The 230686-nt window shown below is 70.0% G+C and carries 173 protein-coding genes (1 of these 173 cut by a window edge); 79 read left to right on the top strand and 94 right to left on the bottom strand.

Annotated features, from left to right (window positions below; genetic code table 11):
• The 4 genes from IG04_RS0103050 to IG04_RS0103035 form a co-directional block, all read right to left on the bottom strand.
• Positions 1–714, bottom strand: partial view of a glycoside hydrolase family 36 protein gene (locus IG04_RS0103050; RefSeq protein ID WP_030474963.1) — the 5' portion only. 1422 nt of this gene lie to the left of the window's left edge; only the first 714 of its 2136 coding nucleotides appear in the window; its start codon is at positions 712–714; its stop codon lies off the left edge, out of view.
• Positions 715–819: 105 nt separating this feature from the next.
• Positions 820–1842 carry a LacI family DNA-binding transcriptional regulator gene (locus tag IG04_RS0103045; RefSeq protein WP_030474962.1) on the bottom strand — a complete coding sequence of 341 codons (1023 nt, stop codon included), beginning with the start codon at positions 1840–1842 and terminating at the stop codon, positions 820–822.
• A gap of 62 nt (positions 1843–1904) precedes the next feature.
• The gene (locus tag IG04_RS0103040; RefSeq protein WP_030474961.1) at positions 1905–2420 is read right to left on the bottom strand and encodes a hypothetical protein; all 516 of its coding nucleotides are present in this window, start codon (positions 2418–2420) and stop codon (positions 1905–1907) included.
• Entirely contained in the window at positions 2410–3246 is an 837-nt protein-coding gene (locus IG04_RS0103035; RefSeq protein ID WP_030474960.1) for a hypothetical protein, read from the bottom strand. Before IG04_RS0103035 ends, IG04_RS0103040 begins: the two co-directional genes overlap by 11 nt.
• Before the next feature lie 411 nt (positions 3247–3657).
• Between IG04_RS0103035 and IG04_RS0103030 the strand changes: the two genes are divergently transcribed.
• Positions 3658–5679 (top strand): AfsR/SARP family transcriptional regulator, encoded by a 2022-nt coding sequence (locus tag IG04_RS0103030; protein WP_051768759.1) that lies wholly within the window; start codon positions 3658–3660, stop codon positions 5677–5679.
• On the opposite strand, the gene IG04_RS0103025 is transcribed toward IG04_RS0103030, so the two are convergent.
• Entirely contained in the window at positions 5676–6041 is a 366-nt protein-coding gene (locus tag IG04_RS0103025; protein WP_144065120.1) for a peptidase inhibitor family I36 protein, read from the bottom strand. The genes IG04_RS0103030 and IG04_RS0103025 overlap by 4 nt on opposite strands.
• A gap of 13 nt (positions 6042–6054) precedes the next feature.
• On the bottom strand, positions 6055–6462 hold the full coding sequence (locus tag IG04_RS0103020; protein ID WP_030474957.1) for a peptidase inhibitor family I36 protein: 408 nt from the start codon (positions 6460–6462) through the stop codon (positions 6055–6057).
• A 196-nt stretch (positions 6463–6658) separates the two neighbouring features.
• On the opposite strand from IG04_RS0103020, the gene IG04_RS0103015 reads away from it, so the two are divergent.
• On the top strand, positions 6659–7495 hold the full coding sequence (locus IG04_RS0103015) for a MerR family transcriptional regulator (RefSeq protein WP_030474956.1): 837 nt from the start codon (positions 6659–6661) through the stop codon (positions 7493–7495).
• Positions 7496–7532: 37 nt separating this feature from the next.
• Here the strand turns inward: IG04_RS0103015 and IG04_RS0103010 are convergent, their stop codons facing one another.
• From IG04_RS0103010 to IG04_RS0102950, 13 genes are all read right to left on the bottom strand, one after another.
• Positions 7533–8024: an SRPBCC family protein gene (locus tag IG04_RS0103010; protein WP_030474955.1), complete on the bottom strand. Its 492-nt coding sequence runs from the start codon at positions 8022–8024 to the stop codon at positions 7533–7535.
• Between the two features lie 96 nt (positions 8025–8120).
• A complete protein-coding gene (locus IG04_RS0103005) occupies positions 8121–8684 on the bottom strand; it encodes a UbiX family flavin prenyltransferase (RefSeq protein WP_030474954.1) in 564 nt (187 codons plus the stop codon).
• The gene (locus IG04_RS0103000; RefSeq protein WP_030474953.1) at positions 8681–10000 is read right to left on the bottom strand and encodes a UbiD family decarboxylase; all 1320 of its coding nucleotides are present in this window, start codon (positions 9998–10000) and stop codon (positions 8681–8683) included. Before IG04_RS0103000 ends, IG04_RS0103005 begins: the two co-directional genes overlap by 4 nt.
• The gene (locus tag IG04_RS0102995) at positions 9997–10683 is read right to left on the bottom strand and encodes a beta/alpha barrel domain-containing protein (RefSeq protein ID WP_051768757.1); all 687 of its coding nucleotides are present in this window, start codon (positions 10681–10683) and stop codon (positions 9997–9999) included. The genes IG04_RS0103000 and IG04_RS0102995 overlap by 4 nt, the downstream gene beginning before the upstream one ends.
• Before the next feature lie 16 nt (positions 10684–10699).
• Positions 10700–11353 carry a phosphoribosylanthranilate isomerase gene (locus IG04_RS0102990; RefSeq protein WP_030474951.1) on the bottom strand — a complete coding sequence of 218 codons (654 nt, stop codon included), beginning with the start codon at positions 11351–11353 and terminating at the stop codon, positions 10700–10702.
• Positions 11346–12719, bottom strand: coding sequence for a TrpB-like pyridoxal phosphate-dependent enzyme (locus IG04_RS0102985; RefSeq protein WP_030474950.1), 1374 nt, complete (start codon positions 12717–12719; stop codon positions 11346–11348). The genes IG04_RS0102990 and IG04_RS0102985 overlap by 8 nt, the downstream gene beginning before the upstream one ends.
• Entirely contained in the window at positions 12716–13363 is a 648-nt protein-coding gene (locus IG04_RS0102980) for a transglutaminase-like domain-containing protein (RefSeq protein WP_030474949.1), read from the bottom strand. Before IG04_RS0102980 ends, IG04_RS0102985 begins: the two co-directional genes overlap by 4 nt.
• Positions 13364–13370: 7 nt before the next feature.
• Positions 13371–14513: an acyl-CoA dehydrogenase family protein gene (locus tag IG04_RS0102975; RefSeq protein ID WP_030474948.1), complete on the bottom strand. Its 1143-nt coding sequence runs from the start codon at positions 14511–14513 to the stop codon at positions 13371–13373.
• A 13-nt stretch (positions 14514–14526) separates the two neighbouring features.
• Positions 14527–14901 (bottom strand): ectoine synthase, encoded by a 375-nt coding sequence (locus IG04_RS0102970; protein ID WP_030474947.1) that lies wholly within the window; start codon positions 14899–14901, stop codon positions 14527–14529.
• Positions 14898–15707 carry a tryptophan synthase subunit alpha gene (trpA, locus tag IG04_RS0102965; protein WP_030474946.1) on the bottom strand — a complete coding sequence of 270 codons (810 nt, stop codon included), beginning with the start codon at positions 15705–15707 and terminating at the stop codon, positions 14898–14900. Before trpA ends, IG04_RS0102970 begins: the two co-directional genes overlap by 4 nt.
• Positions 15700–16698, bottom strand: a complete 999-nt coding sequence (locus IG04_RS0102960; protein ID WP_030474945.1) for a hypothetical protein — start codon at positions 16696–16698, stop codon at positions 15700–15702. The genes trpA and IG04_RS0102960 overlap by 8 nt, the downstream gene beginning before the upstream one ends.
• Positions 16695–18377 carry a non-ribosomal peptide synthetase gene (locus tag IG04_RS0102955; protein ID WP_245815843.1) on the bottom strand — a complete coding sequence of 561 codons (1683 nt, stop codon included), beginning with the start codon at positions 18375–18377 and terminating at the stop codon, positions 16695–16697. Before IG04_RS0102955 ends, IG04_RS0102960 begins: the two co-directional genes overlap by 4 nt.
• 460 nt (positions 18378–18837) lie before the next feature.
• Complete coding sequence (locus tag IG04_RS0102950; RefSeq protein ID WP_338043482.1) at positions 18838–20328, bottom strand: aminotransferase-like domain-containing protein; 1491 nt, start codon at positions 20326–20328, stop codon at positions 18838–18840.
• 117 nt (positions 20329–20445) lie between these two features.
• Between IG04_RS0102950 and IG04_RS0102945 the strand changes: the two genes are divergently transcribed.
• From IG04_RS0102945 to IG04_RS0102925, 5 genes are read left to right on the top strand one after another with little or no spacing between them, the layout of a single operon-like run.
• Positions 20446–34908, top strand: coding sequence for a non-ribosomal peptide synthetase (locus tag IG04_RS0102945; RefSeq protein WP_476737569.1), 14463 nt, complete (start codon positions 20446–20448; stop codon positions 34906–34908).
• Positions 34908–35120 carry an MbtH family protein gene (locus IG04_RS0102940; RefSeq protein ID WP_030474941.1) on the top strand — a complete coding sequence of 71 codons (213 nt, stop codon included), beginning with the start codon at positions 34908–34910 and terminating at the stop codon, positions 35118–35120. The genes IG04_RS0102945 and IG04_RS0102940 overlap by 1 nt, the downstream gene beginning before the upstream one ends.
• A complete protein-coding gene (locus IG04_RS0102935; protein WP_036013468.1) occupies positions 35117–36541 on the top strand; it encodes an MFS transporter in 1425 nt (474 codons plus the stop codon). Before IG04_RS0102940 ends, IG04_RS0102935 begins: the two co-directional genes overlap by 4 nt.
• Positions 36542–38149 carry a peptide ABC transporter substrate-binding protein gene (locus IG04_RS0102930; protein ID WP_030474939.1) on the top strand — a complete coding sequence of 536 codons (1608 nt, stop codon included), beginning with the start codon at positions 36542–36544 and terminating at the stop codon, positions 38147–38149.
• Between the two features lie 54 nt (positions 38150–38203).
• On the top strand, positions 38204–39262 hold the full coding sequence (locus IG04_RS0102925; RefSeq protein WP_030474938.1) for a MupA/Atu3671 family FMN-dependent luciferase-like monooxygenase: 1059 nt from the start codon (positions 38204–38206) through the stop codon (positions 39260–39262).
• A gap of 23 nt (positions 39263–39285) precedes the next feature.
• Here IG04_RS0102925 and IG04_RS0102920 read toward each other — a convergent pair whose 3' ends face one another.
• Positions 39286–40806, bottom strand: a complete 1521-nt coding sequence (locus IG04_RS0102920; RefSeq protein ID WP_030474937.1) for a hypothetical protein — start codon at positions 40804–40806, stop codon at positions 39286–39288.
• Between the two features lie 248 nt (positions 40807–41054).
• Here IG04_RS0102920 and xynC point away from each other — a divergent pair, with 248 nt between their 5' ends.
• From xynC to IG04_RS0102890, 6 genes are all read left to right on the top strand, one after another.
• Positions 41055–42323, top strand: a complete 1269-nt coding sequence (xynC, locus tag IG04_RS0102915) for a glucuronoarabinoxylan endo-1,4-beta-xylanase XynC (protein WP_030474936.1) — start codon at positions 41055–41057, stop codon at positions 42321–42323.
• Positions 42324–42343: 20 nt separating this feature from the next.
• Entirely contained in the window at positions 42344–43486 is a 1143-nt protein-coding gene (locus tag IG04_RS0102910; RefSeq protein WP_245815842.1) for a galactose-binding domain-containing protein, read from the top strand.
• Positions 43487–43722: 236 nt separating this feature from the next.
• Entirely contained in the window at positions 43723–44379 is a 657-nt protein-coding gene (locus IG04_RS0102905) for a VldE C-terminal domain-containing protein (protein WP_030474934.1), read from the top strand.
• 10 nt (positions 44380–44389) lie between these two features.
• Positions 44390–45070: a cation efflux transmembrane domain-containing protein gene (locus IG04_RS0102900; RefSeq protein WP_051768740.1), complete on the top strand. Its 681-nt coding sequence runs from the start codon at positions 44390–44392 to the stop codon at positions 45068–45070.
• A gap of 150 nt (positions 45071–45220) precedes the next feature.
• The gene (locus IG04_RS0102895) at positions 45221–46588 is read left to right on the top strand and encodes an alpha/beta hydrolase (RefSeq protein ID WP_036013465.1); all 1368 of its coding nucleotides are present in this window, start codon (positions 45221–45223) and stop codon (positions 46586–46588) included.
• A gap of 172 nt (positions 46589–46760) precedes the next feature.
• Positions 46761–48053 carry an MFS transporter gene (locus IG04_RS0102890; RefSeq protein ID WP_245815876.1) on the top strand — a complete coding sequence of 431 codons (1293 nt, stop codon included), beginning with the start codon at positions 46761–46763 and terminating at the stop codon, positions 48051–48053.
• Positions 48054–48104: 51 nt separating this feature from the next.
• Here IG04_RS0102890 and IG04_RS0102885 read toward each other — a convergent pair whose 3' ends face one another.
• Both IG04_RS0102885 and IG04_RS0102880 read right to left on the bottom strand, forming a co-directional pair.
• On the bottom strand, positions 48105–51284 hold the full coding sequence (locus IG04_RS0102885; protein WP_144065118.1) for a S8 family serine peptidase: 3180 nt from the start codon (positions 51282–51284) through the stop codon (positions 48105–48107).
• Positions 51285–51451: 167 nt separating this feature from the next.
• Entirely contained in the window at positions 51452–51751 is a 300-nt protein-coding gene (locus IG04_RS0102880; protein ID WP_030474929.1) for a hypothetical protein, read from the bottom strand.
• Positions 51752–52006: 255 nt separating this feature from the next.
• Here IG04_RS0102880 and IG04_RS0102875 point away from each other — a divergent pair, with 255 nt between their 5' ends.
• On the top strand, positions 52007–53746 hold the full coding sequence (locus IG04_RS0102875; RefSeq protein ID WP_245815841.1) for an ABC transporter ATP-binding protein: 1740 nt from the start codon (positions 52007–52009) through the stop codon (positions 53744–53746).
• A gap of 7 nt (positions 53747–53753) precedes the next feature.
• Here the strand turns inward: IG04_RS0102875 and IG04_RS0102870 are convergent, their stop codons facing one another.
• Positions 53754–55052 (bottom strand): beta-ketoacyl [acyl carrier protein] synthase domain-containing protein, encoded by a 1299-nt coding sequence (locus IG04_RS0102870; protein ID WP_084400774.1) that lies wholly within the window; start codon positions 55050–55052, stop codon positions 53754–53756.
• A gap of 161 nt (positions 55053–55213) precedes the next feature.
• On the opposite strand from IG04_RS0102870, the gene asnB reads away from it, so the two are divergent.
• Entirely contained in the window at positions 55214–57040 is a 1827-nt protein-coding gene (asnB, locus tag IG04_RS0102860) for an asparagine synthase (glutamine-hydrolyzing) (protein WP_030474926.1), read from the top strand.
• Positions 57041–57120: 80 nt separating this feature from the next.
• Here asnB and IG04_RS0102855 read toward each other — a convergent pair whose 3' ends face one another.
• The 11 genes from IG04_RS0102855 to IG04_RS0102805 are packed head-to-tail and all read right to left on the bottom strand — an operon-like array spanning position 57121 to position 68417.
• Complete coding sequence (locus IG04_RS0102855) at positions 57121–57684, bottom strand: GNAT family N-acetyltransferase (RefSeq protein ID WP_036013461.1); 564 nt, start codon at positions 57682–57684, stop codon at positions 57121–57123.
• Complete coding sequence (locus IG04_RS0102850; RefSeq protein ID WP_036013457.1) at positions 57681–59099, bottom strand: ABC transporter ATP-binding protein; 1419 nt, start codon at positions 59097–59099, stop codon at positions 57681–57683. The genes IG04_RS0102855 and IG04_RS0102850 overlap by 4 nt, the downstream gene beginning before the upstream one ends.
• Complete coding sequence (locus IG04_RS46215) at positions 59096–59869, bottom strand: ABC transporter permease (RefSeq protein ID WP_030474923.1); 774 nt, start codon at positions 59867–59869, stop codon at positions 59096–59098. Before IG04_RS46215 ends, IG04_RS0102850 begins: the two co-directional genes overlap by 4 nt.
• Positions 59866–60810, bottom strand: coding sequence for an ABC transporter permease (locus tag IG04_RS0102840; RefSeq protein WP_211257652.1), 945 nt, complete (start codon positions 60808–60810; stop codon positions 59866–59868). The genes IG04_RS46215 and IG04_RS0102840 overlap by 4 nt, the downstream gene beginning before the upstream one ends.
• Positions 60807–62333 (bottom strand): ABC transporter substrate-binding protein, encoded by a 1527-nt coding sequence (locus IG04_RS0102835; protein ID WP_030474921.1) that lies wholly within the window; start codon positions 62331–62333, stop codon positions 60807–60809. Before IG04_RS0102835 ends, IG04_RS0102840 begins: the two co-directional genes overlap by 4 nt.
• 11 nt (positions 62334–62344) lie before the next feature.
• Positions 62345–63130: a class I SAM-dependent methyltransferase gene (locus tag IG04_RS0102830; protein WP_036013453.1), complete on the bottom strand. Its 786-nt coding sequence runs from the start codon at positions 63128–63130 to the stop codon at positions 62345–62347.
• Positions 63127–64299 carry an MFS transporter gene (locus IG04_RS0102825; protein ID WP_030474919.1) on the bottom strand — a complete coding sequence of 391 codons (1173 nt, stop codon included), beginning with the start codon at positions 64297–64299 and terminating at the stop codon, positions 63127–63129. Before IG04_RS0102825 ends, IG04_RS0102830 begins: the two co-directional genes overlap by 4 nt.
• Positions 64296–65324, bottom strand: a complete 1029-nt coding sequence (locus tag IG04_RS0102820) for a dipeptide epimerase (protein WP_030474918.1) — start codon at positions 65322–65324, stop codon at positions 64296–64298. Before IG04_RS0102820 ends, IG04_RS0102825 begins: the two co-directional genes overlap by 4 nt.
• Positions 65321–66379, bottom strand: a complete 1059-nt coding sequence (locus tag IG04_RS0102815) for a PLP-dependent cysteine synthase family protein (protein ID WP_030474917.1) — start codon at positions 66377–66379, stop codon at positions 65321–65323. Before IG04_RS0102815 ends, IG04_RS0102820 begins: the two co-directional genes overlap by 4 nt.
• Complete coding sequence (locus IG04_RS0102810) at positions 66376–67170, bottom strand: Rossmann-like domain-containing protein (RefSeq protein ID WP_030474916.1); 795 nt, start codon at positions 67168–67170, stop codon at positions 66376–66378. The genes IG04_RS0102815 and IG04_RS0102810 overlap by 4 nt, the downstream gene beginning before the upstream one ends.
• Positions 67167–68417 carry an ATP-grasp domain-containing protein gene (locus tag IG04_RS0102805; protein ID WP_030474915.1) on the bottom strand — a complete coding sequence of 417 codons (1251 nt, stop codon included), beginning with the start codon at positions 68415–68417 and terminating at the stop codon, positions 67167–67169. The genes IG04_RS0102810 and IG04_RS0102805 overlap by 4 nt, the downstream gene beginning before the upstream one ends.
• 179 nt (positions 68418–68596) lie before the next feature.
• Here IG04_RS0102805 and IG04_RS0102800 point away from each other — a divergent pair, with 179 nt between their 5' ends.
• The 3 genes from IG04_RS0102800 to IG04_RS0102790 all read left to right on the top strand — a co-directional run bounded on the left by IG04_RS0102800 (position 68597) and on the right by IG04_RS0102790 (position 72737).
• Positions 68597–69406, top strand: coding sequence for a class I SAM-dependent methyltransferase (locus IG04_RS0102800; protein ID WP_030474914.1), 810 nt, complete (start codon positions 68597–68599; stop codon positions 69404–69406).
• 83 nt (positions 69407–69489) lie between these two features.
• Positions 69490–70986 (top strand): ABC transporter substrate-binding protein, encoded by a 1497-nt coding sequence (locus IG04_RS0102795; RefSeq protein ID WP_030474913.1) that lies wholly within the window; start codon positions 69490–69492, stop codon positions 70984–70986.
• Positions 70986–72737: an ABC transporter permease subunit gene (locus IG04_RS0102790; RefSeq protein WP_030474912.1), complete on the top strand. Its 1752-nt coding sequence runs from the start codon at positions 70986–70988 to the stop codon at positions 72735–72737. The genes IG04_RS0102795 and IG04_RS0102790 overlap by 1 nt, the downstream gene beginning before the upstream one ends.
• On the opposite strand, the gene IG04_RS0102785 is transcribed toward IG04_RS0102790, so the two are convergent.
• Positions 72716–74587: a heavy metal translocating P-type ATPase gene (locus IG04_RS0102785; RefSeq protein WP_420843944.1), complete on the bottom strand. Its 1872-nt coding sequence runs from the start codon at positions 74585–74587 to the stop codon at positions 72716–72718. The genes IG04_RS0102790 and IG04_RS0102785 overlap by 22 nt on opposite strands.
• A 62-nt stretch (positions 74588–74649) precedes the next feature.
• Here IG04_RS0102785 and IG04_RS0102780 point away from each other — a divergent pair, with 62 nt between their 5' ends.
• The gene (locus IG04_RS0102780) at positions 74650–75009 is read left to right on the top strand and encodes an ArsR/SmtB family transcription factor (protein WP_030474910.1); all 360 of its coding nucleotides are present in this window, start codon (positions 74650–74652) and stop codon (positions 75007–75009) included.
• Between the two features lie 23 nt (positions 75010–75032).
• Here IG04_RS0102780 and IG04_RS0102775 read toward each other — a convergent pair whose 3' ends face one another.
• The 4 genes from IG04_RS0102775 to IG04_RS0102760 all read right to left on the bottom strand — a co-directional run bounded on the left by IG04_RS0102775 (position 75033) and on the right by IG04_RS0102760 (position 80242).
• A complete protein-coding gene (locus IG04_RS0102775; RefSeq protein WP_030474909.1) occupies positions 75033–75992 on the bottom strand; it encodes a hypothetical protein in 960 nt (319 codons plus the stop codon).
• Complete coding sequence (locus tag IG04_RS0102770; RefSeq protein WP_030474908.1) at positions 75989–76891, bottom strand: TolB family protein; 903 nt, start codon at positions 76889–76891, stop codon at positions 75989–75991. Before IG04_RS0102770 ends, IG04_RS0102775 begins: the two co-directional genes overlap by 4 nt.
• Entirely contained in the window at positions 76888–78087 is a 1200-nt protein-coding gene (locus IG04_RS0102765; protein WP_030474907.1) for an MFS transporter, read from the bottom strand. The genes IG04_RS0102770 and IG04_RS0102765 overlap by 4 nt, the downstream gene beginning before the upstream one ends.
• A gap of 61 nt (positions 78088–78148) precedes the next feature.
• Positions 78149–80242, bottom strand: a complete 2094-nt coding sequence (locus IG04_RS0102760) for a metallophosphoesterase (RefSeq protein WP_030474906.1) — start codon at positions 80240–80242, stop codon at positions 78149–78151.
• A gap of 267 nt (positions 80243–80509) precedes the next feature.
• Between IG04_RS0102760 and IG04_RS0102755 the strand changes: the two genes are divergently transcribed.
• Positions 80510–81430, top strand: coding sequence for an XRE family transcriptional regulator (locus IG04_RS0102755; protein ID WP_245815840.1), 921 nt, complete (start codon positions 80510–80512; stop codon positions 81428–81430).
• On the opposite strand, the gene IG04_RS0102750 is transcribed toward IG04_RS0102755, so the two are convergent.
• Both IG04_RS0102750 and IG04_RS0102745 read right to left on the bottom strand, forming a co-directional pair.
• Positions 81421–82065, bottom strand: a complete 645-nt coding sequence (locus IG04_RS0102750; RefSeq protein ID WP_030474904.1) for a TIGR03943 family putative permease subunit — start codon at positions 82063–82065, stop codon at positions 81421–81423. The genes IG04_RS0102755 and IG04_RS0102750 overlap by 10 nt on opposite strands.
• On the bottom strand, positions 82062–82991 hold the full coding sequence (locus IG04_RS0102745) for a permease (protein WP_030474903.1): 930 nt from the start codon (positions 82989–82991) through the stop codon (positions 82062–82064). Before IG04_RS0102745 ends, IG04_RS0102750 begins: the two co-directional genes overlap by 4 nt.
• 315 nt (positions 82992–83306) lie before the next feature.
• Here IG04_RS0102745 and IG04_RS0102740 point away from each other — a divergent pair, with 315 nt between their 5' ends.
• The 5 genes from IG04_RS0102740 (at position 83307) to IG04_RS0102720 (ending at position 87278) form a co-directional block, all read left to right on the top strand.
• On the top strand, positions 83307–83738 hold the full coding sequence (locus tag IG04_RS0102740) for an NfeD family protein (protein WP_030474902.1): 432 nt from the start codon (positions 83307–83309) through the stop codon (positions 83736–83738).
• 3 nt (positions 83739–83741) lie between these two features.
• Positions 83742–84773, top strand: a complete 1032-nt coding sequence (locus tag IG04_RS0102735) for an SPFH domain-containing protein (RefSeq protein ID WP_030474901.1) — start codon at positions 83742–83744, stop codon at positions 84771–84773.
• Positions 84774–85069: 296 nt separating this feature from the next.
• The gene (locus tag IG04_RS0102730) at positions 85070–85381 is read left to right on the top strand and encodes a hypothetical protein (RefSeq protein ID WP_030474900.1); all 312 of its coding nucleotides are present in this window, start codon (positions 85070–85072) and stop codon (positions 85379–85381) included.
• Between the two features lie 33 nt (positions 85382–85414).
• Positions 85415–86662 (top strand): nucleotide sugar dehydrogenase, encoded by a 1248-nt coding sequence (locus tag IG04_RS0102725; protein ID WP_030474899.1) that lies wholly within the window; start codon positions 85415–85417, stop codon positions 86660–86662.
• Positions 86663–86741: 79 nt separating this feature from the next.
• A complete protein-coding gene (locus IG04_RS0102720) occupies positions 86742–87278 on the top strand; it encodes an EF-hand domain-containing protein (RefSeq protein WP_030474898.1) in 537 nt (178 codons plus the stop codon).
• 45 nt (positions 87279–87323) lie between these two features.
• Here IG04_RS0102720 and IG04_RS0102715 read toward each other — a convergent pair whose 3' ends face one another.
• The 6 genes from IG04_RS0102715 to IG04_RS0102690 are packed head-to-tail and all read right to left on the bottom strand — an operon-like array spanning position 87324 to position 92770.
• Complete coding sequence (locus tag IG04_RS0102715; protein ID WP_030474897.1) at positions 87324–87725, bottom strand: DUF6917 domain-containing protein; 402 nt, start codon at positions 87723–87725, stop codon at positions 87324–87326.
• Complete coding sequence (locus IG04_RS0102710; RefSeq protein WP_030474896.1) at positions 87718–88599, bottom strand: Gfo/Idh/MocA family protein; 882 nt, start codon at positions 88597–88599, stop codon at positions 87718–87720. The genes IG04_RS0102715 and IG04_RS0102710 overlap by 8 nt, the downstream gene beginning before the upstream one ends.
• A complete protein-coding gene (locus IG04_RS0102705) occupies positions 88596–89645 on the bottom strand; it encodes an Ldh family oxidoreductase (protein WP_030474895.1) in 1050 nt (349 codons plus the stop codon). The genes IG04_RS0102710 and IG04_RS0102705 overlap by 4 nt, the downstream gene beginning before the upstream one ends.
• Positions 89642–90862 (bottom strand): M20/M25/M40 family metallo-hydrolase, encoded by a 1221-nt coding sequence (locus IG04_RS0102700; RefSeq protein ID WP_030474894.1) that lies wholly within the window; start codon positions 90860–90862, stop codon positions 89642–89644. Before IG04_RS0102700 ends, IG04_RS0102705 begins: the two co-directional genes overlap by 4 nt.
• Positions 90859–91746 (bottom strand): sugar phosphate isomerase/epimerase family protein, encoded by an 888-nt coding sequence (locus IG04_RS0102695; protein WP_084400771.1) that lies wholly within the window; start codon positions 91744–91746, stop codon positions 90859–90861. The genes IG04_RS0102700 and IG04_RS0102695 overlap by 4 nt, the downstream gene beginning before the upstream one ends.
• Positions 91736–92770 (bottom strand): Gfo/Idh/MocA family oxidoreductase, encoded by a 1035-nt coding sequence (locus IG04_RS0102690; RefSeq protein ID WP_030474892.1) that lies wholly within the window; start codon positions 92768–92770, stop codon positions 91736–91738. The genes IG04_RS0102695 and IG04_RS0102690 overlap by 11 nt, the downstream gene beginning before the upstream one ends.
• A gap of 163 nt (positions 92771–92933) precedes the next feature.
• Here IG04_RS0102690 and IG04_RS0102685 point away from each other — a divergent pair, with 163 nt between their 5' ends.
• Genes IG04_RS0102685 through IG04_RS0102645 form a run of 9 tightly spaced genes read left to right on the top strand, consistent with a single transcriptional unit; the run spans position 92934 to position 103101 of the window.
• Entirely contained in the window at positions 92934–94079 is a 1146-nt protein-coding gene (locus IG04_RS0102685) for a DegT/DnrJ/EryC1/StrS family aminotransferase (protein WP_211257651.1), read from the top strand.
• Positions 94076–95194 (top strand): DegT/DnrJ/EryC1/StrS family aminotransferase, encoded by a 1119-nt coding sequence (locus tag IG04_RS0102680; protein WP_030474890.1) that lies wholly within the window; start codon positions 94076–94078, stop codon positions 95192–95194. Before IG04_RS0102685 ends, IG04_RS0102680 begins: the two co-directional genes overlap by 4 nt.
• Entirely contained in the window at positions 95194–95838 is a 645-nt protein-coding gene (locus IG04_RS0102675; RefSeq protein WP_030474889.1) for a class I SAM-dependent methyltransferase, read from the top strand. Before IG04_RS0102680 ends, IG04_RS0102675 begins: the two co-directional genes overlap by 1 nt.
• Positions 95835–96767, top strand: a complete 933-nt coding sequence (locus IG04_RS0102670) for a UbiA family prenyltransferase (protein ID WP_030474888.1) — start codon at positions 95835–95837, stop codon at positions 96765–96767. Before IG04_RS0102675 ends, IG04_RS0102670 begins: the two co-directional genes overlap by 4 nt.
• The gene (locus tag IG04_RS0102665) at positions 96764–98029 is read left to right on the top strand and encodes a protoporphyrinogen/coproporphyrinogen oxidase (RefSeq protein ID WP_030474887.1); all 1266 of its coding nucleotides are present in this window, start codon (positions 96764–96766) and stop codon (positions 98027–98029) included. The genes IG04_RS0102670 and IG04_RS0102665 overlap by 4 nt, the downstream gene beginning before the upstream one ends.
• A gap of 11 nt (positions 98030–98040) precedes the next feature.
• Positions 98041–99516 (top strand): class I adenylate-forming enzyme family protein, encoded by a 1476-nt coding sequence (locus IG04_RS0102660; protein ID WP_030474886.1) that lies wholly within the window; start codon positions 98041–98043, stop codon positions 99514–99516.
• Positions 99507–100289, top strand: a complete 783-nt coding sequence (locus tag IG04_RS0102655; protein WP_030474885.1) for a class I SAM-dependent methyltransferase — start codon at positions 99507–99509, stop codon at positions 100287–100289. Before IG04_RS0102660 ends, IG04_RS0102655 begins: the two co-directional genes overlap by 10 nt.
• Positions 100286–101653 (top strand): CoA transferase, encoded by a 1368-nt coding sequence (locus tag IG04_RS0102650; protein ID WP_030474884.1) that lies wholly within the window; start codon positions 100286–100288, stop codon positions 101651–101653. Before IG04_RS0102655 ends, IG04_RS0102650 begins: the two co-directional genes overlap by 4 nt.
• Complete coding sequence (locus IG04_RS0102645; protein ID WP_030474883.1) at positions 101650–103101, top strand: class I adenylate-forming enzyme family protein; 1452 nt, start codon at positions 101650–101652, stop codon at positions 103099–103101. Before IG04_RS0102650 ends, IG04_RS0102645 begins: the two co-directional genes overlap by 4 nt.
• Positions 103102–103174: 73 nt before the next feature.
• Here IG04_RS0102645 and IG04_RS0102640 read toward each other — a convergent pair whose 3' ends face one another.
• From IG04_RS0102640 to IG04_RS0102610, 7 genes are all read right to left on the bottom strand, one after another.
• The gene (locus tag IG04_RS0102640) at positions 103175–104764 is read right to left on the bottom strand and encodes an MFS transporter (protein ID WP_030474882.1); all 1590 of its coding nucleotides are present in this window, start codon (positions 104762–104764) and stop codon (positions 103175–103177) included.
• A gap of 203 nt (positions 104765–104967) precedes the next feature.
• The gene (locus IG04_RS0102635) at positions 104968–105735 is read right to left on the bottom strand and encodes a molybdopterin dinucleotide binding domain-containing protein (RefSeq protein WP_030474881.1); all 768 of its coding nucleotides are present in this window, start codon (positions 105733–105735) and stop codon (positions 104968–104970) included.
• A 163-nt stretch (positions 105736–105898) separates the two neighbouring features.
• Positions 105899–108139, bottom strand: a complete 2241-nt coding sequence (locus tag IG04_RS0102630; RefSeq protein WP_030474880.1) for a rhamnogalacturonan lyase family protein — start codon at positions 108137–108139, stop codon at positions 105899–105901.
• Positions 108140–108288: 149 nt separating this feature from the next.
• A complete protein-coding gene (locus tag IG04_RS0102625) occupies positions 108289–109755 on the bottom strand; it encodes a glycoside hydrolase (RefSeq protein ID WP_030474879.1) in 1467 nt (488 codons plus the stop codon).
• 32 nt (positions 109756–109787) lie between these two features.
• A complete protein-coding gene (locus IG04_RS0102620) occupies positions 109788–110945 on the bottom strand; it encodes a glycoside hydrolase family 5 protein (RefSeq protein ID WP_245815838.1) in 1158 nt (385 codons plus the stop codon).
• A gap of 150 nt (positions 110946–111095) precedes the next feature.
• Positions 111096–111395 (bottom strand): hypothetical protein, encoded by a 300-nt coding sequence (locus IG04_RS0102615; protein ID WP_030474877.1) that lies wholly within the window; start codon positions 111393–111395, stop codon positions 111096–111098.
• Between the two features lie 701 nt (positions 111396–112096).
• On the bottom strand, positions 112097–114448 hold the full coding sequence (locus IG04_RS0102610) for an ATP-binding protein (RefSeq protein ID WP_051768736.1): 2352 nt from the start codon (positions 114446–114448) through the stop codon (positions 112097–112099).
• 118 nt (positions 114449–114566) lie between these two features.
• Here IG04_RS0102610 and IG04_RS0102605 point away from each other — a divergent pair, with 118 nt between their 5' ends.
• From IG04_RS0102605 to IG04_RS43685, 8 genes are read left to right on the top strand one after another with little or no spacing between them, the layout of a single operon-like run.
• Positions 114567–115991 carry an aspartate aminotransferase family protein gene (locus tag IG04_RS0102605; RefSeq protein ID WP_036013448.1) on the top strand — a complete coding sequence of 475 codons (1425 nt, stop codon included), beginning with the start codon at positions 114567–114569 and terminating at the stop codon, positions 115989–115991.
• Positions 115985–117022, top strand: coding sequence for an NAD-dependent epimerase/dehydratase family protein (locus tag IG04_RS0102600; protein WP_030474874.1), 1038 nt, complete (start codon positions 115985–115987; stop codon positions 117020–117022). The genes IG04_RS0102605 and IG04_RS0102600 overlap by 7 nt, the downstream gene beginning before the upstream one ends.
• 1 nt (position 117023) lies before the next feature.
• A complete protein-coding gene (locus tag IG04_RS0102595) occupies positions 117024–118109 on the top strand; it encodes an endonuclease/exonuclease/phosphatase family protein (RefSeq protein WP_144065117.1) in 1086 nt (361 codons plus the stop codon).
• A gap of 21 nt (positions 118110–118130) precedes the next feature.
• A complete protein-coding gene (locus IG04_RS0102590) occupies positions 118131–119267 on the top strand; it encodes a glycosyltransferase family 4 protein (RefSeq protein ID WP_030474872.1) in 1137 nt (378 codons plus the stop codon).
• A 23-nt stretch (positions 119268–119290) separates the two neighbouring features.
• Complete coding sequence (locus IG04_RS0102585) at positions 119291–120199, top strand: UbiA prenyltransferase family protein (protein WP_036013442.1); 909 nt, start codon at positions 119291–119293, stop codon at positions 120197–120199.
• Positions 120199–121368: a glycosyltransferase family 4 protein gene (locus IG04_RS0102580; RefSeq protein ID WP_159460407.1), complete on the top strand. Its 1170-nt coding sequence runs from the start codon at positions 120199–120201 to the stop codon at positions 121366–121368. The genes IG04_RS0102585 and IG04_RS0102580 overlap by 1 nt, the downstream gene beginning before the upstream one ends.
• Positions 121365–122582, top strand: coding sequence for a hypothetical protein (locus IG04_RS0102575; RefSeq protein WP_030474869.1), 1218 nt, complete (start codon positions 121365–121367; stop codon positions 122580–122582). Before IG04_RS0102580 ends, IG04_RS0102575 begins: the two co-directional genes overlap by 4 nt.
• Positions 122579–123229, top strand: coding sequence for a class I SAM-dependent methyltransferase (locus IG04_RS43685; protein ID WP_051768733.1), 651 nt, complete (start codon positions 122579–122581; stop codon positions 123227–123229). Before IG04_RS0102575 ends, IG04_RS43685 begins: the two co-directional genes overlap by 4 nt.
• 61 nt (positions 123230–123290) lie before the next feature.
• Here the strand turns inward: IG04_RS43685 and IG04_RS0102565 are convergent, their stop codons facing one another.
• Entirely contained in the window at positions 123291–124139 is an 849-nt protein-coding gene (locus tag IG04_RS0102565) for a helix-turn-helix domain-containing protein (protein ID WP_036013438.1), read from the bottom strand.
• A complete protein-coding gene (locus IG04_RS0102560) occupies positions 124136–124633 on the bottom strand; it encodes an SRPBCC family protein (RefSeq protein WP_036013435.1) in 498 nt (165 codons plus the stop codon). The genes IG04_RS0102565 and IG04_RS0102560 overlap by 4 nt, the downstream gene beginning before the upstream one ends.
• A gap of 201 nt (positions 124634–124834) precedes the next feature.
• Between IG04_RS0102560 and IG04_RS0102555 the strand changes: the two genes are divergently transcribed.
• On the top strand, positions 124835–125809 hold the full coding sequence (locus tag IG04_RS0102555) for a hypothetical protein (protein ID WP_030474865.1): 975 nt from the start codon (positions 124835–124837) through the stop codon (positions 125807–125809).
• On the opposite strand, the gene IG04_RS0102550 is transcribed toward IG04_RS0102555, so the two are convergent.
• Complete coding sequence (locus IG04_RS0102550) at positions 125802–128711, bottom strand: AfsR/SARP family transcriptional regulator (RefSeq protein WP_030474864.1); 2910 nt, start codon at positions 128709–128711, stop codon at positions 125802–125804. The genes IG04_RS0102555 and IG04_RS0102550 overlap by 8 nt on opposite strands.
• A 197-nt stretch (positions 128712–128908) precedes the next feature.
• Here IG04_RS0102550 and IG04_RS43680 point away from each other — a divergent pair, with 197 nt between their 5' ends.
• The 3 genes from IG04_RS43680 (at position 128909) to IG04_RS0102535 (ending at position 132011) form a co-directional block, all read left to right on the top strand.
• Positions 128909–129778, top strand: coding sequence for a peptidase inhibitor family I36 protein (locus tag IG04_RS43680; RefSeq protein ID WP_245815837.1), 870 nt, complete (start codon positions 128909–128911; stop codon positions 129776–129778).
• 309 nt (positions 129779–130087) lie between these two features.
• The gene (locus tag IG04_RS0102540; RefSeq protein ID WP_084400768.1) at positions 130088–130681 is read left to right on the top strand and encodes a hypothetical protein; all 594 of its coding nucleotides are present in this window, start codon (positions 130088–130090) and stop codon (positions 130679–130681) included.
• Positions 130682–130730: 49 nt separating this feature from the next.
• Positions 130731–132011 (top strand): DUF6357 family protein, encoded by a 1281-nt coding sequence (locus tag IG04_RS0102535; protein WP_030474861.1) that lies wholly within the window; start codon positions 130731–130733, stop codon positions 132009–132011.
• Positions 132012–132025: 14 nt separating this feature from the next.
• Here the strand turns inward: IG04_RS0102535 and IG04_RS0102530 are convergent, their stop codons facing one another.
• The 4 genes from IG04_RS0102530 to IG04_RS0102515 form a co-directional block, all read right to left on the bottom strand.
• Positions 132026–134263, bottom strand: coding sequence for a DEAD/DEAH box helicase family protein (locus IG04_RS0102530; protein WP_245815836.1), 2238 nt, complete (start codon positions 134261–134263; stop codon positions 132026–132028).
• A gap of 363 nt (positions 134264–134626) precedes the next feature.
• Positions 134627–135829 (bottom strand): HNH endonuclease, encoded by a 1203-nt coding sequence (locus IG04_RS43675; protein WP_144065116.1) that lies wholly within the window; start codon positions 135827–135829, stop codon positions 134627–134629.
• A gap of 837 nt (positions 135830–136666) precedes the next feature.
• Positions 136667–137569 (bottom strand): S1 family peptidase, encoded by a 903-nt coding sequence (locus IG04_RS0102520; RefSeq protein WP_030474858.1) that lies wholly within the window; start codon positions 137567–137569, stop codon positions 136667–136669.
• Between the two features lie 239 nt (positions 137570–137808).
• Entirely contained in the window at positions 137809–138684 is an 876-nt protein-coding gene (locus IG04_RS0102515; protein WP_144065115.1) for a hypothetical protein, read from the bottom strand.
• 202 nt (positions 138685–138886) lie between these two features.
• Here IG04_RS0102515 and IG04_RS47590 point away from each other — a divergent pair, with 202 nt between their 5' ends.
• The 3 genes from IG04_RS47590 to IG04_RS0102500 all read left to right on the top strand — a co-directional run bounded on the left by IG04_RS47590 (position 138887) and on the right by IG04_RS0102500 (position 141871).
• Positions 138887–140065 carry a trypsin-like serine protease gene (locus IG04_RS47590; protein ID WP_084400766.1) on the top strand — a complete coding sequence of 393 codons (1179 nt, stop codon included), beginning with the start codon at positions 138887–138889 and terminating at the stop codon, positions 140063–140065.
• 11 nt (positions 140066–140076) lie between these two features.
• Positions 140077–140700, top strand: a complete 624-nt coding sequence (locus tag IG04_RS0102505) for an MFS transporter (RefSeq protein ID WP_211257650.1) — start codon at positions 140077–140079, stop codon at positions 140698–140700.
• A 67-nt stretch (positions 140701–140767) separates the two neighbouring features.
• A complete protein-coding gene (locus IG04_RS0102500; protein ID WP_211257649.1) occupies positions 140768–141871 on the top strand; it encodes an alpha/beta hydrolase in 1104 nt (367 codons plus the stop codon).
• A gap of 122 nt (positions 141872–141993) precedes the next feature.
• On the opposite strand, the gene IG04_RS0102495 is transcribed toward IG04_RS0102500, so the two are convergent.
• From IG04_RS0102495 to IG04_RS0102460, 8 genes are read right to left on the bottom strand one after another with little or no spacing between them, the layout of a single operon-like run.
• Positions 141994–150483, bottom strand: coding sequence for a non-ribosomal peptide synthetase (locus IG04_RS0102495; protein ID WP_051768725.1), 8490 nt, complete (start codon positions 150481–150483; stop codon positions 141994–141996).
• Positions 150484–150498: 15 nt separating this feature from the next.
• Entirely contained in the window at positions 150499–151725 is a 1227-nt protein-coding gene (locus tag IG04_RS0102490; RefSeq protein WP_051768723.1) for an MFS transporter, read from the bottom strand.
• Positions 151726–151740: 15 nt separating this feature from the next.
• Positions 151741–152916, bottom strand: a complete 1176-nt coding sequence (locus tag IG04_RS0102485; RefSeq protein WP_030474851.1) for a cytochrome P450 — start codon at positions 152914–152916, stop codon at positions 151741–151743.
• On the bottom strand, positions 152897–153664 hold the full coding sequence (locus IG04_RS42190; protein ID WP_051768721.1) for a thioesterase II family protein: 768 nt from the start codon (positions 153662–153664) through the stop codon (positions 152897–152899). Before IG04_RS42190 ends, IG04_RS0102485 begins: the two co-directional genes overlap by 20 nt.
• Positions 153661–153951, bottom strand: coding sequence for a phosphopantetheine-binding protein (locus tag IG04_RS0102475; RefSeq protein ID WP_030474849.1), 291 nt, complete (start codon positions 153949–153951; stop codon positions 153661–153663). Before IG04_RS0102475 ends, IG04_RS42190 begins: the two co-directional genes overlap by 4 nt.
• A 1-nt stretch (position 153952) precedes the next feature.
• Complete coding sequence (locus IG04_RS0102470; RefSeq protein WP_030474848.1) at positions 153953–154147, bottom strand: MbtH family protein; 195 nt, start codon at positions 154145–154147, stop codon at positions 153953–153955.
• Between the two features lie 32 nt (positions 154148–154179).
• Positions 154180–158595, bottom strand: a complete 4416-nt coding sequence (locus IG04_RS0102465) for an amino acid adenylation domain-containing protein (RefSeq protein WP_245815835.1) — start codon at positions 158593–158595, stop codon at positions 154180–154182.
• Positions 158592–163235: a non-ribosomal peptide synthetase gene (locus tag IG04_RS0102460; protein WP_036013431.1), complete on the bottom strand. Its 4644-nt coding sequence runs from the start codon at positions 163233–163235 to the stop codon at positions 158592–158594. The genes IG04_RS0102465 and IG04_RS0102460 overlap by 4 nt, the downstream gene beginning before the upstream one ends.
• A 190-nt stretch (positions 163236–163425) precedes the next feature.
• On the opposite strand from IG04_RS0102460, the gene IG04_RS0102450 reads away from it, so the two are divergent.
• The 3 genes from IG04_RS0102450 to IG04_RS0102440 are packed head-to-tail and all read left to right on the top strand — an operon-like array spanning position 163426 to position 166962.
• Positions 163426–164466 (top strand): TauD/TfdA family dioxygenase, encoded by a 1041-nt coding sequence (locus IG04_RS0102450; protein ID WP_036013428.1) that lies wholly within the window; start codon positions 163426–163428, stop codon positions 164464–164466.
• On the top strand, positions 164463–166136 hold the full coding sequence (locus IG04_RS0102445) for a non-ribosomal peptide synthetase (protein ID WP_036013425.1): 1674 nt from the start codon (positions 164463–164465) through the stop codon (positions 166134–166136). Before IG04_RS0102450 ends, IG04_RS0102445 begins: the two co-directional genes overlap by 4 nt.
• Positions 166137–166194: 58 nt before the next feature.
• Positions 166195–166962 (top strand): thioesterase II family protein, encoded by a 768-nt coding sequence (locus IG04_RS0102440; RefSeq protein ID WP_030474844.1) that lies wholly within the window; start codon positions 166195–166197, stop codon positions 166960–166962.
• 22 nt (positions 166963–166984) lie between these two features.
• Here IG04_RS0102440 and IG04_RS0102435 read toward each other — a convergent pair whose 3' ends face one another.
• Entirely contained in the window at positions 166985–169819 is a 2835-nt protein-coding gene (locus tag IG04_RS0102435) for an AfsR/SARP family transcriptional regulator (protein ID WP_036013424.1), read from the bottom strand.
• A 143-nt stretch (positions 169820–169962) separates the two neighbouring features.
• Between IG04_RS0102435 and IG04_RS0102430 the strand changes: the two genes are divergently transcribed.
• From IG04_RS0102430 to IG04_RS0102410, 5 genes are all read left to right on the top strand, one after another.
• On the top strand, positions 169963–170328 hold the full coding sequence (locus IG04_RS0102430) for a nuclear transport factor 2 family protein (protein WP_051768719.1): 366 nt from the start codon (positions 169963–169965) through the stop codon (positions 170326–170328).
• Between the two features lie 100 nt (positions 170329–170428).
• Positions 170429–170869 (top strand): cobalamin-dependent protein, encoded by a 441-nt coding sequence (locus IG04_RS0102425; protein WP_030474841.1) that lies wholly within the window; start codon positions 170429–170431, stop codon positions 170867–170869.
• Complete coding sequence (locus IG04_RS0102420) at positions 170866–172101, top strand: methylaspartate mutase (protein ID WP_030474840.1); 1236 nt, start codon at positions 170866–170868, stop codon at positions 172099–172101. The genes IG04_RS0102425 and IG04_RS0102420 overlap by 4 nt, the downstream gene beginning before the upstream one ends.
• Positions 172102–172132: 31 nt before the next feature.
• Positions 172133–173125: an asparagine synthetase A gene (locus tag IG04_RS0102415; protein ID WP_030474839.1), complete on the top strand. Its 993-nt coding sequence runs from the start codon at positions 172133–172135 to the stop codon at positions 173123–173125.
• A complete protein-coding gene (locus IG04_RS0102410; protein WP_030474838.1) occupies positions 173122–174384 on the top strand; it encodes a glutamate synthase-related protein in 1263 nt (420 codons plus the stop codon). Before IG04_RS0102415 ends, IG04_RS0102410 begins: the two co-directional genes overlap by 4 nt.
• Before the next feature lie 77 nt (positions 174385–174461).
• Here IG04_RS0102410 and IG04_RS0102405 read toward each other — a convergent pair whose 3' ends face one another.
• Together IG04_RS0102405 and IG04_RS0102400 are read right to left on the bottom strand one after the other, a co-directional pair.
• The gene (locus IG04_RS0102405) at positions 174462–174815 is read right to left on the bottom strand and encodes a hypothetical protein (protein ID WP_030474837.1); all 354 of its coding nucleotides are present in this window, start codon (positions 174813–174815) and stop codon (positions 174462–174464) included.
• Positions 174816–174927: 112 nt separating this feature from the next.
• Entirely contained in the window at positions 174928–176079 is a 1152-nt protein-coding gene (locus IG04_RS0102400; RefSeq protein ID WP_144065114.1) for a helix-turn-helix domain-containing protein, read from the bottom strand.
• A gap of 233 nt (positions 176080–176312) precedes the next feature.
• On the opposite strand from IG04_RS0102400, the gene IG04_RS46205 reads away from it, so the two are divergent.
• Positions 176313–176450: a hypothetical protein gene (locus IG04_RS46205; RefSeq protein WP_157512852.1), complete on the top strand. Its 138-nt coding sequence runs from the start codon at positions 176313–176315 to the stop codon at positions 176448–176450.
• A 36-nt stretch (positions 176451–176486) separates the two neighbouring features.
• Here the strand turns inward: IG04_RS46205 and IG04_RS0102390 are convergent, their stop codons facing one another.
• Positions 176487–178967: a tetratricopeptide repeat protein gene (locus tag IG04_RS0102390; protein WP_030474835.1), complete on the bottom strand. Its 2481-nt coding sequence runs from the start codon at positions 178965–178967 to the stop codon at positions 176487–176489.
• A 142-nt stretch (positions 178968–179109) separates the two neighbouring features.
• On the opposite strand from IG04_RS0102390, the gene IG04_RS0102385 reads away from it, so the two are divergent.
• Together IG04_RS0102385 and IG04_RS0102380 are read left to right on the top strand one after the other, a co-directional pair.
• Positions 179110–179547, top strand: a complete 438-nt coding sequence (locus IG04_RS0102385; RefSeq protein WP_030474834.1) for a peptidase inhibitor family I36 protein — start codon at positions 179110–179112, stop codon at positions 179545–179547.
• A gap of 54 nt (positions 179548–179601) precedes the next feature.
• Entirely contained in the window at positions 179602–180483 is an 882-nt protein-coding gene (locus IG04_RS0102380) for a hypothetical protein (RefSeq protein ID WP_030474833.1), read from the top strand.
• Between the two features lie 125 nt (positions 180484–180608).
• Here the strand turns inward: IG04_RS0102380 and IG04_RS43665 are convergent, their stop codons facing one another.
• The gene (locus IG04_RS43665) at positions 180609–181928 is read right to left on the bottom strand and encodes a helix-turn-helix domain-containing protein (RefSeq protein WP_051768715.1); all 1320 of its coding nucleotides are present in this window, start codon (positions 181926–181928) and stop codon (positions 180609–180611) included.
• A 312-nt stretch (positions 181929–182240) separates the two neighbouring features.
• Between IG04_RS43665 and IG04_RS0102370 the strand changes: the two genes are divergently transcribed.
• Together IG04_RS0102370 and IG04_RS0102360 are read left to right on the top strand one after the other, a co-directional pair.
• Complete coding sequence (locus IG04_RS0102370; protein WP_030474831.1) at positions 182241–183092, top strand: glycoside hydrolase family 16 protein; 852 nt, start codon at positions 182241–182243, stop codon at positions 183090–183092.
• A 222-nt stretch (positions 183093–183314) separates the two neighbouring features.
• The gene (locus IG04_RS0102360; RefSeq protein ID WP_051768815.1) at positions 183315–184181 is read left to right on the top strand and encodes a GNAT family N-acetyltransferase; all 867 of its coding nucleotides are present in this window, start codon (positions 183315–183317) and stop codon (positions 184179–184181) included.
• Between the two features lie 125 nt (positions 184182–184306).
• Here the strand turns inward: IG04_RS0102360 and IG04_RS44885 are convergent, their stop codons facing one another.
• The 7 genes from IG04_RS44885 to IG04_RS0102325 form a co-directional block, all read right to left on the bottom strand.
• On the bottom strand, positions 184307–185818 hold the full coding sequence (locus tag IG04_RS44885; protein ID WP_084400764.1) for an RICIN domain-containing protein: 1512 nt from the start codon (positions 185816–185818) through the stop codon (positions 184307–184309).
• Positions 185819–185908: 90 nt separating this feature from the next.
• Positions 185909–186793 carry an alpha/beta hydrolase family protein gene (locus IG04_RS0102350; RefSeq protein ID WP_245815834.1) on the bottom strand — a complete coding sequence of 295 codons (885 nt, stop codon included), beginning with the start codon at positions 186791–186793 and terminating at the stop codon, positions 185909–185911.
• Between the two features lie 95 nt (positions 186794–186888).
• Complete coding sequence (locus IG04_RS0102345; RefSeq protein WP_030474827.1) at positions 186889–187929, bottom strand: rhamnogalacturonan acetylesterase; 1041 nt, start codon at positions 187927–187929, stop codon at positions 186889–186891.
• Between the two features lie 70 nt (positions 187930–187999).
• Positions 188000–188149 (bottom strand): hypothetical protein, encoded by a 150-nt coding sequence (locus IG04_RS46200; protein WP_157512850.1) that lies wholly within the window; start codon positions 188147–188149, stop codon positions 188000–188002.
• A gap of 6 nt (positions 188150–188155) precedes the next feature.
• Positions 188156–189466 carry a poly(ethylene terephthalate) hydrolase family protein gene (locus tag IG04_RS0102335; RefSeq protein ID WP_084400763.1) on the bottom strand — a complete coding sequence of 437 codons (1311 nt, stop codon included), beginning with the start codon at positions 189464–189466 and terminating at the stop codon, positions 188156–188158.
• A gap of 222 nt (positions 189467–189688) precedes the next feature.
• Positions 189689–190723 (bottom strand): LacI family DNA-binding transcriptional regulator, encoded by a 1035-nt coding sequence (locus IG04_RS0102330; protein WP_030474825.1) that lies wholly within the window; start codon positions 190721–190723, stop codon positions 189689–189691.
• Between the two features lie 125 nt (positions 190724–190848).
• A complete protein-coding gene (locus tag IG04_RS0102325; protein ID WP_211257648.1) occupies positions 190849–191856 on the bottom strand; it encodes a hydroxyacid dehydrogenase in 1008 nt (335 codons plus the stop codon).
• A gap of 170 nt (positions 191857–192026) precedes the next feature.
• Here IG04_RS0102325 and IG04_RS0102320 point away from each other — a divergent pair, with 170 nt between their 5' ends.
• The 5 genes from IG04_RS0102320 to IG04_RS0102300 all read left to right on the top strand — a co-directional run bounded on the left by IG04_RS0102320 (position 192027) and on the right by IG04_RS0102300 (position 198184).
• Positions 192027–192998, top strand: coding sequence for an ABC transporter permease (locus IG04_RS0102320; RefSeq protein ID WP_211257647.1), 972 nt, complete (start codon positions 192027–192029; stop codon positions 192996–192998).
• Entirely contained in the window at positions 192995–193873 is an 879-nt protein-coding gene (locus IG04_RS0102315) for a carbohydrate ABC transporter permease (RefSeq protein WP_030474822.1), read from the top strand. Before IG04_RS0102320 ends, IG04_RS0102315 begins: the two co-directional genes overlap by 4 nt.
• Positions 193874–193902: 29 nt before the next feature.
• Entirely contained in the window at positions 193903–195543 is a 1641-nt protein-coding gene (locus tag IG04_RS0102310; RefSeq protein ID WP_030474821.1) for an extracellular solute-binding protein, read from the top strand.
• Between the two features lie 70 nt (positions 195544–195613).
• On the top strand, positions 195614–196666 hold the full coding sequence (locus IG04_RS0102305; RefSeq protein ID WP_051768711.1) for a glycoside hydrolase family 43 protein: 1053 nt from the start codon (positions 195614–195616) through the stop codon (positions 196664–196666).
• 207 nt (positions 196667–196873) lie between these two features.
• The gene (locus tag IG04_RS0102300; RefSeq protein WP_245815833.1) at positions 196874–198184 is read left to right on the top strand and encodes a cellulase family glycosylhydrolase; all 1311 of its coding nucleotides are present in this window, start codon (positions 196874–196876) and stop codon (positions 198182–198184) included.
• A 265-nt stretch (positions 198185–198449) separates the two neighbouring features.
• Here the strand turns inward: IG04_RS0102300 and IG04_RS0102295 are convergent, their stop codons facing one another.
• The 5 genes from IG04_RS0102295 to amcB all read right to left on the bottom strand — a co-directional run bounded on the left by IG04_RS0102295 (position 198450) and on the right by amcB (position 203077).
• Positions 198450–199244 carry a DUF5753 domain-containing protein gene (locus IG04_RS0102295; protein ID WP_030474818.1) on the bottom strand — a complete coding sequence of 265 codons (795 nt, stop codon included), beginning with the start codon at positions 199242–199244 and terminating at the stop codon, positions 198450–198452.
• A 192-nt stretch (positions 199245–199436) separates the two neighbouring features.
• The gene (locus IG04_RS0102290) at positions 199437–200315 is read right to left on the bottom strand and encodes a helix-turn-helix domain-containing protein (protein ID WP_030474817.1); all 879 of its coding nucleotides are present in this window, start codon (positions 200313–200315) and stop codon (positions 199437–199439) included.
• A gap of 499 nt (positions 200316–200814) precedes the next feature.
• On the bottom strand, positions 200815–201696 hold the full coding sequence (locus tag IG04_RS0102285) for a hypothetical protein (protein ID WP_030474816.1): 882 nt from the start codon (positions 201694–201696) through the stop codon (positions 200815–200817).
• A gap of 2 nt (positions 201697–201698) precedes the next feature.
• A complete protein-coding gene (gene amcA, locus IG04_RS46195) occupies positions 201699–201860 on the bottom strand; it encodes a multiple cyclophane-containing RiPP AmcA (protein ID WP_157512848.1) in 162 nt (53 codons plus the stop codon).
• Positions 201857–203077, bottom strand: coding sequence for a cyclophane-forming radical SAM peptide maturase AmcB (gene amcB / locus IG04_RS0102275; RefSeq protein WP_211257646.1), 1221 nt, complete (start codon positions 203075–203077; stop codon positions 201857–201859). Before amcB ends, amcA begins: the two co-directional genes overlap by 4 nt.
• Positions 203078–203092: 15 nt before the next feature.
• Between amcB and IG04_RS0102270 the strand changes: the two genes are divergently transcribed.
• Entirely contained in the window at positions 203093–204268 is a 1176-nt protein-coding gene (locus IG04_RS0102270) for a hypothetical protein (protein ID WP_030474814.1), read from the top strand.
• A 4-nt stretch (positions 204269–204272) separates the two neighbouring features.
• Entirely contained in the window at positions 204273–204827 is a 555-nt protein-coding gene (locus IG04_RS0102265; RefSeq protein WP_051768707.1) for a cysteine hydrolase family protein, read from the top strand.
• A gap of 58 nt (positions 204828–204885) precedes the next feature.
• On the opposite strand, the gene IG04_RS46190 is transcribed toward IG04_RS0102265, so the two are convergent.
• From IG04_RS46190 to IG04_RS0102250, 3 genes are all read right to left on the bottom strand, one after another.
• Positions 204886–205272 carry an Imm1 family immunity protein gene (locus IG04_RS46190; protein WP_159460406.1) on the bottom strand — a complete coding sequence of 129 codons (387 nt, stop codon included), beginning with the start codon at positions 205270–205272 and terminating at the stop codon, positions 204886–204888.
• A 98-nt stretch (positions 205273–205370) separates the two neighbouring features.
• A complete protein-coding gene (locus IG04_RS0102255; protein WP_245815832.1) occupies positions 205371–206384 on the bottom strand; it encodes a LacI family DNA-binding transcriptional regulator in 1014 nt (337 codons plus the stop codon).
• A 124-nt stretch (positions 206385–206508) separates the two neighbouring features.
• The gene (locus tag IG04_RS0102250) at positions 206509–208413 is read right to left on the bottom strand and encodes a DUF2264 domain-containing protein (RefSeq protein WP_276326639.1); all 1905 of its coding nucleotides are present in this window, start codon (positions 208411–208413) and stop codon (positions 206509–206511) included.
• A gap of 200 nt (positions 208414–208613) precedes the next feature.
• Here IG04_RS0102250 and IG04_RS0102245 point away from each other — a divergent pair, with 200 nt between their 5' ends.
• From IG04_RS0102245 to IG04_RS0102225, 5 genes are all read left to right on the top strand, one after another.
• Complete coding sequence (locus IG04_RS0102245; RefSeq protein ID WP_030474809.1) at positions 208614–211337, top strand: exo-rhamnogalacturonan lyase family protein; 2724 nt, start codon at positions 208614–208616, stop codon at positions 211335–211337.
• A gap of 38 nt (positions 211338–211375) precedes the next feature.
• The gene (locus IG04_RS0102240) at positions 211376–213226 is read left to right on the top strand and encodes a rhamnogalacturonan lyase family protein (protein ID WP_159460405.1); all 1851 of its coding nucleotides are present in this window, start codon (positions 211376–211378) and stop codon (positions 213224–213226) included.
• A gap of 4 nt (positions 213227–213230) precedes the next feature.
• On the top strand, positions 213231–214565 hold the full coding sequence (locus IG04_RS0102235; RefSeq protein ID WP_084400760.1) for a right-handed parallel beta-helix repeat-containing protein: 1335 nt from the start codon (positions 213231–213233) through the stop codon (positions 214563–214565).
• A gap of 4 nt (positions 214566–214569) precedes the next feature.
• The gene (locus IG04_RS0102230; RefSeq protein WP_211257645.1) at positions 214570–216297 is read left to right on the top strand and encodes a family 43 glycosylhydrolase; all 1728 of its coding nucleotides are present in this window, start codon (positions 214570–214572) and stop codon (positions 216295–216297) included.
• 246 nt (positions 216298–216543) lie between these two features.
• A complete protein-coding gene (locus IG04_RS0102225; RefSeq protein ID WP_245815830.1) occupies positions 216544–219615 on the top strand; it encodes a glycoside hydrolase family 2 TIM barrel-domain containing protein in 3072 nt (1023 codons plus the stop codon).
• 40 nt (positions 219616–219655) lie between these two features.
• Here the strand turns inward: IG04_RS0102225 and IG04_RS0102220 are convergent, their stop codons facing one another.
• Positions 219656–220687: a LacI family DNA-binding transcriptional regulator gene (locus IG04_RS0102220; protein ID WP_030474804.1), complete on the bottom strand. Its 1032-nt coding sequence runs from the start codon at positions 220685–220687 to the stop codon at positions 219656–219658.
• A 373-nt stretch (positions 220688–221060) separates the two neighbouring features.
• Here IG04_RS0102220 and IG04_RS0102215 point away from each other — a divergent pair, with 373 nt between their 5' ends.
• Genes IG04_RS0102215 through arfA form a run of 4 tightly spaced genes read left to right on the top strand, consistent with a single transcriptional unit; the run spans position 221061 to position 225773 of the window.
• Positions 221061–222374, top strand: a complete 1314-nt coding sequence (locus tag IG04_RS0102215) for an ABC transporter substrate-binding protein (protein ID WP_051768701.1) — start codon at positions 221061–221063, stop codon at positions 222372–222374.
• Positions 222375–222434: 60 nt separating this feature from the next.
• Positions 222435–223400, top strand: coding sequence for a carbohydrate ABC transporter permease (locus IG04_RS0102210; protein ID WP_030474802.1), 966 nt, complete (start codon positions 222435–222437; stop codon positions 223398–223400).
• Positions 223397–224260 carry a carbohydrate ABC transporter permease gene (locus IG04_RS0102205; RefSeq protein ID WP_051768699.1) on the top strand — a complete coding sequence of 288 codons (864 nt, stop codon included), beginning with the start codon at positions 223397–223399 and terminating at the stop codon, positions 224258–224260. Before IG04_RS0102210 ends, IG04_RS0102205 begins: the two co-directional genes overlap by 4 nt.
• 7 nt (positions 224261–224267) lie before the next feature.
• Complete coding sequence (gene arfA / locus IG04_RS0102200; protein WP_030474800.1) at positions 224268–225773, top strand: arabinosylfuranosidase ArfA; 1506 nt, start codon at positions 224268–224270, stop codon at positions 225771–225773.
• Here the strand turns inward: arfA and IG04_RS0102195 are convergent.
• From IG04_RS0102195 to IG04_RS0102185, 3 genes are all read right to left on the bottom strand, one after another.
• Positions 225767–227149 (bottom strand): glycoside hydrolase family 43 protein, encoded by a 1383-nt coding sequence (locus tag IG04_RS0102195; RefSeq protein WP_245815829.1) that lies wholly within the window; start codon positions 227147–227149, stop codon positions 225767–225769. The genes arfA and IG04_RS0102195 overlap by 7 nt on opposite strands.
• 72 nt (positions 227150–227221) lie before the next feature.
• Positions 227222–228718 (bottom strand): family 43 glycosylhydrolase, encoded by a 1497-nt coding sequence (locus tag IG04_RS0102190; protein WP_030474798.1) that lies wholly within the window; start codon positions 228716–228718, stop codon positions 227222–227224.
• 44 nt (positions 228719–228762) lie between these two features.
• Positions 228763–229713, bottom strand: coding sequence for an arabinan endo-1,5-alpha-L-arabinosidase (locus IG04_RS0102185; RefSeq protein WP_030474797.1), 951 nt, complete (start codon positions 229711–229713; stop codon positions 228763–228765).
• A 13-nt stretch (positions 229714–229726) separates the two neighbouring features.
• Between IG04_RS0102185 and IG04_RS0102180 the strand changes: the two genes are divergently transcribed.
• Positions 229727–229963 (top strand): hypothetical protein, encoded by a 237-nt coding sequence (locus IG04_RS0102180; protein ID WP_030474796.1) that lies wholly within the window; start codon positions 229727–229729, stop codon positions 229961–229963.
• 140 nt (positions 229964–230103) lie between these two features.
• On the opposite strand, the gene IG04_RS0102175 is transcribed toward IG04_RS0102180, so the two are convergent.
• The coding region (locus IG04_RS0102175; RefSeq protein ID WP_030474795.1) for an STAS domain-containing protein at positions 230104–230686 on the bottom strand (583 nt) is incomplete at its 5' end.

Raw genomic sequence — 230686 nt, 5'->3', positions numbered from 1 at the left:
GCCGTTCATCCGCTCGGCCACCTCCCAGCGCCACGCTCCGTTGTGCTCGACCTGCCACAGCCACGCCTGATCGGTTCGCCGGTCGACGAGCCCGCCGGTCGGCAGGACCGTTCCCGTCGACCACGTGCCGGTGCTGACGACGGCGACCCGGCCACGACCGTCCTGCCCGTGCAGCCCGAGGCCGAGGTCGGGCAGGGCGCCGTCGCGCAACGGGTGGCGGGCCCACCGTCCCTCTCCGAGCCACTCGCTGTCCGCTCTGAGCAGGTCGACGTCCTCGGCCCGCGCGTGGCCGAAACCGGCGGCGAAGGAGCTCAACCCCTGCAGCAGCACCGGCTCCTGACCCTGGTTGGTCACGGTGGTGGTGATCTGGCAGGCGGCGATCCCGTCCACCGAGCGGAACGTCGTGCGCGCCACCAGGCCAGTCCGCTCGTCCCTCAGGTCGATGTGCAGCTCGCGCCACTTGCCGTCGGTGCCGCTGGAGGAACCGGCGAAGACCATGCGCGTGCCCACCGCGGTCTCGGAGAACCTGTGCGAGACCCGGGCCCGTCCCTGGCCCGCCACCAGCAGCTCGACCAGCGGCTGCACAGCTCGGGGACGATCAGCGCGGTCGCCTCCGGCGGTGAGCGAGCGGACGCCGACCGGGCCGCCGGACGCCACGTCCACCACCAGTTCCAGCGCCGAATGGCCCCAGACCACGCTGGTCGCGGACTCCATCGAAATCACAGTGGGCCCTCATTTCCGCAGGTCAACTTTGTGTGACCGGTCACATCATCGGCACAGTGTGAGCGTTAACATGCCGACGTGGAAAGAGCGCGTTACCTAGTTGTTACGCCTGGGTGCCGTGGACTCGCGAATCACGAGCGAAGGCGGCGCGAGCGCGAGCGGCGGCTGTGGTTCGCCCGCCAGTTCGGCGGCGATCGCCGTCAGGCAGGCCCGTCCGAGTGCGACGAAGTCCATCCGCACGGTCGTCAGTGCCGGTGTCCAGTACGCGGCACCGGGCACGTCGTCGAAACCGATGATGCTGACGTCTCCCGGCACGTCCCTGCCCGCTTCGTAGAGCGCACGACGCACCGCCAGCGCCGTGTCGTCGTTGCCGCACAACACCGCCGTGACCGCCGTGTCGGCCGCGAGCCGCACACCGGCCTCGTAGGCCGACCGGACGTCCCAGCCCGCCGTGAGCACCTCGGGAACGAGCGCCCCCGCGTCCTCCAGCGCGGTACGCCACCCCGCCCGGCGGGCACTCGTGCCGCTCTCCGACGGGATCGCGACGTGGTGCACCGTGTGGTGCCCCAGATCCAGCAGATGTCCCGTCGCGTCCGCGGCCGCCTGCCGTTCGTCGAGGAAGATCATCGAACGCGAGACACCGGTGAGCCCACCGGCCTCGGTGGCGGCCACGGCGGGAACCTTCGCCGGCAACGCGCGCAGCACCTCCGCGCCCGCGGTGTCGAACGCGATCACCACGACACCACCCGCGTCGGGATCGCTCACGTGCTCGACCGCGTGCCGGACGTCCACCGGACCGTCCGACTCCACGACCCGGACACCGACGGCGAACCCCTCCGACCGCGCGGCCTCCTCGATCCCCTGCAACGTCGCGGCGTACCCGTAGAGGGTGGTGTTGGCGATCACCACCGTCACCGAGTTCGACAGCCCCGAACCCAGCGCGCGAGCGGCCCGGTTGGGGCGGTAACCCAGCCGTGCGATGACCTCGAGCACGTGGCTGCGCGTGCCGGCGTTCACCCGCGGCGAGTCGTTGAGCACCCGTGACACGGTCTGGTACGAAACCCCGGCGGTCGCCGCGACATCGCGGATGCTCGGCGTGGTGGAAGATCGGCGTGTCACGCCGACATCGTGATCGTTGCCGGTCGTGCCGTCAAAACCGGCCACTGGCGATGCCCTGTGCCTCAACTGAGCAACTCCGCGACGTGCACAACGCGCGAGGGAGCCCAGGACTGACGCCCTCCGCCGTGGAAGTCCACCCGGACGTCGTCGTCGCGCACCACCGCGGTCACCCTGCCGACCGGCCCGATCGAGCCGTACAGCCGGACGACGTCCCCTGCGAACAGGTCGCTCGCGAGCTTCAGTCCGATGTTCCGTGCGGAGGACGCAGGCCTCACGCAGGTGGTGAAGAACCACCAGGCCGAACCGGACACCGCCGGAGCGGTGATCACCAGAATCCCGGCCGCGACCGGGAACGCGGCCATCAGCGTGACCGCGACGATCGGCGCCCACAGGAACCCGACCGCCGCGGCGACGTAGGCGGAACTCACCGGCCGGTCGCCGATCTGGAGCCAGCCGGTCGTGCGGACCCAGCCCTGCGCCGTCAGCCCGCGCGGCGGCCTGCCGTCCTCCAGGCGAGGTGCCGGTTCGACGACGTCGATCGGCTCGCTGAACAGATCGACACGATCCTCACTTCTCACGCCGCCACCTCAGTTCGTCCTTCTGGTTGCGGACGCACACCATCTCCCTGCCCGTGAGGGACGTCCGCCGCTCACCTTCGGCGGTACACCGCCCGCCTTTCAGGATGTCGTCCCACAGATCGTCAGGCGGCACGGAAGGCTCCGGTGCCGACGATGACCGCGGCGGGGGAGACTCCGCCGGCGCTGGAACGGTTGTCGCGGTGGTGGTCGTGGCTGTGGTCGGCGCGGACGACGAAGGCGCGCTGGTCGCCGTCACGTTCGTTGCGCCGGGATCACAGCTGGTCGCCCACACGCCACGGCGGTCGTGGCGAGCGTCGGACTCGACCGTCGCGAGGTCTTTCCGGGCCGACCGATCCGCAGGCGCCGCGCCGTCGTGCACGATGGTCCATGCGTAGTCGTCGCCGTTCGGCAGCAGGACGTCGACCATGATCTGATCACCGCCGGAACCGTCATCCATCCTCATGACGAGCCGCACGTCCTTGCCGAGCAACAGGTTCTGGGCGGCAGCGCGGGACTCCGCCCGCCAGCAGTCGCCGGCCGGGCGCACCCCGGCGACGCGGGCCCGGACGAAGAGGCCGGTGCCTGGCTCTACCCCCTCGAAAGAGTCCACTTCGGATACCTTGTGGACAGTCACCTCGACGGAGTCACCTCTGCGCAGGTTCGCTTCCAGGCCGGAGCTTCCGTGCCGTCCCGGCACCACAACACCGTTGAAGGCGATCGCTCCCGTGGTGGCGACCGTCGTCACGACGCCCAAGCCGGCCAGCGCGAGCCGTGCGCCCTGGCTGGAGCGCCACCAGGAGCGGCGGACGAACCCTGGACAGATCATCGATGTTGCTGAGCTGGGCAATGGCGATCCCGCCTCGGTGAGGGTCGGACGTGGTTGTGGCGCAGGCGCCCACGCCGACCTTCACCAAGGTCACGTCTTCGGCGTTTCGCCTGGCAGTGCGGGGTGCGTGTCACCGCCAGGGCAGTGTTATCGCTAACAAACGGGTCGTCAAGATGGTAAAAGGTTCAATTGGATTTGGTGGTAATACTTCACGCGGGTGATTGATGTGATTGCACCTGCACTCACCCGACCAGCTGGCACGCAATGCCGCTCGTTCCACCGCCGACCACACGGCTGAATTGCCACCGACCATTCTGTGCGAGCGCTCGCGTGTGAGACTTTGGATCCGATCGAATCTCTCGCGGCGGTATCGGCCCCTGTGCCACCCTGACGGCGGGGGAGGTATTGGGGATGTGGTCTTTCAGGCTGCTCGGAGCGTTTCGGGTGGAACGCGACGGTGCCGAGGTCGCTGTGGGCACACCGCAGATGCGCACGGTGCTCGCGTTGCTCGTATGGCACGCGAACGAGGTCGTGCCGGTCGGCCGGATGTTCGACGAGCTGTGGGGTGAGGTGCCGCCGGCGTCGGCGAAGGTGCAGTTGCAGGGCATCATCTCGCGGCTGCGGCGGGTGCTCGGCAAGGAGCGGATCGCGACCGCGGCCACGGGGTACGTGTTGCGCGCCGCCGCGGCGGAGCTCGATGTCGAGCTGGTGCGGCAGGACCTGGCCGCCGCGCGCGGGCTGATCGCGGGCGGTGACGTGGCGTTGGGCGCTACGAGGTTGCGCGAGGCGCTCGGGCGCTGGCGCGGTCCCGTCGACCTGCAGCTCACCGAGCCGGTCGCCACACAGCTCGACGAGCTGCGGATGACGGTGCTGGAGGAGCGCGTCGACGCAGATCTCCTGCTCGGCGGCACCGCCGACCTGATCGGCGAGCTCACCGCCGCCGCGGCCGAGCACCCGTTGCGCGAACGGGTGCGCGCCCAGCTGATGACCGCGCTGGCACGGCGCGGCCGGGTGCCGGAGGCGCTCGATGTGTTCCTCGCGTTCCGCCGCACCATGGTGGACGAGCTGGGCGTCGAACCGTCGGAGCAACTGCGCGCGCTGCACGCCCGCATCCTGCGCGGCGAACCGGTCGCGCGGCCCGCGTTGCCGTTGCCGCGCAAGGCACATCAGCCCCGCCAGCTGCCACCGGCGCTGCCCGACTTCGTCAGTCGCGAGGAGTTGCTCACCGAGCTGGCGGACGTGCTCACCGCGCCGCGCCGGGAACACGGGCCGCTCGTTGTCGTCTCGGGTGCCGCGGGGCTCGGCAAGACATCGCTCGTCGTGCAGCTGGCCCACCGGGTGCGCGAGCGTTTTCCGGACGGCCAGCTCTTCGCGACGTTGCGCGGCGACGACACGATGGCGGTGCTGCAGCAGTTCCTGCGCGCGCTCGGGGTACCCGCCGACCTCGTGCCGGCCGCAGAGGACGAATGCTCGGCACTGCTACGGGACCTGCTGGCCGGACGGGAGGTGTTGCTGGTCGTCGACAACGCGGCCGACGCGCGCCAGGTGCGGCCGTTCGTGCCGGCTGAACCCGGCTGTGCGGTGCTGGTGACGAGCAGGCGCACGCTCGGTGAGCTGGAGGGCGCGCGGCTGGTGCGGCTGGGCCTGCTCGATGCCGGCGAGTCAGCCGAGCTACTGACCAAGATCGCCGGAGTACCACCGGGCGACGCGCTGGTGGCGCACTGCGGCGGGTTGCCGCTGGCGTTGCGAATCGCGGGCGCACTGCTGCTCGACCATCCACACTGGACGGCCGACGACCTGGCCGCCCGGCTCGCCGACGAACGCACCAGGCTCGACTGGCTGGAGGCGGGCGACCTCGGCGTCCGGGCGAGCTTCGACGCGAGCTACCGGCAGCTGTCGCAGTCGCACCAGATGTTGTTCCGCCGCCTGGGTCTGCTGCCCGCCACCACGGTGCCCGGCTGGCTCGCGGCCGCACTGCTGGACATCGAGCAGACCGGCGCGGAACGGGTGCTGGAAGACCTCGTCAGCTGGCACCTGGTGAGCACCGCCGGCTGCGGCACCGCGATTCGCTACGGCATGCACGACCTGTTGCGCTGCTTCGCCGCCGAACAGGCCGAACCCGAGCAGGGCGCCGTGCTCACCCGCGCGGTCGGCGCCTGCCTCGCGATGGCGGAGTCGATGGCCGCCCGGCTGCCCACGGACGGGCTGAAGCCCGCACCCGGCACGGCACTGCGCCACCACGTGGAGCCGGACGCCTGCGACCCGGTCGCGTGGTTCGACACCGAACTGCCGACACTGCAGGCCGTAGTCGAGACAGCGGCGGTATGCGGAATGGCCGAACACGCCTGGGAACTGGCCTCGGTGTGCCAGCAGTATTTCGACCACTGTGGACACAACGCAGGCCCGCTCGCCGCCGGACTGACCGGCGCCTAAGGGCAGGGCCGCACCGATGCCACGCGGGCGTCCGGCGGGAGGTTTTCCCGACCGCCAGGGTCCACGACGGCGATGAGGTCCATGTAGTTGGTCCGCCCGTACAAGCACCATGGCGCGGCGGTGCGGTTGTACGCACTCCTGACCTCAGGCCGGGGACCTGGGACACCCAGGTCGGCGTCACCGACGCGAAGGATGATGATCCGCGCCGTGCCGCTGACACCGGTCCACATGCAGAACCGGTTCGCGGGACAGTCACTCCACGCGGCCGGCGACACCGGCCCGGCGACGGCAGGGGCCGCTGCGTACAGCGACCCCGCCATCACCGCGCCGGCCACGAGCGCTGCTGCTCTGCTGGCCAGCACGACTCACCTCCGGTCAGGGGCACACCCGCAACGAGGTGATCCGGTTGCGGAACTCGGGCAGGATGTTCGCCCCGCCGCCAGGCCCACCGGCCGCCATCAGGGCGGTGTAGTTGGCCCCGTCGTAGTGGCACCACCGCTGGCTGGTGCGGTTCCTCATGCTCTCGGCGTTGTTGTTGAGCCCGCTGGGGCCGGGAGCGGCACCGAGGTTGGCGTCACCGACGCGGAAGATGCCGATCCCACCCGTGCCGTTGAGACCCGTCCAGATGCACATGCGGTCCGCAGGGCAGTCACTGTAGGCAGCGGCCGACACGTCACCGCTCGGCTCGGTGATCTCCGGAACGGAGGACGCGTTCGCGGGCATCGACACCAGCGACGCCGCGAACGCGGCCCCGGCCAGGACCGTCAGGGTTTTGCGAATCAAGAGAACTCCCCCTTCTCAGGAAGAGGCGATCTCGCCTCCGTCAACCAGACTGGGGAACCGCGCTAACCATCCACTAACAGCGACTAACCGTCACAAACAAACCGATCACTCACCACCCAGCAGGGCCGAGGTTGCACCTGCCGTAGCGGCATGTGCTGTCCTTGGAGGCACCACAGCTCGAAAGGCTCCGTCTGCGATGCACCTCTCCTTCACGCCGCCGCGTCAGGTCAAGATCGGTGATGCCGCCGCCTTCGCCGGAACAACCCCACGCGCCATCCGCCACTACCACCAGATCGGTCTGCTTCGGGAGCCCGAGCGCGGCGCGGACGGCCGCCGCCGCTACGGCTACGACGACATGATCCGTCTGCTGTGGATCCGCAGGATGGCAGAGGCCGGCATCAGGCTCGATGACATGCGGGCCGCGTTCGACGAGAACCGGGACATCCAGGAAAGCCTGGGCTGCCTGGAGGACACCTTGGCCGCCCAGGAGGCCGACATCCGACGTCAGCGCGTGGCCGTCCAGCGCCTGCGAGCCGTGGGCAGCCCACTGGGGCTGCTTTCGGACCTGGTGACGGACCGGCTCAGCCACCTGCCTCCTGGCGCGCTACGCCCCTCCGAAGTGGATGCCCTGCTGGTCACGGAACGGATCTTCGGCCCGCTGGGCGCCGCTGTCCAGGCAAGCAGTTTCATCGTGCTGGCCACCCACCCTGACCTGCGGGCTGAGGAAGACCGGCTCGACGCGGCCGAGGCCGCCCTCGATGACGGTGTCGAGCCCGATGACCCGCGCGTCGAAGAACTCGCAAGACAGCGATACGCCCACCACAAGGCCCTGGAGCAGGCCATCGAGGCTGCCGGACTGGACACGGCCGAGGAAGAGCTCTTCGAGATCTACGGCGACCTGGACGGGGAACACGACACGGTGATGAGTGCCTTCGAAGCGTCGACCAAGATGCCGTACGACTTTTCTCCCGCCCGGATGCGCTGCATCGAACGCGCGGGGCAACTCCTCGGTCAGGACCTCGCCGACAGTTGACGACCTGTCCATGGAACCGCTCAACCGCAGACGCAGTTCAGCCCTTCGCTTCGCGGACGTCCGTTCCGTGCTCGGCGAACGCCTTGAAGTCCTGCATGTGCTGTAGCGACTGCTTGCGGAAGGCACCAGGCATCAAGAGCCCGACCAGCCGCATCAGCAAGCCGCTGAACCGGTACTCGTTCTCGCTCACCCAGAGCGTCGTCTCCGGGCCGGTTTCGGTAAAACGTTCGCGCGCGGCGCTCCACATGCCCTTGCCGACGATCTCGCGTTCGTAGTGGACGACCACCTCGCTCGCGATTCCGTGCAGGTCCACCGGTTCGCGGCGGGTGATGGTCTCGGTGCCCTCGAACTCCTGCTGCCCTGTCTGCATCACCACTCGCGACCTGGTGCCGACCTGCCCGTGCACCCCGCTCACCGGCTCATGCAGCACCAGGCCCCGCAGCCACTTCGGCATGTGTTCCGGGTCGGCGAGCAGCTGGACCACCCTCTCCCGCGGCAGGGCGATCTCCATCGTGACGGTGTACTTCATGGCGGAGCGCTCCAGTTCTCGAGTGTGCGGGAGATCAGTGTTGCCGGTCGCGCGCCAGGAGCTTGCGCTGGGTCCGGTGCCAGATCGGCCTGAGAGTCAGTCCGGCGGACCGGTCCACCGGGGCACGCCCGGCAGGTCGAGGCCGAACTGGTCGAGCACTCGCGCGACGATGTGCGTGATGATCTCGTCGATCGACGTCGGGCGGGTGTAGAACGCGGGCATGGGCGGCGCGATCACGGCGCCCATCCTGGTCAGTGCCAGCATGTTCTCCAGGTGGATCTCGGAGAGCGGCAGTTCGCGCGGCACCAGCACGAGCTTGCGGCGTTCCTTGAGGGTCACGTCGGCGGCGCGCGGGATCAGCCCGTCGCCGTAGCCGGTGCGTACCGCCGCGAGCGTCTTCATGCTGCACGGTACGACGATCATGCCGTCGGTGCGGAACGAGCCGCTCGCGATTGCCGCGGACGCGTCGCCGGGGCCGTACGAGACCGAGGCGAGCGCACGGACGTCGGCGGCCGTGAAGTCGGTTTCCATCTCCAGCGTCGCGCGGCCCCAGCGGCTGAGCACCAGGTGGCTCTCGACCTCCAGTTCCCGCAACGCCTCGAGCAACCGCACCCCGATGATCGTGCCGGTCGCGCCGGTGATCCCGACGACGAGTCTCAACGGAAGCTCCGGCAGGTCGTGGCGGACAGTTCGAACGGCGTGGTGGCGTCGACGAACGTGCGGGTCGTGCCGCCGTGTCCGCCACGCCAGTCCGCGGCCTGCGACGGATCCATCGGCAACGGGCGGAAGCCGTCGAACGTCGTGCAGTCCGTGCCGAGGTTCGAGCGGGTCGTCACGGCCCACCACACGTCCTCGGGGTTGCGCAGGTTCACGTCGGGATCGGTGAACACGATCAGCTTCACGAACCGGTGCTGCGTGAAGATCCGCCGGGCGATGTGCGCGAGCCGTTCGTCCGAAGTGGACGACGTCTTGCGGATCGCGGCCGCGAGCGTGAGCATGCCGCCGCCCGCCGGGGTGAAGTGCAGGTCGTCGATCAGCCGCCAGTCGTCGTCGGTGCCCGACAGCGCGACCGACAGCGCGCCGGCGAGACCGAGGATCACCGACTGCTCGCGGCCGGGCCCGACCACCGCCTGGTAGGCCGGGGCGCGCCGGGTGGTCACGGCGGTCACGGTGATCACCGGCAGACCGGCCCGCGAGTCACCGTCGTAGCCGAGGAACTCGGGCAGCGACACCGGTGGCGGCTCGTCGGCGAGCGTGCCGTCGAGGTAGCCCTCCAGCACGATCTCCGCGTCGGCGAGCACCCGCACCGGCTGGGTGACGCCGTCGGCGACCCTGATCGGGGCACCGGCCAGCGCGCCCGCCATCTCCAGTTTGGTCGCGCCGGCCGGAAGTACGGCACTCGACAACGCCGAGGCCACCAGCGCGGCCGGAGGAACACCGATGTTGATCGACACCGGCAGCCGTTCGGATTCCTGGTACAACGCCAGGAGCTGACGGCCGGGCACCATCCAGATGGCGAGCCGGGAGTCGTCGAGCACGAGCATCCGGTGCACGGACAGCGCCTCGCCCGCGTGCACCAGGCCCATCGTCAGGAACGGTCCGGCGTCGCGCGGTGTGGCGCGCAGCACCGGCAGCTTCGCCAGCGCCGAGACCTTCTGCTGACACGGAACCGAGGTCACGTGTTCCGGTGCGATGCGGCCGGACGTCAACTTGGCCACGGCGTCCACTGTGGACCGTTCGGGCAGGCCAGGCAGCCACGAACGCACCCGGTCCTCGTCGCCGTACATGCCCAGCAGCACCGGAATCCGGTGGCCGGTCGCCGTGTAGCGGACGGTCGGTTCCGAGCGTGACACCGACGTCGCGGGTACTCCCGCGTACCGGGCCGCGAAGTCGGCGGCGATCCGGTCCGCCGGGAGCGCGACGTCGTGGGTGAGCACGGACTCACCCACCGCGTCACGCAACGAGAGCGCCTTCATGCCGCCGTCCTGGCGTGCGCGAACCGGTCGAACCAGGCGCGCGGACTGCTCGCCCGCAGCAGCCCGGTCCCGACCAGCAGAGCGGCGAACCCGGCGTCGACCAGCCGGGCGCCGGTCTCGGGCGTGTCGATGCCGCTCGCGCTGACCGCACAGGGCGTGCCGGTAGCGAGCACCGCGGGCAGCAGGCCCAGCCCGCGGCCGAGGTCGGCCGAGCCGCGTTCGCGGTCCTTGATGTCCTTGTTGTTCACCGCGATCACGCACGCCGAGGCATCGGCCGGGAGCTCGCCGGCGCCGGTCACCTCGACGAACGGGGTCAGGCCGAGCGCCAGCGCCCGGTCGACCACCCTGGGGAGGGTGGCCGCCGGGAGCAACGCCGCGGTGAGCAGGACAGCGGACGCGCCGAGCTGCCTGGCCTGCCGCAGCTGCGCCTGCGAGGTGATGAAGTCCTTCTGCAGCAACGGCACGTCGATGAGCGACGCCACCTCGCGCAGCAACTCGGCGTTGCCGCCGAACCACCGGCCGGTCACCACGGACACGCAGGCCGCGCCGGCCTCGCGGTAGGCGCGGACGACCTCGGCCACCGAACGCCCGCCGAGCAGGTCCGTGCCGGCCGCGTCCCGCAGCTTCACCTCCGCGATCACCGGCACCCGTGCTCCGGTGATCGCGTCCACAAATGCACTCATGATCCCTGTCCTGTGCTCACGCGGCCACTCGTTCCGTCCAGTTGCGCCGCAGCGCGGACACCTTCGCCGCGTCGAACGCCCCGGAGGCATCGCGGGCACCGGTGTCCACGTCCACCCCGCGGAACAGCGGATGGGCGGCGACCTCGGCGAACGCGTCCGCGTTGGCCGCGGTGATCCCGCCGGCCAGCAGGAACGGCACGCTCACCGCGTCCACCAGGTCCAGCACCGTCGCGGGCGGGAGCGACTGGGCGGTGCTGCCGATCCGCCCGTCCGCACCGACCGCGTCGACGAGGAACGAGTCGACCCCGGCCCGTTCGTACGCCCGGATCAACGGCCGCTCCGGGCAGGACGACCCGCTCACGTGCAGCACCTTGATCACATGCACGTCCAGCTGCTTCAACGCCCGCACGGTGCCCGGCGGCTGGTAGCCGTGCAGCTGCACGACCCGGATGCCGGACACCGCCAGCACGTCCCGCACGTCCGCGGCCAGTGTCACCAGCACCGGCGTGATCAGGTGTGCCGCCGCGGCGAGCGACGTGAGCCTGCCGACGGTGAGGTCGGCGTGGCCACCGGGAACCCCGTGCCACAGCCCCACCAGGTCGGCACCCGCCGCGGCGAGCAACCCGAGGTCCGCCGTGCTGGTCGCGCCGCAGACCTTCAGCTCAGGCATCGGCCGGCGCGGGCACAGTGGGCAGCGCGGCGAGCGCCGCGTCGAGCCCTGCCTGCGAGTACGCCTCGTCCCGCAGCGCGCCGGTCAGGTGCGCCTCGTAGGCGGACAGGTCGAAGTGGCCGTGTCCCGACAACCCGAACAGGATCGCCTCGGAACGACCCTCCTCCTTGCAGCGCAACGCCTCCGCGATCGCGACCGAGATCGCGTGCGTCGACTCCGGCGCGGGCACGATGCCCTCGGTCCGCGCGAACTGGATGCCCGCGGCGAAGCACTTCGTCTGCTCGACCGCGACGGCCTCCAGCAGGTCTGCCTCCAGCGCCGCGCTCACCAGCGGCGCCATGCCGTGGTAGCGCAGGCCTCCCGCGTGGAACGACGGCGGCACGAACGTGTGGCCCAGCGTGTGCATCTGCAGCAACGGGGTCAGGCCCGCGGTGTCACCGAAGTCGTAGGCGAGCTTGCCGCGGGTCAGTGTGGGGCACGCCGCGGGCTCGGCCGCCACCACCCGCACCGACGGGCCTCCCCGCAGTCGCTCGCCGATGAACGGGAAGGTGAGGCCGCCGAGGTTGCTGCCGCCGCCCGCGCAGCCGATCACCACGTCGGGGTAGTCGTCGGCCAGCTTGAACTGCGCCAGCGCCTCCTGGCCGATCACGCTCTGGTGCAGCAGCACGTGGTTGAGCACGCTGCCGCCCGCGTAGTTCGTCTCGGGGTCGTTCATCGCGACCTCGAGCGCCTCGGACGTGGCGATGCCGAGGCTGCCCGGGCAGTCCGGGTCGTCGGCGAGGATCTTCCGGCCGGCCTCGGTCTCGGTGCTCGGCGACGCCACGCACCGTGCGCCGTAGGTCTCCATCAGCAGCCTGCGGTAGGGCTTCTGGTGGAAGCTGACCTTGACCATGTAGACCTGCACCTGCAGGTTGAAGAGTGCGCCCGCCAGTGACAACGACGAGCCCCACTGACCGGCGCCGGTCTCGGTGGCGAGCTTGCGGATGCCCGCCTCGCGGTTGTAGAACGCCTGCGCGATCGCGGTGTTCGGCTTGTGGCTGCCCGCGGGGCTGCCGCCCTCGTACTTGTAGTAGATCCGCGCGGGCGTGTCCAGAGCGCGCTCCAACCGGCGAGCGCGGAACAACGGCGCCGGCCGCCACTGCGCGTAGATCTGCCGCACCGGCTCCGGGATCTCGATCTCCCGCTCGCGGCTCAGCTCCTGCTCGGCCACCGTCGCCGGCATGATCGGCGTGAGGTCGTCGACGGTGATCGGCGCACCGGTTCCCGGATGCAGCAACGGCTGCAGGCCGGGCAGATCGGCGGCCAGGTTGTACCAGGTGGTGGGGATGTCCTTCTCGTCGAGCAGGTACTTGATCCGGTCGGTCATCTCTTGTCTCCAGGTTGTGCGTCGGCGAGCAGGGAACCCGCGGCGAACCGGTCGCCGGCGGCGAACAGCCGCGGGTGTGCGGCGCGCAGGCCGTCCAGCACGAGGTCGTGGGGCAGGTCGTCGAACTCGCCGTGCTCGTGCAGGAACTCCATGTGCTCACGGCCACGCGAGTCGAACGGGTGGTACAGGCTGTCGGCCGTGCCGTCGAAGTCCAGCGGCGTGATGCCGTAGAGCCGGCACAGCATCTTGTTGAACACCGGGGTGGCGCGCACCCACCTCTGTCCGTTGTAGACAGACGTGAGGCAGTGGAACCGGAACACGTCGCCGCCGACGAGCTCCCGCAGCCGTGGCGAGGCCAGGTGGTTGCGGACGTCGGTGAGCACGAGCCGGGCCGGTACGCCGATCGACCGCAGCGCGGCGGCGTACACGATCGACTTGTGGATGCACATTCCCGATCCGCCACGCAGCACCGCGCTCGCGCGCAGGCCCTCGCGGGACAGGTCGGCGCCGTACACCTCGTACCGGATCTTGTCCCGGACCGCGTAGTAGAGAGCGACGGCCTGCGCCATCGGCGAATCCGCAGTGGACACGGTGCGCGCCACGAAGGCCCGCACCTCTTCCGAGTCGTGATCGATGAACTCCACGGTGCTCCTACTTCAGGCCGAGCATCGCGGCGATGCGGTTGCGTTGGATCTCGGAGGTGCCCGAGTAGATCGTTCCGGCGACGGCGTTGCGGAGGTCTTTCTCCAGGCCGTACTCCGCCATGTAGCCGTTGCCGCCGAAGATCTGCACCGCGGCCATGGCGGACGCGACGTTCTGCTCGCTCGCGATGAGCTTCGTGATCGCCATGTCGGTGGTCACGCTCTCGCCGCGGGTGACTTTGGCCGCCGTGTCGTACAACCACTTCCTGGTCGTTTCGACGCCGATCTTCATGTCCGCGATGCGATGCGAGACGGCCTGGTACGAGCCGATCGGTGAGCCGAACGCGGTGCGTTCGGCCGCGTAGCCGACGCACCTTTCGAGCCGGTGTTCCATCTCACCGAGGTTGATCACGAACGAGCACAGGATCTCCCACTTCATCACGAAGTCGAGCACCAGGAAGCCACCACCGGCGCGACCGACCACATTGGTCGCGGGAATCCGGCACTCGTCGAAGTACAGCTCGGCCAATGGCGCCGTCCGCAACCCCATCTTGGGAATCGGATTGCCGACGGCGAATCCCGGCGTGCCGCGTTCGACGAGGAACGCGGTCGTGCCGAGCGGTCCGCCGTCGGGGTGCGTGCGGGCGTACACCACGAAGAGGTCGGCCACCGGCCCGTTGCTGACGAACGTCTTGCTGCCCGTCAGCACGAAGTCGTCGCCGTCGCGGACGGCTCGGGTGCTCATGGCGAGAGCGTCCGAGCCGCTGCCGGGTTCCGTGATCGCGTGGGCGCCGATCCTGGTCCCGTCGCAGACCGCGGGCAGGTAGCGGTCCTTGAGCGACGCCGAACCGAAGCGCTGCAGGGGAATGCCGGTGCTGACCATGTGCGTGGAGACGGCGAAGTTGAGTCCGCCGTCCCGGCAGCCGTGCCCGAGGGCCTCCAGCAGGTACATGGTGGTGAGCAGGTCCTGCCCTAGCCCGCCCCACTGCTCGCCGAAGGGCAACCGCAGAATGCCGCATTCCCGCACGAGGTCCCACTTCTCTTGTGAGAAGCCGCCTTCGGCGTCCCGCTCGACGTGGTTCTCGCTGAGCCTCGCGGACCACGCCGCGAGGCCGGTCCGCAGCGCGAGCTGGTCGGAGTTCCAGTTGATCACGAACCCGCTCCGGTCAGTAGTGGGAGAACTCGGCGGAGTCCAGGCTGTGCCGCTCGTTCCCGCGCAACGCGGGGGAGAAGACGCACACCAGCCTGAGATCCGTGTCCGGCGCCGCCACGAGGAAGTGCGGGTCGTTGTTGTCGAGCGCGTAGAGCGTGCCCGGCTCGATCGGATGCGCGACCCCGTCGAGGTCGATGACCTCGCCCCGTCCCGAGATGCAGTAGCAGGCTTCCAGGTGGTTGCGGTACTCCAGGCGGGACTTCGTGCCGGCGCGGACGATCGTGTCCGTCACGGTGTAGCCCATGTTGTCGGAGTTCAGCAGGAACCGCCTGCTCAGCCCGTTGCCCCAATCCACCGACGGGACGTCGTCGATCTTCCGGATGATCATTTCCGCTCCTTGTCTTCAGTGCTTCCGCTGGTGGTGGGCCCTGGAGGGTGGGTGAGTGCTCTGACGAAGTCCGCGAGGTTCTCGACGGGATCGCCGTGCTCGACCTGTTCGACGGTCGCGCTGCCGATCACGACGGCGTCGGCACCGGCGATGTGCAGGGCGACGACGTCGGCACGCGTGCGGGCACCGAACCCGACCGCGATCGGCGCGGACGTCTCGGTCCGCAACCGGCTGATCGGGTCGGCGAGCGCGGCGAAACCGCCGGGCGGGCGGGCGCCGCTGCGGCCGTAGTGCGCGACCAGGTAGAGGTAGGCCGACGCGTGCGTGGCGGAGTGCCGCCGCGTGTCGTCGGGGGAGTTCGGGTAGCACGTGGTGACCAGCGGCAGTTCCCACCGGGCCGCGGCCGCGTGGTAGTCGTCGCGCAGCCGTGGCGGGAGGCCGTGCAACAACAGGGCGTCCGCCGCCGAGTCGGCGATCCTGGCGACGAAGTCCGCGATGGGCGCGGGCTTGACGGTGTGGCTCCAGTCGGCCAGCAACGCGATCTTGGTGTGTCGCAGGCCGGGCACCACGCCGGCGAGGAAGTCGAGCACCGCAGGCAGGTCCACGCCCCTGGCGAGGGCGCGATCCGCGGATCGGCGCACCGTCGGGCCGTCGGTGAACGAGTTCGGGAACGGCACCGCGAGCTCCAGGCAGTCCACCCGCTGCTCGTCGAGCATCGTGACGACGTCGCGCAGCGCGGGCAGCGGCGGATCGCCCGCGTTGAGGAACAGCGCCAGTCCGGGAGCGCCGCTGAAGAACTCAGCCATGGGCCACCACTCGTCGCATGCGTTCGGCCAAGGCCCGCGGGGCACCGTCGGCGACGGCGGCGCGGGCGGTCCGGAACCCGGCCGGGAGATCGGGTTCGTGTCCCGCGGCCACGGCGAGCGCGGCCGCATTCAGGCACACCGTGTCCACCGCGGCCACCGGTGCCAGGCCGGCCAGCAGGTCCAGGAAATGGGGGACCACGTCGTCCTCCGCCGGTGCGGCGAGCTGGGTCAGGGCGCCGTCGCCGACCGGCTGGACCTGGAGGTCCAGGGCACCGTGCACCGAGTTCGCCGTGAAGCTGATCAGCTCGTCGGCACCGAGATCGTTGGCGCACAACCAGATTCGCTTCCCGGGCTGCGCCGCGGCCAGTGCCCGCAGCGCCGGCAGGTGCGTCGCGTCGGACACGCCGGTGAGCTGGGCGGAGACCGGGAGGTCGGCCAGGAACGGGCCGACCGTGTTGATCCAGCGCCCGATCGTGCGCAGGTCGAGCGGCAGCACGGTGCGCGCGAGCCTGGTCAGTTCGGTGGGGTACACGAAGTAGCCGGCGAACGCGATGCCGAACCGGTCCAGCAGGTGGCCGGTCTCCTCGTAGGACCGGGTGAGACCGATGCCGAGCCGGTCCAGGAGGTCGATCGAACCGACCCCGCCGGAACTGGCGCGGGAGCCGGTCTTCACCACCCGCACGTCCATCGCGGCGGCGACGAACGCGGCGGCGGTCGAGATGTTCGCGGTGCGGGGTCCGCCACCGGTGCCGACGATGTTGACCGCCGCGGGAAAGACGTGGCCGTGTGCCGGTCTGCGTTCGTGCAGCGACTGGACGACCGTGGTGACGGCGGCGGGGTCCGGCATGGTGGTGGACAACGCGGCGAGCACCGCGGCCGCCTCCGCGCGGTCGACGCGCCGGTCGTGCAGCCGGTCCCAGAACGACCGGCACATCGGGAGCTCGACGGGGTGGCGGCGGTTGACCAGCGCGTCGAGCAGGTCGTGGGTCATCTGCCGGCTGCCGGCTGTGCTCCGGCCGGCTGCTGGACCTGGTTGACGAACGCGTTGATCGCGGCGATCGTGCGGAAGCTGTCGGGCTCGAGGTCGATGTCGTCCACCGCGAGCTCGAAGCGGTCCTCCAGCCAGGCGATGACCTTCAGCAGGCCGAGGCTGTCGATGACACCACCGGCGAGCAGGTCGTAGTCGGCCGCGAGGTCCTCTGTCGAGATGTCGGGCACGAACTCCTCGACGATGAACTTCGTGATCTCTCGGGTGTGGTCCATGTCCTTGTTCCCCTTGGTGTTCCTGCGGACGAGCAGCTGCCGGTCCGGCTTGCCCGTCGACGTCCTCGGCAACGGTTCGGCGGTGATGCGGATGGTGGACGGAATGGAGGTGGCCGCCAGTCGTTCGGCGCAGAACTGGCGCAGCACCAAGGTGTTCAGCCGGGAGGACGGTGCCCGGCGCAGCTCGGCGTGCAGGAGGTGCCCGGCGAGCGGGTCCGGCACGGCGACCACAGCGGCCTCGGCGATCTCCGGATGCTCCTGGAGCACCCGTTCGACCTCCTGGACGTTGGTGCGCACTCCCCGCACCTTCACCTGGAAGTCGTTGCGGCCCAGCAGGGTCAGCTCGCCGCCGGCGCCGACCCGGACGAGGTCGCCGGTCCGGTAGAAGCCGTCGGCGGTGAAGCGGTCCGCGTCGAGCGCGGGGTCGAGGTACCCGGTGGTCTGGAAGGGTGTCCGCACCTCCAGTTCGCCGGTGCCCGGTCCGTGCAGCGGCCCGCCCTCGGCGATGACCCTGAACTCCACGTCCGGCAGCGGTGTGCCGAGCGGGATCTGACCGGCGGGCAGCCGGGCCGGGTCGAGCTCGTGCACGAGGCTGTCGTTGGTCTCGGTGCAGCCGTAGAGGTTGTGGATGCGGGCGTTCGGGAACAGGGCGGGCAACCGGGCCAGGGTGCGCGCCGCGATCGTGTCGCCGGTGATGATCACCTGGCGGACGTGCGGCAGCGGCGGTCCGCCGGCCAGCAGCTCGAACAGCATCGGCACGGCCTGCACGACCTCGACCTCGTTGTCCCGCAGCAGGTCGGCGAGATGTGCCGCGTCGGTGCCGCGGGCGGGGTCGGCCAGCACGACCGTGCCGCCGTGCTTGAGCGTCGCCCAGATGTCGAGCAGGCAGAGGTCGAAGTTCAGCGGGCTGTAGTTCAGCACCACCCCGGTGAGCCCGAAGTGCGCCGCCGCCCAGTCGGTGAACCGGTCCACCGCGCCCTCGGTGAGCGGCACGACCTTGGGCCTGCCGGTCGAGCCGGACGTGGTCAGCATGAACGTGACGCGGGCCGGGTCGGGCGTGAACGTGTTGACGCCTCCCTGACCTGGCCACTGAGCGTCAAGTTCGGACAGGACGGTCGTGCAGCCGCTCGCGGTGAACAGCTCGGCGAGAGTCTGTTCGGCGAGGGTCGCCGAGGGCAGGAGGAACCGGCGTTGCGCCAGCAGGCAGCCGAGCACGAGCGCGACCGACTCCGGGCTCTTCGGTGCCCGCAGGCCGAGTGGTGTGCCGTCGTCCGGCAGGCACGCGATCCTGGCCTGAGCCTGCCGCGCGCTGAGGTACAGCTCGCGGTAACTGACGGTGCGGTCACGCCAGACGAGTGCCGGTGTGTCCGGCTGCTCGTGCGCGATGTTCACGAATTTGTCTGCCAACGACTGCAAGAGAAAACACCCCTGTTTTTTGCGCAGCCTGACCAGGCCCATACCCGGTTATTGGGAATGCAGCTGCCGTGCCGACGAAATACAATTTTCAACTACTGGTCGTGCGCGACCGAGTCCCCCCTCGGGCTGCGGCGACACTGTTCAAGTGTTAGCACGCGGAAGCTGGATACAAAAGAATTGGCCCGAAGTCTCTTTGTGTCCGGTGGTTCGGGTCGAGTGGCGCCTCCCCGCGCTCACTGGTCCGAGCAACCATATGTTGCTCCATGTCGCGGGGGCAATATGGACATTGGTGGTGATCCACTAGTCTTTTCGGCGGAGCTTGGACTGGGTTCGTGCCGAAAAATGGATCGCTTTTAATCGAGTGAACAAATGAACAAACTGCCGGTTCTTCGTGGTGATCGGACGACTACACAGCGCTTTTGTCACGCGTTGACGAACGGTAGTCGGGCGATTACACGGAAGGACCGAGTGAGCTCGTTTCCGGCCCGTGTCGACGTAGTTCGAGCCACGCCCGCTGCAGCCGCCGAACGAGTACGGTCAACGTCTCCTCCGGGAAGGTGAAGGGCAGTCTGAGGAAGTTGTCGTGGCCGCCGGTCGGATCGGCCGCCGCGCCGGGCACGACCTCGACGCCGTGACGGAGAGCGATCTGGGCGAAGACCCGCGCATCGGTGCCCGGCAGCTCGACCCACAGCGCGGACCCGCCGTCGGGCACCCGCCAGCTCCACTCGGGCAGCGCCTCGGTGAGCAACTCGCACAGCTGGTCCAGCCGGGCCTGCAGCACCCGCGCGCGGCCGGCCGCGATGGTGTCGAGCCGCGGCAGGATCCTGGCGGCGAGGGCCTGGTCCAGCACGGGACTCGCGAGATCGGCGAGCACCTTGTAGCGCGCGAGCCGTTCGATGATCCCGCCGGGAGCGCGCACCCAGCCCATTCGCAGCCCGCCCCACACCGCCTTGGCGAGCGACCCGACCGTGATGACCTCGGCGCCGTCCGGCGCGTAGCCCGCGATCGGCGGCAGCGGACCGGAGCCCTCGACGGCGGAGGTGGCGTCGAAGGACGTGTACGCGTTGTCCTCCAGCACCGGCACCTCGAACCGGGCGGCGATCTCGGCGACGCGCCGGCGGCGGGACGCGGACATCAGGGTGCCGGTCGGGTTGTGGTAGGTCGGCATCACGTAGAGCAGCGCGGGCTGGTGCTCGGCGAACGCCCGCGTGAGGCCGTCGGCGGAGATGCCCTCGGCGTCCAGCGGCACCGAGATCATCTTGGCCCCGGCCGCGCGGAAGACGTCCAAGCAACCGGGCCAGCTCGGCGCCTCCACGACCACCGTCGAGCCCAGCCGCAGGTACATCTGCGCCACCAGTCCGAGTGCCTGCTGTGCGCCGGTGGTCACCAGCACCTGGTCCGGCACCGTTGGCACGCATAGGTTCTGGTAATAGGCAGCGATCGCGTCGCGGAACGGCGGGAACCCGCGCGGGTGGTAGCCGACGTCGCCGAGCAGGCTGGTCATGTCCTCGTCGACCAGTTCCCGCAGCGCGTCCGCGAGCTCGGGTGCGGCGGGCTCGACGGCGAACGCCAGCGAGATCACCTCGCCCGGCCCGTCCACGAGCCGCTGGAAGATCGACGTCGCCCGGCCGCCTGGTACCCGGCCGTCCGCACCGGCCCGGCGTTTCACCGGCTCGGACGTCACCCTGGTGCCGCTGCCCCGCCTGCTGCCGACCATGCCGCTGTCGCGCAGCTCGTCGTACGCCGCGACCACGGTCGCCCGGCTCACCTGGAGCATCCTGGCCAGATCCCGTTCCGACGGCAGTCGTTCGCCGTGCGGCAGGTCGCCGGCGCGCATGGCCCGGGCCATTGCGCCGGAGAGCTTGCGGTAGAGCGGGCCGCGGGCCGACGCCCAGTCGCCGAGCACCTCGACGAGCTCGGCCGGGTCCTGGAAACGGTCCATTTGGCGCTCCATTGGCACTGGTGGACTGGAAACGGTCCGGGCCAAGCTAGCTCATCACACCGGCACTGCGGGGGCTCTTCGCCGGACTTGGGTTCAACGGGGTGGGGATTCATGATCGTGGGCGCGAAGCGTGACCTTGTTGCGCTGCTTGAGCTGAGCGAACTGTCCACTCCGGACTCAACAGCCGTCGTGTTCGAGGGTGTTGAGGTCACCTACGGCGCGCTGCACGCGGACGCGAACCGATTGGCCCGGTTCCTGCTCGAGCAGGGCGCGGGTCCGGACCAGGTCGTCGCGGTGGCGCTGCCCCGTTCGGTCGAACTCGTGGTCGCGCTGCTGGCCGTGGTGAAGACCGGCGCGGCGTACCTGCCGGTGGACCCCGAGTACCCGGCCGACCGGATCGCCTTCATGGTCGAGGACGCGCGGCCCGTGCAGGTGCTGGCGCACAGCACTGTGCCGGTGAGCGGACTGGTGCTGGACGACTCCGCCACGACCGCTCTGCTGTCCGGCTACTCGCCGGCGCCGATCATCGACGCCGACCGGATCCGGCCGATCGACCCGCAGGACCCCGCCTACGTCATCTACACCTCCGGATCGACCGGACGGCCCAAGGGCGTGGTGGTGCCACACCACGCGATCGTGAACCGGTTGCTGTGGTCGCAGGCCCACTACGGGCTGGACCCGAGTGAGCGGGTGTTGCAGAAGACGCCATCGAGCTTCGACGTGTCGGTGCCGGAGTTCTTCGGGCCGTTGATCGTCGGCGCGACGCTCGTGCTCGCTCGTCCCGGTGGCCACCGGGATCCGGCCTACCTGGCCGAGCTGATCCAGGAGCAGGGCGTCACCGAGGTCAACTTCGTGCCGTCGATGCTGCGGGCGTTCCTGGAGGAGCCCTCCGCGGCCGGGTGCACCGGGTTGCGGCGGGTGCTGGCGGCCGGTGAAGCACTGACCGGCGACCTGGTCGAGCAGTTCCAGTCCATTCTGGACGTTCCGCTGCACAACCTGTACGGGCCGACCGAGGCAGCGGTCGAGGTCAGCTACTTCGAGGTGCCCGCGGGTTTCCAGGGCAGCGCTGTGCCGATCGGTCACGCGGTGTGGAACACGCGGCTGCGGGTGCTGGACGCCGACCTGAACCCGGCGGAGACCGGCGAGCTCTACCTCGCGGGCGACCAGCTGGCCCGCGGCTATCTCAACCGGCCGGGGCTGACCGCCGAGCGGTTCGTCGCCGACCCGCACGGCTCGCCGGGCGCCCGCCTGTACCGCACCGGCGACCTGGCCAGGGTGCGCGAGGACGGCGCCGTGGTCTACCTCGGCCGCACCGACACGCAGGTCAAGGTGCGCGGCTTCCGGATCGAGCTCGGCGAGGTCGAGACGAGCCTCGAACGCCATCCCGCGGTGCGGCAGGCCGCTGTGCTGGTCCGTGACGAACGCCTGGTCGGCTATCTCGTCGGCGAAGTGGATCTGGACGACCTGCGGGCGCACCTCGCGGTGACGCTGCCCGAGTACATGGTGCCCGCGTTGTTCGTGACGCTGGACGAGTTTCCGTTGTCCCCGGCCGGAAAGCTCGACCGGGCCGCGTTGCCGGAGCCGGACCTCAGCGCGTTGGTCACCGGCTCCGCGGCGAGCACGCCGGCGGAGGAAGCGCTTCTCGCTCCCTTCGCGGCGATCCTCGGACTGCCGTCGGTCGGCACCGAGGACGACTTCTTCGCGCTGGGCGGCGACAGCATCGGCGCGATCCGGCTGGTCAGCCGGGCGCGGCAGGCCGGGTTCCGGCTCACTCCGGAGCTGGTCTTCACACACCGCACGGTCCGGGCGCTCGCGGCGGTCGCCACCCCGGTGGTCGAGCTGGCACTGCCGGACGCCGGGGTGTCGCTGGCGCCGCTGGCAGAAGGCCTGCTGTTCCACGCGCTCTACGACGACGTCGACGTGTACGTCTCGCAGCTCACCGTGGAACTCGACGGCCCGATCGATGCCGACCGCCTGCGCGAGTCCGCTCAGTGGCTGGTGCGCAGGCATCCCAACCTGCGGTGGGGCTTCCGCGCCGACGGCCGGTTCGAAACGTCCGAAGTGGACGTTCCGTGGCGCGTGGCCGATGGTGACCTCGACGAACTGCGGGCCGAGGAACGGCGCCCGTTCGACATGGCCGCCCCACCGTTGCTGCGGTTCCTGTTGCACGGCAACAAGCTTGTTCTCACCTGCCACCACATCCTGCTCGACGGCTGGTCCACACCGGTGCTGCTGGACGAGCTGCTCGCGCACTACGCGGACGAGCAGCTCGCCGATCCGCCGCCCTACCAGGACTACCTGAACTGGCTCGGCGCACAGGACCGTGCCGCGGCGGAACGGGTCTGGCTCGACGTGCTCGACGGTGTCGACGAGCCGACGCTGGTCGGCGGCACCGAGGCGCGCGACGTTCGCGTCGTCGAGTTGTCCGAGGAGCTCACCACTGCGCTGACCCGGCGCGCCCTCGACGGCGGCTACACGCTGAACACCGTGGTGCAGGCGGCCTGGGCGCTCGTGCTCAGCGGAATCACCGGTCGCCGCGACGTCGTGTTCGGCACCACCGTGTCCGGACGACCGGCCGACCTGCCCGGCGTCGAGACGATGGTCGGGTTGTTCATCAACACCATCCCGGTGCGCGCCACCCTCCGGCCCGGCATGACCGTCGCCGAGCTGTGCGCGGACCTGCATCGGCAGCAGCTGAGAACGAGCGGGAACGCCACCCTCGGACTGGCCGACCTGCACCGGCTCACCGGCACCACCGAACTCTTCGACACGCTCACCGTCTTCGAGAACTACCCGGACGAGGTGCGGCCGCACGGCGACCTCACGATCGCCGGTACCGAGATGCGCTATCCCGTGCACTACCCGCTCGGCCTGATCGCGGTGCCGGGGGAGCGGCTCACGTTGCGGATCAGCCACCGCACATCTTTGGCGGGACAGGTGGAAGACCGGCTGCTGCGGGTGCTGGCCGCGTTCGCCGGCCCGGACCAGCCGATCCACCACGTCGACCAGCTCGACCCGGCCGACCGCGACCGCGTGCTCGTGCGGTGGAACGACACCGCGGCCGAGGTTCCCGCCGCCACACTGACACAGTTGCTTGCGGAGCAGGTGGAAAGTACACCCGGCGAGACCGCCGTCGTGTTCGAAGGCACCTCGCTGACCTACGCGGAACTGGACACGTGGGCCAACCGGGTCGCGCATCACCTGCTGGCGCACGGCGCCGGCCCCGAGCGGTTCGTCGCCGTGCTGCTGCCCCGCTCACTGGAGCTGGTGGTCGCACTGGTCGCGGTGCTCAAGGCCGGGGCGGCCTACCTGCCGATCGACCACGACCACCCGAGCGACCGGATCGACTTCATGCTCGCCGATGCCGGTGCGGTGCTGGCGTTGCACGAACTTCCGGATGTGTCCTGGCAACCCGCGCAGGCGCCCGCGCTCACCGCGACGCCGGACAACGCCGCGTACGTGATCTACACGTCCGGTTCGACCGGACAGCCCAAGGGCGTGGTGGTGTCCCATCGCGCGATCGTGAATCGGTTGCTGTGGTCGCAGACCCACTACGGGCTGGATGCCAGTGAGCGGGTGTTGCAGAAGACGCCGTCGAGTTTCGACGTGTCGGTGCCGGAGTTCTTCGGGCCGTTGATCGCCGGCGCGACCGTCGTGCTCGCTCGTCCCGGTGGCCATCGGGACCCTGCCTACCTCGCCGAGCTGATCCGATCGGAACGGATCACCGAGGTCAACTTCGTGCCGTCGATGCTGCGGGCGTTCCTGGAGGAGCCCACCGCCGCCGAGTGCAGGGGCCTGCGCCGGGTGCTGGCGGCCGGTGAGGCGTTGCCCGGTGACCTGGCCGAGCGGTTCCAGTCCGTTTTGGACGTTCCGCTGCACAACCTGTACGGGCCGACCGAGGCAGCGGTCGAGGTCAGCTACTTCGAGGTGCCAACAGGATTCCCGGCAAGCTCGGTACCGATCGGGCGACCCGTGTGGAACACCCGGCTCTACGTCCTCGACCGGGACCTCAACCCGGTGCCGCCCGGTGTCGCCGGCGAGCTGTACCTCGCGGGTGACCAGTTGGCGCGTGGCTACCTTAACCAGGCGGCGCTGACCGCGGAACGGTTCGTCGCCAACCCGTTCGGCCCAGGCAGGATCTACCGCTCCGGTGACCTTGCCCGGTGGGACGAGGACGGCACGGTCACCTACCTCGGCCGCACCGACACGCAGGTCAAGGTGCGCGGCTTCCGGATCGAGCTGGGCGAGGTCGAGGCCCGCCTGGCCCAGCATCCGGCCGTGCGGCAGGCACTCGTAGTCGTCGCAGACGATCGCCTGATCGGCTACGTCGCTGGGGATGCCTCCGTGGCTGACCTGCGGGCACACCTCGCCGAGTCGTTGCCCGAGTACATGGTGCCGGGCGCGTTCGTCGTGCTGCCCGCGTTCCCGTTGACCCCCAGCGGAAAGGTCGACCGCAAGGCGCTGCCCGCACCCGAGGCCGTGGTCGTGGAAAGCCGCGCGGCCCGCACGCCGACGGAGGAACTGCTCGTCGGTCTGTTCGCGGACCTGCTGGACGTCCAGGAAGTCGGTGTGCACGACCGGTTCTTCGACCTCGGCGGGCACTCGCTGCTCGCCATGCGGCTGATCGGCCGGCTGCGCACGGTCTTCGGTGTGGAGGTCGACATCCGCAGCCTCTTCGACGCGCCGACGCCCGCCGCGCTCGCGGAACGAATCGCCACCGCGCGCGGTGCACGGCAACGGGTGACGGTCGCCGAACGCCCCGAACACCTGCCGGTCTCCTATACCCAACAACGACTGTGGTTCATGGACCGGCTGGAGGGCGCGAGCGGCACCTACAACCTGCCGTTGGTGCTGCGGCTGTCCGGTGAGCTGGACGTGCCCGCGCTGCGGGCCGCGCTGATCGACCTGGCGGACCGGCACGAGTCGTTGCGCACGATCCTGTCCGAACGCGATGGCCTGCCCTACCAGGTGGTGCTGCCGGCGGTCGACGTGCCGCTGCACCTCGGCCCGCCGGACGCGCGGGCCGGCTTCGACCTGACCGCCGAACCGCCGATCCGGGCTCATCTGCATCGCCTCGCCGAGGACGAGCACGTGCTGATGATCGTCCTGCACCACATCGCGGGTGACGGATGGTCACTCGCCCCGCTCGGCCGCGACCTCTCCACCGCCTACGCCGCCCGGCTCGCCGGCACCGCACCGGACTGGGCGCCGCTGCCCGTGCAGTACGCGGACTACACACTGTGGCAGCGGGAGGTGCTCGGCACCGAGTCCGACCCGGCGAGCCCGATCGCCGCGCAGGTGGAGCACTGGCGGCAGGCGCTGGCCGGGCTGCCGGAGGAACTCGCGCTGCCTGCCGACCGGCCTCGCCCGGCCACGGCCAGCTACGTCGGCGGAGTGGTCGAGTTCTCGCTCGACGCGGCGCTGCACGAGCGGGTGCGCGACCTCGCGCGCCGCCACCAGGTCAGTGTCTTCATGGTGTTGCAGGCGGCGTTCGCCGCGACCTTCACGAGGCTCGGCGCGGGCACGGACATCCCGATCGGCACGCCGGTCGCGGGCCGCACCGACGACGCGCTCGACGACCTGGTCGGCTGTTTCCTCAACACGCTGGTGCTGCGCACGGACACCTCGGGCGACCCGACGTTTGCCGAGCTGCTCGCACGGGTGCGGCAGACCAACCTCACCGCCTACGCCAACGCGGACGTACCGTTCGAGCGGCTGGTCGAGCTGCTCAACCCGAGCCGCTCGCTGGCACGGCACCCGTTGTTCCAGACGATGCTGGTGCTGCAGAACACGCCGCCGGTCGAGTTCGACCTGCCGGGGCTGGAGGTGCGCCGCGAGGCCGACGAGCTGGGCGTCGCGAAGTTCGACCTGCTCTGCTACCTCACGGAGAACGCCGCCGGAATCGACGGGCGGCTGGAGTACGCCACCGATCTGTTCGATCACGGCACCGCCTCGCAGCTGGCCGGCCGCGTGATCCGACTGCTGACCGCGGCGGCCGAGGCTCCTGATCGTCCTGTCGGGACGCTCGACGTGCTCGACCCGGCCGAACGCGACCTGGTGTTGCGGCAGTGGAACGACACCGCACGTGAGGTGCCCGCCCGGTCCGTGGTCGAGTTGTTCGAGGACCAGGTCGCGCGGACCCCGGACGTGGTAGCGGTGTCCTGCGGTGACGTCGTGCTGACTTATGACGAGCTGAACGTTCGCGCCAACCGCCTCGCGCACCACCTGATCGGTCTCGGTGCCGGGCCGGAACGCTATGTCGCGCTGGCGATGCCGCGTTCGGCGGACCTCGTCGTCGCGTTGCTCGGCGTGCTGAAGTCCGGCGCGGCCTACCTGCCGCTCGACCCGGACTACCCGGCCGAGCGGGTCGGCTACATGCTCGCCGACGCCGAGCCGCTGCTGACGTTGCACGAACTGCCTTTGTCCGATGTGGACACCAATCCCGGGGTCGTGGTCGCGCAGGACAGTCCCGCGTACGTGATCTACACGTCCGGCTCGACCGGCAAGCCCAAGGGTGTGGTCGTCCCGAGGGCGACGCTGCTGAACTTCCTCGCGTCGATGGCCGAGACCGTGCCGCTCGCCGCGCACGACCGGTGGATCGCGGTCACCACGATCGCGTTCGACATCGCCGCGCTGGAGATGTTCCTGCCGTTGCTCAGCGGTGCCGCGGTCGTGGTGGCGGAGAAGGAGACGGTCACCGACCCGGCCGCGCTCGTGCAGTTGATCGCGCGCACCGGCGGCACGGTCCTGCAGGCCACGCCGTCGCTGTGGCAGGCGCTCGTCGCCGCGGAACCCGAGGGGGTGCGCGGCCTGCGGATGCTGGTCGGTGGCGAGGCGCTGCCGCCCGCACTCGCGGACTCGATGCGGGCGCTGGCATCGGGTGTGACGAACATGTACGGGCCGACCGAGACCACCATCTGGTCCACCACGCACGCACTCGCCAGCCGGCCGGGCGCGCCGGCCATCGGCAAACCGATCTGGAACACCGGCGTCTATGTGCTCGACGCCGGGCTGCGGCCCGTGCCGCCCGGAGTGCCCGGCGAGCTGTACATCGCCGGACTCGGGCTGGCCAGGGGCTACCACCGCAGGCCGTCGCTCACCGCCGACCGGTTCGTCGCCAACCCGTTCGGCGCAGGCCGGATGTACCGCACCGGTGACCTCGCGCGCTGGGGCGCCGACGGCGAACTCGAGTACCTGGGCAGGGTGGACTTCCAGGTCAAGGTGCGCGGTCACCGCATCGAGCTGGGCGAGATCGAGACCGTCCTCACCGCGCATCCGGCCGTGCGCCAGGCCGTGGTCGTCGTCAGGGACAACGGCCTGGTCGGCTACGTGACCGGTGGCGCGGCCGGGCTGCGGGAGCATGCCGCCGCGTCACTGCCCGAGTACATGGTGCCGTCGGCGATCGTGGTGCTGGACGCGTTGCCGTTGACCCCCAACGGAAAGCTCGACCGCAAGGCGCTGCCGGAGCCGGACTGGACCGCGGCGGCACGGGTCGTGCGGACCGCGCGCAACCCCGCCGAGGAACTGCTCTGCTCGCTGTTCGCCGAGGTGCTCGGTGTGCCCGCGGTCGGTGTCGACGAGGACTTCTTCCGGCTCGGCGGCCACTCGCTGGCCGCGATCCGGCTGATCAGCCGCACCCGCGCGGTGTTCGGCGCGGAGCTCAAGATCCGGCACCTGTTCGAGTCGCCGACCGTCGCCGGACTCGCCGCGGTGCTCGGCAGCGCGGACGCGGCGCGACCTCCGCTGGTCGCCGGGCCCCGGCCGGACGAGATCCCGCTCTCGTACGCGCAGCAACGGATGTGGCTGCTCAACCGGATCGAGGAAGCCGAGGGGATCTACAACATCCCGCTCACGCTGGTGCTGACCGGCCCGCTCGACCGGGTCGCGCTGACCGCCGCGCTCGGTGACCTGGTCAGCCGGCACGAGGTGCTGCGGACCGTCTACCCCGAGGGCGACACCGGCCCGCGCCAGCAGATCCTGCCGTCGTGGACGCCGGAGCTGCTGGGCCCGGGCAGTCACGAGGAGGACTTCGACCTCACGACCGAGCCGCCGTTGCGGTGCCGGCTGGTCGAACTCGGTCCGGACGAGCACGAGCTGTTGTTGCTGCACCACCACATCGCGGGTGATGGCCGGTCGACCGCGCCGATGGTGCGCGACCTCGTGCAGGCCTACGAGGCGCGGCTCGCCGGGCAGGCACCGGACTGGACGCCGCTGCCCGTGCAGTACGCGGACTACGCGGTGTGGCAACGGGAGATGCTCGGGTCCGAGTCGGACCCGAAGTCGCTGTTCAGCCAGCAGCTGGACTTCTGGTCCGGTGCGCTGGCCGGGTTGCCGGAGGAACTGCCGCTGCCGGTCGACCGGCCTCGCCCGGTCGTGTCGGAGTTCCGCGGCGGCCGCGTCGACCTGACCATCGAACCCGAGCTGTACCGACGGATCCGGGCTCTGGCCGACGAGCACGGCGTGACCGTGTTCATGGTGCTGCAGGCCGCGATCGCGACTCTGCTGACCAGACTCGGCGCCGGCACCGACATCCCGATCGGCAGCCCGGTCGCGGCCCGCTCGGACGACGTGCTGGACGACGTCGTCGGGTTCTTCGTCAACACCGTGGTGCTGCGGACCGACACCTCCGGCGACCCGACGTTCGCCGAGCTGCTGGCGAAGGTCCGGGAGGCGGGTCTCGCCGCGTACGCGCATCCCGACCTGCCGTTCGAACGGCTGGTGGAACAGCTGCAGCCGGCCAGGTCGCTGTCGCGGCACCCGCTGTTCCAGGTGCTGCTCGCGTTCCAGGACACGCTGGCACAGGAGATCACGTTCGGTGCGGCCACCGGCCGGGTCGAGGTGCGCGACACCGACGTCGCGAAGTTCGACCTCGCGTTCGACCTGGTGGAGGAACCCAGCGGCATCACCGGCGGGCTCGAGTACAGCGCGGAGCTGTTCGACCGGTCCACTGTGGAGCGGATCGCCTCCTGGCTGCACGGTGTGCTCGTGTCCGCGGTGCAGGACGCCGGTGCCCGGATCGGTGCGCTCGACTTCCTGTCGGCCGCCGAGACCGAGCAGCTCGTCAGCGGGTTCAACGCCACGGCACGTGAGCTGCGCCGGGCGCCGCTGCCGGTGCTGGTGCGCGAGCAGGTGACCAGGACGCCGGACGCCGTCGCGGTGGTGTTCGGTGACACGGAGTTGACCTACGCCGAGCTGGACGCCCGCGCGAACCGGTTGGCGCATCGGCTGATCGGGGCCGGAGCGGGGCCGGAGCGGCGGGTGGCGCTGTCCATGCCGCGCTCGGCGGACCTGATCGTCGCGTGGCTCGCGATCCTCAAGACTGGTGCCGCCTACGTGCCGATCGACGCGGACTACCCGGCGGAGCGCATCGCGTTCATGATCGAGGACGCTCAGCCGGTTATCACAGTTACTTCAGTGGAGGCTGAAGACAGTCCTGCTGTCGACCCCGGCGTCGAAGTACCGCTGACGAGCGCCGCATACGTGATCTACACGTCCGGCTCGACCGGCACGCCGAAGGGCGTCGTGGTGACGCACTCCGGCATCGCCGGCGTCGCCGGGGTGCACGTCGACCGGCTCGGCCTCGGGCCCGGCGCTCGGTTCCTGCTCGCGGTGTCGGTCAGCTTCGACGTCTCGCTCGCGGACATCGCCATGGTGCTGACCTCCGGTGCCACCCTCGTGGTGCCGCCGCCGGAGGTGAAACTCGCGGGCGACGAGCTCGCGGACCTGATCGACACGTACGCGATCACGCACACCGACCTGGTCGCCGCGATGCTCGCTTCGATGCCGGAGCGGGACCTCCCGACGCTGCGCGGGTTCGTGGTCGGCGGCGAGGCCTGCACGGCCGACCTGGTGGAGCGCTTCTCGCCGGGCCGCACGATGATGCAGGTCTACGGGCCGACCGAGTCGACCGTGGTCGCGGTGATGAGCGACCCGTTGTCCGGCACCGAGACCCCGCCGATGGGCCGCCCGGTGTGGAACACCAGGACGCTCGTGCTGGATTCTTGCCTGCGGCCGGTTCCCGTCGGCGTGCCGGGGGAGCTGTACCTGTCCGGTGACGGGCTCGCGCGGGGGTACCTGGACCGGCCGGCGCTGACGGCGGAACGGTTCGTCGCCAGCCCGTTCGGTGACAACACTTCCGGGGCGCGCATGTACCGCACCGGCGACCTGGTGCGGTGGCGCGCGGACGGCAACCTGGAGTTCCTCGGCCGCGCGGACCAGCAGGTCAAGATCCGCGGGTTCCGGGTGGAACTGGGCGAGATCGAGGCCGTCCTGCTGGCGCAGCCTGGCGTGACCGGTTCCGCGGTGATCGTCCGCGAGGACACACCCGGTGTCCGGGTGCTGGTGGGCTACGTGACCGGTGCGGCCGATCCGGCGGCGCTGCGTGGCGAGCTGGCGCGGACGGTGCCGGACTACCTGGTGCCGGCCGCGATCGTGCCGCTTCCCGTGTTGCCGTTGACGCCCAACGGGAAGCTCGACCGGGCCGCGCTGCCCGCGCCGTCGTTCAGCGGTACCTCCGGACGTGGGCCGCGCACGCCGCAGGAAGAGATCCTGGCCGGCCTCTTCGCCGCCACGCTCGGGCTCGACAGCATCGGCGTGGACGACAACTTCTTCGACCTCGGCGGGCATTCGCTGCTCGCGACGCGGCTGGTGAACCGGATCCGCACGGCGCTGCGAGCCGAGCTGCCGGTGCGCGCGGTGTTCGAGCACCCCACGGTGGCCGGGCTCGCCGAGCGGGTCCGGACCGCGGGCCGCTCCGTGCACCCGCTCGTGCCGATGCCGCGTCCGGAGCGGATTCCGCTGTCGTTCGCCCAGCACCGACTGTGGATCCTCAACCAGATGCTAGGGCCTGTATCGAAGTCCATGCTCGCGATAGCCGAGCCTGAGGCGGCCCCTGGTGGCACGGCCGACAGGCCCACATACAACAGCGGTATGCGGGCCTGTCGGCCGCACCGCCAGGAACCACCTCAGGCGCGACTTTCATCGAACGAGACTTCGACACAGGCCCTAGACGCCGACGCGGCCTACAACGTGGCGATCGCGTGGCGACTGACCGGCGCCGTGGACCACGCCGCGCTCGTCGCGGCGTTCGACGACGTGGCTGCCCGGCACGAGTCGTTGCGGACGGTGTTCCCGCAGACCGGCGAGGGGCCGATCCAGGTCGTGCTGCCCGCCGGCGCGCGGTTGTCCGTTGTGGACGGTCCACCCGACCTCACTGCCGCGGCGCGGGGCTTCGACCTGACGACGGACCTGCCGGTGCGGGCCACCCTGTTCACCGGTGCCGAGCAGGTGCTGTTGATCACGCTGCACCACATCGCGTTCGACGGCGCGTCGATGGCCCCGCTGATCCGCGACCTCGAACTGGCCTACCGGGCGAGGGCGGAGGGCAGGGCGCCGGAGTTCGCGCCGTTGCCGGTGCAGTACGTGGACTACACGTTGTGGCAGCGCGAGACATCCGATGTGGACGGACGGCTCGGCTACTGGCGGGACGCGCTGGCCGGGTTGCCCGACGAGCTGGAGCTGCCGTTCGACCGGCCGCGGCCCGCCGTGCCGAGCGGGCAGGGCGACCTCGTGTCGACGCTGCTCGACGCCTCGTTGCGTGACCGGTTGAAGACGTTGGCACGACAGCACGACACGACGTTGTTCATGGTGCTGCACGCGGCATTGGCGACGGTGCTCACGAAGTTCGGCGCGGGCACGGACGTGCCGATCGGCAGCCCGGTCGCCGCGCGCACCGACGCCGCACTGGACGACGTGGTGGGGTTCTTCGTGAACACGCTCGTGCTGCGGGCGGACACCTCCGGCGACCCGACGTTCACCGACCTGCTCGCCAGGATCAGGGAGATCGACCTGGCCGCCTACGCCCACGCCGACGTGCCGTTCGAGCGGCTGGTGGAGGAGCTGAAGCCGGTGCGGACCGCCTCCCGGCCACCGCTGTTCCAGGTCGTCCTGGCACTGCAGGACGGTGCCGCGCCGTCGCTGGACCTGCCGGACGTGCGGGCGGAGGCGCTGGAGCCCGGCGTGCACCCGTCGCGGTTCGACCTCGAGCTCAGCTTCGCCGAGCAGTCCGACGGCCTGCTCGCGGAGGTCACGTTCAGCACCGACCTCTTCGACCGGCCGACCGTGCTTCGGCTGACCGGCGCCCTGCACCGCCTGCTGGAGACCGTCGCCGACGCGCCGGAGCAGCCGATCTCGTCGATCGACCTGCTCTCGGAGGAAGACCGCACGCGGCTTCTGGTGGAGTGGAACGGCTCCACAGTGGACGGACCGGCGCGGGTGCTGCCGAAGATGATCGAGGAGCAGGTGCGGCGGGCACCGGACGCGGTCGCGGTGATCTTCGAGGGCACCTCGTTGACCTACGCGGAGCTCAACGAGCGGGCGAACCGGCTGGCGCACCAGCTGATCGGCCAGGGCGCGGGGCCGGAACGCCTGGTGGCGCTGCGGTTGCCGCGGTCGGTGGACCTGGTCGTCGCGTGGCTCGCGGTCCTCAAGACCGGTGCCGCCTACCTGCCGATCGACCCCGGCTATCCGGCGGAGCGGATCGAGTCGATGCTCGCCGACGCCACCCCGGCGATCGTGCTGACCAGCGCGTCCGTCGACGGCGACCGGCCGGGCACGGACCCGGAGGTGCGGATCGACCCGGCGAACACCGCGTACGTCATCTACACCTCGGGATCCACCGGCACTCCCAAGGGCGTGCAGGTCACGCACGCCGGGATCGTCACGATGGCGCTGACGCACGTCGAACGGCTCGCGATGGGACCGGACAGCCGGTTCCTGCTCGCGGTGTCGATCAGCTTCGACGTGTCGCTCGCCGACATCGCACTGACCCTGCTCGCCGGTGCCGCGTTGGTCGTGCCGGGTCCCGACCGCCAGCCGGCGGGTGACGACCTCGCGAACCTGGTCGAGGAGAACGCCGTCACGCACACCGACCTCGTGGCCTCGATGCTCGCGTCGGTGCCGCCGGGCCGGGAACTGCCGAGCCTGCAAGGGTTCGTGGTCGGTGGCGAGCCGTGCAGCGCGGACCTCGTCGCCCGCTGGTCGCCCGGCCGCACGATGATGCAGGTCTACGGGCTCACCGAGACCACGGTCGTGTCGGCGATGAGCGACCCGCTCACCGGTACCGACCACCCGCCGCTGGGCAGGCCGATGCCCGGCACCCGCGGGTACGTGCTGGACGACGCGCTGCGGCCGGTGCCGGTCGGCGTTGCGGGTGAGCTGTACATCGCGGGCGACGGCGTGGCGCGCGGCTACCTCGGCCGTTCAGGGCTGACCGCGCAACGGTTCGTGGCGTGCCCCTTCGGCGGACGCATGTACCGGACCGGTGACGTGGTGCGCTGGCGTGCGGACGGCAACCTCGAGTTCGTCGGCCGATCGGACCAGCAGGTGAAGGTCCGCGGTTTCCGGATCGAGCCGGGCGAGGTCGAGGCCGTGCTGCTGGCCCAGCCCGGCGTCGCCCAGGCCGCCGTGCTCGCCGTCTCCGATCGCCTAGTGGCCTACGTGGTGTCCATAGTGGACGTGTCGCGGGAGGCGCTGGCGCGGACGTTGCCGTCGCACATGGTGCCGTTCGTCGTGCCCGTCCCCGCCCTGCCGCTGACCCCGAACGGCAAGCTCGACCGGAAGGCGCTGCCCGCGCCGGACTTCACGGCCGGCGTGCGGCGAGAGCCGCGCAACCCGGCCGAGCAGATCCTGGCCGAGCTCTTCGCCGAGGAGCTGGACGTGCCCGCGGTCGGCATCGACGACGGGTTCTTCGACCTCGGCGGGCACTCCATCCTGGCGGCCAGGCTGCTCGGCCGGATCCAGAGCGCCTTCGGTGTGCGACTGGGCATCCGGACGTTGTTCGAGGAGCCCACCGTCGCGGGGCTGGCTCACCGGCTCGGTCACGACGACGAGCGCGACTCGTTCGACGTGCTGCTGCCGCTGCGGGTGGACGGTGCCGGGACACCGTTGTTCTGCGTGCACCCGGCGGCCGGTATCGGCTGGGTCTACTCCGGACTGCTGCGCGGCGTGGACCGGCCGGTGTACGCGTTGCAGTCCAGGAGTCTCACGGCCGCGGCCCAGGCACCGGGGTCGGTCGCCGAGATGGCGGCGGACTACGTCGCCCGCATCCGGGAGGTCCAGCCGGAAGGCCCGTACCACCTGCTCGGCTGGTCGTTCGGCGGCGTGGTGGCCCACGAGATGGCGGTGCTGCTGCAGGAGCAGGGCGCTGAGGTGGCACTGCTGACGTTGCTCGACGCCTACCCGGTGCGCGCGGACGATCCGGGTCCGGACGGGATGCTCGCGTCGCTGGGCCACGGAGACCGCGGCGAGCTCACCGGGTTCACCGCCGAGCAGGTCGACGCGATGGCCGCGACGTTCGCCACCAACGCCCGGCTGATGAACGCCGCCACTCCGCGGGTGTTCCGCGGCGACGTCCTCTTCTTCGCCGCCACCGGAAGCCCGTCGCCCGGCCTGTGGGCGCCGCACGTGACCGGCCTGATCGACGTGCATTCGCTCGACTGCGCCCACGGCGCCATGACCCAGCCCGAACCCATCGCCGAGATCGCCCAGGTCCTCGGCGCCAGAACCGCACGGAGAGTCTGATGAGCAACCCGTTCGAGAACGCCGACGGCACCTACCTCGTGCTGATCAACGACGAGGGCCAGTACTCGCTGTGGCCCGAGCACATCGCCGTGCCCGAGGGGTGGACGGTGACGTTCGGGCCGGACAGCCGGTCCGCGTGCGTCGACCACATCGACGAGAACTGGGTGGACATGCGGCCGCGGAGCCTGGTCGAGCAGATGGGGCAGCAGTGAGCCGCAACCCGTGGCTGGTGCTGGTGGCCCTGGTCCTCGGCCAGGTGATGACGCTGCTGGACACCACCGTCGTCAACGTCGCCATCCCCACCCTCGCGCGTGACCTCGACGCCTCGCTCGACTCGGTGCTGTGGGTGATCAACTCCTACGTGCTCGCGTTCGCGGTGCTGCTGGTGACCGGCGGCCGTCTCGGGGACCTGTTCGGGCAGCGCCGGATGTTCGTGTCCGGCGTCAGTCTCTTCACCGTCGCGTCGCTGCTGTGCGGCCTCGCACAGACGGCGGACCAGCTGATCTGGGCACGGGTGGCACAGGGCATCGGGGCCGCGCTGCTCGTGCCGCAGACGCTGTCGTTGCTCACCAGGGTGTTCCCGGAGGACAAGCGCGGCGCGGCGTTCGGCGTCTGGGGCGCGGTCGGCGGTCTCGGTGCCGCGATCGGGCCGACCGTGGGCGGGCTGCTGGTCGACTCGCTGGGCTGGCGGTGGATCTTCTTCCTCAACATCCCGCTCGGGATCGCCGCCGCCGTACTCGGGGCGGCCTGGCTGCCCGGCCACGACGGCGGCCGGCGGCGCAGGCTCGACCTGCTCGGCACCGTGCTGCTCACCACCGGCCTGTTCCTGCTGACCTACGGGTTGATCGAGGGGGAGCGGCACGCGTGGGGCGGGCTGATCCCGGTCGTGCTGCTCGGCGGCGTGTTGGTGCTCGGCCTGTTCGTGCTCGTCGAACGCGGCCGGCAGGACCGGGAACCGTTGCTGCCCTTCGTGATCCTGCGTGACCGGAACTTCACGCTGATGGCGGTGGTCGTCGCCGCGCTGCCGCTGGGGCTGGGCGCGATGCTGTTCCTCACGTTGCTGCACCTGCAGTCGGTGGCGGGGATGAGCGCGCGGGACGCCGGGCTCACCGTGGCGCTGGCCCCGCTGATCTCCGCCGTCGTCGCGCCGAAGTCGGGCAGCGCGATCGACCGGTACGGCGGCAAACCCGTGCTGCTGGCCGGACTCGCGTTGTTCGCCGCCGGGATCGCCGGGATCGCGTTCGCGGTGCGGGCCGACGGCGTGTGGTGGCACCTGGTGCCCGGACTGGTCCTGCTCGGGCTCGGTATGGGGGTCGGTGGCTCGCCCGCGGCGATCATCGCGATGCGGGACATCGGCCAGGAGGTGTCCGGCGCGGCGTCAGGGTTGTTCAACACCACGAGGTTGTGCGGCAGCCTGCTCGGCAGCGCGGCCGTGGGGGCTGTGCTGCAGGCCCGGCTGTCGGTGGAAGGGCTCGACGCCGGGCTGTTGCAGAACGTGGTGCCGCAGGAGTTCCGCGAAGGTTTCGCCGACGCGTTGCGGTTCTCCTACTTGCTTCCCGTCGCGGCTCTCGCGGCGGGGGTGCTGCTCACCCTTGGTGTGCGGCGCGTCGCGGTTGGAGCCAAGGGGGAGTGAATGAGGTTCAGGAGGAAACTGCTGGCGCTGGCCGGTGCACTGCTGGTCGCGTCCGCGGTCGTCACGCCGTCCGCGGCGGTGGCGGAACAACAACACGGCGGAATTCAGAACACCCGCATCCGGATGTTCAACACGGAGCCGTTCCGGCCGCTGCTACCGGGTGACACCAACGAATGGGGTGGCGGCCGGCTGATCAGCATGATGTTCACCGGCCTGGTCGGGTACCGGCTGGAGGACGCCGCGCCGTACAACGCGATGGCGAAGTCGATCTCCACGACCGACTCGAAGGTGTTCCAGATCAAGATCCATCGAGGGTGGCGGTTCCACGACGGCACCCAGGTCAAGGCGCGCAACTTCGTCGACGCCTGGAACCACGTGGCGTACGGGCCGAACAAGCTGCGCAACAACACGTTCATGGACAAGATCGAGGGCTACCGGGACCTCAACCCGGTGACCGGGGAGCCGTTGACGAAGAAGATGTCCGGGCTCAAGGTCATCAACGACCACGAGTTCCAGGTGACGCTGTCCGCGCCGCTCTCGATCTTCCCGACGATGGTGGGCTACTGGGCGTTCTACCCGCTGCCGGACTCGTTCTTCCGCGACCCGGCCGCGTGGCTGAAGCACCCGGTCGGCAACGGGCCCTACAAGTTCAAGGAGGCGGTGCCCAACGGCCACCAGCTGCTGACCGCGAACCGCCACTACAAGGGAGTGGAGCAGCCGCGGATCAAGGAACTGCTCTACACCGTGTACCCGGACACCTCCAAGGCCTACGACGCGCTCGTGCGCGGCGAGATGGACTTCATGGAGGCCATGCCGTACGACAAGATCACCAGCGGTCAGTACAAAAAGGACCTTCCCGGCCGGTACACCGACCGTAACTTCCTGCTGATGCAGAACCTGGCGTTCCCGAGCTACCTGCCCGGCTACGACAGCCCGGACCTGCGCAAGGCCGTGTCGATGGCGATCGACCGCACCGAGCTGATCAAGCTCGTCGGCGGCGGGCAGAAGCCGGCCGACGGGTTCACCATTCCGGGCCTCGAGGGCTACCAGCCGGGGCAGTGCGGTGAGCTGTGCACGTACAACCCGGTGAAGGCGCGGGAACACCTGGCGAAGTCCGGTTTCCAGGGACCGCTGCAGCTGCACACCAACATCGAGTCCGGCGCGCGCACGTGGATGGGCCCGGTGTGCCAGAGCATCACGGCCACGCTCGGCATCGCCTGCGAGACCAAGGAGACGATGTCGTTCCGCGAGTTCCGGCAGGCGGTCGTCGGCCGGACGATCACCGGCGCGTACCGCTCGGACTGGCGGGCCGACTACCCGTCGATCGAGAACTTCCTGTCCCCGCTGTACCGGACAGGTGCGTCCTCGAACGACTACGGCTACTCCAACCCGGCGTTCGACGCCGCGATGGACCGCGCGGACCGCGCACCGGGCAAGGAGGCGGCGCTGGAGCTGTACCGGGAGGCGGAACGCCTGCTGGTGCAGGACATGCCGGTAGTGCCGCTGTGGCAGGAGTGGTCGGCGGTCGGCTGGTCGGACCGCCTGCGCAACGTGAAGGTCAGCATCCTGACCGACTTGGACGTGTTCCAGGTGAAGGTCGTCTGTTAACGAGGCCGCGGGTGGCCCCTCGTGGCCACCCGCCCTCTTCTCGAGGGGATTGGCATGGACTTCGGACTGTTCTACTTCGCCGACGACGGCGCCGGCTCCGGTGACCGGTACCGGCTGCTGATCGAAGGCGCCCGGTTCGCCGACACGCACGGGTTCACGGCGGTGTGGACGCCGGAGCGGCACTTCCACCAGTTCGGCGGGCAGTACCCGAACCCGGCGGTCACGGGCGCCGCGGTGGCCGCCGTGACGGAGCGGGTGGCGGTCAGGGCGGGCAGTGTCGTCGGCCCGCTGCACCACCCACTGCGGATCGCCGAGGAGTGGTCCGTTGTGGACAACCTCTCGCGCGGCCGCGTCGGCCTGTCGTTCGCCTCCGGCTGGCACGCCGTGGACTTCGCGTTGCGGCCGGAGAACTATCCGCGCCGCAAGGAGGTCCTCGTCGAGACCATGCAGACGGTGCGCGAGCTGTGGCGCGGCTCGAAGATCGACGTCGTGGACGGCGCCGGCGACCAGAAGCAGGTGGGCATCTTCCCGGCCCCCGTGCAGGCGGAGCTGCCGGTGTGGCTGACCAGTGCGGGCACGCCGGAGACGTTCCGGCAGGCCGGCGAACTCGGTGCCGGCGTGCTGACCCACCTGCTCGGCCAGGACCTCGACGACCTGGCGAAGAAGATCACCCTGTACCGGGAGGCGTTCCAGGCGGGTTCGCACGGCGTCGCCGGCAACGGCCAGGTGTCGTTGATGCTGCACACGTTCCTCGGCACCGACCGCGACGAGGTGCGCGAGATCGTGCGCAAGCCGTTCAGCGACTACCTGCGCAGCTCGATCAGCCTGATCGCGCGCGCCTCCGGCGACCTGATGCCGGGGGTGAACCCCGAGGACATGGACCCCGAGGACGTCGACTTCCTGGTCGCGCGCTCGTTCGACCGCTACTTCGACACCGGTGGCCTCTTCGGCACCGTGGAGGACGGGCTGCGGACGTTGGACGCGCTCGCCGAGATCGGCGTCGACGAGGTCGCGTGCCTGATCGACTTCGTCGGTGACACGGACACGGTGCTGAACAGCCTGGTGCACCTGGACGAACTGCGGCGGTCAGCGGAAGAACGCCTCGGCGGCTGAAGGACGACGCGAATCGGACAGCGTCACTGGTAGGAGACCATCGACGGTTTCGGTTCATGGGCCATGGTCTGCTCCGGCGTGAGCATCGGCTTGTCTTCGTCGTAGAAGTTCTTCCAGCCCATCGGCAGGTCAGCCGGTCGAGCTTCTACAACGGAGTCCCAAGTGGACTCCTTCTGGCCCGTCGTGCCCTGCCCATCCATGTGGATCAGCAGTTGCACCTCGTCGCGGGTGGTGTCGAGCGCCTGCTCGTTGCGGATCATCGACAGCTGGAACTGGTGCGCCACGAGCAACTTCTGCGGCAGGAACTTCGCGGCGGTCAGCTCGGCGAGCCACGCCGACACCTCGTTGATCTCGGAGGCGTCGACACCACCGATCTGCTGCAGCGGCACCTGGTCCGGTCCGAGCTTCCACTCCGGGTCGACGGCCAAGCCGACGTGGGGCATCTCCAGCAGCGGCGTGTACCGCTTGGCCTGATCCACCAGCCGAGCCCTGCCCGGTTGCAGGTCCAGGATCACGTGAACGCCTTCCTGACCGGCCCTCTCCACCCACGGGCGCAACGCCTCGACATCGGTCTCGCCCGAGTAGTCGCCGTCCGGTCCGGGAGAGCCGTGAGCGACGGTGGCGATGATCTCCAGGGCCGGCACGACGGGAACGTCGCTGAGCGGCTCGTATTCGGCGGCAAGCTTCTTGACACGCGCGATCGAACCTTCGAGGTCCTGTTCCCCCAGTGCGCCGAGCGCGGGCCCGTCCGGATGGCCGTAGAGGCAGACCAGCAGCCTGCCGGGGAAGAGCACCTGCCCACCGCCAGGCAGCAGACCACCGCGGACCACCGTGTCGACCCGCGCGCGCAGCCGCTCCGGCGAACCGAAACCCTTGCCCAGCGCCAGCAGCGCGGCGGGCGGCTCTGCGCGCAACGCGTCGATCGCGGCCGGGTCGCCCCTCGGATCGACGCCGTGCACCGCGACGATCCGCGCCCCCGCCGCCCGTGCGGTGGAGACCGCGGCGACGTCGTCACGGCCGGCGTCTGCCAGCACTGTCACGTTCACCGGTTGGGCGGGCTGGACGGCGGGCAGCCCGGCGGGCAGATCCGTCGCCGTGACACCGTCCCGTGGTGCGTCGATCCCGACCACTTTGGCTGGGCCATGCCATGCCTCGACCTCACGGCGCGCGTCCGCGCCAACGGTGAGCACTACCTGTGGTGACAGCCTTCCCACCTCGTCACGCACGGCCGCGATGCCCGGTTCCGTCGCGTTCGAAGCGGGAACCTGGAGCGCTGGCACCCCCAGTCGCTCGGCGAGGGTGCCCGCTCCGGCCGAGGCCGCTCGATCCGCCTCTGCGGCCACCACCACGACAGGGGCACTGCGGAAGAGGGCCGAACTCACGGCGATCGCCGATCCCGCACCGGGTTCCGCGTTGAGCACGGCGGTCTTCTCTGATGGTGCGGTCACTTCGGCCGTCATCGCACCGGCCGCCCCTTGGGACGTGCAGCTTGTCACCAGCACGGACATCACCACGGCGAGGTGCCGGCGCTTCCGCGCCGCCATTCGATCACGCAAACGGTCGTTCTCCATCCACGACGGATAGCCGGTAGGGAGCCGGATCTTCGCCGACCGCACCACAACCACCCGAAAGAGGGCGACAGCTGCTGTGGATGTTCATCCCGATCGACAATCATTCGACATATTCGATTATCGGTTGCCTTGACTGCAAGGCCTGGACACTGTTACGACTTGTTATTGGGAGCGCTCCCAATATGTCCGCCTCCATGCCCGAATCAACTTGTGGAGATGCCATGGCAGCAGGTCAGGACCACTCGGAGATCGCGGGCTCGCAGCCGTTGAGTCGGCGGGCATTACTGGCGGCAGGCGTTGCGCTACCGGTGCTGGCGGTGGCGACACCCGCCGCGGCGGCCACCTCGGTGGTCGTCGAGCCGTCGAACGTGCAGCAGACGATCCTGGGCTTCGGCGGCATGAACCACGCTGTCTGGATCAGCGATCTCACCGCCTCCCAGCGCGACACGGCGTTCGGCAACGGTGCGGGTCAGCTCGGTTTCACCGTGCTGCGCATTCCCGTCCACGAGGACCGGGCGAACTGGAGCCGCGAGGTCGCCACGGCGCGGCGTGCGATCGAACTCGGGGCCAAGGTCATCGCCTCACCGTGGAACCCGCCTGCCTCGATGACCGAGAGCTTCTCCGGAGGTAAGCGGCTGCGTTACGCCTCCTACGGCGCGTATGCGCAACACTTGAACGACTTCGTGGCGTTCATGGCGAACAATGGAGTGAATCTGTACGGCATCTCGATCCAGAACGAACCGGACTATGCGCAGGAATGGACCGCATGGACCGCCGGTGAGATAGTCAGGTTCCTGCGAGAGAACGCAGGCAGGATCAACTGCAGGGTCATCGCTCCCGAGTCCTTCCAGTACCGCAAGAATCTCTCGGACCCCATTCTCAACGACGCCGCCGCGCTGGCGAACGTGGACATCATCGGCGCGCACCTCTACGGCACCCGGCCCGCGGACCTCCCCTACCCGCTCTTCCGGGAAAAGGGCAACGGCAAAGAGCTGTGGATGACCGAGGTCTACCACCCCAACAGCAGCGACTCGGCCGATCTGTGGCCGCAGGCGCTCGACGTGGGCGAGCACATCCACCGCTCGTTGGTGGACGGCCGGTTCCAGACCTACGTGTGGTGGTACATCCGCCGCAGCTACGGTCCGATGCGCGAGGACGGGCAGATCAGCAAGCGCGGCGCCAACATGGCGCACTTCTCGAAGTGGGTCCGGCCCGGCTACTCGCGGATCACCGCGACCGCGAACCCGCAGGCGAACGTCTACATCTCGGCGTTCAAGAGCGGGTCCAGGATCGTGATCGTCGCCATCAACAAGAACACATCGCCGGTGGACCACGTGTTCACCATCCGGAACACCGGTTCCGCGACAGTCTCGACCTGGCTGACGAACGCAAGTGCGACCCTCGCGCACTACAACAACTTCGCCGTGTCGAACGGATCCTTCAACGCTCAGTTGCCCGCCCGTAGCATCAGGACGTTCGTCCTGAACTGAGTGCCCTCACCGGGAGGGCGGTGCGGTGGACTCGCGGACGACGAGCCTGCACGGCTGGCGGATCACGCCGGAATTCGGTCTACCTCAACGGAACGCGGGCCCTCACCGTCGACCGCCTCACCAAGGTGCTCTTCAACCCCGCCACCGGCTCGGTCACGTTCCCGTCCGGGGCCGGGGTGGTCAACTACAGCACGGCGATCTCCGGGGCGCAGGCGCCGCAGAACGTCGTGCAGAACAGCAGCCGCATCGTCGACGTGTTCGCCAAGGCGGGCGCCGACCTGACGTCGACCACTCCCGACCTGGCCCAGGGCGCGGGCGTGACCGCGTCGTACACGGCCTCGGGCACCTCGGCCGGGGCGGCGGTGGACGGGTTCCCGATCAACGACCCGGTCTGGGGAAGTTCCGGCTCACCCAACGGCACGGACTCCTACGAGCTCGACCTCCGGCAGTCCCGCACGGTGGACGAGGTGCGGTTGTACTTCCGCGACGACCGCGCGGGCAACCGCTACCGGGCGCCCGCCTCGTACAACGTCCAGTACTGGAACGGAAGCAAGTGGACCGACGCCGCCGCCCAGTCGAGAAAACCCGGCGTCCCGAATGCCAACTACAACGTCGTCCGCTTCACCCCGGTGGGCACGCAGCGGATACGCGTGCAGATGACCCACGCCTCGGGCTTCAAGACCGCGCTGACCGAGGTGAAGGTCTACCACCGCGGCGGCGGATCCGATCCGGGGCCGACGACGAACCTGGCGTTGACCGCGACGCCCTCGGCGTCCTGCACGTCGGCGTGGGAGGGCGTGACCGCGTTGAACGACGGGATCGACCCGCCCTCGTCCAACGACACGGTCAACCCGCGGTGGGGCACCTGGCCCAACACCGGTGAGCAGTGGGCCGAACTGACCTGGCCCGCCGCGCAGACCATGAAGTCCGCACAGGTCTACTTCTTCGACGACAACGGGGGAGTGCGCCTGCCGGCGTCGTGGAAGCTCCAGTACTGGACCGGCACCGCCTACGCGGACGTGCCGGGAGCGAGCGGCCACCCGACCACTGTCAACCAGTACAACCAGGTCACTTTCACCGCGGTGAGCACCACCCGGCTGCGGGCCGTACTCCAGAGCGGAGCGGACTCGGTCGGCATGCTGGAGGTGAAGGCTTTCGGCTGACCGGCATCAGGACCCGCTGGGCGGGCGTCGTGCGACCGCGTCCACCCAGCGGGACCGTGACCTCGACGGACAGGGCCATATGACCGTCCACGACCAAAAGGGTTGTCACTTTCGGTAGCGAGGCGCTCACCAGGGGAAATGTGAGCATGAACACTCGCCCGTGATGTTCTCGTGTTCATTTCGTAACATGGCCCGCCGTGTGAGCATGCCCTGTCCCCAACGCAAGGTGTTCCCGAATGCCGGGCCGACATAGAACGAAGCAGACAGCCAGCCGGAAGCTGCCCATCGCGGTCGCCGCCACCCTCAGCGCAGGCCTGGTCGTGACCTTCTGGGTCGTCCGCGTTTCCGACCAGCAGGTCGATCCAACCGGCGCGGCCGCCCAGCTGGCCGCCCCGTCGAGCCCTGTCAGCCAAGACTCGCGGCCTGTCGCGACCACCACGCCATCCTCGGAACCTCCGGCGACCACCACGCCACCTCCGGTGACCACGACAGCTCCCCTGACCACCACGCCGCCTCCCGCGCCACCTCCCCCGCCGCCCTGTCCGACCACCCTGGACGGCGTCAAACCGCATGTGGCGCAGGTAGGTCACCACGTCGCGGGCAAGTTCGGCGTCGACGACATCGGCGGCGCCGCCGGCCGGGGCGGCTCCGGTGACCATCCCAGCGGCCTGGCGCTGGACTTCATGGTCGATACCGCCACCGGCAACGCCCTGGCCGACTACGTGCTGGCCAACCGCCGGGCGTTCGGCGTCACCTACGTGATCTGGCGCCAGCGCTACAACGACGGCAGCGGCTGGTCGGCGATGGAGAACCGGGGGAGTCCCACGGCCAACCACATGGACCACGTGCACGTGTCGTTCCAGGCGACCGCGACCGTCAACGTCACCTGCTGATCTGCTGGAGGTGAAGCAGCCCAAGGCGCTGCCGGACGTGCGCGGCGATGCCGCGCGAAAGGCCTTGGTGCTGCAGTACATCACGATCGGCTACAACGTGGTCGAAGGCGCCATCGCGGTCGGCGCCGGTCTCGCCGCGGCGTCGGTGGCACTGGTCGGCTTCGGGGTCGACTCGGGGATCGAGTTCGTCGCCGCGCTGCTGATCGCGGTCCGGCTTCGGACCGCGATCCGCACAGGTGCCGTCGACGAACGCAAGGAGTTCCGGGCTCTGCGCTTCGTGGCACTCACCTTCTTCGCCCTGGGAGCTTTCGTCCTCTTCGAGAGCATCCGCGAAGTCGTCGTCCAGGCCAAGCCGGAGAAATCGTTGGTCGGCATCATTCTGACCGGGATCTCTGTCGTGACCTTGTCCTTTGTCGCCGCCGCGAAGCGCCGGAACGGACTGGCGATGAACTCGCGGCTCATCGTTGCCGACGCGGCGGAAACGCGCCTCTGCGTCTGGCTGAGCGTGACCACGTTCCTCGGCTTGGTGGCTTACGCCGTGCTCGGCTGGACCTGGCTGGACGCGGTGGCAGGACTGGTCATCGCGCTCTTCGCCATCAACCAGGGGCGTCGCGCCTGGGGTGGCGAGCTGACGTGTGACCTCAGCCGGCACCGCCGCCACATCGCCGGGACCCGATTCAACGGTGACTGACGGGCACACCGCGACCTGGTAGCGGACGGAACGGCCACGGCGATCGCGGGTGGGTCATTCTCTTGACGGCCGTCAAGAAAATGCCTAACTTCTCACTCGACACCTCGGTCGAGGTCGCTCGCCATCCCCACCACGAAGGGGCGGAGCACTATGAAGACCGTTCGACGACTGTTCACCGCCGTGGTGGTCACCTCGCTGGCCGTGCTGGGCCTGGCGCCCGCCACGGCGCAGGCGGCCCCTGCGACCAGGTACGACGGGGTCCTGCCGAACGGCGCGACCTGGATCGCCGACGTGCCGGCGACCTGGAACGGCACGCTGCTGCTCTACAGCCACGGCTACAACCCGACTCCCGCCAATCCGCCGGTCAACAGCCCCGGTCCCGCCGTCGCGGAAGCCCTGCTGGCTCGCGGCTACGCGCTCGCCGGCTCGTCGTTCTCCCGTCCGGGGTGGGTCACGGACACCGCGGCTCAGGACGGGCTCGACACGCTTGAGGCGGTCAGCGGGATCATCGGCAAGCCTCGTCGCGCCATCGCGCTCGGGACGTCGTTCGGCGGCATGATCACCGGCCGGCTCGCCGAACGCGGCGGACGACAGCTCGACGGCGCCATCGCCACCTGCGGGCTGATGGGTGGCGGGATCGACCTGCACAACTACCAGCTGGACGGGTCGCACGCGATCGCGCAACTGCTCCTCGCGGGGCAGCAGGTCAAACTCGTCGGCTTCACCGGCCCCGCCGAGGCCGCCGCCATCTCGAGCCGGATGCTGACCGCTCTGGATCAGGCGCAGGCGAGCGCCGCGGGCCGCGCTCGGAATGCCTTGATCACGGCCTTGTTCCAGGAGCCGGCGTGGGTTGCCGGGCAGCCGAAGCCCACTCCGGGCGACGTCGAGGCGCAGCAGGCCGGCCGGTATCAGAACCTGCGCGCGATCCTGCCGTTCATCCTGTTCGGCCGTTACGACATGGAGCAGAGTGCCGGCGGCAACCCCACCTGGAACAAGGGCGTGAACTACTGGCGGCAACTCGCCGAGTCGGGACTCCTTGCTCAGGTTGCGCAGTCGTACAGGCAGGCCGGTGCCGATCTGCACACCGATCTGAACCTGTTGACGCGCACGGCGGGCGTGACCGCCGACCCGGTGGCGTACCGCTGGATGCGCGAAACCTCCACCCTGACCGGACGGCTGGACATGCCGGTTCTCGCGATGCACACCACCGATGACGCCCTTGTCCCGGTGCAGCACGTGGAGGAGTACGCCGAAGACGTTCGCGACAGCGGTTCCGCCGCGCTGCTTCGGCAGGCGTACACCGACCACGCGGGGCACTGCGCCTTCACGACCGCTGAACTGGTCGCGGCGGTGATGACCATGGAGAAGCGCGTCGAGACCGGGCGTTGGGGCGGACTGGCCGAGCCGCGCCGGTTGCAGGATCTCGCCGGTTCGCTCGGGCTCGGCCCAGCCGCCTTCGTCGGGTTCCGGCCCCCGGAGTTCCTCGGCGACCGCTTCACGTCGTCGCGACACCGTTGAGCCTTGCGTTCGTTCGGGTGTCTGGTGCGCACCGGCAAGGACACGGGACCACGGCCAACGTGATCTCACTCGGCACCGTGCCGTTGCTCGAGAACTGCCCTTCCAGCCCGCTGCCTCGATCACATCGAGGCCGTCCTGGACCGACATGCGACCACGGAGCGCGCGCGTGACGATGGGCCCACGCCGTGTCGCGGGCACGGCCGTGACCTCCGGAGAGCCTGCCGTCCGCTTGCTGGCTCCGCTGCGGGAACGACGCTTCGCGCTGTACCTCATCGGCCAGCTGCTCTCCCAGATCGGCGACGGCATCTATCTCGTCACGCTGCCGTTCGTCATACTCAACCAGGGTGGCGGCCCCGCGAACCTCGGCGTGGTGCTGGCTTGCTACGGAGGGGCCAGGCTGGCCTTCCTCCCGGTCGGCGGAGCGCTTGCCGACCGCCTGGGCGCCCGGCCGGTGATGCTTGCCGCGGACGCGCTCCGTGCCGTCGTCGTGCTCGGTTTCGTCGCGCTCGCCGCCGATGGTCACATACCCCTTTGGGCCATGATCACGGTTGCGGTCCCGTTCGGCATCCTCGGCGGGATCTTCATGCCGGCCTCGTTCGCCGTACTACCGCAGATCGTACGTCCCGAGTCGCTCGCCGCGGGCAACTCCCTGATCCAGATCATGCAGAGCACGTCGAGGATCGCCGGGCCCGCGCTGGGTGGAATGCTCGTCGCGTCGTTCAAGAGCGGTGTGGGGCTGCTGATCGACGCGATCACCTTCCTGGTGTCCAGCCTGACCCTGATGGCGATCCGGCCGTCCAAGCCTGCGGTGGAAGCAGCCGTTGACACGGCGGCGCAGCACGCCGATGACGGCGTCCAGGACAGCGACCGGCTGCGGACCTGGCGATCGGTGCTGCGGTATGCCGCCAGTTCTCCGCTGGTGCGGATGACCCTGCTGACCACACTCGTGTTCAACCTCGCCGCTGTCGGCCTGATCGAGATCGCACTGCCGATCTTCGCCCAGGATTCGCTGGGCCGAGGAGCTTTCGGGTTCGGAGTCATGATGACCGGCCTCGGTGCCGGCTCGGTCATCGGAGCACTGCTGGGCCCGGCGCTCCTGCGCCTGCGCCGTCGCGGGCTGGTCGCGCTCTGCCTCGGCATCGCCGAGGGACTCGCCCTGACGGGTATCCCGGTGGGGTCATCGCTGGTGATGGCAACCGCGGCGATGTTCACCGCCGCGTCCTTGCAGGCCACGGTGAACGTCTTTTACATGACGATGCTCCAGCGGACGGTGCCTGCCCGGGCGCTGGGCAGGGTGATGAGCCTGCTGGCCACCTGTGCCGGTCTCGCCTACCCTGCCTCCGCGCTACTGGCAGGGACCGTCCTGGGCACGGTCGACCCGGAGGTCGTGATCATCGTCGCCGGACTGGGCGTGTCGGCGGCCTTCTCGGTCGGATTCTTCAGCAGGCCGTACCGGAACCTCTGATCGGAACCGCACCACAGGTGGGGAGAGGCCGGCGGCCTCTCCCCACTCGCGTCACTTCAGCGTGTACGCCTGGATCACCGTCTGGTCGACGGAGCCCTGCGCGTCACCGGTCTTCGCCTTGAACGACACCGATTTCGCGTTCTTCGGGTGCAGCAGCGTGAGCAGCCACCTGTTGCCGGCCTTGAACACGGTCGTCCGCTGCCAGGTCTTGCCCTCGTCGTAGGAGACCTCGACCTGTGGGGTGCGGACGTTGGTGACATCAGCCTTGGCACCGTTGCGCTGTACCGTCACCGGGACCGTGAGCACGCTGCCCGCGCGGCCCTGGTTGTGGTCGTCCAGCTTCGGCTCGAACCGGACCGCGAGCAGCGGCAACGCCTTGGCTCGGTCGCCCGGCACGGTTTCCGAGCTGAACGTCCAGTCCGCCGTCACCTTCGACGACAGCGGGACGCGGTTGCCCTCGGCGTGCAGCCGGTAGCCGGTCTTCGCCGCGGGCACCGGGGTGTACAGGTAGCCCGCGTCCGCGGACTCGGCCACCAGCTTGCCGTTCGCGGTCAGCTTGGTGCTGCCCTTGCTGTTGCCGAAGTCGATCATCCGGTGTTCGCCGGTGCCGTCGGCGAACAGCTGCGTGTTCACGAACAGCTGGTCGCCCTGCCGTCCCGCCCAGGCTCCGGTCGCCTCGGCCGGGACCGCGGGGAAGGCCGGTCCGAACACGGCGGTGTTCCACTGCTCGGTGCTCTTGGCGCCGCGCTGGAACGTCTTCGGGTTCACGTCGACGACGACGGTGGGCGGCACCGCCGGGCCGAAGTCCTCGAACAGTGACCGGCTCCATGCCATGCCGGGCGTGTAGAACTCCTTGAGCTTGAAGGGAAGCGGGCCGTGGACGCCGTTGTTGCGAGCACCGGTCGAGCCGGGGACGCGGGCCTTCAGCGTGGCGTCGACCTGGGCCATGTCCCGTTCGCGGTCGCTGTGCCTGATCGCCACGGGGAGCTTGTCCTCGCCTGTGGTCTGCGAGTGGAACTGGAACGGGCTGCCGTAGAAGGTTCCTTCGGCGTTCTGCTTGGCGAGCACGCTGCTCGCGGACCACGTGAAGCCCTCGGCCGAGGTGGCCGACGGGTGGACGTAGAAGCCGTTCCAGTCACGGGTGCCCCAGCCGCTGCCGAAGCCGAACTCCCCGGCGTCGAGCTGCACGGTCAGCGAACCGCTCGCCTGCGTGACGTCCTTGCGGTCGACGGTGATCGACGGTTCGTGGGCCGTGCGGGCATCGAAGGTCAGGGTCTTGGTGCCGGTGATCTCGATGGACGGCTCGTACGCCACGGTGAGCTTGCTGCGCACGTTCGGATCGCCGGAAGGCGTGTCGAAGAACGTGCTCACGAGGTACTTGCCCTTGGGCACCCGGATCTTCGCCGTGCCGGTCGGGGCAGCACCTTGGACGAACGTGCGGCGGTCGTAGCCCAGCAGCAGGTAGTCCCACGCGTTGGCGGGCTTGCCGTCGTGACCGATGTAGTCGAGCGTCACGTCATAGCTCTCGGGCTCCTTGTGCACGCCGATGGGCACGCGGACGCCGTTGGACGCGAGGATCGCGGCGCCGTACACGCCGTCCGGGCCCGCCACGCGGGTGTCGGCGGTGACCGTGACCTCCGCGGTGCCGCCCGCCGGGACGGTCAGCTTCGCCGGGGACACGCTGAACAGGCCGTTCGCCGGCGGCTTCTGCTCGGCGACGGTCAGGTCGAGCGTGAGTGGTTCGGTGCCGGTGTTGCGGTAGGTGATCTTCTTGGTGATCGGCTGGTCGTCGTCGTGCGGCCACTGCGCCGTGCCGAAGCCAATGCTGGCAGGGGTGGCGACCGGACTCGTGGTGACCGCGCGGGCCATGTCGACGCGTCCGGCGCCCTGGTCGAACACGCCGGAGTCCGCGTAGGGCTTGGCGGAGTTCATCAACGCGGTCTTGATGTCCTGTGCGGACCACGTGGGGTTCTTCGCCGCGAGGATCGCCGCCGCCCCCGCGACGTGCGGTGCCGCCATCGACGTACCGGACAGGGACACGTGCCCCTCGTCGACCGGCGTGCCGATGACACCGTTCTTCGCTTTCGCCGCGACGATGTCCACACCGGGCGCGGTGATGTCCGGCTTGATGGCCCCGTCGCCGGCGCGAGGCCCGCGGCTCGAGAAGGCGGCGAGCTTGTCGGTGCGGTCGACCGCACCGACGGTCAGCGCGGCGTCGGCGGCCGCGGGTGAGGCGACCGGGCCGCCCGTGTTGCCCGCCGAGACCACGAACAACGCGCCGTGCTCCGCGGTGAGCCGGTTGACGGCCTGCGACACGAGGTCGGTGCCGTCGCTGGGCGCGTTGGTGCCGAGGCTCATGTTGACGACGTCGGCCTTGGAGGCGGCCCATTCCATACCCTCGATGACGCCGGACTCGCTGCCACCGCCGTTGTCGTCGAGAACCTTGCCGTTGAACAGCTTCGCGTCCGGCGCGATGCCCTTGTACCTGCCGTCACCGGTGATCGTCGACGCGACGTGCGTGCCGTGGCCGAACTTGTCGTCGGTGGTGGCGGCCGGGGTGAAGTTCTTCTCCTCCACCACAGCGCCCTGCAGGTCGGGGTGCGTGGTGTCGATGCCGGTGTCGAGCACGGCGACCGTGGCGCCGGACCCGGTGAATCCCTGCTGCCACGCCTGCGGTGCGCCGATCTGCGCGGCACTGCGGTCGAGCGAGGCGGTGATTCTCCCGTCGAGCCACACCTTGGCCGCGCCGGTGGTGCGTGCCGCCGACCAGAAGCCGCCCTTCTTGTCGGCCTGTACGGCGTGGGCGCCGATGCTCGGCAACGACTTCGCGTCCGCCGAACGCGGCGCGGCCCCGCCCTGAACGATCAACGGGATCGTGTCGCGCCCGGCGTCGTCGTACCCGGACCGCGCGAGCAGCGAGACGTCGAACAGCCGCTGGTCGAGCGTGCCCGCCGTGATCTGCGGCTGGACGTCGAGCGGGATGACGTGCAGGTCGCCCCGATCGTCCGTGTAGTGGTGGAACCGGACGCCTTCACGGCCCTTCGCCGCGCGCGTCTGCACCTGCCCGTTGGACACGTGCACCAGGTCACCCGTGATCAGCGTGACCGTTGTCGTCAGACCGCCCGCGTCGACGTGTTGCGCTGCGGTGGTTTCCCCCATGGCCGTAGGTACGGCCGCTGTGGTGACACCCACGGCGGCCGCGAGCCCTGCGGCGAGAATCGATTTCTTCAACGCGAACTCCCCATGTTCTGCGTTACAGAGAGCGATGTTGCCCTCAGTAACAGAGATACCGCAGAGAGTTGCCTTGTTGCGTTGGTTTGGGTCATCCGCCCGAATCGGGTTGCGTTACTCCGATTCGGCCACAAAGCGCGGTGCTCGATGAGTACGGCATGGGCTGGTCAGACGGGATCGGTGAACGAGATCGGCTTGCCGGTGGCGTGGGCATATGCGATCTCCCTGCTCGTCGACTCGCCGACGTACCCGCCGGGGTTGACGACCAGAACCCGGTCAGCCAGGTCGATCTTGCGCAGGTGCAGGGCGTCCAGCGCGGTCTTCTGCTCGTTGGTGATCAACTCGTCTGTTTCGCCTGGCGCGACGACGATGACACCCGCGAAGGTCAGATCACGGTTCGCCGCACGCATCTCGTCCACGAACCGGGCAGAGCCGCAGATGCAGACGATCTCGGGTCGGTCGGGCACGGCTCAGTCCTTCGGTCGAACGGGAATCCGTCAGTGTGCACGGTGACACCACAGACAGGCACTCCGCCGGCCGCGCCACGCGGCGATATTCGATCGCTGCCACCCGGCCCTCTGCGGCAGCATGAGGACGCTGAGTTGTCGGGGGAAGGGGGTCGGATGGTCGTGCCAGAATCAGAAAGACCTGTCCGTAAGAACGCGGTGCCGCTCGCTCTGCGCCTGTACGGAAAAGAGTTGCGGCGCCACGGATTCCTCTCCGTGGGTGGGCTCGTGTTGCCCGCGCTGGGCGTCACGTGCCAGCTCTATCTCGCGCCGTTGGCGGTGGGCGGGCTCGTGGGAATGCTTGCGGGTGGTGGCGGCACAAGCCTCGGCACCGTCCTGCCGTACGTGCTGGCCTTCGGCGGTTTCATGTTGTTCTCGGAACTGTTGTGGCGCATCGGCCTGCACTGCCTCAACCGCGTGGACGGCCGCGGGATCGAGAACCTGTCCGCCCTCGCGATGGACGAGTTGCTGGCGAAGGACGCGGCGTTCTTCCACGACAACTTCGCCGGCTCGCTCACCAAACGGGTGCTGAGCTTCGCGTTCCGCTTCGAGGACTTCGTGGACACGCTGGCGTTCAAGGTCTTCGCCAACCTCATCCCGCTGGGTTTCGCCTGCGTCGTGCTGTGGAGCTACGACCCGATCCTCGTCGCGGTGCTGGTCGGCCTGATCCTGGTCACGGGATGTGTGGTCGCGCCGCTCATCCGCCACCGCCAGCGGCTGGTCGTCCAGCGTGAGGCCGCCATCGCCCAGGTGTCCGGCCACGTCTCGGACACGCTCATGAACATGGACACGGTGCGGGCGTTCGCCGCCGAGCGGCGTGAGGGCGCGGAGCACCGGACCCGTGCCGCCAAGCAGCGAACGCTGGCACTGCGGTCGTGGGACTACAGCAACCTGCGCATCGACACCGTGATCGCGCCGCTGTCCGTGCTCACCAACGTGCTCGGCCTCGTGGTCGCGATCGGGGTCAGTGACGGGCTCGGCGTGGAGGCGATCGTGGTGACGTTCGCCTACTTCGGGAACGCGACGCGGATCATGTTCGAGTTCAACCAGATCTACCGGCAGGTGGAGAGTGCGCTCACCGAGGCGGCCCAGTTCACCGAACTGCTGCTCGACCCGCCGACCGTGCTCGACCTGAAACATCCGGAACCGTTGCGCGTGAAGGACTCCCAGGTCCAGTTCGAGAACGTCGTGTTCACGCACGGCGGCGGCGAGCCGCTGTTCGACGGGCTCGACCTGGACATCCCGGCGGGCACGCGGATCGGGCTCGTCGGCCGCTCCGGCGGCGGCAAGACCACGCTCACCCGGTTGCTCCTGCGGCTGATGGACGTCGATCGGGGCCGCGTCCTCATCGGCGGCCAGGACATCGCCCGCCTGAGTCAGGCCGACCTGCGCGGCCTGATCGGGTACGTGCCCCAGGACCCGGCCATGTTCCACCGGACGCTGCGCGAGAACATCGCGTTCGCACGGCCGGGCGCGACCGACGCCGAGATCCACCGCGCCGCGCATGCCGCGCACGTGACGGAGTTCGCGGACGCGCTGCCCGACGGGTTCGACACGATGGTCGGCGAACGCGGTATCAAACTGTCCGGCGGACAGCGGCAACGGGTCGCGCTGGCCCGCGCCATCCTGCGTGACGCGCCGATCCTGCTGCTGGACGAGGCGACCAGCGCGCTGGACTCGGAGAGCGAGGTGCTGGTCCAGGAGGCACTGTGGCGGCTCATGGAGGGCCGCACCGCAATCGTCGTGGCACACCGGCTGAGCACGGTCGTGCAGATGGATCGGCTGATCGTGCTCGACCGGGGTCGGATCGTCGAACAGGGCACCCACGCGCAACTGCTCGACGTCGACGGGACGTACGCGAAGCTGTGGCGCCACCAGTCCGGCGGCTTCCTCGACGAGGCGGTCGACGGCGAGCATGCGGGAGATCACGAGGTCCGGGTCCGTGCGGTTCCGTGACGTCCGGTCAGTTCGGCGGTTCGCCGACGAGGATGTGCACGAACGTGCCGGACAGGCCGTAGCTGCTGACCCCGGCGATCGCCGGGCCGTTGCCCGGCCATGGCGTCGCCTGTGGCACAGGTGCGATGTTGAGTCCCGCCCAGTCCACTTGGGACGTGGGGTAGTCGCTGTACAGACTGGCGGGAACGATGCGTTTCCGTACCGCGAGCGCTGCTTTGATCAGCCCGGCGACACCGCCTGCTGCTTCGGGATGGCCGATGTTGGTCTTGACGGAGCCGACCAGGCAGGGGCTGTCCGCGGGGCGATGGGCTCCGATGGTGGCTCCGATGGCCTGCAGTTCCAGCCGATCGCCGGCCGGTGCGGCGTTGCCGTGGGCCTCGACGTAGCCGATGGCGTCCGGTGTGATGCCCGCGGTGGCCGCTGCTCGCGTGATCACCTGCAGGTAACCGTCGGTCGATGGCGCGATGATCGCCTTGGCGGTGCGGCCCTTGCTGGCCTGTGCGCTGCCGAGGATGAGCGCGTGGATGGTGTCACCGTCGGCTTGTGCGCTCGAAAGTCGTTTCAGGGCAAGCACTCCGGCGCCGTCGCTGCGCACGAAGCCGTCGGCGTTCTCGTGCGCGAAGCGGCAGCGTCCGGTGGGGGACAGCATTCCGGCGGCGGAGTAACCGACGGTGTGGTCGGTGCCCAGCACGAGGCTGACACCGCCGGCCAGCGCCGTGTCGCACTCTCCGGTGCGCAGGCTCTGGCAGGCGAGGTGGACGGCCAGCGTGCCGGAGGAACAGGCCGCGTCGACGGTGGTGCACGGGCCGCGTAGATCCCAGGCGTAGCTGATGCGTCCGGACGCCATGCTGCGCGCGGCGGCGGTGGCGATGGCGTACATGTCGACGGTGGTCGTGCCCTGCAGGCGATCCCAGTGTTCTCCGGTGCTCTGCCCCATGAACACACCGATGTCGCGCCCGGCGATCGCCTCCGGCGGCAGGCCCGCGTCCGCGAGGGCGTCGCCGGCACAGGTGAGCAGCACGCGGTGCTGTGGATCGAGGGTGGTGTTCTCGCGTTCGGTGACGAAGTAGGCGCCTGGCGCGAAGTCCGTTGTGTCGTCCAGAAAACCACCGTCGAGGCTGACGACCCGGCCGGGCCGGCGCGGTGCCGGGTCGTGCAGCGCGCGAGCGTCGAACCGGCTCGGGGGTGCCGTGGCGCTCATCGCGTCGACCTCGCCGCAGATCAGCTCCCAGAGCTGTCCGGGAGTGGTGGCGCCGGGAAAGCGGCAACCCATGCCGACGATGGCGATCGGCTCGCAGGTGTTCACAGAGACCTCTTCTGACGACGGATCCGGGCACGACCGTAGCGGTCAGCAGGCGTGCGTCCTCATGATCGTCATCACTTTGAGTGAGTCATTGGCACTTTGGGTGACGTTTCTGATCTCATTGGCCCACTTCATGATCATTCGATCGAAAGAACCGTGAGCCGATGTGCGGCATTGCAGGCTGGGCGGATCTCGCCCGTCCGTCCACCGGGATGCGCGAGCGCGTCCAGCGGATGAACGACACCATGGCGTCCCGTGGACCTGACGGGGACGGCATCTGGTGCGGACAGCACGCCGTGCTCGGCCATCGCCGCTTAGCCGTGCTCGACCCGGCACACGGTCAGCAACCTTTCGTCTTCACCGACGACAGCGACGAACCGGTCGTCGCGATGACCTACAGCGGCGAGGTCTACAACCACCGCGAACTGCGCGACGAGCTGGAACGGCGCGGTCACAAGTTCCGCACCGGCACCGACACCGAGGTCGTGCTGCACGCCTACCTCGAGTGGGGCGTCGACGCGGTCTCCCGCCTCAACGGCATGTACGCGTTCGCGATCTGGGACCAGCTGCGCGGCCGGCTCGTCCTGGTCCGCGACCGGCTCGGCGTCAAACCCCTGCACTACACCCGGCACGGCGCCGGGCTGCTGTTCGCCTCCGAACCCAAGAGCCTGTTCGCCAGTGGCCTCGTCCGCTCGTCCGTGAGCACCGATGGACTGCGTGACTTCCTCGCGTCCGTGCACACTTCAGGGCAGAGCCTGTTCCAAGGCGTGAACGAGGTCCGGCCGGGCACGGTCGTGATCCTCGACGCGAGCGGAGTGCACGAACGGCGTTACTGGCAACTGGAAGCACGTCCCCACCACGAGGACGTCGACACCACTGTCGCGCGCGTCGGCGATCTCCTGGAGGACATCACCACGCGCCACGTCCAGGCCGACGTCCCGCTCGGCGCCCTGCTCTCCGGCGGCCTGGACTCCAGCGCCCTGGTCGCACTCGGTCAACGTGCCGCGCGCCGCGACGGTAGGCCGCTGCGGACGTTCTCCGTCGACTTCACCGGCAACGCGGACCACTTCGCCGGCACCAGGCTGCGGTCCACTCCGGACGCTCCGTTCGTGCGCGACGTCGCAACCCGTTGCGGCGTCGACCACCGCGACATCGTGCTCGATTCCGCCGAGCTCACCGATCCCCGTCACCGCCGAGCGGTGGTGACCGCCAAGGACGCCCCCGCGCTGGGCGACATGGACACCTCGCTGTACCTGTTGTTCCGCGCGGTCCGCGAGCACACCACCGTGGTGCTCTCCGGGGAGAGCGCCGACGAGGTCTTCGGCGGCTACCCGTGGTTCCACGACGCCGACCGCGTCCACGCCCACGATCACCCGTGGCGGTACTTCACCGGCCACAGCGGCACCTATCAGGCGTTGCTGCGCGACGACGTCACCGCCGGCCTCGGCATCGCCGCACACCGCGAGGCGCACTACCGGCAAACCCTCGGCGAAGTGCCCCGCCTGGCCGGCGAGACCGACAACCGCATGCGAAGAATGATGTACCTGCACCTCACCAGCTGGCTCCCGCACCTGCTCGACCGCAAGGACCGGCTCAGCATGGCCGTGGGCCTGGAGGTGCGTGTGCCGTTCTGCGACCACCGGCTCGTCGAGTACGCGTTCAACACCCCGTGGGCACACCACAGCTTCGACGGACGCGAGAAGTCCTTGCTCCGCGCGGCCGTGGCGCCACTGCTGCCCGCCAGCGTGATCGGCCGCACGAAGGCGCCCTACCCGGTCACCCACGACCCGGCCTACCACCGCGCGATCACCGAACAGGCCCGCGACCTGCTCGCCACCCCGTCCGCTCCAGTGTGGACACTGCTGGAACCCGAACGGCTGCGCGAGCGGCTCGAGCGGCCCGGCTCCGATCACGCCACCCGCTCGGGCATCGATTTCGCACTCAACCTCGACCTGTGGCTGCGCACCACACAACCGCGGCACGGCGCCTAGGTGGATCGGCCGTGAACAGCCCCACCCAGGCCGACGGGATCTACTCTCCCGCCGGCCTGGGTGCGGGTAACCGCGTCACGTCATCTCGCCTCGCCCGCGCCGGCGAGAACCGGCACGGGGATCTCGAAGTGCACGGTCTGGTGGCGGTCCGGGTCACCGTCGCGGGCGTCGCAGACCTCTACCGCGACCGAGCGCCAGAACGCCTCCGCACCGGCCACGCGGGTGTCGGTGTGCAGGTAGATCTGCTCGTAGCCGGGGGTCTCGGCGATGAACCGGACCGCGGCGTCGACCAGTTCCCGCGCGAGGCCGCGGCGCCGGTGCTCCGCCCGGACGTACACCCGGAACAGCTGGGCCGTCCGGTCGCCGGAGTAGCGCTCGGCGATCCACGCCGGGTGGGGCGGACTGGCCGGTCCCTGTGCCCGCACGGCGGTGGTGCCCACGACCTCGTCGCCGTCGACCGCGACGAACAGCGCGTGCTTGGGCGTGTCCAGGTAGGCCCCCGCCAGGTCGATCACGTCGGTGTGCCACTGGGGGCGGTAGCCGTGACCGAACTCGCGGTAGAAGGTGTCCAGCATGACGCTGCGGGCACCGGGCAGGTCGGCGTGAGTCGCCAACCGCACTTCGTAGGGGTGGTGCTTGTTCACTGCATCCTCTCTTTCGCGCCGTCCAAAGTGGTCGCGACCGGACCGTGGATGACGACGCGTCCTTCGTGGAGCACGGCTACCCGGTCGGCCAGCCGGGCCACGACGTCGAGGTCGTGGCTGATCAGCACGAGCGCGCACGGCACGCTCGCGAGCAGGTCGAGCAGCCCGGCGCGGGTCACCGCGTCCAGGCCCGAGGTGATCTCGTCGCACACGAGCACCTCCGGTTCGGCGAGCAGGGCGCGCACGAGGGCCGCCCGCTGGAGTTCGCCGCCGGACAGGCCGCGCGGCAGCCGCAGCACCGTGTCGGAGTCGAGGCCGACGCGCGCCAAGGCGACGAGCGCCGACGTGCGGGCCTCGCCGGGGCGCACACCGCGCAGCCGCACCGCTGTCCGAGCGACCTGGTCCAGCACCGTGCGATGCTCGTCGAACGACCCCCGCGCGTCCTGGAAGACGTACTGCACGGCGGCCAGAGCGGCTCGCGGCCGTCGGCGTAGTGACCGCGCCAGTGGCCGGTCGTGCATCAGCACCTCGCCGGTGACTTGCTGGTGCAGGCCCGCCAGGCAACGGCCGAGGGTGGTCTTGCCGCTGCCGGAGCGGCCGACGACCGCCAGCCGTTCCCCGACCTCCAGGTCCACGTCGTGCAGGACGGTGGCGTTGCGGTACCGGGCAGTCAGGCCGCGAACCCGCATCCGTGGCGCCCGTTCGGGGACCTCGGCGGGGATCGGCGGCAGAGCGTCCAGAAGCGCGCGGGTGTAGTCCTCACGTGGATTGGTCAGCAGGTCGTGTGCGGGTCCGGCTTCGACCACGCGACCCGCGCGCAGCACCACGATCTCGTCGGCGAGTGCCCGCACCACCTCCACGTCGTGGGTAAGCAACACCAATGCCACTCCCTGGGCGACGACGGCGGCGAGCTCGTCGACGACCTCGGCGCGCGTCAGGGCGTCCTGCCCGGTGGTGGGCTCGTCGGCGACCAGTACCGCCGGGTCGCCGACCAGCGCCTGGGCGAGCACGACCCGTTGCTGCTGGCCGCCGGACAGCTGGTGCGGATAGCGGCGCAGCAGGTCGGCCGGGACCCGCGCCCGGCGCAGTGCCGTGCTGATGAGTTCCTCGGGGTCACCGTCGTGCAATGCGGCTATCTCGCGGAACACGGCACCTAGCCGGCGCACCGGGTTGAGCGCGGAAGCGGGCTGTTGGGGCACGAATCCGACGCGTCCGTGCACCTCGACCCGTCCGCTGACCGACACGCCGGGGGAGTGTTCGCCGAGCAGGGCGAGACCGGTGGTGGTCTTGCCGCTGCCCGAGGCGCCGACCAGGGCCAGGACCCGGCCCTCGGACAGGGCGAAGCTGACGCTGTCGAGCAGCACGTGCCCGCCCGCCTCGGCGCGCAGGTCTTCCACGTGCACGACCGGGGTCATGTCCGAACCTTCCGCAACGCGCGGTCGAACACCAGGTTCAACCCGATGGACAGGGAGATGATCAGCAACGCCGGTACCACCACGGCCCACGGCTGCAGGAACAACCCGCCGCGGTTGCGGTCCACCATCACGGCCCAGTCCGCCGCGTCCGGTGGCACGCCGACACCGAGGAAACTGGCCGACGCCACCAGGTACAGCGCGGCGGTGAGCCGGACGCCCAGATCGGCGGCGAGCGTGCGCAGCATCGACCGTCCGGTGTAGACGATCGAGGTCTGCCACCACGACTCGCCCTGCATGCGCATCGCCTCCAACGCCGGCCGTGCGGCGATCTCCAGTGCCGTCGCGCGGGAAAGGCGGGCGACGTCGGGGAAGTTGACGAGCGTGACGATGCCGATGAGCACCACGAGCCCTTGCCCGGTGATGGCGGCCACGAGGATCAGCACCAGCAACGACGGCACCGCCAGCAGCACGTCGAGCGGCCTCATCAGCAACTCGTCGACCAGCCGCAGCCGCGCGGTGGCCGCGACCACGCCGTAGGGAACCCCGACCAGGTAGGAGAAGGCGGTGGCGAGCAACGCCACCAGCACGACCGTCTGGCCGCCGGCGAGCACCTGGTGCCAGGTGTCCCGGCCCACGAAGTCGGTGCCCAGCAGACCCAGCGGCATGAACGGGGCGCTGCGGGCCGTCTGCTCCGGCACGAACAGCGGACCCAGCAGCGCCAGCGCCAGCGGCACCACGATCAGCAGTCCGCCGATACCCGCTCGCTTCACGCGACCACCTCGGAGCGTGGGGCCAGGCGGAAGCCCACCAGGTCGGCCACCAGGTTGACGGCCACCGTGGTGACCGCGAAGACCACTGCCAGGCCCTGCACCACGGGCAGGTCCCGCGCGGCCACGGCGTCCACCAGGACGGTCCCGAGGCCGGGGATCACGAACACCGCTTCGACGACGATCACCCCGCCCAGCAACCAGTCCGTGGTGCGCGCGACCTGTTGCACCGCCGGCGACAGAGCGTTCGGCAGGGCGTGGCCGAACCGGACCCGCGTCTCGCCGATCCCCAGGCGGCGGGCGTGGCGCACGTAGTCCGACGCCAGCGCGTCGACCATGCCCGCGCGCACCAGGCGGCTGATCGAACAGATCGGCCGCGCCAGCAGCACCACCAACGGCAGCACCAGCACCGCGGGCTCGGCCAGCACGTCCGCGCCGACGGCGGTCGGCGGCAGCCATCCCAGCTGCACGCCGAACACCGCGATCAGCACCACGGCGAGCGCGAACTCGGGAATCGAGTGCAGTGCCACGCTGACCGACGTCAGCGCCCGGTCCAGCAGGCTGCCCTCGCGCAGCGCGGCCAGCACACCGACCAGCACCGAGATCGGCAACAGCAGCACCAGCGTCAGCACCGCGAGCACGACGGTCGGACCGATCCCGGCGGACAGGAACTGGGCGACCGGCCGTCCCGACACCAGGGACTCGCCGAAGTCCAGCTGTGGCAACCCGATCAGCCACTCGGCGAACCGCTCGGGCGCGGGCCGGTCCAGTCCCATGGCCGCGCGGATCTGGGCGATCCGCGCGGGGTCGGGGTTGTCACCCGCCAGGGCCACCGCCGCGTCTCCCGGCAGAGCCTCGACCAGGAAGAACACGAGGGTGACCACGGCCAGCACCTGCATCAGCCCGAGCGCGGCCCGGCGGGCCGCGTAGGACGCGAGACTCACCCCAGCCACACCTTGTCGAACCGGGCCCAGTCGAGCGTGTTGGCCGGCGCGGTGGAGATCCCGCCGACGTTCGGCTTCGCGCCCACGATCCAGTCCGCGAAGCCCCACATCAGGTAGCCGCCCTCGGTGTGCAGCACGCGCTGCATCTCCTGGTAGGCCTGGGTGCGCGCGGATGCGTCCGAAGTGGACACCGCCTTCTCGTACAGCGCGTCGAACTCCGGCCGCGCCCACTTGGTCACGTTGGTGCCCGATCCGCTGAGCAGGCGCTGCGCGACGTGGGTCTCGATGGGCATGGCACCGGAGCGGAAGCTCGACAGCGAGCCGTTCTTGAGCGTGTCCGCCCAGTAGCTGTCCTTGTTGCCCTGCACGACCTCGATGGTCAGCCCGGATCCCTTGGCCTGGTCGGCGAACACAGTGGCGGCCTCGACCATGCCGGCCGCGGCCGTGGAGGTGTCGAGCTTGACCACCAGGCCCTCGGCGCCGGCCTTGCGGATCAGGAACTTCGCCTTGTCCAGGTCGCGTTCCCGCTGCGGGAGGTCGGCGTAGTGCTGGTAGCCCTTGCCGAACAGGTCGTTGCCGACCTGCCCGCTGCCCGCGAGCACCGACTCCACGAGCTGCGGCCGGTCGGCGAGCAGGAACAACGCCTCCCGCAGGTCGCGGTTGTCGAACGGCGGCCGGTCCACCTTCATGGCGAACGCCTGCACGGCGCTGTTGGGGGAGCGGTGGATCGTCATCCGGTCACCGGAAGCGTGACTGCGCGCGGTGGTCGGGGTCAGGTCGTGCGCGTACTCGACCTGCCCGCCCAGCAGGGCGTTGGTGCGCGCCGACTCCTCGTTGGCGATCACGAACTCCAGCTCGTCCAGCAGCGGCGCGCCCTCCCAGTACTCGGGGTTGCGCTTGAGCAGCACGGACCTGCCCGGCTCGAACGACACGAAGCTGAACGCCCCGGACCCGACCGGCAAGGTGTAGTCCTCGGCTCCCTCGGGAACGATGTACGCGCCGAATGCCGCAAGAGCGTTGGGGAACTCGCCGAAGGGCCGCTTCAGCGCGAACTCCACGGTGAGGTCGTCCACCACACGGCTGTTCGGCAGGTCGATCAGCGCGAGGCTCGACTTGGCGCGGAACGCGCGGTTGGGGTCGAGGATGCGCGCGTAGCTGGCAAGCACGTCCTGGGCTCGCACTGGTCTGCCGTCGTGGAACACCGCTTTGCGCAAGGTGATGCGCCAGCGGGTCAGGTCGGCGTTCGGCTCCCACTTCTCCGCGAGACGCGGCTGGGGCGACACGTCCCCGCCGAGGTCCGCGAGCTTGTCGAACATCGCCTTCGACCGCGCGGCCTCGACGAACAGGTTGGCCAGGTGGGGGTCGAGCACTTCCTTGGCACCACCACCGGCGAACGCGGCGCGGAGCCTGCCACCGGTGCGCGGCGTGGAGGAGGCCGAGGTCGCACCGCTGCCGCACCCCGCGAGGGTGACGACCGCCAGACCGGAGGTGAGGCCGAGGAAACCGCGGCGGTTCAGGGACATGCTTGTTCCTTTCACTGGCACCCGCTTCGGCGGAGGCGGGCCACGACGTGGAGGCGGTCGCCGGACAGCGCGCCGCTCAGCGGGGCGTCGGCGGTCCAGGGCTGGTCGGTGCGGGGGCCGGGCGCGTCGAACAGGGCGAGGACGTCGAACCCGGCGAGGTCGAGCAGATGGCGCAGTTCCTGGGGGAACAGCAGTCGCCAGGCCGACCGCTGCACGAGCGGTTCGGCGCGCCCGGCCCATTCCCACGAGCGACGGCGGCGCAGCAACTGGGCGGCGTGGTCGATCCACAGCTCGGTGTGCGACGTGTACTCGGTGTCTCGCCATGTCACCGAGCGAGTGCGCACGCCATCGAGGAGTTCGGTGTTGCCGAGGAAGAACGCGCCGTTGCGCATCTCCGCGACGAACAGGCCGCCGGGCGACAGGTGTGCCCGGCAGCGGCGCAGGAAGGCGTCGAGGTCGGAGTTGGTGTGGCAGTACAACATCGCGCTGTCCAGACAGGCCACGACGTCGAAGTGACGGCCGAGGTCGAAGGAGCGCATGTCTGCCAGCGCCACGTCGACCGCCGGGTGGTGCTCGCGGACGTACGCGAGCATGTTCTCCGAGCTGTCCACTCCGGCGACGCGGTAACCGTTGCGGGACAACCAGCCCGCGTCACGGCCGGTGCCGCAGCCGATGTCGAGCAGGTCCCGCCCGCCGCCGAACCGGGTCACCACGTCGTGCACGAACCGGGCCGCGACGTGGCCGGGGTCGGGGAACTGGTGCTCGTACAGCTCGGGATTGTCGGTGAGCAGGTTCATCGGGCGACCTCCGGCTGTCGTGGCGTGAGTGCGCCGCGGCGGTGCAGCCACGCGACCCCCGCGGCGCTGATGAGCCCGATCGCCACGCACAGCAGGGATGCGAGCCGGTCACCGAATCCGCTGACCCAGCCGATCGCGGTGTTGCCCAGCGCGGCGGCCACCCCGGATCCGAGGTAGAACACGCCGAACTGGGTGCCCGCCAGGCTGTCCGGGCCGAACGAGGGGATCAGGTCGTAGACGAGGGGGTTCGCGATCATCACGCCGACGGCCAGCGCGAGCGTGGCGACCAGCACCGGTACGAGCCCGGACCACAGCGCGGGAACGGCGAAGCCGGCGCCCATGACGGCGAGTCCCACCGCGATCACCGGCCCTCGTGCCCGGTCCGACAGCAGGCGGGTGATGCGGACCTGGAACAGCAGCGTGGCGACCGTGGACACGATGAACAGCGCGGCGACGACCCCCGCGGATCCGGTGGCCTCCTGCGCCTGGATCGGCAGCAGCAGGTAGAGCTGGTTCTGCAGGACGAACATCCCGCTCAGCGCACAGGTGAACGCCACGAACCGGCGGTTCGCCAGGCACTCGCGCCAGTCGCCGAGCACGGATCCGCCCCGGCGGGTGGCCGGCCGGGCGGGCAGCACGACGGCCTGGGCGACGGTCAGCACCGCGAAGATCCCGGCCGCCACGATCGCGGCGATCCGGAAGTCCCACAGCAGCAGCACACTGCCGAGCACCGGCCCGAACAACGCGCCCGCCTGGGCGTAGACGTTGAACCGGGCGAAGGCCTCCGTCCGTGCCTCGCCCGCCTCCAACGCGACGTAGGCCCGCACCGCCGGGTTGAACAGGGCACCCGCGAGCCCGCTGAGCACCGACGCGGCCAGCACCACCGCGAGGGAGTCGCCGATCGCGAACAGCCCGAACCCCACCGCGCGCAGTGCGCAGCCGGCGAGGATGACGGTCCGCGGTCCCAGCCGGTCCGACGCGGTGCCACCGAGGAGGAACAGGCCCTGCTGGCTCAACGTCCGCACGCCGAGCACCACGCCGATCACCGCGGCGGACATGCCCAGGCCGCCCAGGTGCACGGCGAGGTAGGGGATCAGCAGGTAGAAGCCGGTGTTCACGGCGAACTGGTTGACCAGCAGCAGCCGCACCGGCAGCGCGAACCGGCTCATCGCGGCACCACACCCAGACCAGGCATCCCGGACAGCCGCAGGGTGCCGTCCTCACCGCCGATGCCCAACCACGGGTCGTGGGCCAGCAGGAGGTGCCCGTCCAGGTCTACCCACCGCGCGTGCCCGGCGAGGTGGACCGCGGGCGCGATGCCGAGCGAACTGGCCACCAGGCAGCCGAGCATCACGTCCAGTCCGCCCTCGCGAGCGGCGGCGATGATCTCCAGTGCCGGACGCAGGCCGCCGCACTTGGCGAGCTTGATGTTGACGCCGTCCACCGCGCCGGCGAGCTTGCGCACGTCGGCGACCGTGGCGGCGTCCTCGTCGGCGACCAGCGGCGCCGGGCACCGCTCGCGGATCCACGCCAGCGCGTCCGGGTCGCCGGGCGGGATCGGCTGCTCCACCGCGGCGAGCGCGACCCCGGTGGCGGCGATCCGCTCCACGAGACGAACCGTCTCGTCTCGGCTCCAGCCGCCGTTGGGGTCGAGCACCAGCCGGGCGTCCGGCGCGGCGGTGCGGATGGCGGCCACGGCGGCGACGTCCCGTTCCGGATCGGCCCCGGCCTTGACCTTGAGCACGGAGAATCCGCGCCCCGTCAGCGCGGCGGCCCGGACCGCGGCGTCCTCAGGCGTGGTGATGCCGATGGTGTAGGCGGTCGGGGTGTCGCGCCATTCCGCGATGCCGGCGAGTGCGTGCACCGGCACGTCACGGCGCAGGCCGAGCAGGTCGTGCAACGCCGCGTCGACCGCCGCCCGCACGCCTTCCGGGATCGTGGTGTCCCTGTGCAGGGTGTCGAGCGCGGTCTCCGGCGAGCCGGCGCCGGCGAGGACCGGCCGCAGCCGATTCAGCAGCGACGTGATCGCCTCCACGTCGAGGCGGTAGTAGGTGCTGGTCACCACTTCGCCGTGGCCCTGTAAACCGTCGTGCGTCACGACGACCCGCACGGCGTCCCGGCGGGACATGACCGACCTGGAGATGCGCAGCGGCGTGTCCAGTTCGAGGCCGTAGACCTCCCAGTCGATCTTCATGCGAGCACCGCCGCCCGTGGTGCGACGACCGAGCGCGATCGCGTCCAGCCCGTCGCCTCGACGCGATGCGGGTCGCCGATCTCCACTGGCCGGTCCGCTGCCGGCCCGAGCAGGCCTCGGGCATGGCAGAAGTCGTCGTCGAAGATCGTGCCGAGGTAGCGGTGCGGGCCGTCGGGGAAGACGGTCGCCACCACCGCGCCGGGCTCGACCCTGGCCGCCCAGGCCGCGACCAGCGCGACGGCGCCGCTGCTCCACCCGCCGGTGACGAAGGCGTCCCTGGCGAGCCTGCGGCAGGCGTCCACCACCTCGACCGGGCCCAGCCAGTGGACCTCGTCGAACTCGGCGTAGGCGACGTTGCGGGGGTGGATGCTGCTGCCCAGCCCACGCATCACCCTGGGCCGGGCTGGCTGACCGAAGATCGTGGAGCCGACGGCGTCCACGCCGATCAGCCGCACACCGGGCCAGTACCGGCGCAGTTCCCGGACGACGCCGGCACTGTGCCCGCCGGTGCCCACGCTGCACACCAGTACGTCGACGGGATCCAGTTGCTCCACCAGTTCCCTGGCCAGCTCCGCGTATCCACCGGGGTTGTCCGGGTTGTTGTACTGATCAGGCCAGTAGACGTCGGGGTATTCGCGCAGCACAGCTTGGAGCCGGTCCAATCGCGCCTGCTGCCATCCACCGACCGGGTGAGGCCGATCCACCACCTCCAGCCGGGCACCGTGCGCGCGCAACAGGGCGCGCATCGACGGCTCCAGTTCGCTGTCCACCACCAGCACCACCGGGTGGCCGAACGCCTGACAGGCGAACGCGAGGCCGACACCCAGCGTTCCGCTGGTCGACTCCACGACCACCGCGCCGGGACGCAGCTCGCCGCGCTCACGAGCGGCACGCAGCATCGACACGGCCCCGCGCGCTTTCATGCCACCGGCGCTCAGGCACTCGAGCTTGGCCCAGAACCCGCCGTGCCGGTGCGGCAGTGGTGCGTCGATGCGGGCGACCGGGCTCTGGCCGAGAAGCCCGAGCAGGTGCCGGTTCTGGCGTTGGACCGTCACGACGGGCGCTCCGTGTAGTGGTGGATCGTGGTGGGACCGCCGTCGAGCCAGAAGAACGGGTACGGCTCGGCTGACACGGCGCGCACTCCGGTTCCGATGAACCACGGGAGGATCGCGCTGGCCGTCTGCGCGAACAGGACCACCGGCTTGCCCGCGTCGGCGGCGCGCCGCAGCAGCGGTTCGAACGTGCCGTTGCCGACCGTCATCCCGGAGGCCAGCACGAGATCGCACCCATCGAGCGCGCTCTCCGCGTCCGTGGCGATCGGCTCGTCCCACTCGGTGTGGCCGCCCTTGAGATCGCACGGCACGTACGTCGCGCCTCGCTCCCGCAGGTGGTGCAGCAGCGAGTTGACCACCCCGACCACCAGCACCCGATCACCCGGCGCGGGGTCGAGAAGATCCACGACGGCCTCCGCCCGTGCCATGGACTTGGCCAGTGAACTGCCGGGACCGATGGTGAGCGACTTCGTGGCGGACAGGTGGTGCGGGCGGACGTGCCCCAGATAGGCGTCGAGGGCGGCGGTGCGGAGGGCGAGGTTCGGGTGGCCGAGCAGGTCGAGGACCGTCGACCCGACGCAGGCGTGCACGTCGTCGTCGGCGATGTCCTCCACCGCGCAGGAGCCGATCGCCTCCTCCACGCGCAGGCTGACCACGGTGTTGCGGTACGACTGCCCGCGCGTGACGTGCCGGGCACCCTGCCGGGTGGTGAACCCGACGGACACGGTGCACGTCGCGGGGTCGGAACCCAGCCCGCCGTTCCGGACGAGCTCGACGAGGTCGGTGAGCGTCACGCGGGCACCTCGGCGTAGTCGACGGACAGACCGCCCACGAGCTGCTCGGCCCGCGCACGTGCGCCGAGGCCGGCCGGATCGGTCACGACGACGTGGCCGAGGTAGCTGTTGTTGCTGGTCGGATCACCCGCCCGGTGGCCGGGCTGCTTGATCGACCAGTCCACGACGCCCGGTGCGGTGCCGAGCGCCTCGGCGCCGCGGACAGCGGCGACCAGCCCGGAACGCGGAGGCAGGACGAAGGAGATCGCGGCGCTGTGCACACCGGTGTCGGCCGGGTTCAGATCCGGTCGTTCACCGACGGCCAGCTGCGCGTACGCGGCGGGCAGGTCGATGCCGGTGACGCGACGGACCAGTTCGGTGATCTGGTTGCCTGCCGGACGCGGGTTGACCTCGACGAGCTTCGGGCCGTCGGGGGTCAGTTTGACCTCGGTGTGCGCGACGCCGAGGTCCAGGCCCAGAGCCTCGATCGCGGCGACGGCGACGGCCTCGGCCGCGGCGGTGGGCAGATCGGCGGGGAACATGTGCCCGCTCTCCACGAACCACGGTTCGCCAGCGACGCTCTTGTCGGTGACGCCGACGACGTGCGTCGCACCGCCCACCGTGACGGTCTCCACGCTCACCTCCGGCCCGGTCAGGAGCTCCTCCACCAGCACGGTCCGGACCCTGGGCTGGTTGCGGGCGTTGACCGGGAACGCCTCCATCGCGGCGAACGCCTCGCGCAGCTCCGACTCGTCGGCCACCTTGCGCACGTGCATCCCGGCGCAGAGGTCGACCGGCTTGACCACCAGCGGATAACCCAGTTCCGCGGCGGCCTTGGCGAGCGCGGGCCAGTCGTCGGCGAGAGCGAAGCGCGGGCCGGGCACACCCGCGTCGCGCAGGGCGGTGCGGGTGAGGTCCTTGCGACAGGCGCGTTCCACGGCGAGTGGATCGGGGCCGGGCAGGCCCAGGTGCGCGGCGACCCGTGCGACGGTCGGGAGGTAGTAGTCGCAGGACGAGATCACGCCGTCGAAGCGCAGCACCGCGTGCAGCCGTTCGACGTGGTCGAGCAGGGCGGGCACGTCGTTGGTCTCCGCCGTCAGCACGTTGTCCGCGGCCAGCAGCGGGTGCGGGTGCGAGGGGGCGGCGCGTAGGTAGTGGTGCAGATCGCGGGTCAGGAAGGTGAAGCGATGCCCTGACTCGTTGACCGCCCTGGGCAGCAACGAGCTCATGGCACCGACCCAGCTCTCGATCATCAACAGGTGACCCACAAGTCCTCCTCATCAGCCGCGAGCCGCGCGGCGGAACCAAAGAACATGGTAATCATTATCGATGTCGAGTCGATACCGCCCTCCCGGGGAAGGTGGGACCGGGTCGCACGGCGGTGTGCCTGAGCCGGGTGGTGCGGCCGGTTGGGCTAACGTCCACACAGGATCGAAGCGAGGAGCTCATGGCTGAGGACCGGCAGACCGAGATCCGCGGCGCGTTCGACGCCGCGGCGGCCGATTTCGCCGCACTGGGGCGGTATCTGTGGGAGCCGATCGGCGCGGCGGCGGTCGCGACAGCCGATCCGAGGCCGGGTGAGCGCGTTCTCGACGCCTGCTGCGGCACCGGTGCCTCGGCGATACCGTCCGCCAGGCTCGTCGGCCACGACGGTCTCGTCGACGCCGTCGACATGTCCGGTCCCATGATCGACCAGCTGCGGCGGCTGTCGGCCGATCTGCCACAACTGCGCGCACACCAGGCGGACGTCACCGCTTGGGCCGCGGAGAGCTACGACGTGGTGCAGTCGGCCCTGGGCATCTTCTTCTTCCCGGACATGACGGCCGGAACCGACCACCTGATCAGCCGGGCGCGGCCCGGTGGCCGGGCGGTGTTCACCATCTGGCGCGGTGAGTCGATGGCGGCGGCCGGCAGGCATCTCGGCCGCGCCATCGCCGAGATCACGAACACGCCACCTCCCGCGCCACGTCCGCCGCATCTCCTCGACCAGGTCAGCCAGGCCGGCAGCTACGCGGCCTGGCTCGCTGAGCGCGGCCTCGCCGACGTCGACGTGATCGTCAGCGAGATGGCGTTGACGATGACTCCCGAGGTGGCCTGGCTGGTGATCACCGGGTCCGGGTTCCGCGGTGCGCTGGAGAAGGTGCCCGCCGACAAGTGGGACACCGTGCGTGAGCTCTATCTGGCGTCGCTGCGGGACGACGGCGTGACCGAGCTCGACGCCACCACCCTGATCGGCAGTGGGCGCCGCGCCACGTGACGTGCAACTCGTGAGCTAGATGCAAATGATTGTCATGAGCTAGCGTCGGCGTGTTAACGCTCTCATGACGACAGGAAGCTCACATGCACCTCCGCGCGCCGCTGGCCGCCGTCGGACTGTCCGCCGTCTCGGTCCTCCTGGCCGGGTGCTTCGCCGCCGGGGCCGGGCAGACGACTGGTTCGTCCGGAGGAGACCGGATCAAGCTGGCCATGATGCAACCGCCGCGTTCCGGCCTGACGCCGTTCAGCGACGACGCGTTCAAGCTGTCGCGCTGGTCCACCGCGGAGACGTTGGTGACGCTGGACGGCAACGGGGACGCCCGCCCAGGGCTCGCCACCGAGTGGCGGCGCACCTCGGACACCGCCTGGGAGTTCACCGTCCGGCCAGGGGTGAGCTTTCACGACGGCAGCGTCCTGACGGCCGCGGTCGCCGTGAACACCCTCACCAGGTCGGCGAAGGCGGTGCCGAAGCCGCGCATCCTCGACGGCGTCGCGCTGACCGCGGCCGCGCAGGGTGACAAGCTGGTCGTCACGACGGGCACGCCGGATCCCTTGCTGCCGCAGCGTTTGTCGTCACCTCAACTGTCCATTCTGGCTGAGAGCGCGTACGCGGCGGACGGCAAGGTCACTCCGGTGGGCACCGGCAGCGGGCCGTTCCGGCTTGTGCAGGTCAACGGCACCACCAGCGCCACCCTCGACCGTTACGACGGCTACTGGGGTGACAAGGCGAAGGCCGCGGGCATCGACGTGTCGTTCGTGCCGGACGGCACTGCGCGCGCGGCGGCGATCCGCAGCGGTGAGGCGCACATCGCCGAAGCGGTCCCGGTGTCGCAGGCCGCGCTGCTCGACGCGCAGACCATCAGCGAGGTGCCGATGCCGCGCACCAACACGCTGTACCTCAACACGAAGTCCGGGCCGTTCGCGGATCCCGCGCTGCGTGCCGCGGTCCGGGAGACGATCAACCGTGGCCAGATCGTCAGCACCGTCTACGAAAACCGCGCCGACATCGCCAAGGGACTGCTCGGACCGGCACTGCCGTGGACCGTCCAGGCCAGGAAAGAGGTCACCGGCCGCATCGCCGCCGGCCGGGCGAACGGCGCCACGATCACGTTGGCGACCTTCACCGACCGCGCCGAACTGCCCGAGGTCGCTTCTCTTGTGCAGCAACAACTCCAGGACGCCGGGTTCAAGGTGAACCAGGTCGTGCGCGAGTATGCCCACATCGAGCAGGACATGCTGGCCGGCAAGTTCGACGCGTTCATCCTCTCCAGGGCGACCGTGCTCGACTCCGGTGACCCCGTCGCCTACCTGAAGTCGGACTTCACCTGCGGCGGTTCGTTCAACATCGCGCGGCTGTGCGACGAGAACGTCGAACAGGCCGTGCGCAAGGCCGAGGGCGCCGAAGCCGGCGACCAGCGTCGTGCGGCGATCCTCGAGGCCGAGGCGGCCGTGCTGCGGACCGACGCCGCCATCCCGATGCTGCACGAGCGGGTGATCCAGGGCGACGCCACGTCGGTCGCCGACTCGGTGAAGGACCCGCGCGAACGCGCGCTCATCACCTCCGCCACGCACCTGAAGTGATGTCGGAGTCGTTGCGAGTCCTGGCTTCCCGATGCGGTGCGCTCGCGCTGATCACCGCCGTGGTGGGGCTTTTGCCGTGGCTGTCCGGGCGTGACCCGGCGTTGTCGGTCCTGCGGGCGCTGTCGGCCGAACAGGAGCCGACGCGGGAGGCCCTGGACGCGGTCCGCGGGCAGCTCGGTCTCGACGCCGGTCCTGTCGCCATGCTCACGCGCTGGGTGCTCGGGCTGCTGCGAGGCGACCTCGGCCGTTCGTGGATCAACGGCGCCGAGGTGCTGCCGAGCGTCCTGTCCGGTCTCGGAGTCTCCCTGACGCTGATGAGTGCGGCACTGGTCGTCGTCCTCGTGGTGTCGTCGGCCCTGTGCCTGCCGACCCTGCTGCGAGGCGCCCGTGGCGATGCGGGCGCGACGACCGGAGGTGCGGGCGCGGCACTGGCCGCGCTGCCCGAGTTCCTGCTGGCCGCGGTGCTGCTGGTGTCTCTGTCGGTGTGGCTGGGCTGGTTTCCGCCGTACGGCTGGGACGGTCCACTCCACCTCGTGCTGCCCGCGCTCGCCCTCGGCATTCCTGGGGGCGCCGTGCTGGGCACGCTGCTCAACGACGCGCTGCCGGCGGTCTTCCGGGAACCGTGGGTGGCGGTGTGGCGGTCGTGGGGATGCAACCGCTCGGTTCTCGTCCGAGGAGTTCTTCGGCGTGCTCTGCCGCCGTTGCTGCCTCAGGCAGGCCTGGCGGTGGTCGGTCTGACCGGCGGTGCCGTTGCGGTGGAAGCGGTCTTCGCGGTGCCCGGCATCGGGCGCGCGGCGTTGGGGGCGGCCCGCGCCCAGGACGTGCCGATGCTGCAGGGATGCGTGCTCGCACTGCTTCTGCTGGGCCTGCTGGCCGGCGCGGTCGTCGGTGTGATCCGCCGGCGCATGCTGGGTCCCGCGCTGCGGGATGCCGCGCTGTCGCTGCCCCCGCATTCGCGGCGGGTGCCGAACAGGCTGCACGCCGCCATTCCCCTGGGGGCCGCCGCGCTGATGGCGGTGGTGATCGGCTGGGGCCTGCTGCGGGATCCTCTGCGGATCGATGCCGCGGCCAGGCTGGCGTCACCGACCTGGGCACATCCGCTGGGCACGGACGGACTCGGCCGTGACGTCCTGGCGCGGGTCGCACACGGCGCACCGGCGACGATCGGCGTGGCCGCCGCGGTCTGCGCAAGTTCGTACCTGGTCGCCCTGGCCATCGGCTTCCTGCCGGACATCGCCCGCGGCATGGCGGAGGCGGCGAACGCGGTGCCGCCCGTGATCGCCGGCATCCTCGTCGCCGCGGTGCTGGGCCCCGGCACGTTCGGCGCCTCGCTGGCCGTCGCGCTGGTCTCGTGGCCCGCCCTCGCCGCACACGCCGCCGCACTGGTGGAACAAACGCGCGCGGCCACCTACGTGAACGCCCATCGCGCGCTCGGCGCGTCACCGTCCCGGATCGAGCTCCGCCACGTGCTTCCTGCCGTCGCCGGTCCCGTCGCCCGCAATGCCGTCCTGCGGCTGCCCGGCATCGCACTGGCCTTGGCCTCACTGGGTTTCCTCGGCCTCGGAGCCCAGCCGCCTGCCCCGGAGTGGGGCCTGATGCTCGCGGAGTCGTTGCCCTACATCGAACGGGCACCCTTGGCGGCGCTGAGCCCTGCGGTGATGCTGCTGCTGGTCGCCGTCCTCGCGATGTCGTTGTCCGCTCTGGCCTCCTGGACGGTCGTGTTTCGTTCTCAGCGCAGACAGCCGGTCTGACCTCGGCTGGAAGCCAGCAGCCGCATTCCGTTGAGTGCTACGAGGACCGTGGATCCTTCGTGACCCGCGACGCCAAGGGGGAGCGGCAGAGTGCCGAACAAATCCCACGCCGACAGCACCACGATGAACGTCCCTGCGATCGTGAGGTTGGCGATCACAATTCGCCGTGCGCGACGGGCCAACGCCACCACCTCCGGAATCACTGTGAGGTCGTCGCCGACCACCACGGCGTCGGCGGTGTCCACGGTCAGTGCGGAACCCTTGCGTCCCAACGCGACTCCGGCGTGCGCGGTCGCGAGCGCAGGGGCGTCGTTCACGCCGTCGCCGACGAACAGCACGTTGCCGGTCATCTCTCGCACCGCCCGGACCTTGTCCTGCGGCAACAAACCTGCGTGTACCTCGCGGATGCCCACGGCGGTCGCAACCCGTTGTGCTGCAGCACGGTTGTCACCCGTCAGCAGGGCAGGGCTCTGTCCGGTGAGGGCGGTGAGCTCGCGCACCGCGGCGTGGCTCGACGGCCGGACCTGGTCCGCGAGGTCGATGACGGCGACATGGCGACCGTCCACAACGACCTCGACCGCGGTGTTGTACTGAGAATCGTGCCGCCGCACGACAACCGACTGTCCAGACACCCGCGCGGTCACACCCACGCCCGGTGCCGACTGGAAGTCGTCGGCCGCGGGAAGCCGAAGTTCCCGCCGCCGAGCCTCGGACACGATGGCCCGGCCGATCGGGTGCTCGCTGAACTGCTCGGCTGCCGCGGCCAGCGCGAGCACCTCGTCCTCGTCCTGCTCGGTGACGACGCCGACGACCTGTGGCGTGCCCTCGGTGAGCGTGCCGGTCTTGTCGAACGCCACCACGCTGACCGTGCCGAGCTGCTCCATCGCCACGGCGGACTTCACCAGCACACCGCGCTTGCCCGCGTTCGCGATCGCCGCCAGCAACGGAGGCATGGTCGCCAGCACCAGCGCGCACGGCGAGGCCACGATCATGAACGTCATCGCTCGCAGCAGCGTGGGTTCGAGCGCGGCGCCGAACAGCAGCGGCACCGTGAACAACGCCAGCGTCGCGACCACCAGGCCGACCGAGTAGCGCTGCTCCACCTTCTCGATGAACAGCTGCGTCTTCGCCTTCGTGGCCGAGGCCTGCTCGACCATCGCGACGATTCGGGCGATCACGGAGTCCTTCGGCTCGCGAGTGGCCCGCACACGCAGGACGCCGGTGCCGTTGAGCGAGCCCGCGAAGACCTCCTGCCCGCGTTGCTTCGGGACCGGCAGCGGTTCACCGGTGATGGAGGCCTCGTCGACCTCGCTGCTCCCGTCGACCACTTCACCGTCCGCGCCGATCCGCTCGCCGGGCCGTACGAGGATCTCGTCGCCGATCCGCAGCGTCTCCGCGTCCACCTCCCGCTCCCGGCTGTCCGGCAGGAGCAGGCACGCCCGCTGTGGTGCGAGATCGAGCAGACCGCGCACCGAATCCGCGGTCCGCTGGGTGAGCACGGCTTCAAGTGCGCCGGACGTCGCGAAGATGACGATCAGCAGGCCGCCGTCGACGACCTGTCCGATGGAGGCGGCGCCGATCGCCGCGACGATCATCAGCAGGTCGACGTCGAGCGTGCGTTCGCGCAGCGCCTTGAGCCCGGCGAGGGCGGGTTCCCAGCCTCCCGCGGCGTAGCAGGCGAGCAGCAGCGCCCACCACGTCCACGGCGCCGAGTCCGCGAGCTTCGCGCCGGCGCCGAGCAGGAACAGGGCGGTGGCCGCGATCGCCCAGCGCACTTCGGTGATCGCGAACGGCGAGCGCTTGGGAGCTGGTGTCCGGTGCGGGCTGTCGATGAGGAGCGTCGAAGTCACGCCAGGCACCATACAGGATCATCTGAAGACCTCTTCATGTGTTCACTGAGTAAGATGCTGACATGGGTCATGGAGTCGAGGGCAGGACCACACCGCCGGCGCAGCTGGACGCCGAGTCGGCGGCGACGGTGGCGGCCACCCTCCAGGCGCTCGCGACACCGAGCCGCCTGCGGATTCTGACCCGGCTTCGCCACGGCGCCTGCCCGGTCAACGAACTCGCGGAGGCCGTGGAGATGGAGCAGTCCGCGGTCTCACACCAGCTTCGGCTGTTGCGGGCGCTGGGGCTGGTGACCGGTACGCGGCAGGGACGCAGCGTCGTTTACAGCCTGTACGACAACCATGTGGCGATGCTGCTCGACGAGGCCGTCTATCACATCGAGCACCTCGGTCTCGGTGTCACCGACATCGACACCACCGCCTGAGGATCCGCCGGCGACCGTCGCGGTCACAGCTCCCCGAGGTCGATGCTGTTCCAGGTCAGCGCGGTGTTGTCACCGGTCGACCACCACACGGCGTTGCCACGCGCGACGACCGTGCCGAACGACGACGCGAGGTCCGCGAGCTGGCCGCGATCGACGTCGTACAGGCAGAGAACGCCGCGGGAGTCGTCCACCAGCACGGCGAACCGGTCCAGCAGCAGGACGTCCGGCACCGCGGGTCGCAGGCCGGAACCGCCGATCCGGCGGCGCTCGGTGCCGTCCGGCCGCATCAGGTCCAGCCGCGCGCTGCCGCCCTGCCGCAGAACCTCGGTCCGGCACCACGAAGGCGTGCAGTCGATCAGCTCGTAGCTCTGCCCGTTCACCACCGTGCGCGCCGAGGTGCGCACGTCCACCAGAACGGACGGACCGCCCTGCTCGACCTCGGAGCTGGTCGCGAACGGCCACTCGGTGAGCGCGAGCCTTCCCGGCAGGACGACCTTCTCCACCGCTCCGCCGGCCAACGGGACCGTGCGGATCTCGGTGGTGCCCTCCGGCCCGGTCGCGGCCCAGCTGACCAGGCCGTCGTGCACGGCCAGGTCGTACTGCGAGTCGAGCACGACGACGTTGCCGATGTCCGTGGTGACCAGCTCCGCGACCGAGTCCGCCAGCGCGAACAGGCCGGTGCCGGGCTCGAGCCACACCAGCATGGCGTCGTCCAGCACGTACCGCGAGGCGCCGGTCCGGATGACCGAACCGTCGACCACCAGCCGCCCACCGGACTCTCCGGCGCGCAGGTCCGGTGACAGCGGTGCGAACACGGCGCCGTCGGGCAGGTTTCCCGGAGCGGTGACGATCCGCGCACCCGGCCAGGCGTCGGTGACGACCGGCGCGGGCACGGTCGGACCGGGTGCGCGGACCGGTCCCGGCGCCACGACCAGCACGGCCGCTGCCAGGGCGGCGACGACCAGGGCGACCCGGTGGATCACCGGGCCACCGCCGGAGAAGCCGCGTCCGGCTGGACGAGCTCGGGGCTGCCGCCACCGGACGCGGGGACCTTCCAGATGCCCTTGTCCCGCCCGTACGCGATGTACGAGTCGTCCAGCCACTGTGGCTGGTCGTCCACGTGCCGCGTCTCCGCCAGCGGGGTGTCCTTACCGGAGGCCAGGTCCAGTACGTGCAGCCGCCACTGGTCGCCGGTGCGGAACTTGTAGGCGATGCGGCTGCCGTCCGGGGACAGCGACGGGCACTCCACGTTCTCCCGCACGGAGGTCAGCACCACCGTGTCGAGCGAGCCCCGCACCAGCCACGTCTTCCCGCCGGAAGTGGCGGTGGCGTAGAACGTGCGGTCGTCGCGCGTGAATGTGATTCCCCAGTAGTTCACATCGTCGGCGGTGTTCTCGACGCCGTCCACCATCAGCGTGAAGTCCTCCAACGAGCCGTGGTGCTCGCCGCTCTTCAGGTCATACAGCCCGGCGGTCGTCGAGAACGTGCCCACGCCACCGAGGTACGAGTCGCCGGCGCGGAAGACCGTCCACATCACGACGTTGCCCGACGGCGACACCCGCGCCCGGCTCGGGCCGCCCCACTCGGGCAGCCGCAACCGTTCGCCGGCCGCGTCGTACACCACGATCTCGGACTGCGCGGGCACTGCCGTGGCGCGCAGGCAGATCAGGGTGCCCGCCGCGACGTCGACCCGCTGGCACGCGGGTCCGGTACGACCTCCCTGACGCACCCGGCCCGCCGGATCGACGTACAGCAACTCGCCGCCGCGCAGGTCCAGCGTCTCCTCCGCGGGCCGCGCGCCCGTCGCCCGCAGGCCGACGAACAACCCACCCGCCGCCAGCACGGCCGCCACCAGCACCACACCCAGCACAGTTCGCTTCACCAGCGCGCTCCCACCACGACCGCGACCGCGAGGACCGCGGCGAACAACCCGAACGCGGGTGCCGGCGACAACCCGGTCGCCGCCACCCCGAACAACACCGCGCCGGCCGCGCGGCCCAGCGCCTGTCCTGTTTGGACGAACGCCAGTCCGGTGGCCCGCACCGGTTCCGGCACCAGGGGACCGGCGTACGCCATCAGCACCCCGTCCGTGCAGGCGTAGAAGACGCCGTGCGCCGGCAACACCAGAGCCGCCGCGAGCCAGCCTCCCCAGGACACGGCGACCAGCGCGTAAGCGAGCAACAGCACGACGTGCCCGGCGAGGAACACCTTCCACCGCCCGACCCGGTCAGCGAGCTTCCCGACCGGTGCCGCCGCCACCATGAACGTCAGCGCGGTCACCAACGGCAGCAACGGAAGCACCGCGACCGGCAGACCCACCGACTTCTGCACACCGACGAACAGGAACATGTCGCCGACCGTGCACACGCCGAGCAGCGCGGTGATCAGCACGACCCGCCGGACCTGGCGGTCCTTCAGCACGTGCCACGACAGTCCGGGCCGCCGGGCCGCGACCCCGGCCGGCTGCCGCACGAACACGGCCAGCACCACCACCGCGACCACGGCGAAGCAGAAGCTCACCGCGAACACGGACGTGTAGTCCATGAACAGCAGGCTCAGCAGCCCGAACGCCACCAGCGGCCCGAGCAGCGCACCCGCCGTGTCCAACGCGCGATGCACGCCGAACGCCCGGCCCAGCCCGTCCGGCGGCGTGGCCAGCGTGATCATCGCGTCGCGCGGCCCGGTGCGAATCCCCTTGCCCGCGCGGTCGACGCCGATCAGCAGCCCCAGACCGGCGACCGACGAGCCGACCAGTGGAAAGCCGAGTCTGGTCACCGCGGAGAGGCCATAACCGAACAGTGCCACGGCTTTCGGGCGCTGCCAGCGGTCGGCGAGGTGCCCGCCGGCGAGCCGCAGCACCGCCGTGGCACCGGTGTAGAGGCCGTCGATCGCGCCGAGTTGCAGGTAGCCGACGCCGAGACCGTAGACGAGGTAAAGCGGCAGCACGGCGGTGACCATCTCGGCCGACAGGTCGGTGATCAGGCTCACCACGCCGAGGCCGATGACCGTCGCGGAGATTTTGTGGTGCGACCGGCCCGGTTCAGCGGGCAGGCCGGCCCGGACAGAGGAGACGTACATCAGGAAGCCCTTCCGGTGAAGGACGCGCGCACGGTCTCCGAGACCGTGCGCGCGTCCTACCTCAGCCAGTGACGCGGACGTCGTCCACTGCGGACTCCCAGAGGGAGGCCGTACTCGCGTCCGCGGCCTCGACGACGAGCTTCACGGTGCGCCCGCCGAACTGCGCGAGGTCGACGGTGGCGCTCTGCCATCCGCCCACGACCCTGGTGCTCGAGGTGCCGAGCTTCTCGAACACCTTCACCTTGTTCGTCCCGTCCAGCACATGGACCCGCAGGAAGTCCGATGTGGACGAGTTGTCACCGTGCGCGAAGGTGTAGGAGAACGTGAGCTTGCCGCCGGACGGCACGGGGATCTGCGGCGAGGTCATCGACGTCAGCCCTCCGTCCACGTCGTGGACGCCGACACTGGCGCCGGCGAGTCGTCCCGTCACCAGGCAGTTCGTGCCGCTCGTGGTGGTGCCGAGCTGCTTGACCCCGTCGGACTCCCTGGTCTCCTCCGGGTCACCGCGTTCCCACCTGCCGGTGGTCGCGCTGTCGGAGCCGGAGGCGTTGACGACCCAGCCTTTGCCGGACTCGAAGTCGTCGCTGAAACCGGCCGGTGTGGTGCCGGCCGTCACGCTGAGCTGGGCCGTCTTCGTGATCCCTCCCGACGTGCCGGTGATCGTCGCGGTCGCTGAACCGGACGCGCTCGACGACGCCGTGAGCGTCAGCGTCGAACGGCCGGGCGCGCTCACCGTGGACGGCGAGAACGAGCCGGTCACGCCGGAGGGCAGGCCGGACACCGCGAGCGCGACGCTGCCGGTGAACCCGCCGGCGGCGCCGACGTCCACGGTCGTGGTCGTGGACCCGCCCGCGGGCAGGGAGACCGACGACGGAGTGGTGGCGACGGAGAAGCTCGGCGAGCTCGCGGCCTTGTGACAGTCACCGGACACCGTGTCGGTGTAGTCGCGCCCGGCCACGGGCACGAAGTCGCTGCGGTACCCGGTCGCGGTGAGCGTGAGCTTGCCGACGCCGAAGGTGTTGTCGTTGCCGGCCTCCACCGGTCCCGCGGTGCTGCTGCCGAACCGGTAGAACCCGCGACCGCCGGTGCCGATCAGCAGCTGCCGCACGCCGTTCGGGTCGGGCGTGCCGTTGGACCTCGCGAGCGCGTACCGCTGGTAGTTGTGGTCGTGCCCGGCGACGACGAGGTCCGCCTTGGCGTTGTACAGCGCGTCCCAGAACGCCGTGATCGTCGAGTTGTCGCCGTGGTTGCTCTTGCTGAACCGCGGGTGGTGGAAGAACGCCGCGGTGCACGGCTTGGTGTTCGCCGCCAGGTCGTTCTTCAGCCACGTCACCTGCGCTGAGCTCGCGTCGCGGGAGATGTTGGAGTTCAGCGCGACGAAGTGCCAGTCGCCGACGTCGAAGCTGTAGTAACCCTTGCCCCGCTCGCCGGCCCGCGCCCCGAAGTAGTCGAAGTAGCCCTGGGCGCCGGACGTGCCGTACTCGTGGTTGCCCGGCGTCGGGTACGTGATCGACTTGAACTGGCCGTAGTGCGGGTCGTAGTTGTTGCGGTACTCCGTCAGGGTGCCGGAGTTGTAGGCGTTGTCACCGGTCAGGATCAGCGCCTGCGGGTTCATGTTCCCGACCACCGGCGCGGTCTGGTTGCAGGACGAGCCGCAGACGTCGCCGACCGCCGCCCCGGTCGCCGTCGCCGCGGCGAGCGCCTGCGTGCCGAACTGGTAGGCGTCCACCGCGTACCGGCTGCCGCTGTCGGCGAAGCTGGGCGTCACGCGCACGCAGTCACCCTCGAAAGCCTTGGTGTGGAAAGCTTTTCCCGGCCAATGCTGGGCGGTGAACGTGTAGGAGCCCGACTTTGCCCCACTGACCGTCACGGAGTCGTTGCCGCGCAGGGTCAGATCGGTGAAGCGCAACCGCAGCCACTGCGCGCCGTCCTGACAGACCTGGCCGCCGTCGGCCGAGTTCGCGAACGCCACCCCGGCGGACTGGGTGCCGGGCTCCGCGACCTGGGGCACCTGCGGCACGTCGGGCACCGCGGTGGCGACGGGTTTGATGTCACCGCCGGACGGCATGACCGCCACGGCCACCGCACCCGCGACCATGGCCGCCGCCGCGTAAATCGTCGTTGTGCGCCATCGCCTGCGCAGGGGAGATTTCATGGTTGTGTTCCTTCGGCAGGGAAGAGAATTCAGGAACGAGAACCGGTTCGAGCTGACCATAACGAGCGGTCAACGTCCGTCAACGAACCGGCTTTCCCCTTGCTGGATAACTCTGGACACCTATTCGGACCGATCATGTTCGACTCCGAAACGCCAGGTTGAGAGGTCAAGAAACCAGGCCGGGCACTCTGGAAATACTCTGGACGCGATCACGGCGGTATTTTCCGCGCGTACCATCCGGCGAGCCGCCCGAGAAGGGAGTCGCCTGTGACCGCCGACGTGACCATTCGCGCGGGGGCCGAGTTCGGTGCCGCGCTGCGCTGCGCGATCGAGCGCAGCGGTCTCAGCCTCAGCGAGATCAGCCAGCGGCTGCGTGAACAGGCCACCCCGGTGAGCGTGAGCGCGCTCAGCTACTGGCAGAACGGCGAGAACCGGCCGGAGCGGGCGAGTTCGCTGGCGGCCGTGGCGGTACTGGAGACCATTCTCGGCCAGGCCCCGTCGACACTGACGGCGTTGCTCGGCCCGCGCCGGCCCCGCGGCCGGTGGACCAACCGGCCCGGCCTCGCGCTCCCGTACGACCAGATCTGGCGGCGGCCGGACAACGTGGCGAAGGCGCTGGCGAAGGTCGGCGCGACACCGGACGACCTGGACACGCCGCACCGGCTGTCGCAGTTCATCTCCTACCGCATCAACGCGCAGGGCTTCGAGGACTCCATGCGGGTGCGCCGCGTCGTCCGGGCCGACCACGACGACACCACCCGGTTCCTGTTCGTCGCGCGGTGCGGCGCGCTGCCACAGCCGCCGGTGGTCACGTTCACCGAGGGCTGCCGCGTCGCCCGGTTCCGTGCGGACGTGCCGAGCTCGACGTGCGTGTTCGAGTTCCTGCTGGACCGGCCGTTGCAGGCGGGAGAGCTCGCCGCCGTCGAGTTCGCGCTGCGGTTCCCGCCGGGGCAGACGTCGCGGCACACGCAGATCGCGATCTACCGGCCGGGCAGGGAGATGGTGCTGCACATCGCGTTCGACCCGGCGATGCTGCCCACCAGCTGCTCCGGGTACTTCCAGCCGCGCAGTGGGGTGCCCCGCGAGCACCAGCCGCCTGTCACGTTCGACGAGGAGACGACGACGTACCAGTTCATCACCCTGGACCCGATGCCCGGCCAGTACGGCATCCAGTGGACCTACTCGTAGGGCCGTTCCGGCTGCGCGACCCGGATCGCGTCCTCCACGTCGATGAACGGGATCCTCCCGCCGTTCACGCCGTCCTCGGCTGTTTCGTCCACATAGGAGCCCACGACCTCGATCCAGGTGTCGTCCGGCAGCGGTTCCACGTTCCTCATCCCGATCTTCACCGGCCTGCCGTCCGCGGCACAGCAGGTCAGGATCATCCGCACCAGCAGGTGTTCGCCGTTCGGACCGGTCGAGGTGAAGCCGACCAGTGTGACCCGGCGGTCCCGCAGCGTGCGGCCCTCGTCGAACACCGCACGGCTCGCGTAGTCGAAGATCTTGACCTCCACCGGATCGCCCTCCGGCAGCGGCGGGTACTCGTCGGACTCCGTGAGCACGGTGCCCGCGTTGACCGCCGCGTGGCTACCGAGCGACTTCGGTGCGACGACGAGCAGTGCCAGCACCGGGAGGACGAGCAGCCACGCGACCTTGGGCTGGTGCCCTTTCGCGGTCGAGAACAGCGCGAGGAGCACGACTGAGATGACCAGCAACGGCCACAGACCGGCCTTGACGTAGCTGACGTACTGACCCGTCACCAGCGTTCTCGTCGTGGCACCGGCCAGCAGCAGGAGGATCACGATCGCCGCCGCCCGGTTCACAGCAGCGCCCCGATCGCGACGGCCGACGCGGTGGCGACGACCAACGTGGCCGGGGCGAACCGGATCGCGAACCGGCGGCCGAACATCCCGGTCTGCATGGCGAAGAGTTTCATGTCGACCATCGGCCCGACGACCAGGAAAGTGAGCTTCGCCGTCGTCGAGAACTGCGTGAAGCTCGCCGCCACGAACGCGTCGGCCTCCGAGCAGATCGACAACAGCACCGCGAGCCCGGCCATGGCGAGCACCGCCAGCCACGGCTCGTCGGCGACGAACTGCAGCCAACGGCCGGGCACGAACACGTTGATCGTCGCCGCGAGGAGCGCGCCGATCACGAGAAACCCGCCCGCGTGCAGGAAGTCGTGCCGTGCCTGGCTCAGAAACCCGTGCTGGTGACTGTGCTCGGGCATCTTGATCCAATCAGTCCTGCCCTTCCGCAGCCACAACCAGCCCATGACCGTCGCGGCGAGCAGGCTCGCGGCGGCACGTCCCAGCACCATGCCGGGCTGACCGGGAAACGCGACCGCCGTCGCTACCAGAACGATGGGGTTGACGGCGGGTGCGGCCAGCAGGAACGTCAACGCCACCGCGGGCGCGATCCCCTTGCGCAGCAAGGCTCCCGCCACCGGCACCGACCCGCACTCACAGCCAGGGAGTATCACTCCCGCGGCCGCGGCGGCGGGTACGGCGAGCGCGGGCCGCCGCGGCAGGATCTTCGTGAGCAGGTCACGCGACACATACACCGAGATGGCGGACGAGAGCGCGACGCCGAGGGTGAGGAACGGCAACGCCTGCAGCACGATCGAAACGAACACGGCCGCCCAGGTCTGCACGATCGGTGTCTGGAAGATCTCGTGGCCGCGCAGCAGAACGCCCCCGGCCAGGAGTACGGCCAGCACCTCCACCGGCCCGATCCGACGTTCGCCCATGTTCGCGACGGTAGGGGTGATCAGAGGTGGCGGTCGCAATCCCGGTCGCGGCACTGGACATTCTCTGAACGTCGGCTGCCCGCGGCCGGCCAGTCCGTCAAGCTGGCCGGCTGCGGTCGCGCGCCGGCGATCGGCACGAGCTGCCCGCCGGTCAGGAGTCTGCTGAAGTGCTTGGCCCGTGGGCCGCCGGCCGTAGCCCGTGACCGACCGGGCCGTAACTGGCCGATCGAACGCCTTGCGGATGTGCTGACCTGGGGTGACGATGGTAGGAAGACGTCGAGTAGCGAGGCGTACCTCCGACGGGAGGGTCGCACCATGGATCCTTGGCTCATCTGGCTGATCGTCGGGACGGTGCTGGCCGTCGCGGAGATCTTCACGCTGACCGCGGCGCTCGGCATGCTTGCCGCGGCCGCGCTGGTCACCTCGGGTATCGCCGCGATCGGTGTTCCGGTGCCGGGGCAGTTGGTGGCGTTCACGGTCGTGTCCGCCGCGGGCGTGGTGCTGGTTCGGCCGTGGGCGCGCAGGCAGGTGCTGCTGGCGCGGGGGGAGCGGTTCGGAATCGATGCTCTGGTGGGCAGTTCGGCGTACGTCCTGCAAGAGGTGAACGGCCGTGCGGGACTGGTGCGCATCGGGGGAGAGGACTGGTCGGCGCGTCCGATCGACGAGTCCGTGGTGATCCCGGCCGGGTCCACTGTGGACGTTCTGCAGATCAGCGGCAGCATCGCTGTCGTCTACCCACGGGAGTGACCCATGTCCGCCTTGCTGATCGCCGCACTGGTACTCGCTGTGTTCACGGCCTTCACCGTTTTCCGCGCGGTGCGCATCGTGCCGCAGGCTCGCGCCCGCAACGTCGAACGACTCGGCCGCTACCAGCGCACCCTCAAGCCGGGACTCAACTTCGTCATCCCGTACGTGGATCGGGTGTACCCGGCGATCGACCTGCGTGAGCAGGTCGTCTCGTTCCAGCCGCAGCCGGTGATCACCGAGGACAACCTGGTGGTCGAGATCGACACCGTGCTGTACTTCCAGGTGACCGACCCGCGCGCCGCGGCGTACGAGATCGCGAGCTTCCTGCAGGCCGTCGAGCAGCTCACCGTCACCACGTTGCGCAACGTCGTGGGATCGATGGATCTGGAGATGACGCTGACCTCCCGCGACACGATCAACAGCCAGCTGCGCGGCGTGCTCGACGACGCGACGGGCAAGTGGGGCCTGCGGGTCAACCGGGTGGAGATCAAGGCGATCGACCCGCCGAAGACCATCAAGGACGCGATGGAGAAGCAGATGCGGGCCGAACGCGACAAGCGGGCCGCCATTCTGAACGCCGAGGGTCAGCGCCAGTCACAGATCCTCACCGCGGAGGGCGACAAGCAGGCTGCCGTGCTGCGCGCCGAAGGGCATCGAGCCGCCACCATCCTCGAGGCGGAGGGCCAGTCCCGCGCGATCGACCAGGTCTTCCAGGCCGTGCACCGCAACGACCCGGACCCGAAACTGCTCGCCTACCAGTACTTGCAGGTGCTGCCCAAGCTCGCGCAGGGCTCGGGCAACACGTTCTGGGTGATCCCGAGCGAGGTCACCAGCGCGCTGCACGACGTGTCACGCGCCTTCTCCGAGGTCCTGCCCCGGTCCGAGGCGACGAGGCCGCCCGACACCGACGAACTGGCCACGAAGGCGTCCGAGGACGCGGCGGACGCCGCTGCCGAAGCGGTCGCCGAAGCGGCGGACTCCGTGGACCTGCGTTCGCTCGGACCCACGATGCCCGTGCAGCCGACGGGCAGGTGACTCAGACCCTGCGCGTCGAACGCTCGTAGGCGAGGACACCGACGCAAGCCTGGGTCGCCTCCGGGAATGCGCTGAGTCGTGGGTTGTCACGCCGGCCTCGCCCGATGGTTCAGTCGCCTGCTCGTTCATGGGAACGCCTGCGGTGGAAGAACACTCAGGGGTGCAGCGGACACCCCATTCGGATGCTCCTCCCGGCCGACCGCAACCTGGACGCGTGATGTTTGGTCACAAATCCGAGGTAGCGCTCAGTCGCTGTTAGCGTACGGAGAGCGACATCTCCGAACCTGGAGGACTCCATGAAACGCCTTGTCTCCGCAACGTTGAGCACGCTCGCGGCTACCGCTCTCCTCGCCTCGCTCAGCCTTCCCGCACATGCCGCGGCAGGCCGGGTGGCGGTGTTCTCGACCGAGCTCACGCCGGTCAAGATCTACACGAACCCTCACGGCTGCAACAAACTCCCGCTCGACGCGCACGTGCTGGTCAACCTGACCAACACCGAGGTCTTCGTGCACGCCGACCCGTTCTGCATGACCCCTGGGCTGGCCGTCCAGGAGGACCACGGCTCACACGTCGCCCTCGGCAGCGGGTCGTTCTCCGTCAGGGACTGAGCCCCATGGTGTGACGAGTCGGAAAGGACACGCGTGTCTGTCGATCTTGTCGTGGTCGGCGTCGGCTACGTCGGACTGCCACTCGCCGCCGAAGCCGTCGCCGCCGGGTTGTCGGTGATCGGGTACGACACTTCGCCGGAGGTGGTCACCGCGGTGGCCGAGGGCCGCTCGCACGTGCTCGACGTGTCGACGGACCAACTACGGGAGATGAAGGCCAGAGGTTTCACCGTCACCTCCGATCCGGCGGTGCTGAGCGGTGCCGAGACGATCACGATCTGCGTGCCCACCGGTCTCGACGCCGGGGGCGGGCCGGATCTGGCCGCCGTGCGCTCTGCCGCCACGACCATCGCCGGACATCTGCGGCCCGGCACTCTGGTGGTGCTGGAGTCGACCAGCTATCCGGGGACCACCGACGAGGTCGTCCGGCCGATTCTGGAACAGCACGGGCTGATCGCGGGCGAGGACTTCCCGCTCGCCTACTCGCCTGAGCGGATCGACCCCGGCAATGCGCGGTTCGGCCTGCGCAACACCCCGAAGGTCGTCAGCGGCCACACTCCGTTGTGCGCCAAGCACTGCGCCACGTTCTACGGGCGGTTCGTCGACACGGTGGTGGTGGCGCGCGGCACCCGTGAGGCGGAGATGGCCAAGCTGCTGGAGAACACCTACCGGTACGTGAACATCGCGCTGGTCAACGAGATCGCGATGTTCTGCGACAACATCGGCGTCGACGTGTGGGACGTACTGCACTGTGCTGCGTCCAAGCCGTTCGGGTTCGCGCCGTTCGTGCCCGGCCCCGGTGCCGGCGGGCACTGCATCCCGGTCGACCCCCGATACCTGCTGGACAAGGCCGAACGGGAAGGCACCCGGCTGGGTGTCGTGCACGCGGCACGGCGGGTGGACGAGCAGATGCCGTCCTATGTGGCCGAACGCGTGACGAGGATGCTCGCCGAGTACGGCAAACCTCTGCGGGGGACGAAGATCCTGCTGCTCGGTCTCACCTACAAGGCGGACGTGCCGGACACCCGTGAGTCCGCCGCGGTGCGGACCGCGCTGCGCCTGCGTGCGCTCGGCGCGATCGTGGCCTATCACGACCCGGTGGCCGGTGTGGTGCCCGAACTCGGGCCGCCCGCACCTGATCTCGGCACGGCCCTGCGGACCGCGGACGCCGCCGTGCTGCTCGTCGCTCACCGCGACTACGACCTCGGCCGGCTGGCGAGGACCGCCCGGCTGTTCTTCGACGTGACGGGGCGCGTTCCCGGGGAGGAGGTCGTGCGCCTGTAGGTGCGTCTGCCGTAGGGGCGCCTGCCGGGGTAAGGCCCGGCAGGCGGACATCAGTTCTTCCGTGACAAGGAGTGCAGCAATGACCGCCGCAGTCAAGAGCGACCGGCTCAAGAAGCGTTTCGCGAAATGGGATGTCAACAAGAACGGCCGGATCGAGAAGTCCGACTACGAGGCCGAGGCCCGCCGGATCGTCAAGGCGTTCGGCGAGGACCCGGCGTCACCGCAGGCCCGGGCGGTGATCAACTCGTTCTCGGACATGTTCGAGTACCTGGCGAGCAAGGCGGGCGTCGGACCGAACGGATCGATGACCGAACAGCAGTTCATCGAGGTCACCGAGGCGCAGATTTTCCAGGAGGGCGACTCGGGGTTCAACCGGGTCGTGCGTCCCACGATCGCGGCGATCGTCGGGCTGTGCGACACCGACGGCGACGGCGAGGTGAGCCCGAGGGAGTTCGGCAAGTGGCTGGACGCCATCGGTGTCGAGCCTTCGGCCGTCGACACCGCGTTCCGCGCGATCGACACCAACGGCAACGGCAAGCTGACCGTCGACGAGCTCGTGCACGCCGTGCGCGACTACCACCTCGGCAAGCTGGACGTGCCGCTGCTCGGCAACTGACCGGGTGATGAAACGGGCCCCAGGCGATCCGCCTGGGGCCCGTTCTCAGTCCGACTGAGTGAACCGCACGTCCAGCTCGGGTTTCAGGCCCAGATCGGGCCCGGTGCGCGGCTGTGGCACCTGGATGAGGATGTTGTAGTGGTTGGGGAAGTGGCACCCGTCGAACCCGAGCACCGTGCCCACCCGCACCCCGCCGATCCACACCTCGTCACCGCGGTCGATCACGCCCGCACACCCGATCTCGGCGAACCCGAGGAACCCGACCCGGTCGATCCGCGCGCCGGGCGTGGTGTCGTCGTGGTCGGTGGTGACCAGTTCGTGCACCTCACCTTCGCGCACGCACCGGCTGGCGAACGGTTCCAGGCTCATCCCGCGATCGTCGCGCTGGTGCACCAGCACTTTCACGACCGTGGCGGTGATCTCCCGTTTCGGTCCGTCCTCACGCATACGGCTCCCTCCGATACGCCTCATCCACAATGGACAGTGCGGCCAGGCCGCCGTCGGACCACGCGGCACCCGATCGCACCGCCTCCGCGAACTCACGCAGCACGCCTTCGTACTCGTGCCGGAGCGACTCCTTGAACTCCCGGTAGCCGGCCAGCATGTCCGCGTGGAGCACCGACCCGTCGCCCAGCCGGACCTCGACGTCCTTGACCTCGCCGGGGAACGACCAGTCGAGCTCGACGGTCGCCCGGTCGAGCGCCAGCACCGCCTGCCGGTCGACGCCGGTGCCGTCACGGTCGATCCGCACGCCGCGCAGTGCCACCGGCCCGAGGAAGAGCCGGACGAGGTCGAGCGCGTTCGGGCCGTTGTCCGCGACGCAGCCACCGCCGCAGCGCGCCGCGTCGAGATACCAGCGGTCGTGGCCGACGTGTTCCTCGATCTGTTCGAGGTACCGCACCGTCATCGACTCGATCGCCGCGTCGCCGATCTTGTCGCGCAACGCGAGCACGTTGCTGTTGTAGCGGCGGTGGAACGCGGTGAACAACGCGACCTGCCGCCTGGCGGCGAGGTCTGCCAGCTCACGGCCGTCGGCCAGAGTGGTGGCCAGGGGTTTCTCCACGCACACCGGCAGTCCGGCGTCGAGCACGTCCCGGCACACGATGGCGTGCACGTCGTTCGGCGCGGTGACGACGACGGCGTCCAGCCCGCCCGCGGCGAGCAGCTCGCGGTGGTCGCGGTAGCCGGGTACCCCGTGACCCGCCAACGCGGCGGGGTCGCGATCGCAGACCGCGGCGAGCGTGAAGTCCGGCGATCTCTCCAGCGCGGCCAGGTAGAAACGGGAGATCACGCCGAGTCCGACGATGCCGAGCCGCATCATGCGTGCACCCCCGTCGTCACCGACCGCAGCTCCTCGAACAACGCGCGCGGCAGGGGCACACCGTGCTCCCGCAACCGCGCCGCCCGTTCCCCCTCGTGCCAGCCGGGGTACGACACCGGGGCGGCGGGGTCGAGTGCGGGCCAGCCGCGCACCGCGGTGAAGAGCGACGCCGCGTCAGCGGCGAAGCCGGTGCGCAGCAGGTCCGGCGCGATCGCGACCGCCAAAATGCCGATGTCGTCGTCCCGGTCGCCGTCGGCGGACAACGCGCCGAGCGCCGCGCCGGACACCAGCGCGGCGAGCACCTCGACCAGCAGTCCCAGCCCGAAACCCTTGTAGGCCCCGGTTTCGGGATCGCTGCCCAGCCACAGCAGGTGGGCGTCGCCCCGATCGAACGCCGCCGGGTCGGTCACCGGTGTGCCGTCGGCGGCGGCGAGCCAGCCCGGTGGGATCGGCTCGCCCGCGCGAGCCGCGGCACGCACCCGGCCGGTCGGCACGACGGTGGTGCTCATGTCCAGTACGAACGGGTGCGCGTCGCCCGCGGGACAGGCCAGGGCGAGCGGGTTCGTGCCGAGCATCGGGGCGGCGCCACCCGGTGGCCTGGCGATGCGCTGGCCGCCGCAGTTCGACGCGATCAGGCCGATCATGCCGTGTGGCACCGCCCGAGCGGCATGATGGCCCGCGCAACCGATGTGGGTCGCGCCGCGCACCGACACCATTGCGATGCCGTGCCGGGACGCCCTGGCACAGGCCAGTTCCATGGCTTGACCGGCCGACCACAACCCGAGCGCGCGCCGGGCGTCAACGAGCACGCTCGCGCCGAGATCGGTCTGGATCACCGTGTCCGCCAGGGGATCCGTGCGGTCGTCGTCGAACAGCGGGAGGTACAGCCGGGTCAGGTTGACCAGGCCGTGCGACGTCATGCCGGTCAGCTCGCCGTGGCACAGCGCCTCGGCGGCGATCATCGCCCGGTCGGCGGGCATCCCTCTGCCGGCGAACACATCGGCCACTGTGGACAGCAGGGTTCGATAGGGCACCAGAACCGTCACGTTCCTCCATTCCTGGTGAACCGCAGGACGATGTCGCGCACGATGTCGCTGAACCGGTCGAGCTCGGCGACGTCGGCGAACTCACCACGAGCGTGAGCGTTGTTGGCGCCGAGCGAACCCGGACCGAGCACCGCCGTCCGGGCGCCCGGCACGCCGGCGAGCCAGATCGCGTCGCAGGTGAAGGCCGGTTCGCCGGCGGGCCACCGCGGCACGATCGCGTCCAGCAAAGGGATGTCCTGCGGGGGCAGCGCGGGCAACCCGCGCTTCGCCCACCGCAGACTGGTGATCGCCGCGGCGTCGGCGGCGGTGCGGTGGAAGAAGGGCACGTCGCGGAAGCGTTCGGAGAACTCGGCGAGGCCGGTCCGCAGACCGGTCTCCATCGCCGCGCTCATGGTCCGCGCCGACGCCGCGCAGTCGTAGGCCATGTTGAACAGCAGCTCGCCGCTGCCGTAGACCCGGTTGTGCAGCTGACCGGTGTGCAGGCCCGCCACGCAGACCTGGCCGCGCGGCGCGAGTCCGGCGGCGAGGTGCTGGGCGAGAAACCCGAGCAGCACCGTGGCGTTGTGGCCTCGGTGCGGCTCGTCGTCGATCGCGTCGTCGCCGTCGACCCGCACGCTCGCCGTCATGGCCGCCGTGCAGCGCGGCAGGTGCCGCAGCCCGGTCGGCTCGCAGAAGATGTTGAGCCCGCCGTGGAATCCGGCCTCGACGAGCGGACGGGTGCCGAACGTGCCCATGGCACCGCCCTCCTCGCCCGACACGGCCTGGATCAGCACCCCGGCCTCGTGGCCGACCGCCGGGTCGGCGGCGACCGCCGCCCGGATCCCCGCCAGCATCGCCACAGCGGGACCCTTGGCGTCGATCGCGCCACGCCCGTGGAACCTGGTGCCGTCGAAGCCTTCCGGTTCGAACGGCGCCACGGTGTCGAGGTGCACGTTGAACATCACCGCGGGCTCGGCGGGCCCGAGCCGGAGCACGAGACTCGGCTGGCACGCCAGGAACTCCGGCCCCACGTCGTGAAGCATCGACGGCACATCCGGACGGCGAAGAACCGACGGCGCGGGCGCGGCGAGGTGCACGACGCGAAAGCCGATGCCGGCCGCCGCCGAGGCGAACACGTCCATCGCCTCCCACAGGTGGACCTCGGCCGTCGTCTCCAGCGGACCGGCGGTCGGCAGGCCGAGCAGGCGGAGCAGCAGGTCCCGGTCCGGCCCGATCACCGGAGGAGTTCCGCCATCGCCCGGCCCGCCGTGAGGAACGACGTCACCGCGTCGGCGGCGAGCTCACCCGGCTCGTGTGGCCGCAGGGCGAGGTGCGGTTCCAGTGACCAGGCGCCGCGGTAGCCGTTCGCCCGCAACAGCTTCACGCAGTCCGCCACCCGCGCGGTGCCCTCGCCGGGGATCGTGAACCCGTGCGCGTCCGCGTCCTTGACGTGCACGTGCTCGACGAGGTGTGCGATGTCACCGAGCAGGTCGAAGCCGTCGTAGCCGTGCGCGACGCCGTTCCCGGTGTCGAACAACAGCTTCAGCGCCGGGCTCGCGACCTCGTCGAGCAGCTCGAGCATCCGCGCGGCGCCGGTGCCCGCCCAGCCCGAGCAGTTCTCGTGGAGCAACGTCACACCGGCGGCTTCGGCCCTGCGGGCGAGCGCCCTGATCCGGGTGACCACCGCGGTGCGCCAGTCGTCATCGCTCAGGCCGTCGTTGGGATACGACATGATCCTGAGGTACCGGGTGCCGATCGACCGGGCCCGCCGGGCGAGCACGTCGAGTTCGGCGAGATCCTGCTCGAAGTCCGCGGTGATCGGACGGGCCCAGTTGCCGATCCGCGAGTCCAGGCAGATCACCCGCAGCCCGGCGTCCGCCAGCGCCGTCGCCGCCGCGGCGAACCGGTCGTCGGTGAGGTCGGCGACGGCGAGCCGGTCGACCGTGCGCAGCTCGATCGCGGGCCAGCCCAGCTCGGTGAGCACCTCGATCTGGGTGGAGAGATCGTGCGCCGCCTCGTCGGCGATACCCGCCAGCACCAGGGCCTGTGTCGAAGTCTCGTTCGATGAGGGCCCGGCTGTCGCGAACACGGACTTCGACACAGGCCCTGGGTCAGCCGGCATGGTGCGCCACCGCCACGAAACCGGCCTCCGTGCGAGCCGCGGGCACCACCGGTTCCGCGCAGATGTTCTTGGCCACCGACAACAGCTGCACGACCTCGGCGCCGAAGTTGAACCCGCGCGTCTGCTCGCCGCCCGCCCGGAACCTGCGGTAGGCCTGGATCATCCACTCGGTCAGCGAGTCGTCGCGGAGTACCAGGTGCTCCCGGTGGCCGTTCGCCCGCACGGTCAGCTGCGAGTGGTCGTCGTCATCGCTCACCGCGAAGTGCCCGACCGCGCTGCCGTTGGCGAAGTCGATGGTGATCCGCCGCTCCCGCACCGGGCAGGTGAGGTCGGAGCTGATCTCGGTGCGCACGCCCGAGATGTGCCGGAGACCGATGTCCGCGCCGCCCATCCGGGCGCTGAACTGCCCGTCGACCTCCAGGTCGGCTCCCGCCGCGTGGGTGACCCGTGCGGCACCGGCCAGGCGCAACGCGAGCGCGACGCCGTGCGGCAGCTCGACGTCGAACGCCGTCGGGTGGCCCGGCGCCGCGAGCGAACGGCGGAACCGCGGCTTGTTCTGCATGATGGTGATCGACTTCGGCGGGCCGAACAGGCCGCAGCGGGTCAGCTCGATCAGCCGCCTGGTGAGCGTGCTGGTGAGCCACGGCTCGACGACCTCGATGTGCAGCCGGTGCTTGCGCCGCACCCGGATGATCCGCGCGAGGTCGTCGGCGTCGGACGCGAGCGGCTTCTCCACGATCATGTTGCGGAAGCCGAGCTCGGCCAGTTCGGTGATCACCGCGTGCCGCTCGACCGGCGGTGTGCAGATGTGCACCACGGTGCCGGCGGGATCGAGTCCGCCGGCCGCCGAGCCGATGCTCGCCGTGGTGACGAGACCGGGCCGGTCGGGAGGCGTGCGGCGCGGGTCGCACGCCACGACGTCCTCACCGCCGAGGAGCGCCGGCTCGCGCGCCCGCGCCTTCGCGAGCACCGGCAGGTGCAGACCTGCTCCGGCACGGCCGAGTCCCACCACGAATGACTGCACGGTTGAGCCCCATCTCCGAACGGGAATTCAGGCCGATTTCGACGCTAGCGGCAACAGTGCCGAAGGTGTCAATGCCCGCCACTCCTTCTTGACCAGGAAGAGTGAACCGGATCACCGGCCCGATCAGCTGCCCTACTCTCGGAAACGGTCATTCACCCCGGAGGTGGGTACGCTGTCGATCCCTTTCCACATACAATCGGCCACATTCGCAGAACTGTGGCCCACGACTCGGCGACACATTGTCGACGTGATCGAGAATGGCAAATACTCACACGGCCACAAGGTCGCGAAGCTGGAGTCCGCGCTGGCCGCCTACACCGGCGCCCGGTTTGTCATCGGGGTGAACAGCGGCACGGACGCGCTGGTACTGCTGCTGAGGGCAGCCGGTCTGCGGCCGGGTGACGAGGTTGTCGTCCCCGCCTTCTCGTTCATCGCGTCCGCGTCCTCGGTCGTGCTCGCGGGCGGCCGCCCGGTCTTCGCCGACATCGAGCCCGACGGGTACGGCATCGATCCCGCCTCGGTCGCCGCCGTCGCCGGCGATCGCACCCGGTTCGTCATGCCGGTACATCTCTTCTCGCAGCTCGTGGACATCGACAGGGTGCTCGACGTCGCCTGGCGGCTCGGTCTCACGGTGGTCGAGGACAGCGCCGAGGCGATCGGGATGCGGCACCGCGGCACGCATGCCGGCCTGCTCGGTGCGGGCGGCGTGCTGTCGTTCTTCCCGACGAAGACGCTGGGCGCGATCGGCGACGCCGGCGCGGTGCTCACCAATGATCCGCGCATCGCGGACACGGCCGACGCGCTGCGCCACCACGGCCGGTTCGGGCGCACGATCGACAACTTCCCCGGTATCTCGACCGAGACCGGGCTGCCCGGGATGAACAGCAAGATGGACGACATCCAGGCCGCGGTGCTGCTCGCGAAGCTCACGCGGCTGGACGCGGACATCGCCCGCCGTGCGCGGCTCGCCGCGCACTACACGGAGTTGCTCACGGCGCTGCCCGGCGTGCGCAAGCTGCCCGCGGCCCGTCCAGGTGGCGTGTTCTACGTTTACGTGATCGAAGCCGAGGCCCGCGACGACCTGGCCGCGCACCTGTCGGCGCAGGGCGTGCAGACCGAAGTGTATTACCCGGTGCCTCTACACCTGCAGCCTTGTTTCCGCGACCTGGGACATCGTTCCGGTGATTTCCCGAATGCCGAGGCGGCGTGCCGGCACACCCTCGCACTTCCCCTCTATCCGGACATGTCCACCGCGGACGTGGAAAAGGTGTGCGGTTCAATTCGCGACTTCTACCGAGGACGACCATGACCCTGCCGTTCTTCCCGCCCGACCTCTTCGACGGCGAGCAGGAGACGTTGCTGGACATCGTCGAGAGCATCGGTCTGGCGCCGGAGCAGAAGTTCATCCTGGGCACGCACACCACCCGGTTCGAGGAGATGATCCGCGACTCGGTGGGCGCCGCCGACGCGATCGCCTGCGGCAGTGGCACCGCGGCCTTGTCGCTGGTGCTGCGCGCTATGGACGTGGGTCCCGGCGACGAGGTGGTCGTGCCCGCGTTCGGCTGCGCGCCGCTCGCCGCCGCCCCGGCGATGCTCGGCGCCGTCCCGGTCTTCGCCGACGTCGACCCGTGGACGATGGTCGCCGACCCCGCCGAGATCGCCCGGCTGATCTCCCCGCGCACCAAGGTGATCATGCCCGCGCACATGTTCTCGGTGATGGCCGACATGCCCGCGATCCGCTCGATCGCCGACAGCGCGGGCGTCCGGCTGCTCGAAGACTCCGCGGTCGCTCAGGGCGGCATGCTCGGCGGCACGCCCGCCGGCATGTGGGGCGACGCGGGCGTCTATTCCTTCGTGCAGGTCAAGACGTTCGGCATGCCCGGTGAGGGCGGCATGGTCGTCACCGCCGACCCCGAGATCGGCACGGCGGTGCGGATGTTGCGCAACCACGGCCAGGACGGCAGGACGCGGTTCGTGCACCACCGCATCGGTTACAACAGCCGCTTCGACGAGATCATGGCGGCGTTCCAGCTGCACCGGTTCGCCACGCTCCCTCAACGGCTCGAACGCCGGGCGTGCATCGGCGAGTACTACACCGAACGCTTCGGCGAGCTGGCCGGCTGCGGGGTGCTCGCGCCGCCGCCGGCCAGCGACGGCCGGTGCTACTACGTCTACTCGTTGCTCGCTGAACGCCGGGACGCGTTGCGTGATCACCTTGCGGCCCAAGGCATCGGGTCGCACATCTACTATCCCGCCGCACTTCCGCGGCAACCCGCGTTCGCTCCGTACGCCCCCGGTGGTGCCTGGCCGGCCGCCGAGCTGGCCGCGCGGCGCACCCTCGCCATCCCCATCTACCCACATCTGACCGATGCGCAGGTGGAGCACATCGCGGACGCGGTGTGCCGATTCGCCAAGGAGTCCTGATGAAGGTCCAGGCAACGCAGGTTCCCGCGCCGGACGAGATCGCCGACGAGTGGCGCAGGCGGGCCGAACGCCCAGGCCTGGCCCGGGTCATGCGTGCCTCGCAACCGGCCGAGCTCGCCGAGGGCACGACCGTCCGGACCCGTCAGCTCGTCACGCACCATCTGCGTTCGCTCGGCCCGATCGGGTCCGCACTGGAGATCGGCTGCGGCATGGGCCGGATCACCCCGGTCATCGCCGCGCAGGCCGACGCCGTCACCGCGATCGACATGACGCCACGCATGCTCGACCTGGCCCGCGCGGCCTGTGCCCACCTGCCGGGCGTCGAGTTCCGGCAGTCGGCGGTCCAGCGGCTTCCCTGGCGGGACAAGAGGTTCGACGTCGCGGTCTGCGTGTGGGTGCTGATGCACGTGCTGGACGACGACGAGATCGCCAGGGCGTGCCGGGCGATCGCGGGCGCGGCGCGGCACCTGGTGCTGGTGGAGTACGAGCACGCGGACATCCCGGTCGGCCGTTACTCGCGGCTGCGCGACCTCGACGACTACCTCGCCCTGCTGCCGGGTTCCCGGCTGGTCGAACGGCACGAGCTGACCTACGGCGGCGACCGCTCGTTCGCCGCGCTGATCGCGTTGGAGGACTTGCGATGACAGCGTTCACGGTGACCGCGCGAACCCGTGGCACCGCCTACTTCCGGCTCGCGAAGCTCGACATCCTCGACTACTACCTCGGCGTGGTCGTGGTGTGGACGTTGCTCGTCCCCGCGCTGCGGTTCGACGCGGGCGTGCTCACCACCACCGGGGTGTTCCTGCTGGGCGAGGTGTTCGTGATCGCCGCGATGGTGGCGCTCGACGACCTCACCGGCTACCGCGACGGCAGCGACGTCACCAACTACTCGCCCGACGACCGGGCCCGCCGGCGGTATCGCAAGCCACTGGTGGCGGGCACGCTGACCGAGGACCAGGTGCTGCGGTTCGCCTGGGTGACCGGCGTGGCCGGCGCGCTGCTCTGGCTCGCCGCAATCGCGATCGCGCCACACACTCCACTGTGGACGCTGGCGTTGATCGCGGTCACGTACTTCTTCTCGTTGCAGTACTCGTGGGGCGTGAAGCTGAGCTACCACGGTTTCCAGGAGTTCTTCATCGCCGGACTCGGCTGGGCGCTGGTACTCGCGCCGTACGGCCTCGCCACCGGCCGGATCGACGGCTTCGTGCTGGCTCAGGCGCTGCTGTTCGGGCTGGGGCCGCTGCTGTTCGGCGTGTACTCCAACACCAACGACGTGGCGGGGGACCGGTCGGTCGGCAGGCCCACCGTCGCGGCGCTGACCTCACCGCGTGGCAACATGTTCTTCGTCATCGCGGTGTCGGCGGCCGAGCTCGCGCTGATCCTCGCGGTGCCCGTGCTGGGCGGCCCGTGGTGGTTCCCGCTCGCGTTGCTGCCGACGATCGTGCTGCGGCTCAGGCAGGTGTGGATCGGGTTCGCCCAGCACGACATCCTGCGGGCCAGGATGCTCGGCATCCGCATCCACCGGATCACCGTGCTGGCGCTGGTCGTCGTGAACCTGGTGGTCTTCACGTGACCGACCTCGACGTCGCCGTCATCGGCGCGGGTGTCGCCGGGCTGACCACCGCGTTCCGGCTGCGGGCCGCGGGCAGGGAGGTGCGGGTCTTCGAGGCGGCCGGTGTCGTGGGCGGCCGGATGACGACGGTGCGCGAGGACGGTTTCCTCATCGACACCGGCGCCGAACAGATCCCGGAGGCAGGCTACCCGGAGACGTGGAAACTGCTGGGAGAGCTCGGCATCGACCGCGGCGCGGTGCCCAGGATCGGGCGGGGCATCGCGATGTGGCGCGACCGGGCGCGGCCAGGAGTCGCGAGCGCACGCGGCCTGCTCAGCGGTGCGGGCCTGCCCGTGCGAGCCAGGCTGGAGCTGCTGCGGTTGCTGCGCGGGCGGTTCGACCTGGAACGCCCGGAGGACTCGTCGCACGCCACGGTCGCGCAGGCGTGCCGGGGTGACCTGCTGGACTACCTGTGCCAGCCGGTCGTGTCGGGATTCTTCGGCTGGGACCCCGGACGTTCCGCCATCGCACCGTTCCTCGCGTTGCTCACCTCGATAGGTCCGGCATCGACCTGGCGGACCTACCGCGACGGCATGGACACACTCGCCCGCGCGCTCGCCGCGCAGGTCGACGTCACCACCTCGGCACCGGTCGATCGAGTGGTCGACGACGGTTGCTCGGCCCGGATCTTCGTGGCAGGCAGGGAGATCAGCGCCCGCTCGGTCGTACTGGCCGTGCCCGCCCCGGTGGCTCGCCTGGTGCACCCGGAGCACGGATCGGAGTTCATCGACGCGTGTTCGTTCTCATCGGTGGTGAAGGCGCAGCTGCTGCTCGACCGTCCGCTGGGCCGCCGTGACTACGCGGTGGTCGTCCCGACCGCCGAGAACGGCACGGTCTCCACCATCATCTTCGACCACCTCAAGCACTCGGGCCGCGCGCCGGAGAACCGGGGTCTGGTCACGGTCATGGCTCATCCGTCCGTCGCCGAGGACCTGATGAGCGCGCCCGACGCGGACGTGACGGCGCGACTCACCGACGCCGCCGAGCGCTTGGTGCCCGGACTCCGCACGGCGACCGTCAGGGCGATCGTGCGGCGGTTCCGGCACGCGCTGCCCGAGGCGACGCCGCGGGCGCTCGCGTTGCGGCCGGAGTTCGAGGCGGGGCTGGGCGGGGTCGTCGACTATGCCGGTGACTGGGTGTACCTGAGCCCGTGCAGCGAGGCGGCGGTGCGGTCCGGCCTGCGCGCGGCGCAACGACTGGCCAGGAGGAAGGAGCGGGTGTGAAGCCACACGACATGGGCACCTTGTTCGAACAGTGCTCCGGCGCGGCGACGATCGTGCGCCTGGACCGGCCGTTCGACATCGCACCCGGCAGGGGTGACACGTACACCGTCGCGCAGCTCGCCGAGCTGGTGCTCGACGCCGCGGGCTGGCTGTCCGAGGCGGGGGTGCGGCCCGGTGACCGGGTCGCCGTCGTCAAGCGCAACCACTGGGACTACGACCTGCTGGCGTGCGCGGCGGTGCGGCTCGGCGCGGTGCCCGCGTTGCTGTCCGGCCATCTTCCGGACGACACGCTGGAAACCCTGCTGAAGCGCCTCGATCCGGCGCTGGTCGTCACCGACAGGACCATGAGCGCCCCCAGGGTGCTGCGGATCGACGAGTTCGCCGCGGCCCGGCCACCCGCGCCCCGCCGCAGGCACGACGACGCTCCGTTGATCATCAACCACACGTCCGGCACCACCGGCGTGCCCAAGCTCGTCGTGCACACCACCCGGACGATCATCGACCGGCTCGCGCGACCGGAGTCGGTGCGCTGGCCGCTCATCGGCACCCGGCGCGACGACGTGATGGGCAACGCCAGCTCGTACGCGCACGGCCGCACGTTCTGCTGGACCGCGTCGGCGCTGTGCCTCGCACCGCGGGAGATCGTGCTGCTGAGCGATGCGTCCTCGGCGGCACGGGTGTTCGGCGCGCACCCGCCGACCGTGCTGGAGGCGCTGCCGTCGGCCTACGTGCGCTGGCGGACGCTCGCCGCCGGGCCTGGCAACCCGTTCCACGCGGTCCGCCGGTTCGTCAGCACCTACGACGCGATGCATCCGCCGGTGATCAGAACGATGCTGCACGCGTCGCGCCACCGTCGTCCACTGTGGATGCAGGGCTGGGGCCAGACCGAGACCGGGCCGCTGTCGTTCCGGTTCCTCACCCGGCGCACCGCGCACACGACCCGCGACCTCGGCAGGCCGATGCCGGGAATGGCGAGGCTGCGCGTGGTCGACCCGCAGACGCTGGAGCCGGTGCCGCGTGGCACCGCGGGACTCGTGCTCACCCGCACCCGCGCCCGGTGCGCAGGCTACGTCGGCGAGCAGGACCGCTGGGACGCCAAGGCGGACGGGCCGTGGTGGAACACCGGCGACCTCGGCATCGTGAGCCGCACCGGCGTGGTGACGCTGCTGGACCGTGAGGTGGACACGGTGGCGGGACTCAGCTGCCTCGCCGTGGAGGACGCCGTCGAGGACCGGCTGCCCGACGTGGAGGAGTGCGTCCTGCTCGCCGCGCCCGGAGCGCATCCGATTCCCGTGGTGGTGACCGACACCGGGCTGGACCCGGCCGCCTGGCGGCGCGCGGTCGCCGGCCTGCCGCCGATGGCCGAGCCCGTGGTGCTGCGCTGGGACGAGGTACCGCGGACCGGCACCGGCAAAGTACGACGACTCGAACTGCTGGCGCGGCTGGTGGGCGCCGCCGACACGAACGGCTCAGGGAGGTGGACGTGACCACGACCTATGTCTTCGACAACCACAGCGTGCACGCGACCGAACAGCATCGGTGCCTCAGCGAGGCCTACGACCCGATCACCCTGGCACGGCTGGCCGAGACCGGTGTCGGTCCGGGCTGGCGCTGCCTGGAGGTCGGCGCGGGTGGCAGCACCGTCGCACACTGGCTCGCGGCTCGCGCCGGCTCGGTGCTCGCCACCGACATCAAGCCCGAACACGTCACACCGGTGCGCGGGCTCACGGTCCTTCAGCACGACGTGGTGCACGACCCGTTGCCGGACAACGAGTTCGACCTCATCCACGCGCGGCTGGTGTTGCAGCACATCCCGGAACGCGAGGCCGTGCTGCGCAAGCTGGTGCGCGCGTTGAAGCCGGGCGGATGGATGCAGATCGACGAGTTCGACATCTCCTACGGTCCGGTGCTGCTCGCGCCGGACGAACGCGCGGCCCAGCTCTACGAGACGTTCCTCGCAGCCAAGGAACGGACGTTCCGCGCCGCCGGCGGTGACGGCACGTGGGGCAGGCGTGCGGCCGCGTCGATGGCGGAGGCAGGGCTCGTCGACGTCGATCCGATGCCCGCGCTGTTCCCTTGGCACGCGGGATCGCCAGGGGTGCGGCTGCTGGTGCACCACACGCATCACCTGCGGGACAAGCTGATCGCGGCGGGCATGACCGACGAGCAGCTCGCCGGGGTGCGCGCGGTGATGGCGGATCCGCGGTTCCGCGCGTCGTCCTGCGTCGTCTACTCGGTGCACGGAAGGCGGCCCGCGTGACGCTCTCGCTCGACGCGGTGTCCGTGGCCGGGCCGGTCGACCTGCCGCTGGCGGGAGAACAGGACGTGCAGGCCGCGTGCGGGATCATGCACGTGCACGGCCGCCGGTTCGGCAGGCCGACGCCGCTCGGTCTCGACTACGCCTCGATCGTCGCGGCGGAACTGGCGGAACTGGGCGCCTGCGCGCTGACGTTCGCCCAGGCGCGGGGAATCCCGTTGCACGCGGTGTCCACCTCGCTGGCGCAGGCAGCTCTGCTCGCCGTCGCGCAGTACCTCGCGGCGGCGACGGCGGACGACCCGGCCGAACCGCATTCTCCTGGCGGGCCACCGTTTTACTCCGCCGAGGGAGTTGCGTTCGAGATCGAGGCGCTCGATCCATCGGTGTGGCAACGGTTCTGGGCCGCGCTCGGCGCGGACGACCAGTCGGTGTCGCAAGGGTGGCGGCCGTTCCTGCACCGGTTCGCGACCGCGACCTGTCCGCTGCCCCGGCTGGCCGAGGTACTCGCGGCGTACCCGATGGTGTGGCTCACCGACGTCGCCCGTCGCACCGGCATGACGCTGGTGCGGGTGTCGGACCAGCCGGTCAGTCACGTGCCCGCCTTCGTGCTGAGCGGCGCGAGTGGCGATCACCGGCGTGGGCGACCGGCCGAGCTGCTGCCGTTGTCCGGGCTGGTGGTGCTCGAGTCGTGCCGCCGGGTGCAGGGGCCGCTGGCCGGGCACCTGTTGCGGTTGCTCGGCGCGACCGTGCTGCGGATCGAGCCGCCAGACGGTGACCCGTTGCGCTGGGTGCCGCCGATGGCCGGTGACACTTCGGCCCGGTTCCGCGCGCTCAACTGGGGCAAGGACGTGGTCGAGATCGACTTGGGCGCCCCCGGCGGGAGGCAGGAGGCGCTCGATCTCGCGGCGAGCGCGGACGTGTTCCTGCACAACTGGGCTCCGGGCAAGGCGGAGCAGTGGTCGTTGCGCCACACCGATCTCGCGCGGGTGCGGCCGGGGATCGTGTACGCGCACGCGTCGGGCTGGGGTACCGAGCTGGGCCCGAACCCGCCGCTGGGAACGGACTTCGTCGTGCAGGCCCACAGCGGAGTTCCGCCCTCGCTGATGACGATCGTCGACGTGTTCGGGGGAGTCGTGAGCGCGCACGGCGTCGTGGCCGCGCTGACCCGTGGCGCCACTCGGGTCGACTCGTCGCTGTTGTCCGCGGCCGGCAGGATGAACGCCTGGCCGCGGCGCCGATGCGCCGAGCCGTTGACCGTGCCGGTGTGCGACGACCTGGCCGCACTCGCCGCGGACCCCCGCTTCGCCCGTGCCCTTGTCCGGGACGAGTGCGTCCTGGTCTCCTCGCCGTGGGAGTTCACGTCATGACGTGGGTGTCCGCCACCGGGACGGTCCTGCGCGACCTGGTTCCCGCCCAGCTGCGCCGCGACTGGGCTGCCCAGGGGTACTGCCCGGACCGCGACCTGCACTCTCTGTTCCGCGACCGGGTCCGGGAACATCCGGACCGCACAGCGCTGATCGACGACGAGGGCGAGCTCTCCTACTCCGAGCTTGATCAGTTCGTTCAGGAGCTCGCCGCAAGGCTGCCGTATGGCACCACCGACATCATCGGCGTGCACGAACCCGACGGACGTGCCGCCGTCGTCGCCGAACTGGCGGTGCTCGCGGTCGGAGCGGTGGTGCTGCCGGTGCCCGCGGGCGCCGGCACGTTGCTGTCCCGTGCCGGCGCGAGCGCGCTGATCGCCGGTGGGGTCGTGAGTGGGAAACCGGGCATACGCAGCCACGGACGACCCCATCCGGAGGCGCCGGCGAAGATCCTGCTGTCGTCCGGCTCGGAGGCCGAGCCGAAGATGGTCGCCTACTCGCACAACGCGTTCGCCGGCGGGCGGGCCAACTATCTGCGGGCAGTGCACGGTTCCGTGGCGGTGCCCCGCGACCTGGTGCTCGTCTCGCTCACCTCGTCGTTCGGCTCGTTCGGCGTGCCGGTCACGCTGTGCTGCCTGGGGGGCACGTTGATCCTCACCCGGCGGTTCGCGCCGGACACCGCTATGCGGCTGATCGCCGAGCACCGCCCGACGCACGTGTTCGCGGTGCCGACGATGTGGCGCCGGCTGGCGGACGATCCCGCGGACTTCGACGTCTCCAGCCTCGTCGCGCTGGTGTCGAGCGGCGATGTGCTGCCGACCGCGACACTGGCCGCGTGCCGCGCACGGTTCGGCGTCGACGTGATCACCGTCTACGGCTCGTCGGACGGCGTGAACTGCCACACGACGACACCGGAGAACGGCGTGGGCGTCCCGGACCCCGCGGTGTGCGACATCCGGATCGTCGACGGCGAGATCTGCGCGAGGGGCCCGATGACGCCGCTGTGCTACGTCGGTGCGCCCGAGTTGGACGCCCGCCACCGGCTCGACGCAGGCTGGGTGCGCACGGGCGACCGCGGCCACTTCGACGGCGCGGGCCGGCTGCACGTCACCGGCAGGGCGAAACGCGTGGTGATCCGAGGCGGCTACACGATCAGTCCCGCCGAGGTGGAGCTGGCGATCGGCGGGCATCCGTCGGTCGGCGAGGTCGCCTGCGTGCCGGTGCCGGACACCGAGATGGGCGAACGGCTCTGCGCGATCGTGACCATCCGCAATGGACAGCACCTCGACCTGCCCGGCCTCACCGCGTTCCTGTCCGCACGGGGACTGGCGAAGCCCAAACTGCCCGAGTTCCTGCTCACCGTGCCCGACCTGCCGGTCGGCCGCACCGGCAAGGTCTGCCACCGCACTTTGGCGCGGGTCGCCGCCGATCGATGCGGAGCAACCGCATAACTGCCTCGCACGGACCGGGCCATGCCGGGCTGGGCGCGGCGGGGCATCCCACCGCGCCCAGCCCAGACCGCGGTCATCCGGCGTGTGAGGCGCCCTCCGCCGCGAAGCGGCTGCTGTCCGGATCATCCTCGGCCTGCCGCGCCGGCCCCGTGCGTCCTGCGGTGGGACGTAAGGCCAACACCAGTACGGCTGTCGCGACGAGGGCGATGACCATGATCCAGACCGCGCCGACGTGCATGGCGTGGATGAACGCGCGGTCCGCCGCCGCCACGAGAGCAGGATCGTCGAGAGTGCCGGCGACGTGCCTGGCCTGCTCCGCGGACACGCGGACGCTGTCCTGCAGTGCGGGCGGGACGTCGCCGAGCGAGGGTTCGATCGCGTTCCGGTAGGCGATCGACATGATCGTGCCGCCCACCGCGATCCCCATCACGCTGCCGACCTGGCGCGCCGTGTTGGTGACGGCCGAACCGGCGCCGGAGCGTTCCAGCGGCAGGCTGCTGATCAGCGCTCCGGTCACCGGCGCCAGCACCATGCCGACGGCGAGGCCCTGGGTCAGCAACACGACCGCGATCCAGGTGAGCGAGGTGTCCAGGTCGAAGAAGCCGACCGCGCCCAAGGAGAACGCCGCCACCGTGATCGAAGGTATGGCGACCGCACGCAAGGACCACAGGCGGACCATGCGTGCGCCCAGCGGCGCACCCACGACAGCGCCGATCGCGGCCGGCACGTTGGCCAAGCCTGCCTTCAGCGGCGAGAAGCCGAGTGCGCCCTGCAGGTAGAACGCGTTGTAGAAGGTGACGGCAGCCACCGAGAAGAGCAGCAGTGACATGGACAGGTTGCCGCCGCCGAACATCCGCTGCGCCAGCAGCCGGGGGTCGAAACTCGGTTCCCTGGTCCGCAGTTCGACGAGCACGAACACGGTGAGCAGGGCGAGCCCGGCCGCGATCGGCGCCCAGACGTCCCACCGGCTCCAGGTGTCCACCTGTCCCGCGCGGATCAGGCCGTAGGTCAGCGTCGCGAGCCCGCTGATCGACAGCAGGATCCCGGCCGGGTCCAGCGGTCGCACGGTGGGGCTGCGGAAATTGGGGACCAGCAGGATGATTCCGGCCAGCGCCACCACGACAACGGGAACGTTGATCAGGAAGACCGAACCCCACCAGAAATGGCTGAGCAGGACCCCGGCGAGGACCGGGCCCGCAGCCATTCCGACGCCGGTCGCCGTCGAGGAAATGGCGATCGCCGTCGCTCGCCCCGGACCGGTGAATGTCCACAAAAGGATGGCGAAGTTGGCGGGCATGATGAAAGCGGCGCCGATGCCCATCGCGGCGCGGGCTGCGATCAGCTGTCCCGCGTCGCCGGCGTACGCCGCCCAGATCGAGGTCGCGGCGAAGATCACCAGTCCGACCGCGAGCACGTTCCGGTGGCCGAAACTGTCGCCGAGCGCGCCGGCGGTGAACATCAAGGTTGCGAAGACCAGGGTGTATGCGCCGGTGGCCCATTGCAGCTCTGCCGGGCTGGCGCCCAGTCCGCGGACAGGATCGGCAAGGGTCTCCAGGGTGATGCTGAGGACGGTGTTGTCCAGCCAAATCAGCAGTGAACACACCATGAGAACGGCAAGAATCAACTGCTGCCGCGACTTCGGCAGCGTTGTGGGCGCGGTCATGGACACCTTCGGATGTCGATTGACGAAAACCTGACCGACGATAAACAAGCGCGCGAGACATTGTCAAGTTCAGTGATTCTTGCCGACGCTATTGCGGTGGAACTGGCGATATGCCCAGGGATGTATTTGCGGTCGGCACAATTGTGTGCCCTCTGGAAGAATTTGCGTTCAGGATTGTTTTATGGCCCCGGCTGGGTTGTGGCTCACGGGGTCCCGTGCCTCCGGGGGACGGGCCGCAGTTCGACCGGCACCCCGTTGAACACCGCGGTGCCGGAGAGCGGATCCACCTCCTGTTCGTCGGTCAGCGCGTTGATGCTGTTGATGCTGACGCCCGGCTCCCCGGCGGCCGTGCGCAACCGGGTGCCCGGCCGGTCGTGGCCCCAGCCGTAGGGCAGGCTCACCACGCCCGGCGCGATGGCGTCGGTGATCTCCGCGACCGCGACCACCTCCCGGTGCCGGCCGCGCACGGCGATCGCCTGTCCGTCGGACACCCCCAGCGTGGCGGCGTCCGCGGGATGGAGGCGCAGTCGGCACACCGTCGATCCGCCGGCCAGCGACCCGACGTTGTGCGACCAGCTGTTGAGCGAGCGCAGTTGCCGTCGCGAGATCAGCTGGAAACCCGGTCGCGGAGCGTCCAGGTGCCGCTCCAGCCGGTCGGCGTCGGCCACGAGCTCCTCGGGAGCGAGCCGGACCTTCCGGTTCGGGGTCAGCAACACTCCGGGAAGCGCCGGTTCCAGCGGGCCGAGGTCGATGCCGTGCGGGTTCTCCTTCAGCAGGGCCAGGTTCAGCCCTGGCCGCAGACCGAGCAGATCACCCGCCGGGCCCAGCCTCAGCATCAGGTCGATCCGGCGCTCGACCGAATCGGCTCCCGTCAGCCGCGCCGCCAGGTCACCGGTCTCCCACCCGGCCAGCGGCGAACCCGGCACGGCGGCAGCGGCTCGCAGCGCCCGCTCGATGACCGCCTCGTCCACCGCCTCCGGGGGCGGCGCCGACCCGCGTCCGGCGGCGATGCGAAGTAGGTGGTGATTCGGCGGCTGCCGCGCGTCCAGCTGTACTGACGCACGCCGACGGCGAACGGCGTGGCCGCGGTCAGACGAGCCGGGTCGGTGCCGCCGACTCGCCTGACCGCCGGGTTCAGCGGACGTGGATGTTCGGTTGTGGCGGGGTGCTCATGCCGTTGCCGAGGAAGAAACTCGGGTGTGGTGGTTGGTTGTAGGCGGTGTTCTGCCACGCGATGGCGACGCGGTACTGGGGGTCGTGCAGCAGGGTGTGGATCCGCCGGTCGGTCTGCGTCGCGGTGGCATAGATGCGCAGTGCGGCGTTGTCGTCGCGAGGCAGGATGACTTCCTCGCGCCAGTCGCCGAACAGGTCACCCGACAGCGACGGGGTGGATTTGGTGCCGTTGATGGAGTGTGCGCCGGAACCGGTGAGCAGCCGGGTGTCGCCATTGGTGCCGTACTTGTCCACGTGGTTGCCGTCGAGCAGCTCGCGCACCGGGTCGGCGTCCCACCAGGCGAGGAAGTTCGCGCTGGCGGGTGCTCGTCCGACGCTGCCGCCGGAGGAGTTGAACGCGCTCGTCAGACCGGTTCCCTTGCCCCAGAACTCGGCGCCGGGGTTGCCGGCGTACACGTCTCCGGCCACGCCGCGAGCCGGGCCCTCGCAGTTGCAGGTGTTGTTCTTCTGCATGATGACGGCACCGGTGCGGGCGTCCCGCAGGGTGGCGGCGGCACCGGAGCTCTGCTCGTGGATCTGCCAGATTTCCTGACCTGGGCGGCCCGGCACGAAGTCGCTCACGTGCAGCGCGTCGCCGTGGGCGTAGAAGTTCGTGGTGTAGCGGCCTGTGCCGTCGGCGTTGATGGTCATGCCGCCGTAGATGATCTCGTCGGTGCCGTTGCCGTCGACGTCCGCGATGGACAGGGAATGGGTGCCCCGCCCGGTCCACTGCCGGCCCGCGGTGCCGGAGTCGAACTTCCAGCGCCGGGTGAGCCGGCCGTCGCGGAAGTCCCAGGCCGCGATCGTGCTCTTCTCGTAGTAGCCGCGGCCCATGATGATGCTGGGCCGTTGCCCGTCGAGGTAGGCGGTGCCCGCGAGGAACCGGTCACCGCGGTTGCCGTTGCAGTCACCCCAGTCGCAGATGTTGCCGCGGGCCGGGTCGAAGTTCGCGGTGGACATGACGGCACCGGTGAGACCGTTGAACACGGTCAGGTACTCGGGCCCGGTGATGATGTAGCCGGAGGAGTTGCGGTGGTCCGCCCCGGCGTTGCCGATCACCTGTCCGGTGCCCGAAACCGTGCCGTCACCGGTCTTGACCGCCAGTTCGGCCCGGCCGTCGCCGTCGTAGTCGTACACCTGGAACTGAGTGTAGTGCGCACCGGCGCGGATGTTGCGGCCGAGATCGATCCGCCACAGCCGCTGTCCGTTGAGCCTGTACGCGTCGATGTAGACGTTGCTGGTCCGACCGGACTGCGAGTTGTCCTTCTGGTCGCTGGGATCCCACTTGAGGAAGATCTCGTACTGGCCGTCGCCGTCCGCGTCGCCGACACTCGCGTCACCGGCCGTGTAGTTGCTTCCCGGCCGGGAGATCGGCACGTCCAGGTGGTTGCCTTCGGTGAAGCGCAGAGACGGCTTGGACGGCTCCTGCTCCACCCCGTCCCTGACCGCGCGGACCGTGTACCCGGCGTCCGCGGACGCCCCCGAATCCAGGAAGTTCGTGGAGTTGGTGATCGGCGAAGCGTTCAGTTTCGTGGTGCCGCGGTAGACGTTGAACCCGGTCGAGGCCGGCTCGGTCCCGAACAGCCGCCACGACACCAGGTTGCCGGATCCGGAACGCACGCTGACCAGGCCCCGGTCGAGGTCTTCCACCTGCCTTCCCTCGGCCGGCGGCGTGCCGCCGACCTCGAATTCGAGGTAGTCGATGTTCGCCAGGCCGTCGGCGGTGGTGGGGCTCAGCCGAAGTGTGTTCGTGCCGGCGTTCACCGGCACGGTGAGCGTCTTCGTGCCCCACGCGGTCCAGGCACCCGTCGGCGCGAACGTGACGCCCGTGTGGGCGACCGCGCCGTTGATCAGCAGGTCGGCGGGACGGTCGGCGGCTGTGCCGTTGGCGTACCGGACGGCGACGGTCGCTGTGCCGGCTGCGGATGCGGTCGCGGTGAACTGCGCCGCCGCGCCGATCGCGTTGCCGCCGTTGCAGAACCCGCTGCCGGAGTGGCCCGCGTGGTTGGACTCGACGGCACCGTCGCAGGTGGCCGGTGCGCTTTCCGCTTCATGACGGGTCGCCGCAGCCGAAGCCACCGAGATGACAAGACCGTTGCCGGCCAAGGCCAAGGCCACGATGCCGGTGGCCAGCCGTGTGGTACGTCGTCTGTGCGAGAACATGGTCGACCTCCGAGAGGTGAGTCGAACGATGTCGAATGCCGCGACGGCACAGCGGTCTGGAGGAGATCGACCGCATAACGCGTCGTTGGTGTGGAAAGTGCCTTCCGACGGCGGCCTGTGGCGGCTCAGTGCGTGCGGTGCACGGTTGCTCAGGCTGACACGCCGTCGAGCTGGAAGGTCTGCACCTGGCCCGCGGCGAACGGAACCCGAAGCTGTTTTCCGGCGAGGCGGACGTCGGTGCGCTGCGTGTAGCGGTCGTTGCCGCTGGTCGTCGAGGTGGACCAACGGGTGATCAGGCCGGTCGGCAGGGTGCCGAACCGGGACAGGTCGAACGTGATCGTCTGTGCCGACGTGGCGGTGTTGACTCCCACGACGACAAGGCGGCGAGCAGACGGGTCGTAGGCGACGGCGGCGTTTCCAGTGGAAGCCGAGATGACGCGCATGCCCGGCCGGATATGGCGGGTGAACTGCGCGAGCACGTACAGCTTGTTCTGGACGGAGCCGGCCTGCAGGGTGTTCGGGTCGTAGCTGATCAACGCCCAGACCGGCGTCGGGTCCATCACCTGCCAGAAACACCACGCCGTCGGGTGCAGCCAGCGCCAGTCCAGGCACAGGTTGCTCGCCATCGAGAGCCCTGTGCCGTCCCTGTCGCCGTACTCGGAGTTCCATAGGACCTTGCCCGCCGACCGGGCGTCGGTGTGGACGAGGTCACGCCGCCCTCCCGAGCCCTGGTAGCCGTGGACGTTGATCTGGTTCACGACGGACTTCGTGGCGGCGTCGAAGGAGCTCCACGTGCTGTGCGCGGCGTCGTAGCTGGTCTCGTCCGACGCCGCGATGCGCATGCCGGACAGGCCGCGGTTGTTCATCTCCTGGCGCAGGTACTGCAGCACGGTCCGCTGGACGGCTGGATCGAAGTGACAGCCCTCCTGTTTCCCTGTCGCGGACCAGTAGTTCGACGCCGGTTCGTTGAACGGGGAGATCGTGCGGAACGTGACGCCCCAGTGGTCGCGGAAGTGCCTCGCCACCTCGGCCAAATGGACGCCGTGGTTGCGGTAGTTCCACGACTGCAGGTTGTTGTTCGAGGCGTTGGCTGCGCCGGAGGGGTTGTGGTTGATACACATCCACCACACCGGCGAGTTGGAGAACAACTCCGTCATCGCGCCGCGTGCCGTGGCTTTGACCACCGCCGCACGCTGCTTGGCATCGGCGGTCCACTTCCACGCGGACGAGGTGGGATCGGCGTTGCGCCAGTCCTGCCAGTAGGTCTCGATCTGTTTGAAGCGAGGGATGTTCGGCGAGGTGACCATGGTCTGCCCCTCGACGGAGTTCCAGCTGCACGCGCCGACGTTGTAACGCGCGATGTTCATCCCCAGACCGGGAAGCGACCGTCCGTTGTAGACCACGTTCTTGGTGGTGAACCACAGGTCCGCGAAGTCGTCACGGTCGCCGAACACGTTGGCCCACCAGGCGAGTGAGGTTCCCCAGCCTTCCCACGTGCCGTGGTCGGTGCCTGGATCGATGGTGATGGTTTCGTCTGCGCGGGCACTTCCCGTGCCCACCGCCGTCGCCGCGACGGCGGCCGCTGCACCGGACAACATTGTCCTGCGGGTGACCATGAGGATCTCCAAACTCGGCTCGTCCGGTACGGCTAACGAAGGCCGCTCATGATGGCGCTGACGATGCCCTGCTGCGTGACCGCGTAGCTCCTCCGGTCGAACAGTCCGAACCCGTACTGGCCGTTGTGGCCGTTGTCCCAGTAGACGGTGGCCGCGCCGTACTTCTTCGAGGTCGCCACGACGGCGCGGGCGAAGTCGGCGCGGTACCTGTTGTTCGACGAGTCGAACGACGACTTGTCGATCGAGCCGTATTCACCGACGACGACGGGGTATCCCTTTGTCACGAAGGTGTCGCGCATCAGCTTCAGCTGGGAGTCCAGGTAGTCCTCCTGTCCCCAGGTGGACTTCCTCGACGGGTTGGTCGACCCTCGTCCCCACTGCGTGATCTTGCCGTTCTCCTCCCCGGCGAAGTCCCACGGGGCGTAGTAGTGCACGGAGATCATGATTCGCTTCTCGTTGCTGGGAACGGAAGGGGAGCGGAACTGGTCGGTCGGCAGCCTGAAACCGTAGTTCCCCGCGGTGTAGTCGATGTTCGTGTTCCAGCCGGGCACGAGCAACCATCGCGAACCGTTGTTGCCACCGGCCCTGCGCACGGTGTCCACGAAGATCTGGTTGTAGCTGTTGATGTTCGAGTAACACGGCTGGGTCGGGCGGCCGAACTGCCCGTCGAAGTTCTCGTTCATCGATTCCAGAATCAGGCGCTGGTCGTAGTTCTGGAACCTTCGCGCGATCTGCTCCCACGCCTTCTGGTACTTGGCCCTGATCGTCGTCTGGGAGGACGAGTCGCAGATCAGCCAGGAGCCGGCGACGTTCTTGTAACCGTCGCCGTGCATGTTGATCAGCACGTGCATGCCGCGGCTGTAGGCGTAGTCGACGACCTGCTGGATCCTGTTCAACCAGGAGGAGTTGATCGGGTAGTTCGGCCCTGAACCGATGTGCCGCAGGTAGGAGACCGGGATTCGGATTGTTTTGAACCCCGCGGACTTCACCTTGTCGATGAGGGCTTGCGTGATGACGGGCTGGCCCCACGCCGTCTCGCCGGGAGTTCCGTCGATGGTGCTTTCCAGCTGGTTGCCCAGATTCCAGCCGGCGCCCATGTCGGCAACGATCTGCGAGGCGTTCAGCTGGTCCGCGGTGCCGGCCGATGCCGGACTGACCAAACAGGACGCGGACGCGGCAGCCGTGAGCACGGCGGAAAGGAGACCGACCCTGATCCTACTTGCCTTCGAACCCATATGTCTTTCTCGCTTCCGGTCTTGAGCGGCCAAAACCAGCCGATCTGCCCACGGCGTCCGCCGGGATGTGGGAAAGCGCTTTCCAACATGGCAGGGCCGATCGGTTCAGTCAATCCCTTGTGGCGCTTCGAACCCGCGCGTTCGACTTGGTTCGACGAATTCGACTCGAAGTGGTGCGGGTGGCTCGCCGTCGTCTTCCGGCCGTGGTGACCCGGACACGGCGGCGTACCAAGGGCTGCCCAGCCGCACGCTGACGTCGTAGTGACCGGGGGGCACGGTGAAGCGGCCGGTGCCGGTGCAGCCCGGCGGCGCCGAGGACGCGGACCCGGTCGGAAGGGCGACGAGGGCGCCCGCGGTGAGTGCCACGCCGAGCACCGAACGCAGGACGGCGGTCCGGTCGAGCATGGTTCTCCTTGGTGGTGGGTGGTCATGAGTGGTGTTCCGCAGGGCGTGGTACGCCTCGCGGGCGGAGTCCAGGCGGTCCTCTTGAATCGTTTCAAAAGCCGCACGTCAGGCACCTCCGGTCTCGATCTCTCAGGGATTTGGAGCGGAACGGCAGCAGGTCGCTGGTGTCCGGAGGCTACGAGCACAGTACAGCGACGTCAATGTCATCTGTGGAGCGCTGAAACCGACGATCTGTCGAACGGCGTCGAAATCGCGGTCGAACTCCGCGTGTGGTTATCGCTGACATACCAAGAGATTACGCGTGCCCAGGTTCGACTCCGGCCAACAGAGCCGTACACAATGGACGATCGTCCGGACTCTTCGGCAGTTCCTCCGCCGGTGCGGCCCGTGCCGCTACTTCAGGTGTGCGGCGAACCTGATGTTCTGATCACGCAGGGCTTTCGCGACTACCTGTGCGATCTGTCGCGCGCCCACCGACTCGAAGTGGGTGTGGTCGTTGCAGAAGCAAGGCGCCCACGGGGCCTCGGGTGTAGGCGCCGTTGTTCGGGCAGAACTTCAGCGAGTTGTAGAGGGTGTGGCTCAACTTCACCACGGCCGCTGCACCCACGGCGGCGAGCCCCGGCCCTGGGTGAGGAGAACCAGCGTCTCAGCCGCACGACCGTGGTCCTGAGCGTCCCGGCGGGACCCCTCGCCGGGGCGCGCTACGGCGTCATCGCGGGCTTGCTGACCGTGCCGTCGCGCAGGCGTGCGCGGACGTCCTCGGCCGCCGCGTGCCCCAGGTCGGTGAGGATGGCGAGCGCCCGCTGCCAGTGCTCGTGCGCGGCGGCCGGGTCGCCGGACTCGCCGTGCAGGTCGCCGAGGTGCAGCAGGCTGATCGACTCGTAGTAGTGGTCGCCGAGTTCGCGGTACAGCCTGATCGCCGTCTCGTAGCAGGTCACCGCCTGCCGGTGGTTGCCGAGGTGGTGGTGCGAGTAGCCGAGCGTGTCCCAGGTCGCGGCCTCGCCGTCGCGGTCCTTGATGCGGCGGTGCAGGACGATCGACTCCTGGCAGTGCACCAGTGCCTGGTCGTAGTCGCCGACCAGCGCGTAGCACCAGCCGGCCGTGTTGAGGGCGTTGGCGTGGCCCACGCCGTTGTCGGCCAGCAGGCGGTGGAGCGACAACGAGCGCTGGGCGTGGTTCAGGGCCTCGTCGTAGTCGTGCGACTGTTCCAGCAGCAGCGCCAGGTTCGTGTGCGTCCTGGCCTGGCCGCCGAGGTCGCCCGCCCGCTGGTAGAGCTCCAGCGCCCGCGCGTAGTGGTGGCGGCTCTCGGTCACGCGGCCCAGCCGTGAGTGCGCGCGGCCGAGGTTGCGGTGGGCGGCGGCTTCCAGGGACAGGTCGCCGAGCCGGGCCGCGGCCGCCCGGGACACGAGCTGGCAGCGGATCCAGTCCTCCCAGTGGCCCTGGCGTTCCAGGAAACCCGACACCACCCAGGTGAGCTCGGCGGCATGGCGGTCGGCGCCGTGGCGGACCGCGTGTTCGGTGGCCGCCAGCAGGACGCGGTGTTCCGCGACGAACCAGGCCGTGGCGTCGGCGTAGGCGGCGATGTCCTCGACCTGCACTCCGGGGTGTGGCGCGGCGGGGGTCACCTCGGTGCGCTGCGGGTTGAGCAGCACGGCGGCGGCGTGTCCGGTGTGGAGGTAGTGGTCGAGGACCCGCATCGTCGAGGCCCGCCGGTCGGCCTCGGATTCCTCCTCTCGCGCGGTTTCCTCGGCGTGCGCGCGCAGGAGGTCGTGGAACGTGAAGCGGTCCGGGAGGTGCTCCAGGACCAGGTGGGCGTCGGCGAGCTCGGTCAGCAGTGCCCGCACCCGCGGCACCGGCAGGGCCGCCAGGCTGGCCGCCGCCGCGACGCTCGTGTCCGGCCCGGGATGCGTGCCCAGCAACCGGAACAGCCAGGCCGCGGGTCCGCTCAGCGCCCGCGTCGACCACGAGAACACGCTGCGCAGGTCCGCCCGTGCGTCTCCGCCGGACAGAGCGTCCAAACGGGCCGTGCGCAGCTCGGTAGCGAAGCGCGCCAACGGGAAACCGGGGCGGGTCGCCGCCCGTGCCGCCACCACGGCGAGTGCCAGCGGCAGGCGGGCGCACAGCTCCACGATCTCCGTCACCGCCGCGGGTTCCGCGGCCGTGCGGCGCTGACCGACGCGCCGCGCCAGCATCCGCTTCGCCTCCGCGGGCGGCAGCACGTCCACGATCACGGGGTGCGCGCCCTCGTTGGCGACCAGCCCGACCAGCGGGGTCCGGCTGGTGACGAGCACCGCGCACGCCCCGTCGCCCGGCAGCAGCGGGCGCACCTGGTCGGCGTCGCGGGCGTTGTCGAGCAGCACGAGCACGCGACGACCGGCCAACCTGCTGCGGTACAGCGCCGCCTGCGCCTCGATGCCGACGGGGACCCGGTCGGGCGCCACCCCGTGCGCGGTCAGGAAACCGCGCAGCGCCTCCGACGGGTCGACCGCCGTTCTGCTCGGGTCGAACCCGCGCAGGTCCACGTACAGCTGGCCGTCCGGGAACCGCGGCGCGGCCCGGTGCGCCCAGTGCACGGCGAGCGAGGTCTTGCCGACACCGGCCGGTCCGGTGATCGCGGCGATCGGTGTGGCGTCCTCGCTCGCATCGGCCAGAACCGTGTCCAGCCGGCGCAACAACGGGTCGCGGCCGGTGAAGCCCGCGGTCCCGGCCGGGAGCTGGCGGACCGCGACGGGCGTGGGCGCCGCCCGTGGTGTCGCGGGCAGCTGTTCGGGAGAGGCGGCGGGCTGGTCAACCGGCAGTGCCGGAAGACCGCGCGCGACGGCGGCCAGCACGTTCGCCTCCGCCGCCTCCAGCCGCAGCGCGTCGATCAGCAGCCGCACCGACGCGCTGCGCGGCCGCCGCAGCGTGCCGTTCTCCAGCCGCCGGATCGTCCGCACGCTCAGCCCCGCCCGTCCGGCCAGCTGTTCCTGCGTCAGCAACGCCCTGGTCCGCCAGGCGCGCACCAGCTCGCCGAGCTCGCCCGGCGCTAATCGGCCGCCTGCGTCGTCGGACATCAGTTCCCCCAGAGTGTCCGGTCAATGTCCGGTCGCGGACCTGTCCCCTGTGATCGCGACCACGGCAGAGTCTAGTCGCGGACCGGCAAGAGGCGGTCCACAACGGCATGGGGGACAAGTGGCGGACCTGATCGGTCTGGACGAGGCCGAGAAACTCGATGTAGCGCAGGTGCACGAGCTCTACCGCAAGTACGTCAACAGGAGCCAGGTCCGGCTGATGACGTCGTTCGGCTTCGGCCGTGACCTCGTCGACCACGCCGAGGGTGCATACGTGTACACCCGCGACGGTCGCAAGATCCTGGACTTCACGGGTGGTGTCGGCGTGCTCAACCACGGGCACAACCACCCGCGCATCCTGGCCGCGCGGCGGAGGTTCCAGGAACGACGGCGCATGGAGGTGCACAAGACCTACTTCTCGCCCTATCTCGCGGCGCTGGGCCACAACCTCGCGGCGGTGCTGCCCGGCGACCTCACGCGCTCGTTCGTGCCGAACTCCGGCGCGGAGGCCGTCGAGGGCGCGGTCAAGCTGGCCTACAAGTACCACGGCGGCGCGCGGCAGCGGATCCTGCGCGCGGACAACAGCTTCCACGGCAAGCTGCTCGGCTCCGGCGGTCTCACCGGTGGAACGCAGAACCACTTCGCGTTCCCGACGATCCCGGGCATCGGCACGTTCACCTACGACGACCTCGGCTCCGTGCGCCGCGAGATCGACGCCTCCCGTGACGCACGGGGCCGCAGCGACGTCTACGCGCTGCTGGTCGAACCCTTCAGCGCCTCCACGATGCGGTGGTGCTCCGAGGAGTTCCTGCGCGGCCTGCGGGAGCTGTGCACCGCCGAGGACATCGTGCTGGTCTTCGACGAGATCTACACCGGCTGGGGCAAGACCGGCAGCATGTTCCACTTCACCCGGTACGACGGGCTGGTCCCGGACGTGGTCACCACGTCGAAGTCCTTCGGCGGCGGGAAGTCCTCGGTCTCCGCCTACGTGGCGCGCGAGCCGGTCTTCCGCAAGGCCTACGACAACATGACCGACGCGATGATGCAGAGCACCAGCACGACCTACTACGGGTTCGGCGAGGAGACCGCGACCGCCATCGAGGCCATCGCCATCGCCGTCGAGGACGACTACCCGGCACGCGCCCGCGCGCTGGAAGCGGTTCTGGCGCCCGGACTGGAACGCATCCGCAAGGCCCACCCGGACTGTGTCGCCGACGTGCGCGGCGCGGGAGCGTTGTTCGGGGTGTTCCTCACCGGCGGGCCCAAGGTCCTCGACCTGATCGCGAAGCTGCCCGCGGGCCTGGCCAAGGACCCGTTGATCCGCACCAAGGTCGTGACCGCCGCGGTGATCGACACGTTGTACCGCAAGCACGACATCTACACCTACAACACGCTCAACGGCCGCAGCCCGCTGATCGTGAGTCCACCGCTGGTCGCCGAACCCGAGGACGCGGAACGGTTCCTCGACGCCCTCGACGCCACGCTGGAGGAGGGCATGACCCGCCTGCTGGGCCGGTTCATCCGCGAGCGGGTGACGTCGTGGTGACCCGCGTCGCCGTCACCGGCGCGGCCGGCGTGCTGGGCTCGCACCTGGTGGAACGGCTGGTGTGCGACGGGTACGAGGTCCGCGCGTTCGACCTGCGGCCGGTGCCGGAACGACCGGGGCTGACGTCGAGCACGGGCGACATCCGCGACCCGCGCGCACTGGCACAGGCGTTCGGCGGGGCCGACGCGGTGGTGCACTGCGCCTCCGCGCTGCCCAGCTACCCGGCGGCCGACATCAGGTCCATCGTGGTCGAGGGCACCACGACCGTGCTGGAGGCGGCGCGCGCGGCGGCGGTCACGAGGGTCGTGCACATCTCCTCGACCGCCGTCTACGGGCTGCCGCGCCTGGTGCCGACGCCCGAGGAGCACCCGCATGAGCCCGTGGACACCTACAGCGGCGCCAAGGCGGCGGCCGAGGTGGTCGCGCAGCGGTTCCGCGACGAGGGAATGTGCCTGCCGGTGTTGCGGCCCAAGACATTCCTGGGGCCGGGTCGCATGGGGCTGTTCGACATGCTGTTCCAGTGGGCCGAGGAGGGCCGCAACTTCCCGGTGCTGGGCAGGGGTGACGTGCGGATCCAGATGCTCGCGCTCGACGACCTGGTGGACGCGGTCGTCACCGTGCTGCGGGCACCGGAGTCGATCGCCTGCGACACCTACAACATCGGCGCCGCGGACTTCGGCACGCTGCGCACCGACTTCCAGGCGGTGCTGGACGCGGCCGGGCACGGCAAACGGATCGTGTCGGTGCCCAGCGGACCGGCGGTGGCCGTGCTGAAGGGCCTGGAGCGGACCCGGCTCTCGCCCGTGTACGGCCGGCTGGTGCACAAGTTGCTCGCCGACTCGTTCGTGAGCGTCGACAAGGCTCGCGACCGGCTCGGGTTCCGCCCCGGTAAGTCCAACCGCGACGCGATCCTGCAGACCTACGAGTGGTGGCGCACGCGACAGGCGGACGCGCCCGCCGCCGGGGGCGGGCGCACGAGCCGCGACCCGTGGCGGCAGGGCGTCCTGGGCCTTGCGAAGGTGTTCTTCTGACATGACAACCGAAACCACGACGGAGTCCACAACGGACTCACAGGGGCGTCGGTGGTGCTGGGGGACGCGGCTCGTCGTGACCGCCGCGGTGGCGTGGGCGGTGTTCCTCGTCCTGCACGTCCTGCTGGCGGGGGAGTGGTGGGTGTGGCTGGCGCTGGAGGCCACCCCGCCGGTCGCCCTGGTGGTGGTGCCGGTGGTGCTGCTCGCGGTCACCTGGTTCGCACGACCCGTGCGGCGCGGGCTGGCCGTCGTGCTGGCCGTCCTGCTGCTGGCCGGCGCCTGCCTGGCGGGTTACGTGCCGACGTGGCCGGACGACACCTCCGCGAAGGGCACCGAGGTCAAGGTCTTCGCCTGGTCTACCGACTACTGGCGGATGTCCGACGACGAGGACGCCTTCTACGCGTTCCTGCGCGGCCAGGACGCCGACGTCTACCTGCTGCAGGAGTACCTGTACTGGGAGGGCGACGACCGGCCGGTCCGCATCGACGACACCGCCCGGCTGCGCGCGGAGTTCCCCGGTTACGAGGTGTCGGTCGACGGTGAGCTGCTGACGCTGAGCCGGCTGCCGGTCGTCGCCACACACCACCAGCCCGACCCCGGCACCGAGACCGGTTGGTACTGGCAGGGCCGCAAGTCCCAGCGCACCGACGTCCTGGCCGGTGGCCGCACGGTCTCGTTCTACAACGTGCACCTGCCGGTGCCGTTCCGCATCGGCGACGACCCGTTCGGCGCCGAGTTCTACCGGTTCCTGCACGAGCAGGGCACCTGGCGGCTGCGCGAGCTCGACCGGTTGCGCGCCGACCTCGCCGCCAACCGCAACCCGGTCGTCGTGGCCGGCGACTTCAACTCGCCCTGGATGGAGCTCACCGGGCTGGGCGCGGGCACCCGCTCGCACCACCCCGGCGGTGGCACCTCGTCCACGCCGTCCTGGCCTGTCTCCGACTACTCGCTGCCGCGTCTCTGGCGGCTGGACTGGCTCTACACCTCCGGCGACCTGGTCGTGCCCGGCTACCGCTTCGGCGGCGGCGAGGCGTTCTCCGACCACGCCGCGCAGGAGATCAGGATCGCCGTCCCGCCCGCGTCTTGAGACCTGAGAAAGGGAAACACTGTGCCGCACGCACGACAGTTCGACGTGACGGTGATGCTCGACTACTACGCCCCCTACGTCAGCGGCCTGACCGAGTCGGCGCGCCTGACCGCGGAGGGCCTGGCCCGCCGCGGCTGGCGGGTCGCGGTGGTCTGCGCCCGGCACGACCCGGCGCTACCCCGCCACGAGGTCCTCAACGGCGTCCACGTGTTCCGGGCGCCGGTGCTCGCCAAGGTCAGCCGCGGGTTCCTCAGCCCGGCGCTGCCGGTGCTGGCCGGGCGGCTCGCCGCCCGCTCCGACCTGCTGCACATGCACCTGCCCAACCCCGAGGCGGCGTTCGTCGCCGCCGCGCGCGGACGCGCCAAGCTCGTCGTCACCTACCACATCGACGCGTTCCTGCCCGACGGCGCGGTGAACCGCTTCGGGCTGTGGGCGGTCGACCAGGTGTGCAAGGTGGCGGTGCGCAAGGCCGACCTCGTCATCACCAACAGCGAGGTGCAGGCGCGGGGATCGCGGATCTGGCCCACCATCCGGCGCCGCGCCCTGCTGCCCATCCCGTCCCCGTGCCTGGACCGCACCGGCGGCGCTCCCGTGCTGCGCGACGGGGACGGCCTGCACATCGGGTTCATGGGCCGGATCGCCGTGGAGAAGGGCATCGAGCACCTCATCCGCGCGTTCCGGGCGATCGACGACCCGGCCGCCCGGCTGCTGATCGCCGGCGACGACCGGAACGTGGCCGGCGGCAGCAACATCGCCGAGCTGCGCCGCGAGGCCGCCGGTGACACGCGGATCCGGTTCACCGGGCTGCTGCGTGACCAGCAGGTGCGCGACTTCTACGCCTCCATCGACGTGTTCGCGCTGCCGTCGATCGCCGAGTCGTTCGGCATCGTGCAGGTGGAGGCGATGATGACGGCTGTTCCGCCGGTGGCCACCGACCTGCCCGGCGCGAACCACCCCGTGGCGGCCACCGGGTTCGGCCGGCTCGTGCCGCCGCGCGACCCCGTGGCGTTGCGGGAGGCACTGCTGGAGATGGCCGCCCTGCCCGCCGAGGACCGCGAGGCGGGCCGGGAGGCGGCGACGAAGCTGTTCGGTGGCGAGACGTCGCTGGACGCGCACGAAGAGGCGTTCCTGCGGCTGCTGGGCGGTCGGCGCTCGTGAGGCGGCTCAGCGAGGGACCCGTTGTGCCCGAACAGGTCCGGTCCACACCCGAGAGCCGGCCACGGCGGTCGCGGCTGCCCGCGTGGCTGGTGCTGCGGCGGCCGCGCCAGTGGGTCAAGAACGTCTTCGTCCTGATCGTGCCGCTGGTCGTGGACCCCATCGCGTTGTGGCAGAACGGGCTCGTGGCACTGTCCACAACGGCCACGTTCGTCGCCGCCTCCTCGGCGGTGTACGTCCTCAACGACTGGCTCGACCGGGACAAGGACCGGCTGCACCCGGACAAGCGCCACCGGCCGGTGGCGAGCGGGCGGGTCAGCCCGCTGGGCGCGGCGCTGCTCGGCGTGGCGTGCGTGGCGGTGCTGCTGGGGTGCGGTGCGCTGCTGCCGCCGCCGGTGCAGGCGACCGTCGCCGGGTACCTGGTGCTCAACCTGGCGTACTGCCTCAAGCTCAAGCACTACCCGCTGATCGACGTCAGCGTGGTCGCGGCGGGGTTCGTGCTGCGGGCCGTCGCGGGCTGCGTCGCGGTGGCGGCGCCGTTCAACCCCGCGCTGATCCTGTGCGTGTACTTCACCTGCTTGCTCATGTCGCTGGGCAAGCGCAGGCACGAGCTGGCGGGCGTCCGCAGCCTGGCCGTGGCGCAACGGCCCGCGCTCACCGGCTACTCGGTGCCGTTGCTGGACCAGCTCGTCGCCGTGCTGCTGGCCGCGACCCTGCTCAGCTACGAGATGTTCGTGCTGTCCGGGCCGGAACCGCAGTCCGCCGTGCTCGCCGTCGTCACCGTGCCGTTCGTGGTGTTCGCACTGTGCCGGTACGCGTTCCTGCTGGCGGCGCAACGCGGTGGCGAGCCCGGCCAGGACGTGCTCACCGACGTGCCGCTGGTGGTCAACGCCGTGGTGTGGCTCGCATGCCTCGCGCTGGGGAGGGTGCTGTGATGCGGGTCGTCATGGTGTCCACCGGTGCGCCGCCGGATCCGCTGGGCGGCATCGGGACCTATGTGGAAGGGCTGCTCGGCGGGCTCGCGTCGCGCGACGCCGAGGTCCACCTGGTGGGGGCGTCGCGCCACCGCGGCCTGCCACCCGAGTCCGGGGACGGCCGGGTGACCGTGCATCGGGTGCCCACCGGGCTGCCGAGGACGCGGCTGAGCATGGCGATCGCGCTGGCACGGCTGAACCTCGCCGGTATCCGGTACGTCGTGCGACGGCGGCCCGACGTGGTCGCCGTCCACGACTGGATGTGCGCGCCCGCCGGATTGGTCTGCGCACTGCTGCTGCGGCTGCCGGTGTGCTTCCACGTCCACTCCGCGGAGATCTTCCGCGGGGAGGGCGGCCGCGGCGCGGTCGCGTACGCCGGACGGCTGCTGACGAGGGTGATGAGCCGGTGGGCGCGGCTGGTGGTGGTGCCCTCCCCGGACACCGTGGCCGCCGTGCCCTTCCTCGCCGGCAACGCGGTGGTCGTGTCGCACGGTGCCGGTAAGGCGTGGCGGATGCCGTGCCCGGACGCCGCCGAGCGCGAGGTCGTGCGCAAGGACGTGCGGGCGCGCTACGGCCTGCCGGACGGGCGGCGGCTGGTGGTGTTCGCGGGCCGGTACGCGGCGCACAAAGGCGTGACCGAGCTCGTGGAGGCGATCGGCCGGATCCCGGACGTGACCCTCGTGCTGGCCGGGTCGGGCTGGCCGGAGATCGGGCCCGACGAGCGCCTGCACCGCCTGGTGGCACAGCTCGGGCTGCGGGACCGGGTGCACGTGCTCGGCCGGTTCCTCGGCACCGGCGAGCTGCGCGACCACCTCGTGGCCGCCGACGTGTGCGCGTTCCCCTCGGCCTACGAACCGTTCGGCTTCGTCGCCCTCGAGGCCATGGCGTTGCGGGCGCGGACGGTCGTCGGGCCGGGGTTCGACGAGGCCGTGGTGGGCAGCGAGGAGGGCACGTGCCTGCGCACCACCACGATGTCCGTGGACGAGCTGGCGGCCGCGGTCCTGCGCGCCCTCTCCGGCGACGACCCGGAGCTGGGCGACCGCGCCCGCCGGTACGTCCTCGACCACCACTCCTGGGAGGCGGCCGCCGACCGCACGCTGCGGGTCTACGCCCAGGCCGTGCGCCGGTGACCGCGGTGGTGGCGCGCTCCTGGGCGCCGGCCGGGCTTTCGGCCGTCGCGAGCGTGCTGGTCACGGTCGCCAGCCTGCTGATCGCCCGCTACGACGGCTTCGGTGTGTTCGGGGAGTTCGTCGCGGTGCAGGCGGTCGGCGTGGTCCTCGGCATCCCGATGCTGTGGGGTGTGCACGTGACCGCCAGCCGGGCGATGGCGGCCCGGTCCGACGACCGGGTGGTGACCGGGACGGCGCTGGCGTTCGTCGCGGCCGCGGCCGTGGTGACGGCTTTCGCCTACTGCGCCGTGCTTCTCGCCGTCTCGGCACCGGCGTTGCTGTGGCACGCGGCGGGACTCGGCGCGTCGGCGGCGGCGCTGACGCTCGCGGAGTCGTTGCTGCGCATCCGGGACCGGCAGCTGCTCGCCTCCGGCTGGCGCCTCGCGCTCGGACTCTCGTACCTGGCCGCGGTGCTGTCCGTCGTGGGGGAGGGGGATCCGGGCACGTACTCGGTCATGGTCACCGTGGGCAACACCCTCTGCGCGGCCGGCATGCTGGCCGGCGCGCGGTGCGTGCCGGGACGTCCCGACCCGGTGCTTGCGCGGACGTTCCTGCGCGAAGGCTGGGCTTACAGCACCGGTCAGTCGCTGCTGGCCCTGCTCTTCGCGTTCGACGTGATCCTCCTGGTGCAGGCGGCGGGCCCGGCGGCCGTGGCCGTCTACGCGCTCTACGTCGGCAGCTGCCGACGGGTGATCGGCGTGCTGTTCACCGACTCGCTGGCCTCGGTGCTGATCTCCCTGCTGGCCCGGCGGAACCCGGCCACCGGCAGGCGCGCCGTCCTGCGGTACGCCCCGCGCGCCATCGCGCTGTCGGTGACCGGCGCGGTCGTGCTCGTGGTAGCGGGCCTGGCCGCCGCCGGCGCACTGCACCACCTGAACGCCGCACTCCTGGCGCTGACCGCCGTCGGCGCCACGGCCCACGCCCTGGTGGTCGTGCTGTTCTGCGTGGTCACGGTCCAGCCGTCGCTCGGCCTGGCCCGGGTCCGCACCGCGCTGACCGCGGCCTTCGTGCCCGGTCTGGCCCTGCAGGCCGCGGGCGGGGTGTTCGCCGGCGCGCCGGGCATGGTCGCCGCCTTCACCGTCTGCAACGTCGCGCTCGGCTGGTGGTTCCTGACCGTCGTCCGGCACGCGCCGACCGTTCTCCCGACTCCTGCTACCGAGATGAGGTCTCGATGAAGCCCGACCGGCCACTGGCGCTGCTGCCCAAGGACGGCCTCACCCCGACCAGCGACGTGGACCACCCCGGCTGGAACCACCTTCCGGTGCTGCGCGCCGTGCAACGGCTGCGGTTCCGGATCATCGTGGACCTGCTGGCCGCCACGAGGTTCCCGCGGCTGCTCGACATCGGCTACGGCAGCGGCGTGTTCCTGCCGGAGCTCGCCCGCCACTGCGACGACCTGCACGGCGTGGACCCGCACCCGAAGCGCGCCGAAGTGGAGGCCAACCTGGCCCGCCACGGCGTGAGCGCGACCCTGGCCACCGCGAGCGTGGAGAACCTGCCCTACGACACGGGGTCGTTCGACTGCCTGGTGTCGGTGAGCACCCTGGAGTACGTGCCGGACATCGAGGCGGCGTGCGCGGAGATGCGCCGCGTGCTGCGGCCGGGCGGCACGCTGGTGCTGTGCACGCCGGGTACCGGCGCGCTGTGGAACGTCCCCCTCCGCCTGCTCACCCGGCAGGGCCCGAGCCAGTACGGCGACCGCCGCGAACGCCTGCAACCGGCGCTGCGCAGGCACTTCCGGGTGGACCGCGAGATCAGGGTGCCGAACCTGGCCACCGCCGCGGTGCGCCTCTACACGGGCCTGCGCCTGCACACCGGGTGATCTGCTCCTTCGATACGCACACAACCTCGCTGTGGCGTGACCGCCGGGACGATCTCGGTCGTCAGCGAGCCTCGCTGAGCCGGGACGCACGCAGGAGGTCGAGCTGTTCGGAGCCGCTGGTTCCCGGGGCTGCCGTGTAGGTGACGATGCGCAGGTCGACGCCGGGCACGGTCAGCACGTCGCAGTCCAGAGTGACGTCACCCAGCTCGGGATGGCTGATCGTCTTGAGATCGCCGGCGAGCTGCCCCATGCCCGCCACCGACCACAGCTCACCGAAGAGGGGTGAGGCCGCCCGCAAGCCGTCCACGAGCGCCGCCAGTTCCGGGTCGGACGGGTAGCGGGAGACTGCTTCACGCAGGTCCGCGACGATCGCGGTCTCGAAAGCGTACGGTCCGGCTGCCGAGGTGACCGGGCGCAGGTACCAGCGGCCCTCGCCCGTGCCGAAGAGGGCATGGGCGAGGTTGCGTTCGGCGGGCGGCAGGCCGGACGGATCGCCGTGCAGAGCCGTCCACATGTCGTTCCACCACAGCAGGCTCCAATCAGCGGCGAACACACCGATCGGGAGATCGCCGAGGCGGTCGACGAGGCGGCGGATGCTCGGCGGCACGTGGGTGCCGACGGTCTGGTCGCGGGGCGCGAGCAGGCCCGCAGCACGGAAGAGCTGGTCGCGTTCGGCAGAGGAGAGCCGCAGCGCGCGGGCCAGGGCCGAGACCACCTGGGCGGACGGGTTGGTGGCCCGGCCCTGCTCCAGCCGCAGCACGTACTCGTGGGAAAGACCGGCGAGCTCGGCGAGCTCCTCGCGGCGCAGGCCGGGGGCGCGCCGGCGAGCCGACCGGGCGTAGCCGGCATCAGCCGGGTCGAGGCGGTCGCGCCAGCCGCGCACCAGGGCACCGAAGCTCAGGTCACTCACTCCTCCATGATCGCACCGGACGTGTCGTGCACCACGGCCACCATCCGAGCGAGTGCGGCGCGCATGTAGCGGGTCCAGAGCGGCTTGAACGGCCCGGCGACGATCCAGCGGCGGCCAGGCAGCGGCTGGAAGTCATAGGTCCACCGGATCGACGCGCCGGTGCCGTCGGGGAGGAACGACCACTCGCCACGCACCCCGGAGACCAGCCTGGCCAGCACGTTGGTGAAGCCGCTGAGCTCGTAGGCGAACCCGTGCCCGTCCGCGACCTCGGTGAGCCGCTCGTCGGCCTTGGAGCCGTCGGTGAACCAGGTCTGGCGCGAGGCCCCCGGCCGGTCCCAGGTGCCGGTCTGGGCGCGCACCTCCGCGACGCCGGGGAACGGTCCCCACGGCTTGAACACATCGGGGAGGTCGATCGGAGCGATGACCCGGTAGGTGTGGGCGGGGCCGGACGTCGTACGGGCGAAGACAGTGATCGGAACGCTCTTTTTCGTCATGCCATGAGCATCACGGGCCGTGCTCGCCCGAGGCAGACACCTGTCAGTACATACCTTCGAGGTCTCGCCGTGCTGCCTTCTGTCCTGCGGTCGGGATCGTTTCCGGCGAAACCCACACCCAACCTGAATTGTGCGACCCAACGGAACGAAAGCCGCCGACCGCCCATCGAAGGCCGTGACGACCAGGACCGCGGAGGCCGCATGACGTACCCACAACACCCGTTCGGTGGACAGAGCCCCTCCGGCGAGCCCGCGCAGCCCGGCCCGCTTCACGGGCACTACGACCCGTCCGGCCCGCAGGGTGGCGGCTTCGGTGCGCCGCCACCCAGGAAGAAGAACACGGCCGCGAACGTGGTGGCCGCCACGACCGCCGTGCTGATGCTGGCCGGTGCCGGGTTCACCGGATTCGTCACGCCCGGCTTCTTCCTGGCCGGGAACAGCCCCGCCGAAACCACTACGACCGCGCCGCCCACGACGTCCGCCGAGCCGGGTCCGAGCGCTGAGGAGTTCCAGTCGGCGCTGGTCACCGCCTTGAACGCCAGGAAGGCCAGCGCACTGCTGCGCTACACCTGCCCGGACACGCAGCCCGCCGTGCACCGGGTCATCAGCGGCGTCTCCTCGGTGAACAGCGCCGAGCCGGTGGGCGATCCGAAGACCTCCGCCGACCGGGCCGTGGCGACCGTCAGGATCACCCGCGCCGAGCGAGCGCAGGAGTTCGAGGTGACGTTCACCCCGAACGGCCGCGAATGGTGCTGGCAGGGCATCGCTCCCGTCGCCGGCGGCGTGGCCACCGTCGAGTCGGCACCCCGGCCGACCAAGGCCTCGGCCGATCCCGGCACTCTCAGCGCCGGTGGGAAGCCGGTCGATCCCCAGGCGCTGGCCGCCATGCGGACCTTCCTCGACGCCGTCAACGCGGGCGACGCCGCGAAGGCGGGTGCTCAGCTCTGCTCCGACGCCATCAAGAAGCCGCGGGACATCGAGGAACTGGTCGGCCACAAGCCGGAACTGGAGCTCAACCCGACGATGGACGGCCGGTCGTCAGATCCCAGGTCCGTCATCATGTACCTGCGAGGCACCGCGAAGGGGCAGGTCGTCGACGGGCATTCCGGGAACCTCTGGGTGAGCAACTACGAGGGAGCGTGGTGCGTGCACGCGTTCACCGTCGTGGTCATCTAGCAGTCACCACCGTTTCAGTACTTTCCGCTGTGGATGTAGCTGTGGCGTGTTCGAGGCTGCGTCGGGCCCTTGACAGCCAGCGTGGGTCGCCGAGCGTCTCGAACATCGCCAGGCCACGTCGGATCAGCGCCTGCGCCTGGCCGCGTTCGCCCATTTCCAGGTGGATGTCGCCGAGACACACCTCGGTACACGCCATGCCGTGCTCGTCCAGGGTCAGCGCGAACAGTTCTCGGCTCTGCACCGCGCAGGCGTAGGCCTGGTTCAGGTCACCGCTGTCGAGGTGCAGAAAGGCGAGGTTGCGCCAGGACGCCGCCTCGCGGCGTCGGTCGCCGAGGTCGAGGAACGCCTGCTGGCTCGTGGTCAGCATCTCCAGCGCGTCCGACCGGTCGCCGCGTTCGAGTCGCACAATGCCCAGTTCGAGCAACGATGCGGCCCGCCACCGCCGGTCGCCGAGGCGGCCGAACTCGTCGGCCGCCTGGCGCAGGCATAGTTCCGCTTCGTGCCAGTTCTCCTGGTACTGGTGCAGGACGCCCAGTTCGCGCAGGGTGTAGGCAAGCCACTGCGGGTTGTCGAGGGTGGCCAGGCGGTCAAGGCACTCGGCGAAGCACGTCGCAGCAGCCTGGAGCCTGCCTTGCAGCCGGTGACCGACGCCGACGGACAGCTTGGTCACCACTTCCAGGAGGGCGTCGCCCGCGGCGGGCAGGACATCGAGGCATTCGCGGAAGAGCTTCTCGGACAACGCGAAGTCGCGTTGCTCCCTGGCCGTGAGGCCCCGGGCGAACAGCGCGTACGCGGTCCAGTAGGCGCTGCCCAGGCGGCGGGCGGCGGCCAGGCCGGGTTCCACCACGTGTACCAGGGCGTCCCATTGGGAACGCAGTTCGAGATAGGCGCACATCGACGCGACGAACTGGCAGGTCAGTTCGTCCAGTCCGATGTGGACGGCGCGGTCGATCACCTCGAGCAGGCAGGTGTGTTCCTCGTCCAGCCAGGCCAGAGCGTCTGCCACCAGGTCACCGACCAGGCCTGGTGCGCCGAGGTCCAGTGCGGGGGGCTCGAACTCCGTCAGGCCGCCGAACTCGAGCCGGATGTCGGCCTGCCGCACGATGTGCAGGTATGCGTTCAGGACGCGTCGCTGCGACTGTTCACGTTCCGGCGCCGGACTGTCCTGTTGGGCCTTCTCCTCGGCGAACAGGTGCAGCAGGTCGTGGAAGTGGTACCGAAGACGGCCTGCGGCGCCAGTCGCGCACTCCAGCAGGTTGGCTTCCACCAACCGGTCCAGGAGACGCTCGGTGGAGAACAGGTCCTTCTCCAGCGCCGCGGCGGCCGCCCAGGCCGGGAAACTCGGGCCGGGCAGCAGTGCCAGCAGCCGGAACGCGTGTTGCTCTGCTTCGTCCAGACTGGCGTAGCTCAGCAGGAAACTGGCCCGCACCTCGCGGTCGCCGCCGACGAGCTCGTCGAGCCGATGCCGTTCGTCCGCCAGTCGCAGCGCCACCGCGTCCGCTGTCAGATGGGGCAACGAGCGGAGCTTCATGCCGACGATGCGCAACGCCAGCGGCAGCCCGCCGCACAGCGCGGTGATGCGCTTCGCCGTCTTGCGCCCGGCCACGTCGTCGCCCACCAGCTTGCCGAGCAGGCGCACCGAGTCGGCCGGGTCCAGCGCGTCCAACCGGATCCGCTTGGACGTGTCGAGGCCGGTCAGCCTGCTCCTGCTGGTGATCAGGACGCAACAGCCCGCGTGACCTGGTAGCAACGGCCTGACCTGGTCCTCCGACGCGGCGTTGTCGAGAACGACCAGCACCCGCCTGCCCGCCAGCCTGTCGCGGAACATGCTCGCCCGCTCCTCGCCGGGGCCGGGAACGTCGACGCCGGGCACCCCCAGTTCGCGCAGGAACCGGGCCAGCACGTCGTCCGGTGAGTGCGGCCGGGGATCGGCTCCACGCAGGTCGGCGAACAGCTGGCCGTGCGGGAACGACTCGGCCAGCCGGTGGCCGGCGTGGATTGCGAACGCCGTCTTCCCGACGCCGGGGCAGCCGGTCACCGTCACGATCGGCAGCACCGCGGACTCCCTCGTCGCCAACGAGAACAGCTCGTTCAGCGCCGCGTCCCGGCCGGTGTAGTGATCGGCCTCCGGTGGGAGCTGCCGCGGGCGCTGGTCGGTCGGAACGCGCTGCGGAGCCAGGTCGTCGGAGAGCAGCCTGCTGTGCAGTTCACGCAGGGACTGGCCGGGCTGGACGCCGAGTTCGGTGTCCAACACGCTATAGACCTGCTGGTAGGCGTTCAATGCGTCGGCTCGTCTGCCGCAGCGGTACAGGGCGAGCATGAGCTGCGCCCACAACTCCTCGCGCAGCGGCTGTTCGGCGACCAGTTTGCGCAGGTCACCGACAAGATCGGCGTGGTGGCCCAGTCGCAGCCGGACCTCGACGTACCGCTCCACGACCGCGAGCCGTTGTTCTTCCAGCCGGGCCAGCTCCGCGCACAGCAGAGGGCCGGCCGCGTGGCCCTCCAGCGCGGTGCCGCGCCACAACCGCAGGGCCTGATCGTAGGACTCCGCCGCAGCGGTGAACGCCCCGTTCCGCAGGGCTTGATCGCCGATGGTGCTCAGCCTGTCGAACTCCAGCAGGTCCAGCTCACCCGCCTGCACAGCCAGCGCGTAGCCGCCCGGCCTGGTGGACAGCCGCGCCGTGCCGAGGCGTTGCCGCAGCCCCGCGACGTACGTGCGCAGGTTGGACGCCGGGGTGGCGGGCGGTGTCTCCCACACGGCTTCGGCGAGGTAGCCCACGCTCGCCGTCTGGTTGGCCCGGAGCAGCAGTGCCGCCAGCACCGCCCGTTGTCGCGAGCCCCCCAGCGCGACGGCCGCACCTCGGTCGCGGACCTCCAGAGGTCCCAGGATGCGGAATTCCACGTTTGCCAGTGTGCCGGGCCGACTACGACGTGTGGGCGAAACGGGGCAATTCCCGGGCAGTTGTAACTATCTGCCTGAATTTTGGCGGCGAAAAATTCTATGCGAGATGGAATCTGGGCAGGATCTGGGCCGGGCGGTCGTCAAAGTCGACCTTGCCTGCCCGAACGCGCAGGTCCGACCGAGGAACAGGAGATCTCGTGAGGGTGTTCGAAAGGTTCACCGTCGCGGCGTTGATGGGTGCGCTGATCAGCGTGTCCTTCGGCGCGGCCACAGCGTCCGCGGCGACGGCCCGCAACGGGGTTTGCGAGGCAGGCGAGTTCTGCCTGTACTACAACAGCAACCACCAGGGCTCGCTGTCCGACTTCGCCACGTCGGTTTCCGACTACGGCGACAACCAGCCGAGCTGCTACGACTTCAAGAGCGCGGGCAACGGCAAGGGCCTGTGCGTGAAGAACGAGGCCGCTGCCGCCTGGAACCGCACCAGCGGTCCGGTCACGGTGTACTACAACAGTGGATACGCCGGTGCCAAGCAGACGATCGCGTCCGGCGGCAAGGTCAACCTGAACGCGACCCTCAAGAACGAGAACGCCGCCCACCGGCTGAACGACAACGGGGGCAGCGGCGGTGGCGGCGCCACCTACGCGGCACCGCCGAACAACCCGCACCCGTCGGCGACCAGCCGGGCGCCCAATGCGACGGCCCGCACGCAGTTCGTCGACGACCAGATCGCCCGGCTGACCGGTGAGAAGCACTGCTGGGTGGGCGCCTACCGCAGCTACCAGCCCTCGACGAGCAACCACAACACCGGCAACGCGCTCGACTGTACGATCTCGAACGCGATCGGCTCCTACCCGTCCGCGGCGCAGAAGGCGCAGGGCTGGAAGCTGGCGTACTGGCTGCAGAAGTACGCGAGCAGGCTCGACGTCCGGTACGTGATCTGGCAGGGCAAGATCTGGAGCGTCGCCCGCGCGTCCGAGGGCTGGCGCACCTACACCGGCGGGTCCGGTGTGACCGGCGGTCACTACGACCACGTCCACGTGTCGATTCAGAACCCCCACGGCGACTGATCGACACGGCACGCTGACCCGGCCTCGTTCGTCTGCGGGGCCGCGTGACCTGACCGGGTAGGCGGCGAAGCTGCGGTAGCTTCGCCGCCTACCCAATGGCAGTTGTCGAGGTCGTGGTTGGACCTCAAGTTCTCACGCCGACCCGGTACACCAGGGACTGTTTCAGGCACGCGAGCGCACGTGCCTCGTGCGCCTGGTCCAGGAGGAGTTCGAGAACGCCTCGCGGTTGCCCGGTTGCCTCCGACCTGGAGGCTGCGAGGCGGTTGGCCGCGTATGAACACCGATCCCGCCACAAATAGCATCCTGGTCGTGCAGGTCTTCAGAAACCGGATGGCGCACACCGGTACGACCGAACTTCACGAGGCCCCCGAGCTCTCGTCGATGGCTCGGGCCCTGGCGCGCACGGACTTCGCGGCCAGGTGGTACCGCTGGTGCGATGCCGGACGTGACTGGGCCGCAGAGGCGGTGGGCACCTACGAGGCCGACTCGCTGTTGACCGCCAGCGGCGCGTTCGCCCCGCTCTCCACGAACGAGTTCATGGACGCCTACCGGTCGGCCGGGGCCGAAGTGACGCGAGGATCCCGGTTTCCAGGGCCGCGCCACAGATCGTTCACCGTGGAGGTCGCCGCGCAGCAGGTCGTGTGCAGCCTGGCGGTCCGGCTCGGGCGGGGGATCAACTCCCAGGAGTGCAGCCTGGTCGTGCTCGCGGGCGGCGAGCGGCAGGGTGAGCCGGAGATGCTGCACGCGATCGCGCGGAACGTGCTGCGGTCGCGCGGCGAGCCCGACCCCGATCCCGGCATTCCCTATCCTCGGCCGATCATCGGCAGCCGCAGCCAGCTGGAGGTCGTGGCGCTCGAAATGGTCGGCGTGCTGGGCCAGGTCGCCCGCGGCTGGACACCATGACCGGGGCGACGTCCGCGAAGAATCCGCAGTCCGACAGTGAGGATGGGTGATGAGACCGCTGACCTTCAGCGACGACAAGGACAACGAGCAGGAGTGGCTCCCGGGCGGGATCCAGTCCGCTGCGGACGCCTTCCTGGAGTTCGTTGCCCAGCACCGCCGTGCGGACAACACGTCGTTCGCCATGGAGGACGAGGTCGGCGAAGAGGCGCTGTTGTTCATGGTGGACATCGGGGCCATCTGCCGGGTCAAGGGGTGGCAGGACTCGCACACCGAGTACCGGATCGTCACGAACAGCGGCCTCCATCGGACCCTGGCGGCCGAGTTCGCCCGCGGCGGGTTCGCCGCACTCGACCTCCACGGTCCCTGGCTGCCGGACGTCGAGAGCTTCCTGCAGGCCCGGTCGGCTCATCTCGAGCAACGAGCTGCGCACGGTGCTCCCCGAGGCGGTGCGGAGCGGGAACGAGGTCGTGACGAGCGCGGCGAAGAGCTTCGATCCGAGTTCGACCGGTCCGTCCTGCGGCAGACCCACCCGCGCGAACTGCGCCGCCGCCTGGAGGTCCTGACCCGCATCGACGGACGCGAGCCCGTCACGGTCTCCGGCGTCACCCACTACGGCTACGCCGCCGACGGCACCGTCAACGCCTGGTTCGCGGCCAACGGTCGTGGCCTGGTGCTCACGTTCGACCGCTCCAGCGCTCTTGGTTCCACAAAGGACACCCGAGCGCACGCGGCGCTGTACGACGGCGTACCGGCCGACCTGCTCGCCCTGGTGAGGGACGTGCCGGCAACGGGCACGACGCTCAACGTTCCGCATCCCGACGGCGGCACCCTCGTGGCGGCCACCGGGATCTTCACCTTCTCCGGCCCGTGCGCGATGGCGGACGGCCTGGCGACACGCCTGCAGGGGGACGGGCTGGGCATCGAGTCCACCGGGGTCGGCCGGCTGCTCGAGCGCTTCCTTGCGGTGCGCGACTTCACCCCCGCGGTGGTCGCGGAGGCAGGGGAGTGGTGGAGCCCGGAGGACATCGCGAAGGGTTTCGCCGCGACCCCCGCACCGGACGGGGAGCAGGCCGCGCCGCTCGACCGCGAGGCGCTGACCAGCTTCTGCAAGATCTGGGCCGACTCCGGCTACAACGACCGCTGGGACGTGCACTACGTCCTCTTCGACAGCCGCACGCTCGAAGAGGCGGGGCCGGCCCGGGACGACCTCCTGGAGCTGGTCCGGACCCTCGGACTCGAGCGCGTCGACACCCCGCGGGGAGCGGCCACCGGTGAGGTGTGGGTCCGCACCGACCCCCGCGTCGACGTGGAGCTCGGCAACTGGTCGTGAACGGTGGTCGTTCGCTACCTTGCCCACGGCCGTCCGTCCCGACGCGGACGACCGAGCAGGCCGTCGGGGATCCTGCGGAGCCGGCCGGTCTGTTGCTGTTGTGGTGTTGTTGCTGGCTGGAAGGCCCTGTAGCGCTGTTTGGTCACGCACACGATGACGGCGTCCATGAACCTCTCGCGGTCAGGCACCTGCACTGCCCAGCGCTCATCGGTGCGCGTGTTCCACAGCACCCCCGTCCGGTGCCCGCTCATCACGAGGTAGAGCGCTAGTTGGAGGAACATGGCGTGATCGAGTTCGGAGACGAACTTGAGCTCGAAGACCTGGCCGTCGTGCACGGCGTCCGCGACACCCATGAACGTGATCGGCGTCGCCGCTGACGATGCGATAGCCATTCCTGACAGGTTCATCGGTACCTGCGCCGCGCAGTCGCGGGGAAGCTGTGTCGCCAGCCGCCTCGTCAGCGCGTCACGAACATCACCACTCACACTCCGGGTGACTTGTTCTGCGTAGCGCATCTGGTCTGTGTCGACAGCGGTCAGCACCAGCGAGTTGTGCCAGGGGTCCTCGTTCAGCTTGGCGCGCAGTTGCTTCGCGATCGGTTTGGGGTTCAGCAGCACCTCGAGTGCAGGGTTGTAGCTGTCGAAGAACACCGCCTCCTGGTAGTGCCCCACCACGGGGGAGAGGTCGATCAGCCCGTCGACGCGGTCGATGTTGATCTCCTCGCCCGCACCGTCGTCGAGGCGTCGCCGGTCCAGCAGGTCGACACACGCCTGGAGATTCTCCGCATAAGTGAAGTCGAAGCAGTCCGATGCCAGCAACGGTTTCTCATACGTCGGCAGTTCATCATTCTGCAGCTTGGCGAACCGCTTCACGGCGATGAAGCCGATGCTCCTGGGTTGCCGATGCGACTGGTCTGATCGCACGAAGACGACTTCGTTCTTTCCTCGTGAGGCTGCGACCAGGAAGACGTTGCGCAGGACGGTCGTGTCAACGCCGGGGAATCTGCAGCGCATGTCCCAGGTGGTCTCGTCGTAGTCGAACACCACGCTCGCCGATCGTTCCAGACCTTTGCTGGAGTCGAACGTCGTGAACACCGCGGTGTCGTCGCTGTAGGTCACCGAGGTGTCGCTGTCCCGGATGGAGGCGTAGACGGTCTTCTTGTTGAAGACCTCACCGTGGCTGCGTTCAAGGTGATTCAACGCTTCGGCCATCTGCCCGTTGCGTCTACCCAGGCAGAGCAGGTCGCCTGGACTTTTCGCTGCCATGAATTCGAGCGCCTCGTTGTAGGAGACGTACCGAATCGTCTGGGCTTGGTTGACGCCGACGACCGGCTTGTTCCACGCCTCGCTGAGCAGTGCTCCGAGTTCCTGGCCGACCCGGAAGGACTGCGTGAACGGCATCAGTTCGGCCTGCCGGGTGATCTCCCTGGTGAACCGCTGGACGTCCAGAGTCGTGTTCGACTGCACTTTCTGGGCAAGGTCGCCGACCAGTACGGTCTGCATCAACGGGTTCAGCGACTTGATGTTGCGCAAAAGCTGCGCGTATTCCTCGTTGATGTCCTGGTACTCGTCGACCACGAGCAGGTCGAACCTGGGGAAATCTGCCGAGAGTTCGGTGAACGCCATATTGAACCGTCGGATCGACTCGCCGATACCGCATCTGATGCCCGCCTCGACCAGCGAGGGATACACGATGCCGTGGTAGTTCTGCACTTTTGCGTGCTTCACCCGGCGTTGTGCGTCCGCTTTCAACAGTCTGCTGTAGGTCAGGTACAGCACTCTCCGGTTCCGGCCCACCTCGGTGCACAACGCCTGAATCGCCGTGGTCTTGCCTGATCCCACTGTTGCGTCGACGATGACATCCCGCCCGGCCTGCACCGCGTCGATCATCCGCCGCTGTTCGCTGCTCAGTCGCACAGGCATCGCCGCAGGTTTGCGGCCGTCCTTCCCAGGCCGGCTCGACGTACGGCTCGGACTCCCCGTGGGCAGGTCGAAAGCCGGATCGGTCGCCAGATGTTTCCGCAACACCGCTTCGGCATGGGCCCGCAAAGCAGGCCGCAGTTCCGGGGGCAAAAGCACCTGACAGCGCGCCTGCAGGGCGCTGGTCGTGCGCTGCAACGTTCGCGCCAGCGCGTTCAGCGTCATACCGCACCGGATCCCGTCCAACAGAACTGCGGTGTCCTGCTCTGACCAGGCCGCGCCCGCACGGCTGGGTCTGGACGCGGCATCGTCGTTATGGCTGTCAGCAGTCACCTGGTCACGTTATCGACAATCGGCGGCAAAAATGCCGGTTTCATGAACAAGGGGCACAGCGCACTACGCGCGGCAGGTGCAATGCGGCCAGGTAATGAGCGCGCGACCAGCAGGAATACTTGTTGCGCTCCGTCTGATCAGTTCTATTCCACGTGGGTAGTGGTCAGCGGGCAGTGAACTCGCCAAGAGTTCGGCGCTACCCGATGACCTGGCAGGTTTAGTTCGCATACCGGCTGTAAGTGCCGAGAAATACCTGAGTACCACTCATCATTGAGGCTTGAGGACAAGGCGTTGCGACCCCGACAACGACTCTGAACGGCGGTCCCCCTCGACGGAGCTACCTCCAAGGGCGGGATTCTGTCGCTATCCGCGATAGACATTGGCGCGGTGCCATGTGAAGTAGGGCTGCGAGCTGCTGCGGTGTGCTCCACAGGTACGTCCGTGCAGCTGGTTGAGGTGATCGCGCAGTCGGCCGCGGAGCCCGTCCTCGAACCAGGAGAGAACGCGACCGGTGTCGTCCACCGTGATGTGGCCGGATTCGAACAGGCTGTCGCAACCGAACCTGCAGGCCAGCATCGCCACGTTGGTCAGGTCGTTGCGCTCGTCGTCGGTGCACAACGACCGCTTCTTGATGTGGGCCGCAACAAGGAAGTCCCCTGGGTACTCGTGTCCGCACAAGTCGCAAGGTGCGTCGGTTCGGCCGCCGAGCAACAACCTGCGCAGTTCCCTCTGCTCCTTGCGGGTCGTGACCTGCGCACTGCCGTCGAGCACGGTGAACTTCCGGATACGCAGCGGGAACTTCGGTTCGTGCAACGTGACGATGGCTGGTCGGAGGGAGACGACTGTGCCGGGAATGGTTGCCAGCACAGCTCCGACGAACGACGAACGGTGTCCGAGCTCGCCGACGCTCACGGGTACCGACCCTTGCGCGTGCAGCTTCTCCAGGCCGGCCTCGACATCGCGAACATCGACCCATTGTCCCTGCGGCGACCGTTCGGTGGTCACTCGTACCTGCTTCTGGTTCACCTCGACGATGGTGTTCACGCTGCCGGTCACCGTCTCAATGGGATCTCCGATGAGCGAGCGCAGCAAAGCCAACGCGTCCGGTGCCTTGCCACGGTTCGATGGTTTTGCCAGCTCCGCAGCCAGACGGTCGGCGTCGTCGGCGGCGTATCCAGGCACTCGCAGCCTGAGCCGGATCTGCTTGGTGGCGTTGCCGTCCGGGTTCTTGCCGATCTTTCCCTGTGCGCGGCCCAGCTTCTTGCGCAGCGCCTCGATGCCAGGCGTCGTCACCAGCACGACCGGCGACTCGACGATCGTGCGTTGCGGCTCGGGCAGATGCTTGACCGGGGTGGAGTCCACGACTCCGCTTTCCAGTACTGCGCCGCGCTCGCGAAGGCGGTGGAGCAGCAGTTCCAGGGCGAGGTTGTACTGGTGGTTGCGGCCGTGCGGACTTCCGTTGACCTTTCCGCCTGCACTCTTCATGACCAACGCGAGGTGGTCGCCGTCCGGCTCGATCTCGAACTCCGCGTTGAGCACGGCACCGGCGTCGTCTGTTGCGCGCATGCCTCCATCATCGCCGCCCGCTGCGACCGAGTTACCGCAAGCATGCGCTGGCCGAGCTTGGCCGAGGCCTCTGCCACGGCTGCTGGTCAAGGAGCTCGAGTGTCCGGTGCGAAGCTTGTGCGCGATCTCGTCGTTGGAGTTGCCCGCGACGACGAGGCCGGCAACGCGGTACTCGTGCGGTGTCAGGGGAAGACCGCTCGAACGCGGCACCTGCGGCAGTGCGTCGGACCGGCTCACGGCCTCCGTCGGGAGGTCTGCGAGTCTCCTGAGCACTGAGGCGGCGCCACAGTGCTCGGCGATCGCCTTCGCTGCGGCGAGGTCTTGCCGCGCGGGATCGCGTTGACCCTGCTTCCACCGCGTGGCACCGAGCTCCAGCAGCACACCCGCCCGCAGCAACCGAGCCGAAGACCCGAGGAGGACCGAATCCGCCTCCATCAGCCGGGAACGGCGGCCGCGCCTCCTGTCGCGACGCCCACGGTAAGCAGCGCGCGTCCGATGGCTGTGGGCGCGGTCCATTGGCGTGCCAGCTTCAGCTCCTGCAGCGCCAGGAACGGAACGCCGGGTTGCAGGCGCCCAGTGCACCTGACGGTGCGGTGCGGAAACGTTGCCCCCGTGGTCGAGCGCGTGCATGGTCGCCGGTCTGCAGGCCTGGTGACCCAGTTCCGCGGGGCCCTGCCATTGCACTGCACCGCCGCGGGCAAAGGTTCTCCTCGCGGGTTCGGACCTGCCGGAGCGACTCAGGCGTGGTGCAGAAGGTGATCACCAGCGATCTGCTCCAGCACGAGGCGGTCGTCATCCCGGCTCGATGACGACCGCCACGCCGCTGCAACGGATCGATCAGTAGATCCGAACGCCGTAAGCGTTCAGTGCTTCGACGATGGGCTGGAAGAACGTCTGCCCGCCGCTCGTGCAGTTACCGCTGCCGCCCGAGGTGAGCCCAAGCGCGGTGTTGCCGGCGAACAGCGCACCGCCACTGTCACCGCCCTCGGCGCACACGGTGGTGGCGATCATCCCGGTGACCGTGGTGCCGTCGCTGTAGTTCACCGTCACGTTCAGGGCTGTGACCTTGCCGGTGCGGAACCCCGTGGTGCTGCCGCTGCGGCCGACGGTCTGGCCGACGTAGGCGTTGCCGGCACCGGAGATGTCGCGCTGGGTACCGTTGTACAGGTTCACCGCGCCGGGCCGGGCGATCGAACTGGTGTAGCGGATGAGTGCGTAGTCGTTGCCGGGGAAGCTGCTGCCCGCGCGCGTGCCGATGACCTGCCCGCCCGCCGCGGACCAGGTGACGGCCGCGTTCGCGCAGTGGCCCGCGGTCAGGAAGTAGGCCTCGCTGGTGCCGGGGCGGTTGACGTTGAATCCGAGCGAGCACCGGTACGGGCCACCGTAGATGGCGTCGCCGCCAGTGATCGTCGTGCGCAGCGTGCCGGGCAGCCGTTCGAGCCGGGCGGTGTCACCCAGTTTTGCCAGCACGGCTTGCAGTTGAGCCAGCTTCGTGCCGGTCACGGTGCTGTCCGCGGACACCCGAACCCGGTTGGTCACCGGGTCGGTCGACCAGGAAGTGCCGGGGATGGTCGCCTCGCGCCTCAGCATGTCGGTCGCGGCTTGCAGGACCGCCGCGCTGCGGGTGACGAACCTGGGTGTGGCGTGGGCGGCGTCCGATGCCAGCGCCGTCGTCGGTGTGATCACGGCGCCGAGCAGCAAGGCCACCGCGGCCAGAAGGATTCGGAGAGTAGAGGTCATCACGGTTTCTCCTTGGTACAGGTAACATGCCGCTCCGGCATGCCAAGGAACTTCGTGTTGAACAGCCGCTGTGAGAGCGCGACCACGGCGGAGTGTACGTCGCGAACGCGATGACACGCTCTGACAACTATTAGTGTTATTAGGTGCTTTGTGGACGGACGGCCCACTAAAGGTTGTCACGTGGTCGAAGCCGGCGTCAGATGATACGAGCGGCGTGGATACCTGACACCCTGTCATGATCAGTCCGGCCACTCCCAGTTGATGCCGATCACACCGGAATTCATGCCGCTTGTCGCCACGTGCACTGCGTGGTGGGCGTTGAGCAGCAATTCGTTCAGCCGGTGCTGGTCGACGTAGAGGTCGGCGCGGAAGTAGCTGTGCACCCGTGAAGGCAGCGCGTCCGGATGGAACCGCACCTCCATCAGACAGGTGCCTTCTGGCCGGCGGAACGCGTGCGCGAAGTCGGTCTCGGCCTCGGAGGTGGTGGTGTCGTGCAGCTCGTACTCCCACACCCACGTCTCGTCGGCCTGAAGTCGTTGCCCGAAAAGCAGTTCAGCGGCCAGCACCCGTCCTTCCGGGTGGCGCAGCAGTCGCCCGACCGCACAGTTGCGCACCGGTACGACACGGACACGATCGATCGCACAGCCCGGTGCGCCGAAGTAACGCACCACAGCTCTGTCGACCTCGTCTCGGCGGGCGCGGGCAAGGCTGCGCACGGTGATGCGTGACGGGCTGCGATGTGCGTCCACGTGTGCCGCGTGCTCGGAGGTGATCACCTCCAGGTTCCAGTCCCGTGCACCGGGGAGCGCGTCGAGCAGTTCGCCCATCGGTCCGTGGTACTCGTCCACGCCCTGCTGTGGCCGGAACGGCGTCAGGTGATGAGTGGCGAGGAGACCCGTCAGCGCGTGGCGAGGCAGGCCGAGGATCTCTTCCAGCACAGCGATGGCGCGCAACGAGTTCGGGCGTCGTGGCCACGCCCGGCCGTGCTGCCAGTCGCTGAGACTGGCCAGTCCGATCTGGATCCCGCGCTCGGCCAGCCGCGACCGCAGCCGGTCGAGTGGAAGCCCGCGCTCGCGGATCGCCGTGCGCAACACGAGATGAAATGGTCCGGTCATCGCGCTCCTCGCCGGGTTCACCCTACGACGGGGCGCCACGAGAGGTCCAGACCATCACGGGTGGGGGGCGCATCGTATTCAGAAGCGGCGCGTCCGGTTAGCCCATTCGCAGCGCCGAAGTTTCGGACTTAGATCCGGCGATTTCGGCCGGTGGACGATTCAGGGAATTCTCCTTCGACCCCAACGAACGTGAGGTTCCCCCATGCGAGGAATGGTCAAGGGTCTGCCGGTGGCGGTCGCCGTCCTGATCCTGGCGGGATCGGCGGTCACGTCGGCGACGGCACAGCCCGACCCGCTGACGCCGAACATCATCGGCGGTGTGGACGCCACCGAGAACTACAGCTTCATGGCCTCGATGCAGGGCAACTCCGGCGGCCACTTCTGCGGTGGCGCTCTGATCCGGCCCACCTGGGTGCTGACGGCCGAGCACTGCATGGCCGGCGAGGTCCCAAGCGGTGTGCAGATCAGGATCGGCAGCAACAACCGCAACTCCGGCGGCACGGTGGCCAAGGTCAGGCGCTGGGTGAACCACGGCAACGCGGACACCTCGCTCGTCGAGCTGACCGCTCCGGTCAGCCAGCAGCCGATCTCCATCGCACCGGTCGTCGCACCGGGCTCGACGGTGCGGCTGCTCGGCTGGGGTGCCACGACGTGCAATCCCGGCGGCGGCTGCGGTGGCGCGCCGACCAACCTCAGGCAGGTCGATGTCCCTGTGCTGTCCGACAGCGCGTGTGGCACCGATCAGTGGACGATCTGCCTGGACAACAAGGACGGCAAGAGCGCCTGCTACGGCGACTCGGGCGGACCGCTGCTGGTGGGAACGCCTGGCAACTGGCGGCTCGGCGGTGACACGTCCGGTGGCCCGGCTGTCTGCGGCACGGCGCGCTTCTACTACGCCGAGCCCCAGGGCAGCGTGAACACGTGGATCAACAGCGTCGCCGGCCCTGACGCTCCGCCTGTGGGCAACAACCTCGCACTGAACAAACCCGCCACAGGCTCAGCTGCCTGCAACGCGAACGAAGGCGTCGCGAAGGCCGTGAACGGCAGCGTTTCCGGTGGCAACAGCGACAAGTGGTGTTCGGTCGCCGGGACGAAGTCGCTGCAGGTGGACCTCGGCTCCGGCCACGCGCTGAAGAAACTGGTCGTCAAGCACGCGAGCGCGGGCGGTGAGTCAGCGACCTTCGACACCAGGGACTTCGACCTGGCGGTGTCGGCCGACGGCACCACCTGGACGACGGTGGCGGCGGTCCGCGGCAACACCAGCGGTACGACCGAGCACGCGATCAACAACACTGCACGGCACGTCCGCCTCACCGTGATCACGGGTGCGCAGTCGGGTGCGAACGTCGCCCGCGTCTACGAGTTCGAGGCCTACGCCTAATGATCCTCGCCGTGCTGGCGGCTGTACCGGAGACACTGCCGGTCGAGCGGCGGCACGGCGGCGGCCTGCGGGCGTTCGTGACCAGCGGACGGCAGGTGCTGCGGCAGCGCCGCTACATCGGTTACGTGCTGGTCAGTGGGGCAGCGATGGGTGCCGTGTTCGCCTACGTGGCGACGTCGGCGTTCGTGCTGCAATCGATGAACGGAATGTCCCCGGTCGTGTACTCGGCCGACTTCGCCGCCAACGCCGCCGGCATGACGGCCGCCGCGCTGATCGCCGCCCGGCTCGCCGGCGTGGCGATGCTCGCCGGTGCGCTGTGGTGGGACACCCCACTGCTGCTTGCGATTGTCTGCTTCGCCGTGCTCATGACCGCGCAGGGCCTCATCGGCCCCAACGGTGGCGCACTCGCCTCCGCGGAGGTCCCCGAGCACCCCGGCACCGGCTCGGCGGTTCTCGGCTTCGTCCAGTGGATCGCCGCCGGCGTCATCGCCCCGATCGCCGGGCTCGGCGGCGAGCACACCGCGGTGCCGATGGCCTTGCTGATGATCACGTGCGTCGCGCTGTCCATGGTGGGCCTGCTCATCCTCGCCCCGACCCGCGAAGACGTCCCCCGCATCAATGGCGCGCTCGCCTGAGCAGCCACCGCTGCGACACCACTGACCGTCGCGTTCTTTTCCACCAATCGAATCTGAGGTTCATTTCATGGAACGCCGCAAAGTGCTCGGGCTGTTCGCTGCGACCGCCGCCTCCTTCACGGCTCTGCCCTCTCTCGGTGCGGGGTCCAGCCTCGCCGAAGACGCGACAGGACAGGGCAAGGGCGGCTACACCTTCGCGCTGGACAAGAACGTCAAGCGGACCTCGGTGCGGTTCAGGAACCGCTACGGCATCCAGGTCGCCGGCGACCTCTACGTGCCGAAGAACGCCACGGGCAAGCTGCCAGCCCTGGTGGTCAGCGGACCGTTCGGCGCGGTCAAGGAACAGTCCTCAGGCCTCTACTCCAACGAGTTCGCCCGCCGCGGCTACGTCGCCTCGCCTTCGACCCCGCCTGCACTGGGGGAGAGCGGCGGCACGGTGCGCGACGTGGCCTCGCCCGACATCTACACCGAGGACTACAGCGCCGCCGTCGACTTCCTCGGCCTGCAGAAGATCGTCGACCGCGAGCGGATCGGCGTGCAGGCAATCTGCGGCTTGAGCGGTATGGCGCTCACCGCGGCGGCCGCGGACAGCCGTATCAAGGCGGTCGCCACGACCTCGATGTACGACATGTCGCGCAGCATGTCCTGCGGCCACCAGGACTTCTACACGCGTGAGCAGCGCCAGAAGGTCGTGGACCACCTCAGCCGGCAGCGCTGGATCGACGCCGAGAACGGCACATACGCGCGGCTCTCCCACGAGGTCCCCTTCGACGAGAACGGCAACGTCGCCCCCACGAACCTCGTCCTGCCCAAGACCCTCCCGCCGGACGCCGACCCGATCACGAGGATCTTCTTCGACTACTACCGCACCGAGCGTGGCTACCACCCGCGCTCGATCAACTCCACCACCGCGTGGACCGCTACCACGCCGATGTCGTTCTTCGCCTTCCCGCTGATGACCAACATCGACATGTTGGCGCCCCGCAAGGCCCTTCTGGTGGCCGGTGCCGACGCGCACTCCCGCTACTACTCCGAGGACGTCCAGGCGAAGGTCCCCGGCGCCGTCGATCTCGTGATCGTCCCGGGCACGGACCACGTCGACCTGTACGACCGCAAGGACCTCATTCCCTTCGACAGGCTCGACGAGTTCTTCACCACGAACCTCGCCTGACCGCCCCCACAGCGGAAGTGGTCCTCTCGGGAACTGTCGCGACGGCCACCTCGCCGCTCTGCCGACGAGGTGGAGACACTCACCGGCCCGTCGGGTGACAGGCCGGTCCCGGTGGGGAGGGGTCAGCGGTTCAGGTGGCCGGCGATGGTGGCGCCGATCTCGGCCATGGGGACGGGGTGGGTCATGTCTCCGTGGGTGGCGGTGACGGGGTGGACGTGGAGAGTGCCGGTGATGTGGGGGGCCCACGCGTCGGGGTGGGGTGAGGAGTCGGTGCGGCCCTCGGTGGCCAGGAAGAACAGGGCGTCGCCACGGTAGGCGGCCGTGGGGGTGTGCGTGTCGGAGAGGTGGCGGTTGTGGGCGAAGACGGAGGGGAGGGCGGCCACGGCGCGGGCGCCGAGGACGGGGACGAGGTCGTCGAGGGAGGTTCGGCCCAGGGAGGCCAGGAGGTCCGTGGTGGGGTCGGGGGCTGAGGGCATGGCGATCACCGGGTCGGGGGCAGGGGGCATGGCGATCACCGGGTCTGCGGGGGTGCCGGGGTAGCCGTCGAGGAGGGCCAGGAAGGCCACCTCCGCGTTCTCGGCCTGGAGGCGGGTGGCGATGGCGTGGGCGACCTGGGCGCCGAAGGACCAGCCCAGGAGGTGGTAGGGACCCTCGGGCTGGATGGCGCGGATCTCCGCCAGGTAGTCCTTGACCATCTCCTCCAAGGTGCCGGTCCAGGCTTCGGTGAGTGCACGGGACTGGAGGGCGTGGACGGGGCGGTCGTCGAGATGGCGGAGCAGTCCTGAGTAGACCCAGCCGATGCCCGCTGCGGGGTGAACGCAGAACAGGGGTGCCCTGGAACCGTTGGCGCGCAACGGGAGCAGGACGTTGAGGGGGTCGGTGTCGGTCTCGTCGAGGCGGGTGGCCAGTCCCGCGGGGGTGGGGGCGTCGAAGACGGCGCGGATGGTGGTGCGCACGCCCAGGGCGCGGTGGACGCGGTCGACCAGGCGGGTGGCGAGCAGGGAGTGGCCGCCCAGGTCGAAGAAGTCGTCGTCCACGCCGACGGAGTCCAGGCCGAGGACGTCGGCGAACACGGCGCAGAGGACGCGTTCGCGGTGGTCGCGCGGCGGGCGGGTGGGGGCGCGGGTGAAGTCGGGGGCGGGCAGGGCCCTGCGGTCGAGTTTGCCTGACGGGCTCAGGGGCAGTTCCGTCAAGGCGACGACGGCCGCGGGGACCATGGCCTCGGGCAGCGACCGCGCCGCGAACTCGCGCACGGAGGCCGCGTCGAAACCGGCTGACTCAGCGGGGACGGCGTAGACGACCAGGCGTTTGTCGCCAGGGCGGTCCTCGCGGACCACCGCGGCGGCCTGGGCCACCGACGGGTGCGCGGAGACGGCGGCGGCGACCTCACCCAGTTCGATCCGGACGCCGCGGATCTTGACCTGGTCGTCGGTACGGCCCAGGTACTCCAGCACACCGCCGGAGTGCCAGCGGACCAGGTCACCTGTGCGGTACATCCGCTCGCCGGGGCGGTGGGGGTTGGGGACGAAGCGCCGGCCGGTGGTGGCGGGGCGGTTGAGGTAGCCGGTGGCCAGCTGGGTGCCGGAGAGGTAGAGCTCGCCGGTCGCGCCGGCGGGCACCGGGGACAGGGCCGGGTCGAGGACATAGACCTGGGTGTTCCACACCGGACGTCCGATGGGGACGGACGGGGTCGGGTCGTGCCGGAAGCGTTGCCAGGTCACGTCCACGGACGCCTCGGTGGGGCCGTAGAGGTTGTCGAGGTGGGCGGTGAAGCCCGCCGCGAAGCGCTCGGCGAGGGGGGTGGGCAGAGCCTCGCCGCTGCAGACGACCTGGCGCAGGCCCGGACAGCGGCCGGGGGCGACGGAGGCGGTGAAGACCTCCAGCATCGACGGGACGAAGTGGGCGACGGTGACGCCGGTGCTCTCGATCAGGCCGGCCAGGTAGGCGGGGTCCTTGTGGCCCTCGGGTTTCGCCACGACCAGGACCGCGCCGGTGATCAGCGGCCAGAAGAACTCCCACACCGACACGTCGAAGCTCGACGGGGTCTTCTGCAGGACGCGGTCCGACGGGGTGAGGTGGTAGCGGTCCTGCATCCACAGCAGGCGGTTCACGATGCCGGATTGGGGGACGACCACGCCCTTGGGCTTGCCGGTGGAGCCGGAGGTGTAGATGACGTACGCCGCGTCGTCCGGGGTCGCCGACGGCAGTGGGGTGTCCTCGGCGACCGCGGGCAGGGCGGCCAGCGACTCCGGCGTGAGGACCAGCACCGGTGCGGCGTCGGCGACCATGTGCGCCACCCGGTCGGCCGGGTAGCCGGGGTCGACGGGCAGGTAGGCCGCGCCCGTCTTGTGCACGGCGTACAGCGCGATGATCAGGTCCAGCGAGCGCGGCAGCGCTACGCCGACCGTGCGGCCCGGGGCGGCCCCCGCGCGGTGCAGGGCGCCGGCCAGGTCGGTGGCGCGGTCGTCCAGTTCGGCGTACGTGAGGCCTGTCCCGTCGAACTCGACGGCCGGGGCGTGCGGGGTGCGGGCGACCTGGGCGGCGAAGAGTGCGGGCAGGGTCGTGGCGGGCACGTCGGCGTCGGTGTCGTTCCAGTCCCTGAGGATCAGCGTGCGCTCGGCCGGGTCGAGGACGTCGATCTCGCGGGTGCGCAGGCCGGGGTCGGCGGCGACGGCGGCCAGCACGCGGACGAACCGGTCGGCCAGGCTCTGGGCGGTGGCCGCGTCGAACAGGTCGGCGGCGTAGGCCAGGGAGCCGTCCAGCCCTCCGCCGGGCGCCTCGGCGAAACCCAGGCCCAGGTCGAACTTGACGCTCTCCGCGCCGATCTCGTGCTCGGCGACCGCCAGGCCCGGCAGGGACAGGTCGGCCTGGCCGGTGTTCTGCAGCACCAGCGAGACCTGGAACAGCGGGTGCCTGGCCAGGGACCTGGCCGGGTTCAGTTCCTGCACGAGCCGTTCGAACGGCACGTCCTGGTGCTCGAACGCCTTCAGGTCGGTCTCACGGACTCTGGCGAGCAGGTCGGTGAAGGTGGGGTCGCCCGTGGTGTCGACGCGCAGCACGAGGGTGTTGACGAAGAACCCGACGACGTCGTCGAGGGCACGGTCCGCGCGGCCGGCGACCGGCGTGCCGATCGGGATGTCGGTGCCCGCGCCGACGCGGTGGAGCAGGGTGGCGAGCGCGGCCTGCAGGACCATGAACAGCGTCACCCGGTGGTCCCTGGCCAGCTCCAGCAGCCGGGCGTGCAGGGCGGCGCCGATCTCGACGGGCACCGTGCCGCCCCGGTGGGTGGCGACGGCGGGGCGGGGGCGGTCCGCGGGCAGCGCCAGTTCGTCCGGCAGGCCCGCGAGCGCGCCGCGCCAGTGCTCGACCTGGCCGGCCAGCAGGGAGTCGAGCAGGTCGCGCTGCCACAGGGTGTAGTCGGCGTACTGCACCGGCAGCGGCGCCCAGCCGGGCTCGGCGCCCGCCAGCCGCGCGGTGTAGGCGGTGCGCAGGTCGCGGACCAGCGGGCCCAGGGACGCGCCGTCGACGGCGATGTGGTGCAGCAGCAGGAGGAGCACATGCTTGTCAGGGCCGGTGACGAACAAAGTGGTGCGTATCGGCGCGTCGACGGCGAGGTCGAACTCCTGGCGGGCGGCGTCGGCGAGCGCGGCGTCGAGGTCGGCGTGGCCGACGACCTCCAGGGCGGGCCGCCACTCGTCGAGCACGAGCTGGCAGGGGGTGCCGTCGACCTCGGGGAAGACGGTGCGCAGCGCCTCGTGCCTGCCGACCACGTCGTGCAGGGCGGCCTCGAGCGCGACGCGGTCCAGCGCGCCGGTCAGGCGCAGTGCGTACGGGACGGCGTAGCCCCCGCCCTGGTTCTCCAAGCGGTTGAGGAACCACAGCCGGGACTGGGCGGGCGACAGGGGCAGCACCCGCGGCCGGGTGCCCGCGACCAGGGGCGGGCGGACGGGCCTGCCCTCGGAGCGGTCGACGGCGGCGGCGACACCCTCGACGGTGGGGGTGGCGAACAGGTCGGCCAGCGCGAGTTCCGCGCCGAAGGTGGCGCGGACGCGGGCGATGAGCTTGGCCGCCAGCAGCGAGTGGCCGCCGAGGTCGAAGAAGCTGTCGCGGACCCCGACGCTCTCGATGCCGAGGAGCTCGCCGTAGAGCCCGCAGAGGATCTCCTCACGGGCCGTGCGCGGCCTGGCCTGGTCGGCGGTGGCCTCGGCCGAAGGGGCCGGTAGGGCGCGGCGGTCGAGTTTGCCGTTGGGGGTCAGCGGCAGGGCGTCGAGCACGACGAACGCGCCGGGCACGAGGTAGTCGGGCAGCGCGGCGGCGGCGTGCTCGCGGACCCCGGCGGTGTCGAGCGCGCCGTCGGCGGGCACCAGGTAGGCGACCAGGCGCTTGTCGCCGGGCCGGTCCTCGCGGACGACGACGGCGGCCTGGGCGACGGCGGGGTGGCGGGTGAGCACCGCGCCGACCTCGCCCGGCTCCACCCGGAAGCCGCGGATCTTGACCTGGTCGTCGGTGCGGCCGACGTACTCGAGCACGCCGTCGGCGCTCCAGCGGCCCAGGTCGCCGGTGCGGTACATGCGCTCGCCGGGGCCGTCGAACGGGCTGGTGAGGAACCGGCCCGCAGTGAGGCCTGACTCGCCGAGGTAACCCTCGGCGAGTCCGAGGCCGGACAGGTAGACCTCGCCGATGACACCGGGCGGCACCGGCTGGAGAGCGGCGTCGAGCACGTGCGTGCGCTTGTTGACGAGGGAACGGCCGATCGGGACCGACCGGCCGAGCGCATCGGCCGGCGCCAGGACGTGACTGGTGCCGATGATCATGTTCTCCACCGGGCCGTAGCCGTTGACCAGGCGCACGTGCGGGTGGCGGCGCAGCAGCTCGCCGACGTGGCGGGTCGAGGCGGCCTCACCGCCCGTCATCACCTGGCGCAGCCCGGCGAAGACCTCCGGGTGCTCGTCGACGAGGTAGTTGAACAGGCTGGCCGACAGGTAGGCGGTGGTGATGGCGTGCCGGGGGATGAGCCGGGCGACGACCGCCGGTTCCGGACGCGACCCGGGGTGCAGCACGCAGGCGGCCCCCGACAGCAGCGGTCCGAACAGCTCCAGCACGAACGCGTCCCACGACGCCGGCGAGCACTGGAGCCACACCTGCTCCGGGCCGAAGTCGAGGAACGACTGCGACAGCAGGCTGGCCACGATCGAGCGGTGCGAGCCCAGGATCCCCTTGGGACGCCCGGTGGAGCCCGAGGTGAACATGACGCAGGCCGCGTCCGTGGGTGCGCCGGGAACCTCGACCGGCGCGGCGGACAGCCCGGCGGCCGCCGCCATCCGTTCAGCGGTGACGGTCTCGGTGACGCCGGCCTCGGCGCAGATCTCGCGGACGCGTTCGGCGGGCAGTGCGGGGTCGAGCACGGTGTAGGCCGCGCCCGCCTTGAGCACACCGAGCACGGCGGCGACGAGGTCGACGCCGCGCTCCAGCGCGATGCCGACGACGTCCCCACGCCGCACGCCGCAGTCGCGCAGGTGGCGGGCGACGCGGTTCGACCGCTCGTCCAGCTCGCGGTAGCTGGTCCTGGCGTCGTCGGTGATCAGCGCGACGGCCTCGGGGTGGGCTGCGGCGCGGGCGGCGAACAGGGCGTGCGCGGTCTCGTCCGGGAAGGGCGCGTCGGTGTCGTTCCACTCGTGCAGCACCAACGCGTTGTCGGCGGGGCCGAGCACGGGCAGGCGGTCGACGGCCCGGCCGGGGTCGGCGGCGACGGCGGTCAGGACCAGGGTGAGAGCACTGAGCAGACGGCGCGCGGTGGCCGGGTCGAACAGGTCGGTGCTGAACTCCAGCGTGCAGTCCAGACCTCCGGCGCGGGGCTTCTCGTCGACGGTCAGGGTGAGGTCGAACTTGGCGTTGCCCTGCGCGCCGTCGGCGAGACGGACGTCGAGTCCGGTCAGGCGGGGACCGCCGGCGTCCTCGCCGCCGGTCAGCGACAGCGCCACCTGGAACAGGGGGTGGCGGGCGAGCACGCGCGGCGGGTTGAGCTCCTTGACCAGCCGGTCGAAGGGCACGTCGGCGGCGGCGTAGGCGGCCAGGTCGGTCTCCCGGACGCGGGCGACCAGATCGGTGAAGGCGGGCCCGCCGCCGGTGTCCACGCGCAGCACCAGGGAGTTGACGAAGAATCCGACCAGGTCGTCGAGGACCTCGTCGGCGCGGCCCGCGACGGGGGTGCCGACGACGATGTCGGTGCCCGCGCCCATGCGGGTCAGCGTGGCGGCGAGGGCGGCGTGCACGACCATGAACAGCGTTGCCTGGTTGGCGCGGGCCAGTGCGGTCAGGGCGGCGTGGGTGCCGGCGTCGACCTGGGCGGTGACGGCGTCCTTGGCGTGGGCCGGATCGGCCGGGCGGGACCGGTCGTAGGGCAGGGACAGCTCCTCGGGCAGGCCGTCCAGCGCGGCCTTCCAGTAGTTCACGCGGCCGTCGAGGTCCAGTTCCCGCTGCCAGAGGGTGTAGTCGGTGTACTGCACCGGCAGCGGCGCCCAGCCGGGTGCGCGGCCTGCCAGCCTGGCCTCGTAGGCGGTGCCCAGGTCGCGCAGCAGCGGACCGCTCGACACGCCGTCGCCCGCGATGTGGTGCAGGGCGAGCACGAGCACCGACTCGGTGTCGCTTGTGGACAGCAGGGTGGCCCGCAGCGGGAGATCGGCGGCGAGGTCGAAGGGCGCGCGGGCGGCCTCGTCGACGAGCCGGTCGAGGTCGGCGGCCGAGCACCGGTGCGCGGTGAGCACGTCGCCGAACTCGGCGAGGACGTGCTGGCGCGGCTGCCCGTCGACGGCGGGGAACACCGTGCGCAGGCTCTCGTGCCGGGTGACGACGTCGCGCAGGGCGGCGGCGAGGGCGGGCACGTCGACGCGCCCGTTCAGGTGCAGGGTCAACGGGATGGTGTAGGCGCGGTCCTGGCCGCTCACGCCCGCGAGGAACCACAGGCCCTGCTGAGCGGGGGAGAGCGGTACCGTCTCCGGGCGCGGGCGGGCCACCAGCGGCGGGTGTGCCGTGCCCGAGGCCTTGTCGAGGGCGGCGGCGACCCCGGCGACGGTGGGCGAGCGGAAGAAGACGCGCAGGCCCGGTTCGAGGCCCAGCGCCGCGCGGACGCGGCTGATCAGCCGCGTCGCGAGCAGGGAATGCCCGCCCAGGGCGAAGAACCCGTCGTGGACGCCGACCGACTCCAGGCCGAGCACGTCCGCGAACAGTCCACAAAGGATTCGTTCGCGCTCGTCGCGCGGTGCCCGGCGGACCGGTGCCTCCTCCTCGACCGGCGCCGGCGTCTCCGCGCGCACCGGTGCGGCGGGCGCGGCAGGCAGGCCCAGGCGGGACAGCGGGAGGTCCGGAGTGGACAGTGCGATGCCGAGCAGGCGGACCAGGGTGTCGCCGAGGTGCGCCGCGAACGCGCGGTCGAGCCGGTCGGCCGCGTACTCGAGCTGGCAGTCCATGCCGCCGTCGGCGCGGCGGGCGAACACCACGCTCAGGTCGAGCTTGGCCGCGGCGAGGTCGAGCGGTTCCGCGGCGACGGCGAGCCCGCCCAGCCGCGGCGGGGCCGTGTCCTCCTGGAGGACCAGCATGACCTGGTAGACGGGGTGCGCACTGGAGCCGCGGTCCACGCCGAGCCGCTCGACGACCCGCTCGAACGGCACGTCCTGGTGGGCGTAGGCGTCGAACGCGGTCTCCCTGGCCCGGCGCAGCAGCTCGCCGAAACCGGGGTCGCCGGAGAGGTCGGTGCGCAACGCGAGGGTGTTGCCGAAGAAGCCGACCAGGTCGTCCAGCGCGGGGTCCTGCCGGCCCGACACCGGTGTGCCCAGCACGACGTCCGGCCCGGCGCCGTTCAGGCCCAGCACGGCGCTGACCGCCGCCTGCAGGCCGACGAACGGGGTGCAGCCCGCCGCACGGACCGCGTCGGCCAGTCGCGCGCAGAGATCTGCGGGCAGTTCCACCTCGACGATCCCGGCGCCCGTGCCCTGACCGTCGGCGGGCAACGAGATCCGCTCGGGCAGGCCTGCCAGCCTGTTCGTCCAGTACGCCAGTTGCTCGGCGAGCAGGCTGTCCGGGTCGTCCTCGGCGCCGAGCACTTCGCGCTGCCACAGAGCGAAGTCGCCGTACTGGACCTCCAGTGGCGTCCAGTCCGGCGAGGTGCCTGCCGCACGGGCGGTGTAGGCGGTGTCGAGGTCGCGCAACAGCGGGCCGAACGAGCCGCCGTCGGCGGCGATGTGGTGCAGCAGCACCAGCAGCACGTGCTCGTCGGGCCCGGCCCGGAACAGCGTGGTGCGCAACGGGATCTCGGTGGCGAGGTCGAACGGCCGGGACGCCGCCGCGACCAGTGCCGCGGGCAGTTCGGCGTCGACGATCTCGAAGGGTGGGCTCGGGTCCTCGACGACGCGGTGCCCCGGTGTCCCGTCCACGACGGGGATGACCGTGCGCAGCACCTCGTGCCTGGCCGCCACGTCGGCGACGGCGGCGCGCAGGGCGGCGATGTCCAGAGGTCCGCGCAGCCGCAGGGCGACCGGGACGTTGTAGGCGGCTCCGGGACCGTCGAGCTGGTCGAGGAACCACAAGCGTTGCTGGCCGAACGACAGTGCGGACATGGGAGGCATTCCTTTCTAGGCTGGGATCCGCAGTGCGCGGGCGGCGGTGATGGGCCCGCCGAACGCGACCAGCGCGGTGACCGCCCAGGCGACCTCGGGCGAGGTGAGACCGGCGAGGGCGCCGGAGAGGGCGTAGGCGAAGGGGGCGCAGCCGATGCCCGCCAGCGCGAGCATCGCCATGGCGGTGCCGAGCCGGTCGGCAGGGGCGGCCTTCTGGTAGAGGGTGACCGCCGCGGGCCCGTTGAGGCCGGAGCAGACGCCGAGGGCCACGGACAGGACGGCCATCGCCGTCAGGGTCGGGGCGAACACCATCGCCACCAGCAGCACGCCGATGCCGACGCCGCTGCCCACCAGCCGAACCGACAGCGGTATCCGTTCGCCGACGACGGCGCTGATCCCCGCTCCGGCCAGCGCGCCGCCCGCCCAGCAGGCGATCACCAGGCCCACGGCGGAGACCTGCCAGCCGCGGTCGATCACGAGGACCGGCAGGCCGGGGTTCATCGGCCAGGCGAAGGCGAAGTCGAGGCACAGCGCGGAGAGGAACAGCAGACGCAGCTTGCGGTCGGAGCGCAGCAGCCGCAGCCCGTCACCGGTGCGCTTCCACATCGGCACCCCGCTCGGCGCCGCGGTCGGGGCGGAGATCTCCTTGGTGACCGGCGCCAGGCACAGCAACGCGACCACGCACCCCACCGTCACCACGCCCAGTGCGATCGGGAGCTGCCCCTCGGCCACGAGCCACGCGCCGAACGGCGACCCGATGATCGGCGCGAACCGGGCCACCATGGTGCGAATGGAGTTCGCCCTGCCGAGCTGGTCGCCCTCCACCATGCGCGGCATGAGCGTGCCGAAGGACGGCGTGCCCAGTCCCAGCAGCGCGCCTTCCAGCGCGGCCACCACGACGAGCAGCCACACCGACGGCGAGTTCAGCGCGAGCACCGTGGCCACGGCGAGCACCGCGATCCGCACGGACGTGGTGCGCAGCAGCACGACCCGCGGTCCCAGCGCGTCGCACAGCACCCCGCCGAAGATCATCGCCAGGGCGCGCGGCACCGACTCGGCCAGGGTGACCAGGGTGACGGCGGTGGTCCCGCCCATCTGGGCGGCCGCCCATACCGCGGCGATGAAGAACACCTGGTCACCGATCAGCGACACGCCCTGGCCGCCCAGGACGATGCCGACGCGGGTCCAGCCGGGCCTTCGGGGTGGGGACGGGCGTGCGTCGCTGACAGTCGTCTGGGACATGGGAAAGGACCTCTCTCAGCGCGCGTGCAGGGTGACGGGCAGGTGGTCGAAGCCGAAGTTGATGATCGACTGGTTGTGCACCGGCGCCCCGGTCACCTCGATCTCGGCGACCTGGTCCAGCAGCGCCCGGTAGACCGCGCCGAGCTCGGCCTTGGCCAGCGGCGCGCCGATGCAGTAGTGCGGGCCGACGCCCAGTGCCAGGTGCCGGTTGGGCGAGCGGTCCAGGCGCAGCTCGTGCGGGGCGTCGAAGGCGGCCGGGTCGTGGTCGGCGGCCCACGTCCACACCGCGACCTTGTCGCCGGCGCGGACGTCGACGCCGCCCAGCCGCGTGTCGCGGGTGGCCGTGCGCAGCACGTGCAGGCCGACGGAGGTGTAGCGCAGCAGTTCGTCCGTGGCGGAGTCGACGCCGACGGCGCCCTCGCGCAGCCGCTGGAACTCCACGGGGTTGTCCAGCAGCGCCATGATGCTCATCGCCGCGGTGTGCCGGACGGTCTGCACGCCGCCGACGATGATGTTGTCCAGGTTGAGGACGACGTCCTCGATCGGCAGCAGCCTGCCCTTGACCCTGTGCGTGGCCAGCACACTGATCAGGTCGCCTGCCGGTGCCATCCGGCGCCGCATCGCCTGCTCGAACAGGTACGGCAGGAGCCGCTGGTGGGCGGCCCTGCGGTCCTGCGGTGTGGTGCCGAGGAACGCCGCGTCGCACACCGACACGACCATGTCGCGGTCGGCCTCGGGGATGTCGAGGACGTCGCACATGACCACCAGCGGCACCGTGGCCATGACCTCGACCAGGTCGGCCTGCCCCTGGGCGACCGCGTCGGCGACCACCTGCGCGGCGAGGTCGTTGATGCGCTCGGTGCTGCCGCGCACGCCCTTCGGGGAGAAAAACGGCAGCAGCGGGGCTCGCAGGTCGCGGTGATGCTTGCCGTCGGTCAGCGCCATCATCTTCCCGGCGCCGGCGGGTGCGCCGCCGCTGCCGAGCAGGGAGCCGCCGGTGGAGCCATAGGTGGCGGAGTCGGTGAGCACGGCGGAGGAGTGCTCGTAGGACAGCACCGACCACACAGGACCGTCCTGGGCGGTGTGGGTGAGCTGGACCGGGGCGGCGGCGCGCAGCTCGTCGACGAGCGCGCTGATGCCGGGGTCTGCCCAGAGGCGGGCATCGGTCAGGTCAACGGTCGTGGTGGTCACTGCGCGCTCCCAGGCAGAGGGTTCGGAGGAGGTCGGCCGGTCCGGGGTCGCCGGGCGCGACGAGCAGGTGCCCGCCGGGCAGCACCGCCGAGGTGAACGGGCCCGTGGTGGTGTTCGCCCACGTCCCGGGCGGGCTCGCGCCGGAGTCGGCGGCGCCCGTCAGGGCGTGGACGGCGAACCGGGCCGGTGGGCCCGGCCGGTGCCGGTAGGTCGCGCCGACCGCGATGTCGGCGCGCAGCACGGCCAGCACCATGGCGCGGACCGCGTCGTCGTCGGGCACGGTCAGTCCGCACTCGGCGAGCAACCGCTCCGCCCCGGCGGCGGGGTCGGCCGCGACCGGCCGGACGGCGCGTTCCCAGTCGGCAGGGGCGGGGGCCGAGGCGGCCACGACCGCCGCGGGACCCTTGGGCCCCAGCGCCACCGCCACCTCGTAGGCGAGCAGCGCGCCGAAGCTCTGGCCGTAGAACACCGCGTGCGGACCGAGCCGGGGGCCGACGCCCGCGGCGACCGCGGACATCAGCTCGGCGAACGTCCCCGGCAACGGGTCGGTGTAGCGCCCGCCCCGGCCGGGCAGGCGGACGGCGAGCACCTCGACGCCCGGTCCGGCCGCGACGGCCAGCTCCGTGAAGGTGCCGACGTCGCCGCCCGCGTGCGGGAAGCACACGAGGCGCCGTGCCCGCGGCCCTCGCGGGCAGGGCAGGTAGGACCAGTCGTCCAGCACGACCGGGCGGGCGACGGCGGTGGTCATCGCGTGCCGCGCCTGCCGGTCAGGCGCACCACCGGCCGCGCGGGCGCACCCGCCTCGGCACGTGCCCGCACGGCAGCGGTGAAGTCGGCCAGCGTGCCCGCCGACATCAGGTCCCGCAGCGTGACGGCCACGCCCAGGCGGTCGCGCAGGAGGTGCACGGTGCGCACGGCCTGCTGCGAGTAGCCGCCCAGCGCGAAGAACCCGTCGGTCGGTGCGACCTGCTCGACGCCGAGCACGTCGGCCCAGACAGCCGCGACCACGCCCTCGATGTCGGTGGTGGCGGTCATGTCAGACCCCCAGCGCGGTGCGCAGGCTCAGCGGGCGGATGTCGGTCCACACCTCGTCGATGTAGTCGAGGCAGTCCTGCTGTGCGCCGCTCTTGCCGACCGTGTGCCAGCCCGCCGGCACGTCCAGCTCGGTCGGCCAGATCGAGTACTGCTCCTCGTGGTTCATCACCACGGCGAAGTCGGTGAACGCGTCCATGGGTGTTCCTTTCTCTGACGGGAAATCTGGGGCTACCGGGCGAACTCCGGGACCCGGAGGTCCGCGGTGGCGTCGGCGGCGAGCACTCGCAGTGCCTCGACGTACGCGTCCGCGTAGGCGTCGGCGACGTCGTCGGGGACGACGGAGGGCAGGTGGTCGACGGCGAGGAGCACCCGTGCCGACGAGGGGTCCTGCACCAGGGCGGCGCCGAGGGCGAAGCTGGTCGGCTCGTAGCGCAGGGTCGGCTCGCAGCCGATGCGGTCGTCGAGCAGCCGGGTCGGGGAGCCGGCCAGCCTGCCCAGCGAGTGGAAGCGCAGGAAGGCGAAACACGCCTCCAGCCGGGTGTCGGCGAGGTGCCGGGCGATGCGGGCGAAGGGCATCCGGCGGTGGGGGAGCATCGCCGCCTCGGCCTCGTGCATCGCCTTGATCAGATCGGCACCGTTCTCGGCGAAGTCGACCACCAGGGGCACGGTGTTGAGGAACAGGCCGTACGCCTCGGTGCCACCGTCCGTCTCCAGCCTGCCGTTGACCGACAGGCCGGTGGTGAAGCGCGGCAGGCCGGTGATCCGGTGCAGTGCGGCGACGTGCGCGGCGAGGCCGACGGTCTTCACCGTGACGCCGTGCCGGCGGGCGGTGTCACGCAGCATCGCGTCGGCGCCGGGGACGACGTGCTCGATCGTGCGCGGGATCTCCGGCTCGCCGAGCTCCGGCGGTCCGCTGGACCAGATCGCGCCGCTCGCTCCGTCCAGTGTGGACTTCCAGTACCGCTCGCTGCCCTGCGAGGCGATCGCTTCCTGTTCGACGGCGACGAAGTCGCGGAACGTGGACCGAGGTTCGGGAAGTGGCGCCCGGCCGGGGTCGGCCGAGAGCGCGCTGTGCCGTTCCAGTACCTCGGTGAGCAGTGAGGTGAAGCTCCAGCCGTCGAGGATGGCGTGGTGCTCGGCGACGGTGAGCTGGAAGGCGTCGTCGGCCAGGTGCTGGGCGGTGACCCGGAACAGCGGGGCGGTGCGCAGGTCGAACCGGGCGGCGACGTTGTCGTCGAACACGTCGGCGACGGCGACGGTCTGCGCCTCGGGGCTCAGCCCGCGCAGGTCCGCCACGTGCACCGGGATCGGCGCCTCGGCATGCACCAGCTGTAGCGGCTCGCTGTAGCGGGAAACGTCCAAAGTGGTGCGCAGGACCGGGTGACGGGTCATGGCGTCGCCGACGGCGCGGCGCAGCGCGCTCTCGTCGAGCGTGCCGGCGACCCGGTAGCTGTTGACGTTGTGGTAACCACCCGCGTCGCCGGACAGCTCCATGTGGAAGATCATCGACATCTGCATGGCCACCATCGGGTAGGCGTCCACGACGTCGGCGGGCAGCGCGGCCCGGTCGGCGCCGGACACCAGGTCGAACGGCACGGACCGCTTCTCGGGGCCGGTACTGGACTTCAGCAACGGGCCGAGCTCGGCGGGCGTCGGCGCGCCGAACAGGTCCGGCAGTTGCACGGTCCAGCCGCGCTCGCGCAGTTTGCCCGCGAGGTGGACGGCGCGGATGGAGTCGCCGCCCAGGTGGAAGAAGTTGTCGCGGGCGCCCACCCCGTCGACCCCGAGCACGTCGGCGTAGACCTCGGCGAGCGCGCGCTCCTGCGGTGTGGAGGGGGCCACGTGCGCGTCGGCGTCGCGCACGGAGTCGAAGTCGGGGGCGGGCAGCGCGGCCCGGTCGACCTTGCCGTTGACGGTCAGCGGGATCACCGCGAGCACGGTCGCCGTCGCCGGGATCATGTGCTCGGGCAGCGTCGCCGCGAGGAACGCGCGCAGCTCGGCGTAGGACGGGGGCGTGCCGTCGACGGTGACGTACGCGGCGAGCCTGTCGTCGTGCACGGTCACCACGCAGGAGGTGACCGCCGGGTGGGCGGTGACGGCGGCCTCGACCTCGCCGAGTTCGATGCGGAACCCGCGGATCTTGACCTGGTCGTCGCAGCGGCCCACGTACTCCAGGCCGCCGCCGGGCAACCGCCGCGCCACGTCCCCGGTGCGGTAGAGCCGGCCGCCGGGGACGACGCCGTACGGGTCGGGCAGGAACCGCCGGGCGGTGAGCGAGGGACGGCCCCAGTACCCGTTGGCCAGCGACCCGCCGCCGATGTACAGCTCGCCGGCGACGCCGATCGGGCACGGCTGCAGGCGTTCGTCGAGCACCAGCGCCGAGAGGTGCGGCATGGGCTCACCGATCAGGCTGCGGCCGAACCTGTCCGCGTCGGGCAGGTCGAGCGTGGTGACGTGCACCGTGGTCTCGGTGATGCCGTAGAGGTTGCACAGGACCGCGGGCGGGCAGTGCTCCAGCGCGAACCAGCGCCGGACCACGGCCGGGTCCAGCGCCTCGCCGCCGAGCATGACCGAGCGCAGCGCGGGCAACGGGAGTGGCCAGGTGCGCAGCACGCCCTCGAGCGTCCGCAACGCCGACGGGGTCAGGCACAGCCGGGTGACGCTCTCGGTGGCCAGCAGGTCCGCGAACGCCTCGGGCGACCGGCTGACCACGCGGGGCACCACGACCAGCCGGCCGCCGTGCAGCAGCGGTGCCCACAGCTCCCAGACCGTCCAGTCGAAGGAGTAGGAGTGGAACAGGGTCCACACGTCGGTCTCGGCGAAGGCGAAGTGCTCCATGCCCGACCGCATCAGCCTGCCGACGTGCTCGTGCGAGACGGCGACGCCCTTGGGCTTCCCGGTCGAGCCGGACGTGAAGATGATGTAGGCCAGGTCAGCCGGGCCGACGTGTGTTTCCGGCCGGTGCGACGGGGCTTCCGCCAGCCTCGGGCCGGCCAGGTAGTCGTCGGTCACGACCACCTCGACGCCGGTGTCGGCGAAGACGAAGCCGGCCCGGTCCGCCGGAGTGGCCAGGTCGACGGGCACGTAGGCCGCCCCTGCCTTGAGCACGCCCAGGATCGTCGTGACGACCCGTTCACCGCGTTCCAGCAGCACCCCGACCCGATCGCCCCTGCGGACGCCGTCAGCGGCCAGCGTGTGGGCGACGCGGTTGGCGGCGGCGTCGAGTTCCGCGTAGGTCCACGATCGGTCGCCGTGGGTCAGCGCGAGTCGGTCGGGGTGGGCGTCGGCAGCGGCCTCGAACGCGCGGTGCAGCGGCAGCGGTGCGGTCTCGCCGCCACGTGGAGGTGCGAGCGCGATCGCGGTCTCCGCGGCGTCGAGCGGGCTCAGCCGCCACAACGGCTTGTCCGGCGCGTCCAGAGCGGCGGCGAGCAGCGTGCGCCAGTGGCCGGCCATGCGCAGCACGGTCTCCCGGTCGAACAGGTCGGTGGCGTACTCCACCTCCCCGCGCAGCTCGCCGTCGTCGAAGGTCGACCAGGTGAGGTCGAACTTGCTGGTGCCGTTGTGGTGCATGCGCCGCGACGCGGTGGCGGCGCCGAAACGCAGCGGGGCCGGGTCCTCGGCGTGCGCGCCGAACACGACCTGCACCAGCGGCGCGTGCCGGGCCGTGCGCTCCAGCGCCAGCGCGTCGACGACCTCGTCGAAAGGCACGTCGAGGCAGGCGTAGGAGTCGAAGGCGGTGTCCCGGACCTGCTCGACCAGGTCGGCGAAGGTGGCGGCGGGGTCGATGCGCACGCGCAGGGCGACGATGTTGACGAAGTAGCCGACGACGCCGGCGAGTTCGGGACGGTCGCGGGTGGTGACCGGCGTGCCGACCACCAGGTCCCTGGCGCCGGTGCAGCGGTGTAGCAGCGCGGCGAACGCGGCCACCTGCACCACGAACGGCGTCGCGCCGAGGCCGGCGGCCAGGTCCTGGACGCGGGCGGCGGTACCGGCCGGCAGGCCGAACATCTCGGTCCCGCCGGCGAACGTCCGGCTGGGCGGGCGGGGCCGGTCGGTGGGCAGGGTCAGTTCGGCGGGGGCGCCGGCGAGCTGTTCGGTCCAGTAGGTCAGCTGGTCCGCTTTGGACACCGCGATCTCGTGCACGGGCGCCAAGGGAGCGAGGTCGGGTTCCCGGTCCTCTGCCAGGGCGTTGTAGACCTCGGCCAGCTCGCGCTCGAACACCCCGGCCGACCAGCCGTCCCACACGATGTGGTGCACGACGAGGACGAGCGTGTCCAGAACTCCGGGCCCGGTGGCGAGGGTCGCCCTCAGCAGCGGCCCTTCGGTCAGGTCGAACCCGGCGCGGGTCTCGTTGTCCAGCAAAGCGCGCAGAGCGGCTTGACCGTCGACGGCGACCTCGGCGAACGGCAGCCGTACTCCACTGTGGACTGTCCGGACCGGACCGTCGGGCCCGAGGTCGAAGGTGGTGCGCAGGGCCTCGTGCCGTCCGACCAGCAACCGCAGGGCGCGGTGCAGGACGCCGGCGTCGACCGGGCCGTCGAACTCGAAGACCCACGGCACGAGGTAGGCGGGCGATCCCGGGTTCCAGCGGTCCATGAACCACAGGCCGCGCTGCAGTCCGGACACCGGCGTCGTGGTGCTCACTGTGCTGCTCCAGTCGTCTCGAGCGTGCGGGCGAGGGCGCTCACGGTCCGCGCGGCGAACACCTGCCGGGGCAGGACGCGGGACCCGGTCGCGCTGGACAGGTGCATGGCGACCCGCACCGCGGCCAGGGAGTTGCCGCCGACGCGGAAGAAGTTGTCCTGCGGGCCCACCTCGGCGAGCCCGAGCACCTCGGCCCACACCCGTGCCACCAGCCGCTCGGCGTCGGTCGTGTTCGGCCCGCCCGAGGAAACGGCAACGGTCTCGGAGGGGCCGGGCAGTGCGGCCCGGTCGAGCTTGCCGTTGGCGGTGATCGGGAGCGCGTCGAGGACGGTCACGCTGGACGGGAGCATGTAGTCGGGCAGCAGGCCCGCCAGGAAGTCGTGCACGCCGGCGAGGTCCGGGACGACGTCGCCGCGGGCGGTGACGTAGGCGGCGAGACGGGGCCGGCCTGGCACGGGCTCGTGGGCCACGACCGCGCAGTCGCCGACCCCCGGGCAGCCCGCCAGCGCGGTGGCCACCTCGCCGGGCTCCACCCGGAACCCGCGGATCTTGACCTGGTCGTCGGCGCGGCCGGTGATGGCCAGGGTGCCGTCCGCGTTCCAGCCGCCGATGTCGCCGGTGCGGTACATCCGGGACCCCGGCGGGCCGAACGGGTCGGGCAGGAACCGCCCGGCGGTGATCCCGGACTGGGCGACGTACCCCAGGGCGAGGCCCGCGCCCGTCACGTAGATCTCGCCCTGCTCGCTGCCGCCGACCGGCTGGAACCTGTCGTCGAGGACGTGAACACCCTTGTGCGCCACGGCCTTGCCGATGGGCACCGCCGCGGTGAGGTCGGTGACGGTCACGTCGTGGGTGGTGGTGAAGCCCATGCTCTCCACCGGCCCGTAGCCGTTCACGACCCGCACGTGCGGGTATCGCTCGCCGAGGCGGGCGATGTGGGCGGCCGAGGCGCGTTCACCGCCGGTGAACGCCACCCGCAGGCCGGCGAAGACCTCCGGGAGCTCGTCGACCAGGAAGTTGAACAGGCTCGACGACAGCTGCAGCTGGGTGACCCCGTGCCGGGCGACCAGCTCGGCCATGGTCTGCGGGTCGGGCCGCTGGCCGGGGTGCAGCACGCAGGTCCCGCCGAACAGCAGGGCCCCGTAGAGCTCCAGCCCGAACGCGTCCCACGACACGGGCGAGCACTGGAGCCAGACCTCGTCCTTGCCGAAACCGGCGTAGTCCTGGCCGCTGTAGGTGGCCGCGAGCGCCCGGTGCGTGGCGGCGACGCCCTTGGGACGACCGGTGGAGCCGGAGGTGTACATGACGCAGGCGACGGCATCGGCCTCGACCGGCACGACGAAGTCGCCGCCCTCGCCCGAAGCTCCGGACACGGTCTCGGCGGTGACGACCAGGCGCACGCCCGCGTCGGTGACCACCTGGTCCTGGCGGGCGGCCGGCAGGTCGGGGTCGAGCAACGTGTAGGCGGCGCCAGCCTTGAGCACGGCGAGCAGCGCCACGACCAGGGCGGTGTCGCGGGGGATGCGGACGGCCACCACGTCGCCGGGGACGACCCCGAGCGCGGCGAGGTGCCGGGCGACGCGGTTGGTGGCGGCGTCGAGCTCGGCGTAGGTCAGCGACTCCGAGCCGGACACGAGAGCGGTCGCGCCGGGGGTCCGCCCGGCCTGCTCGGCGATGCGGACGTGCACGGGGGTGTCGATGTCGGCGGGCTCGGCCACGGCGGGCAGCTCCGCGTCGAGGTCGGCGACCAGTTCCTCGACCACCGCCCGCCACTGCGCGCTCAGCGCCGCGGCGGTGGCGGCCTCGAACAGGTCGGCGGCGTACTCGACGCGGCCGTGGAAGCCGGCTCCGTCGTCCTCGACCGACCAGGACAGGTCGAACCGGGAGAACTCGTTGGCGTGCAACCGCTTCTCGACGGCGACCGCGCCGTACGGGGCCGTCCCGGCGTCGGCGGTGTGCATCTCGAAGACCAGCTGGAACAGGGGAGTGCCCGCACCGCTGCGCTCGCCGGAGGTCGCGGCGACGATCTCCTCGAACGGCACGCCCTGGTGGCGGAAACCGTCCAGCGCCACCGAACGCACGTGGTCGAGCAGGTCGCGGCCGGTCAGTTCCTCCCCGTCAGGCCGGAAGCGCAGCGGGACGAGGTTGATGAAGTAGCCGACGAGCGCGTCGAGTTCGGCGCGGTCGCGGACGCTGACCGGGGTGCCGATCACCACGTCGCCGACCCCGCGGCGCCGGTGCGCCTCGACGAGGGCGGCCAGCAGGACGAGGTACGGGGTGGCGCCGGCGGCGCGGGCGAGGGCCCGCACCCCTTCGGCCAGTTCCTGGTCGAAGGCGAAGGGCAGGACCCCGCCGCGCCCGGTGCCCGCGGTGCCGTCGCGGTCGGGGCGGATGGCGGGCGTCGACGGTGCGCCGCGCAGGTGCTCGGCCCAGTAGTCCACATCGGACTCGGAAGAGTCCTCTGTGGACCATCGGGTGTAGTCGCTGTACTGGAAGGCCAGCTCGGGCAGGCGGGGCACCCGGCCCTCGACGGCGGCGAGGTAGTACTCGCGGAGTTCACGGTCGAGCACCCGCAGCGACCCCTCGTCCCAGACGATGTGGTGCACGACGAGTACGAGGGTCGCCTCGCCGGGGCCGGTGTGGACCAGGCGGGCGCGCAGCAGTGGCCCTTCTGCGAGGTCGAACGGGAGCTGCGCCACGGCGGCGACCTGCTCCTCGAGCTCCCCGTGGGTCTCGGTGAACGGGACCTCGACGTGGTCGTGGACGACCAGCACCGGCGCCATGTCGCCGTCCGTGCCGACGGTGGAGCGCAACGCGTCGTGCCTGTCGGCCACCGCCTGAAGGGCTCGGCGCAACGCCGCCGTGTCGAGCGGGCCGCTGAACTGGAACAGCCAGGGCACGTTGTAGATCGAGCCGCCGGGCTCCCAGCACTCGCGCAGCCACAGGCCGCGCTGGAACCGCGACAACGGCGTGGGGGCGCCGGATCGGGCGACCGGGCCGGGCCGGGCGGGTGCCGAACCGGCGCGCAGCGCGGCGGCGAACCCGGCGAGCGTGGGGGCCTCGAAGACCAGGTACGGAGAGACCGGGCCGAACGCCTCGAACACGCGGCTCGCGACCCGGACTGCGGTCAGCGAGTCGCCGCCGAGGTGGAAGAAGTTGTCGTGCGGGCCGACCTGGCGAACCCCCAGGACGTCGGCCCAGATCCCGGCGAGCAACTGCTCGGTGTGGTCGCGGGGTGCGTCGTCCCCGGCCGCGGGGGCGGGTGCTGAGGCAGGGGAGGGCAGCGCGGCGCGGTCGACCTTGCCGCCGTCGGTGAGGGGCAGCCGGTCGAGTGTGGTGACCGAGGCGGGAACCATGTGCGAGGGCAGTCGCCGGGCGAGGAAGTCGCGCACCTCGGCGGTGTCCACCGCGCCGGTGACGTAGGCGGCGAGGCCGGTGCCGTGCGGGACGACCGCGCAGGTCTCGACGGAGGGGTGCGCGGCGAGGGCGTGCTGCACCTCGCCCAGCTCCACCCGGTAGCCGCGGACCTTGACCTGGTCGTCGCCGCGGCCGACGAAGTCGAGCACGCCGTCGGGCCGGCGGCGGACGGTGTCGCCCGTGCGGTACATGCGCGACCCCGGCGGGCCGGACGGGTCGGGCAGAAAGCGGGCCGCCGTCTGCGCCGCGCTGCCCAGGTAGCCGACGGCCAGCTCGGGGCCGCCGAGGTACAGCTCGCCCTCCACGCTCGGGCGCAGGCCGTCGAGGACGTGCGCGCGCCGTCCGCCGACCGGTGTGCCGATGGGTACCGAACCGGTTTCCCCTGCCGTCTCGTGCACGGTCGCGGTGATCACGGTCTCGGTGGGTCCGTAGGCGTTGAGCAGCCGCACCCCGGTGCGCCGGGTCCACTCGGCCGCCGCGGCGGGGGACAGCCGGTCGCTGCCGGAGACCATGAGGCGCAGCGACGGCGGCACCCGGTCCACAGCGGCGGCGAAGTCGTGGAAGTAGCCCGCCGGGAGGTTGGCCACGGTGACCCGCTCGTCCTCGATGAGGCGCAGCAGCTCGTCGACCGACAGCAACGGCCGTTCGGGCAGCACCAGGCACGCGCCGGCGGCGAGCGCGGTCAGCACCTGCTCGACGGCGACGTCGACCGACGGGCCCGCCATCTGCAGCACCACGTCCTGGCCGGTGATCCCGAAGCGCTCCGCGACGGCCGGGACGTGCGCGGCCAGGGCCGTGTGGCCGACGGCGACACCCTTGGGACGGCCGGTGGTGCCCGAGGTGTAGATCAGGTAGGCCAGGCCGGCCGTCGCGCCGCGGTCGGCGACTCCGGTCTCGCGGACCGCGCCGTCCTCGACGAGCAGGGTCGCGCCGGCGTCGTCGAGCATGTCCTCGGTGCGTCCTGCGGGGGCTTCGGGGTCGAGCGGCAGGTACGCGCCGCCCGCGCGCCACACGGCGAGCATCGCGGTCACGTAGTCCGACCGCGAACGGCTGCGCACCGCGACGACGCCGCCGGGGCGCAGCCCCGCGCCGGCGAGTTCCGCTGCCAGCGCGCCTGCCAGCCGGTCGAGTTCCGCATAGCCGGTCGACCGCCCCCCGGATCGCACCGCGGTGCGATCCGGTGCGGCGGACGCGATGCGGCCGACCTCCTCGTGCAGCGACATGTCACCCTCCGGATCGGTGCGCGGTGGACGTTCGAGTCGAAAGCTAGGCGCGCGACGACGGCCGGATCGGCAGGTCGGGCGGCACCTTGGCGGAAGCAGCCACCTGCCCCAGCAGCTGCCGCACCGCCTGCCGCACAAGGGTTCACGGCGTCCCTAGCGTCGGCACCACGCCAGCAGAGAGGAAAGTGCGATGAGCCCCACTGCTTTGTCAGGAACGACGCCGTTGCCGTGCACGATCGAGCCCGGCGCGCCTGCCACCGTCGACGCCGAGGACGTGCACTCGATCGAGCAGGCCGCGGAGTGGTTGCGGGCCAACGCCGACGCCCTGCGTGGTCTGCTGCACGAGCACGCCGCGGTGTACGTGCGCGGCCTGCCCGTGCACGACGTCGACGACTTCGGTCTGGTGCGCGACACGCTCATGCCCGAGCGCACCCCGTATCGGGAGAAGGCCACCCCGCGCAGCGACTTCGGCAACGGTGTGTTCTCCTCCACCGACCTGCCCGCCGCGCAGCCGATCCACATGCACAACGAGAACAGCTACACCCTGACCTTCCCCGGTCTGCTCATGTTCGCCTGCCTGATCGCCCCGCCGGAGGGCGGCGCGACCCCGGTGGCCGACTGCCGCAAGGTGCTCGCGTCGCTGCCGGCGGAGCTGGTGGCCAAGATGCGTTCGGTCGGCTGGCTGCTCAACCGCAGCTACTCCGAGCACATCTCCACGTCGTGGCAGACCGCGTTCGCCGCGTCCACAAAGGACGAGGTGGAGGCCTATGGCGCGGAGAACCTGGTCTCCTGCCAGTGGCAGTCCGACGGCCACCTGCGTACCACCCAGCTCCGCCCCGGGATCATCACGCACCCGGTGACCGGTGCCGAGGTGTGGTTCAACCACATGGCGTTCTGGAACGAGTGGGCGCTGGACGAGGAGCTGCGTGACGCGCTGGTCGACGAGCTCGGCGCCGAGGACCTGCCGTTCAACACCGCCTTCGGTGACGGCACCGCGCTCAGCCGCGAGGAGCTCGCCACCATCCAGGCCGCCTACGACGCTGCCACCACCCGCCGTCGCTGGGAGCGCGGCGGCCTGCTCCTCGTCGACAACATCCTGTCCACGCACGGCCGGGACCCCTTCCGCGGCGACCGCAAGATCGTCGTCGCCATGGGCGAGCCGGTCTCCGTACTGGACTGCGCCCCCACCGTCGCCCCGTCGGCGACCCCGGTGAGCGGAGAGGATCGATGACGGGCCGGGACCTGTTGTCCCGCTTCCACGACGTCGTGCGGACCGCGCCCGAGCGGATCGCCGTGCGCGACACCGCGGGCGCGCTGACGTTCGCCGAACTGGAAGCCCGTACGGCCGCGCTGGCCGCCGTGCTCGCCGCCCGCGGGGTGCGCCGTGGCGACCGCGTGGGCGTGAGTGTGCCGCGCGGCAGCGGACTCCTTGTCTCGCTGCTCGCGGTGTGGCGGGCCGGGGCGGCGTACGTGCCGCTCGATCCGGCCTACCCCGCCGACCGCCTGGCCCACATGGCCACCGACGCCGCCGTGCGCACGACCGTGGCGCCGGAGGATCTGGCCGGCACTCGCGATGCCGCCGCACACACCGACGTCGCCGTGTCGGCCGGCGACGCCGCCTACGTGATCTACACCTCCGGCTCCACCGGCCTGCCCAAGGGGGTACAGGCCACCCGCGGCGGCGTTGCGTCCCTTGTGGACGGTCTGGAGCAGATGGCCGTGTACGCGGCCGAGCCTCGGGTCGTGGCGTGGAACGCCAGTGTGTCCTTCGACGCGTCCGTGCAGCAGTGGGCCAGGGTCTGCCGCGGCGACACGATCGTGGTCCTGGAGGACGCGCACCGCACCGAGCCCGCCAAGCTGACCGCGTGGCTGGACGAGTGTGGTGTGTCCGATGTGGACATGACGCCCACGCACTGGGAGATGCTGCGGGAGCACCTGCTGCCCGCACGCTCCGACGGCAGGCGGCTGCGCCTGTTCATCGGCGGTGAGCCGATCAGCGTGCCGGTGTGGCGGGAACTGGCCGGCGCCGGGACCGTGGAGGCGTTCAACCTCTACGGCCCGACCGAGTGCACCGTCGACGCGACGGTCGCCGTGGTCGAGGGCGATCACCCGGGCATCGGCGAACCGTTGCCCGGCAACAGGCTCCTGGTGCTCGACTCCTCACTGCGCGAGGTCCCCGACGGCGAGATCGGCGAGCTGTACATCGCCGGCCCTCGTGTCTCCCACGGCTACCTCGGCCGCTCCGGCCTGACCGGTGCCCGTTTCCTGCCGGACCCCTCGGGCGAGCCGGGTGCGCGCATGTACCGCACCGGTGACCTGGTGCGCCGCACCGCGGACGGCCTGCTCGAGTTCCACGGCCGCGCCGACCGCCAGGTGAAGATCCGCGGCCACCGGGTGGAGCTGGGCGAGATCGAGACCGTCGTGCGGTCTTCCCCCGCTGTCGCCGCCGCTGCCGTGGTCGTCCGTGACGACCTGGCGGGCCAGCCCGTCGCCTACTACGTGCCCTCGGGCCTGGCGGGCGTGGAGAGTCTGCGCGAGCACGCCGCGGCATCCCTGCCGGAGGTCATGGTCCCGGCCGCGTTCGTCGAGGTCGCCGCGCTGCCGCTCACTCCGGGCGGCAAGCTCGACACCGCCGCCCTGCCCGCGCCGCCCGTCACCGCGGGCACCGCCCCGGAGGGCGAGTTCGAGCGGTTCATCGCCCAGGTGTGGGCCGAGGTCCTCGGCCGCGACTCGGTGTCCGCTGACGACGACTTCTTCGCCCTCGGCGGCCACTCCCTGGTCGCGCTGCGGGTGGTGTCGAAGGTGAAGAAGACCTTCGGCCTCAAGATGTCCGCCCGCGACGTCTACCGCCACCCCCGGCTGACCGACCTCGCCCGGCACGTCGAGTCCCTGCGCGTCTAGGGCCGTCTGACCGCGAATGCCCCCGGCGACGTTCCGGGCCACACCACCAGGAGGAACAGTGGACAACATCGACAACGTGGTGGTCCGCCCCCGCCGCAAGCCGGAGGCCGCGCGGTCGCTGGTGTGCCTCGGGTTCTGCGGCGGCGGCGCGGGACCGTACCTGCCCTGGGCCGACGTCCTGCCGGCCGACGTGGAACTCGCCGCGATCTGCTACCCGGGGCGCGACGGGCGGTTCCTGGAGGACCACGCCGAGGACTGGCAGGCGCTGGCGGCCGACGCCACCGAGGCCGTGCTCGCGGCGGCGACCCGGCCGTACGTCCTCTTCGGACACAGCATGGGCGGGTGGATGGCGTTCGACGTGGCCGCCAGGATCGAGCGGGCCGGCGGGCGCACCCCGGACGCCCTGGTGGTGTCGTCGGCCAACGCGCCGAGCCGGGGACTGACGCCGCGCGACATGTTCCCCGCGCAGAGCGACACCGACGCGGGCCTGCTGTCGTGGATGACGGTCAACGGGCTGCTCGCGGACTACGTCCTCGGCAACGAGGAGCTGCGGGAGATGGCGCTGGAGCTGATGCGGGCCGACATCCGCGTCCGGGACACGTTCGCCTACACGGACGGGACCAGGGTCGGTGTGCCGCTGCAGGTGCTGACGGGGGCCGGCGACGACGTGATCGTCGCGGACACGGCGGCGCAGTGGCGGGCGCTGGCGGGCGGCGAGTACCGGCACGTGGAGTTGCCGGGCGGGCACTTCTACACCGAGGAGGTGTGGCGGTCGCTGCCCCGGTTCATCCCGGCGTTGGAGTCCGTCCCCGCCGGGGTCTCGTGATCCGGCCAACCCGCACCGACGGTCAGCCGGTCGGGACCAGGGCCTCCTGTCCGGGCAGGGCCGCCAGTTCGGCGCGGATCGTGGTCGCGGCGGTGCGGTCCAGTATCCGTTCCCGAATGGAGAGCGCCTGCTCGAGATAGGTGCGGGCTTCGGCGTAACGACCGGCGGCGGCGCTCACCTGGCCCAGGTTGCGCAGGAGCTGGCCTTCGCCGATGACGTCGCGGGTGTCGCGCACCATGTCCAGGACGCGGCGCATGGTCGTGGTGGCGGCGGTGTGTTCGCCCGCCATGGCCTGGACCTGGCCGATTCGGTTGAGCGTGCGGGCGGCGCCTCCGGTGTAGCCGACGGACTCGTGGACCGCCATCGCCTCGGCGAGATCGGTGCGGGCCTGGGCCATCTCGCCGTTCGTGGCCAGGATGAGGGCACGCTGGGTGAGGACGATCGCGCGGCCCACGATGTCGTCGACCTCGGTGAAGCCGGAGAGGGAGCGGTCGTACAGGCTCAGGGCGGTGGTGTCGTCGCCGGTGTTGCGGGCGATCAGTGCCAGGTCGCGGTGGCACAGGGCCAGGCCGTGGACGTCGCCCAGCTCCTCGAACAGCTCCGCGGCCGGGAGCAGGGCGCCTCGGGAGGAGTCGAGGCGGCCGCGGTTGATGTGGAGGGTGCCCAGCGAACTCAGGACCGCCGCGGTGCCGCGGGTGTTGCCTGCCGCGCGGACGGCGGCCAGGGCCTCGGCGTGGGTCCGCTCCCAGTCGTCGAGGTAGCCGCGCGACTCGAACAGGGTGACCGAGGTGACCGCCAGGTCCCAGCACAGCTCGTCCAGACCGGCGGCGGCCGCCTGGTGGATGGCCGCGCACAGGTTCTCCAGCTCGCCGTCCATCCACTCCAAGGGGTCACCGGGGCCGGCCGGGGGCCGCCAGCGCGGCGCGGTTCCGTGCAGAACGGTGTAGTCACCGCCGTAGACGCTCCGGTGCGCCTGCTCGGCCAGTGCGAGCCACCCGCCGAGCAGACGGGACACCGCGGCGGCACGGTCGGCGGCGGGGATCTCCTGCTCCGCCTTCTCCCTGGCGAACAGGCGCAGGATGTCCTGGTAGCGGTAGCGGAACTCGCCTGTCGGCTCGACCGAGACCACGTCGAGCACCTGCACGTCGACCAGTGGTTCGAGCAGGTCCGACGGGAACGGCCGGTCGTCGTCGAGGACCGCGCCCGCGACCCAGCCGGGGACGACGGGCCCGTCGGTCAGGCTCAGCAGCCCGAACAACAACCGGGACCGGCGGTCGAGGCCGTCGTGGGTCAGCCCGAGGCTGGCGCGGATGGTCAGCTCGCCGTGGGCGAGCTCGTCGAGCCGGTGCCGCTCGCTCGCGAGCCGGAGCACCATCGACGCGAGCGTCCAATGTGGACGAGCGGCCAGCCGGGCGGCGATGATCCGCAACGCCAGCGGCAGTCCGCCGACGGTGCGCACCAGTGCCGCGGCGGCCTCGGGCTCGCGGGCCACCCGGTGTTCCCCGACGACCAGGCCGAGCAGCCGCAGCGACTGTCCGGCGTCGAGGACGTCCAGCTCGACCTGGCGGGCACCGGGAAGACCGGTCAGCCGCGACCGGCTGGTCACCACCACCGCACACGTGCTGCTGCCCGGCAGCAATGGCAGGACCTGCCCCTCGGTGGCCGCGTCGTCCAGCACGACCAGCACCCGCCGGTCGGCCAGCAGCGTCCGGTACATCTCCAGCCGGGCGTCGAGGCCGTCGGGGATCACGGGCCCGGGGATCCCCAGGGCCAGCAGGAAACGGCCGAGCACATCGTCCACAACAGACGGTTGGTCGGTGCCGTGCAGGTCGCAGTAGAGCTGCCCGTCGGGGAAGTGCTCGTGCGCCACCCGGTGCGCGAGGTGGGCGGCCACCGTGCTCTTGCCGACGCCGGGACGCCCCGTGATCACCACAACCCCCACGGCCGTGCGCGCGGCGGCCCCGACGAGCACGGACTCCGCGCCGCGCAACATCTCCTCGTCGCCGACGAAGTCGGCGGTGTCGGCGGGCAGCTGCCGTGGCCGCGCCGGTCGCGTGGGGTCGGAACCCCGCGGCGCGGGCGCCACGGTGTCGGCACGGGGCTGGGCCGGGACCTCGCCGGCCAGGATCGCCGCCTCCAGCCCACGTAACCGTTCCCCCGGCTCCAGCCCCAGCTCCTCGATCAGCTGGGTACGACCGGCGCGGTAGACGTCGAGGGCCTCGGCCTGCCTGCCGGAGCGGTGCAGCGCGATCATCAGCAGGGCGCGCGGACGCTCCCGCAACGGGTGCTCGTGGACCAGGCGCGTGACCTCCCCGACGAGCCGGTGGTGCTGGCCCAGTTCCAGCTCCAGTTCCAGGTGGTCCTCGACGCAGGTGAGCCGGTCCTCGTCCAGCCGCAGCGCACGGGTGTGCAGCGACCGGTTGGGGGCCCCGCCCAGGCACGGCCCGCGCCACAGCGCCGCGGCCTCCCGCAGAAGTGCGGCCGCCTCGGCGGTGCGGCCCTCCTTGACCAGCACGCGGGCCTCGGCGGTGCGGGCGAGGAAGTCGGCGAGGTCCAGCGTGTCCCCGTTGAGCCGCAGCTCGTAGCCCGGCGGACGGGTGTCGATGACCGCGGACATGCCCGCCCCGGCCAGGGAGCGGCGCAGCCGGGAGACGCAGATCTGCACCTGCGTGCGGGCGGTGTCCGGGGGACTCTCCTGCCACAGGGCGTCGACCAGCGTCTCGGTGCTCACCATCCGGTTGGCCTCCACGAGCAGCAGCCCGAGGATCACCTGCTGCCTGCCGGGTGGGATCCGCGCCGCGGTGCCGGGACCGTCGACCTCCACCGGGCCGAGAACCCGGAACCTCCCTGGAGCCATAGCGCGCGGCCACCCTTCCCGGTCTGCGATTCCCCGAGGTAAGCAGACGGTCACGAAGAAGTACAACCCGGCGATAGCGTGGAGATATCGGCAGGTTGCCCGACGGCGGGACCGTTGTCGTTCATCGCGTGAGGAGAACCGCCATGAGCACCGCCGCAGGCCTCGACCACGTCCGCCTCTCCTACGAGTACCTCGACATGGGGGATCTGGACGGGTACGCCTCGCTGCTGCACCCGGACATGCAGCTCAAACGCCGCGACGCGCCACCGGGACACGGCCGCGACCACACCGTCCGGCTGCTGACCACCATCCCCGCCATGCGGGGCCGGCACCACATCCACAAAGTCGTGGCAGGCAAGGACACCGTGGTCGTCGTGGGCCGCTACACCCCGCCTCCGGAGGCGGAGTGCCGCACCCCGTCCGAGTTCGCCGACGTGGTGACCCTGTCGGACGAGGGACTGCTGTTGTGCAACCGGCGGTTCTACTACGTCGATCCACCCTCCCTATAGCGGGAACTGCCGGACGGCTGCCGTCGCCGCTGCCTGGCGGCGCGGGGCGGGGCTTCTAGTTTCTGGGCAGGGAACCACCCGCGACACAGGGAGCTCGCCCATGGAGTTGGACGCCGCCCGGCCGGCCGCAGCCCGCCTCGACATCGTGGTCTCCGGCCTCGCCTCCGACGCGCACACCTGGAACCTCGTGTACCTGCAGCTGGTGCTGGAGGAGATGGGGCACCGCGTGACCAACCTGGGTGCGTGCGTCCCCGACGGACTGCTGACGTCCCGGTGCGGACAGGCGGAGGCACCGGACCTCGTCGTGCTCAGCAGCGTGAACGGGCACGGGTTCCAGGACGCCAGGCGCGTCATCGGACCGTTGCGCGCACGGCTGGCGGGCACCCCGGTCGTCGTCGGAGGCAAACTCGGCGTCGGCGGCACCGGCGGCCACGCGGAGGCGTTGCTGGCCGCCGGGTTCGACGCGGTGTTCGAGAACGCCGACGCGATCGCGACGTTCCGCGGCTACGTCGAGCGGCTCGCCGCGGGGGTGCGGTCGTGACCGGTGGCTCGTTCGGCGACTTCGTCGCCCGTGCCGCCGCCGCGGGCGAACTGGTTGTGCAGCCCAGGATGGGCGTGCCCGGCCCGGCGGGGATGCGGGCCGGTCTCGCCGCGGTGCGCGGGGCCGGGGTGCGGGCGGCGGGAACGATCACCGTTGACAGCTTCACGCGCGTGGGGGACCACCTCGCGGTGCACCAGGCGCTGGCGACCGGCGCCGAGCTCAACGGCTACCCCATCGCCGCCCATTCGCCCGAGACGACCCGGTCCGTGCTGAACGGCCTGCACGGAGCGGACTTCCCGGTGCAGGTGCGCCACGGCTCGGCGTGTCCGCAGAAGATCGTCGCGGCCCTGCTGGCCGCCGGTCTGGACGCGACGGAGGGCGGGCCGCTGTCGTACTGCCTGCCCTACAGCCGGGTCCCGGTCGCCGAGTCGGTGCGCGCGTGGGCCGAGTCCTGCCTGCTGCTGTCCGACGCCCGCGAGCGCGGCGCCCGGCCGCACCTCGAGTCCTTCGGCGGCTGCATGATGGGCCAGCTGTGCCCGCCGAGCCTGCTGGTGGCGATCAGCGTGCTGGAGGGCCTGTTCTTCCGCCAGCACGGGGTGGACAGCATGTCGTTGAGCTACGCCCAGCAGACCGACCCGGACCAGGATGCCGAGGCCGTGGCCGCACTGCGCACCCTTGCCGCCGAACATCTGTCCGATGTGGACTGGCATGTCGTGCTCTACACGTACATGGGCGTGTTCCCGCGCACCCCGCGCGGCGCGACCGCCCTGTTGCAACGCTCGGCGGAGCTGGCTGTGCGAACCGGGGCGGAGAGGCTGATCGTCAAGACGACGGCGGAGGCGCACCGCATCCCCACCGTCGCCGAGAACGTCGCCGCGCTGGTGACCGCCGGGGCCGCGGCGGCGCACGCCGAGCCGGGCGGGGTGGTCGAGGACACCGGCGTGCTCGCCGAGGCCCGCGCGCTCGTGGACGCCGTGCTCGACCTCGCGCCCGACGTCGGTATCGCCCTGGTCCGCGCGGTCGAGCGCGGCTACCTCGACGTGCCCTACTGCCTGCACCAGGACAACGCCGGCCGCACGCGGGCGTTCGTGGACGGCGACGGGCGGCTGCAGTGGTCGCGCACCGGCGCCCTGCCGCTGCCCGCCGGCAGCGCCGTGCCCGCCGCCGATCCCACCGCCGACGAGCTGCTGCGCTCGCTCACCCACGTCGAGCGCACCTTCGACCGTGGCTGACCCCTGCCCCCGTCCCCTAGGAGTGACCACAATGGACACGACCACCACGGCGCCGGCGGATCCGCGCGCCCACCTGACCTCACCGGCCACCCGCGCGGTGCTGCGCGTCCAGCACCGCGTGCTCGACGCCGTGCGCGAACACCTGGGCGGGCAAGGTTTCACCGAGATGCTTCTCCCGGTCATCGGCCCTGTCACCGACCCGGGGGCGCGCGGGGCCAAGCAGGTCGACGTCGACTACTACGGCCACCGCTACAAACTGATGACCAGCGCGATCCTCTACAAGCAGGCGTCGCTGACCGCCTTCGACCGGATCTTCTGCATCGCCCCCAACGTGCGGCTGGAGCCGCTCGAGACCAGCTCGACCAGCAGGCACCTCGCCGAGTTCCACCAGATCGACGTCGAGGTCGCCGGTGCCTCCCGCGACGAGGCGACGGCGGTGGCCGAGAACCTCGTCGTGCACGTCGTGCGCCGGATCGTCGAGCGCTGCGTCCCCGAGCTGGACGTCCTGGGCCGCGACCCGGACGCCTTCGCGGACCTGCTGTCCGGCCGCGCCTTCGAGCGACGCACCCACGCCGCCGCGGTCGCCGACCTGCACGACACGGGTCACGCCCAGAACCCCGACGCCGAGATCGACTGGATCGGGGAGGCGGTCCTGTCGGCCAAGGCCAGCAGGCCGTTCTTCCTCACCGACTACCCCAAGGGCTCCCGCGGCTTCTACGACCGCGAGAACCCGGCCGCCCCCGGCCACCTGCTCAACTTCGACCTTCTGGCCCCCGAGGGCTACGGCGAGTTGTGCAGCGGCAGCGAACGCGAACACGAGTACGCCGCCATCGTCGCCAGGATGCGCGAAACCGGCGAGAACCCGGCCAAGTACGCCTGGTACCTGAAGATGGTGCGCGAGGGCGTCCCGTCCAGCGCGGGCTTCGGCATCGGCCTGGAGCGGCTGGTCCGCTACCTGTGCGGGCTGGACGCGGTCTGGCAGGCGAGCGCCTTCCCGAAGATCCCCGGTGTGGTGTCCCCGTGAGCGCGCTGCGCGCGGACACCTTCCCGGAACAAGCCGTCCGGGAGCGGGCCCGCACCGGCGCGGCGGCGGCGTTCCCCCCGCTGTCCGACTACGGCGGCGCCCTGCTGGGCGAGCCGGAGGGCCCGCAGCCCGCCGACGCCCTCGACGCCGCTCGCCTGGTGCCGCCGGTGTTCATGCCGCGACGGCTGGAGAAGCTCATCGACCTGGCCCGCGAACCGTTGCACGGCGACGTCGGCCTGGAGACCACCGTCGGCGGTTTCGCCGCACGCCTGCCGCTGTACCTGTCGGCCTTCGGGTCGACCCGCGCCGTGGGCACCGACCTGGGCCGTGCCGCCGCCGCCCAGGCGGGTGCCCTCGGCATACCGATGGTCGTCGGCGAGAACGTGGTGCCTGTCGACGGCTACACCGGCGAACGATCCCTGCTGGCAAGGATCTCTGCCTACGCCGACCACGTCCCGGACGGGGTGGGCGGCGTCGTGGTGCAGCAGAGCACGGAGGACGCCGACGCCGAGGTCTGGAACCGCGTCTACAGCGACCCGGCGACGCGCCCCTTGCTGGAGTCAGGGCGGTTGGGTTTCGAGCTCAAGGTCGGTCAGGGCGCCAAACCCGGGATCGGCGGCCTGACCGTCGTCGGCCGCGCCCAGGCGGACCGCCTGGCCGATCAGTACACCCTGGAATCGCTGATCGACCCCGCCGGGGACCGGGTGCTGCGCTGCGCCAGCCCGGGAACGTTCACCGAGGAGATCCTCCGGCAGCAGGTCCGCCTGATGCGCAACAACTATCCGCGGGCGCGGGTGTGGGTGAAGCTCCCGCCGGGACGCGACGTCGCCGCGGCGGCGGACGTGGCGTGGCAGGCGGGCGCGGACGCGGTCACCGTGGACGGGGCCGAGGGTGGCAGCGGATGGGCCCCCACGGCGTCGCTGGCGGGCGTCGGCCTCCCCCTGGCGGAGTGCCTGCGCCGCATCGGTTCCCCGCGTGGCTGCCTCCTGGTGTCGGGCCGGGTCTGGGAGGGACTGCGCGCCGTGAAGTGCCTGGCCGCCGGGGCCACCGCCACGGGCCTCGGCCGGGCGGCCCTGCTGGCGGTCGACGAGAACCCCGGTTCGGGCCTGATCCGACTGGTCGAGGCGATGACCCTGGAACTGCGTCTGCTCATCAGCGCACTGGGCAAGTACCATCCGGCCGCACTGTCCACTGAGGACCTGTGGTCCCCGGCCGGCTGGTCGGTCCCCGTCGACGGGCTGGTGGCGGCGCAGGGATAGTGCCATCGGCAGAAGTGACCCGCTCCGGAGACAGGAGCGGGTCACTTTGTGTCCTAAGAGGACGGTGTCGTCCTGGCTCAGTCCAGCCCCGCGGCGGCACGAAGGCCGCACAGGTGGACCGGATCGGCTCGCAGGCGGACGGCCAGGTCCGGGAGCGGTCCCGGTGGCCGGTGGCCGCCTGCCGCCGCGTCGGCGACGGCCAGTGCGGTCGCCAGGCACTCCGCGCGGGCGTCGGGGGAGGGGGCGATCAGGCAGACCAGGCCGCCCAGGTGGTCGTACCCCAGCGTCCGCAGGGCCCACGCCGCCGCCCGGCGGGCGTGCGGGGTGGGCGGCCAGACGCTGAGGACCTCCGGGCCGGCGGGAACGAAGAAGGCCTGCACAGGGGATGCCGCTGCGACGCCTATCGGACCGTTGTCGGTCATGTGGGCCATGGGTCACGCTCCCGGACTCGGCGTCGGAACCAGTCCACCACGAGGAAGGCGGCGTCCTCGGCAGTCGCGGAGGCAGGCCGGGGGCGTGTCGGAGACACGCCCCGAGGACGGGTCAGGGCGTCGGCGGTGCGGCTGCCAGCACCGAGCGGATCAGCGGGGAGACGGTGAAGCTGCGGCCGGTCTCGGTCTCGACGGGCCGCACCAGGCCGCGTTGGAGGAGGTCGCGCAGCAGGCGGCCGGTGTCGGCCGACGGGCCGAAGCGCGGCGGGAGGCTCTCCAGGACCCGGCGGTAGGGCTCGGCGGCGCCGGCCAGGGCGCGCAGGAGGGTGTCGTCGAGCAGGCAGACCGGGTCGGTGGCGGCCAACTCCGGCAGTGGGTAGACCGACAGCCACGAACCGACGGCGGCGAGCGCCGCGGGAAGGCCGTCGAGGCTACGGCACAGGCGATCGACATCGACCGGGTCCGCCACGCCGGGGTGGTCTGCGAGCAGCAGCCGGGCCCCGTCGGCGGGCTCCAGGCCCGAGAGGAGGAACACCCGTTCCCCGGCGAGTCCGCACGGTGCGGGCGCGGTGATCAGCACCCGCACACCGGAGCAGTCGGCGAGCAGGCGCAGCACGCTGTCCCCGCAGACCGGCCCGTCGATCCCGTCGAGAACCACCAGCACGGCACGAGCGCCGACCACCTCGGCGAGGTCGTCGTCCGCCCGTCCTCCGGTGCGTACGGCCGTCGACCACGCCGTCACCAGCTCGGCCAGCCGCGGGTCCCGCAGCGGCGTGCTGTCCGGCCCCGCCCACAGCACCGGCATCCTGGCGTGCAACACCCCGGCCACCGCCGCCGCGAACCGCGTCTTCCCCACGCCGGGCAGACCCACGACGGTCGCGAGCCTGCACCCGTCGGCCAGCTCGGCGGCCAGTCCGCCGGTCTCGAGGTCGCGCCCCACCTGGGCGGCCAGCGCGGTGGGCGGGACCGCGGCGGCCGGGTCGACCTCGGCGCGCCGGTCCGGGTCAGCGGCCACCTCCAGGTCGTGCCGCGCCCGGCTGCCCAGCCGCAACCCTTCGGCGATCAACCGCACGGTGTCCGGCCGCGGTCGTAACGCCCGCCCCTGCTCCAAATCCCGGATGGCCCGCACGCTCACCGTCGACAGATCGGCCAGCTCCCGCTGCGTCAACCCGACCCGGCTGCGGTGTCTGCGCAACAGCTGGGCGAAGGGCGGAAGTCCGGGGTCCAAGGCGGGCGGAATGGCCATCTCGGCATCCTCTTTCACGCGGGTGATTTTGTCGGGTCAATCGTCTGCAGCCCCGCTATCACGCTGGCATCCCCGCCTATATCCCGATCGCAAAACACCGTGACAATCCGGCATCTTCCCAGCTCAGAGCCTGTTTAATGCCGCCATTTTCACCGTGATAGCGCTGGGATAAACCGCGTGATAGCTCCGCGATTATCGAGCCTCATAACGTTTGTCTCATCGCCGGAGAAAATTACCGAGGAGAGTCCCAAATGGTCAGCACCGTCATCGCCGGAATCGTCGCCGTCGCCCTCGCCTTCGCGGCCCTGACCACCCTCGGCGCCACGACCGCCCACGCCGTCGCCGGCACGACCCCCACCACGGTGGCCGGCAGCAACCCCTGGGAGTGAGCTCGCCACCCACCTGCCCCGGATCCGCGCCCACACCTACAGCGCTGTGGCCAGCAATGCCCGGAGCGGCTCCGCTTCGGGCGCACCCAGCTGCGTGTACAGCTCCACCGCCTGCTCGTAGTGCTCACGCGAGCCGAGCGCGTGACCGAGGCCCGCGTGGGCTCGTGCCTGCTGGTCGACGGAGCCGAGCTCGGTGGCCAGGGTCAGGGCCTCGGTGAGCAGGGCGACGTCGCCGGTGGCCTCTCCCAGCCCGTTGAGCACGTACAGCTCGCCGGTTCGATCGCCCAGTTCCCGGAACATCGCCAGCGCTCGGGTGTACTCCCGCTCCGCCCGATCGCGCTGACCCCACCGCGAAAAGAGCAGGCCGAAACCCTGCACGCACCACGCCTCGGCATCGACGTTGCCGCGTTGCCGGTAGATGTTCAGGGTCCTGGTGAAGTGCTCGAGCGCCGAGTCGTAGCGGCCAAGTTCGATCTCCACCGAGGCCAGGCCGTCGATCGCCCAGGCCTCACCGTCCACGTCGCCCATGTCCGCGTACAGGCGCTGGGCCCGTTCCAGGTGTCGCGCGGCCGACGAGTTGAGACCCAGCCGTTCTTCCACCGCGCCGAGGTTGACCAGGATGTGGGCCTCCACGGCCTGGTCGCCCGTGGCCTTGTTCAGCTCCAGGGCCTGGTAGTAGTGGTCGGCGGCCTCGCGGAACCGGCTGAGCCTGGTGTCGGTGACCCCGAGGAGGACCAGCGTGCGGATCGCGCCGTCGCGGTCGTCGGTGGTGCGCAGCAGTTCCGCGGCTTCCTCCAGGACGTGGAGGGCGTCTTCCGGCCTGCCCAGTTCGAGCAAGGCAGCGGTCACGTCGTGGAGCGTTCTGGCGATCAGGACCGGGTCACCGAGCGAGCGCGCGGCGGCGAGAGCCCAGGTGCTCACCGTCAGCGCGGTGCTCCAGCGGTCGCGGTTGAGGTGCCGGAACACCGTCAGCGACAGCTGTACCGCGTGCAGCGGTTCACCGACCTCGACGGACGTGACCAGCGCCGGGTGTTCCGCTTCCAGCCACGTCAGGGCGGCGTCCGGGTCGGTGAGCTCGGGCGTGGCGGTCTTGGCGGCCTCCACCCGCGGACGGCGGCGGGTGTCCGAGGGGTAGCGGACGTCCATGGCCAGCGAGGCGGTGGCCAGCAGGTAACCGGCCAGGCTGCCGCGGGCGGCCTGCCGCGCCGAGGGCGGGTCCTCGTCGGACGCCCGCTCGGCCGCGTACTCGCGCACCAGGTCGTGGAAGGAGTACCGCCCTGACGCGCACTGGAGGAGATGGTCGCGGCGCAGGCCTTCCAGGTGGACGCGGGTGTCGTCCAGGTCCTGGCCCGTCAGCGCGGCCGCACCGTAGGAGTCGAACTCGCCGGTCGGATGCAGCGCGACCAGGCGCAGGACTCGGCGCCGGTCCTCCGGCAGCCGCTGGTACGAGGCGTCCAGCGCGAGCTGGACACCGTCGTCGAGCCGTTGCCGCTGATGCCGGTCGTCGAGGCGGTCCGCGTGGTCGGTGAGCGTCCAGCCCTCCACCGCGCGGATGTGCCCGACGATGAGGTTGAGCGCAAGCGGCAGGAAACCGCACCGTTCGGCGATGCGGGACAACGCCTTCGGGTCGTTGCCCAGGGAAAGGTCACCGGCCGCGCGCTCCAGGAACGCGACCGCTTCGGCGGCGGTGAACACGTCCAGCTCGAGGTGGGTGATGGCGGGCAGGCCCGTCAGGCTGCGCCGGCTCGTGATGATCGCGACGCTGCCCGGCGCACCGGGCAGCAGATGCCGCACCTGCTCCTCGTCGGCGGCGTTGTCCAGCACCACGAGCACACCCGCGGCCCGTTCGCGGTAGGCGCCGACCAGCGAGGGCAGGTCGTGGGGAACCTCGGTGCCAGGCATGCCGAGCAGCCTCAGAAACCCGTCCAGCACCGCGCTCGGAGCCGCCGGCGGCTGTTTCGGGTCGAATCCCCGCAGGTCCACGAACAGCACGCGCGGATGCGCACTGGCGAGCCGGGTCGCCGCACGGAGCGCCAGCTGGGTCTTCCCCACCCCGGCCATGCCTTCGAGGGCGGAGATCACGACCGACCCGCCCGCCGCCGCCTCGCACAGCCGCGCCAGCTCGGTCTCCCTGCCGACGAAATCCTGTTCCCCGCCGGGCAGTTCGTCGTGGACCCGCACCTGAGCGGCCATGACGATCTCGCCGGCCACCGCCCGCAACGCCTGCCGCCACTGGGCGACGTAGCCCTGGTCGGGGTGCAGTGCCCGCACGATCGCGATCACCAGGTCGGTGTTGAGGCGTTTGCGCCCGGACCGGAAGCAGTCGACCACCGTCGTCTTGCGCGCCATCTCGGCTTCCGGACGACCTTCGCGCGCCCACTCGGCGTTGATGCCCGTGGTGATCCGCTCGTAGGAGGGCGCATCCGCCCATACCTTCAACAACCGCAACCGCTCCACCAGGTCGTCGAGGGTCACAGCCTGCCCGGGGTCTGGCAGCGGAGCGGGTGCGGGGCACATGAGCCGTCACGCTAGCGGCGCAGCGGCACGCGGCGTTCGGATTCGGTCGGATTCGGCCTTCTGGCACGGCCGGCTCGGCATCGTCGGTCTCGCCGGAGGGGCGCCCGCCGCCTCTCCACACGAAGAGGGGAACGGCAACACAATGAAGAAGATCGCATCCGTGCTCGCCGCCGTGGGGGTGGCCGGGGTCTCGCTCGTCGCGGCCGAAGGTGCCGCGAGCGCGGCCTGCCGTGCCGACTACGCCTGTATGTACTCCGCGTCGAACTACACGGGTCTCAAGCGCGAGGACTTCAGCAGCAGGACGAACTGGGGCCAGATCACCTACAACGGCTCGAGCGTCGCGCTGTACCGCGGCGACGGCTCGCAGCTCAACGTCAGCTCCATGCAGAACAGGGACCCGAACTCGTACATCGCCGTGTACTACAACTCGGGGCATGCGGGCCCGTGCTTCCGGATCCGCCCGAACGGCAGCGTGCCCAACTTCCAGACCATCCGGCTGTCCATCGGCGGCGATGCCAACGACCGGATGAACTCGCACAAGTTCAACCCGACCAACTGCACGGGCACCATCTACGGCTGATCAGCAGCGGCGGCCCCGTCACCGGCGGGGCCGCCGCATCGCCCAGGGGGAACTGTGAAACGAGTACACGCGATCTGGCTGATCACCGCCGCCGTGGTCGCGGCGGCCGGCACGATCACGCTGGTCGACCGGAACCAGGTCGCCGCCGCGCCGCCGGCGGTCGGCGAAGTGCGGCCAGTGCACTCCGCCAGGGACATCGCCCTGCCGCTCGACCACTACCAGCACTCGCCGGCCGACCTGACCACGATCGACCGCGCCACCGCCGTGCTGGCCAGGCAGTGCCTGAACGACTTCGGCCAGAGCTGGGCGCCGCCCGACCCGCCACCGGTGCCCGCGAGCACCGGTTCCTCCCGGTACGGCCTCGTCGACCACGACCAGGTGTCCAAGTCGGGCTACCACCCGGCGGAAAGCGCACCACCGCAGCCGGAAGACCGGCCAGAGGCCACGCCGGAAGCGATGATGATCTACACCGGCAAGGGCACGACGTCCATCGGCGGCAAACGCATCCCCGAGGGCGGCTGCCTGGGCCAGGCGCGCCGCGAGCTGGAACGAGGGGTGCCCGCGGCGATCCCGGCCGAAGAACTCATCCGCCTCGACCAGGAGATGTTCGAGCAGGCGCAACGAGACGACCGAGTGCGGCAGGCGATGGCGAACTGGCGGAAGTGCATGGCCGACTCCGGCTACAACTACACCGACGTGTGGGCGGCCAACAACGACATCCGCTGGGATTCGGAAACGCCGCTGCAGGTAGAGATCGACACCGCCAAGACCGACGTGACCTGCCGTCAGCGCACCAAGCTCGTCGACACCTGGCTCGCGGTCGAGACCGCGTACCAGCGCCGGGCCATCACGGAGCGAGCGGCGCAGTTCGACGCGCTCGACCGCGGGATGCAGGTCCGCCGCGACAACGCGGCCAAAGTGCTCGCGACCGGATGAGCGAGAAGGCATTAACGAAGATCCCCGTCCGCGAATTCCGCGGGCGGGGTTGCGGGACCATCGGTTGGTGACGCCAGCTCGAGGCGCGCGACGGCGTCACGTTGGTGTCGTGGCTTCCCTCCTCGTCAACGACCGTCGAGCAGTTCGGTGAATCGGTCGCCCAGTCGAGTGCGGAGCCTGCGGAGCTCGTGGCGGATGGGGGTGGCCGTAGCCGTGGTCACCGCCGCCATCACCGGCCGTGCCAGCTCCACGGCTGCGTCGAGGTCGCCGCGGCATGCCTGGCTGTCGGCCAGGCGCAGGGTCAGCATGAGCCTGCTGCCGTGCATCCTGGCGGGTACGTTCGCCAGCGATGTCTCCGCGTACGTCACCGCGCGGTCGGCGATCACCGACCGCCCGGTGACCTCTGCCAGGTCGCGCAGGCCGCCGGCCAGGTGCGAGGCGATGTAGGCCGCGCCCGCTGTGCCGGTCAGCCACGGCGCCTCGACGTGGTCGCGGCCGTCCAGTTTGCCGGCGGCTCGTTGTGCGGACCCCGACAGCCTGGTGAACTCCCGATGGTCGCCGAGAACGGCGTGCGCACGAGCCTGGTTCAGCTGGGCCTGCACGCCCGTCCATCGGCGGTTGCGGTCCACCGCGGCTGCGGCGCGGCTGTAGTCGAGCGCGGTCGCCGCGTCGCCTTCGATCATGGCGAGCACGCCCATGTCGCTCAGCGCCTCACAGGCCGTCCCGGCGCCGCCGGACGCCAGCGCCCACTCGACGCTGCGGTGCAGCCACGACATGGCGATTCCGTGTTGCCCTCGCTTCACCCGGAGCCATCCGGCCAGGTCGGCATACCTGGCGGCGAGTTGCAGCAGGCCGTCCGCCTGGACGCCCCGCGCCATCGGAACCAGGGTCATGAGTGTGTGCAACGCCCGTTCGACAGGAACAGCGAGGTCACCGGCGACCTCGCTGACGTCGGCGTCGATGTAGGTCGTCAGCAGCGCGGCGAATCCGTGCAGCGTCTCGCTGCCCACGGCGAGCCCGTCCACACCAGGCACCTCCGCGAGGCGGCCGGGCACCAACGCCTCGCAACCGTCGATGCCATGCGAAGGGCAGGTGACTCCGAACGCCGGCAACCGCACGTACCGGGTGAGCGGGAGCCGCGGCTGGTCAACACCACGCGGTGCTCGCGGCAGGGGGATGGAGCCTTCCCCGGTGGACGGGCCGGAGCACAGCCGGGAGCGGATCTTCGTCGCCACGGCGAACAGGGTGCCGCCCGCTGCCAGCAGGTCGTCGGCCTTGGCGGCGAACGCGATCCGCGGTAACCGGGCGCCTCTCTCGATCTTGGAGACGTAGGTGTGGTGATAGTCGAGGGACGCGGCCAACTGGATCTGGGTGAGACCCGCCCGCTCACGCAGGCGGCGCAGTTCCTGCCCGAACTCGTTTCGGCCTGGTTTCTCGTGCGTCATCGCCCGCCACCCCCCGTGCCTTGTCCGGGCGCCGACGCGGAAGGCGATTGTGGTCGCGTCCGCCGCCGTGAACGCTACGGCGGCTCTGGTGGCGTTGTCAGCAGGTTGGGCGGCGGATTGGAATTCGACAACATTCTTCGAATCGAATTTCGACCATTCCTCGATTCTTTCGATCGCATGAACGCCGTCGCCCCGCTCGTGAGCCCGTCCGCTTGACACTATTTGACAGCAGCGTCCGGCACGCGTCTCCGCGCCTCTTGCCGCTCCTACAGTGATCTTCGCCCCGCGGCGTGCTGTGAGGAGACGGAAGCGATGAAGAACGCCAGTTCGGTCCGACGCTTCACCAGGTCAGCTGCGATCTGGCCACTGTTGGCCGCTGCCCTGGCCGGTGCTGCTCCGCCGGCCAGGGCTGCCGACATGCCACCGAACCCGCTGCAGAAGCCGGGCTGGGTTCTCGACCGGCACGACGAGTTCAACGGCGGCCTCGACCGCAACCTGTGGATCACCAACTACCTCGAGTCCCGCACACCGGAGTGGCGGTCGCGGGCGCGGTACGGATTCCGCAACAACGCGCTCGTACTGCGGATCGACGACGACCAGCCGACCTACTACGCCAACGGTGACCGGATGAAGGTCTCCAGCATCCAGACAGGACAACGGACCGGACTGCACAAGTCCTCTCCGCAGGACCACACGATCCCGACGATCTGGAAGTACGCGCCCAAGTACGGCTACTTCGAGATCAGGGGGAGGACCTCCGCGCGAAGCGGGCTGCACGCCGCGTTCTGGACGGTGGGCAAACAGGACACGCCGGCCCAGAGCGCCGAGATCGACGTCATGGAACACCCAGGACGAACTCCCCGGAACTTCAACTTCAACTTGTTCAAGTGGTCGGATCCGAACATCCCGCAGGTGACCCAGTCGGTCCCGGTGGGATTCGATCTCGCGGGCGGGATGCACATCTACGCCCTCGAGTGGACCCCCACCCAGATCAAGCTGTACGTCGACAATCGGCTGACGAGGACGGTCAACGCCTCGCCGACCTACGCGTCGGGGTTCCTGCTGGGCATCTACGAGAACGCGGGGTGGACAGGATCCGTGGATCCCAACGACCCCAGGCCGAAGGAGTTCGTCGTGGACTACTTCCGCGCCTACCGCAGGTAGACAACTTCCGCTTCATCGCACCGGCGAACGCGCCGAACGGACGGCTGAAGGGCAAGACGATGTACGCGTTCTGCCGTCAACGGTGCGCGGCGATCGGCCCCGGCGACAAGCAGATCCTCACGCAGGTGCGGAATGCCGAGCGACCAGGGCGTGTCCTGTCGATCTGACTGTCTGGGTAAAACCAGGTGTGGCCGGTCGCCGCGACAGTGTGAGATGCGGGACATGACGACCGTTCTGAACGAGCCCGGAGTCGATGGGCTGACCGGGGTCGTGGATGCCCTCCGCGTATGGCAGGACGACCGCACGCCGCTGCAACTCCATCCGGGAGACCTCGGTTGGGCCTGGGCGCTGGGCGCGGAGAGGCTGGCCGCGGCCGTCCGCACCTGGAGCGTGGACGGACGGATCATTGCCGTCGGATACCTGGACGACCCTGATGTGCTGCGCCTGACGACCGCGCCGGATCTGCGACAGGACGGTGATCTGGCGCGCCAGCTGCTGGCGGACCTCGATGATCCGGAGCGCGGGGTCCTGCCGCCCGGGAAGGTCGGCCTCGAAATCCCCAACGGCGCCCTGCTCCGCGAGGTCCTCCTGGAGGCGGGCTGGAGTCTGGACGAGCCGTGGACGCCGCTGCGCCGCGACCTCGCCGAGCCGGTGAAGGCCTCCGGCCTGCGGATCGAGGTAGCCGGTCCGGAGACGGCGGGGGTGCGGACCGCAGTGCATCGCTCGGCGTTCGGCAGCCCGGCGTTCACCGAGGAGATCTGGCACGTCCTCGCGGCCGGGCCGGTCTATGCCGACGCCCGCTGCCTGATCGGTTACGACGACCAGGACAACGCGGTGGCCGCGGCGACGGTCTGGTCGGCCGGGCCCGGCAAGCCCGGCCTGCTGGAGCCGGTGGGCGTGCACGCCGACCATCGCGGCCGCGGCTACGGGACGGCGATCAGCGTCGCCGCTGCGGCGGCGCTGCGTGAACTGGGTGCATCAAGCGCACTCGTCAGTACCCCGACCTCGAACGCTGCCGCCGTCGCCGCCTACAGGGCAGCCGGATACGTGCCGTCGTCCGAACGGCTGGACGTCAGCCGAGCCGCCTGAGAATGATCAGGCGGCGGTATCGGACAGACCGCGCCGTTGACCCTGGCTGGGCGCAGGTCCGCTCGCACGCGGGACTCGGTGGGCCGCGCCGCCTGGCCGACGGCGCGGCACCACCACAGGGCGGCTCAGGCCCAGCGCTGCAGCAGCCGGTCGTACTCGGCCTGGGTGACCGGCAGGACGGTGCCGTGGCGTGGGCGGCCGGGCATGGTGTAGCCGGAGAGGGGCGTCCACTGCCGGGTGTTGAGGTCGGTGGTCGTGAACGGGACGTATCCCCGGCCGCCGTACTCGTCGATGAACATGTACCAGCGCTCTTCGGTGTTCGACTTGAAGACCAGCGGTCCCTCGCCCTGCCTGATCGCGTTGTTGCCGATGCAGTCGGTGACGAACGAGTAGTCGCGGTTGAGGATCGTCGCCGACTTCTCCGCCAGGACGAACTTGCCGCATGGAGACTGTGACGTCCCCCGCTCGTCCTTCGTGAAGCGGTAGTAGGTGCCGTTGTGCTTGGCGAGGGTCGAGTCGATCGTCGAGTACCCCTTGTCGACCCAGACCTGTGCGGCGCTGAAGGTCCGGAAGTCGGGCGTTGTCGCGTACATCATCCGGTTGTAGGTGTTACCGGTGTGGTTCGGATCGTTGGGGGAGTAGAGCTTCGAGGCCCAGAACACGACGAACTGACCGAGGGTTTCGTCGTAGTACGCCTCAGGGGCCCATGTGTTGCCGGCGGTGTCCGGTGAGACCCGTGCCAGTCGCGGCACGCTCCAGTTCACCAGGTCGGTCGACTCCCAGACCACAAGGGACTTGCTGCCGGTCCGCTGCACCTGGTCCCAGTTGCCGTTGCCGTACATCCGCAGGTCGGTGGCGATCTGGTAGAACTTGCCGCCCTGCGGTGAGCGGATGATGAACGGGTCGCGCACGCCGCGGGTTCCGATGGCCGAGGTCAGCACCGGTCGTCCGCTGTTGAGCTGCCGCCATCGCGTCGGGTCGTTTCCCTGGCTGAGTGCGAAGTAGACCTGTTCACCGGTGGAGGACCCCTCGCCGGTGAAGTAGCTGAACAGGTAGCCGGCGTACTTCGGTGCCGGCGCCGCACCGACCCGGACGAGCTGCCACTGCTGGTTGACGGCACCGGTGTCGGTGTACTGGGAAAGCCTCGCTCCGTCCGCAGTGGACTGGTCCCGCACGTCGAGTGCCTTGCCACTGTTGCGGTTGATGAGCTTCACGTATCCGCTGTCGGTGTCGGTGACCCGGAACTGCTGGTTGGTGCCACCGTTGTCGGTCCACTGGACGACGTTCGCGCCGTTCGCGGTGGACGCCGAGGCGACGTCCACCACCTTGCCGCTGTGGCGGGCGCGGAGCTTGTGGTGGCCGCTGCCGGCGTCGACGAACTGGAACTGCTGGCCGGCCACGTCGGCGCGGGTTCGCTGCTCGACGACGGCACCGTCGGCGCTCGACTGGCCTGCGATGGCGACGGCCTTGCCGCTGTGTCGCGACACGATCTGGTAGTAGGCCGCCGGGTCGATCACCGCAGCCTGTGCCGGCAGTCCCACGGCGCCGCTCGCGATCAGCGCACCGACGAGGACGAGTGCGGTGCGGCGTCTGTGCCGACGTCGCGGTGAGGCGTTTTCGTGCAAAGACTGCGTCATCGGGCCCGTCCAATGTGGGTTGCGATGGGTTGTCGGCGCCATGCCGGGGCACCACCCGAGCGGTGCCCCGGCAGGTCTCGTGTCAGCGTGTCACCCCAACTGGGCTTCCCACCTGGTCCTGGGCCCGGCCGCGTCGGCCGGGAGGCGGTCCCGTGCGGCGGTGTCGCCGTACATGGTCCAGCGGGCCCAGTCGACGACGGTCCTGGGAAAGCGCTGGTCGCTCCAGAAGCTGGTGTGGCTGCCGCCGACGAAGGTGAGGAACGCCTTGGGCCACCTCATCTCCGTGTACGCCTGCCGCGCCGAGGAGTACCCGGTGGTCGAGTCCCGGTCGCCGTGGACGAACAGGACCTTCGCGGAGACCGAGGCGGCGGGGTTGCCCATGTCCACACAGGACTGCGGGTTGGCCGAGATGATCCGGCTGTCTGCCCAGCGGGTCAGCAGGCCGTGGGTGACCATGCCGCCGAGGGAGTGGCCGGAGACGCCGACGCCGATACCGGTGTTGATGCGCCCCGCCAGCGGACCGCTCGCGTTGAGCGCGAGGGTGTTGGTGAGGACCTGCGAGACGTCCTTGGAGGTGTTGCCGTTGTTGACGTCGTTGAAGTTGTGGTTGAAGTGCGGGGCGGGGACGACGAAGCCCGCCGAGGCCAGTGCCCGGATGATGAACAGGGAGTTCTGCGGGCTGCTGCCGAAGCCGTGGGTGAAGTTGTAGACGGGGAAGACACCGGTGGCGGCAGGGGCGTTCGTCACCGGGTTGCCGCCGGCGGTGCCGGTGGCCGGGTAGTAGACGTAGGTGGTGATCCGGCGGCTGCCGCGCGTCCAGCTGTACTGGCGCACACCGACGGCGAACGGCGTGGTCGGCGCGGTTCCCAGAGACCAGGCGGGGGCGGCACTGGCCAGGCCGGTACCGAGCAGGGTCGCGCTACCCACGGTCGCGGCGGCGACCGAGCTCAGCCTCAGGAAAGAACGTCGTTGCATCGACACGATGACTCCTTGCAGGGGTGGTGAGGTGTGCGGAGCTGGCGGCGAGGGACTTGGGTGGCCGTCCAACAGGTGAGTCGGACGCGCCTGGTTCAGCGCAGGTAGCCGGTCAGCGGCAGGTTCAGCTCCCGGACGCCCTGCACGACGAGATTCGCCATCTCCGCGCCGCCGCGCTCGGAGAAGTGGGTGTTGTCGCCGGTTTCCTTGGTGAGGTACAGCGCCTGGGATGCCGACGGCCCCATCGACTCGACGAGGGCCTTGCTCTTGGCGGTCAGGTCGATGACCGGCACGTTGGCGCTGCGGCCGAGCGCCCGCATCACGGCAGGCAGGTCCACGCCCCTGCCGTTGATGTGCAACGCGGTCCCGGTGAGCTTGCTGCCGCTGAACTGCCTGCGCACCGGTGGTGTCACCAGCACCGGAACGCCGCCGCGCTCGCGCACACCGTTGACCAACCGGGTGAGGTTGTCGCGGAAGGCCGTCGCGGTGGTCTGCTTGTCGTTGTGACCGAACTGGATGAACACCAGGTCCTTGCTCTTGATCAGCGGCTTCATCGTCGGGAACAGCGCGCGGTTGGACAGGAAGCTGCCGGAGCTCTCCCCGGAGTCGCCGTAGTTCGCGATCACGGCACCTTCGCGAACCCTCGCCGGCAGGAACTGGCCCCAGCCGGCGTAGGGCACGTAGAACTGGTCGCAGGTTGTCGAGTCACCGGCGAGGTAGACCGCGAGGGGAGCCTGAGCCGGAGTGACGGTCAGCGAGCCGATCGCGGGTGCGCTGCCGCTGAACGTGATCTGCAGGCCCGGGGTGCCGGTGCCGCCCTGGCCGGTGGGCTGGCCTTCGGGGCTGCGGACGTTGACCGTGGTCTTGGTGCGGACGACCTGGCCCGCGGTGGTGGAAACGGCGTTCAGGACCTGCCTGCGTGCCTCCACCGACATGGAGGTGTTGGCGGCCTTGGTGGTGCTGCCCAGTTCCACGGTGACGTCGTAGTTGCCCGGTGCGACGTTGAAACTGCACTTGATCGGCGCGGTGCCGGAACACTGTGGCGGTACCGCCACGGTTCCCGCCACGGCGGGGACAGGGGCCAGCACGGCCACGTTCAGCGCGGCCGTGAGGAGCGCGAGACGCTTGAGGGACATCGACTCTCCAGTCACACGTTGAGGAAGCCGTCCATGGCAGGGGTGGGACGGCGGTTGCTGGTCCAGGCGGTCATGTCGTAGCCGGTGAACGGCGGGTAGCGGGCTGGTTCCCAGAAGAGGTGCGCACGCTGATCGCGGTGATGGCGTAGCTCTTGAGAATGGTGAACAGGTCCTGTCGCTGCCCGGACTTGTTGAGCCAGTAGTAGCCGTTGGCTTCCATGGTTTCTCATGATCGTTTGATCCAGATCTGACCGGAGCCGCCGTTGCAGGTGTTGACGATGACCGGCGCGTTGTCGGCGGTGCCGCCGGTGTCGAGGCACCCTGCGGACGCCGCGTTCGTCACCGTGCCGTTGGTGCCGACCGTCCACTTCTGACCGGAGCCGCCGTTGCACGAGTTGATCGTCACCCGAGCGCCCTGCCCGGAAGCGTCCATGCACTTCGAGTTGCCGTAGATCCACAGCTCGCCCGCTGCCGTCCGGGTCCAGTGCTGGTTGGCCGCGCCGTTGCAGGTCCAGATGATCAGCCCGGTGCCGTTGGTCCGGACCCGGCCCGGTACGTCGACGCACTTGCCGGAGGCGGAGCCCGCCAGGCTGAAGGTGGTGCCGGGGTCGTTCGGCAGGAGCGGACAGCTGTTGCGGTACGACCTGATACCGGTCCAGTCCTGCAGCGGGCACAGGAACTGCGTGTAGCGCGTGTCCTGGTCGATGAAGATCTTCATCCAGGGGATGACCTTGCGCGTCACCACGGAGTTGCTCGAGGTCGGGAAGCCGTGCCCGGCGCCGGTGAGCTCGAGGTACGCCTTCTCGGTCGAGGCCGGGATGTTGTTGTGGAGGGTGATGATGCTCGCCGGGGTGCTCGTCCCGTCGTTCTGCCCTGCCAGCAGCATGGTGGGAACCTGCATGCCCGTCGTGGTCTGCGAAGGGCTGTACGGGGCCAGGCCGATGGCTGCCTTCAGCGTCGGCCGGCGCAGGGCAGCCGAGATGGTTCCGCCACCGCCCATCGAGTGGCCCATCACCGCGAGGCGGTGGGGATCGACCCTGGTGCGCACCGAGCTGCGCTGGGTCAGGTAGTCCAGCGCCGCCAGCAGCTGGGTACCCCGTGCGACGTCGAAGTCGTTGCGGTTGATGGTGTCGATGCCGATGACGACGAAACCGAACGAGGCCAGCCAATGTCCCATCCAGGCGCCTTCGGCGGCCCAGGTGGCGGTGTAGCCGGGCGAGACCGCGATGGCGCCGAACGTGCCCTGGCTGGTGTCGGTGGGATAGTAGATCTTCGCTGCACCAAAGCCGTTCCCACTGCCCACGCTCGTCTCCGCGGTGGCGAAGGTGCCGCGGTTCGCCGAGATGCTCGCCTGGGTGGGATTCGGCCCGCGCTGGTGAGGATTGTCGGCGGCAGACGCCGATCCCACGGCCACAGTGGACGCGAGGAGGCCGAGAGCGACCGCGCACGCGATCACTGCTCCTCGCAGCGGCCCGCTGACGTGGCCACTTCCTCGCTGGACGGATGGCTCCGGTGAGGACAGCTGGATTTGGGACATGCTGAAGTACCTCTTCTTCGACAGGGCGGTGAAGAGAAGTCGGAACGGGGCCGATGTGGGATCTGTGCGACGAGCTGTGAACGTGCACGGTCCCCGTGGAATGCACGATTAGCTCTGATAGAACCGTATGTATGTGATCATTTCAAGGCCGTCGCAATGGAATCCTGTGAACGTGCACAGTCTCGACGAAATTCGACGGCGCATTCGACCACACCGGTTGAATCAGGCGGATTCACGGACGACGAGCTCGGTCGGCAGGATCACCGTGGCCGGCCCTTCGCCGTCGATCTGGGCGAGCAGCTGGCGCACCATCATCTCGCTGATGCGATTCCACGGCTGCCGGATGGTGGTCAGCGGGGGACGGGCAGCGGTTGCGACCGGTGAGTCGTCGAAGCCGCCGACAGCGATGTCATCGGGCACGCGCAGGCCCGCCCGCTCGATCGCCGCCAGCGCGCCGTCGGCCATCAGGTCCGACGCCACGAAGACCGCGTCGATGTCCGGTGCACTGGTCAGCAGTTGCTCCATGCAGGCCTCACCGCTGGCCCGGCTGTAGTCTCCGACGGCCACCAGCCGCTTGTCGTGGGCGATGCCGTGCTCGGCGAGCATTTCGCGGTAGCCGTCGAGCCGTTCCAGTCCTCCTGGCGTGTCCCGAGGGCCGGCGATGGTCGCGACGCGCTTGCGGCCGGACTCGAGCAGGTAGCGCACCATGGCCCTGGCGCCCTCACGGTCGTTGGCCGCCACGTAGGACACCGCGTCACGCTCACCGAGCGGCTTGCCGCAGCACACGAACGGCAGGTTGGCCTGCCGGAGGTGGCCGATCATCGGGTTGCCGCGGTGCGAGGAGACCAGCAGCACGCCGTCGACGTGGTGCGCCGACAGGAACGGGGCGATGCGGCGGCGTTCGGCCTCGGTGCCCGCGGTGATCAGGATGAGCGGCAGGTCGTGCTCTGCCAGTGCGGTGGTGCAGCCGCGCAGCAGAGTGGTGAAGTTGGGGTCCTCGAAGAACCGCTCCTGTGGCTCTGACAGGAGGAACGCCACCGAACCCGCGCGCTGGGTCACCAGACTGCGGGCCGCCCGGTTCACCACGTAACCCAGCTTGCGGATCGCGGCGTGGACCGCCTCCTGCGAGGCCGGACTGACGTTGTGCCCGCCCTGCAGAACTCGGGAGACGGTGCCACGCGACACGCCGGCGTGCGCGGCGACGTCGAGAATCGTCGGCGGCCGCTTCATTCGTCGTTGTGGCGCGGTGTCCGTCATCTGTCCTCATCCGCTGTGACCGGTGGTCACGACTTTACGGCCCCTGTCAGCGGGTCGACGCGCCAGCAGCGCTGCAACCCAGGGAACAACGCGATCAGGGGAATGATGGACAGCAATGAGGTCTGTCAGGCGATCCGGTGCAGGTCGCTGGAACAGATGGTGCCGTGCAGCGGCTCCCCTCCGGCGAAGCGCGCGAGCTCGGCCACGGTGAACTCGCCCAGGCGCCGCAGTTCGCGTCCCTGTGAACCGGCCAGGTGCGGGGTGACGAGCACGTTCGGCAGCCGCAGAAGCGGGTGATCGGGCGGCAGCGGGTTGGGATCGGTCACGTCGAGCACGGCGTCGATGCGCCCGGTCGCGCAGTGGTGGGTGAGGGCGACGGTGTCCACCAGGGATCCGCGGGCGGTGTTGATGAGCGTCGCGCCGTCCTGGAGCAGGGCGAGTCGCCGGGCGTCGAGCAGGTGGCGGGTCTCCGGCAGTGCCGGCGCGTGCACGGAGACCAGTTCGCTGCGGCGGCACAGCTCGTCCGTGCCGACCAGTTCCGCGCCGAGTGCGCGGGCTTCCCGGGCGGTGACGAAGGGATCGGCGAGGAGCAGCCGGACGTTGTGCGGACGCAGCCGATCCAGCACGAGCCGACCTGTCCGGGAGGCGCCGATGATCCCGATCGTGCGGTCGAAAAGCCCGGTGCCGGCACCGGAACGCCAATCACCCGCCGTGCGGTCGTGTGCGTACCAGTTGGCTCGGGCGAACACTCGTTTCGCCGCGAAGACGATGGCGGCCACCGTGTATTCGGCTACCGGCACGGCGTTCGCCTGTGCGGCCGACGAGACCGTGACGCCGTGAGCGAAGACCGCGGGGTCGACATGTCCTTTGACAGAACCGGCCGAGTGGATCACGGCGCGCAGCCGCGGCGCGGTGGCGAGCACGGCGCTGTCGATGCGCGGGCAGCCCCAGCCGGTCACCAGCACGTCCGCCTCGCGCAGCACGGACACGGCTTCCTCCGTTCCGAAGGACGTGAGGGCTGGACCCGGTTCCAGTCGCACCAGGGTTCGCAGCTGTTCCAGCAGGTCCGCGGGGAACAGGTCCGGCAGCGCCCATGGCTGCATGGCGAGCACCGCTACGGGACGTTCCGGCACGGATGGATCCCCCTCCGTGAGGCATGGCTGAGTTAAAACGTTTTACCATGGCGCGGGCCCTAGTTGTCAAAGGGTACGGCATCCATGGTTGACCTGAGGATGTAACCGTTTTATCTTCGTGGTCGCTGGGTTTCGGTCGAGGGCGATCGTCACGACGGGGGGCACCGAAGGTGAGTGCGGTCGAGACCAGACGGCCATCCCGCGAAGTGCGCCGGCAGGCGTCACACGCCCAGGAACGGGGACACCGCAGGCGGATCCGCCGGGACCGGGTGCTGCTGGCCGTGATGGCGCCAGGCGTCCTCTACTTCCTGGTCTTCCACTACGGCGCGCTGTTCGGGAACGTGCTGGCCTTCGTCGACTACGTGCCGTTCCTGGGTCTCGCGGACAGCGCGTGGGCCGGACTGGTCAACTTCGAGCAGATGCTCGGCGATCCGCGGTTCTGGAACGCGGTCGCGAACACGATCGTCATCGCCGGCCTCCAACTGGTGTTCTTCTTCCCGGCTCCGCTCGCCCTGGCGTTGCTGCTGCACAGCCTGGTCGGCACGACCGTCAAACGGTTCGTGCAGAGCGTGGTCTACCTGCCGCACTTCCTGTCGTGGGTGATCGTCGTGGCGCTGTTCCAGCACATGCTCGGCGGTGCCGGAGTGGTCAACGGCTGGATGGGCGAGTTCGGTCTCGGGGCGATCCAGGTCATCGGCAACCCGGACGCGTACAAGCCGCTGGTGGTCGCGCAGCTGATCTGGAAGGAATGCGGCTGGGCCACGATCATCTTCCTGGCCGCGCTGTCCCAAGTGGACGATCAGCAGTACGAGGCGGCGGCACTGGACGGCGCCGGCTGGTGGCGCAGGCTCTGGCACGTGACGCTGCCGGGCATCCGCCCGGTGATCGTGCTGCTGCTGATACTCCGGCTGGGCGAGTTCCTCGAGGTCGGCTTCGAGCAGTTCTTCCTGCAACGGCAGGCGGTCGGGCCGGAGGCGGGCGAGGTGCTGGACACCTTCGTGTACTTCACCGGCTTCGCCAACGGCGAGTTCGGCTACGCGGCCGCCGCCGGGCTGTTCAAGGGGCTCATCGGCGTCGCGCTGGTGTACACGGCGAACAGGGTCGCGCATCGGCTCGGTGAACAGGGGGTGTACCGGCGTTGAGGGCGACATATCCGGCGTGGCAGGGCAAACCAGGGCCGGGGCTGCGGCTCGCGAAGGCGGTGGCGCTCATCGTCATCGTGCTGCTCGTGTTGTTCCCGTTGTGGACCGTCGTGGCGACGAGCCTCGCCTCACCGCAGGACGTGATCGCCAACGGTGGCTGGGTGGTGTGGCCGGAGCGGTTCACGCTCGGCGCGTACACGGAGATACTGGACGGCGGAGTCGTGACGTGGGCGCTGCTGGTCAGTGGCGGCGTCACGGTGATCGGCACGGCGCTCAGCCTGGTCTGCACGGTGGGCCTCGCGTACGCGCTGTCACGGCCCCACGTCTACGGTGGCCGGCCGATGTTGCTGCTGATCCTGTTCACGTTCCTGTTCCCGCCGGGGATGATCCCGCTGTTCCTGGTGGTGCGCACCACCGGCCTGTTCGACTCCTACGCCGCGCTGGTCCTGCCGTTCCTGATCAACGTCTTCAACCTGATCGTGCTGCGGGGCTTCTTCCAGTCCATCCCGGCCGAACTGCTGGAGGCCGCCCGCATCGACGGCGCCGGCGAACTGACCATGCTGTGGCGGATCGTGTTGCCGTTGTCCAAGGCGGTGCTGGCGGTGGTGAGCCTGTTCTACGCGGTCGCCTACTGGAACCGCTTCTTCGAAGCCATCATCTACTTCAACGACCAGACGAAGTGGCCGATCGGCACGGTGCTGCGCCAGTACGTCACCGGGGGAGCCGACCTCAGCGGTGACTCGACGGTCACCTCCGCTCCGCAGTCGACCCAGATGGCGGTGGTGGTCCTGGCCGTCGCGCCCATCGTGTGCATCTACCCGTTGCTCCAACGCTATTTCGTCAAAGGCGTGCTCACCGGCGCCGTCAAGGCCTGATCCACCCTTCAACGAGGAAGGAGCCACGCATGTCTTCTCACCTCCGCCGACGGTCGTTGCTGAAGTTCGCCGGCGCCGGTGCGCTCGCCACCGTGGCCGGACCCGCGCTCGCCGGCTGCGGCAGCGGATCCACCGGCAACGTCGGCAACGCCGGCAAGAATGTGGTGCCGTGGCCCACATACGTGCCGTTCTCCGGCCCGGCGCCCGATGCGCCCGGCGACAAGTCGGGCGTGCAACCGCTGTACCTGAACTACCCGCAGAATCTGGTCCGGTCGGTGCCGGAAGCACCGGGTGACGGTTCGGACGTGACCGCGGTGGTCGTCACCTACGGCGCTCCGCCCAAACCGTTGGAGAGCAACCAGTTCTGGCAGGCGATCAACAAGGCGCTGAACGTCAACCTGAAGGTCGTGGTCGTCCCGGACGCCGAGTACGGCCAGAAGATGGCCACGCTGATGGCCTCCGGCGACGACCTGCCCGACATCATCATGTTCAGCAACCTCCAGCTGCCCCGCTCCCACGAGTTCGTCCAGAGCCGGTGCGCCGACCTGTCCGACCTGGTCGGCGGGGACGTGGTCAAGGAGTACCCCAGTCTGGCCAACATCCCCACGTACGCCTGGGAGGGCATGGGCCGCGTCGGCGGCCGGATCTACGGCGTGCCGCTGGAGCGTCCGAAGCCGGGCAACAGCCTCTACGTCAACCGCACGGCGTTCCAGCAGGCCGGTGTAGCGCGGGAGTGGCGCACGGAGGAGTTCGTCGCCGCGATGACCGGGCAGTCGGGCGGCGGGCGGTGGGGGATCGGCGGCTCCAAGAGCCTTTTCGGCGGCTTCGGCTCGATCGCCTACCACGCCGGCTCGCCCGGTGCGCCGAACGCCTGGGAACTGCGCGACGGCCAGTTCGTCAGCACCCTCACCACGCCCCAGTTCGAGGAGGCGATCGGCATGATGCGCCGGCTCGCCGAGAAGGGCGCCTACCGGCCGGACAGTCTCACGCTCAGCGCGACCGATCTGAAGACCTTCTGGTACAACGGTTCCGTCCTGTCGATCACCGACGGTTTCGGCGCGGTGGCGAGGGAGACGATGGACGGCATCAACCGCCGGTTCGAGTTCGACCTCGCCCGCCCGTACGGGCCGAACGCGACCCCCTGGCAGGGCACCGGCATCTTCGGCTACGTCACGTTCAAGAAGGCCAGTGCCGACCGGATCAAGCTGCTGCTGCGCGTCTCCAACTACCTCAGCGCCCCGTTCGGCACCTCCGAGTACGAGCTGGTCAACTACGGCGTGGAGGGCACGCACTTCACCAAGGACTCCGGCGGAATCAAGACCACCGACTTGTTCAAGGTGGAGAACAACGTCAACCTGCCGATCAAGTACCTCGGGGTCGCGCCGGCCGTGCTGCACCTGCCCGGCTACCCGGAGGCGGCCAAGGCCGTCCACGAGTGGGAGAAGGCGGTGCTGCCGGGGAGCGTGGCCGATCCGGAGGCGGGGCTGCGGTCCGCGACCCGCACCAGCAAGGGTGCCGAGCTGACCCGGACCGTCGGCGACGCGATCGGGGCCATCGTGTTCGGCCGCAAGCCGGTGTCCGCCTGGAAGGACGCGGTCACCCAGTGGCGGCAGGCCGGCGGCGACAAGGTGGCCGAGGAACTGGCCAAGGAGCACGCCGCCGCCAAGTAACGCCTGAGCCCTCGGGGTTGTTGGCGGCTGTGCCGGAACGCCCCACCCGTTCCCGTCACCAGGAGTGCCCATGATGCTCGTGCACCGGCGCGGTGCGGGCCGGCGAGCCCTGTCGCTCGTCGCCGTGCTCATCGTCGCCCTGTCCATGATCGCGGCGGGCCACGACCGCGCGGACGCCGCGCCCGGCCCGTCGTTCACCAATCCCGTCGTGCCCGCGCCCAACAGCGCCGACCCGACGTTGGTGCAGTACAACGGCCAGTACTACTACGTCGCCACCACGTGGACGTCCAACATCCTGATGCGCCGGTCGTCCACCATCGCCGGCCTGCGCAGCGCCTCGGAGAGGCGGATCTTCACCGCCACCCAGAACACGGGCTGCTGCACGATGTGGGCTCCCCACCTGGAGCAGATCAACAACCGCTGGTACATCTACTACTCGGTGGCACCGCGGCCCGGATACGGATCGCGCCGCACGCACGTGCTGGAGAGTGCCGCGAACGACCCGATGGGGGGCGTGCTCAACCTGATGCCGAACAACGGCTGGGCGATCGACGGCGCGGTGCTCAAGCTCAACGGTGCCCTGTACTTCCACTACTCGGCGTTCCACGCCGACAAGCTCCAGTCGATCTACATCGCACCGATGAGCAGTCCGACCTCCGTGTCTGCCTACGGCACCCGCATCTCGGCGCCGACGCTCGCGTGGGAGCGGCAGGGCCAGCCGGTCAACGAGGGATCGTTCGCCCTGCAGCGCAACGGCCGTACGTTCCTCACCTACTCCGCCAGCTACTGCGGCACTGCGGACTACAAGCTGGGTATGCTGGAGTACCGCGGCGGCAACCCGCTCGTGGCGTCGTCCTGGACGAAGTTCCCGACCCCGATCTTCCAGCGCAGCAACGCCAACGGCGTCTACGGTCCCGGCCACCACTCGTTCTTCACCTCACCCGACGGCACCGAGATCTGGATCGCCTACCACGCCAACTCCTCGGCGTCCCAGGGCTGCGGCACGACCCGGACCACGCGCGTGCAGAAGATCTCCTGGAACGCCGACGGCACCCCGAACCTCGGCGTCCCGGTTCCCACTTCCAAGGTCCTCGCCCCTCCCTCAGGCGAGACCGGCGGCTGAGTCCGCGACAAAGCACCTGCCCACACCCATCCCTGCACCCGATTGGTCAATCAGATGCCATCGACACGTACCCGCAGCCGCTCAGCACCTCACACCCGTTCCCTGCGCCGCACTCTGGTCAGCGTTCTCAGCACGTTGGCTCTACTGCCGGTGGTCGCACTGACCGGCGCATCACCGGCCAGCGCGGACACATCCCAGTTCCGAGGCGTGAACTGGGCCGTGCGTGGCGACAACTTCGTCACAGGTCCGCTCGTCCTCGACGGGCTGAACCAGTCGGACAGCTACTCGACCGTCCGGGCCAAGGCGGACGCCGTCTACAACGGGTTCAAGAACCAACTCGGCGTCAACACCGTCCGGTTGCCGGTCAACACCCACACCGTCGGTACGTCGTGGTGGAACGCCTACCGCGGCACGATCGACGCCGCGACCGCCAAAGGCTTCAAGGTCATCCTCGCCTACTGGGAGGACGGAGCCGCGTCCGGCGGCCGGATCACCAACATGAACGCCTTCAACTCGATGTGGAACACCGTCACCGCCCAGTACGGCTCCAACAGCCTGGTCTACTTCGAGCCGATGAACGAGCCCCACGGCTACAGCGCCTCCCAATGGATCGACCTCGCCGTCTCGTGGATCAACGCTCGCGCGTCGATCCCGAAGGGCCGGATCCTGGTGGGTGGCACGGGTTACAGCCAGGACGTCAGGCCGGTCTGTGCCGACACACGTCTCGACGGAACGCTCCTGTCCTATCACCACTACGCCTTCTTCTACGGCGAGATGGACTACAACGGCTGGGTCCAGAGTTTCCGGCAGCGACTGGGTAACTGCGCCTCGCGTTCGGTCCTGACCGAGTTCGGCGCTCCGATGGACACCGGCCTGAACTACAACAACGCGAACAGCTCCAACAACTTCGTCCGGTACCTCCGCGCGGACACCGACTCCCTGCGGGCACTCAAGATGGGCGCGGTCTACTGGCCCGCGCTCGGCGGCAAGATCACCGCCGGACAGAACTACGACTGGTATTCCATGTTCGCGCTCCACGGCAGCGGCACCAACCTGAGCGTGAGCATCCGCAGCGCCACTGGCGCTGACCGGCTCAGGCACGGCTGGGGCGCTGACGGCCCGCAGCCGGGGCAGCGTTACGAGGCGGAGTCCGCTCCCGCGGTGTGTGACGGCACGATTGATACGAATCACGCGGGCTATTCGGGCAGCGGGTTCTGCAACGGCAACAACGCCGTCGGGGCGGCAGCGCAGTTCACGGTGACCCCGGCGGAGGCGGGTACGGCGACGGTGAGCGTCCGGTTCGCCAACGGCTCGGATACGCGACCGGCGAACGTGATCGTCAACGGGACCACAGTGGCCACCGTGTCGTTCGAGTCCACCGGCTCATGGTCGGCATGGTCGGCCAAGTCCGTGCCGGTGTCGCTCAACGCCGGCAGCAACACCATCCGGATCGCCCCGACCACGGCAGCCGGACTACCCAACATCGACTACATCGAGGTCGGAGCTGCCGCTGCCTGACATCCCCTGCCGGTACCGCTATCAGGTCACGAACGCCGGCTCGGTGAGCGCGAGGTGGTCTTCCCCGTCCCGGACGACAGATCGTTCGCAAGGCACGAGGCCGGTGCTTTTCAGAGTCAGACCGGTTCGGGAAGACCAGCACAGCAACCTGTGCCTGGACGACTACAACCTCGGCACCGCGCCCGGTGCCGAGGTCCGGCAGTGGACCTGCCTTGAGAGGTTATGCAACGGTGGTTGCGGAAGAGTCACGGAATCGCGCGATGGGTCAGTCCGCGTTGTCCTTCAGCAACTGCGCAGCCTCGATCAACCGGCTGATGGTGCGCTCGGTGGGGAGCGCCACGGTGACGAGCCGCTCGAACGTTTCCGCGTACGGCCGCCGCTCGCGCTCAGCTTCCAGCCACGTCCCGCCGTGCAGGGTGTCGAGGTAGACCACGTCCTCGAACTCGCCCTCGCGGAACGACAGCAGGGTGAACGACGTCATCCCCGCGAACGCTCCCACGTCGTCCGGCACGAGCCGCACCCGCACGCCGGGAAGCTCGGTGAGCGCGGCCAACCGCAACAACTGATCAGCCATCACCAGCGCGCCCCCGACCGGTCGCCGCAGCACCGCCTCTCCCACAACGAGATCCAGCCGCAGCGACGGCCCTGTGCTGAGGTGCCGCATCACTCGGTCGCGGTGAGCGTCGCCGTAGTGCCGGTGGCCCTGCTCGGACACCGCGTCCGCCTGGACGCCGCGCAACGCGGCCTCGTACTCAGGTGACCGGACGAACGGTGGCAGCACGTCGAGCGCGACCACCTGCACGTAGCTCGCTTCCGCCTCCACTTCGGCGTACGTCCACCCGACGCAGGACGAAGCCGCACCGGTCAGCAGATCGAACCTCAGCGGATCGCGTGCGCGCTGTGCCCCCAGAACGGCAGGCTTCCGCCGCTCGCCGCTGACCCGGTACACCAGGGCAAGTGCGACAACGTCAACGTCGATGATCGGGACCAGCGCGTTCTGCATCATCGACGTCTTGGCCGACGACCAGTCCACACGTTCCCCGACCTCCAACAGGCTCAAGTCGCTTTCATTGCGCCACATGGCAAGCGCACGACCAACCGCGCGGTTCTGCAGGTTGGATCTGAAGTCTTTAGGCATGCGCGACTCGCTCGGTGCGTGGGTGAACCCGACGCGGTGACGTGCGCCGCGTCGGCTCCTCTTGCCAACCCCGGTTGTGTGCGGTGGAGTCCGGAGGCTGGCGGCGTTGCGTCCTCAACAGACAGACCTGCGCCTTGCCGCTTCGTCTTCGGCGGGACATATGGCGTCGTACAGGCGGACGATCAGCGCTTTGGAGTCGGCCTCGTCCAAGCTCTTTTCGTCGAGCGCGCGAATGACCTTGTCGTAGCCCGTGATCGCGTCGTTCTCCTCGGAGAGGAGGCTGGAGTTCTCGGTATCCACCCACACCAGTGGTGCGTACTTCGCAAAGGTCAACCGAGCGAACGGCCCAGCAAGGCCAGGATGCGCACCGAGTGCGGCGGGCACGATCCGGATCGTGGTGTTCGCCCACTTCGCCATGAGCAGGAGGTGCAGCAACTGCCCGGCGTGTACCTCGGCACCACCGACGTGCAGGTGCAGCGCCAACTCGTGGATGAAATAGGTGCACTGTTTGCCGCCGCGAAGCAACTCCTGCATCGCAAGCTGCGCCTTCACCCGATCGTGCAGCTCAGCCGCAGGCACAGTGGATGATGCGAGTAGCACCTCGCGCATGTAGTCGGCCGTCTGAAGAAACAGCGGCACCATGTGCGTGTGCCAGCTCGTCAGCGACTCGGCCACGGCCAGGTTTTCGGCGAGCGTACGAAGCCGGATTGGCGCACACGTGCCGTGCTGCTGCCACCAACCCCTGACGTGCGTCTCCGGGTGCAGCGACAGCAGGTGAGCAGATTCGGCGGCCCTGGCTCGGCAGACTCCCAGCAACGCGGCAACTTCGAGCTGGGTGGTCCCGCCTTTGCCGTTCACCACATCCGAGAGTTTGGCCTCGTCCCAGTCCAGGATTTCGGCGACCGCGCGCGAGGTCAGGCCAGCATTCGCGATGGCCGCCCGCAGGCCGGCACCGAACTCCCGACCACGCGCAGTGGAGATCCTCTTTGGCATATCTATTTCCTCGCACAGGCTCGGAGAACTTTCAGATGTTCCGTCCACGAACGCGGTGGCTGCTGCCGGTTTGCCTGCTTGAGTGGGTTCATCGGAGCACCACTCTCACGCGTTTGCCGACTCGCGCACGTGCCTGGTGCGCATGCGCGCCGGACAGCTTGCCGAATCGCTCCCGTCGCCATGAACCGATGCGGTGCAGGTACGCCCGTGCGCTGGACCAGTTGTGCGCGAGGGCTTCGACGCGCAGTGCGTCGCGCCGCCGACGGCGGCGCACGGCCCGCTCGCTACGCCGTTGCGCGCAGGAGCCGCACCCTGCGTCGCACCACAGGTGCCGTGCGAACGTAAGCACCAAGACCGCTGCGAGCAGTACCACTCCGCCGACCAGAATTGTCAGGGCGGTCACCGGAACCGCCCGCCTCGATCGCCAGCGAACGTTATGACTGCCCGCAGGGGTGTGTGCTTGTTGCTCATGGTTGTGCCCTTCCGGCGTGACGCCGACTTATTCGGTCCTCTTGCTCACGCTGGACAGAATCGGCTCGGCTTCGGTTCGCAGGTGCGGTTCGAGCTGATCCCACTCGCTGCCTTCGCCCACGATCCAGAGGTAACGGCAGATCGCGGACAGGAGAGCCAAATTGCCGCTGCGGGTGTGCAGCTCGGGCATGTCGCGGATCCGCCGGGCGGTAGCCGGGTCGAGAAGGCTGTTGCAGTAGAGCGTGGCCATGTCGTACCCGGCGAACATGGGACGCCAGCTCTCCCAGTCGAGGATGCACATCTGCGGCCGGCGCAGGTTGCCCCAGTGCAGGTCTGCGTGCGCTGTCGTCCAGCTGACATCCGCGAAGGCGTCCTCAGACAACGTGATGCCGAAGTGGTGCTCGACGCTCCGGATGGTCGAGGCCACCGCACCGAGCTCGTTGTGCCACTCCATCGGGTGTGCCGCGAGTGCCGCCAGTGACCGGCGCAGGTCCCGCCACCAGGTGTCGGATAGCTGGGGCTCATCGTGCAGCACGCCGCCGGGCGCGACCGTCGTCCCTGGGGCGAGGGTCATCACCTCGCCCCGGAGACGGCGGCCCCGCAGATACTCGTCGTTGTGCTGCCAGTCGTGCCACCGGAGAACCGCGGGTTTGGCGACGCCACGGATCGAGTTGCCGGCGACGTTGCCGTCCCATCGGCAGACGGGCTCGTAGTCGGCGTCCTGCACCACGACCCTCAGCCAGACGTCACCGCCCCCACTGCGGGCGACCGCGCCGGCCGAGCGCATGTCGAAGGTGTTCACCGGCTCACCAGCCACGCTCACGTCCAGCGCCGTCGCTGCCACGTCGAGCTGCTTGTCGAGCCAGACCCGTCGTCGCTCGACGGCCCTCTCGATCTCCAGGGCGTCCATGCTCACTTCTTCCAGAACTCGCCTTCTTTGCCCCAACTGCCGCCCTTGCGACCCCAGTCCACGCCGCTGGCGTTCACGCTCCCCGTAGTTCTGGCGGCCACGACCTGTGCCCACTCAGTGTCGACGTTGGACACGGCGCGCACCATTTGCTCCAAGACCGTCATCTGCTTCCCTTCGCCTGTAGTAGTTCGGCAAGCGCCAGGACGGGCGCTTGAACGGAATTTCGACAGTGGTCGGTCTCGGTCACGGCGAAGGTGCCGTGTTCGAAGAACCGATCACCTGCGTGCGCGCCCTGACAGAAGGAGAAGAACTCGCACGTCTGCTTGCAGGTCTCCAGTGCGTTCGTGAACTCCTGGACGTACAACAGTTCGTCAGAGCGCTGCACAATCGCGGACAGGTCGTCTTCCAGTACGTTGCCCGCGACGAAGTCGTCGTAGGTGACGCTGCGAACCCCGAGCAGTTCCGGTGATAGCAGCACCACGTCGCCGTTCCAGGCGATCGTCGGAATGGGGTCGTGCTGGGAGTCCGCGTCGCGCCGCTCTTGTGTCAGGCCGAGGAAGCCCAACAGGTTCGAGACCTCTCGCACGGTCACGTCGTTGTTGCGGCGGCACCACTCGAAGGTGTCGCGCCAGAACTGGCGGGCGTGGTCGATCGAGGGGGTCTGTCCGTCGGAGTTCGCACCTTCCTTGGCTTCGATGTTGAACCCGACCCACGAGGTGCCCAGGTCTCGCATGAAGTCCAGGACCTGTGCGGCCTGCCCGGTGCCGTCCTGGCTGACGACCGCCAGGACGGTGAAGGGGATGCAGCGTCGTTTCAGGGTTTCGATGCCTGCGATGGTCCGGTCGAACATCGGCCGGCCACCTCGGTCGACGCGGTGGTGGTTGAGTTCGCGAGGTCCGTCGATGCTCACGCCCACGCCGATCTCGTACTGCTCGAACACGTCGCACCAGGCATCGGTGATCGGCCTGCCGCCGCCGGTCTGGACTTTGTGCCGCACGCGCCGGGCTTGGCGCAGAGACTCGAAGGGCTGCAACAACTCCACGAACCGCGTGAGCCCAACCGCCAACGGCTCGCCGCCGTGCCACACCACCTCAACCGGCTCCCACGACGGACCGATGCCATCCGCGACAGCCGATGCCACCTGCGGCGTCATTTCCTGCTTCAGGTGCCGTTCGAGCAAGTAGCAGTAGGTGCAGTCCATCGGACACAGCGTTGTTGGTTGGACGACGATGGTCTTGGGCTGTGCCGCCAACCACTGGGCCATCGCTCCTCCGGTGCGTTGTCGCCGACATGACGCCGAACATCGATATAGTGGGTTCGTTCGTGATGATTCAAATATGGCTTGGACGACGAGCACGCGGCAGATGACAAGCAGGGACATGGAAGGACATCGATCATGTCCAGCGACGCCGCCGCGATCGGCGAGGGAAAGCGTCCGACGCCGAACCTCGTGCTGATCGCCCGGCGGCAGGCCAAGGGGTGGGGACGAGACAGGCTCGCCAGGGAGTTCGAGCGGCTTGGTCGGCAACTGGAGCTCACGACGCCTGAGCTGGGCGCCATGGTCAAGGCGATCTACCGGCACGAGACCGGCAGAGCCGCGGTGCGGGACGAGGTCTACCTCCGGCTGTACTGCGCCGCGTTCGAGGCCACACCGCATGAGCTGTTCGGCACCCTCAGCACGGGCGCGGTGAACTGTCAGTCGTGTGGCCTCACGAGCCACAAGTTCGTGCCGGTGTACCTCGGACCCGAACTGCTCTCCACGCTCATCGAACGAGCGAACCTCGTACCCGGCTCGGTGCAATGGGCGGACTGCCACGTAGGACAGGTCGAGCATCCGGCTGGTCTCTGCGAGTTGTACGCGTTCCCCTGGGGTGTCGCGGTCTTCCACCTGGCGGAGGAGCTGAGCGTGCCGAACGTCGCCAGCCTGGCGATGTGGCGCCGGCAGACTTATCGCGAGACCCGGCAGTGGGCGACTGAGTGGCTATGCGAGCGGACCGGTTCGGACACACCTACCGCGCACTACGTGCTGTCGGCCTACTGGTTGCATGAGTCACTGTGGAACGGCCAGGACCTTGAGACCGCGATGCGGCTGTTGAGCATGCCGCGCGTCCTGCTCGACCGCGGAACAGAGGAGGCCGGGCCTTCCCTGCACCACGCGGAGCTGGTGGAGCAGATGTTGCTGCGTGAAGGATTCCACGACAGCCGTATCGATGAGTTCGGCATTCGAGGCTTGTCCATCGGCTGCGCGAGCTGGGCCGGGCTCAGCTACTACCCGCAGGCGGCAGGACGCGCGCTCCAGACGTCTGACCTGGTCGACTGTGAGCTGCTGGTCCAGGCGTTGTGGTGTTATTGCCACCGCGTGCACGAGCAGGTGGAAGAAGGATGTGATCCAGTTGTTCCACCTGAGTACGGGTGGCGCTGGATCCGCGCGGTCAGGTCGCGGTTGACCATGACCAGGCCACAGGAGACAGCGCAACATGCCGCGATGCGCCGGGCGGTGCTCGAAACCAGTGAGTTGGGCAAGCACCTGACGACCGCGCTGGAGTTGCTGCGAGACACGAGCGGAGAATGATCAGGTGGATCTGGCCAAGAGCGTGCTGGTGGTCGTCGATGTGCAGAACGGCTTCGTGTCCAGCAAGTCAGCGCCCATCGTTCCGCACGTGGCAGATGTCGTGCGTCGCTGGGAAGAAGCCGGCGGTACGACCGTGTTCACCCGATTCGTCAACCATCCCGGATCGCCGTACGAGCGGCTGATCAACTGGTCAAGGATGCAGAAGTCTCCCGAGATCGACATTGTCGACGACCTCGTGCCGGCGTCACAGCGTGCGGTCAAGGTGCTGGACAAGCCGATCTATTCGTTGTTCACCGAGGAAGGCGCCGCGACAGTGACGGAACACGGCTGGACTGACATCGTGATCGTCGGGATTGCTACCGAGTCCTGCGTGCTCAAGACGGCGTGTGACGCGTTCGAGCGCGGCCTGACGCCGTGGGTGGTCAAGGACGCGGTCTACAGCCACGCGGGTCAGGAAGCGCACGAGGCGGGCCTCCTCGTGACCAGCCGGTTCATCGGCCGCCGCCAGCTCATCGACGCAGACGCCCTCTTCACCGAGAAGCTGGTGGGGACAGGGTGACACGACCTGTAGCGGTGATCGACATCGATGGGACCGTGGCCGACGCCCGACATCGACTTCATCTCCTCGACTCCGACTCGCCGACCAAGTGGGTGGACTTCTTCGACGCGGCTGGCGATGATCCGGTGCTGCCGGAGGGAGCTGATCTGGCGCACGAGCTGGCCGCCGACCACGACGTCGTGTGGTTCACCGAGCGACCGGTCCTGCTGTTGATCTGCACGTAGCCGAGGTCCGCGCCCACACCCGCGCGGACCGAGGGAAACCGGTACGGGTCATCCGCCACGGACACGGTGATGATCGACGGGCACGGCTGGCGCGCGGATCGCTTGCTCACCCGGTCCAGCAGTACGGCCAGGCCCTCGTGTGTGCGGACGATGATGGCGGGATCGCCCGGGTTGAAGTCGTCCTCGGGCTCCGGGTCGTACCAGACCTCTAGAGCTGCCACGGTGCCCGCATCCCTCCTGTGTACGTCTTGCAATAGTTCGGCGCGTGCACGGTGAGCGTCGAGCCTGCCGGCAGACTCGTAGGCCTGCTTGGAAGGCGTCAGGACACGCGCGGGCGGACCGAGTCGCGGATCACCAGGTGTGTCCCGAGAACGACGTGCGGAGGTGTGCCGCCGCGTGCCTCGTGCTCGAGTGCGAGGCGCACGGCGGTGCGCCCGATCTCCTCGTGTGGCAGGTGCACGCTGGTCAGGTTGAGGTCGAGCGAGGGCTGCAGATCGTCGAATCCCACCATCGACACGTCGTCGGGCACCCGGAGCCCGTGCTCGGTCAGTGCCCGGCAGGCGCCGCCGGCGATGAGGTCGTTGAGGGCGAAGACCGCGGTGAAGTCGCGAGGACCGGCGGCCAGCCGCTCCTTCATCATCCGGTAGCCCTCGTGCCACTCCATCGTCGTGCCCTCGACCTCGAGCGCGGGGTCGTGCGGCACGCGGTGCGCGGCCAGGGCCTTGCGGTACCCGGCCACCCGGCCTTCCTGCGTGGTGTAGCCGGGACGCCTGCCGAGGCACAGGATCCGCTCGTGCCCGGCGGACAGCAGGTGGCTGGTCGCCGCGAACGCGCCGCCGGCGTTGTCGTACTCCACGACCACCGCGGGCACATCGGGGCCGAGCGGCGGGCGGCCGCACAGCACCAGCCGGGAACCGATCGCGGTCAGGGCGTGCGCGTACTGGCCCATGCGCTTGTGGTACTTCTCGTCGGCCACCACGTTGCCGACCAGGATGACCGCCTCGGCGTGCTGCTCCCGCATGAACTTCACCATGGCGAGCTCACGCTCGGCGTCGCCGCCGGTCGTGCCGATCAGGCACAGCCGGCCTTCGGCGGCGGCCTGGGCCTCCACGCCCTGCGCGACATGCGCGTAGTGCGGCGAGATCACCGAGTTGAGGACAATGGCGATGCTCTTCGCGGACGTGCCCGCGAGCGCGCGGGCGTGGGCATTGGCGACGTAGTCGAGTTCCTCGACGGCGCGCATGACGCGCTTGCGGGTGGCGGGGGAGGCCGGGTAGTCGCCGCTCAGGATGCGCGAGACGGTGGCGACGGACACGCCGGCCCGTTCCGCCACTTCGCGGATCGTGGACCGCCGCCGGCCGTTCACTGGTTCGCTCGCCCGACGCGTCATCGTCCACCGCCCCTTCCCGTGACTCCGTAACCGGGAACATTGTTTCAGAAAACGGTTACTGAATCATTTATACCCCGGTGCCGGCGGCGTCGTCCGCAGGCCACCGTACGGGCGCGCCGTCCACGGGATAGCGCGCGTAGGTGACCTGGGCACCGAGCACCACCTCGATCCGCTCCCCGTCCGGCAGTCGCATCGTGGCTCGGTCACCGGCGACGGACGCGGTGACCGACTCTCGCAGCGCGGCGGGATCGACCCGATCGCCGGTGAGCACGATCAGCGAGACATAGACGGCGCTTCCGCCAGGATGATCAGGCGCCAGCAGGTACGGCGTGGCGGAACACACGCCGAACGCGTTGGCGTCCATGGCGTCGGTGGTCGCAGCCGAACAGAAACCGTGCAGGGCGACCACGACGCTCGTCAGGCCGTCCGGCAAACCGACCTGGCTCCATCGGTCACCGGTGCCCACCGCCGGTGGGCGGGAACCGGCCAGCGCGTAGCCGCCGTCACGGACGACATGGCCAGGTGGGGCGGTCACGCGGTGGACGCGCAGTTCCCACGGTCCGCGCACGACCGACGCCGTCTCCACCCGCACCGGGCCGTCCTCGTAGGCCGACGCGGCGAACCGGTCGTGGACCGCGATCGCCTCGATGCGCCGCCGGCGGGAGACGACGCCATCTGGCCCGATGACCGCGAGATGACCGTCCACCGCCCGCACACGAGCATCCTCACCGACCTCGGGAGCTGCATGCGACGAGTACCCGAACCGGGTGTAGTGCGGGTCGTCGATCCCGTCCGCGGACAGGTGCCGAGCCCGGTCGCTGCCGTGGTTGACCACGCGCACCACCCCGTCGTGACGGGTGGCGTGCAGCAGCCAGGCGGGGCCGGGCATCGCGACGACCTGGTCGCCGTCGTCGATCGGCGCGGCGCTCTCCGGCACTGTCCACGCCGGATGGTCCGCGGGCAGCAGCAGTCCGAGAAACGCCTTGCTCGCCCAGTACGGCGAGGCCGGACCGGAGTAGTGCTGCGTGCTCGGCAGGAAACGGTCGTGCCAGCCGAGGCTGAGCAGGCCGCGGTCGTCCGGTACACCGCGCTCGACGAAGTGCCGCAGCACGCCGCTGGCGATCCGCCGGGAGCGGCCGGCGGGCAGTGGGGTCGCGTCCGTCAGCTCGCCCAGCCACAGCGGTGCGACGCAGGCGAACCGGTAGCACAGCGACCGCCCCTGATACACCGGCGCGCCGTCACCGGCGAACATGTGCTGGTACTGCTCCAGGAAGAGGCGCAGCCGCTCCCGGTACACCTCGCCGCTTCGCTGGTCGCCCGACATCCGGGCCCACAGCAACGGGTACAGGTGCAGGGCCCACCCGGCGTAGTAGTCGAAGCTCCGCCCGGCCCCGTCGGTGTACCAGCCGTCGCTGGCGTACCACTGTTCGATCCGGTCGAGCCCGTCGGAGATTCCGGCCGGGTCGTGCGGTCCGCCGACGCCTGCGAGGAACTGCTGGACCATCACGGGGAACAGCACCCAGTTGCTCTGCCACGTCCGTTTGCCCGCCGCGGCGGCGAGCCAGGCAACGATTCGGTCCTGCACCGAGGAGTCGAACCGGTCGAACAGCCATCGACGGGTCTCGTGCAGTGCCAGCGCGATCGAGGCCGCTTCCACGAGCTGCTGCGAGCAGTCGGCAGGTGCCGGCCAGGCGTACCGGTGGCCGGGGTCGGTGCCGTGGGCGAGGCCTTCGGCATACCGCTCGATGAGCTCCGCGGGCACGTCACCACCGGCACCGGCGATGCGGAAGGCCGCGAGCAGGAAAGTCCTTGCGTAGCCCTCCAAACCGTCACTGTGCAGGCCCGCGCGGCCAGGCCGGCCCGGCAGCCGGTACTGGGCGCCGCCCGGCGTGGCGTAGGGCGCTACGCCGTCCAAAAGATGATCGGCCACTGCTTCCCAGTGCGCCCTGGCCCACCCCGTGTAGGGCGACAGCAGTCCATCTGTCGAAAGAGGTCGAATTTGAGTTAAACCGTTTGTATCGATGGATCGAATCTAGGGTCGAGTCGTTACGCGGTCAATACCGTTGCTACCAACGAAAATTCGGCCAACGGTCTTGACACGATCAAGAAATCCTTGGTTCGCTGCCCCAGCAATAGTAAACGTTTCAACTCTGGCTCAGGTGGAGGGCAAAGATGCCCGAACTGTCTCGCCGCACTCTTCTGGTGGGCGTCGCGATGACCGGCGCGGCAAGCGGGCTGCACGCACCGGCGCAAGCCGGCGCCGCACTGGGCGGTCAGCCGCCGCCGATCCCCGCCGCGAACGCGGAAGTGCCACTGCGCTGGCTGGAAAGCGAGGCGCCTCAGGCACTCGTCGGCACCACCTGGGGAGTGCCGTGGGCGCGGGGTGCCCTGCCCAAAGGCAGCGAGCTGTCCCTCACCACCGCCGCGGGCCAGTCCGTGCCCGTGCAGTCGTGGCCGACTGGTTTCTGGCCGGACGGGACGGTCAAGTGGACCGCACACGCGATCGGCACGGAGGTCGCGCCCGCGCGGGAGTACCTGCTGCGCACCGGAAAGCCGGCCGCGCCCGCCGCCCCGTTGCGGATCAGCGAGAACCGCAGGGAGATCGACGTCGACACCGGCGTCATCCGCTGCCGGATCGCTCGCCGCGGTCGCGTCCTGGTGCCGTCGATCTCCAGGGGAGACCGGACCATCGCCACCGGCGGCACCCTGGTCTGCCTGCGCAGGAACACCGCGGACGACGCGCCTGAGGTGGTGCGCACCGAGCGGTTCACCGCCGACATCCGTGCGGTGACCGTCGAGCAACGTGGCCCGGTTCGCGCCGTGGTGCGGATCGAGGGTGTGCACCGGGCCGAGCGAGGCCCCAGGGCGTGGCTGCCCTTCACCATCCGGCTGTACCTGTACGCGGGCAGCGACGGGATCCGCATGGTGCACACCTTCGTCTTCGACGGCGACGCGAACAAGGACTTCATCTCCGGCCTCGGCGTCCGTTTCCAGGTGCCGATGACCGATCAACCGCACGACCGTCACGTGCGGTTCGCCGGTGACGGTGACGGTGTGCTCGGCGAGGCCGTCCGCGGCATCACCGGTCTGCGCCGTGATCCCGGTGCGGCGGTGCGGCAGGCGCAGATCGCCGGACGAGCCACACCTCCGCTGTCCACCTGGGACACCCGGGTGAGCAGCCGGCTGCAGTACATCCCGGCCTGGGGCGACTACAGGCTGCGGCAGTTGTCCGAGGGCTGCTTCGACATCCGCAAGCGCACCCGCGCGGGCCACGGCTGGATCCCGGTGGATTCCGGCCGCCGGGCGTCCGGCCTCGGCTACGTCGGCGGGATCAGCGGCGGGTTCGCGTTCGGCATGCGCGACTTCTGGCAGCTGCATCCCACGCAGCTCGACGTCCGCGGCGCGGCGGGGGAGACCGCCGAGGTGACGATGTGGCTCTGGTCGCCCGACGCCACCCCGATGGACCTGCGCTTCTACCACGACGGGATGGGCCAGGACACCTACCCGAAACAGCTCGAAGGGCTGGAGATCACCTACGAGGACTATGAACCCGGCTTCGGCACGCCGTATGGGATCGCCCGCACCACCGAGCTGTCGTTCTGGGCCTTGGGGGCAACGCCGTCCGCGGAGCGGTTCGCCCAGCTGGCCGCGGCCGTGCGCACACCACCGTTGATCGTCGCGCCACCTGCCCACCTGCACGGCGCCGGTGTCTTCGGCGACTGGAGCCCGGTCGACCGCAGCACGCCGGCGCGGCGGGAGATCGAGGACCGGCTGGACTTCCTCTTCGACCACCACCGCGGCCAGGTCGAGCAGCGCAGCTGGTACGGGTTCTGGGACTACGGCGACATCATGCACACCTACGACTCCGACCGGCACGTGTGGCGGTACGACATCGGCGGGTACGCCTGGGACAACTCCGAGCTCTCGCCGGACCTGTGGCTGTGGTACCAGTACCTGAGATCCGGACGCGCCGACGTGTTCCGGTTCGCCGAGGCCATGACCAGGCACACCGGCGAGGTGGACGTCTACCACCTGGGCAAGTGGCGCGACCTCGGCACGAGGCACGGTGTGCAGCACTGGGCGGACAGCGCCAAGCAGCTGCGGATCAGCACCGCCGCGTACCGGCGGTTCTACTACTTCCTCACCGCCGACGAACGGGTCGGCGACCTGATGCGCGACCTCGTCGACGGCGATCGGACGTTCCTCGTCCTTGATCCGATCCGCAAGATCCGGACCGGGCCCTACGAACCTGATCCGCACGCGTTGTCCGTCTCGCTCGGCACCGACTGGAGCGGTCTCGCCGCCGCCTTCCTCACCGAGTGGGAGCGCGGCGGGGACCCGATCGCGCTGCGCAAGCTGATAGCCGGCGCCCGCAGCATCGGGGCACTGCCCAACGGTTTCGTCCAGGGCAGCGGACTGTACGACCTGGACACCGGAGCCTTCGCACCGGCGCGACCGGCCGTCTCCGTGGGCTCGCTCGGCGCGGTGTTCGGCCTCGTCGAGATGTGCAGTGAGCTCGTCGACCTGCTCGACATCCCGGAGTTCACCAACGCCTGGCTGCAGTACTGCCGGCTGTACAACGCCACGGCCGAGGAGCAGAAGGCCGAGACCGGTCAGTCGTTCGGCAACCAGAACCTGCGGCAGGCCCACTCCCGGCTCACCGCCTTCGCCGCGGCGAAGACCGGCAACGCCACGCTGGCCGCCAGAGCGTGGCAGGAGTTCTACACCGGCCACGCCGGCTATCCGCGCAACGCACCCTGGAGAACGGTGCGGGTCGACGGCCCGGCCGTGCTCAAACCGGTCGACGAGGCGAACTTCGTGTCCACGAACGCCTCCGCACAGTACGGCTTGGCCGCGATCCAGTGCCTGGCGCTGATCGGTGATCAACTGCCCTGACCCTGCACCCTGCCCTGACCCTGCACAGGGAGGATTCGATGAAACTGTCCAAAAAGGTCTCGACAGCCGGGGCCGTAGTCGCCCTGCTGTCCGCCACGGTGACGGCTTCGGCCGTCGCACCGGCCGCCGCGACGTCCCCGGTCGGCGTCGCGGCGGCTGCCAGACCGATGGAGAACCTCGGCCGCGGCGTCGTCGCCGTGCGGTCGGGCAACAACGCTGTGCTGGTTTCCTGGCGATTGTTGGGACTCGACCCGGACGGCATCGGGTTCAACGTGTACCGGTCCGCTGCCGGAGGCCAGGAGGTCAAGCTCAACTCCGCGGTCCTGACCGGAGGCACCAACTTCACCGACTCGACGGCGGACCTGACCCGGTCGAACAGCTACCGGGTACGGCCCGTGGTCAACGGCGCGGAGCAGCCACCGAGCGGCGCCTTCACGCTGACCGCCAACCACGCCGTCGAGCCGGTCGTCCGGGTACCGCTGCGCTCCGGCGGCCCGGTGAAGTTCGTCTGGGTCGGCGACCTCGACGGCGACGGTGAGTACGACTACGTCCTGGACCGCCAGACGTCGCCGCAGACCCTCGAGGCCTACCGGCGTGACGGCCAGCTCCTCTGGTCGGTCAACATGGGACCCAACAGCACCAACCAGAACAACATCGAGGGCGGATCGTCCACGATCGACGTCGGCCACAACGACGGCGTCACCGTCTACGACTTCGACAGCGACGGCCGCGCCGAGGTCGCCGTGCGGATCGCCAACGGTGTCCGCTTCGGCAACGGCACCACGTTCACCAACAGCGACAACAACCGTCAGTTCATCGCGATCCTCGACGGCATGACCGGGGCACCCCGCGCCACCGCTCCCGTGCCGACGGACTACCTGCGGGACGGCCCGATGTACGCCCGGTTCGGCGTGGGCCACCTCGACGGCACGCGGCCCAGTCTGGTCGCCTTCATGAAGAACCGCGTCGGCAACGGTGGGTTCAACCTCATGATGGGCGCCTGGCAGTTCGACGGCCAGTCGCTGTCCCAGCAGTGGAAGTGGCTGCGCGGCAACCAGAACACACCCGACGGGCACAACACCCGCGTCATCGACGTCAACGGCGACGGCACCGACGAGGTCGCCGAGATCGGGTTCGTGCTCAACGGAAACGGCACCCTGCGGTACTCCCTGGGCCCCTCGGGCGTCATCCACGGCGACCGCTTCCACATCGCCAAGATGGATCCGAGCCGTCCAGGCCTGCAAGGCTACGGCGTCCAGCAGGACAACCCCAGCGGCCTGCGCGAGTACTACTACGACGCCGCCAACGGCTCCATCATCTGGCGGCACTCCGCGTCCGGCACCGCCGACGTGGGACGCGGCATGGCGGGCGACATCGACCCGCGGTTCCCCGGCATGGAGGTCTGGTCCTTCTCCGGCCTCTACAACGCGCCCGCCAACCGCCTCACCGAACCGAACACCTCGCTGCGGCCGTGGCCGCAACTTGGCCTGTGGTGGGACGGCGACATGACGATGGAACTGCTCAACGACGGCAAGTTCGAGAAGTGGGACCCGAACAACCCCAAGCCCACCAACGGCCTGCAACGGATCCTCAACACCTCGGCCTACGGCGCGGTCGACGCGAGCCAGAACGTCCAGCCCACCTTCTACGGCGACATCCTCGGCGATTGGCGAGAAGAAGCCGTGTACACCAACGCGAGCTACAACGAGCTGATCATCTTCACGACCAACCACCCCACGAGCACAAGGCTCTACACGCTGGCGCACAACCCCGCCTACCGCAACGCCATGACGCTCAAGGGCTACATGCAGTCCCACCATGTCGACTACTTCCTCGGGTCCGGCATGAGCCGGCCGCCCCGGCCGAACATCACTTACCCAGGCAGGTGACGCCGTGAAGAACACGATCTACCTGACCCGCGCGCTCCTGGTCACGGTGATCACGGCGAGCCCTGTCGTGATCACCGCCGGTCCGGCATCGGCCGCGAGCGTCTACTACGTCGCTCCCAACGGAAATGACAGTGCGGCCGGCACCCAGGCCGCTCCGTGGGCGTCGATCGCCCGCGCGCAGACCGCCGCCAAGCCGGGGGACACCGTCTACTTCCGCGGCGGCAGGTACGCCTACACCCGTGCGAACAGCGCCTGCTCGAGCCAGACGGCCAGAGTCGACGCGATCACCCTGAACAAGAGCGGAAGCTCGGGCAACCCGATCCGGTACTGGGCCCAGCCGGGGGAGAAGCCGGTCTTCGACTTCTCGCGCATGAAGGACGACTGCCGCATCAAGGGATTCAGCGTCACCGGCAGCTGGATCCACCTCAAAGGACTGGAAGTCACCGGCGTACCGCAGAACAACAACCGCAACGCCGAGTCCTGGGGGCTGTGGATCTCCGGCAGCAACAACATCTTCGAGCAGATCGACACCCACCACCACATGGGCACCGGCCTGTTCATCAACGGCGGGGGCGGCAACCTCGTCCTCAACTCGGACTCGCACGACAACTACGACCTGCGCAGCAACGACAGCCCCGGCGAGAACGCCGACGGGTTCGGTTCGCACTACACGCCCGCCGGGCGGCCCGCGAACGTGTTCCGGGGGTGCCGCGCGTGGTGGAACGCCGATGACGGGTTCGACCTCATCTCCACCTACTCGCCCGTGCTCATCGAGAACTCGTGGGCGTGGCGCAACGGGTATGTGCCGGGCACGACGACGTCCGCGGGCAACGGTGCCGGTTTCAAGACGGGTGGCTTCGGCCGCGAGTACGACACTGGGGCGGTGAAGCACACCGTCCGCTTCTCGGTGGCGTTCAACAACAAGGCCGCGGGTTTCTACTCCAACCACCACCCGGTCGCCAACGACTACTTCAACAACACCAGCTACGGCAACCGTCCCGACTTCGACATGCGGGGGATCAACTCGAGCGGCGCCTCCGTCGGCAGAGGCACCCTGCGCAACAACATCGCCTACACCGGCACGTTGCTGGCGAACATGAACGGTACGACGGCTTCGCACAACTCCTGGAACCTCAACGTCCCGTTGTCGGACGCGCAGTTCCGGAGCGTGTCGACGTCCGGCTGGGACGCACCCCGCCAAGCCGACGGCAGTCTGCCCGTGCTTCCCCATCTCCGCCTCGCCGCGAACAGCGTTCTGATCGACAAGGGCACCAACGTGGGACTGCCCTTCAGCGGGAGTGCGCCGGATCTCGGCGCCTTCGAGAACGATGGAAGGTGACATCTTGAGGTACTGGAAGCTATCCGCCGCCGCGATGCTGTTGGTGGCGACAGTGGTGCCACTCTCGGCGAACCCCGCGGTGGCTAACCCCGCAGTGGCGGAACCGGCAGTGGCGGAGCGAGGTCTGGACTATCTGGTCCGCGACTACCAGACCCGCGTTCCGTCGAAGTACACGTCTGACTCCTGGGCTCCGTTCGCCAAGGCGTTGACCACCGCTGCCGGTGTCGCCGGCAACCGGTCAGCCGCCACGTCTGAAGTAGCCACCGCGAAGACGGCACTGATGAACGCCGCCGCCGACCTGAAGGCTGCTGACGATGGCACGTTCCAGACCATCACGAACAACACGTTCTGGAAGGACACCAGCGGCAACCCGATCTACTCGCAGGGTGGCGGCGTCTTCAAGTTCGGCGACACCTACTACTGGTACGGCGTGCACTACACCGGTGCCGAGCTCTACCGGGCCAACCCGACGCGCAAGTACGACGGGAACGTCAGCTTTGTGTCGATCCCGGTGTACTCGTCGAAGGACCTGGTGAACTGGAAGTTCGAGAACCGGGTCGCGACGCGTTCCACCGGCGTGGGCAGCGGCGCCAACATGGGTGGTGCGGGCTGGGTCGGCCGGCTCGGTGTCTCGTACAACGAGAACACCGGCAAGTACGTGCTCGCCGTGCAGATGTGGCACACCGGTCGCGGCGGACACGGTGTTCTGCTGCTGCAGGGCGATTCACCGACCGACACCTTCGACTACGGCTACTTCCAGACCCAGATCACCAACTCGCCCACGACCGGCACCGGTGACCAGACGGTCTTCACCGACGACAACGGCAAGGACTACCTGATCTTCTCCAACCGCGAAGGACGGTCGCGCGGCTTCGTGGCCAAGTTCCGGGAGTCCGACTCGCTGCGGATCGAGCCAGGCGTGGAGATCCGCCGCGGCGGCGGTCGCGAGGGCAACGCCATGTTCAAGCTCGACGGCAAGTACTACCACGCGGCGTCGGACCTGCACGGCTGGAACACCTCGGTCAACTACGTCAATGAGTCGACCAGCAGCAACGTCCAGGGCTCCTACAGCAGCGAGTACGTCCTTGCCGGCACCGAGATGGACTACAGCCACGTGACCCAGACCGGGTTCTTCGTGACGGTCAAGGGCACCAAGCAGAACACGGTGATCTACGCCGGCGACCGCTGGGCCGACTTCGCCTGGAACGGCATCGGGTACAACCAGTGGTTGCCGATCACCAAGACCGGTGCGCGGCCGCGGTTCCACTCGGTGAGCCAGTGGCAGTTCAACGTCACGACCGGCGAATGGCGCGTCGGACCGGCGAACAACTACATCCTCAACCCGGACATCCAGGCCGACCGCATCATCGTCTCCAGTGTGCGGGGGTGGCGGAACCTCGGCGGTTCGGTGACCAACGTCAACGGTGGTGTGAACGGGTCTCGTTTCGCCCTCCAGGTGAGCAACAGGGGCGGCGTGGAGCAGCGGATCGAGTCGGTGCCCGCGGGCACCTACACCCTCGCCCTGCACGCTCGGGGCAGTGCCGGACAGGTCGTGATCACCGGCGCCAACGGCAGCCAGCGCACCCTGAGCATCCCGTCGTCGGGCGGCTGGGCCAAGCGTGAGCTCACCGGCATCGTGCTGCCCAGCGGGGGCGCCACTGTCACCGTGCGGGCGTCGGGTTCGGGCGGTGTCGTCGTCGACCAGCTCTCACTGGTCAAGACCTCACCGTAACCAGGGCAGCGTCGGCAGGCAGAGACCGCGTCAGCGGTGTGATCGACGACCTCCACCCCGGCCATCGGCGCCGGGGTGGACGTCGTGCCGCGTGACGGCACCAATCTGGCCCCCATCACTCGCCGGACCGTCCGGGAAGTCCACGCTCATGCCCGGCGCCCATCTCTTGCGCACGGTGCTGGTAAGCGCTTTCCTGGGATGGGTATCGCGTCGATCGACGCGGAAACCGCTACAGGGTGGTGAAATTTGGCTGTTCGACGATCGAATCGACTGTGGGCCAAGTTCTGGGCACTGGTTCTCAGCTGTGTGGTGGTGGCGGGGCTGGGCACCGTCCAGACACCGGCGCGGGCCTCGCACGTCCAGCCGGCCGGACGGACCGTCGACTTCACCGGAGCCTGGCAGTTCGCCCTGGTGAACACCACCGGTGAGGACGCACCACAGCCCGGTGAGCACGATCGGTCATGGCGGGACACGCGCTTGCCGCACGACTGGAGCATCGGGCTCGACCCGGTGCAAGGTCCGCACACCGGAGCCGGAACCGGCTTCCTGCCCGGCGGTCTGGGCTGGTACCGCAAGACCTTCACGCTGCCGCCGTCGCTGGCGGGGAAGAAGGTGTCGATCGAGTTCGACGGCGTCTACATGGACTCCGAGGTGTATCTGAACGGCAATCTGCTCGGTCGTCATCCATACGGTTACACGGGATTCGCGTACGACCTCGATGCGCGCACCGACGGCACACCGAACACGCTCGCGGTCAAGGTGCGCAACCAGGTGCCCAGCAGCCGGTGGTACTCGGGCAGCGGCATCTACCGCGACGTCCGGCTGGTGGTGACCGAGCCCGCACACGTCACGCGTCACGGCGTGAAGGTGACGACGCCCGACCTGGAGACCACGATCAAGTCCGGCTACGCCACGATGCGTGTCGCAACTACCGCCGTCAGCGAGAGCGGCGGCACCGGAGCGGAGATCGTCTCGACGGTCAAGGACCCGCGCGGCCGGATCGTCGGCCGGGGTACGGCACGTGCCGCGCTGGCCGTCGAACCGAGTACGGCGACCGCGGACATCAGGATCGCGAAACCTGCCCTGTGGTCGGTGGACCGGCCGGATCTGTACACAGTGGACACTGAGATCCGAGTGCGCGGCAAGGTCGTGGACACCGTCAGCACCCGCACGGGCATCCGGTACTTCGCGTTCGATCCGGACAACGGCTTCTCCCTCAACGGCGTGGAGATGAAGCTCAAGGGCGTCAACCTCCACCACGATCTGGGTGCGCTCGGCTCAGCGGTCTCCTCCGACGCGATCGTGCGCCAGTTGCGGATCATGAAGAGCATGGGCGTGAACGCCGTGCGCACCTCGCACAACCCGCCCTCGCCGGAGTTCGTCAGGGCGTGCGACGAGCTGGGTATCCTCCTGCAGATCGAGGCGTTCGACACCTGGCGCACGCCGAAGACGAAGTTCGACTACGGCCGGTTCTTCGACGACCACAGCAGCGCCGACCTCCGTGAGATGGTGCACGCGGCCAAGAACTCGCCGTCGGTGGTGATGTGGTCGATCGGGAACGAGATCCCCGACTCCAGCGCGGCCGCGGGCCCGCCGATCGCCCGGCGGCTCATCGACGACGTGCGGGCCATCGACACCACCCGTCCGATCGTGATGGGCAGCGACCGGTACCGCCGGGTGCCCGCGATCGGCTCACCGCAGGACCAGATCCTGCAGATGCTCGACGGGCTGGGCCTGAACTACAACGACGCCTCCTCGATCGACGCGCTGCACGCCCGTTACCCCGGCAAGTTCTTCTTCGAGGCCGAGTCGTCGTCCTCCACCTCGACCCGCGGCCACTACCAGGACCCGGACCAGCTCAACACAGGGGAGAACCACACACCGGGCAGGCGCAACCTGTCGTCCTACGACAACAACCTGGAAACGTGGACCTACAGCGGTGAGTACGGCTTGAAGAAGGACCGCGACCGCAAGTGGTTCGCCGGTCAGTTCCTGTGGACCGGATTCGACTACATCGGCGAACCCACGCCGTACGACGTGTACCCGGTGAAGTCGTCGTTCTTCGGTGCCGTCGACACCGCCGGGTTCCCCAAGGACTTCTACCACCTGTTCCGCAGCCAGTGGAGCAGTGAGCCGATGGTGCACCTGCTGCCGATGAACTGGACCGGGCACAAGGCGGGTGAGCCGGTGTCGGTGTGGGCCTACAGCAACGCGGACACCGTTGAGCTCTACCTCAACGGAAAGTCGTTGGGAGAAAGGAAGTTCGACACCAAGACCACTGTTCACGGCAGCCGGTACCTGGAAACCACCGAGGCGACCGGCGACGACAAGACCGTGACCACCGGCCCCTATCCCGGCAGCTACACCAGCCCCAACGGGAGTGCGGGCAAGCTGCACCTGACGTGGTCGGTGCCGTTCCAGCCGGGACGGCTCGTCGCGGTCGCGCGGCGCGGCGGCGTGGAGGTGGCCAGGGACGAGGTCCGCACCGCGGGCGAGCCGCACGCGATCAGGCTGACGCCCGACCGCAGGGTGACCAGGGCCGGTGGCGAGGGGCTCGCCTTCGTCACGGCCGAGGTCGTCGACCACGCGGGCGTGGTGGTGCCGGACGCGGACGACCTGATCTCCTTCCAGGTCCGCGGCGGCAGCCTCGCCGGTCTCGACAACGGCCGCCAGGAGAGCGCGGAGAACTACCAGGCGAGCTCGCGCACCGCGTTCAACGGCAAAGCGCTGGCGATGGTCCGTTCCGGACGGACGGCCTCCGTGATCACGGTGACGGCCAGGGCACCCGGCCTGCGCACGGCGTCCACTCTGGTCACGGCGGTCGGTGGACGGTCCGGTGCCGCCCAGGCCACCACCGCCGATCCCGGCCCGCTACCGGCGCCCGCACCGGGAGCGGACGCGAGCTACTCGGGTGCCCGCGACACGGTCCCGGCAGCGATGCTCGACGGAAGTGCTTCGACCTTCTGGTCGAACTACTACCTCAAGCGCGCCACGGCATTGCTACCGGCGGTGAGCCGGGCGCACGCGACGGACTGGGTGTCGCTGCCCGTCTCCGCAGACGGTCAGGCCGGCTCGGTGCGGGCCTCGTTCCTCAGCGACGCCTCACACGCCCTGCCCGCCTCGATCGCGGTGTCGTACTGGAACGGCCGTGCGTTCGTGCCGGCGCGGGACGTGAAGGTCGACTGGTCCGGCGGTACGACCGCGAACATCACGTTCGCGGCGGTGCGCAGCGATCGCATCCGCTTGGACCTCACCAGCTCCGCACCGGGAACCACCCACGGGTTCCTCGGCATCTCACAAGCCTCGGCCGGACGTTAGGAGGGGCGAGTCGCTTCGCTGAAGCACCGCCTTGGGGCAATCACTCCGCGCGTGGTGCGCGCCCCACGGTGCTTTGGCGGGCGATCAGCCGGTGCGAGGCACGCACTTCTATGCCGGGCAGTGGTTCCTTGCTGCCGATGCGCATGAGCAGCCGTTCCACCGCCGTCGTGGCAATGGCGTCCTTGTCCGGAGAGATGGTGCTGATCGCCGGGTTGGCATAACGGCCCTCGTCGATGTCGTCGTAGCCGATCAGCGCGATGTCCTCGGGCACCCGCAACCCGCGTTCCAGCACCTCGTGCAACGCGCCGAGCGCCACCGTGTCGTTGTAGCCGAAAACGGCGTCCGGTGGGTCGTCCCGATCGAGCAACGCCCGCATGGCGGCCGCGCCGTCGGCCCGGTTGAACCGGCCCGTCTGGACGATCAGCGACTCGTCCACCGGCAGACCGGCGTCCGCGTGGGCCTGCCGGTAGCCGAGGGTGCGCAACTGCGCCGCCTCGCCGGTCGGGTACGGCTGATCGCCTATCGCGGCGATCCGGCGCCTGCCCAGGCCGATCAGATGTGCTGTGGCCTCACGGGACGCCTCGACGTCGTCGATGCCCACGTGATCGAAGAAGGCGTTGGACGACCGCTCGCCGAGCAGGACGAGCGGAAACGTCGGGTCGCTCTCGGCCAGGTCCTCCTGCGCCAAGCCGAGGGGGCTGTAGATCATTCCGTCGAACAGGGCCGCCCGTGCGCCGCGCCGGATCAGTTCTCGCTCGTGGGCGGGATCGCCGTCGGTCTGGTCGATCAGCACGTGATAGCCCCGCTCGCGGGCTCTCGGGATGATCGCCTGGAGCAGTTCGGAGAAGTAGGGCACGTCCAGGAAGGGAACGACCACCGCGATCTGCCCTGACCGGCCGTTCGCCAGGTTGCGGGCCAGCACGTTGGGCCGGTAGCCCAGCTCCTTGATCGCCTTCTCGACCTTCTCGCGGGTGGGCTCGGTGACCGGGGCGTAGCCGTTGACCACGTTCGACACCGTGCGCGCGGACACCCCCGCCAGCTCGGCAACATCACGCAGCGTGGCATCGCGCATCGGCTCACTCCGTCAGACCGGCGCGGCGGCCCACCGCTGCAGCGCTGCAACGCAGTGTGCCCGCTGGTCCTCGCCACGACAAGTCCCGGCCCTCCGAGGCACGTGGGACCGGGCCCGCGGCTCGTTCGACTGACATGAGATTGGGTCTTGCAGCGCAGCAAAAGGCAGTCCATAGTGCTTTGCAGCGCAGCAAGACCCATTGCCACGGCGGCAGCCACGGTCGGTTCACTCACGCCCGTCAGCCGTGGTGCAGCACCGCACAGACTTCTGCGGTCCTCGGTTCGTGCCACACGGGGTTACCGCATTCCCGATCACGCACCGTGATGGTGATGGCGCATGCCCTGATGCATGCCGCGACGGAAAGGCGCTACTCATGCTCGGCACCAAATGGATGGCGAAACTCCGTGCAGGGCTCGTCGTCGCCGGCCTGCTCGCTGTGGCCGCGTGCGGCGGAGCCGCGGACAACGCCGACGGGCCCGTGCGCGTGTCGGTCTGGGCCTGGTACCCGGAGTTCAAGGGCGTGGTCGACGCGTTCAACGCCTCCCACAAGGACATCCAGGTCGACTGGACCAACGTCGGCACCGGCCCGGACCAGTACGCCAAGCTCAAAACGGCGTTCACCGCCGGCAAGGGCGCGCCGGACGTGGCGATGGTCGAGTTCCAGCAGATCCCGACGTTCGTCATCCTCGACGCACTGGTGGACATGGGGCAGTACGGCGCCAACGACGACAAGAACCTCTACGCCGAGTGGGCGTGGAGCCAGGCCACCGACGGAGACAAGGTTTACGCCATCCCGGTGGACGGGGGACCGATGGCGCTGATGTACCGGAAGGACCTCTTCGACCAGCACGGCATCCCGGTGCCGACGACGTGGCTGGAGTACGCCGACGCGGCGGCGAAGATCAAGGCCGCCGACCCGAACGCCTACATCGCGAGCTTCGGCAGTGACGGCGGCTGGCTCAACGGGCTGATGTGGCAGGCGGGTTGCCGGCCGTACGGCTACTCGCAGGCCAGGGCCAAGGACGAAGTGAAGATCAACCTGACCGCGCCCGAGTGCGAGAAGGTCGTCAACCTGTACGGCGACCTGGTGAACAAGGGCCTGATGGCCCAGGACAAGTTCTTCACCGCCGACGCCACCGCGGCGCTGGACTCCGGCAAGTACTGGACCTGGGCCGCGGCCGGCTGGACGCCCGGTTACGTGGCCGGCTCGCTCAAGAACACCGCGGGCAGGTGGGCGGTCGCGCCGATGCCGCAGTGGACCGCGGGCGCCGACGAGCAGGGCGACTGGGGTGGTTCGACGTTCACGGTGACCAAGCAGGCCAAGAACCAGCAGGCAGCGACCACGGTGGCCCGCGAGTTGTTCGGCCGCTCGAAGACCGCGTGGGACATCGGGCTGAACAAGGCGTTCCTGTACCCGCTGGTGAAGGACGTCGCGGCTGACCCGGCGTTCACCGGCAAGGCGTACGACTTCTTCAACGGGCAGAAGGTGAACGAGATCTTCGTGCCGGTGTCGGAAAAGCTGGGCGAGTTCCAGTACACGCCGTTCCAGGACTTCGTCTTCAAGGACCTGAACGACCGCACCGCCGAGGCGATGTCGGGTAGCAGGCAGTGGAGCACGGTGCTGGAGGAGACGCAGAAGAACGTCGTCGCGTACGCCGAGAAGCAGGGCTTCAAGGTCAGCCGGTAGCGCACCCGAGGCCTGCCGCGGGCCGCGGCAGGCCGACCACCCCAGTCCAGGAGGTCCCCCGTGACGCGGTCCGTACCGATCACGGCACCCGCGGCCGACGACCTGCCGCCGTCTCCCCGTCCGGTCGAGAGCCAGTCACGACGGAGACGACGCCGGGTCACCGCGCACCCGGTGGCCGGAGCGCTGTTCGTCCTGCCGTTCTTCCTCGTCGTCGTCGCGTTCCTGGTCGTGCCACTGGGCTACGCGTTCTGGCTCAGCCTGTCCAGCAAGAGCCTCGCGCTCGGCACCCGGTTCACCGGCATCGACAACTACGTGCGCGCGTTCACCGACCCGGTTCTGCTGGACGGCCTGCTGCGGGTCGTCCTCTTCGGACTGGTGCAGATCCCCGTCATGCTGGGCATCGCGCTGGCCGGAGCGTTGACGCTCGACGCCGTCACGACGAAGTTCGCCGTGGCGTTCCGGCTCATCGCGTTCATGCCCTACGCCGTGCCGGCCGTCGTCGGCGCGCTCATGTGGGGTTTCCTGTACAGCCGCACGTTCGGCCCGTTCGCGGACCTGCCGACGCTCGTCGGCGGCGACCCGATCGACTTCTTCAGCGCCTCGTTGCTGCTGGTGTCGCTCGGCAACATCGTGACCTGGGCGTGGACCGGCTACAACATGATCATCCTGTACTCGGCGCTGCAGGGCGTGCCGCGCGAGATGTACGAGGCCGCGGTCATCGACGGGGCGACGCCGGTGCAGATCGCGTTGCGGGTCAAGGTGCCCGCGATCAGGCAGGCCATCTCGCTGGCCGCGATCTTCACCGTCATCGGCACCATGCAGTTCTTCACCGAACCGCAGATCATGGCCCGGTTCGCGCCGCAGATCTCGGCGGGCTACACGCCGAACCTCTACGCCTACAACCAGGCGTTCGCCTACTCGGACTTCAACTACTCGGCCGCACTCTCGTTCACGCTCGGTTTCCTGGTGTTCGTGGTGGCCTACGCGTTCGTGTTCGTCAACCGCAGGCGGGGAGCACGCTCATGACCAGCGGTGCAGCCGGCAACACGACGGGGAAGACCTGGCTTCCACATCTGCTGATGGGCGCGGGCATCCTGTACTTCCTGGTGCCGCTGCTCTGGGTGGTCATCGCGGCCACCAAGAGCCAGCCGGACCTGCTCGACAGCCCGGCGCTGTGGTTCGCCGACTTCAACCTGCTGGAGAACATCGAGCAGCTGTTCAGCGAGGACGGCGGCGTCTACGGCGCGTGGCTGGTCAACACGGCGTTGTACGCGGGGCTCAGCGCTCTGGGCGCGACCGCACTCGCCGCCGCCGCGGGCTACGGACTGGCGCGGTTCTCGTTCCTGGGCAAGCGGTTCTTCGAAACCGCGTTGCTCGGCATGATCATGGTGCCGGCCACCGCACTGGTGCTGCCGACGTACCTGATCCTGTCCGAACTCGACATCGTCAACACCATGTGGGCGGTCGTCCTGCCGTCGCTGCTCAGCCCGTTCGGCGCGTACCTGGTCCGCGTCTACGTGGACGAGAGCGTGCCGGTGGAGCTGATCGACGCCGCACGCATCGACCGGGCGGGCGAGCTGCGCATCTTCTGGCAGATCGCGATGCCGATGATGCGTCCCGCGCTCGTCACCGTCTTCCTCTTCACCCTGGTGGCGACGTGGAACAACTACTTCCTGCCGCTGGTGATGCTCAGCGACGCCGACCTCTACCCGCTGACCGTCGGACTGACCACCTGGTTCAACACCGCACAGCAGGACGCGGGGAACCGGATGCTGTTCAACCTCGTCGTGACCGGCTCGCTGCTGGCCATCGTCCCGCTCGTCGTCGCCTTCGTCCTGTTGCAGCGCTTCTGGCGCAGCGGCGCGGCGGCAGGCGCTCTGAAGTAGGAGAACCGTGCTCAACGCTTCCCTGGTCCTCAACCCCCACTACGTCGTCGCGCCGGTGCGACGCCGGCTCTTCGGGTCGTTCGTCGAACACATGGGCCGCTGCGTCTACACCGGAATCTACGAACCCGGCCACCCGGCCGCCGACGAGGACGGTTTTCGCGGCGACGTGCTGGAACTGACCCGTGAGCTCGGGGTCGAGCTGGTCCGGTACCCCGGCGGCAACTTCGTCTCCGGCTACCGCTGGGAGGACGGTGTCGGCCCGGTCACCGAGCGCCCGGTGCGCCGCGAACTCGCGTGGCACAGCCTCGAGACGAACGAGGTCGGCATCGACGAGTTCATCTCCTGGGCACGCAAGGCCGACGTCGAGGTGATGTACGCGGTGAACCTCGGCACCCGCGGTGTCGCCGAAGCGCTCGACGTACACGAGTACATGAACCACGAAAGCGGCACGCACCTGTCGGAGCTGCGCAAGGCGAACGGAACCAAGGCGCCGCACGGGGTGAAGTTGTGGTGTCTTGGCAACGAGATGGACGGCCCGTGGCAGCTGGGCCACAAGACCGCGCACGAGTACGGACGGCTGGCCGCCGAAACGGCCCGCGCGTTGCGGCAGGCCGAGCCGGGCTTGGAACTGGTGGCGTGCGGCAGTTCGAACTCGGCCATGCCCACCTTCGGCGAGTGGGAGTCCACCGTCCTCGAGTTGACGTATGAGGAGGTGGACCACATCTCCCTGCACGCCTACTACGAGGTGCTGGACGGTGACGTGGACAGCTTCCTCGCCTCCGCGGTGGACATGGACCACTTCATCGACAGCGTCGTCGCCACGGCGGACGCGGTCGGCGCGCGGCTGAAGAGCGACAAGCGGATCACGTTGTCGTTCGACGAGTGGAACGTCTGGTACATGAAGCGGTTCCACGACACACCGCGCACCGAGTGGGAGATCGCGCCGCGGGTCATCGAGGACCAGTACGACGTGAACGACGCGGTCGTCGTCGGCAACCTGCTGATGTCGTTGCTGCGGCACAGCGACCGGGTGGCCGTGGCGTGCCAGGCGCAGCTGGTCAACGTGATCGCGCCGATCCGCAGCGAGCCGGGCGGGCCGGCGTGGCGCCAGACGATCTTCCACCCGTTCGCGTTGACCTCGCGGTTGGCGCGTGGACAGGTGCTGCGGGTGGAGACGTCCTCGCCGGCGTACTGGACCAAGCGCTTCGGTGACGTCCCCGTCGTGGACGCGGTCGCGACCCATGACCCCGAAACGGGCGACACGGTGGTGTTCGTGGTCAACCGGCATCAGTCCGAGCCGGTGGAGCTCCGGGCGGACCTGGCCTCGTTCGGGGAGGTGACGGTGGCCGAGGCGTGGTCCGTGCACGACGAGGACGGTGCGGCGACCAACACGGAAACCGACCCGGACCGCGTGGTCCCGCAACCGCAGAAGGCCGACATCATCGATCGCGACCTGCAGGTCGTCCTGCCGCCCAGGTCCTGGACCGCCGTCCGCCTCACCAACGGTCAGTAGCCGATGCGGAAGGTGGCGTCCTGGCGGTCGGCCGCCGCTGACCCGGTCGAGATCGGGTCGATCCGCAGCACGTATCCGGAGTGCCGGATGTGGCGGTCGGGGAAGTTGTGGGAGCGGAACGAGGACCACGTCGAGTCGGCGAGTCCCGCGACACGGTGGAAAGTGGCGTCGGCGGCGAAAGTCGAGCTGCCGTCGTTCGCGGCGAGGGTGACCGTGTAATCGATGTGGCGCAGGTAGCGATCGGGGTAGTTGACCGAGCGGAACGAGATGCCGGCCGAGGACGCCAGGCCCGGGACGAGCTGCCACATCGCGTCCTGGTACGGGTCGAACGGGTAGGGGTCGATGCGCGCCGCGTTGCCTGCGTGCCGGATGAGGTGGTCGGGGAAGTTGTAGGACCTGATCCGGTTCCAGGTGGGCGCGCCCCAGCGGCTGACCAGGTCGTTGTACTCGGTCGTGGTGATGCCGCAGATGGTGGGGTGCTTGGCGTTGAGCGGCTGGGTGTACTGGGCCTTGGTCAGCGGCGACCACGAGTCGGTGGCGATGTTGCCCGAGCGCCACGCGTACAGCTCGCCGTTGACGGGGGAGAACGAGTCCCCCCACAGCCACCACTCGTTGCGGTCGTGGGCCTTGACCACGATCGGGGCCTCGATGCCGCCGCTCACCACGCCGGCGGTGTAGGTGCCCCGGTCGAAGCTGCGCGGGTTGAGGGTGGAGGATCGGGCGCCGTAGAGGCGGCCGTCGCGAAAGCTCTTGTAGTACAGGTAGTTGGTGCCGTTGCCGACGTGCACGGTGGCGTCGAGGACGTTGAAGCCGGGGTCGAAGAACAGCTGTGGCGCGCCGACGTTGACAAAGTCGGTGGTGTAGTTGACGTAGAAGGCGTCACGGCCGCCGCTGTTGGCGGAGTAGAGGATGCCGTACTGGTTGCGCGAGGCGTCCCAGAACGCCTCCGGCGCCCACGTGTGGGTCGGCATGGAGTGCATCTTCAGCCGCCGGTACCCGGTGAACGACCGCAGGTCGGCCGAGTCCCAGGCGTGGATGTACTGGTTCTGGCGGGTGAAGTCGGTACCGGTCAGGTCGGTCGCCAGCACGACGAACCCGCCGTTCTGCTTGCGCATGACGAACGGGTCCCGCAGGCCCTTGGTGCCCGCGGTGGGGGTCGCCACCGGGTTGCCCTGGTTGAGCGGCATCCAGTTCAGGCCGTCGGTGCTCACCGCCAGGTGCAGGGCGTACCGGTCGGCGACCTTGCCGGGCGACTCGGTGAAGTAGCCCATCACGTAGGCGGCGTCACCGGGCGCGGCGAGCGCGGTGAGCCGGTTCGCGCCCGCCAGAGCCACCGCGGCCACTCCACCGGCGAGAAAAGTGCGTCGTTGCAGCACGGGACGTCTCCTGTCCGGAGCGACGGGGGATGGCCGGCGGCGAGGGCCGCCGGCCATCGGAGGGGTGATCGGTCAGGCCGCGGGTTCGCCGGACGGGGCGGCGAGCTGCGTGCCGAGGCGGACCGGGGTGCCGAAGTTCGGCGTGCCGTCGGCGTTCCAGGTGAACTTCTGCGCGCGGGTGGAGCGGTTCATGTCGCAGCCACCCGACGCGCTGTCGTTGGCGTGGTAGACGATCCAGTCCTCGGTGCCGTCGGGCGACTTGAAGAACCCGTTGTGTCCAGGTGCGAACACGCCGTTGCCGTCGTTGCGCTGGAACACCGGGTTGGGCGACTTCGTCCAGTGCGCCCGGTTGAGCGGGTCGGACCCGGTGAGCGTGAGCAGTCCCAGCTTGTAGTCCGGACCCCAGCACGCACTGGCCGAGTACACGATCATCGTCTTTCCGTTGCGGTACAACGGCTCAGCGCCCTCGTTGACCGGATGGGTCTGCCGCTCCCAGGCCAGCGTCGGCTGGCTGATCGTGCGTCGCGCGCCGCTGAGCGTGTACGGGTTCGACATCGGGGTGATGGTCAACGACTGGGTGCCGTCCGTCGCGCTGCCCATCAGGTACAGCTTGCCGCCGTGCTGGAGGATGCTCGGGTCCAGCTCCCAGGTGTTGCCCAGGTCGGCCTTGAAGCTGTAGGGCCCCATGGGGTCGGTGCCGGAGGACTCCAGCACGTGCAGCCGCTGGGTGGGGTTGAAGTCCGGCACGTTCTGGCCGGCGACGTAGTAGAGGTACCAGCGGCCGTTGAGGAGATGGAACTCCGGCGCCCACATGTTGCAGCACCCGTTCGGACGGCCCGACAGGTTGAAGATCACCTGGTCGGTGGCGCTCGACAGCCCGGCGAGGGTGCGCGATCGGCGCATGGTGATCGTGGAGTTCCACGTCGTCGTCGCCAGGTAGTAGTACCCGTTGTGGTACTGCAGCCAGGGATCCGGGCCGTTGCGCTTGATCGGGTTGGTGAACGTTCCCGCCACGGGCGTACCCAGCTTCACCAGCTGCCACTGCTGGTTCGCGCCGCCGGTGTCGGGCCACTGCACGACCCTGGCACCGTCGGCGGTGGACCACTCGTAAGTCTCCACGGCCTTGCCGCTGTTGCGGTTGAGCAGCCGCACGTGTCCGCCGGACGAGTCCGCGAGCCGGAACTGCTGGCTGGCCGCGTTGCTGTCCGCCCACTGCACCAGGTCGGCGGCATCGGCGGTCGAGCCGCCCGAGACCTGGAGGACTTTGTTGCTGTGCTTGGACTTGAGCCGGTAGTAGCCGCCGCCGGAGTCGACGAACTGCCACTGCTGCCACGCCCCGTCGTTGCGGGTGTACTGCGAGATCCGGGCGCCATCGTGGGTGGCGAGGTCGTAGACGTCCAAAGCCTTGCCGCTGTTGCGGTTGACCAGTACGTACGACGCGTTGGTGTCCACTGTGGCCGCCGACACTGCCGGTGGCAGGGCGGAGGTGATCCCGCCGAGCAACGCGGTGGTGGTGGCCAGGACCAGGGTGGTCCGCCGTCGTCTACGGCGGCTGATGGTCGAGATCATGCTCTTCCCCCTACGGGCGCTGCACGGGTGTCAGGTACATGCGGTCAGCGGACGTAGGGCCAGCCGGCTGAGTCGATCGCCAGCAGGTTGATGCCGAGCAGGGACGCGCCGTTGTCCGCGTAGTAGTGGTAGACGAGCACGTCGCCGTCGCTGTCCGCCAGCACGTCCTGGTGCCCGGGGCCGTGGATGCTGCCCTGTCCGGCGAGGATCTCGGTGCCGCCGCCGGAGGTCAACGCGGTGCCGTTGCGGTCGACGTAGGGGCCGGTGACGCTGGTGGAGCGGCCGACCATGACGCGGTAGGTGCTGGCGGCGCCCTGGCAGCAGCGGTCGAACGAGACGAAGAGGTAGTAGTAGTTGCCGCGCTTGACGATGTTCGGCGCCTCGATCGCGCCGCCGTTGCGGCCGGCGATGGAGCGGACCGTGGAGTCGGAGCGCAGACCGGTCGACGGGTTGAGCGCGATCATCTTGATGCCGGACCAGAAGGAGCCGAAGCTCAGCCACCAACGGCCCTGGTCGTCGACGACGAGGTCGGGGTCGATGGCGTTGAAGTTGTCGCTGGTGCGTGACTCGATGACCAGGCCGCGGTTGGTCCACGTGCCGGAGTTGCCGCTGGGACTGGTGGCCAGGAAGATCGCCGAGCGGTTGGAGCCGAACGTCGAGGCCGAGTAGTACATCCAGTACTGGCCGTTGCGGTAGGAGATGTCCGGCGCCCAGAGGTTGCGGCTGTTCGCGGTGTAGGTGCTGGCCCACGGCGTGCCGCCGGGGAAGGCGGCGCCGGCGTTGCGGAACGCGGTGCGGTCGGTGGAGGTCTTGAGCGCGATTCCGTTGCCGGTGTGCGCGACCAGGTAGCTGCCGTCCGAGCGCTTGACCGTGCTCGGGTCGTGCACGCCGATGTCGCCGGTGACCCGGCCTGGGGCGGGGTAGGCGGCCGACGCGGAGGGTGCCACCACGACGGTGACGACCAATGCCAGCAGCGGTATCAGAACGCGTTTCATCGATAAGACCACAATGTCCTCGATTTCTGGCGAGTGGTTGCGGCGGCGCGGTTCGGTGCCGATCCGGTGCGGTGGAGGCATCGGCCGGTTGAGCAGGGTCAGCGCGAGTGACTGGACGTCCGGTGCCGGTGTGGTGATCTGCGCGGTGCGAGGACGTCGGCTGGTCGTGTTCCGGGCCTACATCATCGAAAGCGCTCTCCGCACGATAACGATGCCGGGCACGCTCGACAAGACCTCCTGTTATCGCTAACAGTGGTTGTGCAATCGAATTTTTCGACCACGATGGGATCGAATCAGCTTTGAGCTGCTAATACGCGTGATCGATCTGAAGTGAAACCAAACCGAGGATTGAGCAAATGTTAGCGATCACATCGCCCCCTGGGGGTCTTTTCAGTGTGATCCGGCGAGCTGTCCCGACAGCTTGGTGTGCAGTTGCTCGCTGTGCGGGTTGAGTCCGATGATCTCGGCCTCGATGCCGCGAGAGGTGAACTTCGCGGTCACGGCGTCGAGCGTGGCGACCGCAGAGCTGTCCCACACGTGCGCGTCGGACAGGTCGATGACCACCTTCGTCACGGTGTCGGTGTAGTCGAAGGAGTGCATCAACTCGTTGCTGGACGCGAAGAACAGCTCGCCGGTGACGGCGTAGACGCGGATGGTGCCGTCCGGGTCGAGGACGCTGGAGACGTCGACGAGGTGCGCCACGCGGCGGGCGAAGAAGATCGCCGAGAGCAGGGCGCCCGCGATGACGCCGAGTGCGAGGTTGTGGGTGGCGACGACGGTGCCGACGGTCACGACCATCACGGCGGTCTCGCTCTTGGGCGCACGGCGCAGTGCGGCCGGCTTGATGCTGGTCCAGTCGAAGGTGCTGATCGACACGAAGACCATGACCGCGACGAGTGCCGCCATCGGGATCAGGGAGACGACCGGGCCCAGGGTGAAGACCAGGATCAGCAGGAAGACACCGGCCGCGAGG

Source organism: Lentzea albidocapillata, from assembly GCF_000719115.1.
GTDB lineage: Bacteria > Actinomycetota > Actinomycetes > Mycobacteriales > Pseudonocardiaceae > Lentzea > Lentzea albidocapillata.
This window is presented reverse-complemented; position numbering and strand designations above follow the sequence as displayed.

Coding starts and splice junctions, on each gene's coding strand:
- IG04_RS0103035 (WP_030474960.1), bottom strand. CDS start 3,246: ATGATCTGTCCAGGGTTCGTCCGCCGCTCCTGGTGGCGCTCCAGCCAG.
- IG04_RS0103030 (WP_051768759.1), top strand. CDS start 3,658: ATGTGGTCTTTCAGGCTGCTCGGAGCGTTTCGGGTGGAACGCGACGGT.
- IG04_RS0103015 (WP_030474956.1), top strand. CDS start 6,659: ATGCACCTCTCCTTCACGCCGCCGCGTCAGGTCAAGATCGGTGATGCC.
- IG04_RS0103010 (WP_030474955.1), bottom strand. CDS start 8,024: ATGAAGTACACCGTCACGATGGAGATCGCCCTGCCGCGGGAGAGGGTG.
- IG04_RS0103000 (WP_030474953.1), bottom strand. CDS start 10,000: ATGAAGGCGCTCTCGTTGCGTGACGCGGTGGGTGAGTCCGTGCTCACC.
- IG04_RS0102995 (WP_051768757.1), bottom strand. CDS start 10,683: ATGAGTGCATTTGTGGACGCGATCACCGGAGCACGGGTGCCGGTGATC.
- IG04_RS0102990 (WP_030474951.1), bottom strand. CDS start 11,353: ATGCCTGAGCTGAAGGTCTGCGGCGCGACCAGCACGGCGGACCTCGGG.
- IG04_RS0102985 (WP_030474950.1), bottom strand. CDS start 12,719: ATGACCGACCGGATCAAGTACCTGCTCGACGAGAAGGACATCCCCACC.
- IG04_RS0102970 (WP_030474947.1), bottom strand. CDS start 14,901: ATGATCATCCGGAAGATCGACGACGTCCCGTCGGTGGATTGGGGCAAC.
- trpA (WP_030474946.1), bottom strand. CDS start 15,707: ATGGCTGAGTTCTTCAGCGGCGCTCCCGGACTGGCGCTGTTCCTCAAC.
- IG04_RS0102960 (WP_030474945.1), bottom strand. CDS start 16,698: ATGACCCACGACCTGCTCGACGCGCTGGTCAACCGCCGCCACCCCGTC.
- IG04_RS0102950 (WP_338043482.1), bottom strand. CDS start 20,328: ATGGACCGTTTCCAGGACCCGGCCGAGCTCGTCGAGGTGCTCGGCGAC.
- IG04_RS0102940 (WP_030474941.1), top strand. CDS start 34,908: ATGAGCAACCCGTTCGAGAACGCCGACGGCACCTACCTCGTGCTGATC.
- IG04_RS0102930 (WP_030474939.1), top strand. CDS start 36,542: ATGAGGTTCAGGAGGAAACTGCTGGCGCTGGCCGGTGCACTGCTGGTC.
- IG04_RS0102925 (WP_030474938.1), top strand. CDS start 38,204: ATGGACTTCGGACTGTTCTACTTCGCCGACGACGGCGCCGGCTCCGGT.
- IG04_RS0102920 (WP_030474937.1), bottom strand. CDS start 40,806: ATGGCGGCGCGGAAGCGCCGGCACCTCGCCGTGGTGATGTCCGTGCTG.
- xynC (WP_030474936.1), top strand. CDS start 41,055: ATGGCAGCAGGTCAGGACCACTCGGAGATCGCGGGCTCGCAGCCGTTG.
- IG04_RS0102905 (WP_030474934.1), top strand. CDS start 43,723: ATGCCGGGCCGACATAGAACGAAGCAGACAGCCAGCCGGAAGCTGCCC.
- IG04_RS0102895 (WP_036013465.1), top strand. CDS start 45,221: ATGAAGACCGTTCGACGACTGTTCACCGCCGTGGTGGTCACCTCGCTG.
- IG04_RS0102890 (WP_245815876.1), top strand. CDS start 46,761: ATGGGCCCACGCCGTGTCGCGGGCACGGCCGTGACCTCCGGAGAGCCT.
- asnB (WP_030474926.1), top strand. CDS start 55,214: ATGTGCGGCATTGCAGGCTGGGCGGATCTCGCCCGTCCGTCCACCGGG.
- IG04_RS0102850 (WP_036013457.1), bottom strand. CDS start 59,099: ATGACCCCGGTCGTGCACGTGGAAGACCTGCGCGCCGAGGCGGGCGGG.
- IG04_RS0102835 (WP_030474921.1), bottom strand. CDS start 62,333: ATGTCCCTGAACCGCCGCGGTTTCCTCGGCCTCACCTCCGGTCTGGCG.
- IG04_RS0102830 (WP_036013453.1), bottom strand. CDS start 63,130: ATGAACCTGCTCACCGACAATCCCGAGCTGTACGAGCACCAGTTCCCC.
- IG04_RS0102825 (WP_030474919.1), bottom strand. CDS start 64,299: ATGAGCCGGTTCGCGCTGCCGGTGCGGCTGCTGCTGGTCAACCAGTTC.
- IG04_RS0102820 (WP_030474918.1), bottom strand. CDS start 65,324: ATGAAGATCGACTGGGAGGTCTACGGCCTCGAACTGGACACGCCGCTG.
- IG04_RS0102800 (WP_030474914.1), top strand. CDS start 68,597: ATGGCTGAGGACCGGCAGACCGAGATCCGCGGCGCGTTCGACGCCGCG.
- IG04_RS0102795 (WP_030474913.1), top strand. CDS start 69,490: ATGCACCTCCGCGCGCCGCTGGCCGCCGTCGGACTGTCCGCCGTCTCG.
- IG04_RS0102790 (WP_030474912.1), top strand. CDS start 70,986: ATGTCGGAGTCGTTGCGAGTCCTGGCTTCCCGATGCGGTGCGCTCGCG.
- IG04_RS0102780 (WP_030474910.1), top strand. CDS start 74,650: ATGGGTCATGGAGTCGAGGGCAGGACCACACCGCCGGCGCAGCTGGAC.
- IG04_RS0102765 (WP_030474907.1), bottom strand. CDS start 78,087: ATGTACGTCTCCTCTGTCCGGGCCGGCCTGCCCGCTGAACCGGGCCGG.
- IG04_RS0102760 (WP_030474906.1), bottom strand. CDS start 80,242: ATGAAATCTCCCCTGCGCAGGCGATGGCGCACAACGACGATTTACGCG.
- IG04_RS0102745 (WP_030474903.1), bottom strand. CDS start 82,991: ATGGGCGAACGTCGGATCGGGCCGGTGGAGGTGCTGGCCGTACTCCTG.
- IG04_RS0102740 (WP_030474902.1), top strand. CDS start 83,307: ATGGATCCTTGGCTCATCTGGCTGATCGTCGGGACGGTGCTGGCCGTC.
- IG04_RS0102735 (WP_030474901.1), top strand. CDS start 83,742: ATGTCCGCCTTGCTGATCGCCGCACTGGTACTCGCTGTGTTCACGGCC.
- IG04_RS0102730 (WP_030474900.1), top strand. CDS start 85,070: ATGAAACGCCTTGTCTCCGCAACGTTGAGCACGCTCGCGGCTACCGCT.
- IG04_RS0102720 (WP_030474898.1), top strand. CDS start 86,742: ATGACCGCCGCAGTCAAGAGCGACCGGCTCAAGAAGCGTTTCGCGAAA.
- IG04_RS0102715 (WP_030474897.1), bottom strand. CDS start 87,725: ATGCGTGAGGACGGACCGAAACGGGAGATCACCGCCACGGTCGTGAAA.
- IG04_RS0102710 (WP_030474896.1), bottom strand. CDS start 88,599: ATGATGCGGCTCGGCATCGTCGGACTCGGCGTGATCTCCCGTTTCTAC.
- IG04_RS0102695 (WP_084400771.1), bottom strand. CDS start 91,746: ATGCCGGCTGACCCAGGGCCTGTGTCGAAGTCCGTGTTCGCGACAGCC.
- IG04_RS0102680 (WP_030474890.1), top strand. CDS start 94,076: ATGACCCTGCCGTTCTTCCCGCCCGACCTCTTCGACGGCGAGCAGGAG.
- IG04_RS0102675 (WP_030474889.1), top strand. CDS start 95,194: ATGAAGGTCCAGGCAACGCAGGTTCCCGCGCCGGACGAGATCGCCGAC.
- IG04_RS0102670 (WP_030474888.1), top strand. CDS start 95,835: ATGACAGCGTTCACGGTGACCGCGCGAACCCGTGGCACCGCCTACTTC.
- IG04_RS0102660 (WP_030474886.1), top strand. CDS start 98,041: ATGGGCACCTTGTTCGAACAGTGCTCCGGCGCGGCGACGATCGTGCGC.
- IG04_RS0102645 (WP_030474883.1), top strand. CDS start 101,650: ATGACGTGGGTGTCCGCCACCGGGACGGTCCTGCGCGACCTGGTTCCC.
- IG04_RS0102640 (WP_030474882.1), bottom strand. CDS start 104,764: ATGACCGCGCCCACAACGCTGCCGAAGTCGCGGCAGCAGTTGATTCTT.
- IG04_RS0102630 (WP_030474880.1), bottom strand. CDS start 108,139: ATGTTCTCGCACAGACGACGTACCACACGGCTGGCCACCGGCATCGTG.
- IG04_RS0102625 (WP_030474879.1), bottom strand. CDS start 109,755: ATGGTCACCCGCAGGACAATGTTGTCCGGTGCAGCGGCCGCCGTCGCG.
- IG04_RS0102615 (WP_030474877.1), bottom strand. CDS start 111,395: ATGCTCGACCGGACCGCCGTCCTGCGTTCGGTGCTCGGCGTGGCACTC.
- IG04_RS0102610 (WP_051768736.1), bottom strand. CDS start 114,448: ATGTCCGACGACGCAGGCGGCCGATTAGCGCCGGGCGAGCTCGGCGAG.
- IG04_RS0102595 (WP_144065117.1), top strand. CDS start 117,024: ATGACAACCGAAACCACGACGGAGTCCACAACGGACTCACAGGGGCGT.
- IG04_RS0102580 (WP_159460407.1), top strand. CDS start 120,199: ATGCGGGTCGTCATGGTGTCCACCGGTGCGCCGCCGGATCCGCTGGGC.
- IG04_RS43685 (WP_051768733.1), top strand. CDS start 122,579: ATGAAGCCCGACCGGCCACTGGCGCTGCTGCCCAAGGACGGCCTCACC.
- IG04_RS0102560 (WP_036013435.1), bottom strand. CDS start 124,633: ATGACGAAAAAGAGCGTTCCGATCACTGTCTTCGCCCGTACGACGTCC.
- IG04_RS0102555 (WP_030474865.1), top strand. CDS start 124,835: ATGACGTACCCACAACACCCGTTCGGTGGACAGAGCCCCTCCGGCGAG.
- IG04_RS0102535 (WP_030474861.1), top strand. CDS start 130,731: ATGAGACCGCTGACCTTCAGCGACGACAAGGACAACGAGCAGGAGTGG.
- IG04_RS43675 (WP_144065116.1), bottom strand. CDS start 135,829: ATGCGCGCAACAGACGACGCCGGTGCCGTGCTCAACGCGGAGTTCGAG.
- IG04_RS0102520 (WP_030474858.1), bottom strand. CDS start 137,569: ATGACCTCTACTCTCCGAATCCTTCTGGCCGCGGTGGCCTTGCTGCTC.
- IG04_RS0102515 (WP_144065115.1), bottom strand. CDS start 138,684: ATGACCGGACCATTTCATCTCGTGTTGCGCACGGCGATCCGCGAGCGC.
- IG04_RS47590 (WP_084400766.1), top strand. CDS start 138,887: ATGCGAGGAATGGTCAAGGGTCTGCCGGTGGCGGTCGCCGTCCTGATC.
- IG04_RS0102500 (WP_211257649.1), top strand. CDS start 140,768: ATGGAACGCCGCAAAGTGCTCGGGCTGTTCGCTGCGACCGCCGCCTCC.
- IG04_RS0102495 (WP_051768725.1), bottom strand. CDS start 150,483: ATGTCCGCACTGTCGTTCGGCCAGCAACGCTTGTGGTTCCTCGACCAG.
- IG04_RS0102490 (WP_051768723.1), bottom strand. CDS start 151,725: ATGTCCCAGACGACTGTCAGCGACGCACGCCCGTCCCCACCCCGAAGG.
- IG04_RS42190 (WP_051768721.1), bottom strand. CDS start 153,664: ATGACCACCGCCGTCGCCCGCCCGGTCGTGCTGGACGACTGGTCCTAC.
- IG04_RS0102475 (WP_030474849.1), bottom strand. CDS start 153,951: ATGACCGCCACCACCGACATCGAGGGCGTGGTCGCGGCTGTCTGGGCC.
- IG04_RS0102470 (WP_030474848.1), bottom strand. CDS start 154,147: ATGGACGCGTTCACCGACTTCGCCGTGGTGATGAACCACGAGGAGCAG.
- IG04_RS0102460 (WP_036013431.1), bottom strand. CDS start 163,235: ATGTCGCTGCACGAGGAGGTCGGCCGCATCGCGTCCGCCGCACCGGAT.
- IG04_RS0102450 (WP_036013428.1), top strand. CDS start 163,426: ATGAGCCCCACTGCTTTGTCAGGAACGACGCCGTTGCCGTGCACGATC.
- IG04_RS0102445 (WP_036013425.1), top strand. CDS start 164,463: ATGACGGGCCGGGACCTGTTGTCCCGCTTCCACGACGTCGTGCGGACC.
- IG04_RS0102435 (WP_036013424.1), bottom strand. CDS start 169,819: ATGGCTCCAGGGAGGTTCCGGGTTCTCGGCCCGGTGGAGGTCGACGGT.
- IG04_RS0102430 (WP_051768719.1), top strand. CDS start 169,963: ATGAGCACCGCCGCAGGCCTCGACCACGTCCGCCTCTCCTACGAGTAC.
- IG04_RS0102425 (WP_030474841.1), top strand. CDS start 170,429: ATGGAGTTGGACGCCGCCCGGCCGGCCGCAGCCCGCCTCGACATCGTG.
- IG04_RS0102415 (WP_030474839.1), top strand. CDS start 172,133: ATGGACACGACCACCACGGCGCCGGCGGATCCGCGCGCCCACCTGACC.
- IG04_RS0102405 (WP_030474837.1), bottom strand. CDS start 174,815: ATGGCCCACATGACCGACAACGGTCCGATAGGCGTCGCAGCGGCATCC.
- IG04_RS46205 (WP_157512852.1), top strand. CDS start 176,313: ATGGTCAGCACCGTCATCGCCGGAATCGTCGCCGTCGCCCTCGCCTTC.
- IG04_RS0102390 (WP_030474835.1), bottom strand. CDS start 178,967: ATGTGCCCCGCACCCGCTCCGCTGCCAGACCCCGGGCAGGCTGTGACC.
- IG04_RS0102385 (WP_030474834.1), top strand. CDS start 179,110: ATGAAGAAGATCGCATCCGTGCTCGCCGCCGTGGGGGTGGCCGGGGTC.
- IG04_RS43665 (WP_051768715.1), bottom strand. CDS start 181,928: ATGACGCACGAGAAACCAGGCCGAAACGAGTTCGGGCAGGAACTGCGC.
- IG04_RS0102370 (WP_030474831.1), top strand. CDS start 182,241: ATGAAGAACGCCAGTTCGGTCCGACGCTTCACCAGGTCAGCTGCGATC.
- IG04_RS0102360 (WP_051768815.1), top strand. CDS start 183,315: ATGACGACCGTTCTGAACGAGCCCGGAGTCGATGGGCTGACCGGGGTC.
- IG04_RS44885 (WP_084400764.1), bottom strand. CDS start 185,818: ATGACGCAGTCTTTGCACGAAAACGCCTCACCGCGACGTCGGCACAGA.
- IG04_RS0102350 (WP_245815834.1), bottom strand. CDS start 186,793: ATGCAACGACGTTCTTTCCTGAGGCTGAGCTCGGTCGCCGCCGCGACC.
- IG04_RS0102345 (WP_030474827.1), bottom strand. CDS start 187,929: ATGTCCCTCAAGCGTCTCGCGCTCCTCACGGCCGCGCTGAACGTGGCC.
- IG04_RS46200 (WP_157512850.1), bottom strand. CDS start 188,149: ATGGAAGCCAACGGCTACTACTGGCTCAACAAGTCCGGGCAGCGACAG.
- IG04_RS0102335 (WP_084400763.1), bottom strand. CDS start 189,466: ATGTCCCAAATCCAGCTGTCCTCACCGGAGCCATCCGTCCAGCGAGGA.
- IG04_RS0102330 (WP_030474825.1), bottom strand. CDS start 190,723: ATGACGGACACCGCGCCACAACGACGAATGAAGCGGCCGCCGACGATT.
- IG04_RS0102310 (WP_030474821.1), top strand. CDS start 193,903: ATGTCTTCTCACCTCCGCCGACGGTCGTTGCTGAAGTTCGCCGGCGCC.
- IG04_RS0102305 (WP_051768711.1), top strand. CDS start 195,614: ATGATGCTCGTGCACCGGCGCGGTGCGGGCCGGCGAGCCCTGTCGCTC.
- IG04_RS0102290 (WP_030474817.1), bottom strand. CDS start 200,315: ATGCCAAAGAGGATCTCCACTGCGCGTGGTCGGGAGTTCGGTGCCGGC.
- IG04_RS0102285 (WP_030474816.1), bottom strand. CDS start 201,696: ATGGACGCCCTGGAGATCGAGAGGGCCGTCGAGCGACGACGGGTCTGG.
- amcA (WP_157512848.1), bottom strand. CDS start 201,860: ATGACGGTCTTGGAGCAAATGGTGCGCGCCGTGTCCAACGTCGACACT.
- amcB (WP_211257646.1), bottom strand. CDS start 203,077: ATGTCCCTGCTTGTCATCTGCCGCGTGCTCGTCGTCCAAGCCATATTT.
- IG04_RS0102270 (WP_030474814.1), top strand. CDS start 203,093: ATGTCCAGCGACGCCGCCGCGATCGGCGAGGGAAAGCGTCCGACGCCG.
- IG04_RS0102245 (WP_030474809.1), top strand. CDS start 208,614: ATGCCCGAACTGTCTCGCCGCACTCTTCTGGTGGGCGTCGCGATGACC.
- IG04_RS0102240 (WP_159460405.1), top strand. CDS start 211,376: ATGAAACTGTCCAAAAAGGTCTCGACAGCCGGGGCCGTAGTCGCCCTG.
- IG04_RS0102220 (WP_030474804.1), bottom strand. CDS start 220,687: ATGCGCGATGCCACGCTGCGTGATGTTGCCGAGCTGGCGGGGGTGTCC.
- IG04_RS0102215 (WP_051768701.1), top strand. CDS start 221,061: ATGCTCGGCACCAAATGGATGGCGAAACTCCGTGCAGGGCTCGTCGTC.
- IG04_RS0102205 (WP_051768699.1), top strand. CDS start 223,397: ATGACCAGCGGTGCAGCCGGCAACACGACGGGGAAGACCTGGCTTCCA.
- IG04_RS0102190 (WP_030474798.1), bottom strand. CDS start 228,718: ATGATCTCGACCATCAGCCGCCGTAGACGACGGCGGACCACCCTGGTC.
- IG04_RS0102185 (WP_030474797.1), bottom strand. CDS start 229,713: ATGAAACGCGTTCTGATACCGCTGCTGGCATTGGTCGTCACCGTCGTG.
- IG04_RS0102180 (WP_030474796.1), top strand. CDS start 229,727: ATGTCCTCGATTTCTGGCGAGTGGTTGCGGCGGCGCGGTTCGGTGCCG.